The 221,504-nt window shown below is 67.3% G+C and carries 216 protein-coding genes, 7 tRNA genes and 7 pseudogenes (2 of these 230 running past the window's edge); 125 read left to right on the top strand and 105 right to left on the bottom strand.

The genetic code is table 11. The annotated features are described in order from the left end of the window. On the top strand, positions 1-1,370 hold the 3' portion of the coding sequence (locus tag L1Z78_RS19210) for a TonB-dependent receptor (RefSeq protein ID WP_234637961.1). Its footprint begins 913 nt before the window's first position; the window shows 1,370 of its 2,283 coding nt (coding positions 914-2,283); its start codon lies beyond the left edge, outside the window; its stop codon occupies positions 1,368-1,370. Between the two features lie 137 nt (positions 1,371-1,507). Further along, positions 1,508-1,828, top strand: coding sequence for an ArsR/SmtB family transcription factor (locus tag L1Z78_RS19205; protein ID WP_234637960.1), 321 nt, complete (start codon positions 1,508-1,510; stop codon positions 1,826-1,828). A gap of 1 nt (position 1,829) precedes the next feature. On the opposite strand, the gene L1Z78_RS19200 is transcribed toward L1Z78_RS19205, so the two are convergent. Continuing rightward, a complete protein-coding gene (locus L1Z78_RS19200; RefSeq protein WP_234637959.1) occupies positions 1,830-2,255 on the bottom strand; it encodes a DsrE family protein in 426 nt (141 codons plus the stop codon). A gap of 174 nt (positions 2,256-2,429) precedes the next feature. On the opposite strand from L1Z78_RS19200, the gene L1Z78_RS19195 reads away from it, so the two are divergent. The 11 genes from L1Z78_RS19195 (at position 2,430) to L1Z78_RS19145 (ending at position 13,389) form a co-directional block, all read left to right on the top strand. Further along, a complete protein-coding gene (locus L1Z78_RS19195) occupies positions 2,430-3,377 on the top strand; it encodes an MBL fold metallo-hydrolase (RefSeq protein ID WP_418921635.1) in 948 nt (315 codons plus the stop codon). Beyond that, positions 3,374-3,880, top strand: coding sequence for a hypothetical protein (locus L1Z78_RS19190; protein WP_234637958.1), 507 nt, complete (start codon positions 3,374-3,376; stop codon positions 3,878-3,880). The genes L1Z78_RS19195 and L1Z78_RS19190 overlap by 4 nt, the downstream gene beginning before the upstream one ends. 157 nt (positions 3,881-4,037) lie before the next feature. Beyond that, entirely contained in the window at positions 4,038-5,393 is a 1,356-nt protein-coding gene (gene soxC / locus L1Z78_RS19185; protein ID WP_234637957.1) for a sulfite dehydrogenase, read from the top strand. Next, a complete protein-coding gene (locus tag L1Z78_RS19180) occupies positions 5,377-6,432 on the top strand; it encodes a c-type cytochrome (protein WP_234637956.1) in 1,056 nt (351 codons plus the stop codon). The genes soxC and L1Z78_RS19180 overlap by 17 nt, the downstream gene beginning before the upstream one ends. A gap of 40 nt (positions 6,433-6,472) precedes the next feature. Then, positions 6,473-6,931 (top strand): thiosulfate oxidation carrier protein SoxY, encoded by a 459-nt coding sequence (gene soxY, locus L1Z78_RS19175; RefSeq protein WP_234637955.1) that lies wholly within the window; start codon positions 6,473-6,475, stop codon positions 6,929-6,931. Positions 6,932-6,988: 57 nt separating this feature from the next. Then, positions 6,989-7,300, top strand: a complete 312-nt coding sequence (gene soxZ, locus L1Z78_RS19170; RefSeq protein ID WP_234637954.1) for a thiosulfate oxidation carrier complex protein SoxZ — start codon at positions 6,989-6,991, stop codon at positions 7,298-7,300. 80 nt (positions 7,301-7,380) lie between these two features. Then, positions 7,381-8,199, top strand: coding sequence for a sulfur oxidation c-type cytochrome SoxA (gene soxA / locus L1Z78_RS19165; RefSeq protein ID WP_234637953.1), 819 nt, complete (start codon positions 7,381-7,383; stop codon positions 8,197-8,199). A 10-nt stretch (positions 8,200-8,209) separates the two neighbouring features. Further along, positions 8,210-8,926 carry a sulfur oxidation c-type cytochrome SoxX gene (soxX, locus tag L1Z78_RS19160; protein ID WP_234637952.1) on the top strand — a complete coding sequence of 239 codons (717 nt, stop codon included), beginning with the start codon at positions 8,210-8,212 and terminating at the stop codon, positions 8,924-8,926. After that, positions 8,923-10,647, top strand: a complete 1,725-nt coding sequence (gene soxB, locus L1Z78_RS19155) for a thiosulfohydrolase SoxB (RefSeq protein WP_234637951.1) — start codon at positions 8,923-8,925, stop codon at positions 10,645-10,647. The genes soxX and soxB overlap by 4 nt, the downstream gene beginning before the upstream one ends. 36 nt (positions 10,648-10,683) lie before the next feature. After that, positions 10,684-11,802: a YeeE/YedE family protein gene (locus L1Z78_RS19150; protein ID WP_234637950.1), complete on the top strand. Its 1,119-nt coding sequence runs from the start codon at positions 10,684-10,686 to the stop codon at positions 11,800-11,802. Positions 11,803-11,847: 45 nt separating this feature from the next. Then, on the top strand, positions 11,848-13,389 hold the full coding sequence (locus L1Z78_RS19145; protein ID WP_326491951.1) for a sigma-54 interaction domain-containing protein: 1,542 nt from the start codon (positions 11,848-11,850) through the stop codon (positions 13,387-13,389). 67 nt (positions 13,390-13,456) lie between these two features. On the opposite strand, the pseudogene L1Z78_RS28190 reads toward L1Z78_RS19145, so the two are convergent. The 7 genes and pseudogenes from L1Z78_RS28190 to L1Z78_RS19120 all read right to left on the bottom strand — a co-directional run. Beyond that, positions 13,457-13,537: pseudogene (locus L1Z78_RS28190) on the bottom strand (IPTL-CTERM sorting domain-containing protein); the annotation flags it as partial. Between the two features lie 29 nt (positions 13,538-13,566). Next, positions 13,567-14,082, bottom strand: a complete 516-nt coding sequence (locus L1Z78_RS19140; RefSeq protein ID WP_234637949.1) for a choice-of-anchor U domain-containing protein — start codon at positions 14,080-14,082, stop codon at positions 13,567-13,569. Continuing rightward, positions 14,079-14,405, bottom strand: a pseudogene (locus L1Z78_RS19135) (Ig domain-containing protein); the annotation flags it as partial. The gene L1Z78_RS19140 and the pseudogene L1Z78_RS19135, both read right to left, overlap by 4 nt. After that, a complete protein-coding gene (locus L1Z78_RS28185; protein ID WP_418921712.1) occupies positions 14,360-14,602 on the bottom strand; it encodes a putative Ig domain-containing protein in 243 nt (80 codons plus the stop codon). The gene L1Z78_RS28185 and the pseudogene L1Z78_RS19135, both read right to left, overlap by 46 nt. Positions 14,603-14,619: 17 nt before the next feature. Further along, a complete protein-coding gene (locus L1Z78_RS19130) occupies positions 14,620-15,489 on the bottom strand; it encodes a putative Ig domain-containing protein (protein WP_234637947.1) in 870 nt (289 codons plus the stop codon). Continuing rightward, positions 15,486-16,022: an Ig domain-containing protein gene (locus tag L1Z78_RS19125; RefSeq protein WP_234637946.1), complete on the bottom strand. Its 537-nt coding sequence runs from the start codon at positions 16,020-16,022 to the stop codon at positions 15,486-15,488. The genes L1Z78_RS19130 and L1Z78_RS19125 overlap by 4 nt, the downstream gene beginning before the upstream one ends. A gap of 227 nt (positions 16,023-16,249) precedes the next feature. Beyond that, complete coding sequence (locus tag L1Z78_RS19120) at positions 16,250-16,711, bottom strand: hypothetical protein (RefSeq protein ID WP_234637945.1); 462 nt, start codon at positions 16,709-16,711, stop codon at positions 16,250-16,252. A 401-nt stretch (positions 16,712-17,112) separates the two neighbouring features. Here L1Z78_RS19120 and L1Z78_RS19115 point away from each other — a divergent pair, with 401 nt between their 5' ends. Further along, entirely contained in the window at positions 17,113-17,478 is a 366-nt protein-coding gene (locus L1Z78_RS19115) for a hypothetical protein (protein ID WP_234637944.1), read from the top strand. A 212-nt stretch (positions 17,479-17,690) separates the two neighbouring features. Here L1Z78_RS19115 and L1Z78_RS19110 read toward each other — a convergent pair whose 3' ends face one another. Then, positions 17,691-17,921, bottom strand: coding sequence for a hypothetical protein (locus tag L1Z78_RS19110; protein WP_234637943.1), 231 nt, complete (start codon positions 17,919-17,921; stop codon positions 17,691-17,693). A gap of 73 nt (positions 17,922-17,994) precedes the next feature. Between L1Z78_RS19110 and L1Z78_RS19105 the strand changes: the two genes are divergently transcribed. Next, complete coding sequence (locus tag L1Z78_RS19105) at positions 17,995-18,762, top strand: LexA family transcriptional regulator (protein WP_234637942.1); 768 nt, start codon at positions 17,995-17,997, stop codon at positions 18,760-18,762. On the opposite strand, the pseudogene L1Z78_RS19100 reads toward L1Z78_RS19105, so the two are convergent. Beyond that, a pseudogene (locus tag L1Z78_RS19100) lies at positions 18,724-18,902 on the bottom strand (tyrosine-type recombinase/integrase); the annotation flags it as partial. The gene L1Z78_RS19105 and the pseudogene L1Z78_RS19100 sit on opposite strands and share 39 nt — an antisense overlap. 256 nt (positions 18,903-19,158) lie before the next feature. Between L1Z78_RS19100 and L1Z78_RS19095 the strand changes: the two are divergent. The 4 genes from L1Z78_RS19095 (at position 19,159) to L1Z78_RS19080 (ending at position 22,473) form a co-directional block, all read left to right on the top strand. Continuing rightward, the gene (locus L1Z78_RS19095) at positions 19,159-19,698 is read left to right on the top strand and encodes a hypothetical protein (protein ID WP_234637941.1); all 540 of its coding nucleotides are present in this window, start codon (positions 19,159-19,161) and stop codon (positions 19,696-19,698) included. 629 nt (positions 19,699-20,327) lie between these two features. Beyond that, a complete protein-coding gene (locus L1Z78_RS19090; RefSeq protein WP_234637940.1) occupies positions 20,328-20,762 on the top strand; it encodes a hypothetical protein in 435 nt (144 codons plus the stop codon). An 81-nt stretch (positions 20,763-20,843) separates the two neighbouring features. Next, the gene (locus L1Z78_RS19085) at positions 20,844-21,752 is read left to right on the top strand and encodes a hypothetical protein (protein WP_234637939.1); all 909 of its coding nucleotides are present in this window, start codon (positions 20,844-20,846) and stop codon (positions 21,750-21,752) included. Between the two features lie 277 nt (positions 21,753-22,029). Beyond that, positions 22,030-22,473 carry an Imm10 family immunity protein gene (locus L1Z78_RS19080; RefSeq protein ID WP_234637938.1) on the top strand — a complete coding sequence of 148 codons (444 nt, stop codon included), beginning with the start codon at positions 22,030-22,032 and terminating at the stop codon, positions 22,471-22,473. Between the two features lie 67 nt (positions 22,474-22,540). Here the strand turns inward: L1Z78_RS19080 and L1Z78_RS19075 are convergent, their stop codons facing one another. Next, a complete protein-coding gene (locus L1Z78_RS19075; protein ID WP_234637937.1) occupies positions 22,541-22,849 on the bottom strand; it encodes a hypothetical protein in 309 nt (102 codons plus the stop codon). A gap of 352 nt (positions 22,850-23,201) precedes the next feature. Here L1Z78_RS19075 and L1Z78_RS19070 point away from each other — a divergent pair, with 352 nt between their 5' ends. The 3 genes from L1Z78_RS19070 to L1Z78_RS19060 all read left to right on the top strand — a co-directional run bounded on the left by L1Z78_RS19070 (position 23,202) and on the right by L1Z78_RS19060 (position 25,556). Next, the gene (locus L1Z78_RS19070; RefSeq protein WP_234637936.1) at positions 23,202-24,248 is read left to right on the top strand and encodes a hypothetical protein; all 1,047 of its coding nucleotides are present in this window, start codon (positions 23,202-23,204) and stop codon (positions 24,246-24,248) included. 119 nt (positions 24,249-24,367) lie between these two features. Then, positions 24,368-24,529: a hypothetical protein gene (locus L1Z78_RS19065; protein ID WP_234637935.1), complete on the top strand. Its 162-nt coding sequence runs from the start codon at positions 24,368-24,370 to the stop codon at positions 24,527-24,529. A 490-nt stretch (positions 24,530-25,019) separates the two neighbouring features. Next, complete coding sequence (locus L1Z78_RS19060; RefSeq protein WP_234637934.1) at positions 25,020-25,556, top strand: hypothetical protein; 537 nt, start codon at positions 25,020-25,022, stop codon at positions 25,554-25,556. Positions 25,557-25,725: 169 nt separating this feature from the next. Here L1Z78_RS19060 and L1Z78_RS19055 read toward each other — a convergent pair whose 3' ends face one another. The 3 genes from L1Z78_RS19055 to L1Z78_RS19045 form a co-directional block, all read right to left on the bottom strand. Further along, on the bottom strand, positions 25,726-26,001 hold the full coding sequence (locus tag L1Z78_RS19055; protein ID WP_234637933.1) for a hypothetical protein: 276 nt from the start codon (positions 25,999-26,001) through the stop codon (positions 25,726-25,728). Between the two features lie 409 nt (positions 26,002-26,410). Beyond that, on the bottom strand, positions 26,411-26,743 hold the full coding sequence (locus tag L1Z78_RS19050; RefSeq protein ID WP_234637932.1) for a hypothetical protein: 333 nt from the start codon (positions 26,741-26,743) through the stop codon (positions 26,411-26,413). A 211-nt stretch (positions 26,744-26,954) separates the two neighbouring features. Continuing rightward, the gene (locus tag L1Z78_RS19045; RefSeq protein WP_234637931.1) at positions 26,955-28,034 is read right to left on the bottom strand and encodes a hypothetical protein; all 1,080 of its coding nucleotides are present in this window, start codon (positions 28,032-28,034) and stop codon (positions 26,955-26,957) included. Between the two features lie 706 nt (positions 28,035-28,740). Between L1Z78_RS19045 and L1Z78_RS19040 the strand changes: the two genes are divergently transcribed. After that, positions 28,741-29,598, top strand: coding sequence for a hypothetical protein (locus L1Z78_RS19040; protein ID WP_234637930.1), 858 nt, complete (start codon positions 28,741-28,743; stop codon positions 29,596-29,598). Positions 29,599-29,947: 349 nt separating this feature from the next. Further along, positions 29,948-30,910 carry an IS481 family transposase gene (locus L1Z78_RS19035; RefSeq protein WP_234637929.1) on the top strand — a complete coding sequence of 321 codons (963 nt, stop codon included), beginning with the start codon at positions 29,948-29,950 and terminating at the stop codon, positions 30,908-30,910. Positions 30,911-30,925: 15 nt separating this feature from the next. On the opposite strand, the gene L1Z78_RS19030 is transcribed toward L1Z78_RS19035, so the two are convergent. Both L1Z78_RS19030 and L1Z78_RS19025 read right to left on the bottom strand, forming a co-directional pair. Further along, positions 30,926-31,213: a HigA family addiction module antitoxin gene (locus L1Z78_RS19030; protein ID WP_234637928.1), complete on the bottom strand. Its 288-nt coding sequence runs from the start codon at positions 31,211-31,213 to the stop codon at positions 30,926-30,928. A gap of 9 nt (positions 31,214-31,222) precedes the next feature. Beyond that, entirely contained in the window at positions 31,223-31,501 is a 279-nt protein-coding gene (locus tag L1Z78_RS19025) for a type II toxin-antitoxin system RelE/ParE family toxin (protein WP_234642211.1), read from the bottom strand. Between the two features lie 985 nt (positions 31,502-32,486). Here L1Z78_RS19025 and dbpA point away from each other — a divergent pair. After that, positions 32,487-33,887, top strand: a complete 1,401-nt coding sequence (gene dbpA / locus L1Z78_RS19020) for an ATP-dependent RNA helicase DbpA (RefSeq protein WP_234637927.1) — start codon at positions 32,487-32,489, stop codon at positions 33,885-33,887. A 24-nt stretch (positions 33,888-33,911) separates the two neighbouring features. On the opposite strand, the gene L1Z78_RS19015 is transcribed toward dbpA, so the two are convergent. Then, positions 33,912-34,928, bottom strand: a complete 1,017-nt coding sequence (locus L1Z78_RS19015) for a LysR substrate-binding domain-containing protein (protein ID WP_234637926.1) — start codon at positions 34,926-34,928, stop codon at positions 33,912-33,914. 14 nt (positions 34,929-34,942) lie between these two features. Beyond that, a complete protein-coding gene (locus L1Z78_RS19010; RefSeq protein WP_234642307.1) occupies positions 34,943-35,158 on the bottom strand; it encodes a hypothetical protein in 216 nt (71 codons plus the stop codon). Between L1Z78_RS19010 and L1Z78_RS19005 the strand changes: the two are divergent. Then, positions 35,097-36,351 (top strand): annotated as a pseudogene (locus L1Z78_RS19005) (MFS transporter). The gene L1Z78_RS19010 and the pseudogene L1Z78_RS19005 overlap by 62 nt on opposite strands. 102 nt (positions 36,352-36,453) lie before the next feature. On the opposite strand, the gene L1Z78_RS19000 reads toward L1Z78_RS19005, so the two are convergent. The 6 genes and pseudogenes from L1Z78_RS19000 to L1Z78_RS18980 all read right to left on the bottom strand — a co-directional run bounded on the left by L1Z78_RS19000 (position 36,454) and on the right by L1Z78_RS18980 (position 40,135). Next, positions 36,454-37,785, bottom strand: a complete 1,332-nt coding sequence (locus L1Z78_RS19000; RefSeq protein ID WP_234637925.1) for a type II toxin-antitoxin system HipA family toxin — start codon at positions 37,783-37,785, stop codon at positions 36,454-36,456. Positions 37,786-37,833: 48 nt separating this feature from the next. Then, positions 37,834-38,157, bottom strand: coding sequence for a helix-turn-helix domain-containing protein (locus tag L1Z78_RS18995; RefSeq protein WP_234637924.1), 324 nt, complete (start codon positions 38,155-38,157; stop codon positions 37,834-37,836). A 148-nt stretch (positions 38,158-38,305) separates the two neighbouring features. Further along, positions 38,306-38,467: pseudogene (locus tag L1Z78_RS18990) on the bottom strand (IS5/IS1182 family transposase); the annotation flags it as partial. Between the two features lie 118 nt (positions 38,468-38,585). Continuing rightward, complete coding sequence (locus tag L1Z78_RS28000; RefSeq protein WP_267967021.1) at positions 38,586-38,717, bottom strand: hypothetical protein; 132 nt, start codon at positions 38,715-38,717, stop codon at positions 38,586-38,588. A 38-nt stretch (positions 38,718-38,755) separates the two neighbouring features. Beyond that, on the bottom strand, positions 38,756-39,382 hold the full coding sequence (locus tag L1Z78_RS18985) for a hypothetical protein (protein WP_234637923.1): 627 nt from the start codon (positions 39,380-39,382) through the stop codon (positions 38,756-38,758). Positions 39,383-39,391: 9 nt separating this feature from the next. After that, entirely contained in the window at positions 39,392-40,135 is a 744-nt protein-coding gene (locus tag L1Z78_RS18980) for an SDR family NAD(P)-dependent oxidoreductase (RefSeq protein WP_234637922.1), read from the bottom strand. Positions 40,136-40,326: 191 nt separating this feature from the next. Here L1Z78_RS18980 and L1Z78_RS18975 point away from each other — a divergent pair, with 191 nt between their 5' ends. Next, entirely contained in the window at positions 40,327-40,581 is a 255-nt protein-coding gene (locus L1Z78_RS18975) for a hypothetical protein (protein ID WP_234637921.1), read from the top strand. A 97-nt stretch (positions 40,582-40,678) separates the two neighbouring features. Here L1Z78_RS18975 and L1Z78_RS18970 read toward each other — a convergent pair whose 3' ends face one another. From L1Z78_RS18970 to L1Z78_RS18960, 3 genes are all read right to left on the bottom strand, one after another. Then, positions 40,679-41,128, bottom strand: coding sequence for a hypothetical protein (locus tag L1Z78_RS18970; protein WP_234637920.1), 450 nt, complete (start codon positions 41,126-41,128; stop codon positions 40,679-40,681). Between the two features lie 269 nt (positions 41,129-41,397). After that, on the bottom strand, positions 41,398-41,898 hold the full coding sequence (locus L1Z78_RS18965; protein WP_234637919.1) for a hypothetical protein: 501 nt from the start codon (positions 41,896-41,898) through the stop codon (positions 41,398-41,400). Next, complete coding sequence (locus L1Z78_RS18960) at positions 41,861-42,121, bottom strand: hypothetical protein (RefSeq protein ID WP_234637918.1); 261 nt, start codon at positions 42,119-42,121, stop codon at positions 41,861-41,863. The genes L1Z78_RS18965 and L1Z78_RS18960 overlap by 38 nt, the downstream gene beginning before the upstream one ends. An 827-nt stretch (positions 42,122-42,948) precedes the next feature. On the opposite strand from L1Z78_RS18960, the gene L1Z78_RS18955 reads away from it, so the two are divergent. After that, complete coding sequence (locus L1Z78_RS18955) at positions 42,949-43,878, top strand: hypothetical protein (RefSeq protein WP_234637917.1); 930 nt, start codon at positions 42,949-42,951, stop codon at positions 43,876-43,878. Positions 43,879-43,893: 15 nt separating this feature from the next. Next, positions 43,894-44,301 (top strand): hypothetical protein, encoded by a 408-nt coding sequence (locus L1Z78_RS18950; RefSeq protein WP_234637916.1) that lies wholly within the window; start codon positions 43,894-43,896, stop codon positions 44,299-44,301. A gap of 251 nt (positions 44,302-44,552) precedes the next feature. Here the strand turns inward: L1Z78_RS18950 and L1Z78_RS18945 are convergent, their stop codons facing one another. Continuing rightward, positions 44,553-44,831: a hypothetical protein gene (locus L1Z78_RS18945; RefSeq protein ID WP_234637915.1), complete on the bottom strand. Its 279-nt coding sequence runs from the start codon at positions 44,829-44,831 to the stop codon at positions 44,553-44,555. Positions 44,832-45,021: 190 nt separating this feature from the next. Between L1Z78_RS18945 and L1Z78_RS18940 the strand changes: the two genes are divergently transcribed. From L1Z78_RS18940 to L1Z78_RS18905, 8 genes are all read left to right on the top strand, one after another. Then, positions 45,022-45,309, top strand: coding sequence for a hypothetical protein (locus L1Z78_RS18940; protein ID WP_234637914.1), 288 nt, complete (start codon positions 45,022-45,024; stop codon positions 45,307-45,309). Positions 45,310-45,832: 523 nt separating this feature from the next. Beyond that, positions 45,833-47,023, top strand: a complete 1,191-nt coding sequence (locus L1Z78_RS18935) for a substrate-binding domain-containing protein (RefSeq protein ID WP_234637913.1) — start codon at positions 45,833-45,835, stop codon at positions 47,021-47,023. 3 nt (positions 47,024-47,026) lie between these two features. Further along, positions 47,027-47,809 (top strand): ABC transporter ATP-binding protein, encoded by a 783-nt coding sequence (locus tag L1Z78_RS18930; RefSeq protein ID WP_234637912.1) that lies wholly within the window; start codon positions 47,027-47,029, stop codon positions 47,807-47,809. Beyond that, complete coding sequence (locus tag L1Z78_RS18925; protein ID WP_234637911.1) at positions 47,806-48,531, top strand: ABC transporter ATP-binding protein; 726 nt, start codon at positions 47,806-47,808, stop codon at positions 48,529-48,531. Before L1Z78_RS18930 ends, L1Z78_RS18925 begins: the two co-directional genes overlap by 4 nt. Continuing rightward, positions 48,528-49,511: a branched-chain amino acid ABC transporter permease gene (locus tag L1Z78_RS18920; protein WP_234637910.1), complete on the top strand. Its 984-nt coding sequence runs from the start codon at positions 48,528-48,530 to the stop codon at positions 49,509-49,511. The genes L1Z78_RS18925 and L1Z78_RS18920 overlap by 4 nt, the downstream gene beginning before the upstream one ends. A gap of 13 nt (positions 49,512-49,524) precedes the next feature. Continuing rightward, complete coding sequence (locus L1Z78_RS18915; RefSeq protein WP_234637909.1) at positions 49,525-50,592, top strand: branched-chain amino acid ABC transporter permease; 1,068 nt, start codon at positions 49,525-49,527, stop codon at positions 50,590-50,592. A 52-nt stretch (positions 50,593-50,644) separates the two neighbouring features. Continuing rightward, positions 50,645-52,864 (top strand): D-(-)-3-hydroxybutyrate oligomer hydrolase, encoded by a 2,220-nt coding sequence (locus L1Z78_RS18910; RefSeq protein ID WP_234637908.1) that lies wholly within the window; start codon positions 50,645-50,647, stop codon positions 52,862-52,864. Positions 52,865-52,890: 26 nt separating this feature from the next. Further along, on the top strand, positions 52,891-53,793 hold the full coding sequence (locus L1Z78_RS18905; RefSeq protein ID WP_234637907.1) for an alpha/beta fold hydrolase: 903 nt from the start codon (positions 52,891-52,893) through the stop codon (positions 53,791-53,793). 7 nt (positions 53,794-53,800) lie between these two features. On the opposite strand, the gene L1Z78_RS18900 is transcribed toward L1Z78_RS18905, so the two are convergent. The 4 genes from L1Z78_RS18900 to L1Z78_RS18885 all read right to left on the bottom strand — a co-directional run bounded on the left by L1Z78_RS18900 (position 53,801) and on the right by L1Z78_RS18885 (position 58,250). Continuing rightward, positions 53,801-54,922, bottom strand: a complete 1,122-nt coding sequence (locus L1Z78_RS18900) for a porin (protein WP_234637906.1) — start codon at positions 54,920-54,922, stop codon at positions 53,801-53,803. Between the two features lie 171 nt (positions 54,923-55,093). Then, positions 55,094-56,011, bottom strand: a complete 918-nt coding sequence (locus L1Z78_RS18895) for a LysR family transcriptional regulator (RefSeq protein ID WP_234637905.1) — start codon at positions 56,009-56,011, stop codon at positions 55,094-55,096. Positions 56,012-56,039: 28 nt separating this feature from the next. Continuing rightward, entirely contained in the window at positions 56,040-57,005 is a 966-nt protein-coding gene (locus tag L1Z78_RS18890; RefSeq protein ID WP_234637904.1) for a tripartite tricarboxylate transporter substrate-binding protein, read from the bottom strand. A 36-nt stretch (positions 57,006-57,041) separates the two neighbouring features. Beyond that, positions 57,042-58,250: an amidohydrolase gene (locus L1Z78_RS18885; protein ID WP_234637903.1), complete on the bottom strand. Its 1,209-nt coding sequence runs from the start codon at positions 58,248-58,250 to the stop codon at positions 57,042-57,044. A 229-nt stretch (positions 58,251-58,479) separates the two neighbouring features. On the opposite strand from L1Z78_RS18885, the gene L1Z78_RS18880 reads away from it, so the two are divergent. Further along, positions 58,480-59,475, top strand: a complete 996-nt coding sequence (locus L1Z78_RS18880) for a rhodanese-like domain-containing protein (protein ID WP_234637902.1) — start codon at positions 58,480-58,482, stop codon at positions 59,473-59,475. 7 nt (positions 59,476-59,482) lie between these two features. On the opposite strand, the gene L1Z78_RS18875 is transcribed toward L1Z78_RS18880, so the two are convergent. The 4 genes from L1Z78_RS18875 to hemH all read right to left on the bottom strand — a co-directional run bounded on the left by L1Z78_RS18875 (position 59,483) and on the right by hemH (position 63,082). Continuing rightward, positions 59,483-59,656, bottom strand: coding sequence for a hypothetical protein (locus L1Z78_RS18875; RefSeq protein WP_234637901.1), 174 nt, complete (start codon positions 59,654-59,656; stop codon positions 59,483-59,485). 11 nt (positions 59,657-59,667) lie between these two features. Next, complete coding sequence (locus L1Z78_RS18870; protein ID WP_234637900.1) at positions 59,668-60,765, bottom strand: YeeE/YedE thiosulfate transporter family protein; 1,098 nt, start codon at positions 60,763-60,765, stop codon at positions 59,668-59,670. A gap of 98 nt (positions 60,766-60,863) precedes the next feature. After that, entirely contained in the window at positions 60,864-61,838 is a 975-nt protein-coding gene (locus L1Z78_RS18865; RefSeq protein ID WP_234637899.1) for a sulfurtransferase, read from the bottom strand. 146 nt (positions 61,839-61,984) lie between these two features. Next, complete coding sequence (hemH, locus tag L1Z78_RS18860) at positions 61,985-63,082, bottom strand: ferrochelatase (RefSeq protein ID WP_234637898.1); 1,098 nt, start codon at positions 63,080-63,082, stop codon at positions 61,985-61,987. A 91-nt stretch (positions 63,083-63,173) separates the two neighbouring features. Between hemH and L1Z78_RS18855 the strand changes: the two genes are divergently transcribed. Genes L1Z78_RS18855 through L1Z78_RS18845 form a run of 3 tightly spaced genes read left to right on the top strand, consistent with a single transcriptional unit; the run spans position 63,174 to position 65,061 of the window. Then, entirely contained in the window at positions 63,174-63,944 is a 771-nt protein-coding gene (locus tag L1Z78_RS18855) for an HAD family hydrolase (RefSeq protein WP_234637897.1), read from the top strand. Between the two features lie 20 nt (positions 63,945-63,964). After that, positions 63,965-64,792, top strand: a complete 828-nt coding sequence (locus tag L1Z78_RS18850; RefSeq protein ID WP_234637896.1) for a DUF2189 domain-containing protein — start codon at positions 63,965-63,967, stop codon at positions 64,790-64,792. A gap of 56 nt (positions 64,793-64,848) precedes the next feature. Further along, on the top strand, positions 64,849-65,061 hold the full coding sequence (locus L1Z78_RS18845; protein WP_016449600.1) for a DUF2788 domain-containing protein: 213 nt from the start codon (positions 64,849-64,851) through the stop codon (positions 65,059-65,061). A 169-nt stretch (positions 65,062-65,230) separates the two neighbouring features. Here L1Z78_RS18845 and L1Z78_RS18840 read toward each other — a convergent pair whose 3' ends face one another. From L1Z78_RS18840 to pcaC, 3 genes are all read right to left on the bottom strand, one after another. Next, a complete protein-coding gene (locus L1Z78_RS18840; RefSeq protein WP_234637895.1) occupies positions 65,231-66,214 on the bottom strand; it encodes a tripartite tricarboxylate transporter substrate binding protein BugD in 984 nt (327 codons plus the stop codon). 78 nt (positions 66,215-66,292) lie between these two features. Beyond that, positions 66,293-67,156, bottom strand: a complete 864-nt coding sequence (locus L1Z78_RS18835) for an NAD(P)-dependent oxidoreductase (protein ID WP_234637894.1) — start codon at positions 67,154-67,156, stop codon at positions 66,293-66,295. Between the two features lie 10 nt (positions 67,157-67,166). After that, the gene (gene pcaC / locus L1Z78_RS18830; protein ID WP_234637893.1) at positions 67,167-67,565 is read right to left on the bottom strand and encodes a 4-carboxymuconolactone decarboxylase; all 399 of its coding nucleotides are present in this window, start codon (positions 67,563-67,565) and stop codon (positions 67,167-67,169) included. Positions 67,566-67,732: 167 nt separating this feature from the next. On the opposite strand from pcaC, the gene L1Z78_RS18825 reads away from it, so the two are divergent. Continuing rightward, positions 67,733-68,416: a GntR family transcriptional regulator gene (locus L1Z78_RS18825; RefSeq protein WP_234637892.1), complete on the top strand. Its 684-nt coding sequence runs from the start codon at positions 67,733-67,735 to the stop codon at positions 68,414-68,416. Positions 68,417-68,431: 15 nt separating this feature from the next. Here L1Z78_RS18825 and L1Z78_RS18820 read toward each other — a convergent pair whose 3' ends face one another. From L1Z78_RS18820 to hpnC, 4 genes are all read right to left on the bottom strand, one after another. After that, positions 68,432-69,451 carry a Bug family tripartite tricarboxylate transporter substrate binding protein gene (locus L1Z78_RS18820; RefSeq protein WP_234637891.1) on the bottom strand — a complete coding sequence of 340 codons (1,020 nt, stop codon included), beginning with the start codon at positions 69,449-69,451 and terminating at the stop codon, positions 68,432-68,434. 125 nt (positions 69,452-69,576) lie between these two features. Then, complete coding sequence (gene hpnE / locus L1Z78_RS18815; RefSeq protein ID WP_234637890.1) at positions 69,577-70,950, bottom strand: hydroxysqualene dehydroxylase HpnE; 1,374 nt, start codon at positions 70,948-70,950, stop codon at positions 69,577-69,579. After that, complete coding sequence (gene hpnD / locus L1Z78_RS18810; RefSeq protein WP_234637889.1) at positions 70,947-71,792, bottom strand: presqualene diphosphate synthase HpnD; 846 nt, start codon at positions 71,790-71,792, stop codon at positions 70,947-70,949. The genes hpnE and hpnD overlap by 4 nt, the downstream gene beginning before the upstream one ends. Continuing rightward, positions 71,789-72,625, bottom strand: a complete 837-nt coding sequence (hpnC, locus tag L1Z78_RS18805) for a squalene synthase HpnC (RefSeq protein WP_418921634.1) — start codon at positions 72,623-72,625, stop codon at positions 71,789-71,791. The genes hpnD and hpnC overlap by 4 nt, the downstream gene beginning before the upstream one ends. A gap of 240 nt (positions 72,626-72,865) precedes the next feature. Between hpnC and L1Z78_RS18800 the strand changes: the two genes are divergently transcribed. The 6 genes from L1Z78_RS18800 to L1Z78_RS18775 all read left to right on the top strand — a co-directional run bounded on the left by L1Z78_RS18800 (position 72,866) and on the right by L1Z78_RS18775 (position 80,552). Then, positions 72,866-74,080: an efflux RND transporter periplasmic adaptor subunit gene (locus tag L1Z78_RS18800; RefSeq protein WP_234637888.1), complete on the top strand. Its 1,215-nt coding sequence runs from the start codon at positions 72,866-72,868 to the stop codon at positions 74,078-74,080. Further along, the gene (locus L1Z78_RS18795; RefSeq protein WP_234637887.1) at positions 74,077-77,292 is read left to right on the top strand and encodes an efflux RND transporter permease subunit; all 3,216 of its coding nucleotides are present in this window, start codon (positions 74,077-74,079) and stop codon (positions 77,290-77,292) included. Before L1Z78_RS18800 ends, L1Z78_RS18795 begins: the two co-directional genes overlap by 4 nt. Before the next feature lie 121 nt (positions 77,293-77,413). Continuing rightward, a tRNA-Leu gene (locus L1Z78_RS18790) sits at positions 77,414-77,500 on the top strand. Positions 77,501-77,685: 185 nt separating this feature from the next. Beyond that, positions 77,686-78,702, top strand: coding sequence for a tyrosine-type recombinase/integrase (locus L1Z78_RS18785; RefSeq protein WP_234637886.1), 1,017 nt, complete (start codon positions 77,686-77,688; stop codon positions 78,700-78,702). Positions 78,703-78,837: 135 nt separating this feature from the next. Then, positions 78,838-79,245, top strand: a complete 408-nt coding sequence (locus L1Z78_RS18780) for a helix-turn-helix domain-containing protein (protein WP_234637885.1) — start codon at positions 78,838-78,840, stop codon at positions 79,243-79,245. Beyond that, positions 79,245-80,552 carry a type II toxin-antitoxin system HipA family toxin gene (locus L1Z78_RS18775; protein ID WP_234637884.1) on the top strand — a complete coding sequence of 436 codons (1,308 nt, stop codon included), beginning with the start codon at positions 79,245-79,247 and terminating at the stop codon, positions 80,550-80,552. Before L1Z78_RS18780 ends, L1Z78_RS18775 begins: the two co-directional genes overlap by 1 nt. A gap of 26 nt (positions 80,553-80,578) precedes the next feature. Here L1Z78_RS18775 and L1Z78_RS18770 read toward each other — a convergent pair whose 3' ends face one another. The 6 genes from L1Z78_RS18770 to L1Z78_RS18745 all read right to left on the bottom strand — a co-directional run bounded on the left by L1Z78_RS18770 (position 80,579) and on the right by L1Z78_RS18745 (position 84,226). After that, positions 80,579-80,785 (bottom strand): helix-turn-helix transcriptional regulator, encoded by a 207-nt coding sequence (locus L1Z78_RS18770; RefSeq protein ID WP_234637883.1) that lies wholly within the window; start codon positions 80,783-80,785, stop codon positions 80,579-80,581. Positions 80,786-80,824: 39 nt separating this feature from the next. Beyond that, the gene (locus tag L1Z78_RS18765) at positions 80,825-81,061 is read right to left on the bottom strand and encodes a hypothetical protein (protein WP_234637882.1); all 237 of its coding nucleotides are present in this window, start codon (positions 81,059-81,061) and stop codon (positions 80,825-80,827) included. Positions 81,062-81,081: 20 nt separating this feature from the next. Further along, entirely contained in the window at positions 81,082-83,046 is a 1,965-nt protein-coding gene (locus tag L1Z78_RS18760) for a replication endonuclease (RefSeq protein ID WP_234637881.1), read from the bottom strand. 3 nt (positions 83,047-83,049) lie between these two features. After that, positions 83,050-83,454, bottom strand: a complete 405-nt coding sequence (locus L1Z78_RS18755) for a hypothetical protein (RefSeq protein WP_234637880.1) — start codon at positions 83,452-83,454, stop codon at positions 83,050-83,052. Between the two features lie 158 nt (positions 83,455-83,612). After that, the gene (locus L1Z78_RS18750; protein ID WP_234637879.1) at positions 83,613-83,936 is read right to left on the bottom strand and encodes an ogr/Delta-like zinc finger family protein; all 324 of its coding nucleotides are present in this window, start codon (positions 83,934-83,936) and stop codon (positions 83,613-83,615) included. Then, positions 83,927-84,226, bottom strand: coding sequence for a hypothetical protein (locus L1Z78_RS18745; protein ID WP_234637878.1), 300 nt, complete (start codon positions 84,224-84,226; stop codon positions 83,927-83,929). Before L1Z78_RS18745 ends, L1Z78_RS18750 begins: the two co-directional genes overlap by 10 nt. Positions 84,227-84,293: 67 nt before the next feature. On the opposite strand from L1Z78_RS18745, the gene L1Z78_RS18740 reads away from it, so the two are divergent. Then, entirely contained in the window at positions 84,294-84,626 is a 333-nt protein-coding gene (locus L1Z78_RS18740; RefSeq protein WP_234637877.1) for a helix-turn-helix domain-containing protein, read from the top strand. Between the two features lie 9 nt (positions 84,627-84,635). Here the strand turns inward: L1Z78_RS18740 and L1Z78_RS18735 are convergent, their stop codons facing one another. From L1Z78_RS18735 to L1Z78_RS18620, 24 genes are all read right to left on the bottom strand, one after another. Continuing rightward, entirely contained in the window at positions 84,636-85,649 is a 1,014-nt protein-coding gene (locus L1Z78_RS18735; protein ID WP_234637876.1) for a contractile injection system protein, VgrG/Pvc8 family, read from the bottom strand. Next, on the bottom strand, positions 85,637-86,077 hold the full coding sequence (locus tag L1Z78_RS18730) for a phage tail protein (protein ID WP_234637875.1): 441 nt from the start codon (positions 86,075-86,077) through the stop codon (positions 85,637-85,639). Before L1Z78_RS18730 ends, L1Z78_RS18735 begins: the two co-directional genes overlap by 13 nt. A gap of 11 nt (positions 86,078-86,088) precedes the next feature. Further along, entirely contained in the window at positions 86,089-88,791 is a 2,703-nt protein-coding gene (locus L1Z78_RS18725) for a phage tail tape measure protein (RefSeq protein ID WP_234637874.1), read from the bottom strand. 78 nt (positions 88,792-88,869) lie between these two features. Next, a complete protein-coding gene (locus tag L1Z78_RS18720; protein ID WP_234637873.1) occupies positions 88,870-88,986 on the bottom strand; it encodes a GpE family phage tail protein in 117 nt (38 codons plus the stop codon). 8 nt (positions 88,987-88,994) lie between these two features. Further along, positions 88,995-89,354, bottom strand: coding sequence for a phage tail assembly protein (locus L1Z78_RS18715; protein ID WP_234637872.1), 360 nt, complete (start codon positions 89,352-89,354; stop codon positions 88,995-88,997). A gap of 41 nt (positions 89,355-89,395) precedes the next feature. Continuing rightward, a complete protein-coding gene (locus L1Z78_RS18710) occupies positions 89,396-89,905 on the bottom strand; it encodes a phage major tail tube protein (protein ID WP_234637871.1) in 510 nt (169 codons plus the stop codon). A gap of 63 nt (positions 89,906-89,968) precedes the next feature. After that, positions 89,969-91,162, bottom strand: a complete 1,194-nt coding sequence (locus L1Z78_RS18705) for a phage tail sheath subtilisin-like domain-containing protein (RefSeq protein ID WP_234637870.1) — start codon at positions 91,160-91,162, stop codon at positions 89,969-89,971. A gap of 57 nt (positions 91,163-91,219) precedes the next feature. Next, complete coding sequence (locus tag L1Z78_RS18700) at positions 91,220-91,714, bottom strand: hypothetical protein (RefSeq protein ID WP_234637869.1); 495 nt, start codon at positions 91,712-91,714, stop codon at positions 91,220-91,222. Continuing rightward, the gene (locus L1Z78_RS18695) at positions 91,715-92,125 is read right to left on the bottom strand and encodes a hypothetical protein (protein ID WP_234637868.1); all 411 of its coding nucleotides are present in this window, start codon (positions 92,123-92,125) and stop codon (positions 91,715-91,717) included. Positions 92,126-92,428: 303 nt separating this feature from the next. Beyond that, positions 92,429-92,914: a hypothetical protein gene (locus L1Z78_RS18690; protein ID WP_234637867.1), complete on the bottom strand. Its 486-nt coding sequence runs from the start codon at positions 92,912-92,914 to the stop codon at positions 92,429-92,431. Further along, a complete protein-coding gene (locus tag L1Z78_RS18685) occupies positions 92,904-94,049 on the bottom strand; it encodes a hypothetical protein (RefSeq protein ID WP_234637866.1) in 1,146 nt (381 codons plus the stop codon). The genes L1Z78_RS18690 and L1Z78_RS18685 overlap by 11 nt, the downstream gene beginning before the upstream one ends. Beyond that, positions 94,046-94,585 (bottom strand): DUF4226 domain-containing protein, encoded by a 540-nt coding sequence (locus L1Z78_RS18680; RefSeq protein ID WP_234637865.1) that lies wholly within the window; start codon positions 94,583-94,585, stop codon positions 94,046-94,048. Before L1Z78_RS18680 ends, L1Z78_RS18685 begins: the two co-directional genes overlap by 4 nt. Further along, the gene (locus L1Z78_RS18675) at positions 94,582-97,698 is read right to left on the bottom strand and encodes a DUF4815 domain-containing protein (protein WP_234637864.1); all 3,117 of its coding nucleotides are present in this window, start codon (positions 97,696-97,698) and stop codon (positions 94,582-94,584) included. The genes L1Z78_RS18680 and L1Z78_RS18675 overlap by 4 nt, the downstream gene beginning before the upstream one ends. Positions 97,699-97,708: 10 nt before the next feature. After that, entirely contained in the window at positions 97,709-98,194 is a 486-nt protein-coding gene (locus L1Z78_RS18670) for a hypothetical protein (RefSeq protein WP_234637863.1), read from the bottom strand. Positions 98,195-98,196: 2 nt separating this feature from the next. Continuing rightward, positions 98,197-99,177 carry a phage tail protein gene (locus tag L1Z78_RS18665; protein WP_234637862.1) on the bottom strand — a complete coding sequence of 327 codons (981 nt, stop codon included), beginning with the start codon at positions 99,175-99,177 and terminating at the stop codon, positions 98,197-98,199. Next, entirely contained in the window at positions 99,174-100,019 is an 846-nt protein-coding gene (locus L1Z78_RS18660) for a baseplate assembly protein (RefSeq protein ID WP_267966987.1), read from the bottom strand. The genes L1Z78_RS18665 and L1Z78_RS18660 overlap by 4 nt, the downstream gene beginning before the upstream one ends. Positions 100,020-100,027: 8 nt before the next feature. Beyond that, positions 100,028-100,384: a GPW/gp25 family protein gene (locus tag L1Z78_RS18655; protein ID WP_234637861.1), complete on the bottom strand. Its 357-nt coding sequence runs from the start codon at positions 100,382-100,384 to the stop codon at positions 100,028-100,030. Then, the gene (locus L1Z78_RS18650) at positions 100,381-100,977 is read right to left on the bottom strand and encodes a phage baseplate assembly protein V (RefSeq protein WP_234637860.1); all 597 of its coding nucleotides are present in this window, start codon (positions 100,975-100,977) and stop codon (positions 100,381-100,383) included. Before L1Z78_RS18650 ends, L1Z78_RS18655 begins: the two co-directional genes overlap by 4 nt. Before the next feature lie 107 nt (positions 100,978-101,084). Next, a complete protein-coding gene (locus L1Z78_RS18645) occupies positions 101,085-101,594 on the bottom strand; it encodes a phage tail protein (protein WP_234637859.1) in 510 nt (169 codons plus the stop codon). After that, complete coding sequence (locus L1Z78_RS18640; protein ID WP_234637858.1) at positions 101,578-102,132, bottom strand: DUF2514 family protein; 555 nt, start codon at positions 102,130-102,132, stop codon at positions 101,578-101,580. Before L1Z78_RS18640 ends, L1Z78_RS18645 begins: the two co-directional genes overlap by 17 nt. Then, positions 102,132-102,713, bottom strand: coding sequence for a glycoside hydrolase family protein (locus L1Z78_RS18635; RefSeq protein ID WP_234637857.1), 582 nt, complete (start codon positions 102,711-102,713; stop codon positions 102,132-102,134). The genes L1Z78_RS18640 and L1Z78_RS18635 overlap by 1 nt, the downstream gene beginning before the upstream one ends. After that, positions 102,710-102,967, bottom strand: coding sequence for a hypothetical protein (locus L1Z78_RS18630; RefSeq protein ID WP_234637856.1), 258 nt, complete (start codon positions 102,965-102,967; stop codon positions 102,710-102,712). Before L1Z78_RS18630 ends, L1Z78_RS18635 begins: the two co-directional genes overlap by 4 nt. Position 102,968: 1 nt before the next feature. Next, entirely contained in the window at positions 102,969-103,172 is a 204-nt protein-coding gene (locus tag L1Z78_RS18625; RefSeq protein WP_234637855.1) for a tail protein X, read from the bottom strand. A 389-nt stretch (positions 103,173-103,561) separates the two neighbouring features. After that, on the bottom strand, positions 103,562-103,780 hold the full coding sequence (locus L1Z78_RS18620; protein WP_234637854.1) for a hypothetical protein: 219 nt from the start codon (positions 103,778-103,780) through the stop codon (positions 103,562-103,564). 570 nt (positions 103,781-104,350) lie between these two features. On the opposite strand from L1Z78_RS18620, the gene tig reads away from it, so the two are divergent. The 13 genes from tig (at position 104,351) to L1Z78_RS18555 (ending at position 113,892) form a co-directional block, all read left to right on the top strand. Next, positions 104,351-105,661: a trigger factor gene (tig, locus tag L1Z78_RS18615; protein ID WP_234637853.1), complete on the top strand. Its 1,311-nt coding sequence runs from the start codon at positions 104,351-104,353 to the stop codon at positions 105,659-105,661. A 135-nt stretch (positions 105,662-105,796) separates the two neighbouring features. Next, the gene (clpP, locus tag L1Z78_RS18610) at positions 105,797-106,405 is read left to right on the top strand and encodes an ATP-dependent Clp endopeptidase proteolytic subunit ClpP (RefSeq protein WP_275444457.1); all 609 of its coding nucleotides are present in this window, start codon (positions 105,797-105,799) and stop codon (positions 106,403-106,405) included. 105 nt (positions 106,406-106,510) lie between these two features. Continuing rightward, the gene (gene clpX / locus L1Z78_RS18605) at positions 106,511-107,773 is read left to right on the top strand and encodes an ATP-dependent Clp protease ATP-binding subunit ClpX (protein WP_234637851.1); all 1,263 of its coding nucleotides are present in this window, start codon (positions 106,511-106,513) and stop codon (positions 107,771-107,773) included. Between the two features lie 120 nt (positions 107,774-107,893). Beyond that, positions 107,894-110,308, top strand: a complete 2,415-nt coding sequence (gene lon, locus L1Z78_RS18600) for an endopeptidase La (protein WP_234637850.1) — start codon at positions 107,894-107,896, stop codon at positions 110,306-110,308. 102 nt (positions 110,309-110,410) lie between these two features. After that, positions 110,411-110,486 (top strand) — tRNA-Gly (locus L1Z78_RS18595). Between the two features lie 59 nt (positions 110,487-110,545). Next, positions 110,546-110,621 (top strand) — tRNA-Gly (locus L1Z78_RS18590). A gap of 59 nt (positions 110,622-110,680) precedes the next feature. After that, positions 110,681-110,756, top strand: a tRNA-Gly gene (locus L1Z78_RS18585). A gap of 44 nt (positions 110,757-110,800) precedes the next feature. After that, positions 110,801-110,874, top strand: a tRNA-Cys gene (locus tag L1Z78_RS18580). 338 nt (positions 110,875-111,212) lie between these two features. Continuing rightward, positions 111,213-111,977 carry a M48 family metalloprotease gene (locus L1Z78_RS18575; protein WP_234637849.1) on the top strand — a complete coding sequence of 255 codons (765 nt, stop codon included), beginning with the start codon at positions 111,213-111,215 and terminating at the stop codon, positions 111,975-111,977. 122 nt (positions 111,978-112,099) lie between these two features. Continuing rightward, positions 112,100-112,175: transfer RNA gene (locus tag L1Z78_RS18570), tRNA-Gly, on the top strand. 97 nt (positions 112,176-112,272) lie between these two features. Next, positions 112,273-112,363, top strand: a tRNA-Leu gene (locus L1Z78_RS18565). A gap of 261 nt (positions 112,364-112,624) precedes the next feature. Beyond that, complete coding sequence (locus L1Z78_RS18560) at positions 112,625-113,251, top strand: DUF6806 family protein (protein ID WP_234637848.1); 627 nt, start codon at positions 112,625-112,627, stop codon at positions 113,249-113,251. Between the two features lie 32 nt (positions 113,252-113,283). Next, on the top strand, positions 113,284-113,892 hold the full coding sequence (locus L1Z78_RS18555) for a M48 family metallopeptidase (RefSeq protein ID WP_234637847.1): 609 nt from the start codon (positions 113,284-113,286) through the stop codon (positions 113,890-113,892). 13 nt (positions 113,893-113,905) lie between these two features. Here L1Z78_RS18555 and murI read toward each other — a convergent pair whose 3' ends face one another. From murI to L1Z78_RS18535, 4 genes are all read right to left on the bottom strand, one after another. Next, on the bottom strand, positions 113,906-114,790 hold the full coding sequence (murI, locus tag L1Z78_RS18550) for a glutamate racemase (protein ID WP_234637846.1): 885 nt from the start codon (positions 114,788-114,790) through the stop codon (positions 113,906-113,908). 47 nt (positions 114,791-114,837) lie between these two features. Continuing rightward, entirely contained in the window at positions 114,838-115,413 is a 576-nt protein-coding gene (locus L1Z78_RS18545) for a GNAT family N-acetyltransferase (protein ID WP_234637845.1), read from the bottom strand. A gap of 17 nt (positions 115,414-115,430) precedes the next feature. Then, the gene (locus tag L1Z78_RS18540) at positions 115,431-116,063 is read right to left on the bottom strand and encodes a class I SAM-dependent methyltransferase (RefSeq protein ID WP_234637844.1); all 633 of its coding nucleotides are present in this window, start codon (positions 116,061-116,063) and stop codon (positions 115,431-115,433) included. Between the two features lie 102 nt (positions 116,064-116,165). Further along, a complete protein-coding gene (locus L1Z78_RS18535; protein WP_234637843.1) occupies positions 116,166-117,719 on the bottom strand; it encodes a fumarate hydratase in 1,554 nt (517 codons plus the stop codon). Positions 117,720-118,033: 314 nt separating this feature from the next. Between L1Z78_RS18535 and fumC the strand changes: the two genes are divergently transcribed. Beyond that, entirely contained in the window at positions 118,034-119,425 is a 1,392-nt protein-coding gene (fumC, locus tag L1Z78_RS18530; protein ID WP_234637842.1) for a class II fumarate hydratase, read from the top strand. Between the two features lie 63 nt (positions 119,426-119,488). Here fumC and L1Z78_RS18525 read toward each other — a convergent pair whose 3' ends face one another. From L1Z78_RS18525 to L1Z78_RS18510, 4 genes are all read right to left on the bottom strand, one after another. After that, complete coding sequence (locus tag L1Z78_RS18525; RefSeq protein WP_234637841.1) at positions 119,489-120,388, bottom strand: alpha/beta hydrolase; 900 nt, start codon at positions 120,386-120,388, stop codon at positions 119,489-119,491. Positions 120,389-120,515: 127 nt separating this feature from the next. Further along, complete coding sequence (locus tag L1Z78_RS18520; protein ID WP_234637840.1) at positions 120,516-121,712, bottom strand: multidrug effflux MFS transporter; 1,197 nt, start codon at positions 121,710-121,712, stop codon at positions 120,516-120,518. Positions 121,713-121,752: 40 nt separating this feature from the next. Continuing rightward, the gene (locus L1Z78_RS18515; RefSeq protein WP_234637839.1) at positions 121,753-122,250 is read right to left on the bottom strand and encodes a MarR family winged helix-turn-helix transcriptional regulator; all 498 of its coding nucleotides are present in this window, start codon (positions 122,248-122,250) and stop codon (positions 121,753-121,755) included. Positions 122,251-122,367: 117 nt separating this feature from the next. After that, positions 122,368-123,054 carry a DUF3334 family protein gene (locus tag L1Z78_RS18510; RefSeq protein WP_234637838.1) on the bottom strand — a complete coding sequence of 229 codons (687 nt, stop codon included), beginning with the start codon at positions 123,052-123,054 and terminating at the stop codon, positions 122,368-122,370. A 139-nt stretch (positions 123,055-123,193) separates the two neighbouring features. On the opposite strand from L1Z78_RS18510, the pseudogene L1Z78_RS18505 reads away from it, so the two are divergent. Next, a pseudogene (locus L1Z78_RS18505) lies at positions 123,194-123,392 on the top strand (ParB-like protein); the annotation flags it as partial. Between the two features lie 59 nt (positions 123,393-123,451). Continuing rightward, entirely contained in the window at positions 123,452-123,922 is a 471-nt protein-coding gene (locus tag L1Z78_RS18500) for a sodium-independent anion transporter (protein WP_234637836.1), read from the top strand. A 54-nt stretch (positions 123,923-123,976) separates the two neighbouring features. On the opposite strand, the gene L1Z78_RS18495 is transcribed toward L1Z78_RS18500, so the two are convergent. Further along, on the bottom strand, positions 123,977-124,963 hold the full coding sequence (locus L1Z78_RS18495; RefSeq protein ID WP_234637835.1) for a LacI family DNA-binding transcriptional regulator: 987 nt from the start codon (positions 124,961-124,963) through the stop codon (positions 123,977-123,979). Positions 124,964-125,076: 113 nt separating this feature from the next. Between L1Z78_RS18495 and ptsP the strand changes: the two genes are divergently transcribed. The 3 genes from ptsP to L1Z78_RS18480 are packed head-to-tail and all read left to right on the top strand — an operon-like array spanning position 125,077 to position 130,312. After that, positions 125,077-127,620, top strand: a complete 2,544-nt coding sequence (gene ptsP, locus L1Z78_RS18490) for a phosphoenolpyruvate--protein phosphotransferase (protein WP_234637834.1) — start codon at positions 125,077-125,079, stop codon at positions 127,618-127,620. Beyond that, a complete protein-coding gene (locus tag L1Z78_RS18485) occupies positions 127,617-128,582 on the top strand; it encodes a 1-phosphofructokinase family hexose kinase (RefSeq protein WP_234637833.1) in 966 nt (321 codons plus the stop codon). The genes ptsP and L1Z78_RS18485 overlap by 4 nt, the downstream gene beginning before the upstream one ends. Before the next feature lie 23 nt (positions 128,583-128,605). Next, entirely contained in the window at positions 128,606-130,312 is a 1,707-nt protein-coding gene (locus L1Z78_RS18480; RefSeq protein ID WP_234637832.1) for a PTS fructose transporter subunit IIC, read from the top strand. A 45-nt stretch (positions 130,313-130,357) separates the two neighbouring features. Here L1Z78_RS18480 and proX read toward each other — a convergent pair whose 3' ends face one another. The 4 genes from proX to L1Z78_RS18460 form a co-directional block, all read right to left on the bottom strand. Further along, positions 130,358-131,404, bottom strand: a complete 1,047-nt coding sequence (proX, locus tag L1Z78_RS18475; RefSeq protein ID WP_234637831.1) for a glycine betaine/L-proline ABC transporter substrate-binding protein ProX — start codon at positions 131,402-131,404, stop codon at positions 130,358-130,360. A gap of 127 nt (positions 131,405-131,531) precedes the next feature. Continuing rightward, positions 131,532-132,704, bottom strand: coding sequence for a glycine betaine/L-proline ABC transporter permease ProW (gene proW, locus L1Z78_RS18470; RefSeq protein WP_234637830.1), 1,173 nt, complete (start codon positions 132,702-132,704; stop codon positions 131,532-131,534). After that, the gene (proV, locus tag L1Z78_RS18465) at positions 132,701-134,023 is read right to left on the bottom strand and encodes a glycine betaine/L-proline ABC transporter ATP-binding protein ProV (RefSeq protein WP_234642209.1); all 1,323 of its coding nucleotides are present in this window, start codon (positions 134,021-134,023) and stop codon (positions 132,701-132,703) included. Before proV ends, proW begins: the two co-directional genes overlap by 4 nt. 743 nt (positions 134,024-134,766) lie before the next feature. Further along, on the bottom strand, positions 134,767-135,378 hold the full coding sequence (locus L1Z78_RS18460) for a TIGR00645 family protein (RefSeq protein WP_234637829.1): 612 nt from the start codon (positions 135,376-135,378) through the stop codon (positions 134,767-134,769). 229 nt (positions 135,379-135,607) lie between these two features. On the opposite strand from L1Z78_RS18460, the gene acs reads away from it, so the two are divergent. Further along, positions 135,608-137,608: an acetate--CoA ligase gene (acs, locus tag L1Z78_RS18455; protein ID WP_234637828.1), complete on the top strand. Its 2,001-nt coding sequence runs from the start codon at positions 135,608-135,610 to the stop codon at positions 137,606-137,608. Between the two features lie 184 nt (positions 137,609-137,792). Further along, complete coding sequence (locus L1Z78_RS18450; RefSeq protein ID WP_234637827.1) at positions 137,793-138,269, top strand: LapA family protein; 477 nt, start codon at positions 137,793-137,795, stop codon at positions 138,267-138,269. Positions 138,270-138,396: 127 nt separating this feature from the next. Here L1Z78_RS18450 and L1Z78_RS18445 read toward each other — a convergent pair whose 3' ends face one another. After that, positions 138,397-138,702, bottom strand: a complete 306-nt coding sequence (locus tag L1Z78_RS18445) for a c-type cytochrome (protein ID WP_234637826.1) — start codon at positions 138,700-138,702, stop codon at positions 138,397-138,399. A gap of 105 nt (positions 138,703-138,807) precedes the next feature. Between L1Z78_RS18445 and L1Z78_RS18440 the strand changes: the two genes are divergently transcribed. Continuing rightward, positions 138,808-139,050 carry a TIGR04438 family Trp-rich protein gene (locus L1Z78_RS18440; protein WP_234637825.1) on the top strand — a complete coding sequence of 81 codons (243 nt, stop codon included), beginning with the start codon at positions 138,808-138,810 and terminating at the stop codon, positions 139,048-139,050. Between the two features lie 202 nt (positions 139,051-139,252). Continuing rightward, positions 139,253-141,111, top strand: a pseudogene (gene ilvD / locus L1Z78_RS18435) (dihydroxy-acid dehydratase). A gap of 191 nt (positions 141,112-141,302) precedes the next feature. Here ilvD and bfr read toward each other — a convergent pair. Then, the gene (gene bfr, locus L1Z78_RS18430) at positions 141,303-141,779 is read right to left on the bottom strand and encodes a bacterioferritin (RefSeq protein ID WP_234637824.1); all 477 of its coding nucleotides are present in this window, start codon (positions 141,777-141,779) and stop codon (positions 141,303-141,305) included. A gap of 261 nt (positions 141,780-142,040) precedes the next feature. Here bfr and L1Z78_RS18425 point away from each other — a divergent pair, with 261 nt between their 5' ends. The 5 genes from L1Z78_RS18425 (at position 142,041) to L1Z78_RS18405 (ending at position 148,986) form a co-directional block, all read left to right on the top strand. Then, positions 142,041-142,883, top strand: a complete 843-nt coding sequence (locus L1Z78_RS18425) for a p-hydroxycinnamoyl CoA hydratase/lyase (protein WP_234637823.1) — start codon at positions 142,041-142,043, stop codon at positions 142,881-142,883. A gap of 192 nt (positions 142,884-143,075) precedes the next feature. Then, positions 143,076-145,220 carry an acetate--CoA ligase family protein gene (locus L1Z78_RS18420; RefSeq protein ID WP_234637822.1) on the top strand — a complete coding sequence of 715 codons (2,145 nt, stop codon included), beginning with the start codon at positions 143,076-143,078 and terminating at the stop codon, positions 145,218-145,220. A 78-nt stretch (positions 145,221-145,298) separates the two neighbouring features. Then, positions 145,299-146,672: an MFS transporter gene (locus L1Z78_RS18415; protein WP_234637821.1), complete on the top strand. Its 1,374-nt coding sequence runs from the start codon at positions 145,299-145,301 to the stop codon at positions 146,670-146,672. Then, positions 146,669-148,450 (top strand): acyl-CoA dehydrogenase, encoded by a 1,782-nt coding sequence (locus tag L1Z78_RS18410; protein ID WP_234637820.1) that lies wholly within the window; start codon positions 146,669-146,671, stop codon positions 148,448-148,450. The genes L1Z78_RS18415 and L1Z78_RS18410 overlap by 4 nt, the downstream gene beginning before the upstream one ends. A gap of 77 nt (positions 148,451-148,527) precedes the next feature. Beyond that, entirely contained in the window at positions 148,528-148,986 is a 459-nt protein-coding gene (locus L1Z78_RS18405; RefSeq protein WP_234637819.1) for a MarR family winged helix-turn-helix transcriptional regulator, read from the top strand. Between the two features lie 25 nt (positions 148,987-149,011). On the opposite strand, the gene L1Z78_RS18400 is transcribed toward L1Z78_RS18405, so the two are convergent. Both L1Z78_RS18400 and L1Z78_RS18395 read right to left on the bottom strand, forming a co-directional pair. Further along, complete coding sequence (locus L1Z78_RS18400; RefSeq protein ID WP_234637818.1) at positions 149,012-149,707, bottom strand: HAD family hydrolase; 696 nt, start codon at positions 149,705-149,707, stop codon at positions 149,012-149,014. Then, the gene (locus L1Z78_RS18395) at positions 149,707-150,303 is read right to left on the bottom strand and encodes a histidine phosphatase family protein (RefSeq protein WP_234637817.1); all 597 of its coding nucleotides are present in this window, start codon (positions 150,301-150,303) and stop codon (positions 149,707-149,709) included. Before L1Z78_RS18395 ends, L1Z78_RS18400 begins: the two co-directional genes overlap by 1 nt. A 202-nt stretch (positions 150,304-150,505) precedes the next feature. On the opposite strand from L1Z78_RS18395, the gene lgt reads away from it, so the two are divergent. The 7 genes from lgt to L1Z78_RS18360 all read left to right on the top strand — a co-directional run bounded on the left by lgt (position 150,506) and on the right by L1Z78_RS18360 (position 159,205). Further along, entirely contained in the window at positions 150,506-151,342 is an 837-nt protein-coding gene (gene lgt, locus L1Z78_RS18390) for a prolipoprotein diacylglyceryl transferase (RefSeq protein WP_234637816.1), read from the top strand. A gap of 473 nt (positions 151,343-151,815) precedes the next feature. Continuing rightward, entirely contained in the window at positions 151,816-152,601 is a 786-nt protein-coding gene (locus L1Z78_RS18385) for an enoyl-CoA hydratase/isomerase family protein (RefSeq protein ID WP_234637815.1), read from the top strand. Positions 152,602-152,617: 16 nt separating this feature from the next. Continuing rightward, a complete protein-coding gene (locus L1Z78_RS18380; protein WP_234637814.1) occupies positions 152,618-154,402 on the top strand; it encodes an acyclic terpene utilization AtuA family protein in 1,785 nt (594 codons plus the stop codon). Continuing rightward, on the top strand, positions 154,399-155,208 hold the full coding sequence (locus tag L1Z78_RS18375) for a GntR family transcriptional regulator (RefSeq protein WP_234637813.1): 810 nt from the start codon (positions 154,399-154,401) through the stop codon (positions 155,206-155,208). The genes L1Z78_RS18380 and L1Z78_RS18375 overlap by 4 nt, the downstream gene beginning before the upstream one ends. Before the next feature lie 167 nt (positions 155,209-155,375). Further along, entirely contained in the window at positions 155,376-156,821 is a 1,446-nt protein-coding gene (locus tag L1Z78_RS18370) for a malonyl-CoA decarboxylase (protein ID WP_234637812.1), read from the top strand. Between the two features lie 101 nt (positions 156,822-156,922). Further along, a complete protein-coding gene (locus tag L1Z78_RS18365) occupies positions 156,923-157,921 on the top strand; it encodes a Bug family tripartite tricarboxylate transporter substrate binding protein (protein ID WP_234637811.1) in 999 nt (332 codons plus the stop codon). Positions 157,922-158,077: 156 nt separating this feature from the next. Beyond that, complete coding sequence (locus tag L1Z78_RS18360; RefSeq protein ID WP_234637810.1) at positions 158,078-159,205, top strand: esterase-like activity of phytase family protein; 1,128 nt, start codon at positions 158,078-158,080, stop codon at positions 159,203-159,205. 12 nt (positions 159,206-159,217) lie between these two features. Here the strand turns inward: L1Z78_RS18360 and L1Z78_RS18355 are convergent, their stop codons facing one another. Beyond that, a complete protein-coding gene (locus L1Z78_RS18355) occupies positions 159,218-159,934 on the bottom strand; it encodes a GntR family transcriptional regulator (RefSeq protein WP_234637809.1) in 717 nt (238 codons plus the stop codon). Positions 159,935-159,973: 39 nt separating this feature from the next. On the opposite strand from L1Z78_RS18355, the gene L1Z78_RS18350 reads away from it, so the two are divergent. The 4 genes from L1Z78_RS18350 to L1Z78_RS18335 all read left to right on the top strand — a co-directional run bounded on the left by L1Z78_RS18350 (position 159,974) and on the right by L1Z78_RS18335 (position 164,673). After that, positions 159,974-160,723, top strand: coding sequence for an enoyl-CoA hydratase/isomerase family protein (locus L1Z78_RS18350; protein WP_234637808.1), 750 nt, complete (start codon positions 159,974-159,976; stop codon positions 160,721-160,723). Between the two features lie 51 nt (positions 160,724-160,774). Beyond that, complete coding sequence (locus L1Z78_RS18345) at positions 160,775-161,743, top strand: Bug family tripartite tricarboxylate transporter substrate binding protein (RefSeq protein ID WP_234637807.1); 969 nt, start codon at positions 160,775-160,777, stop codon at positions 161,741-161,743. A 152-nt stretch (positions 161,744-161,895) separates the two neighbouring features. Further along, positions 161,896-163,083, top strand: coding sequence for a CaiB/BaiF CoA transferase family protein (locus tag L1Z78_RS18340; protein WP_234637806.1), 1,188 nt, complete (start codon positions 161,896-161,898; stop codon positions 163,081-163,083). 36 nt (positions 163,084-163,119) lie between these two features. After that, the gene (locus tag L1Z78_RS18335; protein ID WP_234637805.1) at positions 163,120-164,673 is read left to right on the top strand and encodes a malonate--CoA ligase; all 1,554 of its coding nucleotides are present in this window, start codon (positions 163,120-163,122) and stop codon (positions 164,671-164,673) included. 81 nt (positions 164,674-164,754) lie between these two features. Here the strand turns inward: L1Z78_RS18335 and L1Z78_RS18330 are convergent, their stop codons facing one another. Continuing rightward, the gene (locus L1Z78_RS18330) at positions 164,755-166,302 is read right to left on the bottom strand and encodes an amidase (RefSeq protein ID WP_234637804.1); all 1,548 of its coding nucleotides are present in this window, start codon (positions 166,300-166,302) and stop codon (positions 164,755-164,757) included. Between the two features lie 33 nt (positions 166,303-166,335). Then, positions 166,336-167,319, bottom strand: a complete 984-nt coding sequence (locus L1Z78_RS18325; RefSeq protein WP_234637803.1) for a Bug family tripartite tricarboxylate transporter substrate binding protein — start codon at positions 167,317-167,319, stop codon at positions 166,336-166,338. A gap of 181 nt (positions 167,320-167,500) precedes the next feature. Here L1Z78_RS18325 and L1Z78_RS18320 point away from each other — a divergent pair, with 181 nt between their 5' ends. Further along, positions 167,501-168,415 (top strand): LysR family transcriptional regulator, encoded by a 915-nt coding sequence (locus tag L1Z78_RS18320; RefSeq protein WP_234637802.1) that lies wholly within the window; start codon positions 167,501-167,503, stop codon positions 168,413-168,415. Between the two features lie 747 nt (positions 168,416-169,162). On the opposite strand, the gene L1Z78_RS18315 is transcribed toward L1Z78_RS18320, so the two are convergent. After that, positions 169,163-169,606 (bottom strand): universal stress protein, encoded by a 444-nt coding sequence (locus L1Z78_RS18315; protein ID WP_234637801.1) that lies wholly within the window; start codon positions 169,604-169,606, stop codon positions 169,163-169,165. A gap of 115 nt (positions 169,607-169,721) precedes the next feature. Between L1Z78_RS18315 and L1Z78_RS18310 the strand changes: the two genes are divergently transcribed. From L1Z78_RS18310 to L1Z78_RS18270, 9 genes are all read left to right on the top strand, one after another. Further along, positions 169,722-172,157 (top strand): heavy metal translocating P-type ATPase, encoded by a 2,436-nt coding sequence (locus tag L1Z78_RS18310; RefSeq protein ID WP_234637800.1) that lies wholly within the window; start codon positions 169,722-169,724, stop codon positions 172,155-172,157. Between the two features lie 2 nt (positions 172,158-172,159). Next, a complete protein-coding gene (ccoS, locus tag L1Z78_RS18305; RefSeq protein WP_013803228.1) occupies positions 172,160-172,297 on the top strand; it encodes a cbb3-type cytochrome oxidase assembly protein CcoS in 138 nt (45 codons plus the stop codon). A 63-nt stretch (positions 172,298-172,360) separates the two neighbouring features. Next, a complete protein-coding gene (ccoN, locus tag L1Z78_RS18300) occupies positions 172,361-173,797 on the top strand; it encodes a cytochrome-c oxidase, cbb3-type subunit I (protein WP_234637799.1) in 1,437 nt (478 codons plus the stop codon). Between the two features lie 19 nt (positions 173,798-173,816). Further along, positions 173,817-174,449 (top strand): cytochrome-c oxidase, cbb3-type subunit II, encoded by a 633-nt coding sequence (gene ccoO / locus L1Z78_RS18295; protein WP_234637798.1) that lies wholly within the window; start codon positions 173,817-173,819, stop codon positions 174,447-174,449. An 11-nt stretch (positions 174,450-174,460) separates the two neighbouring features. Then, positions 174,461-174,598 carry a cbb3-type cytochrome oxidase subunit 3 gene (locus L1Z78_RS18290; protein ID WP_012204625.1) on the top strand — a complete coding sequence of 46 codons (138 nt, stop codon included), beginning with the start codon at positions 174,461-174,463 and terminating at the stop codon, positions 174,596-174,598. Positions 174,599-174,625: 27 nt separating this feature from the next. Continuing rightward, positions 174,626-175,543 carry a cytochrome-c oxidase, cbb3-type subunit III gene (ccoP, locus tag L1Z78_RS18285; protein WP_234637797.1) on the top strand — a complete coding sequence of 306 codons (918 nt, stop codon included), beginning with the start codon at positions 174,626-174,628 and terminating at the stop codon, positions 175,541-175,543. Between the two features lie 82 nt (positions 175,544-175,625). Next, entirely contained in the window at positions 175,626-177,095 is a 1,470-nt protein-coding gene (gene ccoG / locus L1Z78_RS18280; protein ID WP_234637796.1) for a cytochrome c oxidase accessory protein CcoG, read from the top strand. A gap of 57 nt (positions 177,096-177,152) precedes the next feature. Further along, positions 177,153-177,467, top strand: coding sequence for a FixH family protein (locus L1Z78_RS18275; RefSeq protein WP_234637795.1), 315 nt, complete (start codon positions 177,153-177,155; stop codon positions 177,465-177,467). A 179-nt stretch (positions 177,468-177,646) separates the two neighbouring features. Further along, entirely contained in the window at positions 177,647-177,934 is a 288-nt protein-coding gene (locus L1Z78_RS18270) for a hypothetical protein (protein WP_234637794.1), read from the top strand. An 82-nt stretch (positions 177,935-178,016) separates the two neighbouring features. Here the strand turns inward: L1Z78_RS18270 and fnr are convergent, their stop codons facing one another. Then, the gene (gene fnr / locus L1Z78_RS18265; protein ID WP_234637793.1) at positions 178,017-178,736 is read right to left on the bottom strand and encodes a fumarate/nitrate reduction transcriptional regulator Fnr; all 720 of its coding nucleotides are present in this window, start codon (positions 178,734-178,736) and stop codon (positions 178,017-178,019) included. Between the two features lie 160 nt (positions 178,737-178,896). On the opposite strand from fnr, the gene hemN reads away from it, so the two are divergent. The 4 genes from hemN to L1Z78_RS18245 all read left to right on the top strand — a co-directional run bounded on the left by hemN (position 178,897) and on the right by L1Z78_RS18245 (position 184,897). Further along, complete coding sequence (hemN, locus tag L1Z78_RS18260; protein ID WP_234637792.1) at positions 178,897-180,279, top strand: oxygen-independent coproporphyrinogen III oxidase; 1,383 nt, start codon at positions 178,897-178,899, stop codon at positions 180,277-180,279. 5 nt (positions 180,280-180,284) lie between these two features. Beyond that, positions 180,285-181,004: a sulfite exporter TauE/SafE family protein gene (locus L1Z78_RS18255; RefSeq protein WP_234637791.1), complete on the top strand. Its 720-nt coding sequence runs from the start codon at positions 180,285-180,287 to the stop codon at positions 181,002-181,004. A 174-nt stretch (positions 181,005-181,178) separates the two neighbouring features. Further along, on the top strand, positions 181,179-182,414 hold the full coding sequence (locus L1Z78_RS18250) for an HD-GYP domain-containing protein (RefSeq protein ID WP_234642208.1): 1,236 nt from the start codon (positions 181,179-181,181) through the stop codon (positions 182,412-182,414). Beyond that, complete coding sequence (locus L1Z78_RS18245) at positions 182,411-184,897, top strand: bifunctional diguanylate cyclase/phosphodiesterase (protein ID WP_234637790.1); 2,487 nt, start codon at positions 182,411-182,413, stop codon at positions 184,895-184,897. Before L1Z78_RS18250 ends, L1Z78_RS18245 begins: the two co-directional genes overlap by 4 nt. On the opposite strand, the gene L1Z78_RS18240 is transcribed toward L1Z78_RS18245, so the two are convergent. The 3 genes from L1Z78_RS18240 to L1Z78_RS18230 form a co-directional block, all read right to left on the bottom strand. After that, positions 184,861-185,679 carry a sulfite exporter TauE/SafE family protein gene (locus L1Z78_RS18240; protein ID WP_234637789.1) on the bottom strand — a complete coding sequence of 273 codons (819 nt, stop codon included), beginning with the start codon at positions 185,677-185,679 and terminating at the stop codon, positions 184,861-184,863. The genes L1Z78_RS18245 and L1Z78_RS18240 overlap by 37 nt on opposite strands. 389 nt (positions 185,680-186,068) lie before the next feature. Continuing rightward, positions 186,069-186,461, bottom strand: a complete 393-nt coding sequence (locus L1Z78_RS18235; protein ID WP_234637788.1) for a cell division protein ZapA — start codon at positions 186,459-186,461, stop codon at positions 186,069-186,071. Positions 186,462-186,493: 32 nt separating this feature from the next. Continuing rightward, complete coding sequence (locus tag L1Z78_RS18230; protein ID WP_012204637.1) at positions 186,494-186,703, bottom strand: hypothetical protein; 210 nt, start codon at positions 186,701-186,703, stop codon at positions 186,494-186,496. A gap of 328 nt (positions 186,704-187,031) precedes the next feature. On the opposite strand from L1Z78_RS18230, the gene L1Z78_RS18225 reads away from it, so the two are divergent. The 5 genes from L1Z78_RS18225 to L1Z78_RS18205 are packed head-to-tail and all read left to right on the top strand — an operon-like array spanning position 187,032 to position 191,656. Continuing rightward, a complete protein-coding gene (locus tag L1Z78_RS18225; RefSeq protein WP_234637787.1) occupies positions 187,032-188,429 on the top strand; it encodes a cobyrinate a,c-diamide synthase in 1,398 nt (465 codons plus the stop codon). After that, the gene (locus L1Z78_RS18220; protein WP_234637786.1) at positions 188,426-189,019 is read left to right on the top strand and encodes a bifunctional adenosylcobinamide kinase/adenosylcobinamide-phosphate guanylyltransferase; all 594 of its coding nucleotides are present in this window, start codon (positions 188,426-188,428) and stop codon (positions 189,017-189,019) included. The genes L1Z78_RS18225 and L1Z78_RS18220 overlap by 4 nt, the downstream gene beginning before the upstream one ends. A gap of 50 nt (positions 189,020-189,069) precedes the next feature. Continuing rightward, positions 189,070-190,053 carry a FecCD family ABC transporter permease gene (locus L1Z78_RS18215; protein ID WP_326491984.1) on the top strand — a complete coding sequence of 328 codons (984 nt, stop codon included), beginning with the start codon at positions 189,070-189,072 and terminating at the stop codon, positions 190,051-190,053. Then, complete coding sequence (locus L1Z78_RS18210) at positions 190,050-190,850, top strand: ABC transporter ATP-binding protein (protein ID WP_234637784.1); 801 nt, start codon at positions 190,050-190,052, stop codon at positions 190,848-190,850. The genes L1Z78_RS18215 and L1Z78_RS18210 overlap by 4 nt, the downstream gene beginning before the upstream one ends. 8 nt (positions 190,851-190,858) lie before the next feature. Beyond that, positions 190,859-191,656 carry an aminoglycoside phosphotransferase family protein gene (locus tag L1Z78_RS18205; protein WP_234642207.1) on the top strand — a complete coding sequence of 266 codons (798 nt, stop codon included), beginning with the start codon at positions 190,859-190,861 and terminating at the stop codon, positions 191,654-191,656. 3 nt (positions 191,657-191,659) lie between these two features. On the opposite strand, the gene L1Z78_RS18200 is transcribed toward L1Z78_RS18205, so the two are convergent. After that, positions 191,660-192,538: a MurR/RpiR family transcriptional regulator gene (locus L1Z78_RS18200; protein ID WP_234637783.1), complete on the bottom strand. Its 879-nt coding sequence runs from the start codon at positions 192,536-192,538 to the stop codon at positions 191,660-191,662. Positions 192,539-192,677: 139 nt separating this feature from the next. Here L1Z78_RS18200 and L1Z78_RS18195 point away from each other — a divergent pair, with 139 nt between their 5' ends. The 11 genes from L1Z78_RS18195 to L1Z78_RS18145 all read left to right on the top strand — a co-directional run bounded on the left by L1Z78_RS18195 (position 192,678) and on the right by L1Z78_RS18145 (position 202,009). After that, positions 192,678-194,018 (top strand): aspartate aminotransferase family protein, encoded by a 1,341-nt coding sequence (locus tag L1Z78_RS18195; RefSeq protein WP_234637782.1) that lies wholly within the window; start codon positions 192,678-192,680, stop codon positions 194,016-194,018. Between the two features lie 74 nt (positions 194,019-194,092). Continuing rightward, positions 194,093-194,998 carry a transporter substrate-binding domain-containing protein gene (locus L1Z78_RS18190; protein WP_234637781.1) on the top strand — a complete coding sequence of 302 codons (906 nt, stop codon included), beginning with the start codon at positions 194,093-194,095 and terminating at the stop codon, positions 194,996-194,998. A gap of 86 nt (positions 194,999-195,084) precedes the next feature. Beyond that, complete coding sequence (locus L1Z78_RS18185; protein WP_012204647.1) at positions 195,085-195,330, top strand: DUF6364 family protein; 246 nt, start codon at positions 195,085-195,087, stop codon at positions 195,328-195,330. Beyond that, positions 195,327-195,764 carry a TA system VapC family ribonuclease toxin gene (locus L1Z78_RS18180; RefSeq protein ID WP_234637780.1) on the top strand — a complete coding sequence of 146 codons (438 nt, stop codon included), beginning with the start codon at positions 195,327-195,329 and terminating at the stop codon, positions 195,762-195,764. Before L1Z78_RS18185 ends, L1Z78_RS18180 begins: the two co-directional genes overlap by 4 nt. Positions 195,765-195,792: 28 nt before the next feature. Next, positions 195,793-196,449 carry an aspartate/glutamate racemase family protein gene (locus L1Z78_RS18175; RefSeq protein WP_234637779.1) on the top strand — a complete coding sequence of 219 codons (657 nt, stop codon included), beginning with the start codon at positions 195,793-195,795 and terminating at the stop codon, positions 196,447-196,449. 62 nt (positions 196,450-196,511) lie between these two features. After that, on the top strand, positions 196,512-197,081 hold the full coding sequence (gene cobO, locus L1Z78_RS18170; protein WP_234637778.1) for a cob(I)yrinic acid a,c-diamide adenosyltransferase: 570 nt from the start codon (positions 196,512-196,514) through the stop codon (positions 197,079-197,081). A 41-nt stretch (positions 197,082-197,122) separates the two neighbouring features. Next, positions 197,123-197,845 carry a 5,6-dimethylbenzimidazole synthase gene (bluB, locus tag L1Z78_RS18165; protein WP_234637777.1) on the top strand — a complete coding sequence of 241 codons (723 nt, stop codon included), beginning with the start codon at positions 197,123-197,125 and terminating at the stop codon, positions 197,843-197,845. Further along, positions 197,842-198,909, top strand: coding sequence for an adenosylcobinamide-phosphate synthase CbiB (gene cbiB, locus L1Z78_RS18160; RefSeq protein WP_234637776.1), 1,068 nt, complete (start codon positions 197,842-197,844; stop codon positions 198,907-198,909). The genes bluB and cbiB overlap by 4 nt, the downstream gene beginning before the upstream one ends. Beyond that, a complete protein-coding gene (locus L1Z78_RS18155; protein WP_234642206.1) occupies positions 198,909-199,934 on the top strand; it encodes an aminotransferase class I/II-fold pyridoxal phosphate-dependent enzyme in 1,026 nt (341 codons plus the stop codon). The genes cbiB and L1Z78_RS18155 overlap by 1 nt, the downstream gene beginning before the upstream one ends. Beyond that, complete coding sequence (locus L1Z78_RS18150; RefSeq protein WP_234637775.1) at positions 199,921-201,441, top strand: cobyric acid synthase; 1,521 nt, start codon at positions 199,921-199,923, stop codon at positions 201,439-201,441. The genes L1Z78_RS18155 and L1Z78_RS18150 overlap by 14 nt, the downstream gene beginning before the upstream one ends. Before the next feature lie 142 nt (positions 201,442-201,583). Further along, a complete protein-coding gene (locus L1Z78_RS18145; RefSeq protein WP_234637774.1) occupies positions 201,584-202,009 on the top strand; it encodes a hypothetical protein in 426 nt (141 codons plus the stop codon). 250 nt (positions 202,010-202,259) lie between these two features. Here the strand turns inward: L1Z78_RS18145 and L1Z78_RS18140 are convergent, their stop codons facing one another. The 3 genes from L1Z78_RS18140 to L1Z78_RS18130 form a co-directional block, all read right to left on the bottom strand. Next, complete coding sequence (locus L1Z78_RS18140) at positions 202,260-202,556, bottom strand: hypothetical protein (protein ID WP_234637773.1); 297 nt, start codon at positions 202,554-202,556, stop codon at positions 202,260-202,262. 419 nt (positions 202,557-202,975) lie between these two features. After that, complete coding sequence (locus L1Z78_RS18135) at positions 202,976-203,455, bottom strand: tetratricopeptide repeat protein (protein WP_234637772.1); 480 nt, start codon at positions 203,453-203,455, stop codon at positions 202,976-202,978. Next, positions 203,452-210,771: an RHS repeat-associated core domain-containing protein gene (locus L1Z78_RS18130; protein WP_234637771.1), complete on the bottom strand. Its 7,320-nt coding sequence runs from the start codon at positions 210,769-210,771 to the stop codon at positions 203,452-203,454. The genes L1Z78_RS18135 and L1Z78_RS18130 overlap by 4 nt, the downstream gene beginning before the upstream one ends. Before the next feature lie 400 nt (positions 210,772-211,171). Between L1Z78_RS18130 and L1Z78_RS18125 the strand changes: the two genes are divergently transcribed. The 7 genes from L1Z78_RS18125 to L1Z78_RS18095 all read left to right on the top strand — a co-directional run bounded on the left by L1Z78_RS18125 (position 211,172) and on the right by L1Z78_RS18095 (position 217,386). Continuing rightward, positions 211,172-211,921: an SOS response-associated peptidase gene (locus L1Z78_RS18125; RefSeq protein WP_234637770.1), complete on the top strand. Its 750-nt coding sequence runs from the start codon at positions 211,172-211,174 to the stop codon at positions 211,919-211,921. Positions 211,922-212,015: 94 nt separating this feature from the next. After that, a complete protein-coding gene (locus L1Z78_RS18120; protein WP_234637769.1) occupies positions 212,016-213,341 on the top strand; it encodes a sensor histidine kinase in 1,326 nt (441 codons plus the stop codon). Next, positions 213,326-214,672 (top strand): sigma-54-dependent transcriptional regulator, encoded by a 1,347-nt coding sequence (locus tag L1Z78_RS18115; protein ID WP_234637768.1) that lies wholly within the window; start codon positions 213,326-213,328, stop codon positions 214,670-214,672. Before L1Z78_RS18120 ends, L1Z78_RS18115 begins: the two co-directional genes overlap by 16 nt. Before the next feature lie 158 nt (positions 214,673-214,830). Beyond that, on the top strand, positions 214,831-215,496 hold the full coding sequence (locus tag L1Z78_RS18110) for a hypothetical protein (RefSeq protein WP_234637767.1): 666 nt from the start codon (positions 214,831-214,833) through the stop codon (positions 215,494-215,496). An 81-nt stretch (positions 215,497-215,577) separates the two neighbouring features. Next, positions 215,578-215,925 carry a DMT family protein gene (locus L1Z78_RS18105; RefSeq protein WP_234637766.1) on the top strand — a complete coding sequence of 116 codons (348 nt, stop codon included), beginning with the start codon at positions 215,578-215,580 and terminating at the stop codon, positions 215,923-215,925. A 14-nt stretch (positions 215,926-215,939) separates the two neighbouring features. Further along, positions 215,940-217,226: an MFS transporter gene (locus tag L1Z78_RS18100; RefSeq protein WP_234637765.1), complete on the top strand. Its 1,287-nt coding sequence runs from the start codon at positions 215,940-215,942 to the stop codon at positions 217,224-217,226. Further along, positions 217,150-217,386 carry a VF530 family DNA-binding protein gene (locus L1Z78_RS18095; RefSeq protein WP_234637764.1) on the top strand — a complete coding sequence of 79 codons (237 nt, stop codon included), beginning with the start codon at positions 217,150-217,152 and terminating at the stop codon, positions 217,384-217,386. The genes L1Z78_RS18100 and L1Z78_RS18095 overlap by 77 nt, the downstream gene beginning before the upstream one ends. Positions 217,387-217,458: 72 nt before the next feature. Here L1Z78_RS18095 and L1Z78_RS18090 read toward each other — a convergent pair whose 3' ends face one another. The 3 genes in view from L1Z78_RS18090 to L1Z78_RS18080 are tightly spaced (at most 45 nt apart) and all read right to left on the bottom strand, a layout consistent with a single transcriptional unit that may run on beyond the window. Further along, positions 217,459-219,336, bottom strand: a complete 1,878-nt coding sequence (locus L1Z78_RS18090) for a TRAP transporter large permease subunit (RefSeq protein WP_234637763.1) — start codon at positions 219,334-219,336, stop codon at positions 217,459-217,461. Further along, positions 219,333-220,346: a TRAP transporter substrate-binding protein gene (locus L1Z78_RS18085; RefSeq protein WP_234637762.1), complete on the bottom strand. Its 1,014-nt coding sequence runs from the start codon at positions 220,344-220,346 to the stop codon at positions 219,333-219,335. The genes L1Z78_RS18090 and L1Z78_RS18085 overlap by 4 nt, the downstream gene beginning before the upstream one ends. A gap of 45 nt (positions 220,347-220,391) precedes the next feature. After that, positions 220,392-221,504: the 3' portion of an acyl-CoA synthetase gene (locus L1Z78_RS18080; RefSeq protein WP_234637761.1), read on the bottom strand. It continues 591 nt past the right edge of the window; 1,113 of the gene's 1,704 nt are visible here — the last part of the coding sequence; its start codon lies off the right edge, out of view; its stop codon occupies positions 220,392-220,394.

Raw genomic sequence — 221,504 nt, 5'->3', positions numbered from 1 at the left:
GCAAGGACAGCGCCCGGGGCCTGACCCGGGGCCTGACGCTGGCGCCCGGCCTGGCCGTGCCCCGGCCGCCGAAGCCCGACGTTTCGTGGAACCCGCCCTGGGCCTTCTACGACAGCCGCGACAAGGGCGCCATGGTGCGCGGCGAGATCGACCTGGGCGAGGGGCTGACGGCCTATGCGGCCGCCGGTGTCAGCAAGACCGAGTTCGACTCCAACATGGGTGCAGGCCAGGTCATCAATCCGGCCGGCGATTTCCGCATCAACTTCAGCGGCGTCTCCGACCGCATGGAGCGCAAGTCGGCGGAGACCGGCCTCAAGGGCAAGGCCCGCACGGGCTCGGTGGGCCACCAGTTCGCGCTCAACGCCACCTACTACACCGAGGAATACACGCTCAGCGGCTTCCGCAACCTGCTGCCCAAGGACTGGGTCACCAACATCTACAACCCGGTATGGGGCCCCGAGGCCCTGCGCCCGGCCCACATCCCGGCCCTGACCCGCACGGACACGCGCCTGACCAGCTTCGGCGTGGCCGACACGCTGTCCTTCGCGCAGGACACGGTGCTGCTGACGCTGGGCGTGCGCCGCCAGCAGGTGCTCAACGAAACCTTCAACCCCAACACCGGCGCGCGCACCGGCACCCGCTACAAGGAAAGCGCCACCACGCCCTCCGTGGCGCTGCTGGTCAAGGCCACGGACAAGATGTCCGTCTACGCCAACTACATCGAGGGCCTGAGCCAGGGCGCCATGGCGCCCAACACCGCCGCCAACGCCGGCGAGGTCTTCGCGCCCTACAAGACCCGGCAAAAGGAAGTGGGCGTCAAGTTCGACCTGGGCGACTTCGCCCACACCCTCAGCCTCTATGAGATCGAGCGTCCGAGCAGCTACACCGACCCCGTCACCAACGTCTTCTCGTTCGGCGGCGAGCAGCGCAACCGGGGCGTGGAATGGGGCTTCTTCGGCTCGCCGCTGCGCGGCGTGCGCCTGATGGGCGGCATCGCCTATTCCAACGCCGAAGTGACCCGGGCCATGGTGGCCGCCGAGCAAGGCAAGCAGGCCACGGGCCTGCCCAAGTGGCAGGGCAAGCTCGGCGCGGAGTGGGACGTGCCCGCCCTGCAGGGCCTGACGCTGACGGCCAACGCCACCACCGCGTCGCGGCAGTACCTGAGCGCCGACAACACGCTGTCCATCCCCGGGCGCACCGTGTTCGACCTGGGCGCGCGCTATGTCACGCGCGTCTCGGGCCGCCCCGTGACGCTGCGCGCCGCCGTCACCAACGTGGCCAACAAGGCCTACTGGGCCAAGCCGCACTTCACCAGCCTGGGCCTGGGCGCGCCGCGCACCTTCCTGCTCTCGGCCTCGGTCGATTTCTGATCGATGGCAGGCCCTTTTGACCCGCGTCAACGAGGGCTGACTTCCCGCCGTCCGTCCCCGGGCTATAAACTAGCCCTTCGGGCGGCGGGAAGCCGGCCCCGTTGCCAACCCGCCGTATACGAGGATGACAGACGCTTATGAACAGCCGCAATGACAGCATGGAACTGGGCGACGACAGCGTTTTCGAAAGCGCTGCCGAGCTGTTCCGCGCCATGGCGGCGCCCATGCGGCTGAAGATCATCAGCGCGTTGTGCAACGGCGAGAAGAACGTGACCGAGCTGCTGGCCACCATCTCGACCACGCAGCCCAACATGTCCCAGCACCTGAACACCCTGTACCAGGCCGGCGTGCTGGGCCGCCGCCGCGAGGGCGTGAGCATCTACTACTTCATCGCCAACGACAAGGTGGTGCAGATGTGCCGCAGCATCTGCACGCAGATCGCCATAGAGCAGGGCTGATTCAGGGCTTCAGATAGACGTAGCCTTCCCTGGCCTGCAGGCGTGCCACCTCGGCCACGCCCGAGGGCACGACCTTGGCCTCCATCAGCAGGTTCGATGCCGACAGCTGGCGTGACACCAGCGTGTTGTTGCAGACCTCGAAGCGCACGCCGCGCGCGGCCAGGGCGCTGACCTGGCCGCTGAACTCGCGGCCCTTGCTGTCCTTGGCGTTCTCCAGCATGAAGTCGATGCCCGGGCCGTGGGTCACCACCACGATCCTGGCCGAAGGGTCGGCCGCCAGGTGGTTGCTGATGTTGTTGAGCATGGCGGCCGCCGTCTCCACGCCGGAGTTGACGTGGTAGACCACCTTGATGTCCTGGGCCGACACGGCCGAGGTGCACAGCACGAAAGCCAGGGCCAGCAGCAGGCGGGGAGCAGGTGTGTTCATGGACAGTCCTTTGAAGAATGCGCAGGGGGCAGGGTACACCGCAGGTGCATGAATATCGGTATCGACTTATATTAAGCCTCGCCCCCCGTGCCCGGTGTTGGGGAATGCCTGAGGCCCCGGCGCCCGGCGCGCGCGCACCATGGCAGGCACGACAAGAACAGGAGACTCCCACGCATGCCCCTGCTGCGCAGCTCTTTCATCTGCATGGCCCTGTGGATGGCGGCACTGGTGCCCGCCGCCCTGGCGCAGGCCCCCGCCATGCAGCCCGTGGCCGTGGCGCCGGGCATCCACTACGTTCAGGGCCTGTCGGCGCTGGGCTCGCCGGCCAACCAGAACTTCATCTCCAACGCAGGCTTCGTGGAAACGCCGCATGGCGTGGTCGTCATCGACGCGCTGGGCTCGCCCGCGCTGGCGCGGCGCCTGGCCGCCGCCATCCGCGCCATCACGCCCAAGCCCGTCACCCATGTGCTGCTCACCCACTACCACGCCGACCACATCTACGGCCTGCAGGTCTTCAAGGACATGGGCGCGAAGATCATCGCCCATGAGGGCGGCAAGGCCTACCTGAACTCCGAGACCGCGCGACTGCGCCTGCAGGCCTCGCGCAGCGATCTGGCGCCGTGGATCGATGCGGACACACGCATGGTCCCCGCCGACGAGTGGGTGTCGGGCAAGACCGTGCTGGACATCGACGGCGTGCGCTTCGAGCTGCACCCCATGGGCCCGGCCCACACGCCCGAGGACCTGGCCATCTTCCTGCCCGGGCGGGGCGTGGCCTTCGTGGGCGACATCGTGTTCCGCAACCGCATCCCCTATGTGGGCCAGGCCGATAGCGCGCACTGGATCGCCTCGCTCCAGACCCTGCTGCAACTGCCCATCCAGGTGCTGGTGCCGGGCCATGGCCCGCTGTCCAGGCAGCCGCGCGAGGACATGGCGCTCACGCGCGACTACCTGGTCTACCTGCGCGAATCCATGCGCCTTGCGGCGCGCGATCTGGAGCCCTTCGACGCTGCCTACGCGGCCACCGACTGGTCGCGCTTCGAGCACCTGCCGCTGTTCCAGGCCGCCAACCGCATGAATGCCTACAACACCTATCTGCTCATGGAGCAGGAGGCGCCATGAGCACCGGCCCGGCTTCACCGGAGCGCCGCCGCTGCCTGGGTGTCCTGGCCCTGGGCGCGCTGTCGTCGGGTACGCTGCTGTCCCGGGCGCAGGCACAGGGCAGGGCGCTGTCCGAGGACCTTCCCAGCCCCGACTCGCTGCCCCAGGCGCTGGCCGATGCGCTGGCCCGGCGCGAGCCGCTGGTGCTCATGGCCAGCCTGGCCGGCTGCCCGTTCTGCCATGTGGTGCGCAGCCAGCACCTGTGGCCCCTGCTGCGCGCGGGCGGCGCCGTGGCGCAGATCGATTTCCGCGACGGCCGCAGCCTGCGCGACTGGCAGGGGCGCACGCGGACCCAGGCACAGGTGGTGGCGCAGCTGGGCGTTGGCGTGGCGCCCACGCTGCTGTTCTTCGGCCCCGGCAGCCGGGAGGTGGCTCCCCGCCTCGAAGGCGCATCGATCCCGGATTTCTACGGCGCCTATCTGGACGATCGATTGGCGCAGGCCCGGGCGGCCGTGCGCGCCTGAGGGGCCTGCGGAGACCGGCCTTCCTGCGTGCCTTGCTATCAAGACACGGGTTATTACCAGATGGCAAGCTAACCGACAGCGGCAAGAATCAATACATAAAGATATTCTTATTTACTGATAAATAAGAGCCCAGACAGCCCCACGGGAGCCCCAGCAGATGCACCAGAGCAAGCAAGAGCACGAATGGACGGCGGGCCGCCTGCGCAAGGCGCCGGAGCACTTTGTGCCTGGCCAGGAAGTGGGCACGGTCTTCGCGCAGGCCCGCGCGGGGCGCCGCGACTTCATCCGCGGGGCCTTCGCCGCTGCGGCGGCCGGCGTGGCGGGCGCGGCTTCGGCGGTGGGGGAGGGTGATCCCGCCATCCTCGAGCTGCCCGCGCACAGCAAGGGCCTGGGCCAGCCCGTGGTGACCGACGGCTACGGCAAGCCGTCGAAGTACGAGGCCAACGTGCAGCGCCGCCAGAGCCCGGGGCTGACGCAGACGCGCCAGGCCTCGGTCTCGTTCGCGCCGCTGCAATCGCTGTTCGGCATCGTCACGCCCAGCGGCCTGCACTTCGAGCGCCACCACCAGGGCTGGTGGGACATCGATCCCTCCGGGCACCGGCTCATGGTCAACGGGCTGGTGAAGGCCGCCAAGGTCTTCACCATGGACGAACTCATGCGCCTGCCCTCGGTGTCGCGCTTTCATTTCATCGAATGCGGGGCCAACACCGGCATGGAATGGGGCAACGTGGCCGTGCCTACCGTGCAGTACACGCACGGCATGCTGTCGTGCAGCGAGTTCACGGGCGTGCCCCTGATCACGCTGCTGGAGATGGCCGGCGCCGACCTGAAGAAGGGCCGCTTCGCGCTGGCCGAGGGGGCGGACGGCTCGTCCATGACGCGCACCATCCCCATGGAGCTGATCGAGTCCGGCGAAGTGCTGGTGGCCTATGGCCAGAACGGCGAGATGCTGCGGCCCGAGCAGGGCTACCCGCTGCGCCTGGTCGTGCCTGGCGTGCAGGGTGTCAGCTGGGTCAAGTACCTGCGCCGCATCGAGGTGGGTGACGCGCCCTGGGCGGCCAAGGACGAGGCCATCCACTACGTGGACCTCATGCCCGACGGCCAGCACCGCCAGTACACCAGCATCCAGGAATGCAAGAGCGTGGTGACCACGCCCTCGGGCGGGCAGATGCTGCTGGACAAGGGCTTCTACGACATCAGCGGCCTGGCCTGGTCCGGGCGCGGCAAGGTGCGCCGCGTGGACGTCAGCGTGGACGGCGGGCGCAACTGGCGCACGGCGCGACTCGATGGCCCCGTCCTGTCCAAGTGCCTCACGCGCTTTCACCTGGACTGGGTCTGGGACGGCCAGCCCTGCATCGTGCAAAGCCGCGCCATGGACGAGACCGGCTACGTGCAGCCCACCTACCAGCAACTGCGCGCCGTGCGCGGCACGCGCTCCATCTATCACAACAACGCCATCCAGTCCTGGGCGGTGCATGCCAGCGGGGAGGTGGTCAATGTCCAGCTTTCATGAGGTCCGCGCGGCGGGCCTCGCCGCCGCGTTGCTGTGCTGGGCCCTGGTGCCGGTCCAGGCCGCCGAACGCTTTCCCGGCGTCGGGCGCGACGCCACGCCCCGCGAGGTCGCGGCCTGGGACATCGACGTGCGCCCCGACTTCAAGGGCCTGCCCAAGGGGGCCGGCACGGTGGAAAAGGGCATGGACATCTGGGAGGGCAAGTGCGCCTCCTGCCATGGCGTGTTCGGCGAATCCAACGAAGTCTTCAGCCCGCTGATCGGCGGCACCACGGCCGAGGACATCCGCACCGGCCATGCCGCCCGGCTCAAGGACCCGGCCTTTCCCGGCCGCACCACCTTCATGAAGGTGGCCACCCTGTCCACGCTGTGGGACTACGTGCACCGCGCCATGCCCTGGAACGCGCCCAAGTCCCTGAGTGCCGACGAGGTCTACGCCGTCACCGCCTACATGCTCAACCTGGCCGGCGTCGTGCCGCAGGACTTCACGCTCAGCGACGCCAACATCGCCGAGGTGCAAAAGAAGATGCCCAACCGCAACGGCATGGACACGCGCCACGCACTGTGGCCCGGCAAGGCCTTCGCGGCCGCTGCCCGGCCCGACGTGCAGGCCCGGGCCTGCATGAGCGACTGCGGTCCCGAGCCCCAGGTGCGCTCCGCGCTGCCCGAGCATGCCGGCAACAACCACGGCAACCTGGCCGATCAGAACCGCACCGTGGGCGCCCAGCGCGGCGTGGCCACGGCGGGCGCTGGCGCGAAGCCGGCCGCACCCGCCCCCAAAGCCGGCGCCGCCACCAGCGCCACCGTGCCCCAGGCCCTGCTCGACAGGAACGGCTGCACGGCCTGCCATGGCATGGAGCAGAAGATCGTCGGCCCGGCCCTGGCCGACATCGCGAGGAAGTACGCCGGCCAGGCCGCCTACCTTGGCGAACGCATACGCGCCGGCAGCAGCGGCGTGTGGGGGAACATCCCCATGCCGCCCCAGGCCCTGAGCCCGGAAGATGCCCAGGCCATCGCCCAGTGGCTGGCCGCCAGGCCCTGAACATCCCCGTGCCCCCGAGAACCATCACAAGGAGACAAGCATGACCACCCGAAGACTCGCACTGCAGCAGTCGGCCGCCGTGGCCGCCCTGCTGGCTGCCGCAGGCCTGCTGCCGGCCGCTGCCCAGGCGGCCTACAACAAGGCCGCCTTCGACGCCAAGAACGTGGCCGACGTGCTCAAGGCCCTGGGCGCGGGCGCGCCCGTGGAAAGCAAGGAGGTCACCATCACCGGCCCCGACATCGCCGAGAACGGCGCCGTCGTGCCCCTGGGCGCGGCCACCACGCTGGCCGGCGTGAAAAAGCTGCTGGTGCTGGTCGAGAAGAACCCCAACACCCTGGTGGCGGCCTTCGACGTCAGCGATGCGGTGGAGCCCAACTTCCTCACGCGCGCCAAGCTGGGCCAGTCCTCCGACGTCTATGCCGTGGCCGTCACGGGCGACGGCAAGGCCTTCTATGCCAAGAAGGAAGTCAAGGTCACCCTGGGCGGCTGCGGCGGCTGAGGCCGCGCACCGCAGATCCGCACCCCACCGCCAAGACAGCGATACAAGGAGAACACCATGGCAGATCCGATGCGCATCCGCGCCCAGGCCGCAGGAGAAAAGACCACCGTGCGCGTGCTCATGTCGCACGAAATGGAAACCGGCCAGCGCAAGGACGCGGCCGGCCAGACCATCCCGGCCTGGTTCATCCAGGAGGTCACGGCCTCGCTCAACGGCACCCAGGTGCTGGCCGCCGAATGGGGGCCGGCCGTCTCCAAGAACCCCTTCATGCAGTTCGTCATCAAGGGCGCCAAGGCCGGCGACAAGGTGGCCGTGACCTGGAAGGACAACCGGGGCGACACCCGCACCGACGAAGCCACGGTCAGCTGAGGCGCCGCGGACCGCGCCAGCCGCGCCCACTGCGCCCATGCCGGCACCCCACCGGCCCACGACAAGAACAGGAGGCCCCGATGGACAAGACAAGACACATCGCCGGGATGGCAGGACTGGCGGGTGCCGCCCTGCTGGCCCTGGCCCCGCCCGCGCTGGCGCAGAAAAGCACGGCCGACGGCATTGCCGAGTACCGCGAGATGCTGGCAGACGGCAACCCCGCCGAACTGTTCGAGATGAAGGGCGAGGCGCTGTGGAAGCAAAAGCGCGGCCCCAAGGCCGCGTCGCTGGAGCGCTGCGACCTGGGCAAGGGGCCGGGCGTGGTCAAGGGCGCCTTCGTGGAGCTGCCGCGCCATTTCGCCGACACCGGCCGCGTGCAGGACCTGGAGTCGCGCCTGCTGACCTGCATGGAAAACCTGCAGGGCCTGGATGCGAAGAAGATCGCCGCCACGCCTTTCGGCCGGGACGAGCAAAAGAACATCGAAGGCCTGGTCGCCTGGATCGCCGCCGAATCCCGGGGCATGAAGTTCGACCTGCCCCAGGGCCACGCCAAGGAACGCGCCATGTACGAGGTCGGCAAGCGCATGTTCTTCCTGCGCGCGGGCACGCACGACTTCGCCTGCGCCACCTGCCACGGCGCGGACGACAAGCGCATCCGCCTCCAGGACCTGCCCAACCTCACCAGGAACCCCGGCGCGGGCGCGGGCTTCGGTGCCTGGCCGGCCTACCGCGTGTCCTCGGGCGAGCTGTGGAGCATGCAGCGGCGCCTGAACGACTGCTTTCGCCAGCAGCGCTTTCCCTATCCCGGCTATGCCAGCGACGTGACCATCGCGCTGGGCGTGTACATGGGTGTCAACGGCAAGGGCGCCGAGTCCACCGCGCCCGCCATCAAGCGCTGAGGAGGCCGCCATGCAAAACCGATTCTTCAGTGCCGGCCTGCCCGTGCTCGGTGTGCTCTCGGCCCTGGCCGTGCTCGGCTGCGCCTCGGTGGACGGCAGCGCCGACTTCGACCGCATGACGGCCGAGGTGGTCAAGGCCTCGTTCCGCGACCAGGGCATCGCCACCGTGGACCGCCTCGTGCAGGACCCGGCCAACGCCGCCTGCAGCGCGGCCGACGCGGCCGGCAAGCCCATGGACGCCAGGCTGGCCGCCGAGATCGAGGCCGCCAACCTCAAGACCGTGCAATGGCCGGCCGACGGCCGCCTGGTCGGCGACTGGAAGGAGGGCGAGAAGATCGCCCAGAACGGCCGGGGCATGACCTGGACCGACAAGGCCGCAGGCGCGGGCGGCGCGGCGGGTGCGGCCAATGGCGGCAACTGCTACAACTGCCACCAGATCGCCCCGCAGGAAATCTCCTTCGGCACCCTGGGCCCCAGCCTCTACCAGTACGGCAGGATCCGCGGCATCACCGACCCGAACAGCGCCGAGGCGAAGGCCATCGTCGAATACACCTGGGGCAAGATCTGGAACGCGCGCGCCTACAACGCCTGCTCCCAGATGCCGCGCGCCGGCCACGCGGGCATCCTCACCGAGGCCCAGGTACGCGACGTGGTGGGCCTGCTGGTCGATCCGCAATCCCCCGTCAACCGCCCGCCGACCGCTGAAGGGAAGGCCTCGCCGCGATGAACCTCTCCAAGCGCGAATTCCTGCAGCTGCTGGGCGCCGCCGGCGTGGCCGGCCTGGCCCTGGGGCGCCACGCCGACGCCGATGCGGCCCGTGCCGAAGGCCTGTACGACGCGCCCAGGTTCGGCAACGTCAGCCTGCTGCACATGACCGACTGCCACGCCCAGCTCAAGCCCCTGTACTTCAGGGAACCCGGCGTCAACATCGGCCTGGGCGCCATGAAGGGCCGGCTTCCCCACCTGGTGGGCGAGCAGCTGCTCAAGGCCACGGGCATTCCCGCGGGCAGCGCATCGGCCCATGCCTTCACCTGCCTGGACTTCGAGCAGGCCGCCCGGCGCTACGGCAAGGTCGGCGGCTTTGCCCACCTGGCCACGCTGGTGGCGCGCATGAAGGCCTCGCGCCCCGGGGCGCTGCTGCTGGATGGCGGCGACACCTGGCAGGGCTCGGCCACCGCGCTGTGGACCCGGGGCCAGGACATGGTGGACGCCTGCAAGCTGCTGGGCGTGGACGTCATGACCGGCCACTGGGAGTTCACCCAGGGCATGGAGCGCGTGCAGGAAATCATCGCCCGGGACTTCGCGGGCAAGGTGGACTTCGTGGCCCAGAACGTCAAGACCGCCGACTTCGGCGACCCGGTGTTCAAGCCCTACGTGATCCGCGAGATCAACGGCGTGCCCTGCGCCATCATCGGCCAGGCCTTCCCCTACACCCCCATCGCCAACCCGCGCTACATGGTGGCCGACTGGAGCTTCGGCATCCAGGACGACCACCTCCAGGCCATGGTGGACGAGGCGCGCGCCAAGGGCGCCAAGGTGGTGGTCGTGCTCTCGCACAACGGCATGGACGTGGACCTCAAGATGGCCAGCCGCGTGCGCGGCGTGGACGCCATCCTGGGCGGCCACACGCATGACGGCATGCCCGTGCCCACCCTGGTGGACAACGCCGGCGGCAAGACCATCGTCACCAACGCGGGCTCCAACGGCAAGTTCCTGGGCGTGCTGGACTTCGACGTCAAGGGCGGCAAGGTCAGCGACTTCCGCTACCGCCTGCTGCCCGTGTTCGCCGACCTGCTGCCCGCCGACGCCGCCATGGAGGCGCTGATCGCCAAGGTCCGCGCGCCCTACGAGGCCCGGCTGGCCGAAGTGCTGGCCACCACCGACGGCACGCTCTACCGGCGCGGCAACTTCAACGGCACGGGCGACCAGCTGCTGCTGGACGCCATGATGGCCGTGCAGGACGCGCCCATCGCCTTCTCGCCGGGCTTTCGCTGGGGCACCTCGCTGCTGCCGGGCCAGGCCATCACGCGCGAATGGCTGATGGACATGACCGCCACCACCTACTCCTACGCCACCGTCACCGAGATGAGCGGCGCCACCATCAAGACCGTGCTCGAAGACGTCTGCGACAACCTCTTCAACCCCGACCCCTACTACCAGCAGGGCGGCGACATGGTGCGCGTGGGCGGCCTGCGCTACCGCTGCGACCCCACGGCCGGCGCGGGCAGCCGCATCAGCGACATGCGCCTGAACGGCCAGTTGCTCGACGCCGACCGCAAGTACAAGGTCGCCGGCTGGGCCCCCGTGGCCGAAGAGGCGAAGACCGCCGGCGGCCCGCAGATCTGGGACGTGGTGGAGCCCTGGCTGAAGTCGCAGAAGGTCATCGAGCCGCGCCAGTTGAACGAGCCCGAACTCCTGAATGTGAGGCCCAACCCCGGGCTTGTATGAGCAGACGACAGGGCTGCCGATTCCTAGAATCGGAGCATGACCCCCACTGAATACGACGCCCTGGTACGCACCACGCTGGCCGGCATCTTCGTGCTGGCCGCCATCCTCGGGGCCGTGGTGCGTGCCAGCCGCTTCTGCACCATGGGCGCCATCAGCGACGTGGTCTACCTCGGCGACTGGGGCCGCATGCGCCAGTGGGCCATGGCCATCGGCGTGGCGCTGTGCGGCTTTGCCGTGCTGTCGGCCAGCGGCCTGGTCAACCCGCACCACACGCTCTATGCCTCTACGCAGATGCTGTGGCTGTCCTCCATCACGGGCGGGCTGCTGTTCGGCTTCGGCATGGTGCTGGCCTCGGGCTGCGGCATCAAGAACCTCGTGCGCCTGGGCGAGGGCAACCTCAAGTCCCTGGTCGTGCTGCTGGTCATGGGCCTGGCCGCGCTGATGACGCTCAAGGGCCTCACGGCCGTCTGGCGCGTGCGCCTGCTGGATGCCGTGCAGTGGAACCTGGGCGGCATGGCCTTTCTGCCTGACCTGGCAGCGCGCGCCACGCACTGGGCGCTGCCGGCCCTGCGCCTGGGCCTGGGGCTGGCGCTGGGCGCGCTGGCCCTGGCCTGGGCGCTGCGTGCGGGGCGCTCGCAGCGCGACTGGCGCGGCCTGGCCGGTGGCGCCCTGGTGGGCCTGGCCGTGGTCGCCGCCTGGTGGCTCAGCGGCCACCATGCCGAAGTGGCCGAGCACCCCCAGACCCTGGAGCACATGTATGCCACCACCCAGTCCGGCCGCGCCGAATCGCTGAGCTTCGTCACACCCGTGGCCCAACTGCTCGAATGGCTGATGTACTACAGCGACGCCAACCGCGTGCTCACCTTCGGCGTGGTCGCCGCCCTGGGCGTGCTGGCCGGCGCCCTGGCGCATGCGCTGCTGCGGCGCGAATGGCGCGTGCAGGGCTTTGCCGATGCGCGCGACCTGCTCAACCACCTGGCCGGCGCCGTGCTCATGGGCGTGGGCGGCGTCACCGCCATGGGCTGCACCGTGGGGCAGGGCGTGAGCGCCATCTCCACCCTGCACGTGGCCAGCCTGCCGGCCGTGGCCTGCATCGTGCTGGGCGCCGTGGCCGCGCTGCGCCTGCAGCAGTGGCGCATGGAGCGCATGGCTTGATCGGTGGCGCAAGACGGGTTCGGCCGTTCGGCTAGGATTTGTCCCATGTCCTTTCCGTCCACCCTGGCCCAGCCGCTGCCGCTCGATGCCGAAGGCATCCATGCCCTGGCGGCGCGTTCCATGTTCCAGCTGTTCTCCACCATGAGCCAGGGCATGTTCCTGGCCGACAGGGCGGGGCGCATCGTCTGGGTCAACGAGGGCTACCAGCGCTTCCTGCCCGACCTGGGCGTGGCCTCGGTCGATGACTTCCTGGGCCACATGGTGGAAGAGGTGATTCCCAACACGCGCATGCGCCAGGTGCTGGAGACCGGCGAGCCCGTGCTCATCGACCTGCTCACCAACCGCGCCGGCACCTTCGTGGTCAGCCGCATCCCGCTCAAGGACGACGCGGGCATCGTCATCGGCGCCATCGGCATCGTGCTCTTCGACCAGCCGGAGACCACGCTGCAGCCGCTGATCAGCAAGTTCGCCCTGCTGCAGCGCGACCTGGACGAAGCCCGGCGCGAACTGGCCGCCCAGCGCAGCCGCAGCCTGCGCGTGGCCCACCATGGCGAGCGGCGCGCCAAGTACAGCTTCGCCAGCTTCGTCGGCAGCAGCCCGGCCGCCGTGGAGGTCAAGCGCCAGGCGCGCCGCGCGGCCCAGTCACTCAGCCCCGTGCTGCTGCTGGGCGAGACCGGCACCGGCAAGGAACTGCTGGCCCATGCCATCCACGCGGCCTCCACCCGCGCCAGCGGCCCCTTCGTCACCGTCAACATCGCCGCCGTGCCCGACGCCCTGCTGGAGGCCGAGTTCTTCGGCGTCGCCCCGGGCGCCTACACGGGCGCGGACCGCAAGCCGCGCGACGGAAAATTCAGGCTGGCCGACGGCGGCACGCTCTTTCTCGACGAAATCGGCGACATGCCGATCAGCCTGCAGGCCAAGCTGCTGCGCGCGCTGCAGGAAGGCGAGATCGAACCCCTGGGCTCCAACCAGCTCGTGCGCTTCGACGTGCGCGTGGTGGCCGCCACCTCGCGCGATCTGCCGCGCATGGTGCGCGAAGGGCATTTCCGCGAAGACCTCTTCTACCGCCTGCACGTGCTGCCCATCCGCGTGCCCCCGCTGCGCGAGCGCAGCCGCGACATCCCGGCCCTGGTCGAAGTGCTCTCCGAGGAACTGGCCCTGCGCAACGACATGCCCCCGCCCGAGCTGCTGCCCGACGCCCTGGCCCTGCTGGCCGGCCAGGCCTGGCGCGGCAACATCCGCGAACTGCGCAACGTGCTGGAGCAGGCCGCCATGCGCAGCGAAGACCCCGCCATCGACGCCGCGCTGCTGCGCGAAGTGCTGCGCTCCTCAGGCGTGGAGCCCGCCGCCCCCGCCCCCGGCCCGGAAGCCGCGCCCGCCACCGCGGGCCAGCCCACGGCCGCCCACCTGCTGCGTCCGCTGGCCCAGCAGGTGGCCGAACTGGAGCAGCGCGCCATCGCCGCCGCCCTGGACGCCACGGGCGGCAACAAGCTGGCCACCGCCCGCATGCTGGGCATCTCGCGTGCCACCTTGTATGACCGCATGGGCACGCTGGACGACAGCGGGCAGCGGCTGCATGGCCGGTGATTGCCGGGCGGCCTCGGGGGCAGGGCCTAGAACGCCCTGCCTTCGCGTCGCCGCAACGCCGCCACCCCCCCACACCCCCCAGCAGCGAAGCCAGCGCCAGCAGCGCCCACTCGGACAGCGTCGGGATCGCGGCCGCGCCTGCCGCCACGGGCACGGCCAGGGCCACCGGGTCCACGATCACGCCGTTTTGGCGCCGTCGTCGTCGCCCTGTCCTCCGTCCGTGACGGAGTAGCTCACCTGGTTGGTGGTGGTGTTGATCGTGGCCGCGACCGGGTACCAGCGGGGCGTGGCATTCGGGCTGTACTTCATGAGCACGGCGTTGGCCGGCACGGGCGTGGGATAGGTCAGGGTCACCTGCACCGTGCCTTGCACGTCGCAGCCGCCGGCCGTGAACTCGAACATGCCCTGCGGGAAGGCATGGCCCGAGGGCGGCGCGGTGGCGGCGGTGTCGATGCCCGTGAACTGGTGCTGGGTGAAGGTGCAGTTCTCCCCGCCCGTGAGGGACACCGTCGCGCTGCCCGTGCCCGTGCTGGTCGGTGCGGTGACCACGGTGTTGTGGATGGTGACCGCATAGGCCTGCGCGCTCGAATAGGGCGCGCCAGGCCCCGTGCTGCTGTCGGTGGCGGTGATCGTGAACAGGAAGGGGCCGGCGCTGGTCGGCGTGCCCGTGATCGCCCCGGTGGCCGCATTCAATGCCAGGCCCGCTGGCAGGCTGCCTGATGTGACGGAGTAGGTGTAGGGCGCCACGCCCCGCTGGCGGCCACGGTCTGGTTGTAGGCCTCGCTCAGCTTGCCGTTGGGCAGCGTCGCGGGTGCCAGGGCAACGTCGGGTGCGATGGCCATCGAATAGGCCTGTGAGCTGCTGAACGGCGCGCCCGTCCCCGTGGTGCTGTCTCTCGCGGTGATGGTGAAGTGGTAGGTACTGGCCGTGGTCGGCGTGCCCGAGACAACGCCGGTCGTGCTGTTCAGCGTCAGGCCTGCTGGCAAGGCGCCGGCCGTGACGGTAAAGGAGTAAGGCGTCGTGCCCCGCTGGCGCTGACCGTCTGGCTATAGGCAACGTTCCGGGTCCCTGCGGGCAGGCTGGCGGGTGCCACGCCGAGGGTGGGTGGCGCGATGGTGAACGAATAGGCCCGCGTGCCCGCGAAAAGGTTGGCATCGGTCGCCTGCACCGTGAAGTTGAAGGTGCCCGCAGCCGTGGGCGTGCCCGACAACACGCCGGCCGAGGAAAGGCTCAGGCCCGCGGGCAAGGCGCCAGCGCTGATCGAAAGCTATAGGGCACGGCCGTGCCGCTGGCCGTGAAGGTCAGGCTGTAGGCCGTGCCGATCGCCGGACTGGCAATGCCGCCTTCGGGCGCGACCACCACCGTGGGGGCGCCTACGGTCAGGTTATAGGTGCCGGAGACCATGAAGGGCGCGCCAGCCCCATGGTCGCATCGGTGACCGTGACCGTGAAGGTCACCGTGCCCCCCGGCCGTGGGCGTACCCGACAGTGTTCCCGTGGCGGTGGAGAAGATTAGCCCGGAGGGCATGGAGCCTGAGTTGATCACGATGCCATAGCTGTACGGTCCGTTGCCACCACTCGGCATGAACGACTGGCTGAAGGCGGCCATGGCCGAGCCGGAGAGATTGCTCCCCGAGACCGGATTGGCCGTCATCGCGGGCGCGTTGATGGTCCATGAATAGGCCCGGCTGCCCGAGAAGGGCCCCGTGCCCGTCGAGCTGTCCGTGGCGGTGATGGTGAAGTTGTAGGTGCCCGTGGCGGTGGCCTTGCCCGACAGCGCGCCACCGGACGACAGCGAGACCCCGGGCGGCAGCGAGCCCGACGTGACGGCAAAGGAGTAGGAACTGGTGCCACCACTGGCGGTGAGGGTGCCGCTGACCGCGGCGCCTGCAAGGACGGTACCCAGCGAAGCAGGTGCGACGCTGATCGTCGGGGCATTCACCGTGAGCGTGTAGGCGCGCTGGCCTGTGAAAGGCCCGGTGCCCGTGCTGCTGTCCGTGGCTGTGGCGGTGAAATTGAAGGTGCCGGCGGCCGTGGGCGTGCCCGAAATCACGCCACCGCTGGACAGCGACAGGCCCGCAGGCAGGCTGCTGGCCGTCACCGCATAGCTGTAGGGGCCGTGCCGCCGCTGGCGGTAAGCGTCTGGTTGAAGGATGTGCCCACGGTGGCCGCCGCCAGCGAGGCCGGGCTCATGACGATGGTCGGCGAATTGATGGTCAGCACAAGGTCCTGGCTGGTCACGGAGTCGGAAGGGTTGCCGCTGTCCGTCGCCGTGACCGAGAAAGTGAAGGCGCCCCCCGCCATCGGCGTGCCCGCGAGGGTGCCATTGGTATCCAAGGTCAGGCCCGCAGGGAGCAGGCCCGTTGCCTTCGAATAGACATAGGGGCCGACGCCACCGCTGGCACCGGCCAGCGACTGGCTGTAGGCCGAGGCCACCGTTCCATTGGCAGGGGCGGGCGGTACGTAGGTGATGGCGGCCTGCACCGTGGCCTGATGCACCGCCAGGGCGGACACCACCGCCAGCAGCAGCCGTGCCACCATGCGCGCCAGCGGCGATGCGGGCCTGGGCCTGTGGTCTGCGCCTCCTGGAAGCAGGAACAGCACGGGGAACATGGACACAAGCCAGCTGCGCATCGGAGATCTCCCTGTTTATTGATTTCCGGGGCCGCAATGGGGGCCCCTTGAGGACTGACCAGCCCGCATTGTCCCCGAAGTGCCTCCAAAGCGATGTAGTCTGTTCGGGTGACACGCGCCCGGGCAGATCGCTGCTTTTCCTGGATCTGCCCGCCCATTCCCTTCAGCGTGCACACCCTCCCGCACGCGCTGACGGCGCGCGGGCCCCGGCATCCCCATGCAGCAGCTCAGGTCCGGGCGCCGTCGTCCGGGCTCAGCGCGATCGCCGCCAGGCAGCGGCTTTCGCCACACGGGCCCTGCTGGCTGTCGAGCAGGTACATCTCGCCCCCGAACCTGCGCAGCCGCACCAGGGCGCTGCAAGCCCATGGCGCGGTCCCGCCAAAAGGCATGGCCAGCAAGGCGCGCGAACCCGGCTGGCCACGGTAGGCGCGCCTGGCGCTTTCCTGCAACTCGATCCCCATCACCCAGGCCCAGAACGTGCGCTGCGCGTACCGCCCTCCCTGCAAGGACTGCAACAGCAACAGGCCGCAGCCCCTGGTCCAGCGCCTGCGCGCAGGCGGGCAGGGCCTGCTGCGGGCCCTGCCCGCCTTGTCCGCCCTGCAAAGGGGCACCGCTTGCACGGCCTGTGCCTGCTGGCGGTACAGCGCCACCTGCCAGCCCGGCAGCAGCCCTTGCAGCACGCGCGCCACGTCGGCCGCGCCGGGCTGCGCGGGCAGGCTGGGGGGGCATGTGCATGGCCTGCCAGCGCCGGCGCAGCAGCACGGCCGCACAGCGGCGGCTGCACCACCAGGCGCCATTGGGGTCCAGCGCATCGTGCGGGCCCGGCGCCAGGGGCAACTGCGACCAGTGCGCCGCCCCCGTCGTCGTGAGCGTCTGGTACTGCCAGAACCTGTCAAAGCGCAGGCCGGGCGTGAATCGGTGCGTGGCATGCATGTGCGCTCCTTGCCGCACCGCTCAGGCGCGGGCGGGCGGGGACACGGCAATCGCCGCAAGGCAGCGGCTTTCGCTGCGCTGGCCCAGGATGCCATCCACATGGCACCGCCCCGGGCCCTGCATGCACACCCGCGCCGTATACCCCGCGGACATCGGCATGGGCCAGCCGAACGGCACGGCCAGCAGGGCGCGCGAATACGGCCGCATGCCCGCCGCCGGCGGCGGGCCGACCGGCTTTGCGGCAGGCGGGCAGGGCCGTCGCGCGGCAGGCCGGGTCCGCCCGGGGCGTTTTTTCCTGCAACTCCACCCCCACCACCCAGGCCCAGTAGGTGCGCTGTACCTGCCCGCCGCGCGGGGCCGATTGCAGCAGCAGCAAGGCGCTGCCGCCCTGGTCCAGCGCCTGGGCGCAAGGCTTGACGGGCGCCTGCGCCGCATGGGCGGGCTGCGCCACCTGCCAGCCCGGCAACAGCTCCCCAGGGCCTGCACCACCTCGGCCGCGCCCGGCTGCGCGGGCAGGCCATAGGGCATGCGCATGGCCTGCCAGGGCCGGCGCAACAGCACCGCCGCGCAACGCCGGCTGCACCACCAGGCGCCATGCGGGTCCAGATCATCCCGCGTGCCCGTGGACAGCGGCAGATGCGCCCAGTGCGTGCTGCCAGAGGGCGTGAGCGTCTGGTACTTCCAGAAGGTGTCGAAGCGCAGGCCGGGGTGAAGTGGTGGGTGATGTGCATGGGCTCAGTCACAGGGCCGCTTGTCCTGGCCAGTGGGCGTGATGCCGTCCGGCGTTTTGATGCCGCAGCGGTCACCGATGCGCATGAGTGCCATGCCCAGTGATGTGCGCGGTTCCCTGGTCTTGCCCAGCGCGAGGTCAGAAATCGTCGCTTGACCGCAGCCTGTTTCCCTGGCGATCTGGCTTTGACTGACGCCCTTCGCTGCGAGTTTGGCGAGGTAGTCTTTCCATTGCATAGAACTATGCTATCGAAAAGTCGATGGTAATACAATCGACTTTTCGATATCGGTTTTCCGTAAGCTACTGAGCATGTCAACCGATTTCGGCAAACGTCTCAGAAGCGCCCGCAGTCTTGCGGGTCTCACGCAAGTACAACTCGCTCGTCAAGCAGGTATGGGGCAGTCCACCATTGCGGAGCTCGAAACCCTGGGCAATGGCACTTCTCGAACAGCGACGTTGGCCTCCATCTGTCGCGTCTCGGCTTTGTGGCTGGAAAGTGGCGATGGCCCCATGACCGCCGACGCCGCAACGCTTCTATCTCAGCTCCCCGGTGGGATGCGCAGATATCCCGTGCTGTCTTTCAGTCAGGCGGTTGCCCGTATTGAAGGCGCTGATGAGACGGAGAGCCTCGGGGTCGAGGTCGCCACCTGCGATGTGTCGCCCGAAGCGTTCTTCCTTCAGTTGGAAGACAACTCCATGTCCCCGGAATTCCGTGAGGGCGACCGTGTGCTGATCGATCCAGCGCTGCGGCCGCAGCCTGGGGATTGCGTGGTGGCCAAGTCTGGGGCGCAGCAACTGCTGTTCAGGAAGTACCGGGTGCGCGGGGTGGGTGGGGCCGGCGAAGATGTATTTGAGTTGGTGCCGCTCAATGATGATCATCCTGTGCTGGGGAGTGATCGGCAGGGTTGGGTGGTGATTGGGGTGGGGGTGGAGTTGCGGCGGGCTGTGGGGCGGGGGAGAGAGGGGGGGGGGGTTGGTCTTTGGGAGGCTGATATCGATCCTGAGCAGCCATCTAGCCACAAGCCCCAAAGCCGTCATTCAGCTAGGCTGCATGCGCAACTTCAAGGAGTTCAATGAGCTGGAGATTCCTCCGGCAGCGATTTTCAGGACATGGGTATAGATCATCGTCGTGCTCACGTCCGAATGCCCCTGCAATTCCTGCACCGTGGCATGTCGGTGCCCGACTGCAACAAGTGCGTGGCAAAGCTGTGACGCATGGCGGTGCGCAGGCTATAGTGTTTGTAACGAAGTCGCTCACTGACCTGATCCAGCAATCGTATGGCATGCAGCACAGGAGGGGCGGCGGGTTTCATGGCTGAATTTGGTGCTGTTTTTTATATAAGACACATGCCGCAAAGCTACGAGCCCCTTTTGCGTTTTTTTTTTTTCGAGCCAATTTAGACCGCAAATGCCAGATATGGCCTGCGGCTTGGTGCGGTATGCATTATGTTATACGTCTTAGGAGTTGTTGCAATGGTGGAAAAGCACTGGCTCGATTATCTCTCTGCAATCGGAGCAGTCGCTACGCCAATCTTGGTGCTGGTCCTCACAGCCATTGGATGGAAGCTTCGACAAAGTGTTGAGCGAGAGCGATTGCTCGAGGACAAACTGCGTGAAGATCGCATCGGTACCTACAATTTGATCCTTGAGCCGTTCATTATTCTCTTCATGACAGATGCCGCTTGGTCAATGGACAAAGCGAACAAGGGAAAAGACAAAGGGGAGATCGCAACAGCCAAGATGCTATCGCTGGAATACCGAAAGTACGCATTTAAACTATCGCTTGTTGGCGCTGATTCTGTGGTTGTTGCCTACAACGAGCTCATGCAGTTTTTCTACAACCAAGAGGAAATCACGGCGCCGACCGAAGATAAGTTGAAGACAATGATGCGTCTTCTTGGAAATTTTCTTCTTGAGATACGCCGCAGTATGGGGAATGAAGCCACCTGCCTTTCAAACTGGCAGATGCTTGAGTGGTTCATGAAAGATGCAAGAAAGTGGCGTAATGCATAACCCGTCATTCCAGCAGAAATCCTTTGGCGGCCACTGAACTTCGACGTTATGCAGGACATCGTAGTCGTAGAAAAAAAAAATTACTTATGCTTTGCAGCATCAAAGTTCTTAAAAAATGGGATAAATTACTAAATGTCTGGGATGAAAAAATTGCCATAATCAGATCAACCGTAGAAGTGGATTTTTTACAGCTTGTTATTTGAGATGTGCAAGCCTCGCCAGGTCGATTACCACGCAGGCCGACTTCCAATAACGTTTTGCATAAATGACATCACGTAAGTGTCTAATAATTCACCCAAGCCGACGCTCATAAGCGGAGCAGCTTAGCCCAGACTTTAGGCCTACTAAGGAGTTCTTGTGAATTTTGAAGATCGCGCGGTTGCGTTCATTGACATACTTGGCTTTAAGGCACTTGTAGCAGGAGCTGTCCAAAGCGACGAGCAGTCCCTTCAGCTTTCAGCGCTGATTGACCTTCTCTCATCAGCTGTGCCAAAGTTGAATTCGAGCGTAGATCCGTCTGTCGCGGCGCACCTCGTCCCAGAGCATATCTACATCTCCGACTGCATCATCTTGAGTGTCCCCTCAAAGACATAGATCGACCAAGCTATGATGGACTTTCCATCGTCGTCATGCGCGCAATCCAGCTTTCGCATTTCTTTCTCGATGCAGGATATTTGATCCGAGGCGGAATCTCTGTCGGAAAGCTTTGGCACACTAATTCCAATATTGTCGGACCGGCCTACCAAGAGGCTTATCAGCTTGAAGATGATGGCAATGAGCCCATCGTTCAACTTTCTGATTCAGCAGCAAAGATGTGGCAAGGTGGCTCACGCATGTGCCTCCAAAAGGATGGGAAGGTTTTCGTAAACGGACTTTACGATTACTACATCCCAAATAACAACCTGCATGGTGAGATAGAGCGAACATACGGTCGCTACGCGAAGTTGGCGGATCAAAGGCTTTCGTCGGGACTGCCCCAATCTGCACACGGCAAGTGGGCTTGGTTCAAAGAGTTTCTTCAATCTGAGGCGCAAGAAGGTCTCAAGTGGGCGCATGCCTCATAATTTATTGCATCCGCGACCACCTGCGGGGGGGCTGAATTCAAACGTTGGACATCATAAATGGAGCACGCATGAGCCTTCTTCATGAAATCCAAGTGGCCGTACTCCAAGATGGGTCGGACCTTGGGCCAATACTCTCTTAGGCTTCGCCTCTTGGCAGCGCGAATCGGGAGTCAACCTCTCGCTGAGTGGGTGCGTTACGAGTCGGAGGGGTACCCGCGCGACGCAGAACTTCCAGGCTACCGATTTATTCCGGTCAGCTACACCGCCAACTTCTCGGGGCCTTTTGGGTCAGGGATAAAGAATGCGCCTATTTCACCCTACCTAGTGAAGAAGTTTGCGGGAGAGCATTGGGTACGCCACGAAATGCGAGAGAGTATCGCTGCAGTAGATGACTTGCTGGCCACCGCAGGGGACGACGGCCATCTCGGGATAAATGCAGCCGACCTCATCCTTGTGCTGCAAGGCAAGGTGTATCCAGACTACGCATGCAATTCGGTCACTGGCAGCATTGCACGCTCATCTCTTGCTTCTATTCGACACGCAGTGCGGAGTCGCGTACTCGAACTCACCCTTGAACTCGAAAAGTCTGTTCCGGATGCTACAGCTATTGCAATAGGTCCTGCTGCTTTGCCGTCTGCGCCTAGCGCAGCCACTGCAACGCAGATTGCACAGCAAATCATCTATGGCAACTTCACGTCCATCGCTGCCACTGGGGACGGGGCAACTATCCAAGTAGCAGTGGCTCCCCATGACACGCAAAGCTTGGCGCAGTTCCTGACTGGTTCTGGCATGGTGGAAGAGGACGCCAAAGAACTGGCGCGCCTCGCTGCGTCGGAAAAGCCGAGAGCACCCAGGAACCCATGGGTCCTCAGGTGCGCAATTGGTTGGTTGAGAATCTCAAAAGGCTGCGTCCGGTGCTTGGAAGATGGGGTTGCAGTTACCACCGATGTAGTAAAAGAAGCGTTACTCAAGTACTACGGTCTCAAGTAGTCAGACTAACAAGAAGAATGACGCCCAACTCATGATTCCAGCGGACCGCCTTCGGCGGCCGCTGAATTCAAACGTTGAGCGCCCGCTTTCAAAGGCTGCCAATGACTGCGCCTGGCCGGTTTACGACGTTCGCTGTACAGCCTTGCATCTAGGCCAGACGCTTGTTGACACTCATTTCTCCTTGAGAGGCAGGCTCAGCACCCAGGGCTGGGTTCAGCCCCCCCTGTCGCAAGTTCCCTCTCCAGACCCGTCGCGCCCTGGACCATCGACACCCACCATGCAAGCCTTCTCCTTCTCCTTCTCCTTCACCGCCACCTGCATCACCACAAAAGACCCCGATGGCTTCTGCCACCTGGTGGGCTTTGCCGACAAAGAGCACGGCACCAACCATTACCTGCTGCTCCAACGCTCCTTCGCGGAAGACGAGGACGATCAGGACGAGGAATTGGGCATGGACACCTACCACGTCGAATGGTGCGGCCAGCAGAACGCCTGCTATGGCGGCATTGCGCGGTTGGTGCTGGGGCGTGATGGCGCGCAGATCACGTTCAAGCGCGAGGCGGTGCACGACATGGGCGGGCTGGAACATCTGTCCATTGCCTTCGATCTTTCGGCCGATGAGTACACGGAACTGAAGGCCGCCTTGGCGGAGATCTTTGCAGGCGAGGGCTGCCTTGAGATGGCTGATGGCTTGGCCCCTGGAGCCGAGTCAGCCGCATAGGCTGCACACAGGGGCTGTGCCAGCCAATGGCGCCAGCAACCTGCGCGGGACATTCAGCTTTTCCGTTTCACCGCCTGGGCAGCGATTCGATGGCTGGCGTGGCCTGGATGTGCTTGGGCAGGCGCGGCCTGCGGAGAGGGCTGCGGTGAGCCAATCGGCCATCGGCGATCTTGAGCCGGAGAGGCATGGCTCCAGGCGTACCGCCATGCTGGTGGGTGACCGTGTGCTGATCGATCCAGCGCTGCGGCCGCAGCCTGGGTATTGCGTGATGGCCAAATCTGAGGCGAAGCAACTGCTGTTCAGGAAATACCGGGTGCACGGGGTGAGTGAGGGCGGCGAAGATGTCTTTGAGTTGGTGCCGCTCAATGATGGTCATCCTGTGTTGGGGAGTGATCGGCGAGGTCGGGTGGTGATTGGGGTGGGGGTGGAGTTGCGGTGGGTTGTGGGGCGGGGGGTGAGGGGGGGTGGTGTGTAGTCCTTGGGGAGGCTGATTTCGACCCGTTGCTGTCGTTCGACTTTGGCTGGCAATGTCTGCTGTGCGTGGAACTAGCGGCGGAAATCCTAATTGACTACATGCGAGGAAAACTGTGCAGTAACTTTTTCCGCTGCGGCAAGTTGATTGACCCCATGCTCACAAGCGCAGTGCATTGCTCGTCCGATAGGCCCTGTACGCCCTCAGAGCACAACCGCCGCATCCTGCTTTTTACGACAGGTAACTGGAGAAATACTTGAAAAGATTAAAAAGAGACCCAGAGAAATTTGATCCGCTTGAACTGTATGCTGCCATCGGAAGAGAGCAAGGATACAAGTTAAATGCGGACAATGACCACCTTGATTTTGTGAAACGCGTAGAGAGGTCCATCAAGGCCGCAAGCGACAACCCCGCTCTAATTCATGGAAAACGAATTGAAGCCATGTTTGCTCACGTGGCTGGCGGCCTCGGAAACTGCCGACTAATTAAGCAAGAAGATGCAGGAAATGTCTTTTCCGATAATGAAGAACTTCAAACGCCAGACTACCGGGTAGTTTTGAAGACAGGAGAACAGTTTTTTGTGGAAGTAAAGAATTGCCATTTCAGCAACCCTCGACATCAGTTCTACATAAAGAAAAACTACGACCAAAAACTTCAGAACTATGCGGAATTGAATCGTATTCCTCTCAAGTATGCAATCTACTACTCACAATGGAACAGGTGGACGCTTATCTCAAGAGATGCACTCACTGAGCAGAAAACCAAGTATGTGACGGATTTTCCAAACTCATACGCTAGAAGTGAAATGCTCACCTTGGGGGACCGAATGATATTAACGGAACCAGATCTTATATTTGAATTACGTGCTGCCCCAGATAAGGGTGCTAGCATTAGCTCAGAAGGAGAAGTGCGATTCATCATCGGCGGAGTGAAAATGTATTGCAATAGTCGAGAAATTTTAGATGCCAAAGAACAGTCAATTGCCTTTTATATAATGCGATTTGGGCGTTGGTCAGAGCGTGAAACAGAAGCCGTTTATGAGGATGGAAAGCTAGTCGGGGCTCGCTTCATATTCAGTCCTGAGGAGCCACCGACAGAGCACAGCTTCTCGGATGTCGGCATGCTAAGTTCGATGATTAGTACAGCCTACAGTGAACGCACTGTCCACGAGCAAGGCGTAGTTGCTCTTGATATTAAAGCCCACCCAGAGTTATTTGCACCAGACATACCATTGGAGTTCAAAGGTACGGCTTTGCCATTGTGGCAATTTTTACTCCAGCCAAACAATGCCTTTGTTCTATAAGGCTCTGATCCAAGTCATTTGGCACCAAGCACTTTACTAGGCGCAAACCACCATTTTTGACGAGCTTCGCAGCCGACCTAGCATGAACTCTCCAACAATCCGGTGCGAGGCAGTCGCAAATGCAGACACTGATCCAAGGGCTGCAGAAAGCCGGCAGCAGCCGCGCCGGGCGGCTCCTTCCGACCCTGAGCCGCCCGCTGGAAGCTCTAAAGCCGTCATTCAGCCATGATTGCCAGAAAGCCTTCGATTTCCAGCTGTCCAAAGTCTCGTTGATGCCGTAAGTCGTGTCATTTCACAAACATGTGCAACCATTGCACGTAGGCCTGCTCGGTGTACAGGCTAAAGTGTTTGTAACGAATTCGCCCACGGACCTAGTCCAGCAACCGTGTGGCGCGCAACACAGGAGGGGAAGCAGATTTTATGGCTGAATTTAGCACTGTATTTCCATACAGTACGCACGGCGTCAGGCTAGGCTACAAGTCCTTTTCTGCGTTTTTTCGTGACCGCAAGGGCCAGATATGGCCTGCGACTTGACAGCTTTTACAAGAACCAGGGATTTATATCGATCGACGAAATATTACAGAATGGCTTTGGCATGGCATATTGATACTACTTTTGGTCGGGGAAGCGCATCACTCTCTCGCGTCGGAAACACCATCGCTGTTCAGCCACATGAGGCATAATCATGCGTTCGAGTGGACGCACCGCCTATAGGCGGTGCGCTCCTTAACTCCACGTCAGAGCGCAAGTGCGCTGTCGGAGAACAATGTGTTGTACGAAATCCAAGAACACAAACATCGATACGCCGCCTGGGCAGCAAGCAGAGCTGCGAGTACGAAGACCTGTCGATTCAACGTTCTTCAGGGAAGGACAATCATCGAAGAAATTGGCCTTCAAGATTTTCTTGATCGGCCCGATGATCTGCCTAATCCACATCAGATCGACGCTGTGCACAGGGAATGGAGAGCGGTTTCAATACTGTCCGCAGAGCGTATGAACCTCATCGGGTTCGGGCACGGCGTGGCCGCGAAACTAATCAATGTCTATCTAAAAGGTACTTTCGTCTGCGGTGGACATGAGAAGCACCCAAGCGTCGCCGCGCTGCATCCACCCATCGATAGCCTGCTTCTGGATTCTCTTGAAGAAAAAGACAAAGGAGCACGAGAAATCGTTTGGAAGGAAGCGAGGAAGGCAAAGTGGTCAAAGTTTGATAGTCAGCAATACGAAAGAGTCGTAGAGGCCATTCGCTCGTTGCAAGCGGGAACCCCTCTGTGGCAGGTGGAACAGCACTGGCGGGGGTATCAATAGTGCGCTCTAACCCTCCATTCCAGGGGACCGCCTCCGGCATCCGATGAACTAAAACATTGAGCTTCCGCTTTTACTCGTAGTCACTGGCAACTCATGGCCGGTTTGTGACGTTCACTGCACAGCCCTGGATCTTGGCTGCATAGTGATGGACGCTTGTTGACTGGCCATCTCAAATCCGCCGCCCGGTCGCTTGGCGCTCCAAGATGGCGTGGAGCAAATCGTCGACGGCAATGTGGCCCGTCGCCTCAACTTTCTTCGAGATCGCGGCCAAGTAGCATTCCCAATGCTCAGAAGGCTCTTCCCAGGGCATCTCGCGAATAGTCCACCAGCGGTCAAACACCTGAGTGGAGATGCCGTCGGAACCGAGGACACGGTGGGCGTCGGGAGAAGAGGACAGGAACTCGTACTCACGAACGCGCGCAAGGTAGAGCAGTTTCACCGTCATGGCAACCGTCTCTTGGCACCAGGCCGACCTGTCGGCCCAGCACCTGCTTGTCAGCACGGGCTGTAGAAGCATGTCCGCCTCAGTCGCCACGAGTACTGATGGGAAGGTGGCCAGCGCAACTGCTGATGGCTCAATCAGGAAATAGGTGGTGTGCTTCACGAGGTCCGATACCCGCGTCAAATGTCAGCTTGAAGGGGAGATTCTGCCTGTGCCGCAGGCGGCCGGTTGTGGCCGCTTTGAGGCTTTAGCAGGCTGTTGAAAAACGATTTTCGGTGCTGCAACACAACCATTTTGAGGGTCATGGACCCCTTGGTGGGTTCGAAAAAATCGCCTACAGCGCGTTCTATGAGGCCGACCTCGAGGCCCGGTGGGAGTTGAAGTCGAATTTCAACAGCCTGTTAGACCTGAATCAGCCACTTGCATACTGCGATCCCTCAGGAAAGCTTCCCGTTCGCAGGCGCTCGCTTGTCACCGTGTGCGCTGCCCGCTGGAAGCGCTTGCCGCCCTCATCGCCGACCATCGGTCTCAACAAGCTGGCTCGCGAGGAGACCTTGTCAATGCGAAAAAGTCCGCGCTGTTGGCCGGTGAGCATGAGGCGCCCTTTTCTACGGGGGTCATCGCCCCAGACGTCGGCGACAAATACGTAGTCGACGTACTCACTGGTCTCTTTTTCCCGAAGAATTCCAAGCAACATCGCGTCGAGTCGCACCGCATCGCTGTTATCGGGGTCCGAGTGCATCATCGTATTCGTGGAGGCTATAGGAAAAACAGGAGGTAGCAACGAAGGTCTGCAGTTGGCCGCATTCTGTCTATCAGATGGTCACCTCAGCCTTCGGAACTGATCCCTTTCAGCATGGGCTGGCGGCATGGGTGCCTTCGCTGGCGGACGGTGACGCGCGGTGCGGGAAGATGGGCCACACCATCCCGCGATTGACTTGCCCGCACACGCGCCTTCAACCTCCCGGCTCCAGCCGCTCCAGAACATAGCGGCCCCGTTGAGCGATGGATGGCGCCGGGTCCGCCGCCAGTTGCAAGGCAATGGGCAGCGCCGTGCCGCCCAGCGCCTTCATCTCACGGGCCAGCGCCTCGGCAGCCTCCCGCCGTACATAGGCGCAGCGGTCGCTGGCAGCGCTGGCCAGGGTCTCCAGAAAGGGCGCGGTGACATCCAGGTGTCGCTGCCCGAAGACCGCTTCCATTCGGCCCAGATAAAGCCCCTTGTCAATCCACTGCCAGCGGCGCTCCTTCAACCAGCGCACTTTGCCCGTCAGCAGTGCGCGATAGGCCCGCGCACGCACAGCGGGCTGGATCGCATCCCGCGCAATCGTGTTCCAGTGCACATCCAGCACCGCTGTTCGTGACACTTGCGCCAGCAGCTCGGCCATCGGGCCCGATGTTCCGGAGATCACCATGTGCCGTATTCCCTCTGCAACTCCGGGTTGCTCCAGCAACTGATCCAGTACCTGCCGGTCCACCGTCTCCAGGCGGCCCCACTCCGTCCAGAAAGGCAGCGCCGCCCTGAGGGCTTGCGCTGTCTTTTCCGATCCAGCGGCGGTGGCCAGCGCCGGCAGGCACTGCCTGGCCGCGCTGCGCACCTGCGGAACCCAGTCGTTCAGCCGACGCACTGCCAGCGCCAGCACGAAGACACTCACGGGAGGCACTGCCTCACTGGTCGCGCGGCCCACACGCGGCAACCAGCGCTTCAACACCAAGGTCCACAAGGTAGGCGCCGCAGGCCCGGCCAGCACGGCACGCAGCGCATGCTCCCGGTCGAAACCACTGCCGCTGCACAAGGCAATCCATGCCGTGCCCGGATTGCGAAGCAAATGCTTGCCGACCGGTCTCGCCCCGCGGTATGCATCCACAGCGCTCCGTATCACCTGCTCCCACTGCGCCATGCGGTCCAGAGGCAGAGCCTCTGTCCGCTCCGCCAAAGCCGCCTTGGCCGCTTCACCGGGCGCGCCCGATGCCGCAGCCTCGATCACCTTCAGGACAGCCCCTCTCAACCCATCCGCCGCATCCTGCATCACCCGCATCCGCCCTCCTTGGCTGGTCTGTCTTGTTCTCCCACGCAGTATGCCGCCAGCAGCCGATCAGGCGCTCGAAGTGCGTTTGGACGTTGGCCATCGAGAACCACTGACGCTACATATCATGGCCGGCATGGGTTTAAACGTCGCCGGGCTGCTACTGGTTTTGCTAAGCAGCCGTGTATGACGGTGATTAGGCAGCGCTTGCGCTCTCAGCGAAAGATCGCTTGTGGCCGAATTGTCCCGCCCCTCTGAGCGGCTGCTTTTTGGCTGGTTGACGGCGTTCGCTGCACAGCCCTGCATCTCGGCCAGGCGCTTGTGGACACTCATTTCTCCTTGAGAGGTACCTACCACGTCGAATGGTGCGGCCAGCAGATCGCCTGCTATGGCGGCATTGCGCGTTTGGTGCTGAGGGCGTGATGGCGCGGGGATTTTGTTCAAGTGTTAGGTGGTGCAGGGCATGGATTGACGGGAGTAGTTCTGCCCCCAACAATTGATCTTCTGTTCAACTGGTACGGGGGCTAACGGTCACCTCGATCCGTATCTTTCCAGAGTGAGCTTTCCTATAACGGGGATTCCGGCTCAGGGAGTACCTGATGTCCTCCGAGGAGATAGATTGTGCTAGTTTGTGAACCGCTTGCTGGTAGTATTTCAGTTTTGGTCTATTTAACCTTTGCTGGAATAATCGTGCTATTTAACATTAAAATGGATTTTTATGAAGTTCTATTTGTATACCGGGCGAAGCTGGTTTAATGAAGCACGCACTCACAAGGTGCCAATAGTTAGTGGAATCTTGGCAGTCATTTCTTTGTCGTTGGCGCATTATGCCGGATTCCTAGTTAAAGTGCCGCTTCAGATTGTTGCGGTGGCTGGGCTGCCGCTTGCAAAAAGCGTGACAGCTACGTTTCTGTTTTATGTTTTTCTTTGTGCGGTTATTGCGCGAGTTTTAACTTCGATGCTGCAGCCTTTTGTTTTGCCTGGGCTCGCGTTGGTGGATAGATTGGAGCGCGGATTTAGTAGGGAATTGGACTTTCGGCGTCGACGTAAATTTGTTAGAGAGCATAGTAGAACAATTAGATTGGAGGGGTACTTGTGGTTTTTTATTCAATTTTCTTTTTTCTTACTGCTGATGCTTGCGATTTATGTGAAATTTGCTATTACTTGGATTTCGGGTGTTGGGCTTATTTTTTCAATATTGTGTGTGTTGATTTCTGGATTGATTAGATCTGGGTATTTTCTTCAGCCCAGATTGGTAATATTTTTAGAGAAGATAAAAAACCGTCCATCATACTTTGGACGTGCTGCATCAGCTTTATTTGTTACGATGACATCGGCGCTTGTTGTTGTGGCATTTTTCCTAGGAACCATGCGTGCAAGCCTGCTGCGAGATCAAGAGCCGCAGAAAACGATAACAAGAAACTTCTCAGGCCTGGCGACAGTAATTGCAAGTTCTGAAGGGTCATTGCTTCTTTTCCAGAAACAAAATAAAGAATTTAGATACATTTATTCCACTTCAGAATTCACGATTTCAATCGAGACTAGTCCTATTTTTTCATCCATTGAGTATAAGTGAAATTAAAATTCTTGCTCTGAATTGAAAAATGAAATATTGTTATTTATCTCTCGGGTACAAATATTTGATGAGCTGTGCTTGGTTACCAGTATTAATAGTCTCCAAGACTGCGATGATAGTCGGACGATGCCGCCATCCTGTGCCAATTTTTTCAAGTGATCACGAGGGGTTGGCTTTTCATAATGCCAAGCATAGGAGTAGTGGGGTTTGAGAACTCGGCGGAGATTCAGTCACTCGCTCTTGAATTCCTCCGCTCGATGGTGAGCCATATATTTTTCGTGCTCAGGCTTAGATGTACGGTCCCAGGAAGTCATGGTGCATTCTTCAGCCTGGAACAGGAGAAAGCACTATGGCAATCCGCCTGCATGGCAGCGCCCGCACAACGCCGCGTATCCGCGCAGAGCTCCAGCTAGCGGCCGGCTCCCATCGGTCCTTGGCCAAGCTCTACGGCATCAATCCCAAGACCGTGGCCAAGTGGCGTGCCCGCACCTCGGTGCTCGACGAGCCTATGGGTCCTCGGGACAGAGCAAGCCGGCATCTTTCTCAAGAGCAAGAACATCTGGCAATTGCGTTACGCAAGCAAGGGCATTTGTCGCTGGACGATCTCATGGGACAGCTCCTGGAGACAGCACCCAAGCTCAGCCGCAGCGCCTTGCATCGATGCCTGCAGCGTCACGGAATCAGCCGACAACCCGTAACGCACCTGCCACGAAGGCACGGAAAGTTTGAAGAAACGACGCTGGGCTTCGTGCACATCGACAGCGCTGAAATGAAGATCTCCAGTGGCAGACAGCACATGTTTGTCGCCATAGATCGCGTCACAAAATTCACGCATGTCGCGTTCTTTGACAGGGCCACGAAAGCCAATGCAGCACAGTTCCTTCGGCAGGTGCTTGTGGCCTTCCCGTACCGCATACATACCGTTCTGACGGACAACGGCATGGCCTTTACGGGACAAGAACGCTTCAGAGGCGGCGTCACCGACACATGCATCGGTCACATCTTTGAACGCATCTGCAAGTTCAACGGTGTCGATAAAAGGCACACCAAGCCATATCACCCCTGGACGAACGGCATGGTCGAGCACATGAACCGGACCATCAAGGAATCCACGATAAAGGCGTACGAGTACGAGGGACTGGAGCAGCTACGGGAGCATGTCCAGGCCTTCGTTCAAAGCTACAACTTCGGCAAGCACTTGAAAGCGCTCAGGTGGAAGACACCATTCCGGGCGATTTGCGAGGCATGGGAAAAAGATCCAAGCCGCTTTAGACTTCATCCGCACCATCTCACTGTGGGACTGAACATCTAAGTCTTTTGGGTGCGCCTATGCCACGACTGCGGAGGCGAAGCGATGGATGCGCGGCCGCTTTGCCTTGCTGGCCTTGTACAAGTCATACTGCATTTGCATGCCGGCCCACAGTTCCGGGCTCGTGCCAAACGCGCTGGCCAGCCGAAATGCCATGTCGGGGGAGATCCCCGAGTGTCCGGAAGTAATGCGCGTCAGCGTCACGCGGTTCACGCCGAGCTGCTGGGCGGCGTCCGTGACGGTGATATCCCCGAGGTACTCGCGCAGGACTTCGCCAGGGTGGGGGGGGTTGTGCATCTTGCTCATATCGTTCTCTCAGTGGTAGTCGAGGTAGTCCACCAATACGGCATCGGTTCCTTCAAACATGAAAACCATGCGCCAGTTGCCATTGACGCTGATGGCCCAGTGCCCTTGCAGGCTCCCTTTCAAGGCATGCAGCGCCCAGGCCGGGGCCGCCATATCTTCGGGCTTGGTCGCCTGGTTCAACGCGGCCAGTTGCAGACGCAGGCGAACGGCATGGGCCGGCTGAATTCCCGCCTTGCTCCCCGTCTCGAAATACTGCTGCAGCCCTTTGTGTCTGAAGCTCTTTATCATGATGTCATATTGTAGCGTGTAGCGCATCACGAATCAATCTTCCTGATCCGTCGAACCCTGGGCGTCGCCCGGCGAAGCCGGGCCGCGCTGTCGTGCTGCGCATCAAGCCCCCTTCGGGGTCTTGCCCCCTGCGGGCTCCATCGTTCCCTTCGGCTGACGCCTCCGGCCCGGCTGGCCAGGCCCGCGCGCTGCGCTTGCCCTCCAGGGGAATGCCCGCGGGCACTCCCCGTCGCGCCCGCTTGGCGTCCCTGCAACCCCGCCGTCCCGGCTGCGCCGGCACGGCCAGATGATGACCTGGTGCGTCTGCCGGCCAGGGCCGGCCGTGCGCTCGTGCTGCGCATCTAGCCTCTGACGGGGCTCGCCCCTGCGGGCTTCCCGCATCCCCTCGCCGCGCTCGGCTCAGACGCCTACGGCCCGGATCACGATCCGAGCCTGCGCGCTTCGCTTGCCGTGCGCTGGGCAAGCAGAACAGGCCGTTGCCTGTTCAGCCGTCTTTCCTGAGTGCGTCACCTTTGCCGGGACCGTAGCCCGCTCCCGTGGGCCGCCAAGGCGCACCAGGCCGTGTCCTCGCTGCGCTGCGGGCCGCACCCACCTGGCGCTTCTCCCTTGACGGCCCCCGTCCGCGCGCTCCTTTTGGCGCCGGGCGACGAACTCAGGAAAGACGGTGGCAACAAGGCCAACCGGGTTCTTCATGCCAACCGCACACGGGACAACCGAAAGGCAGGGCTCTGATCTTGGAATCCGGTGTGCGGGTAGGCGGCACCGAGGTGGCGCCGGGTGACTTGCGGATCTTGCCGCTGCTGGGCGGTGGGCATCCGCTTGTGGTGCAGCACGTGGCCGCCGTGGTTGTTCTCTGGCGCCGCGCCAACGAAGGGGGCAACGCCGCAAACGGCTCCGTAGCCGGGCAACCCGCAGGGACGCAGCCTCCCGCCCGCCACTTGCCGTAGCGCTTCGGTCTTCAAACCGCCAACTTTAAAATGCCGCCATGACTCTTGCCCCGGCCTCCCCCAACTCCTTCCACAAACTTGCGCTTTCGCCTGCAACGCTCGCGAACCTTGAGCGGCTTGGCTATCTTGAAATGACGGCGATCCAGCTCGCCAGCCTGCCCCCTGCTCTTGAAGGCAAGGATGTGATCGCGCAGGCAAAAACCGGCAGCGGCAAGACCGCGGCCTTTGCCCTGGCGCTGCTGGCCAAGCTGGATACGCGCAATTTCTCGGTACAGGGCCTGGTGCTGTGCCCCACGCGCGAGCTGGCCGATCAGGTGACGACGGAGATCCGCCGCCTGGCGCGTGCGGAAGACAACGTCAAGGTGGTGACCTTGTCCGGTGGCGTTCCGCTGCGCGGCCAGAGCGCGAGCCTGGAGAACGGCGCGCACGTGATCGTCGGCACGCCCGGCCGTGTGATGGATCACCTGGATCGGGGCAATCTGAACCTGGATTCGCTGAACACCCTGGTGCTCGACGAAGCGGATCGCATGCTCGACATGGGGTTCGTCGATGACATCGCCAAGGTCGCCAGGCAGTGCCCTGCGCAGCGCCAGACCTTGCTGTTCTCCGCAACCTACCCTGAAGGCATTGCCAAGCTGGCCGCGCGATTCATGCGTGACCCGGTCACGGTCAAGGTCGCCGCGCAGCACAGCGGCGAGCAGATCGAACAGCGCTGGTACGAGGTGGACAAGGAAGAACGGCTGCCTTCGGTGGCGCGCCTGCTGGAGCATTTCCGGCCCGAGAGCACGCTGGCCTTCTGCAATACCAAGGCGCGCTGCCGGGCCCTGGCCGAGCTGCTGCAAGCCCAGGGCTACAGCGCGCTGGAGCTGCATGGCGATCTGGAGCAGCGTGACCGTGACCAGGTGCTGGTGCGTTTCGTGAACGGCAGTTGCTCGGTGCTGGTGGCCACCGATGTGGCGGCGCGCGGGCTCGATGTGACGAATCTGGGCGCCGTCATCAACGTGGACATCACGCCCGACCCTGAGGTGCACGTACATCGCATCGGCCGCACAGGCCGCGCCGGCCAGAAAGGTCTGGCGCTCAGCCTCGCGACGATGGACGAGATGGGCGCGGTCGGCAACATCGAGCAGATGCAGGGCAGCCCGTCCGTCTGGTACCCGCTGGACGAGCTGACGCCCACGCCCGGTGGCCGGCTGCTGCCATCCAGGGCGACCATCCACATCAATGCCAGCCGCAAGGACAAGATCCGCCCGGGCGACGTGCTGGGCGCTCTTACCGCCGACCTGGGCTACACGCGCGAGCAAGTGGGCAAGATCGACATCAACGAGTTCGCGACCTATGTGGCCGTGGATCGCAAGATCGCGCATGACGTGGTTGCCCGGCTCAACAGCGGGAAGATCAAGGGGCGGACGGTGAAGGCGCGGTTGCTCAAGGATTGAGGGGCTTGCGGCGCGTCGGCCGCGTCAGGCACTTGGGGGCAAGGCCGCCATCGAACCCGGCGTCACCTGGGCCATTGTTGGGTGGCCCGGCCCCTGGGGCCGCACGGGCATGGCGTCTTGCTGCACGCGCAGGTGGTCGCGCACTGCGGTGACCAGGATGTCTGCAAGGCGGTCCACGGGCTCTTGCGGTTGCAGCGTGGCGCGGCCCAGGATCAGGTCCATGGAGGGCAGGGCGGGCAGGCCCAGGGCCTGCGGGTCCAGGGGGCGCACGTGCGCTGGCAGGCCGAACGGCGTGCGCACGGAGATGCCCAGGCCGGCGGCCGTGGCGGCCCAGACGGCGGTCAGGCTGGCGCTGTTGAAGGCGTGGCGCCAGGCGATGCCTTTCCTGTCCAGCACGGTGGTCACGATGTCGCGCAGCGGGCAGGGCGCGTCCAGCATGGCCAGCGGCAGGGGCTCGCTTCCTGGCGTGCCTTGGGCCAGCGTGCGGGCCCAGGCGGCATCGGCCAGGTCGGGCGAGGCGGGGCCGATCCACTGCAGCGGCAGCCTCAGGATGTGCTCGCCATGGGGGCAGGCATGGTTGACGCCGGCATCCCACAGCAGGGCGAGGTCGAATTGCCCCAGGGCGATGCGCTCGCGCAGTTCCTGGCTGCGCGCCACGCTGGCCTCGATGCGTACATGGGGATGGGCCCGCGCGAATTGCCCCAGCACGGTGGGCAGCACGCTTTCGCCAAGGTCTTCCTGCAGGCCCAGCCGCACCAGGCCGCGCAGCTCGCTGCCGCGCACGGCGGCCACGGCCCGGTCGTTGAGTTCCAGCAGGCGCAGGGCGTAGCCGCGCAGGGTCTCGCCGGCTTCCGTGAGCACCAGCCCCCGGCCGGACTTGCGCAGCAAGGGGGTTTCGCACTGGGATTCCAGCTTCTTGAGCTGGGCGCTGACGGCGGATGTGGAGCGGCCCAGCCGGTCCGCGGCCTTGGCGAAGCTGCCCAGTTCCACGCCGGTGCAAAAGGTGCGCAACACGTCCAGGTCATAGAGCACGCGCGTCATCGCCAACCTCCTGATCATGCGGAAAAAGTGGATTGTAGGTTTGAAATTATGTGATTTTCAGGATGGTTTGGGCTGGAGATACTGCCGCCCATGAACTCTTCTTTTGCGGGTGATGCTGCTGCTCCGAGCCCCTTGTCCGACGCCGTTTCGCCACGCCACCGGTGGAAGGTGCTGGCGGCTGGCGTGATCGCCAATGCCGCGTTTTCCGTGGCGTTCAGCGGGATTCCCATGACGGCGATCCTGATGCGTTCGGGCTACCGGCTGGACAGCCAGACGCTGGGCCTGGCGCTGGGGCTGATGGGCCTGGGCATTGCCTTGAGCGAGTTGCCCTGGGGCGTGCTGACGGACCGCTGGGGCGACCGGCCGGTCTTGCTGCTGGGCCTGTGCGGCACGGCCCTGGCGCTGGCGGCGATGGCGTTGTGGGCGTCACCATCCGGCTCGCATGTTCCGCCGTTCGGGTGGCTGGCCGGGGGGGCTGGTGCTGGTGGGCCTGCTGGGGGGCAGCGTGAATGGGGCCAGCGGGCGGGCCGTCATGGGCTGGTTCGCGGAAGGCGAGCGGGGCCTGGCCATGAGCATCCGCCAGACGGCCGTGCCGCTGGGCGGCGCCATCGGCGCGCCTTTGCTGACGGCACTGGCCGCGCATGCCGGCTTCAGCGCGGTCTATGGCGTGCTGGCCGTGCTGTGCCTGGGGGCCGCGGTCTTTGCGGCGCTGTGGATCAAGGAGGCGCCGTCCCTGGATTCGCAGCCGCAACCGGGGCTTCAGCCGGGCTCCGGCAGTGCAGCCCCCGGCTTGCCCAGCCCGCTGCGCGACCGGCAGACCTGGCGCATGGCGGCGGGCATCGGCATCCTGTGCGGGCCCCAGTTCGCGGTGCTTTCCTTCGGCACGGTGTTTCTCCATGACTTCGCGCATCTGGGGCTGGGGCCTGCGGCCGTGGCCATGTCGGTGGTGCAGCTGGGCTCCATGGCGCTGCGGATCTGGAGCGGGCGCTGGACCGACCGGCACCGCAACCGGCCTGCCTTTCTGCGCGCCTGCTGCCAGCTCACCCTGGTGCTGTTCGCGGTGCTGGCGGCCCTGAGCCTGTTCGGCCGCCTGGGCGGCGCCCCCGTGTCGGCGCCGATGGGCGTGGTGTTGCTGGTGCTGCTGGTGGCCTGCGGCATCTGCGTGTCGGCCTGGCACGGCGTGGCCTACACCCAGTTGGCGGGACTGTCGGGCGCGGCCCGTGCGGGCACGGCGCTGGGCATGGCCAACACGTCGGTGTTCGCAGTGTGTTTCCTGGTGCCGCTGGCCATCCCGCATCTGCTGTCGGCCGAGGGCTGGAGCCTGGTCTGGGCCTTTGCGGCCGCTTGCGCGGCATGGGCCATGCGCCTGTTCGCGGGCGCGGGCGCCCGTGCCGGTGCGCCGGGCCGGTCGCAGCCTGTCTAGAGCGTGTTATGCACTTTGACGAGCCCGCGTTGGCTCTGCACCTTGCGATCACCAGCGCGCAGAGCCGACGCGGGTTCGTAGAAATGCACAACACGCTCCAGCTCAAGCCTTGGCCGCTGTCTTGTCCTGCCGCTTGCGCAGCGACGCAATGGCCGGCGTGGCCTCGAAGTGCTTGAGCAGGCGCCGCTTTTGCTCATCGAGCAGGGTGGAGGCCGTGATCATGGCGGGCCAGGCTTCGAACGCCTTGCGCACGGTGTCTCGGATCACGGCATTCACCTTGGGCTCGGGCAGGCCGGGAACCTCGTTGCACAGCTGGCGAATCACCTGCGGGGTCACGCGCGGCTGCCTGGGGCCGTTCGATGAGAACTTCAGCGCATGCCCCTTGCCCGTGAGGTAGGCGGCGTAGGCGACCACGTCGTAGGCGGGTGACAGCTCGGGCGTCCTGCCGTCCGCATACAGCAGGCCATGGTTCTTGAGATGGGCGTCGAAGTTGCCCAGCAGGTCGTTGACCACGATTCTGCGCACCATCTCCAGGGCGGCCTGGATGCCGAGCCCAGGCGTGTGGGCCAGGACGCGCAGTATGGATGCGTAGCTGGCCAGCGCGTGGCTGTACTTGTCCTCGGGGCCCACGCCCAGGATCTGCGCGAAGTCCTCGCAGTGGATGTGCCTGTCGCCTGCGCGGTCGAAGCGGCGCACGGCCAGGAACTGCCGGCCCTGTCCCAGTATGAAGGGCTGGTCTGCATCCATGTGCTCCAGCGGTACCAGCTGCACGTCGCAGATGTTGACGCCCGCCGCCGCCGCCAGCCGCATGGAAAGTTCCTCCACGACAGGCAGCAGTGGGTATTCCACGGTGGGAAGCTTGGCGATGATGTGGACGCCGCGTGCGTCCTTGCTCCTGGCCACGTAGCGCCCCCCGGATTGCAGCAGCGAGAGCTTGGGCTGCACGCCGGACAGGGATGTCGCCTCGGGCAGTGCCAGCGGGGTCACGGTGGCCTCCAGGGCGTCGTTGTCCTGGGTGACGATGCGGGCCACGCTGCGGGCGTCCATGGGGGCCTGCTCTACGTAGACGGCGCCTGGCAGGTCCGTCCCGCAGAGGCTGAGCAGGCCGAAGTCGTCGTTCCTGTCCAGCTTGCCGATCTGCTCCAGGTGGCGGCGCAAGGGGCCTTCGGGCAGCAGGTTCTGAAAGAACGCCGGCAGCCTGTCGCCCTGGCCGTTGAAGAAGGGCTGCAGGGCATGTTCCTGCAGGAAGACGGCGCGATCCTGCGGGTCGGACACCAGGGCGTTCTGCGAGAAGACCGGGGCGGCGTCATCGGCCCAAAACCGGGGTTCCGGCACCAGCCGCGTGATGGCATTGGGCCCCGTGCCGTACTGGAACAGCAGGCCTACCTTGCGCTTGCGTGGACCCAGGAAGACGTTGAGGGCTCGGTATTGCATGGGGTGGCGGGGTGGTAGGCTGGGGTGGTGCCTTGATGGCGGCGGCTGCTAGTTCCCGGCTTTTTGCGGGGATGAGGCCGGCAGGTCCGGGTTCAGCCGTCGCTCCACATCGCTGAGCACGGTTCGCTGCGGGGCAGCCGCGCCCGTCCCGGCAAGGGACTGTGCTGCGCCCTTGGGCATCAGCACCAGTTCCAGGCCCAGCTCGGATGCCAGGGCCATGGCATTGGTCAGGCGCGGGGCCGAGTCGCCGGCAAGGATCTGCCGCACCGCCAGCCGGGACAGGCCCGTCTCGCGCGCGAGCGCGTTGATGGTGACCTTCCGCGCCTTCTGGGCGTCGGTCATCGCCTGGGAGAATTCGCCAAGGGTTTGCATGATCAGTCAACTATGCATTTCGGAAGAATGATTGGTTTTTAAACCAGCTCGATGCCTTTTTTCAAAGGAAACTAAAGTATCCATTTTTGCATTATGGATAGTTAACTTACATTGATGGGTGGCTGCGTATGTTGAAGGCACCACGGTAGCCGATGGCCTGCCGCGCTGGCTCACACGATGTTTCCAGCTGTGCCCGCTCTTGCTCGTCGGCTGGCGCGACAGGCGCGGCAAGCAGATGGCCCAAGGTAGACACGGCCATCGGGGCCTTGCTGCCACGCCTGCGTTTGTTGTATCCATCATGGCCTGCACGCGATTGACCACTTGCCGGGCACCGAGGCGAATGAGGAGGTCCGTGATCCGGCGCATCGGCCGAGTGCTGCTGCAGGCCCGGAGAAGACCGGCCGGTGCGCCGGCCCTGCCGCTCACCCTCAGATCGCATCGTGGGAACGGGACACGGCCGGATCGTAGAGGGCATTGAACTGCGCCTCGGATTCCGCATTCCTGCAGAGCCTGGCGATGTACTCGAGTTCATCCAGGAAGGGCTCCTCGCATTCGGGCATGTCAGTGGCGTATTCACAGTTGCGCGCCAACTGCGCATTCAGGGGTCTGCTCCTGCGCCTGGCGCCTGCGGCATGCGCCTCCAAGCGGGCCTGGTGGCGTTGAACACCACGTACGCCAGGCAGTCGGGATTGCGCTCCTTGAAGTTGAAGGACAGCTCCCCCCATGGCCGCGTGGACGAGAACGAGGTCGCCTCTTCCAGCGAATGCCCGCGTGGGGCACCCGAGAGTTCCAGCGGCCCATGGTGCGCACGCACGTCGGCAATCCTGACGCAGGGGCCCTCCAGGTCCAGGACCAGCAGGCCGATCCGCGGGTCGGCCTTCTTCACCCGCAAATCGACGTTCGATACCCGCAGGCCGTCACGAAGGCGAAGCCCTGCGCCCTCGAAGAAGTCGAACAGCGGGTTGCTCGGGGCGACATATTCTCGAAGGGGCAGGGAAAGGGCCGCTTCGACGTTTCGCCTGCTGAATGGCGCTTGCCCGGCAAGCGCGTCAATCGCCTGCCAAAGCGTCAACCGTCCGGCCTGGGCATCCTCGGCAGTCGCTGCCGCGGGCGTGATGGACGCGGCGGCAAGCAGTGCGGCCGCCGCACAGGCCCGCAGGCCGCCACGGATGGCAGGCTCTTTCGGTGTCATCTGCATGGGCATGGGCTGGAATTCTTCCTTCACGTCGAACGGTTACGTGAGGTTCAAGCCACCATCCGACAGCAGGATCTCTCCGGTCAGATAGTCCGAGGCGACCAGCATCGCGACAGCCTGGGCAATGTCCTCGGGGCTGGCCGAGCGTCGCATCGGGGCGCGTGTCTTCCACAGCTCCCGGGCCTGCGTCCAGTCCGAGGTCAATGGCGTGTCCACCAGTCCCGGTGCGACGCCATTGACCCGGATATCGGGTCCGAGCGAGAGTGCCAGCAAGCGGGTCATGTGATTGAGCGCAGCCTTGGTGGCCGAATAAGGGATGGATGCGCCTTTGGGCCGGACACCTGCATGCGAACTGATGTTGATGACGCTGGCAGGGCGCCCCGTTCGAGCGGCTTCGCGCAATGCCGGTTCCGCTTCGGTGATCAAGCGAAACGGGGCGATGACGTTGATCTCGTACAGCTCTTGCCAGATGGCCGGCGTGGCCGCAGCCAGGTCCGCATGGGGGATGACGCGGCTGATGCCGGCGTTGTTGACGAGCACATCGAGCCGTCCCCAGGCCGCGACCGCTTCCCGCACAAGCCGCGTCCTGTCCGCGTCATCGGCCAGATCGGCCTGCACATGGATGGCGAAACCAAGTTCACGGGCCATCGCCTGCCCTGTCTGCGCTGAACTGCGCGAATGCAGGACCACGGAGAAACCGTCACTCGAGAGCCGCCTGGCGATGGCCGCGCCTATGCCGGAGGTCGAACCCGTGACAAGGGCTACAGGGCGCTGAATCGTCATACGAACACCGATGGGTTGAGAGGAGGGGAGATTCTTGCCAACCCAGGCCGTTCTGTCCAACGGCTGCTCCGGGGGGCTCAGTCGGTCAGTTTGTCTTCCCGCTATCTGCCGTGTGCAGTTGCCGGCACCTGGCCCGGCTGGAGCAGCCTCCCGATGGACCGTACCAGGACTTCGGCGGGAAACGCGGAGAAATGGCCGCCTCCACCGAACTGTGCATCCGGCCCCAGCAAATTCCCCAGCACCAGGACCCGCTTGCCGTGCCATTGCCGAAGCTGATCCTCGTCGCACGGAAGGGCACTTGGCCCGATGCTCAGTCACAGGCTCGATGGTTCGCGCGGGCCGCCATCTTTCGCAAGGCGGCGCTCCGACTTTGGGAAATGCTCCAGAGCCGTCCCCTCGAACTCGAAGCGAAGGAGGCCTGCCAAGGAGATGTCCTGGCCGACTAGGGTTGCCAGTTCACCAGGCGCTGCATTCACGGAAAGTGCAGGTTGCATCGAATTTGGGCCATGAGCAGCCTGCGGCTTCGCTTGAAGAAATGGGAGGTTATTGAGTCTTGATGACTTGTTCACAGTCTTTTGGCTTGATGATGAAGCGTGTGACCTCGAGTCCATCATTTCCTCTGTATACGAAGCTGGTCGTCACATCATATTTTATAAAATTCTTCATGTCGGCGGAGGTGCAATATTTTTCACGAATGATGGGCTCCATGAAGTCATGAATTTTTTGTGAGTCGATGTCAGATGATTTGTGAAAGGGAAGTGAGTGAAAGAATGTGAACTTCCTGCCTGCTTCGCTGACCGTCCTGTCCAGTCGTGTCTGATCATCGACCATTTTTGGTAGATTCACGTTTATTTTCAACGACAAGTCGTGCAAATTCTTGTCTGTGCTTTTGGGATAAATGGCTTTGAATAGCTCTTTGGCGGTTTCTGTTCCAATTCCCATGCCGAAAAGAATGGCGATGCCTAACGCAAGGCTTAGAAATATGTGCTTCATAGGCTGTGTTTATTGGGAGGCTGTCGAAATGTGAGTGGCGATGGTTGTCTGGAATTTATTGTCGCCTGACGCGAATGGAATTTCGGATTCGCCCTCGTCGCATCGAATGACGGCGAGCGCGGCAGTGGCTGCGGCGATGACGCTGCGAGGCAGCCGCTGTTGTCTTGTCGTGCCAGGACGGCAGTCAGGCTGCTTTTGTGCAGGTCACGGCGGTTGACTTCATGGATGTGATGTCAGCAATTGGCACCAGTCAGCCACGGCATCATCGATCAAATTCTGGGCGAGGGCCTGACCGCATGAACACGGCCAATGCTTGCGCCGCTCCAGCCGCCAGTTGGCGCCACGGGGGGGAAGCAGTTCATCGAGATCCGGCAGGTTTGCTGGAATGGTATCGCAGACGTCCTCCCATACCGCTGAAAGCACCCCATCGCCCCTATCTCGTCGGGTGTGAAGGCGGGCTCGTACTGGAGCCAATCCCCGTTCGCCCAGTCTTCCCATTGATTCAGGAGCTCGTTGGGCACCCGCACGCCGGGAACGGAGGCTTGATACTTGGTCTGCGCATCGAACGACGATGCCAGTTCGAGGTACTCGATGATTCTGTTGCGGGTCCGTTGGAGGGCGACGATGGGAGTTGTGGACATGTTGCCTTGGCGGGAAACGCCCGACTGTTCAAGTTGCGCATCTTCCCGCAGATGCCGGTGGCTGAAGTCTGCCTGTGGCTGGCAGCAGTATTCAAGAGGGGCGGAGGTGGAGATGGGAGAGCGCTTCATTCAATTCTTCGTCAGTAAGACCCTTGCCGGTCGCAGCTAAATCCCAATGCCATATTGCCTGTACTTCCGGCGTCATGATGTTTTCGTACACATCGACGGCAAGCCATGCCAAGTCAGTCTTGCCGAGGTGAAATTCCTGGGCCAGATACCGCATGGCAGCAGCGGGCTGGCTGCGCCCCAGTTGTCGCCGTGCTGATCCAATCAGCTGCTGGTCGGATTTCACGGTCCTTGCTCCGATCGTCTCCAGGCGCGCAGCAAGGCTTGCGCACGGTGTCGCAGACGCTGGGGCCACTTGGGTCTCTCGACAATGTGCTGAAGGCCATCGGCGATCTCGGCGTCGACGGGCAGGCCTTGCTCAAGCCATCCGATGGCCAATTCATTCCAGTACGGCGCGCTCCAACGAAGTCCCATGAGTACGACGTACCGTGCAGGAGCATCCTTGGGCTCGTATGCATGGTAGGGAGACTCGAGGTGAACGACGAGGGATTGGCTGTACATGCCTGGAGTCTAGAGTACGGCGCCCCCTGTCCACAGGGGACTGCAAAGGCCTTGTCGGTTATCTGCGCCGCACGGCAATCATCAGGCGTTCGGCCAGCGTGGGCGGCGCGGCCATGCGGCGGGCTCTTGCGAACGCGCCGTCGCGGGCGGATTGCATGGCCGTGGATGGTGCGCCATGCCTCGCTGCGACAGATGCGTTTTGCCATCCAGGTTTCAGCACCCGTTCCAGCTCTGCAAGTTCCGGAATGCCGTAGCCGGCCAAGGCAATGAACGTTGCAGCGATGGGGCTTGGAACTCGTGCTTATACCGCTTCCATGCATGGATGTCCATTGCCAGGAATTTCAATTGCGCAAATGAGTGGAATGGTGCTTCTGGCAAATAAGATCTTCCGGCAAGAAATAAGGAATGCCTGAAGCCCCGGAAGGATGCGTGAAGCGATACGTATTGGTTCGGGCTGTTCTGCTACACGATCACGCCCTTGAAGTAGTTGCTCGCAAACCCGCATATGGCGACGCTAATAGAATGGCAAACTGTTTGCAGGAGGCAATCTTTATGAAAGCTCAATTGCTGAAGATCCTATCTCTGGGACTATTCGTCGCAATCACGACAGGGTGCGCCGCAAATCTCAAGCCAGTTGCCACCTTCGGAGCAGGTACCTCTGCTCTCGCGGCCACATACAGGCCGATGGTCACCGATCTCGAGAAGACCTGTCTCGCACGGCGCACCGAAGAGGCCATCCCAAAGACCTACGGTGAATTCAACTACCCCACGGCCATTGCAGGTGCCGCTGCGGACTGCAAGGAGATCACTGACAACAAAAAGCTTGTCCAGGAATTTGCCGTGATCCTGGATGGCTATGGAGCTGGTCTTGTCGAACTCTCGGGGCTCAAAGCCGACATGCTTTCCGCGGATATCGGTGCGGTTTCCAGTGCAGCCAGCAAGCTGAAGAATGCCAGCGGCACGGTTCTCATCGAAAAAGCACAACTTGATCTTGCAACAAAGCTGGCGACTTACGCCGTCGAGATGCTCCTTGGCAACAAGGTCAAGGAGGAGGCCAGAAAGGAGCTCGAACAGGGCAAGATCCCTCTTGCCGCCACAGTGCATGCCATGAAGGCGGTGGTCAATACGCCATATCTGAACGAGCTGAATGAACTCGACAGGCATCTTCGATTCATGGAGTCCAGGCTGCTGACCGGTTCGAACGCCGTACAGGTATCAGGCAACGACGATGCATCCCTTGCGGCGATGCACCGGGCCATCCCCTTGCGCATGTTGCAGGCGCAGAACCATGAGCGGATCGCCGCTGTCGCAAGAGCCAGAGAAAACATCACCAAGTTCAATGAGGCTGCCGACGCACTCACTGTGGCACACGCCGAGCTCATCGCCAAGTTTGACGAAAAGACAGCGATCGACAAGATACCGGCACTCCTGGACTTCATCAAGAAGGTTCGGGATCTGCGGGACAGCGTTCAAATGCTTTGATTCGAGGTGAATTTCATGGCAACTTCCATTCCCCTTGCGACGATTAAGGTGGCCGTCGCAACCCTCCAGGACAGCAGGGCCAAAATGAAGGAATTTCTTTTGGCAAGCCCGGGAAGCGCACTTTATTCCCAAGTGGAGAACCTGGACACGCAGGCGAGCAGGGCTATCGCGGCTTTGAATGGGCAGGCGCTGAAGGTGATTGGTGCAGACGCCTCCGACGCGCTCAAGGAGCTGAAAAATATCTCTGTTGAAGGCGAGCTCTTCATCAAGAACATCAAGGACATCAAGAATGGCCTGAAGGTGGTTGCGAGCTTCCTGGTGCTTGTTGGTGCCGTCTTGATGGCAGACCCATCAGGGATCGTGTCGGCCGCCAAAGGGGTCAAGCAGGCTATCGACAACGCGAATGCTGACGCAAGCCCCTGAAGTTCCTGACAGGATGTTCACGGCAGGTCGCTGGCTGACCGCCCATGCTTGCTGTCGCTGGGGCTGTTGTGATCGGAAAGAGCCACAGCCCGTGGTCCGCACCCCTGACTTGTCAAGTGCCGCCCTCTTTTCGCGTGTTGCCGCGCCGCCCACGCTGGCCGAGCGCCAGGATCGTCTGCGTCTTGGGGCGGAGAGGAGGGCGCCGCGTCCCCGCCCGCAGGAGCTAGCTGGGTGGCAGGGGCTGTGGTCGGCTATCTGCGCCGCGCGGCGATCAGCAGGCGCTCGGCCAGCGTGGGCGGCGCGGCCATGCGGCGGGCTCTTGCAATCGCACCGTCGCGGCCGGTGGCGGCGCGGGCGATCAGGGCCGCGCCCAAGGCATTGCCGAGCAGTCTGCCCATGCCACTTTCTGCGCGGCGCGCGCGGTGCAGCGCCAGCAGGCCTGCTCCCAGTGCCAGCCAGTGCTCACCCTTGAACCCTTGGCGGGCCTTGTCCCAATCGCGCAGCTCCTGGATTTTCCGTGGAATCGCCATTCAATGCTCCTGTTGTTTCGGAGCTTTCATGGTGTATCGGTGGGCGGCCCGGGCCTGTCGGTCCCAGGGTGAAATTGCGGTGGTGAGAGTCCTACGGAGACCGCAAGGAGCGCTGTTGGCGTCACGGCGCGGGCTGGCGGGTGTCGGCGCCGGGCCCGAACCACTGCGGCAACCGACAAGGAGGCATCCCGTGGGCAAGGTCTTCAAGCATGTGGCTGATGGTGCGCTGCATGGCGTTCCGAATGAAATCTGCCAGCAGTGCGAGCGTTCAACGGTTGCCGTTTACGGCTACACGGGTGAAATCATGGACCCGCATCTGGCGGCCGACAGGCAGCTGGCCCAGGAGGAGCCCCAGGTGTGCTACCTGTGTGCCGACTGCATCCATGGCGGCAATGTGCGGCGCACGGACCGGGCTGCGGTCGAGCATGTGGTGGGGCGGCTGGCGGCTGGCGGCGGACGGCGAGACGGCGTGGCGTGAATTCGATCACCTGCCCGATATGCCGCTGTTCCTTCAGGGAAGGTTTGACTGGCCGTTGTGTTGTGGGTCGTGGTGCGAATTCACCGGCTCGCCAGCGGATTTTCAGGCGCTGCTGGCCCTGCAGGCATCCCACCAGTACTGGGAGGGCGGCCCCGCTGGAAATCCAAGGCCTTTTCATGAGCAGGGCCCTCCCGAGTCGCTGAGGGAGATATCCGCGTTTGCCTGCTGCACTTGCGCCAGTGGCTATTACACGGATCAGTTCACTTGAGTTCGCATGCAAGCTGTGGCATTCGCCCGCATTTGCGTTTTCCCTGTACTTTTTTCAGACGACCGGCTGAATTTCAGTCACTTCATCTGTCTGAAATCCAGGCGATCCAGCCAGGGCCTGTACATGCTGCCCCCGCCTTGCCAGCGCTGGCACAGGCATGGTGCATGAAGGTGGCTGCTGGCACGAACCCTGCGTAGCCCCACCCAAAAGCGGCAGGCACCAGCCCGAGCCGCCCCCACCCAAGGAGACAAACCCATGCAACGCCGCCCCCTCGTCCAGGCTTTCTTCCTGTGTGCCGCATCTGCTGCGGCAACTCCCGCTGCTTTGGCGCAGCAGGAAATCCGCATCGCCCATGTCTACAGCAAGACCGGCGCATTGGAGGCCTATGGCAAGCAGACCCAGGCGGGTCTGCTGATGGGCCTGGAGTACGCCACGGGCGGCAGCATGGCGGTCAATGGCAGGAAGCTGGTGGTGATCGAAAAGGATGACCAGGGCAAGCCCGACCTGGGCAAGAGTCTGCTGGCCACGGCGTATTCCGATGACAAGGCGGATCTGGCCGTGGGCCCCACGTCCTCGGGCGTGGCGCTGGCCATGCTGCCGGTGGCCGAGGAGTACAAGAAGATCCTGCTGGTGGAGCCGGCCGTGGCCGATTCGATCACGGGCGACAAGTGGAACAAGTACATCTTCCGCACGGGCCGCAATTCCAGCCAGGATGCCATCAGCAATGCCGTGGCCATCGACAGGGCGGGCGTGACGATTGCCACGCTGGCCCAGGACAACGCCTTCGGGCGCGACGGGGTGAAGGCCTTCAAGGATGCGATCAGGAAGGGCAAGCTGGTGCACGAGGAGTACCTGCCTGCGGCCACGACGGATTTCACGGCCGGTGCGCAGCGGCTGATCGACAAGCTCAAGGACCAGCCGGGCAAGAAGATCATCTGGATCGTCTGGGCCGGGGCGGGCAATCCCTTCAAGATCGCGGACATGGATCTCAAGCGCTACGGCATCGAGATTGCCACGGGCGGCAACATCCTGCCCGCCATGGCGGCCTACAAGAATCTGCCGGGCATGGAGGGGGCTACGTACTACTACTACGGCATTCCCAAGAACCCGGTCAACGAGGCCCTGGTGTCCATGCACTACAAGCAGTACAAGACGCCGCCGGATTTCTTCACGGCCGGCGGTTTCTCTGCGGCCATGGCCATCGTGACGGCGCTGAAGAAGACAGGTGGAGACACCAAGACCAACACGCTGATCAAGGCCATGGAGGGCATGAGCTTCGACACGCCCAAGGGCACCATGACCTTCCGCAAGGAAGACCACCAGGCCCTGCAGAGCATGTACCACTTCAAGGTCCGCGTGGACCCGGCGCTGGCCTGGGGCGTGCCCGAGCTGGTGCGCGAGATCAAGCCCGAGGAGATGCAGGTCCCCATCCGCAACGGCCGCTGAGCGATGTTGCGCACAGAGGATCTGACCATCCGCTTCGGGGGCCATGTGGCCGTCAACGGCGTGAGCTGCGCTTTCGAGCCGGGCACGCTGACGGCCATCGTGGGCCCCAACGGGGCGGGCAAGACCACGTATTTCAACCTGATCTCGGGGCAGCTCAAGGCGACGGCCGGGCGCGTGCTGCTGGGCGGGCGCGAGCTGACGGGGCTGGCCCCTTCGGCGCGCACGCGGGCCGGGCTGGGGCGGGCGTTCCAGTTGACCAACCTGTTCCCGCACCTGAGCGTGCTGGAGAACGTGCGCCTGGCCGTGCAGGCGCGTGACGAGGGCTCGCACCGGCGCGGCCTGAACCTGTGGAGCATCTGGAGCGACCACCGGGGCCTGACGCAGCGCGCGCTGGCCATCCTGGAGCAGGTGGCCCTGTCCGCGCGCCGCGACGAGGCCGTGGCGTCCTTGCCCCATGGCGATCAGCGCAAGCTGGAGGTGGCGCTGCTGATGGCGCTGGAGCCCCAGGTCTACATGTTCGACGAGCCCACGGCGGGCATGGGCCACGACGAGGCGCCCGTGATCCTGGACCTGATCCGCGCGCTCAAGCAGGACCGCAGCAAGATCATCCTGCTGGTGGAGCACAAGATGGACGTGGTGCGCGAGCTGGCCGACCGCATCATCGTGCTGACCAATGGCACGCTGGTGGCCGATGGCCCGCCGGCCGAGGTGATCGCCTCGACCGTGGTGCAGCAGGCCTACCTGGGCGTGGTGCCGCAGCAGGGCGCCGTGGGGGAGAGCGCATGACATCCAACCTGCTGGAGCTGTCGGGCGTGCACACGCACATCGGGGCCTATCACATCCTGCATGGGGTGGACCTGGCCGTGCCGCGCGGCCAACTGACCATGCTGCTGGGGCGCAATGGCGCGGGCAAGACGACGACGCTGCGCACCATCATGGGCCTGTGGCGGGCCAGCCAGGGGCGCATCGCGTTCGGCGGCACGGACATCACGGCCCTGCCCACGCCGGCGATCGCGCGGCTGAACATCGCCTATGTGCCCGAGAACATGGGCATCTTCGCGGACCTGACGGTGCAGGAGAACCTGCTGCTGGCCGCGCGCGGCGCCGCGCGTGCCGACCGCATGGATGCGCGGCGGCTGCAGTGGATCTTCGGCATGTTCCCGGCGGTGGAGAAGTTCTGGAACCACCCGGCCGGCAAGTTGTCGGGCGGGCAAAAGCAGATGGTGGCGGTGGCGCGCGCCATCGTGGAGCCGCGCGATCTGCTGATCGTGGACGAGCCCAGCAAGGGCCTGGCGCCGGCCATCATCGAGAACATGATCGAGGCCTTCGCCCAGCTCAAGGCGAGCGGCACGACGATTGTGCTGGTGGAGCAGAACCTGGGCTTCGCGCGCCGCCTGGGCGACCGCGTGGCGGTGATGGACAACGGCCGCGTGGTGCACGCGGGCGGCATGGCCGAGTTCTCGGCCGACGCCGCGCTGCAGCAGTCGCTGCTGGGGCTTTCTCTATGAACAAGATGGATGTCGATTGGACGCCGCTGCTGCTGGTGCCGGTGCTGGCCCTGGTGGCGTTGCCGCTGGTGGGCTCGGGCTCGACCTGGCTGACGCTGACGGTGGCGGGGCTGGCGATGGGGATGATCGTGTTCATCATCGCTTCGGGACTGACGCTGGTGTTCGGGCTGATGGATGTGCTCAACTTCGGCCATGGCGTGTTCATCGCGCTGGGGGCGTTCGTCGCGACCAGCGTGCTGGGCGCCATGGGCGACTGGACGGGGTCGGACCAGCTGTGGCGCAACCTGCTGGCGGTGCTGCCGGCCATGGTGGTGGCCATGCTGGTGGCGGGGGCCATCGGGCTGGCCTTCGAACGCTTCATCGTGCGGCCCGTGTATGGCCAGCATCTCAAGCAGATCCTGATCACCATGGGCGGCATGATCATCGGCGAGGAGCTGATCAAGCTGATCTGGGGCCCGCAGCAGATTCCGCTGCCGCTGCCCCAGGGCATGAAGGGTGCCTGGCTGCTGGGCGATGCCGCCGTGGAGAAGTACCGCGTGGTGGCCGTGCTGGTGGGGCTGGCGGTGTTCGCGCTGCTGGCCTGGACGCTGTCGCGCACCAAGATCGGCCTGCTGATCCGCGCGGGTGTGCAGGACCGCGAGATGGTGGAGTCGCTGGGCTACCGCATCCACCGCCTGTTCGTGGGCGTGTTCGTGGCGGGCTCGGCCCTGGCCGGGCTGGGCGGGGTGATGTGGGGCCTGTACCAGCAGAACGTGGTGCCGCAGATGGGGGCGCAGGTGAATGTGCTGATCTTCATCGTGATCATCATCGGCGGGCTGGGCAGCACGGGCGGGGCGCTGATCGGCGCGCTGCTGGTGGGGCTGATGGCCAACTACACGGGCTTTCTGGTGCCCAAGGTGGCGCTGTTCTCGAACATCGCGCTGATGGTGGCCATCCTGCTGTGGCGGCCCCAGGGCGTGTACCCGGTCGCCAATCGCTGAAGGAGGGATGGACATGCTCAACCGATTGCTGTCCGGCGACCTGCCGCGCAGCCGCGTGCTGGCGGTGCTGCTGGTGCTGATCTTCGCGGGGCTGGCGGCGGCGCCCTTCGTCTTCCCGGGCGTGAAGGCGCTGAACGTGGCGGCCAAGGTGCTGGTCTTCGTGGTGCTGGTGGCCAGCTTCGACCTGCTGCTGGGCTACACGGGCATCGTGAGCTTTGCGCACACCATGTTCTTCGGCATTGGTGCCTATGGCGTGGCCATCGCCTCGTCGCGCATGGGCGCGGGCTGGGGCGCGCTGGCCCTGGGGCTGGGGGCGGCGCTGCTGGTGTCGCTGCTGCTGTCGCTGGCGATCGGCCTGTTCTCGCTGCGGGTGCGGGCCATCTTCTTTGCCATGATCACGCTGGCCGTGGCGGCGGCGTTCCAGACGCTGGCCTCGCAGCTGTCGGACTGGACGGGCGGGGAGGACGGGCTGAGCTTCAGGCTGCCCGAGTGGCTGTCGCCCGGCTTCGAGCCGTTCGACGACGAGGTGCTGGGCGTGCTGATCGACGGGCGCATCATCACCTATTACCTGCTGTTCGTGCTGGCCGTGGTGCTGGTGCTGGCGCTGCTGCGCATCGTCAATTCGCCCTTCGGCCGGGTGCTGCAGGCCATCCGCGAGAACGAGTTCCGCGCCGAGGCCATCGGCTACCGCGTGGTGGTGTACCGCACCCTGTCCAGCGTGCTGTCGGCCCTGTTCGCCTGCGTGGCCGGGGCCATGCTGGCGCTGTGGCTGCGCTATAACGGGCCGGACACTTCGCTATCCTTCGAGATCATGATGGACTGCCTGCTGATCGTGGTGATCGGCGGCATGGGCACCATCTATGGCGCGGCCATGGGCTCGGTGCTGTTCCTCATCGCGCAGAGCTATCTGCAGGATCTCCTGCGCATGGCCAGCGAGGCCGCGCAGGGCCTGCCCTGGCTGGCGGCCCTGCTGTCGCCGGACCGCTGGCTGCTGTGGCTGGGCCTGCTGTTCGTGTTGTCGGTGTATTACTTCCCCACGGGGGTCGTGGGGCGTCTGCGTTCTTCCCGCGCCGGGGCCTGACCGAGGCCCCTGGCGCATTCGTGCATCAGAGAATTGCCACAAGGAGATGGGCATGTTCAAGCGTGAAGAGTTGGAGTTGTCGATTGAGCGAACGGTGCAGGCGGCACCCTCCCTGCGCTGGGTCTTCACGGCCCTGGCCGCGGCCGCGCTGACGGCCTGCGGCAGCGGCGAGCGAGATCCGAGCAACGACCTGCCCAAGGGGTTCACCGAGCTGGGCGCCACGGTGTACCCGGCCACCGCGACGGGCACGGGCAGCACGCCGGCCACGCAGGATCTGCTGACGGGCGGCCTGGGCAGGACGGGCCTGGGCGCGGCGGCCGCCCCGCTGTATGCCGACCCGGCCAACCCCACGGCGGCGGAGTTGCGGCGCAATGCGCTGTACTCCAACTACCGGGGCATCCTGGACCCCACGGCCGGCGGCGGCTACGGCACGCTGTACGGCCCCAACGTCACGGCGGACGGCCAGGTGACCACGGGCGAGGGGCTGATTCCCGGGCGCGAGTACCTGGCCGTGCTGGACGACGGCTCGGGCCGCAAGCAGACCATGGTGGCCGTGCAGGTGCCAGACAGCTTCGACCGCAACCGGCCCTGCATCGTGCTGGGCCCGTCCTCGGGCTCGCGCGGCGTGTATGGCGCCATCGGCACGGCGGGCGAGTGGGGCCTGAAGAAGGGCTGCGCCGTGGCGCTGACCGACGCGGGCAAGGGCGTGGGCCTGCACAACCTCGCCGACGATACCGTCAACAAGCTGGACGGCACGCGCGCCACGCGTACGGACGCCGGCAGCCTGTCCTTCTTTGCCGCACGGCTGACCGATGCGGCGCGCGCTGCCTACAACGCGGCGTTTCCCAACCGCATCGCCATCAAGCATGCGCATTCCCAGCAGAACCCCGAAAAGGATTGGGGCAACGACACGCTGGCGGCGGCCCGCTATGCGCTGTACGTGCTCAATGCGCGCTATGGAACGCAGCAGGACCCCGTGCCCTTCGGCAAGGACAACACGCTGGTGCTGGCGGGCTCGGCCTCCAACGGCGGCGCGGCCGTGCTGCGCGCGGCCGAGCTGGATACGGAGGGGCTGATCGATGGCGTGGTGGCCTCCGAGCCCGTGACCGAGATGCCCACGCGCCAGGGCTACACCATCGCCGTGGGCAATGCGACCATGCCCAACCCGGGCCGTCCGCTGGCCGAGTACACGACGTACGGCAACATCTACCAGCCCTGCGCGGCCCTGGCCGCGGATGCTGCGCTGACCGAGACTTCGATCTTCAACTACATGGGCCTGACGGCCATGACGGCGCGGGCCGAGGCACGCTGCACCAGCCTGGCCGCCAAGGGCCTGGTGGTGGGCGCGACCACGGCCGACCGTGCGGCCCACGCGCTGAGCAAGCTGCGCCTGTATGGCTGGACGGCCGAGCACAACCGCATGCACAACGCCCATTACGGCCTGGGCAACGGGCCCATCCTGTCGGCCATGTACACCATGGCCTACGGGCGTTTCGGCGTGGACGCCAACCTGTGCCGCAGCAGCTTCGCGGCGGCCGATGCCACGGGCGGCGTGGTGCCGGCCACGGCCAGCGCCCTGGCCCAGAGCTTTGCCACCGCCAATGGCACGGCCAACGGTACACCGGCCACCGTGGTCTACAACGACTCGGTGGGGGGCGCCAAGGCCTGGCAGTTCGCCGTCTCGCCCTCCACGCGCGTGGCGGACTTCGGCCTGGACAACGCGCTGTGCCAGCATGCGCTGGTGACGGGCTTCGATCCGGTGTCGGGCTTCAACCTGACGGACAGCAGCGTGCCCACGCGTGCCCAGAGCGACGCCGTGCGCGCAGGCATCACCGAGGTGTTGCACAGCGCCAGGTTGCGCGGCAAGCCCACCATCATCGTGGCGGGCCGCAGCGATGCGCTGGTGCCCGTCAACCACAATGCGCGCGCCTACACGGCGCTCAACCGCGTGCTGGATGGCTCCAGCACGCGGCTGCGCTACATCGAGGTGGTGAATGCCCAGCATTTCGATGCCTTCCTGCCGTTCTCGGGCTTCGACACGCGCTTCGTGCCGCTGCATCCCTATTTCAACCAGGCCATGGACGCCGTGTGGGCCCACCTGCGCAGCAACACGGCCCTGCCAGCCAGCCAGGTGGTGCGCACCACGCCGCGCGGCGGTCAGCCAGGCGCGGCGCCCGCCATCACGGCGGCCCAGGTGCCGCCGTTCGTGGCACGGCCGGCCACGGCCAACACCATCGAAGTCGGCGACGGCCTGATCCGCATTCCCGACTGATCCCGCACCGCACAGAGACCGCTTCCATGTCCTCCCCTGCCTTTTCCCTGCCGCAACCCGCTTCCCGCTACGCGCAATGCGCGGGCTACGAGATCCACTACATGGACTGGCAGCCCGCGCCTGACTTGCAGCCCGAGGGCACGGTCATCGCCTGGCATGGACTGGCGCGCACGGGGCGCGACATGGATGCGCTGGCCCAGGTGCTGGCGGGCCAGGGCTGGCGCGTGATCTGCCCGGACACGCTGGGCCGCGGCCTGAGCCAGTGGAGCCGCGCCCCGCGCGAGGAATACCGGTTGCGCTTCTACGCACGCATCGCCCGGGAGCTGTTCGATGCGCTGGGCCTGGAGCGCGCGCACTGGGTGGGTACGTCCATGGGCGGGGCCATCGGCACGGTCTGCGCCTCGGGCCTGTTCGAGCCCACGCTGCGCGAGCGCATCGCCACGCTGGTGCTCAACGACAATGCGCCCGAGCTGGCGCCAGCGGCGCTGGCGCGCATCAAGGCCTACGCGGGCCAGCCCCCGGCCTTCGATACCGTGGGCGAGCTGGAGGTCTTCTTTCGCCAGGCCTACCGTCCCTACGGCTGGCTCGGCGATGCCGAGTGGCGCAAGCTGACCGAGACCAGCGTGCGCCGCCTGCCCGACGGCCGCGTCACGCCGCACTACGACCCGGCCATGATCGAGCAGTTCACCGCGCACGAGGACGACTACGGCATCTGGCCGCACTACGACGCGCTGCAGATCCCCGTGTTGCTGTTGCGCGGCGAGGACTCGGACCTGGTGCTGCGCGAGGTGGCCGAGCGCATGACGGCGCGCGGCCCCGGCGGCAGGGGCCTGCTGCACTGGGAGGAGGTGCCGGGCTGCGGCCATGCGCCGGCCCTCAACGTGCCGGCGCATTGGGCGCTGGTGCTGGAGCACCTGCGCAGGAGCTAGCCCCTCGTCAGAAGCTGTGCCGCATGCCGAACTCCACGCCGCTGCTGGCGTGGTCGGGCCCGGTGGCGCTGCCGATCAGTGCCTGGGCCGAGCCATTGCGGTTGCCGATGCGCGCCACCGTCCCGTAGACGGCGCTGCGCTTGGACAGGTGGTGCACATAGCCCAGCGACAGCTTGGTGGCCACGGGGTCGGGTCCCGGCCTGGTGGCATCGCGCCGGTAGCGCGCATAGGCCCCCTTGATCTGGCCGGTGCCCACGGGCCACTGGAAACCGATCAGCCAGCCCCCGTCATCGATGCCTGCCAGGGAGGCGGACTGGATCTGCCCCATCAGCTTGAAGCCGTTCAGGGCTTCGCCCCAGGTGTAGGAGGCGGCCAGGTTGGACACGCGCAGGTCACCCGCCGCATAGGTGGTGCGGCCGGTGGCGATGGCCATGTTGAGCCCGCCGCTCTGGTAGCCCAGGCGCACGCCCACATGCCGGCCGTCGCGTGCGTTGGAGAGGGTGGTGCCGGGGATGACCGAGCCCGGGGCGTTCTCGCCCAGCGCCACCATGGCCTGGCCGTAGAAGCCGCCCAGGCCCTGCGGCAGAAAGTAGCCGATGCTGTTGGAGGCGCGCGTGCCCGCAGGGTGGAAGATACCGCCCAGGCCCGCGCTGTACATCAGGCTGCCGCCGATGCCGCCACCGGCGCCGAAGGGCTCGTACAGCGGCGTGTTCCAGAACGTGGGCACATAGTCCCGGCCCAGGCGCACTTCGCCGAAGGGGCCGGCCAGGCTGACGGTGGAGCGGCGGTTGAAGGTCAGCCCCCCGGGCGGGGTGGCGCCGCTGGCCTGGTTGTTGCTGTTGGAGCCGAAGCCCGATCCTATGTCGTTTTGCAGGCCGGCTTCCAGCCAGAAGCCCGCGATGAGCCCCCCGCCCAGGTTCTCGGTGCCGCGCAGGCCGATGCGGCTGAGCGTGTCGCCGCTGCTGCCCAGCACCCATTTGCTTTGCGCGCCCGGGCCTGAGCCTTGCAGGCGGCCTGCGGCGGCATCGACCACGCCGAACAGCGTGACCTGGCTTTGCGCCTGTGCCTGCGCGTGTCCCAGTCCGGCCAGGGCCAGCGCGGGGGTGATGATGAAGGTGGCTTGTCTCATGGTCTCTCCTCCTGGGCATTCGCCCTTGTCGTTGGTGAATTTCGCGATGCCCGGGCAAGGGCAGGGCCAGCCCGCGCTTGCGCGCAGCTTGTGGGTCGGCTTGGTGGTGGGTGGCGTGGCGGGGCCGCTGGTGGGCGGGATGGCGCCGTGTGCGTCAGGTCGGCGGCATGGCTAGGTCCAGTCCAGTTCCGCGATGACCTGGTGCACTTCGGCGCGCAGCTGCTCGGTGGCAGGGGGCAGGTGGGTGCCTTGCAGCACGACGGTGCCGGGGGCGATGCGCGGCAGCGGATCTTCCAGCGCCAGTGCCAGCAGGCGGGACTTGTTCCAGGGGTGGGCCGCGAAAGGCCGCGACAGCAGGGCGATGGCGTCGGACTCCGCCACCAGGCGCGTGTTGAAGGTGGCCGACTGCGAGCAGATCACGCGCTGGGGCGCCGTCAGGCCCAGGCCGCTGAAGATGTCTTCGAACTCGCGGCGCATCACCAGCTGGCTGGGATAGACCCATTCGAAGTCCAGCAGCTGCGCCAGGCGCCTGGCCTTGCGCGCCGGGTGGCCCGCGCGCACGATGGCGACCAGCGTGCCCGTGCACTGCGGTGCGAACTCGCAGCCTGCGGGCAGTTGGGTCAGTTCGAAGTGCGTGATGGCGAAGTCGATGCGCCCCTCGGCCAGCTGCGTGCCGACCTGCTCGGTGGACAGTTCCAGGATTTCGACCTCGACCTGGGGGAGGCGCCGGCGAAATCGCGCATACGCCAGGGGCAGCACGCAAAAGGCCATGGTGGAGGTGACGGCCACGGTGATGCGGCCATGCGGTCCGCCACGAATCTGCTCGATCTCGTCGTGCAGGCGGCGCATGTCCTCGAGGATCTTGCGGGCGCGCGCGCTGACCACTTCTCCGTACTGCGTCAGCCCGATGCCGCGTGCGCTGCGCACGACCAGGGGCACGCCCAGCTCCTGTTCGAGCTCGCGTATCGCCTTGTTCAGCGCCGAGTGCGACAGCGCCAGCTCATCGGCGGCGGCCCGCATGCTGCGGTGCTGCGCGCAGGCGACCAGGGCGCGCATCTGGTAGGTCTTCATGCGGCTGGACTCGAACATGGAGCGGGCCTTTCCCCGGTGGGCGCTGTCAGTTGGCGCTGATCTTCTGATCCTGCACGATGCGCGCGAAGCGCGCCAGCTCCTGTTGCAGCGTGGCCGAGAACTGCTGCGGTGTGTCGCCGCGCACAGGCACCAGTCCCATGGTGTCGGTGAGCCTGGCGAACTCGGGGCTGGCCGCGATCTCGTGCAAAGCCTCCTGCACCCGGGTCAGGGCCGGCGCCGGGGCGCGGGCTGGCGCGAAGATGCCGATCCAGCCGTCCACGCCGGTGCCCGGATACCGGGCGGCGATGGGCGTGGCCTCGGGCAGGGCTGCGACGGGCGTGGCCGCAGTCACGCCCAGTGCACGGCCGGTCTTGCCCTGGGCGTGGATGAGGGCGCTGGTGGGCGTCTCCACCACGCAGTCGACCACGCCGCTGGCCAGGTCGGTCAAGGTGGAGCTGCGGTAGGGCACGTGCAGGACCTGCACGCTGGCGGCCTGGTTGAGCATCTCCAGCGCAATGTGCGGGGGCGAGCCGACGCCATAGGTGCCGCAGCTGAGCTTGCCGGGCTGGCTGCGCGCGCCCTCGACGAACTCCTGCAGGGACCGATAGGGCGACCTGGCTCCGACGATGAGCACATAGGGCGTGGAAGCGATGCGGGCGATGGGCGCCAGGTCCTTTTGCACGCTGAACGACAGCTTGCCGAGCGCGGGCGCGATGGCGATGCTGGTGGACTGCAGCATCAGCGTGTAGCCGTCCGCCGGCGCGTTGAGCAGGGCCTGCGCGGCCACGATGCCGGTGGCTCCAGGCCGGTTGTCCACGACCACGGACTGGCCCAGCCGGTCCTTGAGCCGGGTGGCCACGAAGCGCGCGGCCACGTCGGCCGACGCGCCGGCGGCGAAGGGTACGATCAGCCGCAGGGGGCGGTCAGGGAATTCGGCGCGCGCCGCGACGGCGGTCAGGGCGGCGATGGCACAGAGTGCGGGCACGAGGGCGCGGGCAGCGAGGGAGGGCATGTTCGGCTTTCGTTTTTCGGTGGGAAGGGGCGATGGCTATGGGTGTCGCTGCTGCGCCGGCGGCAGGCGGTCCTGGACCAGGGCGGACCAGAAGCTGGCGCCCAGCGGCAGCAGGGCGTCGTTGAAGTCGTACCAGGGGTTGTGGACCACGCAGGGGCCCATGCCTTCCCAGTCGCCCCGGTGCTCGCCCGTGCCGTTGCCCAGGAAGAGGAAGGCGCCCGGGCAGCGCTGGAGCATGTAGGAGAAGTCGTCCGCTGCCATGGTGGGCTCCAGTCCGTGCACCACGCGGTCCTTTCCCAGCAGCGATTCGGCCACGCGCAGCGCGGCCTGCACGGGGCCGCTGGCGCAGACCGAGGCCGGGTAGCCGAACTCGACGCTCAGTTCGGCCTGTGCCTGGAAGGCCTGGGCCGTGTGCTCGACCATGTGGCGCATGTCCTGCATCAGCCTGTCGGCGACCGTGTCCGAGTAGCAGCGCAGGCTGCCCTCCAGGTCCGCGGACTGCGGGATGATGCTGCCCGCGCCGGGCTGCCCGGCCTCGATGCGGGCAATGCCCAGCGAGACGGGCTGCAGCGGATCGGACATGCGCGAGACCAGGGCCTGCACGGCGGTGACGAGGTGGGCTGCGACCACGATGGGATCGACGGCCAGGTGGGGCCTCGCCGAATGGCCGCCGCGCCCCGTGATGCGGATGCGAAAGCGCGCCGTGGCCGCGGTGATGGCGCCCACGCGCGAGCCGATGTGGCCCTCGGGGATGTTGGGGATGTTGTGGATGCCGTAGATCTCGTCGCAGGCGAAGCGCTCGAACAGTCCGTCGTCGAGCATGGCCAGGGCGCCCGCGCCCTGCTCTTCGGCAGGCCGGAAGAAGAAGTTCACCGTGCCGTCGAAACGGCCGTGTGCGGCCAGGTGCCGGGCCGCACCCAGCAGCATCACCGTGTGCCCGTCATGGCCGCAGCCATGCATCTTCCCGGGCACCCGGGAGCGGTGGGCGAAGCGGTTGGACTCGGTCAGTGGCAGGGCGTCCATTTCCGCCGTCAGGCCGATGCGGCGCCGGCCATCGCCCCTGCGCAATTGCCCGACCACCCCGGTGCCGCCGACGCCCGTGGTGACCTCCAGTCCGCAGGCGCGCAGGAACTCGGCCACCACGCCGGCGGTGCGCACCTCTTCGTAGCTCAATTCGGGATGGGCGTGCAGGTCGCGCCGCAGCGCGGTCAGCGCATCGCCCTGCGCAAGGATTTCCGGGTACATCGGGGGGCCGTTTCTCGTGGGGTTGCGATTCGTTGGAGCCAGTCTAGTGAGCGGCCTGTCTTCCAGAAAGCGACTTTTTTCTGCCGGGTGGATACCTTCGGTTGCCAGTGCGGGCGTGGCCACCCATCAACCTCAGGCGGGCGCGGATGTCCACACCGCGCTAGCATTCGTGGCCGATGCAGCCGCGCCGTTTCCACGTGCGGGCATCGCCTGGTCAGGGGAGCCTCCGATGGGTTTTCTGGTGGAGCTGATCCGCGAGTACGGCTTCGGCATCGTCTTTCTCAATGTGTTCGTCGAGCAGCTGGGCGCACCCATCCCGGCCTATCCCGTGCTGGTGGTGACCGGTGCACTGGAGGGCGCGGACTGGGCTCGCCTGCTGTGGCTGGTGGCCGTGGCCGTGAGCGCCGCGCTGATCGCCGATGTGCTCTGGTACCAGGCTGGCAAGGCCTATGGGCACCGCGTGCTGGGCCGCATCTGTCGCATCTCCCTGTCGCCGGACGCCTGCATCCGCCAGACCGAGACCGTCTATGGCCGCTGGGGCGCACGCTCGCTGCTGGTGGCCAAGTTCGTGCCCGGTTTCGCCTCCATCGCCAGCGCACTGGCCGGCGTGATGGGCACGCCGCTGCGCAGCTTCGTGCTCTATGACGGCCTGGGTGCGCTGATCTGGGTGGGCTCGGCCGTCTACCTGGGGTCGCTGTTCAGCTCCACGGTGGAGGACCTGCTGGGTGTGCTCACGGCCCTGGGCCAGTGGGGCCTGCTGCTGCTGGCGGTGGCCCTGGGCCTGTTCATCCTGCGCAAGTGGTGGCAGCGCCACCGCATGGTGCGTTCGTTGCGCATGCCGCGCATCTCGGTGCGCGAACTGGCCGGTCTGCACGCCCAGGGCGTGGAGCCCACGGTGATCGATGTGCGCGCCTTGCCGCAGTACCGCCAGGGCCACATCCCCGGCGCCCAGTCCTGGGAACTGCGCCCCCGCGACAGCGGCGAGCTGCATGCCCACCTGCTGCCCCAGCACGCGCATCCGCATGGCGTGGTGATCTATTGCGACTGCCCCAACGAAATCTCCGCCGCGCGCCTGGCGCGCCAGTTGCAGCGCGCGGGCTTTGCCAATGTGCGGCCCCTGGTCGGCGGCCTGAAGGCCTGGCAGGCGGCGGGCTTCGAGGTGGAGGCCGCGCCGCTGCCGGTGGCCGAGGCGGCGGGCGATGGACCGGCGCCCAGCGTGCCCTGAGGCTGATCTACTTGCCTGCCGGCATGGAGCAATGCCCGCCTTGCGCGGCCTTGCCCGAGCCGGCCGCGATCAGCGGTGCCTCGAAGCGCAGGTCCACGGGCGGGGAGTGCAGGTGATCCCAGGCGAGGAAGATGACGAGCACTGCCCAGAAGACCGCGCGCAAGGTGTTTTGCTTTGTCATGGCGGGTCCTTTCAGAAGCCGTAGTGGCGGCGGATGCGCAGGCCGAAGATGGTGCCGGCGAAGGCCAGCGGCACCCAGATCCAGCCGTGGATGCTGCCCGTGGAGATGCCCGAGAGCATGGCGCCCACGTTGCAGCCGAAGGCCAGGCGCGAGCTGTAGCCCAGCACCAGGCCGGCCACCAGGGCCACCACCCATTGCGTGCCTGTCAGCGGCCTGGCGCTGACAGGCTTGGCGGCGGCCACCCACAGCGCGCCGCCCAGGATGCCGATGTTGGTGATGCTGGTCACGTCCAGCAGCACGGTCTCGTGCAGGCGCGCGGCGTTGCCGGGCTGGCTCCAGAACCAGTTGCCGGCCAGGTCCACGGCGCCCGTGGCGTTGGCGATCTTGGCGGCCCACAGGCCGAAGCCGTAGACCACGCCCCAGGGCTGGCCCGCGATGACGAGGTTGAGCGTGGCCAGCACGGCCAGCAGCACGGCGCCCACCACCCACTTTCGCACGAACAGCGGCTTGGCGGGGCGCTTGAGCGCCACGTTGGCGCCACGCACGTACCAGGCCACGCCCAGCGCGACCACAGCCAGCGCCGCCAGAGTGGCCAGCAGGGCAGGGACCCAGCCCCAGGCGGTGACCAGTCCCACTGGCTGCGTGTTGCCCAGGTCTAGCCACCAGCCCAGGTGCAGGCTGCCCAGGAAGCTGCCGATGGCGAACACGGGCAGGATGGCTGCGTTCATGGGAATGCCCATGCCGGCCTTGTACAGCGTGCCGCTGCCGCAGCCGTCGGCGATCTGCATGCACAGGCCGAAGACGAAGGCGCCCACCAGCAGGCTGATGCTGGGCGGGCCCAGCGCGGCCGTGAGTTCGGGATAGTGGCCCAGCAGCGGCATGGCCAGCGCGGCGGCCAGCGCCAGCAGCAGCAATTGGCCGAAGACGCCGCTGGCGTCCTTGTCCTCGATCAGCATGCGCCAGCCCGTGGTGAAGCCGAAGCGCTTGCCGGCCAGCACCGCGCCCAGGCCCAGGCCCACGGCGAACAGCGCGGCCTGGCGCACCGAGACGCTCCACAGCAGCCAGCCAAAGAAAACGGCCAGGATGGCCGCAAGAGGAAGTCGTTTCATATCTGGATTTTCTTGTTGTGTGGCAGGCAGGGCGCGACGATGGCGCTCACTGCCTGCCGTGGTCCACTCCGCGATCACTTGTGCGATCAATTACGCGGTCACTTGAACTTTTTTTCCCACCATTGTTTGGCGTCGTAGGCCAGGGATTCGGCGCGGCCGGGCTGGTTGGCCATGGGCGGCGCATCGGCCTGCTGCGTCCAGTCCACCATGGAGCCCGCATACAGCTTGACGCCCGGCAGGCCCGCGACTTCGGACAGGCCGAACCAGTCGGTGGCCGCCCAGTGGCCGGTGTTGCAGAAGGCCACCATGTCCTGGCCCTGCTCGCGCTTGACCTTGGCCGCGATCTGCTTGGCCGTGGCCGTATCGACAAAGGTGGAAGTGCCGGGCACGAACCACTGGTTGAAGTCCAGTTGCTGCGCGCCGGGCAGCGTGCCCGAGAGCTTGGCTGCAGGCGCGCGCGTCTTGCCCTGGTAGAAGGCGTCGGGGCGCGAGTCCACCAATGCAGCGTTGCTGAGCCTGACATGCTGGCCCACGTCCTCGCGCGTGGCGATCAGGCTGGTGTCGAGCTGGGGCTGATAGCTGCTGCGGGCCACGGTGACGGCCGCGTTGTCCTGCGGGAGCTTTTGCCCGTTCCAGGCCTTCATGCCGCCGTTGAGCACGGACAGCTCCTTGAGGCCCAGCAGCTTGAGCGTCCAGTACACGCGTGCTGCCGCGCCGAAGTCGGTGGCGTCTGCGCCCGACGAGACCACGATGGCGTGGGTGGCGGGCGTCAGCCCCAGGGACTGCACGAGTTCGGTGAGCTTGGGCAGCTCGGGCAGTTCACCGGGGTTGGTGGCGGGGCCACGCCATTTGCCGTAGGGGGCGTTGAGCGCGCCGGGAATGTGGCGCTCGCCATAGGCCTTGGGGTCGCGGATGTCGATGATGCGCACGACGTCCTGGCCGGCGGCTGCCTGCACGCCTGCGGGCGTGAGCAGGGGTTCGGCGGCGTGGGCCGTGCCGAAGGCGGTGCAGGCAAGGCCCAGCGCCAGCAGCGGGGCTGCCAGGCGCAGAGCAGGGGAAAATGTCTTGGTCATGATGGCTGGGGCCGATCATGGAAGACCGGCGGAACAAGCAACTGGAGTGCAATTGTCCCGCTTGCAGCATCTATATACAAAGACGCTTATGCATTCTGCTCATGAGGCAGGGTTATATGGCGCGGCGCAGAAGATGCAGAACGGCCTCAGCGCTGTGCGCCCACGGTCTTGGCGCGCTCCAGGCTGGCGTCCAGTGCGGCCTGCGGCGCCTTCTGCGTGGGCCAGCCCTGCATATGCTGCTGGGCGATGCGGCTCAGCGCCGTGATCCAGGGCGCGCTGTCGTTGACGCAGGCGATGTACTCGAACTGCTCGCCGCCCGCATGCAGGAAGGCTTCGCGCGCTTCCTGGCTGATTTCCTCCAGCGTTTCCAGGCAGTCGCTGGTGAAGCCGGGGCAGACCACGTCCACGCGCTTGACACCGCTTTTCGCCAGCTCGATCAGCGACGGCTCGGTATAGGGCTCCAGCCATTTGGCCTTGCCGAAGCGCGACTGGAAGGTCACCAGGTATTGCGAGGGCGACAGGCCCAGGCGCTCGGCCAGCAGGCGCGCGGTCTTGCGGGATTCGCAGTGGTAGGGGTCGCCCAGGTGCAGCGTGCGTTCGGGCACGCCATGAAAGCTCATGACCAGTTTCTCGCCCCGGCCGTTGCCGCGCCAATGGGCCTCGATGCGCTGGGCCAGTGCGTCGATGTAGGAAGCGTCGTCGTGGTAGCGGTTGACGAAGCGCAATTCGGGAATATGGCGCTGGGTGCGGGCCCAGTCATAGACGGCGTCGAACACGCTGGCCGTGGTCGTGCCCGAGTACTGCGGGTACAGCGGCAGGATGAGGATGCGCGTGGCGCCCTCGGCCTTGAGGGCATCGAGCACGCTGGGGATGGACGGGTTGCCGTAGCGCATGGCATGGCGCACCAGCACGTTGTGCCCGGCCTCGCCCAGCCAGCCGCGCAGCAGCAAGGCCTGGCGCGCGCTCCAGTGCTGCAGGGGGGAGCCGTCCTTCTCGTGCCAGACGGTGGCGTACTTGGCGGCCGACTTGGCCGGCCGTGTGCGCAGGATGATGCCGTGCAGGATGGGCCACCAGGCGATCCTGGGGATCTCGACCACGCGGTCGTCGCCCAGGAACTGTGCCAGGTAGCGGCGCACGGCCGGGGCCGTGGGGGCGTCGGGCGTTCCGAGGTTGCACAGCAGCACGGCGGTGCGCTGGGGTTGGTCGTGGCGGAAGGTGGGTTCTGGCGCGAAGCGGGAAGGCATAGGTGCGATTGTGGCAGGACGGGACCGCCAGTCATGCGAGTCGGATGACCCGGCGGCAGCCTGCGAGCGGGCGTTTCGCTATGCTCCAAGCATGTCCCAAGCCACCACCGCCCCCCTCGCCGCATCCTCTCCCGAATCCGCACTGGCCGCGCTGCGGCAACTGCGCCGCGATGGCCGTATCCGTGCCATCTCCATCGACCTGGACGACACGCTGTGGCCCGTGTGGCCGGCCATCTCGCGCGCTGAGCAGGTGCTGCTGGACTGGCTGCATGCCCATGCGCCGGCCACGGCCACGGCACTGCGCGACGTGGCCGCCGTGCGCGCCATCCGCGTGCAGGTCGAGCGCGACCGGCCGGACCTGGCCCACGACCTCAGCGGCCTGCGCCGCGAGTCCATCCGCCTGGCGCTGCAGCGCAATGGCGACGATGGCGGCCTGGCGGAAACGGCCTTCGACATCTTCTTCGCCGAGCGCCAGCGCGTGGACCTGTACGAGGACGCGCTGCCCGCCCTGCAGTTCCTGGCCGCGCGCTGGCCCGTGGTGGCGCTGAGCAACGGCAACGCCAGCGTGCATGTGGTGGGCATCGGCGAGCATTTCCACGCGGCGCTGAGCGCCACCAAGGCCGGCATGGCCAAGCCGGACACGCGCTTCTTCCACGCGGCCGCCGCCGCCGCGGGCGTGGCGCCCCAGGATGTGCTGCACATCGGCGACGACGCGCGGCTCGATGCGCTGGGCGCCATGGATGCGGGTATGCACGCAGTCTGGCTCAACCGCACGGGGGTAGCATGGCCTCACGAGGGGCCCGCGCCCCACGTCACGGTGGCCAGCCTCGCGCAGTTGTGCCAGGGGCTGGCTGACAGCTGACCCTGCACGCCAAAGCCGCCATGCCCACCAGCCACAGCACAGCTTTCTTCCACCCCCCCGTCCTCCCCGCCGTGCGCAGCATCGGCTGGAAACACCCCCTGAGCTGGCTGGCGCGCGGCGCGCGCGACATGGCAAGGGCGCCCTGGCTGAGCCTGGCGCATGGCCTGGTCTTGACCTTGATCGGGTTTTTGATCTTGACGCTGGGGCACAATCGCTTCTGGCTGATGGCCGGGGCCTTGTCGGGGTTCCTGATCGTCGGCCCCGTCGTGGCGACCAGCCTCTACGCGATCAGCCGCGCGCTGGAGCGCGGCGAGCGGGCCGACCTGTCCCTGGTGCGCAGCACCTGGACGCGCTGGCAAAGCTGCCATGCGCAGGAGGGGCGGGGCGGCTACTGGTGCCTGGTGCAGTTCGGACTGCTGCTGTCGCTGGCGGCCACGGGCTGGGTGCTGGTGTCGGCCTCGCTGATCACGGTGATGTCGCCGGTGCGCGTGGCCACGCCGATGGATTTCGTGCAGCACGTGGTGCTGGCCCGCGACGGGCAGTTGTTTGCGGTATGGCTGGCGCTGGGCAGTTTTCTGGCAGCGCCCATTTTTGCGTCCAGCGTGGTGGCCATGCCGCTGATGCTGGACAGGCGGGTGACGGTGCGCCAGGCCGTGCTGACCAGTTGGTTGGCCGTGCTGGCCAACCCTGTGCCTCTGGCACTGTGGGCCGCCCTCATTGTGTTGTTGACCCTGCTGGGCCTGGGCAGCTGGCTGCTGGGACTGGTGGCCGTGATGCCCCTGCTGGGGCACGCGAGCTGGCACGCGTACCGCGATCTGGTCGATGCGTCGGCCTTCCCGGCGCGTTGAGCCGGGCGGGCCCGGACCGGCTGGGCCTGCAGGGGAGGATGTAGGACGGTGTTGTCGTGATATTCGGGTATACAGAAGAACAGATCGCCCATTTCTTCCTCACCTATGGCGTGGGGGCCTTCATCCTCTTCATGGTGTTCATCATCCTGCAGCTGGCGCGCCAGTCCAAGGCGGGAAAGTTCGGCACCTTCGTGATCTTCCTGGGCCTGGGCGTGGGCTTCGTGGGCTACGTGGCCAAGATCGTCATCCAGTGGTGGATGGAGAGGTAGTCCGAGAGGTAGTCCACTCCCCCTGAGCCGCTTCGCGGCTTCCCCCTCTCTCTTCGGGAGGGGGACGACACCCTTGCGGCGGGGCGGCCCTTGCTTGGTGTCCCTGGCCTTGGGGGCGCGCCAGTTTTTGACGCCGCTTTCAATAGTGCCCCTCTTCTCGTTCCGGTGCTTACTCGGCCTTGGCCCCCGCAGCCTTGATCACCGGGTCCCAGCGCTTGATTTCGGCGGCGGTGTGCTGGCGCAGGGCGTCGGGGGTGAGGCGGTCTGCGGGCGGGATGATGACGCTCATGTCGGTGAAGCGCTTGACCAGGGCGGGCTCGGACAGGGCGGTGCGCAGGGATTTGTTGAGGCGTTCGATGACGGCCTGGGGCGTGCCTCGCGGGGCGTAGAGGCCGTGCCATACGGCAAGCTCGAAGCCGGGCTGGCCGGCCTGCGCGAAGGTGGGCACATCGGGCAGGGAGGGCAGGCGTTCGCGCGTGGCGACGGCGTAGCCCTTGAGCATGCCCGCCTGTATGTGCGGGCCGGTGGCCACGGGCTGGTCGCAGATCACATCGACATTGCCTGCCACCAGGTCCTGCAGGGCCGGGCCCGTGCCGCGGTAGGGCACCAGAGTGGCTTCGGTGGAGGTGGTCTGCAGCAGCAGCATGGCGCACAGGTGGGAGGTGGCGCCTACACCGGCATGCGAGAAGCGCACTTCACCCGGTTTGCCCTTCATGTGGGCGATGAAGTCCGCCAGCGTGGCGGGCGCGAAGCCTTTGCTGTGTACGAGGATCATGGGCACGTCGCCGGCCAGGGCGATGGGCTCCAGGTCGCGGCGCACATCGAAGGCGAGCTTGCTGTAGAGCGCGGGCGCCGTCGCGATGCCCATGTTGTGCAACAGCAGGGTGTGGCCGTCGGCCTGGGCGCGCGTGACGCGGCTGGTGCCTATGGTGCCGCCGGCGCCGCCGACGTTCTCGACAATGACCTGCTGGCCCAGGTCGCGGGTCATGGCCTCGGCCAACACGCGTGCCAGCACGTCGGTGGAGCCGCCGGCCGCGTAGGGCACGACGATGGTGACGGGCTTGCCGGGAAATGCCTGGACGGCGAGTCCTGCCGTGGCCAGCGCGGTGGCGAGCACTGTCCGGGCGAGAGGAAGGTGGTGCAAGGGGCGCATGGATGTGTCTCCTGAAGGCGCGAAGGAAGGCCACCGGCTCTTGGCGGCCGGTCTGACAGAGGAAGGCGTGGGACGGGCTCAGGCCGGGGCCACGAAGCGGTACAGCTCGGTATGGTCGGCCGCCGGTCCCAGGATTCGCGAGGCTTCGCTGGCCATGGCGCTGACCTGGCGGCCCAGTTCCATGGGCGTACCCATGGCCTGGCCCAGCGACAGGGCGATGCCCACGTCCTTGGCCTGCAGCGCCAGCGAGAAGCCCGAGTCGAAGGCACCGTTCAGCATGAACTGGTGCGCCTTGTTTTCGGTGGTGTTGTTCTTGCCGGTGGAGGCATTGATCACGTCCACGATGGTGGCCGGCGCAATGCCGAAGGCCGCGCCCGCGTGGATGGCCTCGGCCGTGGCGATCAGGGCCGCTGCCGAGACATAGTTGTTCAGCGCCTTGAGCGCATGGCCCGCGCCCACGGGGCCGACATGGGTGATGGCCTGGCCCATGCGCTGCAGCAGCGGCAGGTGCTGGGCGAGCAGGTCCGCATCGCCACCGACCATGATGGACAGCGTGCCCGCAATGGCGCGCTTGACGCCGCCGGAGACCGGCGCATCCAGCAGCCCTATGCCGCGCTCGCCCAGCAGGCCGGCCAGCGCCCGCGTGCGATTGGGGTCGGCCGAGCTCATGTCGATGACGCAGGCGCCGGGCTGCAGGTGCGGGGCCAGTTCGCCCACCACGGCATCGACGATGCGGGAGTCGGGCAGCATGGTGAAGACCACGCTGCAGGCGGCGAAGTCGGCGGCGCCGGATGCCACGGACACGCCCTCATGCGCGCTGGCGAAGCGCGCGGCGGCGGCGGGTACGGCGTCCCTGATGACCAGGGTGTATCCTGCTGCGTGCAGCAGGTGGGCCATGGGCTGGCCCATCATCCCGAGGCCTATGAATCCGATGGAGGTCATGCTGCGTGCCTCAGATGTTCATTTCCTTGAACACTTCCGATGCGACGCGGAAGGAGTCGATGGCGGCGGGCACGCCGCAGTAGATGGCGGTCTGCAGGAAGACCTCCTTGATCTCGTCCTTGCTCAGGCCGTTGTTGATGGCGCCGCGCACATGCAGCTTGAGTTCATGGGGGCGGTTGAGCGCCGTGATCATGGCCAGGTTCAGGAAGGAGCGCGTCCTGCGGTCCAGGCCCGGGCGGTTCCAGACATCACCCCAGCAGTACTGGGTGACCAGTTCCTGCATGTCGATGTTGAAGTCCGTGGCGTTCTGGATGGACGCATCGACATACTCGGCGCCCAGTACCTCGCGGCGGGTGGACAGGCCCTGGTCGAAGAGGGCGGGGTTCTTGGGGGCGTAGGCACGGGTCATGAAAACTCCTGATGGAAGGTTGTAAAGGAATCTGTCGATGGAGTGGATTTAATCAGATTGTCAGACAATCCGACTTGATGAAAATCTGTATTGCCTGCCGGATCAGGTGTGTGTATGACAATCCGTCAGTCCGTCCGGCCCCTGGATTGGCAGGTAGGATTCGTCCCATGAACCAGATGCTGCGTGTCCCCCGCGAAGAAACGTCGCTGCGCCAGCGCACGACGCAGACCCTGCGCACGGCCATCCTCGATGGCGTGTTTGCGCCCGGGCAGAAGCTGTCCGAGCGCGAGCTGTGCGAGAGCCTGGATGTGAGCCGTTCCTGCTTGCGCGAGTCGCTGCAGCACCTGCAGGCCGAGGGGCTGATCACCATCGTTCCGCACCGTGGCCCCGAGGTCACGGACATCTCGGTGCAGGAAGTGCGCGATATCTACGAGGTGCGGGCCAGCCTGGAGGGCCTGGCCAGCCGGGGCTTTGCGCTGCATGCCTCGGACGCGCAGCGCGCGGCGCTGCGTGCCAAGCTGGGGGAGTTGGCCGTGCCCGGGGTGGCGGGCGACAAGGTGGCGCTGCTGGCGATCAAGAACCAGTTCTACGACATCCTGATCGAGGGCTGCGGCAACCTGGTGGCCGGCCAGATGCTGCGCCAGCTGAACAACCGCGTGACGGTGCTGCGGCGCATCTCCATGTCCCAGCCCGGGCGCCTGCCGCAGACGCTGGCGGAGCTGGACGCCATCGTGGCGGCGATCGAGCAGGGCGACGCGGACCAGGCCGCGCGCCTGAGCGCCGAGCATGTGCAAAAGGCCAGCCAGGGCGTGTTGCGCGCCATGGCCGAGAAAGCTGGCCCGGCCAGTTGATGCCGGAGCCTGGGCTCAGTCCGGCTTGACCTGGGCGCGCTTGAGCACTTTCTGCCAGCGTGCCTGCTCGGAGGCAATGAACTGCGCGAACTGCTGGGGCGTGCTGCCGATGGGCTCGGCCGCGTCGCCCTGCAGGCGCTTGAGCGAATCGGGGGCCTTGACGGCCTTGGCGCATTCCGTGGCCAGCTTGTCCACATGCGACCGGGTCATGCTGGAGGGGGCGAGCATGCCGTACCACTGCGTCATCTCGAAGCCCGGGAAGCCCTGCTCGGCCACGGTGGGCACGTCGGGCAGCTGGGGCAGGCGCTGGGTCGATCCCGTGGCGATGCAGCGCACCTTGCCGGCCTTGATGAAGGGCAGCAGGGCGGCGGCGCCGACCGAGGCAGCGTCCAGGCGGCCCGACATCAGGTCGGTCATCATGGGGCCCGTGCCGCGATAGGGCACGTGCAGCATGAAGATCTCGGCCGTCATCTTCAGGTACTCGAAGGCCAGGTGCCCGGCGCTGCCATTGCCGGCCGAGCCGTAGCTGAGCTGGCCCGGCTTCTTCCTGGCGTAGGCGATGAGTTCGCGCAGGTTCTTGACCGGCACATCGGGGTGGACCACGTACAGGCTGGGCACCTTGGCCAGCAGGCTGACGGGCTGGAAGTCCTTGTTGGCGTCGTAGGGCAGCTTGTCGAAGATGTAGGGGTTGACGGCCAGCGTGCCGATGTGGCCCAGGATGACCGTGCTCTGGTCATCGGCGCGCGCCACTTCCTGCATGGCGATGTTGCCGGCCGCGCCGGGCTTGTTGTCCACGAAGACGTTCTGGCCCAGGGTCTTGGACAGCTCGGCGGCCGTGGAGCGTGCCACGATCTCGGAGCTTCCGCCGGGCGCGAAGGGCACGACGAAGCGGATGGGCCGTGTGGGCCAGGCATCCTGCGCCAGCGCAGCCGCAGGCAGCAGGCCAGACAGGGCCATGGCTCCCGTGCCGGCCAGCAATTGGCGGCGGCCGAGCGGGGGCAGGTCTGCGTGGTGAAGAAAGTCGCGCGAAGGCATGTCTGGTCTCCTGGCTATCGTTGTAGTGGATGGGCCGCAGCAGATGCGGCGCCAGCGATGGTGGCGCCGGCGGCTGTCAATCTGCTGTCAAACCGGGGCCCGCAGGCTACGGAGATACCCGGGGGTCAGGCTTTTCCCTCGGCACCCAGGGCCTGGCCGATGGCCTCGGCCGCCTGCAGGCCGCTGCGCACGGCGCCTTCGATGGTGGCCGGATACGGTCCGTCCACATGGTCGCCGCAGGCCCACAGGCCGTGGCCCAACTCCATGTCGGGCCGCTGCAGCTGCGGCAGGCAGGCGAAGGTGGCGCGCTTGTCGATCACGGTGCGCAGCGGGATCAGGTCGTCCCAGCCCAGCTGGGCCTGTGCCTGGGCCAGTACCTGGGCCTGCAGGGTGTCGCGGTCCGATGCGCTGTCGCTGATGACGAAGGCCATCAGGCCCTGCGGTCCCCCCAACTGTCCCCGGTCGAAGACGAACTGCGCAGGCGCATCGGGCGTGGCGCGCAGCGCCAGCCAGGGTTCCCCCGGTGGCAAGGTGTGCGAGGCGTCAAGGGTCTGTGCATAGACGGTGGCAATGGGACGGTGCTGCAGGTCCTGGGCCAGCTGTGCCCAGCGCTGCAGGGCAATGCCGTCGCGCGCAGGCAGGCTGTCGTGCTCGGCGGCGGTCAGTGCCAGGCGCGCTGCTTCGGGTGCGGGGCAGGCCAGCAGCACGGCGTCGAAGGGCGCGTCTTCGCCCTGGGCTGCGCCCAGCGTCCAGTGCGGTCCCTGGGGCTGCAGTTCGGCCACGCGGCTGCCCAGGCGCACGGCGTGGCCGCGCTCTTGCAGCCATTGCGCGGCCGGTGCCGGAAACAGGCGGCCGAGGTCGCTGCGCGGCACGAGAAAGTGCGAGCCGCCACGGCCGCTGAACAGCGCATCGCGCAGCACACGCAGGAACACGGTGCCGCTGGCCAGGTGAATGGGTGTGTTGAGCGCCGAGATGCACAGCGGGTCGATGAACTCGCCGACCAGGCGCTGCGGCAGGCCTGTGCAGAGGTCGGCCACCGTGGCTTCGGCCGCGCAGCGAAAGCCCGCCAGCCGCCAGCGCACGGCGCGCGCCAGCAGGGCTGCGCGCTCGGCCAGGCTCCAGCCGCGTGCGGTGGCAATGCCGGCCAGCGCATCCAGCGGCGCAGGCCAGTCGGGAAAGCGCAGGCCACTGCCATCGATATAGGGCAGGGCCATGGGCTGGCGGTGCAGGGCCTGTTCAGGGTCCACGCCCACCTCGCGCATGAGGCGCAGGCTTTCGGTGTACGCACCGATGAGGATGTGCTGGCCGTTGTCCACGCGCAGCAGGCCCTGTGGCGTGTCCAGGTCCATGCCGCGCGCACGGCCACCGGGCTCGCGGGCGGCCTCGTGCAGGGTGATGTGCCAGCCGCTGCGCGCCAGCGTCAGGGCGGCCGCAAAGCCGGCCCAGCCGCCGCCGATGATGGCGGCATGCGGCTTGTCTTTGGCGCGCTCTCTGCTCACCGCGCCATGCGTCCCAGTGCCTGCATCTTCCAGGCCAGCCAGAGCTTGCGCAGCGGCGGCAGGCTGATGCGCTGGTGCAGCACGCGGAAGTCGTCGGCCTCGATCTCGCGCAGCAGGGTGCGGTAGATGCTGGCCATCATGAGGCCGGGCTTTTGCGCGCGGCGGTCGGCCGCGGGCAGCAGGGCCAGGGCCTCGTCGTAGAGGCGGTGGGCGCGCTCGGCCTGGAAGCGCATCAGCGCGGTGAAGCGGTCCGAGTACTCGCGCTTGGTGATCTCGTGGGCCTTGACGTCGAACTGCTGCAGTTCGCTGATGGGCAGGTAGATGCGGCCACGCATGGCGTCCTCGCCCACGTCGCGGATGATGTTGGTCAGCTGGAAGGCCAGGCCCATCTTGTGGGCGTAGGCCGTGGTCTCTTCCTGGGTCTGGCCGAAGATGCGCGCGGCCACCTCGCCTACCACGCCGGCCACAAGGTGGCAGTAGCGCGCCAGGCCCGGGAAGTCCAGGTAGCGGGTCTGCTCCAGGTCCATGCGGCAGCCGTCGATCACGGCCTGCAGGTGGCGCTCCTCGATGCCGTAGACCGGTGCGTGCGGCATGAGCGCCCGCATCACGGGATGCGATGGCTTGCCTGCAAAGGCCTGGTGCACTTCGTTCTGCCACCAGCCGAGCTTGGTGGCGGCAACGCCGGGGTCGGAGACTTCGTCCACCACGTCGTCCACTTCGCGGCAGAAGGCATAGAAGGCTGTGATGGCGGCACGGCGTTCGCGCGGCAGGAAGAGGAAGGCGTAGTAAAAGCTGCTGCCCGAGGCGGCGGCCTTGTCTTGGACGTACTGATCCGGATTCATATGGGCCGGGATTGTCCCATGCGCAGGGCACGCCATAGCAGCAGCGGCCCGTCAGCCTTGCCGACGGTGGGGCGGCGGTAGAGGCTGGCGCCCTGCAGCGCATCGACCTTGTCGAGAATGCGCAGCCCGCCCTGCACCACCAGGCGCAGCTCCCAGCCGATGCGGCCCGGCAGGCGGTGCACCAGCGGGGCGCCGGACTGCATCAGTGCGCGCGCCCAGGCCGATTGTTCGGCCAGCAGCGCACGCACGGCAGGGGTCAGCGCATCGGGCTGGGCGCGCAGGTCTTCACGCCGCACGCCGTGGGCGGCGCAGTCGGCGTCTGTCAGGTAGTGGCGCTGGCGCGGCAGGTCCACGCTGAAGTCCTGCCAGAAATTGATCAATTGCAGGGCGGTGCAGATGGCGTCGCTGCGGGCCAGCGATCCGGCATCGTCCACCCCGTACAGATGCAGCAGCAGCCGGCCCACGGGGTTGGCCGAGCGGCGGCAGTAGTCGAGCAGCGCGGCGCGGTCGGCGTAGGTGGTGCCGGCATCCGTCTTGCGCACATCCTGGGCAAAGGCGCTGAGCAGGTCGTCCATCAGTGCCAACGGCAGCTGGTGGGCGCGCACTTGCGGTGCCAGGCCCTCAAAGACCTGGGGCCAGGCCGTGCGCGCCAGCATGGCTGCCTCGTCCTCGGTGCCTAGCGCCATCAGGTCGGCGCGGTAGGCCGCCAGCGCGGCAAGGCGCTGGGGCGGCGTGGCGTCGCCCTCGTCGGCCAGGTCATCCGCCGTGCGTGCGAAGTGGTACAGGGCCGCGATGGGGGGGCGCAGCCATGGCGGGCAGAGCCAGGACGCCACGGGAAAGTTCTCGTAGTGCGTGACGGGGGCGGGGAGGCGGGCAGGGTGGGGGGGGTGGACTTCACGGTGCGCCGATTGTCGTTGCTGTGGAGAGGGCCATGCTTTTCACTTGACGGGCGCAAGGGCTTCTCCTAAATTACTAACCCGTCAGTCAGTAAACGGCGCCAGCCAACTGCCGGGGCCTGCCGCCCGGCCCCCGCAAGCCCGCCGCCGCTTTCCGCTCCATCCCTCCGGACCCACATGCCTGTCATGCCCTCGACCCTTGCCGCGCCGGCGCTGCCGCGCCATCATCTTCTTGCTCCCCTGTGCCTGGCCGTTGCGCTGGCGTTGGGTGCCTGTTCCAAGGCCGAACCGCCGCCCGAGCCGGTACGCGCCGTCAAGCTGCTCACCGTGGGGGTGGGAACGCTGGACACGCAGCTGGAGTACGCGGGCGAAGTGCGTGCACGCATAGAGTCGCGCCTGGGCTTTCGCGTGGCAGGCAAGATCGTGCGCCGGGAGGTGGAGTTGGGCCAGCATGTGCAGGCCGGCCAGTTGCTGGCACGGCTCGATGCCAGCGACTACCGCCTGGGTGCCGACGCGGCGCGCGCCCAGGTGGCGGCGGCCACCACGCAGCGCGATCTGGCGGCTGCAGATGTAAGGCGTTACTCGCAGCTGAAGGCGCAGAACTTCATCAGCGGCGCGGAGCTGGAGCGGCGCGAGGCCTCGCTCAAGTCCGCCCAGGCCACGCTGGATCAGGCCAAGGCGCAGCTCGCATCGCAGAGCAACCAGGAAGCCTATGCCCAACTGCTGGCCGACGTGCCGGGCGTGGTGACCGGCATAGACGCCGAGCCGGGCCAGGTGGTGTCGGCCGGCTCGCCTGTGGTGCGCATCGCCCAGGATGGCCCGCGCGACGTGGTGTTCGTCGTGCCCGAGGACAAGCGCGGCGAGATCCGCGTGGGCCAGAAGGTGAGTGTGCGCCCGTGGTCGGCCGGCATGCAGCCGCTGCAGGGCCAGGTGCGCGAGGTGGCGGCCAGCGCCGATCCCGTCACACGTACCTACCAGGTGAAGGTATCCCTGCCCACGGCGGATGCGGCGGCCGTGCCGCCGCTGGGTGCCACGGTGCATGCGCTGCCCGAGGGCATGGGGCCCACGGGCCAGCCCGTCATCAAGCTGCCCACGACGGCGCTGCGCCAGGAGGGCGGCGGTGGCCAGGGCACGGCCGTGTGGGTGTTCGATGCCGCCAGTAGCACGGTGAAGCTGCAGCCCGTGCAGCTTGCCACGGCCGATGGCAACGAGGCGGTGATCGCCGCCGGCCTGACGCCAGGCATGCAGGTGGTGGCCACCGGCGTGCATGTGCTCACGCCAGGCCAGAAGGTCACGGTCTACCAGGACCGCTATGACAAGACCCAGCAGCCGGCACAGCCCGCGCAGGCGCCTGCCGCCGCAGGCGCCGCGCCCAGCGGAGCGGCCCGATGAGCGGGGCCAAGCACAAGGTGCCGCAAGGCGGGCACTTCAATCTTTCGCGCTGGGCGCTGGACCATGTGGCGCTGACGCGCTACTTCATGGTCGTGCTGCTGTTGCTGGGCTTCGCCTCGTACTTCCAGCTGGGGCAGGACGAGGACCCCCCCTTCACCTTCCGCGCCATGGTGGTGCGCACCAACTGGCCCGGCGCCACGGCGCAGCAGATGGCCGAGCAGGTCACCGACAAGATCGAGCGCACGCTGCAGGAGGTGCCCTACGCCGACAAGATCAGCAGCTATTCCAAGCCCGGCGAGTCGATGATCATCTTCCAGCTCAAGGACAATTCGCGCCCCGGCGATGTCCAGCAGCTGTGGTACACGGTGCGCAAGAAGATCGGCGACATGCGCTACACCCTGCCGCAGGGCGTGCAGGGGCCGTTCTTCAATGACGAGTTCGGTGACGTCTATGGCGTGATCTACGCATTGCAGGCCGATGGCTTCAGCTATGCCGAGCTCAAGACCATGGCCGACGATGTGCGCCAGCGGCTGCTGCGCGTGCCGGACGTGGCGAAGGTGGAACTGTTCGGCGTGCAGGACGAGAAGGTCTACATCGAGTTGTCCCAGCGCCGCCTGTCGCAACTGGGCCTGGACATGAACCAGGTGCTGGGCCAGCTGGGCCAGCAAAACGCCATCGAAGGCGCGGGCGTGCTGCAGACACCACGCGAGGATGTGCAGGTGCGCGTGGCAGGCCAGTTCCTGGCGGTGGAGGAACTGCGCGCCATGCCGATACGCGGCGCCTCGGGCGCGCAGCTGCGCCTGGGTGACATTGCCGAGATCCGCCGTGGCTACTCCGATCCGGCGAACGTGAAAGTGCGCCACCAGGGGCGCGAGACCATCGCCCTGGGCGTGTCCATGATCAAGGGCGGAGACATCATCCGCCTGGGCAAGTCCCTGCGCGGCGCCGTGGGCGACATCGCCCGCACGCTGCCGGCCGGCGTGGAGCTGGCCAACATGCAGGACCAGCCCAAGGCCGTGGCCGATTCGGTCAACGAGTTCCTCCAGGTGCTGATCGAGGCCGTGGTGGTGGTGCTGGCCGTGAGCTTCATCAGCCTGGGCCTGCACAAGCGCGAAGGTCACCAGCCGCTGTGGAAGCGCTGGTACATCGATCCGCGCCCGGGCCTGGTGGTGGCCATCACGATCCCGCTGGTGCTGGCCGCGACCTTCCTGGCCATGTGGTACTGGAACATCGGCCTGCACAAGGTGTCGCTGGGCTCGCTGATCATCGCGCTGGGCCTGCTGGTGGACGACGCCATCATTGCCGTGGAGATGATGGTACGCAAGATGGAGGAGGGCTACGAGAAGTACCGCGCCGCCACCTTCGCCTACGAGATCACGGCCAAGCCCATGCTGACCGGCACGCTGATCACGGCAGCGGGCTTCCTGCCCATCGGCATGGCCAAGTCCATGACGGGCGAGTACACCTTCGCCATCTTCGCGGTGACGGTGATTGCGCTGGTGCTCAGCTGGTTCGCCTCGGTGTACTTCGTGCCCTACCTTGGCATGCTGCTGCTCAGGCGCCCGCCGCACGCGGCCACGCTGCCGCCCGAGGTGGCCTCGGGTGAGGTGCCCATCGAGGAGACCAACCTCAATGCGTCTTCTGCAGAGCATGAAGTCTTCGACAGCCCGTTCTACAACCGCTTCCGGCGCGCCGTGAACTGGTGCGTGACGCACCGCTGGCTGACCATCGCCATCACGGTGCTGGTGTTCGCGCTGGGCCTGGTGGGCATGTCGCGCGTGCAGCAGCAGTTCTTCCCGGATTCCAGCCGGCCCGAAGTGCTGGTGGACATCTGGTTCCCCGAAGGCACATCGCTGGCTGCCAACGAGGCCGTCACGCGCCGCGTGGAAGAGCGCTTCATGCAGCTGGACGGCGTGCGCACGGTCAGCGAGTGGGTGGGCTCGGGCGTGCCGCGTTTCTACCTGCCGCTGGACCAGGTGTTCCCGCAGAACAACGTCTCGCAGTTCATCCTGGTCGCCCAGGATCTGCCCACGCGCGAGCGCCTGCGCAAATCGCTGCCGGCGCTGCTGGCCCAGGAGTTCCCCGAGGTGCGCGGCCGCGTCAAGCTGCTGCCCAACGGTCCTCCCGTGCCCTATCCGGTGCAGTTCCGCGTCTCCGGCACCGATCCGCAGAAGCTGCGCGCCTATGCCGACGAGGTCAAGCAGGCGATGATCGCCAACGCCGACATGCGCGGCGTCAACGACAACTGGAACGAGTCCGTCAAGGCCGTGCGACTGGAGGTGGACCAGGACAAGGCGCGCGCGTTGGGCGTGAGCAGCCAGGCCATCGCCCAGGCCGCCCGCGTCATGCTCAGCGGCTCCACGGTGGGCCAGTTCCGCGAGGGCGACAAGCTCATCGACATCGTGCTGCGCACGCCGTATTCGGAGCGCGACGCCATCACCGATATCGCTAGCGCCTACCTGCCCACGGCTTCGGGCAAGTCGATTCCGCTGACGCAGATCGCCAAGCCCGTGATGGTCTGGGAGCCCGGCGTGATGTGGCGCGAAAAGCGCATGTTCGCCATCACCGTGCAGGGCGATGTGCGCGAGGGCCTGCAAGGCGCGACGCTGACCCATGCGCTGCTGCCCGGACTGCGCGATATCGAGTCGCGCTGGCACGCTGCGGGCGACACGGCCTACCGCATCGACGTGGCCGGTGCCGTGGAGGAAAGCTCCAAGGGCTCGGACGCCATCGTCGCGGGCGTGCCCGTGATGCTGTTCCTCACCTTCACGCTGCTGATGCTGCAGTTGCGCAGCGTCAGCCGCTCGCTGCTGGTGTTCGTCACCGGGCCGCTGGGCATTCCCGGCGTGGCGGCGGCGCTGCTGCTGCTGGGCCGGCCCTTCGGCTTCGTGGCGCTGCTGGGCGTGGTGGCGCTGATGGGCATGATCCAGCGCAACTCGGTGATCCTGATCGACCAGATCGAGACCGACCGCGCGCGCGGCGTGCCGGCCTGGGATGCCATCGTCGAAGCGGCCGTGCGCCGGCTGCGGCCCATCGTGCTGACGGCCGCCGCTGCCGTGCTGGCCATGATCCCGCTGTCGCGCAGCGTGTTCTGGGGCCCCATGGCCGTGGCCATCATGGGCGGGCTGATCGTGGCCACCGTGCTGACGCTGCTGGCGCTGCCGGCCATGTACGCCGCCGTGTTCCGCGTGCGCCGCGAGCCCACACCTTGATGCGACGACAAAAGCAGAGGCCGCCGGTCGATCCGGGGTATGGCAATGGGCCCCCGCAATTGCGGCTAGAATCTGCGCCCTGACCTAGGGGCCGCCGCGCAGGCGGCTCCCCCAAGAACCAGCGCGGGTGGCGAAATTGGTAGACGCACCAGGTTTAGGTCCTGACGCCAGCAATGGTGTGGGGGTTCGAGTCCCCCCCCGCGCACCACGCACGAACATCGCTCAATCGCGGTGAACCTTGCACAAGCCCGTTTCCTCCAGAGGAAACGGGCTTTTTTTCTGTGCCCTTGGGTCGAATCGGAACGGGTTGAAACCGGCACAAAACAGCGCAAAATCACATTCCAATCCCGCGCAGATCCCGCTTGTGATCCCGCGCGGGCAGCAGGAGGTGGGATGGCTTATTTCCGGAAGGTGAAGAACGGCTGGCGGGCCGAAGTGGAGCGTGCGGGGGTCCGGCGCACCGCCACGCGGGCGACCAAGGCCGAGGCGCAGGGGTGGGCCGTGGCCGAGGAGGCGGCCATCCTGGCCGGGGCGCGCGGGGAGTTTCCGCGGCGCACGCTGGCCGAGGCCGTGGAGCGCTACCGGCGCGAGGTGACGGACAGGAAGACGGCCAGCACGGCGCGGGCCGATCATCTGCGCTTCGATGCCTGGCTGCGCGAGTTTCCCGAGCTGGCCGCCAAGGTGTTCCACGAGATCACGGGCGACGATCTGGCGCGCTGGCGCGATGCGCGGCTGCAGCAGGTCTCGGGCGCCAGCGTGCTGCGCGAGGCCCAGCAGTTCCGTCCTGTCTGGACGCTGGCCGTCAAGCAGTGGAAATGGGCCGGCAAGAGTCCCTGGCCGGAGATCAGGCTGCCGGCCAAGGCCCATGCGCGCCGGCGCACAGGGCAGTGGAGCGAGGTGCGGCGCATGCTGCGCTCGGCCAATGTCTCACCGCGCCTGGCGCCATCATCGCCCATGGAGCAGACGGCCTGGACCATGCTGGTGGCCCTGCACACCGCCATGCGCAGCGGTGAGATCCTGCGCATGGGCCGCAGCAATGTGGATCTCAAGCGCCGGGTCTACCACCTGCCGCACCACAAGACGGAGGCCAAGGTGGGCGAGCGCCACGTGCCGCTGACGCGCCGTGCCGTGCGCCTGCTGCGCGTGCTGGATGCCGCCGCCGAGGCCGCCGGGCGCGATGCCTATTGGACCATCAGCGACGCCAGCCGCGACACGCTCTACCGCAAGCTGCGTGACCGCGTCATGGTCGAAGGCCTGCGCTTTCACGACCTGCGCGCCACGGCGCTGACCTGGCTGAGCAAGCGCGTGGATGTGATGACGCTGGCGCGCATCAGCGGCCACGTCGACATCAACGAACTGTTCAACACCTACTACCGCGAGTCGGCCGAGGACATCGCGGCGCGGCTGTAGGCAGGTGCACCAGGCCGTGAGCGGCAGAAAATACAACTTTGATGTGATATATTGACATTATTATCTTTGAATGATAATTTGCGTTTATCACTTCAAGATGATTGAAGCTTTTCCTGATCCCGATTGGAGCGCGCCATGGACCATCTGCTGCAACTGCCCGACCAGTTGGGCCTGCACCTGAAGTCGCTGCGCAAGGCGGCTGGCGTCAGCCAGGTCCAGCTGGCGCAGCGTTTGGGCGTGTCCCAGTCGCGCGTGGCGGCGATCGAGCGCGACCCCGCGGCCATCAGCGTGCGCCAGTTGATGGAGATCGTGCAACTGCTGGACGCGGACCTGCTGGTGCGCCCGAGAGGGGATGCGCCGTCTCCCGTGCTGCGGGTGGCTGAGCCGGCGCCCCGGTACGCGCAGGATGCGTCGGGCCGGCCACCGGCCGGTGGCGGTGATGTGGAGGTTCCGGTCCCCGGGCCGGCTGACCGTGCCGTGGCCTTCAAGCCGCAGGCGCTGCCATCGGGCTGGCAGGCCAGCAAGCCGAAAGGCAGCTGGTGATGGCGGCGCTTGGCGTCTGGATGAATGGCGAGCGGGTAGGGCGCTGGGAGGTGACGCGCACTGGCCGCCATGTTTTCTCCTATGACCCGGCCTGGCCGCACAGCGCGCACGCGCGGCCCCTGTCCCTGTCCATGCCCTTCACCCGCGACCTGACTGTGGCGGGGGAGGTGGTGGCCCACTATTTCGACAATCTGCTGCCGGATGGCGAGAGCATCCGCAGGCGTATCCGCCAGCGCTTCGGGCTGCGCGGGGCCGATGCGTTTTCTCTGCTGGAGGCCATCGGGCGCGATTGCGTGGGCGCCGTGCAACTGCTGCCCGAGGGGGCCGTGCCCGAGGGGTTCGACGCGGTGCGCTGCGAACCTTTGAGCGAAGCGCAGATCGAGGCGCATCTGGCCGGTCTGGGCGAAGGGTTTGGCGCGATGCCGGTGGAGCAGGAGTTTCGCCTGTCCATCGCCGGCGCGCAGGAAAAGACGGCGGTGCTGCGCCACGATGGCCAGTGGTGCCGCCCGCTGGGTGCGACGCCGACCACGCATATCCTGAAGCCGCCCATCGGCGTGGTGCCGCACTGGCAGTACGACCTGAGCGAGTCAGTGGCCAATGAATGGCTGTGCGCCCGGCTGCTGGCCGAGCTGGGCTTTGCGGTGGCCGACAGCAGCATCGAGACCTTTGGCGCGCGGCAGGTGCTGTGCGTGGAGCGCTTTGACCGTGCCTGGACGGCGCAGGGCTGGATCGCGCGGCTGCCGCAGGAGGATTTCTGCCAGGTGCGCGGCATTGCCAGCGCGAACAAGTACGAGACGCATGGCGGCCCCGGCATGCTGCAATGCCTGCGGGTGCTGCAGCATGGCAGCGCGCCGGCGCGGGACAGCGCGCGCTTCGTGATGGCGCAGCTGGCGTTCTGGCTGCTGGCGGCCACGGACGGACATGCGAAGAATTTCTCGGTCTTCCTGCAGCCCGGCGGGGGCTATGAGCTGACGCCGCTGTACGACGTGCTGTCGGCCTGGCCCATCATCGGCCATGGCCACGGCAAGATCGCCCGCCAGCGCGCCAGGATGGCCATGGCGCTGCCGGGGCGCAGCCGCCACTACCGCCTGGCCGAGATCCAGCGACGCCACTGGAAGGCCCTGGCCGAGACCAGCCGCATCACGGGTCTGTGGGAGAGCATGGTGGAGATGGTCGAGGCGCTGGATGGCGCCATCGACCGGCTGCAGCCGCGCCTGCCCGCCAGCGTGCCGCAGCGCATGGCTCGGCAGATCTTCGACGGTGCGCGCGACCAGGCACGGCGTTTTCTGGCGGGTACCGATCGCTGAGCGCACGGCAGCCGCTGCGTGCCGGCTCACCGGCGCCCCTCGGCCCAGGCCTTGACGTCGGCCATGCGCCAGTAGCGGATGCGGCGGCTGGCGTTGATGAAGGGCTTGGGGAAGTCGGCTCGCTTGGTCAGGCGCGCGGTGACGTGCTCGCGGCTCAGGCCCAGGTAGTTGGCGATGCCCAGGGTGTCCAGGCGTGGGGCGCTGTGAAAGAGTTCCATGTTCTGTGGCTTCATTGGGATGTTCTCCGGTGCGGGTCGCGATCGGGTTGCGGCTCATGCGTGGCGCGGCGTGCCTTGTCCGGCCTTGCTGCGCTCCACGCGCTCGATGCGCAGCACGGGCCGGCCGCTGGCCAGCTGGGCGCAGGCCTGGGCATGGCTGGCGCTGGCGGCTTTCAGGCGCAGCACGGGCAGCAGGCGGGCGTCGGCCAGCTGGTCCAGCTCGGCGGGGTCGGCGCCGTGAGGGATGAGGGTGGCGCGGTAGCTGCGCAGGGCGGTGATGTTGTGGTGCATGGTGTGTCCTCCTCGGTGGATCAGCAGGAAATGGATGGCGGGGTGCGCGGTGTGGCGCGGGATGGGGACTGATGGAGCACCGGGCAGGGGGCCGGATCAGTGGGGAAATCAGGGTGGCGATGCGGTGTGGACGGGAGGGCCCGGTCCTCGCGCTCGTGCTGGCGCCTGCCGTGGCCGAACAGGGCACGCAGCGTGTGGCCCGTGAGCCGGGCCGTACAGTTATTGAAACCAGTCCAAGGGCGCGCCAGCGGCGCGCGGGCGGGCAGCGTCTGCGGCGCCGCGTCGCAGCCATGGGCGTCGTGCAGGACCTCGGTGGCGCGCGCCACGGCGCGCCAGGCGATGCGGCGCGAGACCAGCCATTGGCCGCGGCGGGTCTCAAGGCCCACCACGCGGCCACGGCCGGGGGCGATGGCCTCGCCATACTGGTTGACGGCGCCGATGGGCACGGGACGGCGCGCCAGGCGCAGGTGCCAGTGCGCGCGGCCCAGGCAGTGGCCGCCCATGGCTTCCATGTAGCGGCGCCAGTCGGCGGGGATGTCGGGGCCGTGGCGGTGGCTGGCGCCCCAGGCCTGCCAGCTGGCCTTGTCGCCATCGATGCGCAACTGCTCGACCTGGTCCTTGCCGACGCGGCGCAGCTCGCGCCAGACGCAGACGCTGGGCATGCCCACGGCCTGGAATTGGCGTATGCCCCAGCAGGCGGCCCAGGCGTCCACGCGGCGGTGGCCGGGCATGCCGCCTTGCTCCACGTCCCACAGGCGGCCCTGCACCACATCCAGGTGATCGGCCAGGGCCGCGTGGCCCACGCTCTTGGCGATGTACTTGGCCACGTAGCCGGCGGCGCCGCCGCCGGTCATGCGCTTGACGTTGACGCGGTTGCGCCGGGCACCGCGCTCGTCGGCGTCCTCGCTGAGCCACCATTTGCGGATGGCGGCCTCGATGGCGAGGGCGTGGTCTTCGCACTCGGCCCAGACCAGGGCGTGCCAGTGGGGCGTGGCGTCGTGGTGGGGCTCGGCGACGCGGATGCCGTACATGGCGATGTGCTGGCGGCCCAGATGCGAGCGCACGCGCGCCCACATGGTGCGCAGCCACAGCTGGGCATCGCGCGGCGTGCTCACGCCGTCGTAGTTCGGGTTGGGGCGCGGACGCCCGCCGCTGCCCAGCGTGACGGCATGAAAGCGGCTGGGCGCGGTCAGCGTGAGAAAGAGGCCGACGTGGCTGCGCGCGTCGGCATACTCCTCGGCGCCGCGGATGCGCGTCATGAGTTCGCCGCCGCGGATCACGGGGTTGGCGGGCGACAGCGCGGCCAGCTCGGCCAGGGTGAAGATCTGGCCGGCTTCGTTCTTGTAGAGGCTGCGCTGCAGGGCGCGGGCGTTGCGCTCGATCTGCGCGGTGCGCCTGCGCACGGTGGCGTTGCTGGCGTAGCCGCCGGCGCGCCGGTTGACGATGCCCAGCTTGACGGCGCCGGCCTCCACGGTGCGCGTGACATGGCGGCGCAGCAGGCGGCGCCACCAGGTGGCATCCTGGGCGCGGCGTATGGCGGGCTCGCCGGCCAGGGGCGCGCTTTCCCGCAGGCCCAGCATGCGCAGCATCAGCCGCACCAGGTCGACGCGCGCGGTCAGGTCCATGCCCTGCGCCTGGGCGCCGGCATCGAGCTCGCCGACCTCGTCGCTCAGGCGCCGGGCCATCTGGCAGATCTCCAGGTCGTCCAGGTTCCATTCGGCCGCTCGGCCATGGCGGGCCGCGAAGCCGTCGATGGCGGTCAGCGCGTCGTGGCAGGCGGCCCATTCGGGCGTGCCGTCCTTGTCGTGCCATCGGCCCAGGCCCAGCAGCTTCATGGGCTGCAGCCATTGCGGCGGCAGCGCCTTCTCCAGCGCCTGCATGGCGCTGCGCACCATGTGGGGGCGGGGCTTGTGGCGCTCCCACTCGGGCAGGCTGGCGGTGCGCAGCCTGCGGCCGGTGGATCGGGCCTGGAGCAGGACGGACATGGCTCAGTTCCTCAGGGCCAGCGCGCGCAGCGGCAGCAGGCTGGTGCGCAGGGCGCGGACCTGTCGGCGGATGGCGTCGCGCTCGGGCGGAGGCATTTCGCGCCAGTCGCGCAGGGCCAGCTCTTCGATCTCGCCGTCTATGCCGGCCAGCAGCACCAGGGCCATGCGGTAGTGGCTGGCCAGGTGGGCCCATTCGCGGCTTTCGGCGCTGGCGTACCGGCCGTTGCCGGCGCGCTGCGCGGCCTCGCGCTGGAGCTGGCGCAGGCGGTTGCGGCAGTCTTCGACGCTCATGCCCTGGTAGGCCGCAGGCAGCGCGGCCGGCGCCACCGGGCGGTAGTCGGGCGCGGGCGCCTCGTCTGCCCGCAGCAGCCGCATCAGGTCGGAAAGGCGCAGTTCGCCGAGCTTCATGGTCTGTCCAGGTCGTTTCAGGGTGAGCACATCCCGCAGGGCCTTCATGCAGGCTCCGCAGGTCGAGGGGGCGGTTGGTTGGGGTGGCGGCGGTGCAGGCGGGCTGCCCGCGCGCCGGATGGGACGCCTTCAGCAGGGGTGAATGCGCCCCGGCCGCGCTAGCTGCGCGCGCCTTCGGTGGATGGGGCGGATTCGGCCGCCTGGGCCACCCGGTGCGCCGCGCCTTCGTATTGCGAGGAGGGCATGGCGTCCAGCTGGGTCTGCAGCAGCTTGCGCTTGATGTGGGTGCTCATGGGCAGGATCACCGACGGATTGGGGATGGCGCTGGGGCTGATGGTGCGGTTGATCTCCGTCACCGCCGAGAACACGTGGCCGCACTCGAAGTTGCGGCACTGGAAGATGGTCTCGCGGCTGGTGCTGGTCAGCTGCAGGCTGGTGCGGGTGTAGGCGTGTTCGCTGCAGTGGGGGCACATCATGCGCATGGCTGGCTCCTGGTGGCGGGCGCGGCGGCGCCCCGGGTGGACGAAGGGGGGGTGATCGATTCGGCGGCCGGTGCCGTCGGCCGCGGCTGCGTCAGTTGCTGCTCGTACTGCTGCATGCCCATGCGGTACAGCTTCAGCGCGAAGTTGGAGGCGCTGCGGCTTTCCTGGCTGGCGTAGCGGCAGTGGCGTTCACGCTCGGAGGCCGTCATGCGCAGCGGCACGGGCTTGTCATGAAGCACCGGCTCGGCAGGGGTACCGGGCGCCGCGCTCGGAGAGTGCTTGGCTGTCATGTAGTATTTGGGATGGTTTGGTTACTGTTGCGCACATCATTGCTCGAAATTTCGAGCATGTCAATTGATGAATAGAAGAAATTTCGAACACATCGGTGAAAGGCTGAGGCAAGAGCGTCTGCGTCTGGACGTGGCGCAGCTCGCCATGGCCGATGCCTGCGACGTCTCGCGCGGCACCCTTGCCACCTGGGAGAAGGGCGAGCAATCGCCCAATGCGGCCGCCCTGGCCGTGATGGCGGGCCTGGGCATGGATGTGCTGTATGTGGTGACGGGCCAGCATGCGAACGCATCGGCCCACACCCTGGCTCCGGACGAGCGCGAGCTGCTCGATTGCTATGGCCGCGCGGACGAGGCGGGCCGCAGCGCCATCCTGGCCGTGGCGGCCCTGGCCGCGCGCTGAAGGCAGCCGTCAGCTGGTGCGGGTTTCCAGCGTGAGTTTGGAGATGAAGCCGCTGTCGCCCAGCTCATGCTGGATCTTGACGACCAGCCAGGGCGTGTCGTCGATCTGCGGCTTGAAGCCTTGCAGTTTCAGCGGCGTCTGCGGCATCAGGTCGGGGCGCGCCAGGGCCAGCGTCAGGCCCATGGTGGCCTTGGCGCGACGGATGCGGCCCATCTCGGCCTTGGCGGCGGCCTGGGCCTCGGCCTCGCTGCCATAGGTGTCCTTGAGGCGTTTTTCGTTGTCCTCGGCGCCCTGCGTGGCGCTGCGCTTTTCGGCGCTTTGCGGATCGTTCCAGTAGGCGCGCACGCCGCTGTAGTCGTTGCGCGCGGCCGTGTGGTAGTTGTGGCTGTCGCCTACGGCCCGGGTGAGGATCGCGGTCTCCAGGGGCTGGCCGGAGGCCGTGGTTTTGCTGTCGATGGCGATGAAGGCCAGCCTGCCTTTCTTGACCGTGCACACGGCGTCGTACTGGCGCGCCAGGCGGCTGCAAAAGTGCAGGTCGCTTTCGTGGGTCTGGTCGATGTGCTCCACGCGCAGGTTCTCGAACTGCGCATCCACACGCGCCTGCAGGCCGTTGCGCCGGGCGATGCCGCGCACGATCTGGCCCAGCGTGCTGCCGTGGTAGCTGTGCTCTGAGCGCGTGCGCAGCTGGCGCTTGAGTTCGGCCGAGCGTGCGTGCACGATGATCTTGTCGGGCGCGCCCTGGTGCTCGACCTCGTCCACCTCGTAGCTGCCCTTGTCGATGAGCGCGTGGCCGGCCCAGCCCAGCTTCAGTTCGATCCTGGAGCCCTTGCCGGGCAGGGCCAGGCGGGCGTCGCTGTCGTCCAGCGTGAGCTCGAGCTTGTCGGCCTCTTCGCCGCGCGATTCGGTCAGCTTCAGGTTCATCAGCCGCGTGTTCACGTGGCTGGTGATGTTGTGCCCGTCCATGAGGATTTCATAGCGGGGCTGGGAGTAGGCGTGCTCGCGCGTGGTCATCAGATCCACCATTCCCAGTAGCTGCCGTCGGGCCAGGGGTCGACGCCGCCGTCGCCCTGGGCCTGGTTGTCGTCCACGCGGGCCAGCTTCAGTTCGAACTCGATGCGGCGTGCGCGGCCATCGACGCTGTAGTGCGTGCCGGTCTGCTGAAGGCTCTCTATGACCCACGCGCCCAGCACATCCTCGCCGCCCACCAGGGCCCAGGCATCGCCTTCGTCGGCCATCTTGCGCAGGCTGTCCAGGGACTTGGCCGTGCCCCGGAACTCGGGCGCGAGCACGCCTGTCAGAGACAGCGTTTCGTCGCCCGGGCCCAGCGACTGGCGCGCGGGGCGTGCGCCCACGCGGCTGTTGCTCGGATGGCGCCAGGTGCTGCTGCGCACCAGTTTGTCGAACGCCAGTGTGTCGATGCCAAAGGCAAACTGGCCCAGCATTATCAGCATGCTCTTGGTCCTCAGTCGATGTCCGACAGCTGCGACAGCACGCTGGAGCGCCTGGCTCGCTCGCGCCGGTCGAGCTCGGCGGCCACGGCGCGGGCGATGGCCTGCGCGTCCTGGCCGGGGGCTGCGTTGACGGTGATGTGGATGGTGGCGCCGGCCATGGGCACAGGCACAGGTGGGGGCGCGGCGGCGCCGGCCAGCGGCGCCCGGCTGTCGATGCGCACGGTGCCTTGCGCGGCCAGGGCGGGCATGGAGCCCGTGGCCAGGGTGGCTGCCGTGGCGGCGGCGGCAATGCCCTGGCGCAGGGCGCCGGCGCGGCCCTGCTCGGGCAACGGTGGCGATGGGGAGGTGGCGTCCGGGCCGCCGAAGCTGAAGGTCTCCTTGAACCAGGAGCCGATCGACGTGGCCACACCCACGACACCATCCCGCAGCGCCGCGGCGCGCTCGGCCAGGCCAGCGATCAGTCCTTCGATCAGAAAGCCGCCGATCTCCGCGAACACCGTGCTCGGCGAGTTGATGCCGAACAGCTGGCGCACGGCGGTGATGACCAGGTTGCCCAGGCCCTGGAGCACCGCCAGCAGCCCCTGGGCGGCCATCTCCAGGCCGGCCGCGAGGCCGTTGAGAATGGCACTTCCCACGGCGGCCCAGTCCAGTGCCTGGAACAGCGAGCGCAGCAGATTGAAGACCGTGGCGACCATGCTCTGGATGGCCCCCAGCAGGCCCAGGGTGGCGGTATTCAGGGCACTCATCAGCGCCTGCAGCAAGATGCCTCCGATGGCGCTCCAGTCGCCCTTCTGGAAGGCGGCCGTGATCTGGCTCCAGCTATTGAAAAGAGAGGTCAGAAAGCCGATGAGGCCCAGGCCGACCATGGCCAGCGGATTGGCCAGCAGGCTGGCGAAAACCACGCGCAGCATGGAGCCCAGCATGCCGACGCCTCCCATCAGGACAGAGAACGCGCCGGCCACCAGCCTGGCGCCAGCGGCCAGCATGGGCATGACCGCGCGTGCCATGGCGATGGGGCCCAGAATGCCGCCGACCACCGAGGCCAGCAGGCCCAGGCCCGAAAGCATCAGGCCGACCACCGCCACGAGGCGCAGCGACCATTTGACGATCTCCGGATGCTCCCTGACCCAGCCGCGCAGGCCCTCGGTCATCTCGCGCAGCGTGCCCAGCAGGCCCTTGACGTCGGGGGCGATCGTCTCGCCCATATCACCCAGCAGGCCGTTGTAGCTGTCCCTGGCGGCTTCATACTGCGCGGCCACGGTGTCCAGGCGCAGTGCCACGCGCTGCTCGAGGCTGGCCTGCGCCGCCATCTGCGCGGCAACGGCCTGCAGGCCTGCGGGGCCTTGCTGCATCAAGGCCTGCAGGGCCTGCAGCGTCTGCTTGTCGCCGCCTGCCAGGCTGGCCAGCGCCTGATCGCGCAGGCCGGTGTTTTTCATGCCCTTGAGCTTGTCCAGCTGGGCCATGAGCTGGTCCGTGCCACCGAACCGGCCCTGGGCATCGCTGAAATCCAGCGAGATGTTTTCCGTGGCGAGCTTTTTGTTGATGCCCGCGAGGCCTTTGGGGTCCATGCCGCGCTTGAGCATCTGGGCCAGGGCGTCCCCCGCCACCTTGCCGCCGATGCCGGCCTGGTCGAGCAGGAGCAGCAGCGGAGCGAACATCTGGCCCGACCTGGCTCCCTGCTGCCCCAGCTGGGGCAGTGCCTTGCCGATGGCGTCCAGGCCCTTGAGCATCTGGGCAGGATCGAGCTTGAGTCCTGCGGCGCGCTGCACGGTATCCGCGAGGGCCGCCATGTCGTCTGCGCTCGCGCCGGTGGCCTGTTGCAGCTGGGCCGCGAACTCGGCCGAGTCCCTGGCCGAGGTACCCAGCACCAGGCCCAGCCTGGCGGCCTGTTCCCCCACGCCTGCCAGAACGTCACGCGCGGACACGCCCTGGCGCTGCAGCGCATCCATCATGCCAATGAACTCGGCCGTGCTGCCGGGCAGCGCCGTGGCCAGGTTCTTGGCCAGGTTCATGACCTCCTGGTAGGCGGCCGCAGGCTTGCCGTCCTGGCCCGCCATGGTCGCGCCCAGCTGGGCCGCGGGCTGCTCGTAGGCCATCTGTGCCTGGACCACGGAGCGAGCGGGGGCAAGCACCGTGCCGCCGGCCTCGCTCAGGGCCTTGCCCCGCTCGGCCAGCGCCTTGCCGCGCGCCGTCATGGCGTCGATGCCGGCCCGCCGCTGCGCCGTTGCGGCGGCCACGGCATTGTGGCGCTGCATCTGGGCCGTGGTGGCCGCGAGGTCAGCGCGCAGCGCCCGGTCGTGGCGCGACAGATTGCGCGTGTCCATGCCGGTGGCGCGCAGGCCCTCGCGCAGGCCCTGCAGCCGGGTCTGCTGTTCGCGCTGTTGCTGTGCCAGTCGTGTGCTTTCCTGGACTGCCAGCGCCAGCTCCTGGCGCTGGGCCTTGGTGGTGGTGCGCGCGGTGCTCTGGGCGGTCGCCAGCGCCATCATGCGAGCGCGGGCCGCGGCCAGCTTGAGATTGGTGTCCTCCAGCGCCGGGCGCAGCTCGCGGAACTCGCCCACCATGGCCTGGCGCCGCTGCAGTTCCTGCAGCCGCTTGCCCGTGGATTCGAGAGCCTGTGCCGTGCTGGCACTGTCCGTGCGCAGACGTTGCAGCCTTTTCTGCACAAGGTCGGCCTGCTTGAGCACCTCGTCCAGGCGCAGGGTGTCAACGGCCATGGGCTGCTCCCTGGCCGGCGCGGCGTTGGTGGTCTGTGGAAATCATGGGCAGGGGCGGGCAGTGGTGTGGTGTGGTGCTCAGGCCTGGTTTTCGTGGCGCTCTCGCGCGCGTTCGTGCCATTGGCCGAGCTCGGCCAGCGACATGTCCTCCATGTCCGCCGGCCGCCAGTGAAAGACCATGGCCAGGTCGGCCATGGCGTCCTCTACGCGCTCGGGAATTGCTCCCTCTGCGCCTTCGGCACCAAAAAAGAGGCCACCTCCGTGCCCAGCGTCACCAGGTCGGCGGGGTCCAGCTGGAGCACCTCGGCCTTGTGCAGCATGGGCTCGGTCACGCGCGGCAGCAGGGTCTGCAGCGCGGTCACGTTCATGTGCAACAGCTCGACCAGCGACAGGCCGCGCAGCGCGCCGGCATTGGGGCGGCGCACCAGCACCTTGACCAGTTCACCGCCGGGGCGCCTGAGGGGCACGTCCAGCGTGATCTCGCGCGCGTCGCCGGATGCGAGGGCGGCCGCATGGGCGGCGGCCTGGTTGTGGAGGTCTTCCTGGGGCTTGGGGGTGTCCATGGTGTGTCAGCGTTCGGATGAAGGGAAAGAGAGGACCGGGCTCAGATGCCCAGCGCGGCGCGCACCTGGGCCAGGCGGTCGATGCCGTTGACGACCTCGACGAAGTTGACCGGATCGATCTCGATCAGCACCTGGCCGTTGATGGACAGGCGGTAGTAGCTGACGGCCAGCTTGTACTTGATCTCGGTCTTGTCGCCGGCCTTGGCCTTGCCGGGGTCGAACTCGGTGAAGCGCCCGCGCATGACCACTTCCAGCGTGTCCACGCCTTCGCTGTCATCGCCCTGCAGGGCGCCCGCGAAGCGCAGCAGCACGCCGTCATGGCGCAGCGTGCCCCAGGTGGCGATCAATTCCTTCATGTAGCCGGCGGCGGTCAGGTCGGCCTCGATGGCCTCCATGCCGAAGTCCAGGCTGACCTCGCCGTTCATGCCGCCGGCGCGGTACTTTTCCATCTTGCGGGTGAGCTTGGGCAGGCCCACTTCGGGCATGTCGCCGATGTACGAGTTGCCATCCACGAAGGTGGCGAAATTCTTGAGAGAGCGGGGCAGTCCCATGGTGCTTTTCTCCTGTGTGTTCCGTGTAGTCGGTGTGTTCGGTGTGTCGGGTACGCGTGCCGCTTACTGGCCAGTGCCCACGCGCAGGGCGAAGTCGGCGAAGTAGCGGTCGGTGATGCGCTGGCGAAAGCCCAGGTCCTCCAGCGGGGGCACGGGCGTGTAGTCGTAGTCCAGCACCAGCTTGCCGGCCTTGAGCGTCGCGGTCTCGTTGACCGTTTCGTCGTACCAGGCCTTGCCGTCCAGGATGTAGCCCAGGGCCTTCAACTCGCGGAACTTGGTGTTGATGCCTTCCAGGATGTCCTTGACCAGGCTGGGGTGCATGGGCTTGTCCACGGCCCAGAAATGCGCCTCGGCCATGGTGTCGGCCAGCACCTGGGCGGTGCGCACGCTGGACTCGAAGCGGAACAGCTCGCTGTCCGTGCAGGTGCGCGAGCCCCAGAAGCGGTGGCCCTGGCTCTGGATCAGCGTGGTGATGCCCGCCTGGTTGAGGATGCCGGCCTCGGTGTCGGGGCTTTGCAGGTCCCAGTGCACATCGCGCGAGATGCCCAGCACGCCGGACAGCGGCACGTTGGACAGCGTCTTGTGCCAGCCCTGCTCCTGGTCGATGCGTGCGCGCAAGCCCAGGGCGTAGGCCACGGGCGAGGCGTCCTGCACTGCGGCGCTGGACAGGTCCAGCGCCTTGAAGCCGGGCCACAGCAGCATCAGCTCGCGCTGGCCGAAGTGCTCGCGGTAGGCCTGTGCCTCGGCCACATCGTTGCCGATGGCCGCCGCGTAGGCGAAGCCGCGCAGCTTGATGGCCACCGATGCCAGTGCATCGGTCACGGCCTGGCTGTCCAGGCCCGGCGCGCCCAGGATGCGCGGCTTGACGCCGAGCTGTGCCTGGGCCGCCAGCAGCGCCTGCAGGCCCGTGTACTGGTTGCCGGCAGTGGTGCCGATGACCTTGGCGTCCTGGTCGGTGCGGCGTTCGGCCTCGGTGGCGCCTTCGCCATCGGCCACGCGCACGACGACCAGCACCGGGCGGCACTGCTCCTTGATGGCGCTCAGGGCCTGGGCCAGCGTGCCCTTGGTGCCGGCCTTGCCGATGGCCGCGTCGATCTTGGTGACCAGGACCGGACGGTTCAGCGGGAAAGTCGCCGCATCGGCGTCGCTGGCCGTGGCCACGAGGCCGATCACGGCCGTGGACACGATGCGGATGGAATTGATGCCTTCGCTCACTTCCGTGACGCGAATGCCATGATGGAACGGGGCTGTCGCCATGGTGTTCTCCGGGTTGGGGGATGGATGGGCCGTGGGGCTGTCGTCAGAAAGGGGTGGTCACGGCTGTTCGTGGGCTTGTACGGGGCCGTCCAGGATCTCCTGGGCGCGCCCCGCGGCTATGAGTCCGAAGGCCTCGAACCGGCGCAGGCTGTCGGCCAGTTCGGGGTCGTCGAGGTCGATGCGGCGCGCCTGCTCGATGTCCTTGAGCAGCGAGCGCAGCGTGGCCGCGTTCATGCGCTCGGCCTCGCCCGCCTCGGCACGGTCCACCACGGCCCATTCCAGGGCCGTGCGCTCGACCACGGTGAAGCGGCGGCGCAGGGCCTGGGGGGTGATGTGGCGGAGGGCGGGTTCGCGGGGCGCAACGGATGGGGCCGGGGCTTCAGGCAGCGCCTGCGCCACGTCCTCCCAGTGCGTGCCGGTCCAGCGTCGGCCGAGCACCGAGGTCTCGTAGCGGGGCAGGGGCAGCAGGTCGGGAGCGTTGAGCTCGGCACGCGTTTCGGTGATGGCGAAGGCCACGCCGGCGGGGGTGAGCTGGGCGTAGTGGTGGGGCATTTATTTGTACTCCACCAGTTCCCAGGAGACCAAAGTGTTGTAATAAGGCGTTGCCACGATGCCGGTGGCCTTGATCTGATTGCCGTTGACCAGTTCCAGCATCACAGAATTGCTGCTAAATACACTGTTGTTACCCTGAGAGGTAAAGACACTGGAATAAAACGCGCCAGTGTTTCCCAGGTTCTTGAGAGAGCTTTTCCCCGGAGTAACTGCAGTAATGGATACCGTTCTCGTCAATACGCTGCCCATATCGATCACACCGCGTTGAATGCTTTTGATATGGCTGTTGCTGGTCAACTGAGTGTTCAGTCCCGAGATCTCGTTGCGCGCAACCGCCACGGCACTGCTCAACGCAGCAATCTCCGCCCGCGTCTTCACCAGATCGGCGCTGATGACGGCATCCAGGCTCATGCAGCCACCTTTGCGCAGGCTGCGGCGTTGACGTGATCGACAGTGATGGTGGTGGTCATGCAGGAGTTCATGCGGCCAAGGCGGTCTGGGTGTCCTGGCCGGGTCTTGCGCCTGGGGCCTGCAAGGCCTCTGGCGCTGTGCCCGGGTTGCGCTGATGTTCTCGCGGCAGGGGTGGGGGCGCCAGCGGCGTTGACTGTGCTGACTGGGTGTACACAGGCTTGCCATGTCGCGTTTTCTTCCCAGCGATCAGCCATGGCAAAGCCCCGGCGGCCGTTCAGGCGCCGGGGCTTTGCGGGTGGGGATTCAGGGGCGTTCGCCGGGCTGGACCGGGGTGCCGAGGATCTCGGCCGCACGGCCTGGTGCGATGAGTTGCAGGTCTTCGATCAGCCGCACGCCTGTGGCCACATCGGCGTCGTCCAGATCGATGAAGCCGGCCTGCTCCTGGTCCTTGAGGCAGACGCGCAGCAGGGCGGCATCCCTGCGCTGCTGCTCGCCGGTGTCGGCGCGGTCCACGGCGGCCCACTCGATGGCCAAGCGTTCGGCCAGGGTGAAGCGGCGGCGCAGGGCCAGGGGGGTGATGTGGCGTGGGTCCGGATACTGTGGCGACTCAGGCTGGATCTGCGGCTTCTCGTAGGGGCGTTCTATCCAGCCGTTGCCTGTCCACAGACAGCGTGTGGCGCCGGGCTCCTCTGGCATGTCGGTTCGTGATGGTGCCAGCGTGGTGCAGCGCTCGCGCCAGGCCTCGTGCTCGCCGACGTACCAGCCCCAGAGGTCGTATTCATAGTGCATAGTAAATTTCCTTGGCATCAGGCGCAATTTCATATCGCGCTCCATTGGTGTTAGAGCTTGAGTTGAAAATCAGACCTGTTCCATCGTTTTTGGAAAAAACTCCGGGCGGAGCTTCCACGGCAGTTGTTCGCGCCAGATAGAAGCTGGGTAGTAGGCGGAAGCGAATTCCGTCGCGAGTTTCCAGGAGAGAGAATCTGCCGCTCTCGCCGTTAATTCCATTGATGATGCGGGCGGAGAGATATAATGCTCCATTGTATGCGGCAGCATTTTTTCCAATTTCTACAATATGAATATTCTCGCCAAATAGAGTGCCGATGGCACCGGTGCGCCAATTAACTCCGTCGTCTGATATTTGGGTGGAAATTGATCCGGCTGCGACATCTATAATGATTAAGCGACCATTTAGCAGATAGGGCTGACGAACCGCAGCGTTGCCGAAGTTGCTAGGTGCTTGCGATTGAGATTCGCTCAATCCTGTTACAAATTCCCAATTTGATTTGCCATTATTGCTTGTATAAATTCGCTCGCAACTGGCATCCATTAGAACATATCGCAATCCATTGTGAAATGCATGCCGCCAATACTGAGATTCGGGTAATGTTATGTACTCCGAGGTGCCACTCTGATTTACTAGATAGCAATAGCTGGCTATGCTTGTAATGAATGCAAATCCATAAATTCCTGCTCCGCATAGGGCATTTAAATAGCTCGTTCCGTTCAGAACGGTAGGCCATGAAAGACCATTGTCTGTGGAGTGGCTGAGATACGAGCTATTCAAAAGATTTCCACCACCCCAAATCATCATTAAGGATTTTCCCACAGTAATGATTTTGCTGATTTGAGTAGCAGATGATCGATTGGTCCAGGTTTTTAAATCAGTGGAGGTATAGAGATAGTTTCCGCCAATGGGAATTCCGGCATAGACCTCGCCGGTATGGCAGATCTGCTCCAAGTAAATGTCTGGTGAGAGTTTTTTCTGCATTCGATATGGACTTTCACCGCCTACCCGAATGCCCGGAACGAAGCGCTCCTCGCCCTTCCAAATCGATCTCGACCGCAATTGCAGCCCCATCCCCTTGTCCAGGCTCTGCGCCAGCCTCCGCACCTCGCTGTGCGTCACCACATCGAAACTCATCCCTGTACCTCCGTCGCATTGACCCCCGACACCCGCCCCGTGGCGGCGTCGTAGGCATAGGTTTGCGTGCGCACGCGCCCGCGGTAGCTGGTCTGCTGCTGGGCGACGCGGCCGGCGCCGTCGTAGCTGACGGCGGTGGTGGCGCTGAAGCCGTTGATGCTGCGCGTGATGGTGCTGATGCGGCCCTGGGCGTCGTAGCCGAAGCTTTCGCTGGCCGCGCCGTTGGCCGGGCCCAGTGTGATGTGCTCGGGGTTGAGCGTGATGTTGATGCCGGCCACGCCGTTGACGCTGGCGACCTTGCCGGTGCTCAGCGACTGGACGGCGGTGTCCAACTGCTCGATGCGCTGGGCCACGATGTCCATGGCGTCCTGCACGCCCTGGGCGCCGGCCTTGGTGTCGATGAGCTGGCGTGCGGTGGCCAGGGCCTGGTCCACGTCCTGCACGGCCTGGCGCAGGCGCAGCACGTCGTCCTCGAGCCGGTTGTCGGGGTGGGGCAGGGGCCAGCCCTGCGCGGTCTTGTCGTCGTGCAATGTCATATCACGATGGCTCGCAGGTTGGTGACCTGGGGTCGGGCGCTGTGGCTGCCGGTGAGCACCAGGCGCACGCGCAGGCGCTCGGCGGTGATGCCGGTGAGGCGGTAGCTGAGCTCCAGTACTCCCGTGGTCTGGGGGCTTGCGCTCAGATAGGGGACGTCTACCCAGACCGTGCTGCCTTCGGCCTGCATCTGCACGGCCAGGGCGCTGCCGGCGGGCAGCAGGGCCTCGGCCACGACGTTCAGGGCGACGTTGTTGCCCGCGTTGATGGCGGGGCTGACGTAGTCGCCCGTGGCCTGCAGGCTGGCAGCCACCAGCTGCATGCCGGGCAGAAGATGGGCCGCGTGCAGGGTGTTGCCCGAGAGTTTGGCGCGCACGGCCACGTTGCCGCTGTAGCGGCTGGGCAGTTGCACGGCCTGGCCTGGTGCGGCCTCCAGGGTGCTGCCGTCTTCCAGCTGCATGGCGAAGACGAGCTGTGCATCGGCCGCGGGCAGCATGGCGCCGGCCTGGACCATGAGGTCGGTGGCGTCCTGCACCATGATGCTGCCCAGCTCGATGGTGCGGGTGTTGGCGGTGTGCTCGGCCGCCAGCAGTTCGAAGGCCATGTCGCGTGTCTGGTGCGGTGTCCAGGTGCTGGCGTTGCTGCTGGACAGCAGTACGCCCACGCTGTACGGCTGGCTGGTGACCCATTGCGCGCGTGCCTGGTCCCAGCCGCCCAGTTCGGCCACGGCCAGGGCCGTGGTGTTGTCGTTGGTCAGCACGACGATGGCGTACTCGACGCCGGACTCCAGCAGCACGGGCGCCCACTGTGCCTGGGTGGGCTTGGCTGCGGCAATGTCGGCCTGGATCTGTGCGGGCTTGATCACGCATTCGGCCAGGATGCTGCGCGAGGGCACGCCGCCGGTGACTTCTCGCAGCTGTACCTGCACGTCCTTGTCACCCACCGTCGCGAACCACAGGCGCGTGCCACAGATCTCCCGGGTGGCGCCCAGCGTGAAGGTCTGGGCCAGCGGGTCGTAGATCTGGATCGTGATCTTGGCCACGCTGCGCTCGAGCAGCTGGCCCTGGCCCGTGAAGACGGCTTCGGCATGGCTGCCGGCGCGGCCCGTGAAACGCACGCTCTTGGTTCCCGAGGGCACGCCTGCGGGGATCTTGAACTTGCCGCGCAGGCCCTGGGCGGTGGCCACGAGCGTGCCGCCGGCCACTGGCTCGGGCATGACGGCGATGCCGTCGAAGCTCAGACCGGTGAGGGTTTCACCAATGGGAAAATCCAGCCAGAACTGCACGTCGATCTGGCGCAGGTGTTCGAGAGCCTTGGTTGATTCGGATAGAAGCCGTTCGGTTTCCGAGGGACGGGCCTGGCTGGGGGTGAGGCGCAGGAGGATGGGGTTGGCCCACTGCGTCTGCACGTCGGTCCAGTAGTCCACGGCCGGCGTCAGGGTGGCGGCGCTGGGCAGGATGTCGAATGCGCCGTAGGGGTTGACCAGCATGGTGCCGGTGCGCCCCAACTGACCCAGCACCGCCACGGGCTGGTAGGGCGTGGTCTGGGGCGCGGTGAGGTCGGTGCCGATCTGGTGCAGCGCGGCAGTCATGGGCAGTTGCAACTGGCCACCCAGGATATGCCCGGTCTGGGCCCGCCCCGCGTCGCGCAGGCCGTTGTCCAGCATGGGGTCGGCGAACAGCCCTTTCTTGATGCCGCTGTGCCGCCCCGACACATCCACCGACAGGCGCAATTCGGCCAGGTCGGCGTAGATGGTCTGGATGTGGTCCTGGTAGGCCTTGAGGGTCTGCATGGGCACGACGCGCACGGCGTCCTGGTCCACGCGGCGGTTGCCGTCCCAGCTTTGGTAGACCGAGGCCAGGGCCAGGGTGCCGCTGGGCGCGGCCGGGACCTTGGGCGACCAGGCGGCGGGCACGCCGGCCACCCATTGCAGCTGGCCTTCGCTGTCCAGCACCAGGCGGTCGTAGCGGCGCAGCGCGTAGTGGTAGCTGACCAGCACCAGCGTGTCCTTGAGCGCGCCTTCCACGGTGAAGCCCGTGGAGTCCACGGCCGTGGGCGTGGCGTTGAGCATGTACTGGTAGGTGACCTGGTAGGTGCTGCCGGGCACGGGCTCGGCGCCCGAGGGGCTCCAGTCGATCTGGCCGCCCACCAGCTTCCAGTCCGTGCCCTGCACGTAGCTGGTGCCGGCCTGGACCACGCTGTCCACGGCCAGCACGGCGTTGTCGGGCAGCGGGTCGGCCGCGCCCGTGAAGCCGCCGTGCGTGAGCGTGACGGTCTTGCGCGCCTGCACGCGCACCTGGGGCGTGCCCACGGCGGGCTGGCGGTCGAAACGGATGCGCTGGGCGGTGGTGCCGGCCGACGTGTGGGGCTCGCTGTCCACGAAGAACAGGTCGGGCTTGGCCTCGTAGACCAGGCGGCGGCTGGCGCCCAGCTCCAGCGGGTGGCCGTTGACGCGGGCCGCGCCTTCGCGCACGGTGTAGACCTGCTGGCCGGTGGCCAGGTCCTCGCCCATGACCACGTCCAGGCCGCGCACCACGTAGGTGCCGCCGGCGCTGTCGCGGTCGTAGCGGGCCAGGGCCTGGGTGACGGCGTCGATGTTGGGCGGCGGCTCCTTGGGCATGACGGAGCCGTCGATGATGGTCCACACAGGGTAGAAGGTGCCGGCCGTGCCATCGCCCTGTGCGCCCCAGACCAGGGTCACGCGCTCGCGCAGGGCGCCGGGCTCGCCATAGCCGCGCGTGCCGGCGGCGGGGTTGAGCAGGTCGGGGTCTTCCAGCTCGGTGATGGTTTCGGTCTGCAGGTAGGCGCCCACATAGACCGTGCCGATGGTGGCGACGGTGAGCGTGCCCGGCGTGATGCCGCGCACGGCGCCGGCCACGTAGAGCGCGCCGGCCTCGATGGTGGTGGCCCCGGTGTCGGGCGCGGTGATGCACTGGCAGCCGCGCACGATGTCACCTTCCTTGAACAGCACATCGGTGATGCCGCGCAGGCGGTGCTGCTGCATGCTTTGCAGCTCGTTGAGTTCGGCCGATTGCAGTACGCGGTCGGCCGCGAACCGCAGCTTGTCGTAGCGCTTGGCGGCGTCGAAGCGGTCGTAGATCTTGGTCTGGCTCATGGGGCGCTGCTCAGAAGGGGAGGATGATTTCTTCGACCTGGCGCACGCTGCCGCTGCGCAGGATCTTGGGGCGGCGCTCCAGCGTGTACAGCTCGCCCTTGCCGGTCAGTTGGCCGGGCAGGACCCAACGCTGGCCGGGCGGCACGTCGGTGGCCACCTGGGTGCCGAAGAACACGCCCATCTCGCGCACGTCCTCGCCCTTGCCGTCGTCGAAGCCGAAGGCCGCGCGCAGGTAGACGAAGTGGGTGGGCGTGTCGCTGATGCTGTAGCGCGCGCCGCTGGGCAGCTCGATCTCGCCGTTGTCGTCGGGCCGCGCAAAGCGCACCTCGGTGACCAGGCGGCGGCCGATCTCGTCGACCAGGGCGTTGGCGGTGATGGGTTCGGGCTCGGGCGCGGCGTCCCAGGCGGGCAGGCCGCGGCCCCAGGCGATGTGAATGGTCTGGGCGGCGACGGCCTTGGCGAGGGCGATGCGGCCCGCTTGCTGCAGAACTGCCATGTTCAGGGTTCCTCGGGTTCTTCGGTGGTGGTGGTGCGGGTTTCGAAGGAGCGGCGCCAGGGCGTGCTGTCCCAGCGTCCGGTCCAGGTCCGGGTGTTGTCGTGTGGGCGCTCGGTGCTGGCCCAGGGGTGCAGGCTGGCCAGGGCCTGCGGCGCGGGCGCGGTCCAGGCGCCTTGCGTGGCCATGGCCTCGGCGGGGATGGGCCGCAGCGGCGCGTAGTAGGCGGGCTTGCCCGTGGTGGTGGCGTTGACCTCGGTGATGCCCAGGCTTGCGTCGATCAGGATCTCGCTGTCCAGCGTCCAGGCATCGAGCAGCATGCGGTCGGCATAGGTGGCGATGGTGGTGACGCGAAACAGCTGCGCGGTGAGCACGGCCTGCGTCAGCGGCGCCGTGGTGAGGCTGAGCCGGGGCAGGCCCTGGCTGAGCTTGATCGGTTCGCCATGGGGCGAGACATCGGTCCAGGTGCCGCTGTCGTTGTCCAGCATGCCCGCGTCCAGGCCCGGGCCCTGGTCCAGGCGCAGCGGGCGCAGGTCGTGGCCGTGGAAGACGCGGTAAAAACGCACATGGGCGGGCAGGCTGGCACGCACCACATGGGCCACGCCGGTCAGCTCGGCATCGCCGATGATGCGGCCCAGGTCCAGGTGCAGCCAGGCGCCGTCCTCATCGAGCCGGGCGCCGTCATACCCCAGCCAGCCCAGCGCGCGCTGCATGGACGCGGCCGTGCCGCGCTCGCGCAGCCACGGCAGGCCGTTGGCGATGAGGGTGGGCACGTCGTTGAAGTAGCGGTCGAACTGGGCGATGCCCCATTCGGCCGCCAGCCAGGGCAGAAAGGCCGCAGGCTCGCCATGGGCCGGCGCGGGAAAGGCGCCGGCCAGGCCATCCCAATTCGGGACGACCTGGTCCACGGCCTTCTCCAGCGCCGTGGCGTTGGGCGGCAGCACATGGCGGCGGGGCGCCGTCGGGACGATGGCGGCGGTGCTCATGCCTGCAGGCCCTCGTCCACCAGTTGCACGCGGCCCAGCACCGGGTATTCGTCGGCGGCCAGCGGCGTGAGCTCGGCCGGGGCCTGGGCGTCGGGGTAGGTGACGCGGGCAATGCCGTCCACATGCAGGCGCGTGGTGATCCACGAGCGCGGCACATCGCGGCCCAGCAGCGCGTAGGCCGCGATCTGCGCGGCCAGTCCGGCCTGCAGGCGCGCCACGATGTCCACGGGCGCACCGGGCTCGCGCAGCAGGTGGGCGGTGATGTCGATGGGGCGCGGGCGCGCCAGCGATACCGACACGGGCACGCCCAGCGGCCGCGCGCCGGGCGCGTTGAGGGCTGACAGCACGATGGCCAGGGTCTCTTCGGCCTGGGCGGGATCGACCAGCCACAGCTGCACGCTCACGCGGCCGGGCTGGGGCTGCGTGGCGATGGCGCTGTGCACATTGGCGCTGGCCGTCATGGCCAGGTGCTCGTAGTGCTCGGCCGTGCCGCTGCCGGCCAGGGCGCGCACGCGCAGCACGATGCGCTGGCGGTAGCGTTCGTCGCTTTCGCCGGGCAGGCGGGCCACGTCGTAGAAGGCGCCCTTGTGGTCCAGGTCGGCGCCCCGGGCAAACGCCAGCAGGTGGGCGCGCGCCGCATCGTTGACGCGGGCGCGGTACAGCAGTTCGCGGTAGGCGTGCGCCTCCAGCAGCTTGTTCAGCGGCTCGCTCTCCAGCGCCAGGACTTCGGCCGCCTCGGGGTGGCGCGCCAGCAGGTCGGCGCGGTGGGCATCGAGGATGCGCTCGAAATCCAGCGCCTCGACGACGCTGGGGGCCGGCAGGGCGTCCAGGTGGGTGGGCATGTCTTGCTTCATGGGGCGGTGGCGGTGCGGGTGATGGGCAGCCGCAGGCTCAGCGGCGCCGTGCGGCGCGTGTTGTTGAAGGTGCCGATCAGCGTCAGATCGGCCCGGCCCGGCGCGCTGCGGTCGCGCTCGACCACGATGCGCGTCAGGCGGATGCGTGGCTCCCAGCGCATGAGTGCGCCGGCCACGGCCGCGCGCAACCGCGCCTGGGTGGCCAGGTTGTCGGGCTGGTCCAGCAGCGCCGGCACCAGCGAGCCGTAGTCGCGGCGCATGACGCGCGAGCCGATGGGGGTGGACAGAATGTCGGCCACGCTCTGGCGCAGATGCTCCATGCCTTCGATGCGGCGTCCCGTGTGGCGATTCATAGCGGCCCCTGTGTCGTGGCGCCGCCCGCCCTCACGCCGCCATGGCGGTGGCGCAGCAGGCTGATGGGGCCGGTGGTCACGTCGGGCGCGCTGGTCAGGCCTTGCGCATTGACGGTGGCCGAGCCACCGCCCGCCTCCAGGCGGATGCCCTGCTCGTCGATCTCGATCACCGAGCTGCCCACGCGCAGCGTGATGCCGTGGGCCACGTCGATGTGCAGCCGGCCCGTGGCGCGGTCATGCTCCATGGAATCGGTGGGACTCCACTGCGTGCGGCAGACGTCCGCCCGGTCGCTGGGCTGGGCCGCCGCGCTGCTGTAGATACCGGTCAGCGCCACGGCGCCCAGCAGGTCGCCACCGGGCGACAGCAGCAGGCATTGCTCGCCTACGGCCGGGGGCCACCAGACGCTGGCGTTCTCGCCCGCGGCGCGCAGGGCCAGCCACGGAATCCAGTTGGTGGTGAGGTTGCCGGTCCGGACGCGGCAGCGCGCGGGGCGCGTGTGGCGGACGGCGGCGATGGTGCCCGTGCGGATCAGTCCCTCCAGGCGGCGGATGATCTCGTAGGGGCTCTCGGTTTGTGGGACGGGCGAATCCATGGCGTCGATGGTGCCGGCCGGGCCCCGGCGTGTCGCCGTGTGCCGTGCGTGCCGCGGGCCGCCACATGCGGCCCGGCGCAGACCGTGGCGCGGGTGCCGTGGCCGACTCAGCGCGGGTCGTAGTTCCACTCGGCCACCTTCTCACCGAACAGGAACAGCTCCCACAGCTCGCGCTGGGTGATGTCGAGCTGGCCGGGCGGCTCGGGCTTATGGATGAGGTCGAAGGTGCCTGGGCTGCCCTCGCGCGGACGCGCCAGCACCGCCTCCACCAGGTCGATCTCGATGGCGAGCCGGGGCAGGGCGGCCGGCGTTGCCGTGTCCGTGGCGGCAGGAGCCAGGTCGAAGCGGATGGCCTGCTCGCGCCGCTCGGCGTGGTCGAACAGATCCGGCTGATGGCGCCGCGCCCAGACCAGCGTCGCCACCGTCGCGGCATCGATGGAGCCGCTGAAATCCGCGATCACCAGGCTCAGCGTGTAGCGGTACTCCCAGGACAGCGAGGGCGTCCCGGTGTTCACCACACGGCCTTTCTGGATGGTGAAGCTGAGGTCGCCAGGCGACTGCTGCAGCTGGGGCAGGGCGGCGACGAGCGCATCGCGCAGGCTAGCGGGCTTGAGCATGGTGCAACTCCTGGGTCAAGGTGAATCCGGCCTCGTAGGCACGTTCGCAGGCGTTGCCCCGGCCTCGGGCATCGTCAGCAATGCGCGCCAGCTCTCCCGCGCGCTCGTCAGCGCGGCGCTGCAGCTCGGCCAGCAGATCGAGGGCGCCGGTGTCTGGCGCGCACTGTCCGGCAGCGGCGCGAGCCTGGGCTGCGGCACGATGGGCGGTGAGATAGCCGGCGAGGTCGCCGCGCAGCCGGCCAGCAGCAGCGCGGGCAGCATCGGCATCAGCCGCGGCGCGCGCCAGAGCCAGGTCGGCATCGCGCGCAAGGGTGTCCAGGTTTTCACGGTAGCTTCCTTCCAGTTGCCGGTAGCGCTCGGAGGCCGCGAGTGCCGTGGCGGTGGCGGCTTCGCGGTCCGTTGCCAGATCCGCGCGGGCGCGGGCCGCGTCGCGTTCGGCACCCAGCCTCGCCAGGGATTGCCAGACAAGCAGTGCCGCCAGCACAAGGGCGAGCAATGGCCAGGCGCGGGCCTGCAAACCGGCCTGCCAACGGGCCATCACGGCTGCACCTGCATGCAGGCCGCGTGGCGCGCCTGCTGGCGTGTCCAGACGCCCCGGCAGACCTTGTTGCCCGGTGCGCTGCAGTCGAAGCGCCAGCGCACGGGCCGCCCGGCGGCATCCCATCGATAGGCGCTGTAGCCCTGCAAGGCCTGGCTGCTGGTCATGAATCGATACGCCAGGTAGGCCTGGCAGGCGCCGGCATGGTCGCCGGCGCGGGTCCTGGCGAGCATGCTGGAGCCGCGCCATGCTTCGCAGCCATACTGGCCCGCGAAATCCACGGCCTGGGCAAACTCGGCCGGATACACCGGCGCATCGCCCAGCGAATCGCGCACGCAGGTTCCGTACTGCTGCTCCAGCAGGTTGGCGGCCAGGTCGCGGGCGCGTTCGCGCGTGATCGGCGGATCCGCCAGGCTCACGCGCGTGCCGTCCTCGTAGCGCGTGGCGCCGTGGCCGATGGTGGGCACATCGCCGCGCACAGGGATGATCGGATTGGCGCTGAAGCCCTCGGCAGCCATCCAGGCGGCCAGGATGGCGGCGCCGATGCCCAGGCCCGCGGCAGGAACACGGCCCGTGCTCATGGCCCGTCCCCGGGGTCGGCGGTTGGTGTCTTGCGCGCCGCCTGCTCGGCCTGGCGCGCACGCCGGTCCTCCCGCTCATTGCGCCATCGCCACAGCAGATAGGCGGCCTGGAGCAGCACGTAGAGAATGGTCAGTGCGGTGGCCGCATGCGTCATGGTCCAGCCACTGGCCACGTTCGCTGCCACGACGGTGACGGGCGGCGCGGCCTTGGCGCCTTCGACGGCAGCCGTCTTGACGATGGTCTCGTGATCCATATCAGTCCCAGAAATTGACCAGGGGCAGGGCCGGTGCCTGAAGCGGCTCGACCAGCTCGACCGCCAGGCCGGCAGGCAGATGCGGCCCATGGGCCGACAGCCCCGGATTGCGCTCCAGCGTGGCCTCCACCACGCCACGCGTGGTGCCCAGCTGGCGCATGCACAGCTCGTCCAGCGTCTCGTATTCATGGGCGATGGCCTGCATCAGACAGCCTCCTGCCGAGCGCAAGAAGCGGTGCAGGCAAAGGGCCGGTGCGCCGTGGCCGGCGCGGGCAAAGGGATGGCAGGGCTCACTGAAACTCCTCGTGGGGCCCGGCCCGCGGATCCGCCACCGGACATCCGCCGTGCCTGTCGCCACGGATGCGGCAGCAGGTCCCGGCCAACGGATCGCGAAGGCCTCGGGCCGGCGGCAAGCCGGGGTCGGCGCGCAGGCCGGGCATGGATTGCATGGTTGCCTACCGGCGCCTCACCGGCAATCGCTGGGGCCTGTGCGCGGCCCGGGCACGCCAGCGCCCTTGCGCGACCGCGGCCATCGGGCACGCCAATGAAAAGACCCCGCGATGCGGGGTCTTGCGATGGACGAGGGCTCCGCGTTCAGCCGCGCTTGCCGTCCTGCACCGGGTTGCGGTGCAGATGGTCCGCCAGATCGCCGGCCGCGGCACTGAGCCGGCGCGAGACGGGCAGCAGCAATGCGGTGATGGCCGATGCGTGCACAGAGGAGCCCCGGGCTGCATTCAGCAGCTCGCAGATGGCGGCCACTTGCTCGCTGGCGCTCTCCACATCATCCCTGACCGTCTCAATCTGGTGCTGCATCACGTCTTCTTTCTACTGTATGCACATACAGTATATGGCGGATGGCCAGATGTTTCAATTTGATCCGACCCCACTTCGGGTGCTCCCTGGCAGGGTGCACGCGCAGGCTGTTGTGCCCATGCCCCATGGCTGCACAGCACCCGCTCCGTGCCAGGTCAGGCGCTCCCCAAAGCCCGTGCAGATCCCGCGTTGAAGACTCAAGTTGTTGTTTCCAAAGGGATGACGACCCGCCCCCCGCGCACCACGCACGAACATCGCTCAATCGCGGTGAACCTTGCACAAGCCCGTTTCCTCCAGAGGAAACGGGCTTGATCCGTCGTTTGCGGGATACCCCGCAAGAAGGCGTATCTGGAGGGCAAAATCCCCTCGTTTATAATGTCTGGCTTCGCTTACATCACGGGTTGAGCGAACCATGCGCGGCCCTGGCGGCCAGGCGCATGCGATGTAAGCCCTTGAAATCTGAGGTGCCGCGTGGCCGACTGGCTTCGGTCCGCGTCGCACCGTGACTTTTGCGCAATACGGTGCGGGCTGCACGGCAGCCGGCACGGTCCAATCCTCATAGGAACAAACATGGCCGTTACTGTTGAAACCCTTGAAAAGCTCGAGCGCAAGATCACGCTGAGCCTGCCCCTGAACTCCATCCAGAGCGAAGTGGAAAACCGCCTCAAGAAGGTGGCGCGCACCGTGAAGATGGACGGCTTTCGCCCTGGCAAGGTGCCGATGAGCGTGGTGGCCCAGCGCTATGGTTACTCGGTGCAGTACGAAGTGCTCAACGACAAGGTCGGCGAAGCCTTCGCACAGGCCGTCAACGAAGCCAAGCTGCGTGTGGCCGGCCAGCCCCGCATCTCCGAGAAGGAAGGCGCTCCCGAGGGCGAGGCCCAGTTCGAAGCCATTTTCGAAGTGATGCCCGAAGTCAAGATCGGTGACCTGGCATCGGCCGAGGTCGAGAAGCTGACGGCCGAAGTGGACGACGCCGCCATCGACAAGACCGTGGACATCCTGCGCAAGCAGCGCCGTACCTTCGCGCAGCGCGCCCAGGCCGATGTGGCCGTGGACGGCGACCGCGTGACCGTGGACTTCGAAGGCAAGATCGACGGCGAGACCTTCTCCGGCGGCAAGGCCGAAGACTTCCAGTTCCTGGTCGGCGAAGGCCAGATGCTCAAGGAATTCGAAGACGCCGTGCGCGGCATGAAGGCTGGCGAGTCCAAGACCTTCCCGCTGGCATTCCCCGCCGACTACCATGGCAAGGACGTGGCCGGCAAGACCGCCGACTTCCTGGTGACGGTCAAGAAGATCGAGGCCGCCAACCTGCCCGAAGTGGACGAAGCCTTTGCCAAGGCCCTGGGCGTGGCCGAAGGCACGGTGGAAGGCCTGCGCGCCGACATCAAGAAGAATCTGGAGCGTGAAGTCAAGTTCCGCGTCCAGGGTCGCAACAAGCAGGCCGTGATGGACGCCCTGGTGTCCAAGGCCGAGCTGGAGCTGCCCAAGGCATCGGTGCAGGCCGAAGTGGCCCGTCTGCTGGAAGGCGCCCGCGCCGAGCTGCAGCAGCGTGGCATCAAGGACGCCGACAAGGCCGAGATCCCCGAGGACGTGTTCCTGCCCCAGGCCGAGCGCCGTGTGCGCCTGGGCCTGGTGGTGGCCGAACTGGTCCGTGCCAACGAACTGCACGCCACCCCCGAGCAGATCAAGGCCCACGTGGAAGAGCTGGCCGCCAGCTATGAAAAGCCCGAAGACGTGGCCCGCTGGTACTTCGGCGACCGCCAGCGCCTGGCGGAAGTCGAGGCCGTCGTCATCGAAAACAACGTGACCGAGTTCGTGCTGGGCAAGGCCAAGGTCTCCGACAAGGCCGTGTCCTTCGACGAACTGATGGGCCAGGCCTGAGGGTTTGAGCACCGCCCGCCTGCCGTTTCGTGAGATCGGCGGGCAGGTCGGCATCTGCGGGGCTTGTGCTTTTGCGCACAAGCCCCATTTTCTTTCCGGATACGGCTAAAGTAGCCCCCTAGTACTGGAGAACACATGAGCGCATTGGAAACTCAGGGTTTGGGCATGATCCCAATGGTCATCGAACAGTCCGGCCGCGGCGAGCGGTCGTACGACATCTACTCGCGCCTGCTCAAGGACCGGGTGATCTTCCTCGTGGGTCCTGTCAACGACCAGACGGCCAACCTCGTCGTGGCCCAGCTGCTGTTCCTCGAAAGCGAGAATCCCGACAAGGACATCTCGTTCTACATCAACAGCCCCGGCGGCTCCGTGAGCGCGGGCCTGGCCATCTTCGACACGATGAACTTCATCAAGCCCGACGTGTCCACGCTGTGCACCGGCATGGCTGCCAGCATGGGCGCCTTCCTGCTGGCGGCGGGCGCCAAGGGCAAGCGCTTCGCGCTGCCCAATTCCCAGGTCATGATCCACCAGCCGCTGGGCGGCATGCAGGGCCAGGCCACCGAGATCGAGATCCATGCGCGCGAGATTCTCAAGACCCGCGAACGCCTCAACAAGATTCTCGCCGAACGCACCGGCCAGCCGCTGGAGCGCATCCAGCGCGATACCGAGCGCGACTACTTCCTGTCCGCCGAGGAGTCCAGGGACTATGGCCTGGTCGACCAGGTGATCGACAAGCGCTCCTGAGGGAGAGCGGCTGCATGATTGGGCGGCGTTTTCCCCCTACGGGAAACGCCGCTTTCCATTTGGTTATCATCCTTTTCCATATTTCTGTAACAAGGCACCGACCCCATGGCCGAGAAAAAAGGCTCCTCCAGCGAAAAGAACCTCTATTGCACCTTCTGCGGCAAGAGCCAGCATGAGGTCAAGAAGCTGATCGCTGGTCCGTCAGTCTTTATCTGCGACGAGTGCATCGATCTCTGCAACGAGATCATCCGCGACGAGCAGCCCAGCACCGAGGCCAAGGACGGCCGCGGCGACCTGCCCACGCCCGCTGAAATCAAGGCCAACCTGGACAACTATGTGATCGGCCAGGACCTGCCCAAGCGCACGCTGGCCGTGGCCGTCTACAACCACTACAAGCGCCTGCGGCACAAGGACAAGGCCGGCAAGGACGAGGTGGAGCTGGCCAAGAGCAACATCCTGCTGATCGGCCCCACGGGCTCGGGCAAGACGCTGCTGGCGCAGACGCTGGCGCGCATGCTCAACGTTCCCTTCGTGATGGCGGATGCCACGACGCTGACCGAGGCCGGCTACGTGGGCGAGGATGTGGAGAACATCATCCAGAAGCTGCTGCAAAGCTGCGAGTACGACGTCGAGCGTGCCCAGCGCGGCATCGTCTACATCGACGAGATCGACAAGATCTCGCGCAAGTCCGACAACCCCAGCATCACGCGTGATGTCTCGGGCGAGGGCGTGCAGCAGGCCCTGCTCAAGCTCATCGAGGGCACCATGGCCAGCGTGCCGCCGCAGGGCGGGCGCAAGCACCCCAACCAGGACTTCCTGCAGATCGACACCACCAACATCCTGTTCATCTGCGGTGGCGCGTTCGCTGGCCTGGAGAAGGTGATCGAGAACCGTACCGAGGCCTCGGGCATCGGCTTCGGCGCCACGGTCAAGAGCAAGAAGCAGCGCTCCATCTCGGAGGTGTTCCAGGAGATCGAGCCCGAGGACCTGATCAAGTTCGGCATCATCCCCGAGTTGGTCGGCCGCATGCCCGTGGTCACGGCCCTGGCCGAACTGGGCGAGGACGCGCTGGTGCAGATCCTGACCGAGCCCAAGAATGCCTTGGTCAAGCAATACAGCAAGCTGCTGGCCATGGAGGGCGTGGAGCTGGAGATCCGGCCCGCGGCCCTCAAGGCCATTGCCCGCAAGGCGCTGGCGCGCAAGACGGGTGCCCGCGGCCTGCGCTCCATCCTGGAGCAGTCGCTGATCGGTACCATGTACGAGTTGCCCACTGCCGACAATGTCGAGAAGGTGGTGGTGGACGAGTCCACCATCGAAGACGGAAAGGCGCCTCTGCTGGTCTATCGCGAGGCTGCCAAGAAGGCCTGATGCGCCGCCGGTCCGCAAGGTCCGGCCGCGCAAGTCCCCGCAGTCCGAAATCCTTTCGGGCGGCGGGGTTGAAATACACCGGTGGGCGGACCATCTTCCGCTGACATACCGAGGATTCCCATGTCAGGACATACCCCTTTGCCTTCTACCCCCCTGGACCTGGCGCTGCTGCCGCTGCGTGATGTGGTCGTGTTCCCCCACATGGTGATCCCGCTGTTCGTGGGCCGCGCCAAGAGCATCAAGGCGCTGGAGCTGGCCATGGAGGGCGATCGCCGCATCATGCTGGTGGCCCAGAAGACCGCCTCCAAGGACGAGCCCACGGCGGCCGACATGTTCGATGTGGGCTGCGTGTCCACCATCTTGCAGATGCTCAAGCTGCCCGATGGCACGGTCAAGGTGCTCGTCGAAGGCCAGCAGCGCGCGCTGGTCAAGCAGGTCATGGACGAGGAGACCCATTTCGTGGGCACCATCGTTCCTGTGGCACCCGAGGAGGAAATCCACAAGCCCAGCGAGATCGAGGCCCTGCGCCGCGCCGTGACGCAGCAGTTCGACCAGTACGTCAAGCTCAACAAGAAGATCCCGCCCGAGATCCTGACTTCGATCGCCAGCATCGACGATGCCGGACGGCTGGCGGACACCATCGCCGCCCACCTGCCGCTCAAGCTGGAGAACAAGCAGGCCGTGCTCGATCTGGTGGACATCAAGGAGCGGCTTGAGAACCTGTTCGAGCAGCTGGACCGCGAAGTCGACATCCTCAATGTCGACAAGCGCATCCGTGGCCGCGTCAAGCGCCAGATGGAAAAGAACCAGCGCGACTTCTACCTGAACGAGCAGGTCAAGGCCATCCAGAAGGAGCTGGGCGAGGGCGAGGACGGTGCCGACATCGAGGAGATCGAGAAGAAGATCAAGGCGGCGCGCATGCCCGCCGAGGCACGCAAGAAGGCGGAGGCCGAGCTCAAGAAGCTCAAGCTCATGTCGCCCATGTCGGCTGAGGCCACCGTGGTGCGCAACTACATCGACGTGCTCACGGGCCTGCCCTGGAGCAAGAAGACCAAGATCAAGCACGACCTGGCCAATGCCGAGGCAGTGCTCAACGCCGACCACTTCGGCCTCGAAAAGGTCAAGGACCGCATCCTTGAGTACCTTGCCGTGCAGCAGCGCGTGGACAAGGTCAAGGCGCCCATCCTGTGCCTGGTCGGACCTCCGGGCGTGGGCAAGACCTCGCTGGGCCAGTCCATCGCCAAGGCCACGGGCCGCAAGTACGTGCGCATGGCGCTGGGTGGCATGCGCGACGAGGCCGAGATCCGTGGCCATCGCCGCACCTACATCGGCGCCATGCCGGGCAAGGTGCTGCAAAGCCTGGACAAGGTCGGCACGCGCAATCCGCTGTTCCTGCTCGACGAGATCGACAAGCTGGGCATGGACTTCCGTGGCGATCCCTCGAGCGCGCTGCTCGAGGTGCTGGACCCCGAGCAGAACCACACCTTCGGCGACCACTACGTCGAGGTCGACTTCGACCTCAGCGACGTGATGTTCGTGGCCACCTCCAACTCCATGAACATCCCGCCCGCGCTGCTGGACCGCATGGAGGTGATCCGCCTGTCGGGCTACACCGAGGACGAGAAGGTCAACATCGCCATCCGCTACCTGCTGCCCAAGCAGATCACCAACAACGGTGTGAAGGACGGCGAGATGCGCGTGGAGGAATCCGCGATCCGCGACATCGTGCGCTACTACACGCGTGAGGCCGGCGTGCGCTCGCTGGAGCGCGAGCTGTCCAAGATCTGCCGCAAGGTCGTCAAGGGATTGCAGCTCAAGAAGCTGGAGCCCACCGTCGTCGTCACCGCCGACAACCTCCCCGACTATCTGGGCGTGCGCAAGTACACCTATGGTCGGGCCGAACACAACAACCAGGTGGGCCAGGTCGTGGGTCTGGCCTGGACCGAGGTGGGTGGCGATCTGCTGACCATCGAGGCGGCCATCATGCCCGGCAAGGGCGTGATCACGCGCACCGGCTCGCTGGGCGACGTGATGAAGGAATCGGTGGAGGCTGCACGCACGGTGGTGCGCAGCCGCTCGCGCATGCTGGGCATCAAGGACGAGGCGTTCGAGAAGAAGGACATCCACGTTCACGTGCCCGACGGCGCAACGCCCAAGGACGGTCCCAGCGCCGGCGCGGCCATGACCACGGCCTTTGTCTCGGCGCTGACCGGCATTCCCGTGCGTGCCGACGTGGCCATGACGGGCGAGATCACGCTGCGCGGCGAGGTCACGGCCATTGGCGGCCTCAAGGAAAAGCTGCTTGCGGCCCTGCGAGGTGGCATCAAGACGGTGCTGATCCCCGAGGAGAACGTCAAGGATCTCCAGGAGATCCCGGACAACGTCAAGAGCGGCCTGGAAATCATCCCTGTCAAGTGGATCGACCAGGTTCTCAAGGTGGCGCTGGAGCGCGTGCCCGAGCCCCTGTCCGAAGAGGACGCCGCTGCGCCCCCGACACCGGAGTCCAAGGCGGTGGAGCCGGCGGTCAAGCACTGATGATGAAAAAATGTAGCGTTTTTCCTGAACTCCCCAAGAACTGCGCTACAATTCATCCCATCGCAGCAAACGACGTTGTAGAATGTCAGGCTCGATAGAAATGCGGGAATAGCTCAGTTGGTAGAGCGCAACCTTGCCAAGGTTGAGGTCGACGGTTCGAACCCGTTTTCCCGCTCCAGTTTCAGGATGTGCCTCGTGCATGTCCGATTCGGGTGGCGGTTGGCTGCTTGAATGTTTGCGGGAATAGCTCAGTTGGTAGAGCGCAACCTTGCCAAGGTTGAGGTCGACGGTTCGAACCCGTTTTCCCGCTCCAGTTTCAGGATGTGCCTCGTGCATGTTCGATTCGGGTGCCGGTTGGTTGCCTGAATGTTTGCGGGAATAGCTCAGTTGGTAGAGCGCAACCTTGCCAAGGTTGAGGTCGACGGTTCGAACCCGTTTTCCCGCTCCAGATTTGAATGCCGTGGCGTGCCGCGGCAGGTTGATGGTGATCTTGGCGCGATAGCAAAGCGGTTATGCCCCGGATTGCAAATCCGGTTAGACCAGTTCGACTCTGGTTCGCGCCTCCAAAATACAGGTAGACGACTTTGAAAAGGCCCCCTTGGGGCCTTTTTCTTTTTGGTCTGCAGCTTCCTTTGGCCGTGGCTGGGGCATTGCTGTTGGCAAATTCGTAGAGCCTTGTCTTCTTCGCGGGACCATGTGTCTGGCATCCTGCGCCAGGCGGATGGAGCGCGGGGCTCTATTTGTCGATATTGTTTCCAATTGTTATTAATTGGTAATCTCCCCGGGATCGAATATGCATGCTTCCAAATTGCAAAAAAGTGCAAATGGATTGGCAATGAGGGTGGATTGATCGGGTCGATCATGGCTATGATCTGCCTTTCATTCAATTCATAAGGGGGGAGTTATGAGAAGTAAGCTGTGGATGGGTGTCATTGCCGGCGGTATGGTTCTTGCCGGCTGCAAGACCATGGAATCCGGAAACGTGGGGGCCTTGATGGATTCGGGCTCCACGGCCATGAAGGCCATGACGCTGACGGATGATGATGTGGTCACGCTGTCCAACGAGTCCTGCGCTGCCATGGATGCCCAGAACAAGGTGGCAGATGCCAGGAGCAAGTACACGGTGCGGCTGAACAAGGTCATCGCCAGCATGCCCCAGACCATCAATGGAAAGAAGGCCGTCTACAAGGTCTACATGACCCAGGACGTGAATGCCTGGGCCATGGCCAATGGCTGCATTCGCGTCTACAGCGGACTGATGGATCTGATGAATGACGATGAACTGCGTGGCGTGATTGGTCACGAGATCGGCCACGTGGCACTGGGCCATAGCAAGAAGCGCATGCAGACGGCATATGCGGCATCGGCGGCGCGCTCCATTGCGGCCAATAGCGGCAATGCGGCGCTTGCCTCGCTGTCGCGATCCCAGGCTGGGGAGCTGGGCGAGAAGTTCATCAATGCCCAGTTCTCGCAATCGCAGGAGTCGGAGGCTGATGACTATTCCTTCGATCTTCTGACGGAAAAGAAGATGAGCCGCCAGGGCCTGGTGACGTCGTTCCAGAAGCTGGCCAAGCTCAGTGGCGGCAGCGGTGGTAGCTCCATCCTGAGCTCCCATCCGCCGTCCGAGCAGCGAGCCAAGCGCATGCAGGAGCGCATCGACGGCAAGTGAGCCGCACCGGGCGGCTGGCCGGTCCTTGGTGGCCGGGAAGATTTCTGGATTTTTTCCGGAGGGTCTGGAAATCTGCGCTACAATTCAAGTCTGCTCTGTAAGGCGAACAGCTTTTCAGATACGCGGGAATAGCTCAGTTGGTAGAGCGCAACCTTGCCAAGGTTGAGGTCGACGGTTCGAACCCGTTTTCCCGCTCCAGTTCAGAAAAAGGGAAGCGGTAACGCTTCCCTTTTTCATTGGTGCCGCAGCATGCAGCCCGTCCGGCCTGCGCCGGACCCTGTTGCGATGGCGCAGGGCCCCGATGGTGAAATTGGTAGACACTGCGGACTTAAAATCCGCCGCTTCCGAACAGGGGCGTGCCGGTTCGATCCCGGCTCGGGGCACCAGTCAACAAGCAACTTCCTCAAGGTGGATGCCGTTCTCGTCATCCGTGGCAGCGGGTCTGCTGGAGCATTGTGGCCATGTGTTGCCGAGCCCTTGCTGGCAGGCATTACGTGCGAGAATCCCTGCATCAGGCCCCGGGCGCTTGCCTGGATGGCACGGCTCGGGCAGACGGTGATGGCCACGCCTGCATGCGTTATGTTGACATTGATCGTGGCACATGGTGCGGCGTGACGGGTGCGGCCAAACTCATCTCAGACCAGAACATGTCAAATTACAACGCTCCCTTTGAAATCCATGTGCACGGCCAGGTGCTGTTGCGCGCCGAAACGACGTACGAGCAGTTGCAGGAAGCGCTGGGCCCATTGTGGAAGTACGCGGGTGCCCGCTCGCTGGCGGATGGTGCCGGCAGCGTCTACGAGGAAGAGCCCGGCATCCAGTTCGACAACAAGGAGCGCCTGTTGCAGATGTGCTGGACGGTGCGCGGTGACGAGGACTTCCGCCAGTCGCTGGACGAGATGTGCATGGGCATCAACGAGCTGGCTGAACAGGGCGCAGCCATCGAGGTGACCTTCTACGACACCGAATTCGACGAGGAGGAGGAGTCGGAGGAGGCGGAGTCGCGCGACGACTTCGTCATGCTCTTCGTCGGCCCCACGCCTGCCGCCATCATGCAGGTGCAGCGCGACCTGCTGGTGCAGGATGTGGTCAACCTCATGGAGCGACATTTCGACGGCTCCGAGCTGGGTGGGGTGGTGCAGGAGATCGACAAGCTGTTCTCGCAGCGCTTCGATGCCCTGGTCAGTTCCCTGGAAATCGGCAAGCCGCCGCGCGGTACGGGCGGCTCGGGCTCGGGCCATGGCGGCAATCGCCGTCCGCGCCACCTGCATTGAGGACGGGGCGCTGCCACGTGCAGCGCACGGCCATGGCGGCACAGACCAGTACGCCCAGGTATTCCGGATCCGTCGTGGACGCGGTACGCCGCGAACGCGGGCAGCGCCGTGAGGCGCAGGGGCCGGAGCAGGTATTGCCCCTGCCTTACCTGGCCGCCTATCCGGCCACGCTGCAGGCGCAGGTGCGCGGCTGGCTGGCCGAGGACAGGGCGGAATCCTGGCTGCTGCGCAAGCACCCGCAGGCCCATGCCGTGCGCACGGACAAGAGCCTGTATGACTATGTGGATGCACTCAAGGGCCGCCACATGCGCAATGCCGGCACGCTGAACAAGGTGGCCTACGACGGCCGCATCCATGTGGTCCACAACGCGCTGGGCCTGCACACGCGCCGCACCGTGGTGCAGGGCAACCGGCTCAACGCCAGGCACGAGATCCGCATCGGCGCATTGTTCAAGCAAGCGCCCGAGGCCTTTCTTCGGATGATCGTCGTCCATGAGCTGGCCCATCTGCGCGAGCCGGAGCATGACAAGGCCTTCTACCAGCTGTGCACGCACATGGAGCCCGACTACCACCAGTTGGAGTTCGAGTTGCGCCTGTACCTGAGCTGGATGGACCATTCGGGCCGGCGCCTGTGGCAGTAGGCGCCGGCCTGACTCAGGCGGCGGTGGTGGAAGCTTCTCCCACCTGAATGGCAGAGCAGCACCGGGCCGGCAGCTCCAGCCAGCGCCAAGCGGCGGCCTGCAGGGCCTGAAGCGATCCCGTCGTCATCAACTGCATCTGGCTGTCGGGTGTCGGAGGGGTCTCTGACTCGTCGGCCAGCGCGCCCAGGCGACCGAGCACACGGCGCGTCTGGCGTGCCACGGGGGCACCCGTGTCGATGAACTGGATGTCCGGACCCAGCAACGTGCGCAACTGTTCGCGGGCGAACAGGTAGTGGGTGCAGCCCAGCACCAGCGTGTCCATCTCTCCCGTCTTCTGGCCAAAGTCGCCCAGCGCGGCGACGTACCGGGCGCACAGTTCGGCGACCTCCGTGGCCATGGGGTCCTCGGGCACGGGCCGTTCCGTGCTCTCCTCGATGGCCTTGGCCAGGCCATCGCAGGCCTGGGCGTGGAAGTGCACGCGCTCCCCGTGCTCGGCGACGAGGCGCGCGAAGCGGGCGCTGCTGACGGTGCCGCGCGTGCCGATCACTCCCACATGGCCTGTCTGGCTGGACAGCGAGGCGGGCTTGATGGCCGGCTCGACGCCGATCAGCGGCAGGTCGGGCATTTCGGCGCGCAGCATGTCCACGGCGGCGGCCGTGGCCGTATTGCAGGCGATCACCAGTACCTTGATCTGGTACTGCTCGCGCAGGTGGCGCGCGATGGCGCGCGCGCGTTGCTGCACGAAGGCGTCGCCGCGCGCATCGCCATAGGGGGCGTTGCCGCTGTCGGCCAAGTAGACGAAGCGCTCATGCGGCAACTCATGGCGCAGCGCCTGCAGCACGCTGAGGCCGCCGATACCGCTGTCGAAGACGCCGATGGGTGAGGCCGGGAGGGTCATGGGATGTGGGTGGATGACTGGTGGGAGGGCGTTGCAAGTATGCCTGCTCAGGCTTGCCCATGGTGCGCTGTCGAATGCTGCTGGCACCATTGCGCGCGTGACAGGCGATACAGGCAGTGCTTACGCAGCGCATGCCCCTCAGGCACGGCCGGATGCTCGAAGTCTTCGGCTTCGCGCTGCATTCCGAGCCGCTGCATGACGGCTCGCGAACGCAGGTTGGACAGGGCGGTGAAGGACACGATGGAGGGCAGGCACAGCACATCGAAGCCATGGGCCAGCGCAGCCCTGGCGCCTTCGCTGGCCAGGCCCTGGCCCCAGAACGGACGGGCCAGCCGCCAGCCGATTTCCACGCAGGGAGAGCATGGCAGGTCGGCGGCCGGGATGTGCAGGCCGATGAAGCCCATGAGCTCGCCGCTGTCCCGGTGCTCGGCGGCCCAGAAGCCCCAGCCGCGCTCTTCGATGAGCAGGTGCATCTTGTCGACCATGGCATCGCTTTGGTCGCGTGTCAGCGTTGTGGGGAAGTGCCGCATGACTTCGGTATCCGCATTGAGCGCGGCGAACGGTGCGCAGTCCCGGGTCTGCCATTGGCGCAGATGCACGCGCTGTGTGCTCAGGGTCATCATGGGTGCTTTCATGTCCATCATGGGGTGGGAGGGCGTTGCAGCACCAGCAGGTAGGCGGCCGCGTGCCCATGGAAGGAATGGGGAGCGAAGCCCGCATCGTGCGCCAGCCTCTCCACCGTGGAGCGGCGCTGGAAATGCGGGTCGAACACCAACTCCGCCACGGCCAGCAGGCCGCCGGGCCGCAGGCTCTGGAACAGGTCGGCCAGGGCAGCGGCGCGGTCCGGGATCTCGCCCAGCACGGCGGCCATCACGGCGCGGTCATACTGGCCTGCTGGCAATTGCCCCTGGCCCAGTGCCGCAGCCAGCGTACGCACATTTTCCAGACCCTGGGCCTTGGCCTTGGCCACCACCTGTTCCAGCATGGCCGGCTGCAAGTCCACGGCCAGCACCTGTCCCGTGTCGCCGACGGCACGCGCCAGCGGCAGGGTGACGCGGCCCGGACCGCAGCCGGCATCCAGCACCTTCATCCCTGGGTGGATCTGCAACTGCGCGACGATGAAGGCCGCCTTGTTGCTGACCGCGAACGGGTTGTCGAGTTCGACCATCCAGCGCAGCCACGAAGGGCAGGGAAGGGCATGGCGGCGGGAGGAGAGCCGCCAGGCCAGGCTGGCCACGGCCAGCAGTGCGATCAGGGCGAGGACGATGGTCATGGTGAGGCCGTGAGCCGGTGGATGCGGGCGGGTAGTCTTGCACAAATGTTCGTGCCAACGAAAAAACCGCCCGAAGGCGGCCTTGTGATGCTTGCCTAAGACTCAGGCCGCAGCGATCGCTATCGTCTTGAACTCGCCCGAGGCGATGCGCTTTTGCCATTCGGCCGGGCCCGTGATGTGGGCGCTGGTGCCGCCGGCGTCCACGGCCACGGTCACGGGCATGTCCACCACGTCGAATTCGTAGATGGCTTCCATGCCCAGGTCCTCGAAGCCCACGACCTTGGCGTTCCTGATGGCCTTGGAGACCAGGTAGGCGGCGCCGCCCACGGCCATCAGGTAGGCGGACTTGTGGTTCCTGATGGACTCGATGGCCACCGGGCCGCGCTCGGCCTTGCCGATCATGGCGATCAGGCCGGTCTGCTCCAGCATCATGTCGGTGAACTTGTCCATGCGCGTGGCCGTGGTCGGGCCGGCGGGGCCCACGGCTTCGTCCTTGACGGGATCGACCGGGCCCACGTAGTAGATCACGCGGTTGGTGAAGTCCACCGGCAGCTTCTCGCCCTTGGCCAGCATGTCCTGGATGCGCTTGTGGGCGGCATCGCGGCCCGTGAGCATCTTGCCGTTGAGCAGCAGCGTGTCGCCCGGCTTCCAGCTGGCGACTTCTTCCTTGGTCAGGGTGTTGAGGTCCACGCGGCGTGACTTGTTGTAGTCGGGCTCCCAGTCGATCTTCGGCCACAGGTCCAGCGAGGGGGCGTCCATGTAGACGGGGCCGGAGCCATCCATCACGAAATGGGCGTGGCGCGTGGCCGCGCAGTTGGGGATCATGGCCACGGGCTTGGAGGCCGCGTGCGTGGGGTACATCTTGATCTTGACGTCCAGCACGGTGGCCAGGCCGCCCAGGCCCTGGGCGCCGATGCCCAGGGCGTTGACCTTCTCGTACAGCTCCAGGCGCAGCTCCTCGACCTGGTCGAGCTTCTCGCCGCGCGCGGCCTTGGCCTGCAGCTCGTACATGTCCAGGTCTTCCATCAGGCTTTCCTTGGCCAGCAGCACGGCCTTCTCGGCGGTGCCGCCGATGCCGATGCCCAGCATGCCGGGCGGGCACCAGCCCGCGCCCATGGTGGGAACGGTCTTGAGCACCCAGTCGACCAGGTTGTCACTGGGGTTCATCATGATCATCTTGGACTTGTTCTCGGAGCCGCCGCCCTTGGCGGCCACGGTCACGTCCAGCTTGTCGCCGGGCACGATCTGCACGCTGACGACGGCGGGCGTGTTGTCCTTGGTGTTCTTGCGGGCGAACTGCGGGTCGGCGACCACCGAGGCGCGCAGCGTGTTGTCGGGGTGGTTGTAGCCGCGGCGCACGCCTTCGTTGATGGCGTCTTCCAGGCCGCCGGTGAAGCCTTCCCAGCGCACATCCATGCCGACCTTCAGGAAGACGTTGACGATGCCGGTGTCCTGGCAGATGGGGCGGTGGCCGGTGGCCGACATCTTGGAGTTGGTCAGGATCTGGGCCATCGCGTCCTTGGCCGCCGGGCTCTGCTCGCGCTCGTAGGCGCGGGCCAGGTGGGCGATGTAGTCGGCGGGGTGGTAGTAGCTGATGTACTGCAGGGCGCCTGCGATCGAATCGATCAGGTCCTGCTGGCGGATCGTGGTGGTCATCGGTGGGGTGTCTTTTTGATCGGGAGAACAGGGGAGGGGAGTCCCCCGGGCGATTATCGGCGCTATGGGGTGGAAAGTGCACGCAATCGGCGCAGTCTTGTACAAGAGTCAAGGGGTTTGGACGAAGCGGCATGCCTGGGCGACACCGCAGTGGGGGTGGATGCGATAGGTTCCCATTTACGGAGTTACCATGGGCGGGTTTTTGCCATTGCGGCCCTGCCAGCCAGACATCCCCGAGCCACGTCCTGCGCGGCCCGCCGAGACCTGCCTCCAGCCAACTGCGCCGCGTTGTTTTCACCCAGGAGTCCATACCAATGACCGCGACCCGCCAGGAAAAAGACACTTTCGGACCCATTGACGTCCCCGCAGACAAGCTCTGGGGCGCGCAGACGCAGCGTTCGCTGCAGAACTTCGACATCAGTGGAGAGCAGCAGCCGCGCGAGATCATCCACGCGCTGGCCCAGGTCAAGAAGGCCTCGGCCACCGTCAACCACAAGCTGGGCCTGCTCGACGAGAAGAAGACCCAGGCCATCCTGGCGGCCGCCGACGAAGTGATCGCCGGCAAGCACCCCCATGAATTCCCGCTGGTGGTCTGGCAGACCGGCTCGGGCACGCAGACCAACATGAATGTCAACGAGGTGCTGGCCAACCGCGCCAGCGAAATCCTCGGTGGCGAGCGCGGCGAATCGCGGCTGGTCCACCCCAATGACGACGTGAACAAGAGCCAGTCGAGCAACGATGTGTTCCCGACCGCCATGCATGTGGCTGCCGTCACCGCCATCGAGCAAAAGCTGCTGCCCGCCATTGCCCTGTTGCGCAACACGCTGCAGGCCAAGAGCGAGGCCTATGCCGACATCGTCAAGATCGGCCGCACCCACCTGCAGGACGCCACGCCGCTGACGCTGGGCCAGGAAATCTCCGGCTGGGTGGCCCAGCTGGCCCATGGCGAAAAGCATGTGCGCGCCGCGCTGCCGCACCTGTACGAGCTGGCGCTGGGCGGCACGGCCGTGGGCACGGGCCTGAACGCGCCCAAGGGCTATGCCGAAGGCGTGGCCGCTGAACTGGCCCGGCTCACGGGCCATCCCTTCGTGACGGCGCCCAGCAAGTTCGAGGCCCTGGCCTCGTGCGACGGCCTGGTGCATGCCCACGGGGCGCTCAAGACGCTGGCCGCCAGCATGATGAAGATCGCCAACGACGTGCGCTGGCTGGCCTCGGGCCCCCGCAGCGGCCTGGGCGAGATCTCGATTCCGGAGAACGAACCCGGCTCGTCCATCATGCCCGGCAAGGTCAATCCCACGCAGAGCGAAGCCGTGACCATGCTGGCGGCCCAGGTCTTCGGCAACGACGTGGCCATCAACTTCGGCGGCGCCTCGGGCAACTTCGAGCTCAACGTGTTTCGTCCCATGGTCGCGCACAACTTCCTGCAGAGCGTGCGCCTGCTGGCCGATGGCATGAGAAGCTTCAACGACCACTGCGCGGTCGGCATCGAACCGAACCAGGAGCGCATCACCGAGCTGGTGCAGCGTTCGCTGATGCTGGTCACCGCGCTGAACCCGCACATCGGCTACGACAAGGCGGCCTCCATCGCCAAGAAGGCGCACAAGGAAGGCTCCAGCCTGCGCGAAGCCGCCGTGGCCTCGGGCCATTTGACGGGCGAGCAGTTCGATGCCTGGGTGATCCCCGCCAGGATGGTCGGGAACCTGTAAGGCGCAAGCGGCGCCATCAAAGAAAGGGGAAGCCGATGGCTTCCCCTTTTTGTTCTCGTGGACTCAGTTGTCCGCCTGCGGGCGGCGCACGGTGCGGAACACGTACTTGAGCGCATCGCCGACGGTGCTCTCCCAGACCGGCCATTCGTGCTTGCCGTTGACGATGCGCAGTTCGGCGGGCTGCTTGTTCTTGCGCAGCTGGCCGTAGAGCTGGGCGGCCTCGGATTCGATCATGAACTCGTCGTCGTCGCCCGAGTTGATGTACATGGGCACGCTGATCTTCCTGGCCAGGAAGGCGTCCCAGAGCACTGGATAGTTGTAGCTCTTCCAGACGGTGGCGCTGTACTGGCCACTGGTGCCGGGCTCGGCGAAGACCTTGACGAAGCGTGCCGAAGAATCGGCGGGCGGCTCGGGGTTGTAGATGGCCGGGCTCAGCAGGGCCGCGGCCTGGAATTTCTCGGGGTACTTGAGTACATAGCGCAGCGCGCCGTAGCCGCCCATGGACAGACCGCCGATCACGCGGCCGTCGCGGCTGGTCAGCGTGCGGTACTTTTTCTCGACATGGGGCACGAGGTCCTGGAAGAAGGCGGTTTCCATGGGCTCCTTGAGGTCCACGTACCAGGTCGTTCCCGCATCGGGCATGACGATGATGGCCGGCGGGATCTCGCCGTTCTGTATCAACTGGTCCACGGTGCGCAGCAGGCTGCCCTTGACGGCCCAGTCATTGCGCTGGCCGTCGTTGCCATGCAGCAGGTACATGACCGGATAGCGCAGCCGTGCCTGGGCGTCATAGCCCGTGGGCAGGTAGACGTTGTAGGTCCAGCTGCGCTGCAGCGTGGCGCTCTTGAACTCGGCGGCCTCGATGGAGCCGGCCCGGGCGAGAGGGCCTGCAAGCAGGGCCGCGGCGGCCAGCAGGCCGGCAGCGCTCTGGCAGACCGCAGGGTAAAAGGAATTCTGGCGCATGTTGTTGTCTCCATGGATCCGTGGCGTGTGCCCACGGCTGCGCCAATGTAATCGAGGCGTGGGCGGCCTGATGCCTGGCTCGGCGCGCGGGCTGGCCGGCGCCGTCGCCTCGGGGACTGTCCTGTCGTCAGCCCGGCTGGTGCTTCGTCCGGCGCAGCGCGCCGCGAAAGCCCATCTGCCCCACCACGCACGCCAGCACCAGGACCAGGGACGCGGACAGCGCGGGATTGCTGCCCAGGCTGGCGCCCAGGGTGCACAGGCCGCCCACGGCCATCTGGGTACAGCCGTAGACCCCGGCAGCCGAGCCGGTCAGGCGGGGTTGCACGCTGAGCGCGCTGGTCAGGGCGGCGGGGCTGGTCAGGCCTGAGCCCAGCGCGAACAGTGCCATCAGGGCGACCACGATGGCCGGCGTGAGCTGCCCCAGCAGGGCCAGCAGCAGCAGCGAGGCCGCGCAGGCCAGGCTCAGCAGGTTGCCGCTGAGCATCAGCCGGTCCAGCGCCCAGTGCCGTATCAACTGGCGGGCCAGCGCATTGCCCACGGCCATGCCGGCCATCAGCAGGCCCAGGTAGATGGCGACCTCATGCTTGCTGGAATGCAGCTGCTCGATGAACACGAAGGGGGCCGCAGCGAGAAAGGCATAGATGGAGGTCGTGGCGCAGCCGCCGCCCACGGCGAAACCCACGAAGGCCGGCGAGCCCAGCAGGCTGCGGTAGTCGTCGCGGATGGTCGCCAGGTGCAGGCGGCCGGTGGGCTGGCCGGTTTCTGGCAGCCGCTTCCAGATGGCGAAGGCCGTTACGCCGCCGACCACGGCCAGGGTACCGAAGATGGCGCGCCAGCCCAGCATGTCGTCGATGGCCGAGCCGATGGCCGGTGCGATGCCGGGGCCGATCATCATCATCAGGTTGAGCAGCGCCAGGCTGCCCACGGCGTTCTCGGGCGTGGTCGAGTCGCGCGCGATGGCACGGCCCAGCGCCAGGCCGGCGCAGCCGCCCAGTGCCTGGAACAGCCTCGCGCCGATCAGCCAGGAAGCGGAGGGCGCCAGGAAGGCAGCGAAGCTGGCCAGCGCATAAAGGATGAGGCCGGCCAGCAGCATGGGGCGCCGTCCCAGGCTGTCGGACAGCGGGCCGTAGATCAATTGGCCCACACCGAGGCCGAGGATGTAGACCGTGATGGTCAGCTGCATCTGGCTGGCCCCGGCATCGAGCTGGCGAGCCGCATCGGGCAGGGCGGGCAGGAACATGTGCATGGCCAGCGTGCCGACGATGGTCACGAGGACCAGCAGCCACAGCGGGGCCTTGCGCAGGGAATGGGGATCGCTTTGCATGGAAACGGACAGGAGTCGGGTGCGGGGTGTGCTGGCCGGGTCAGGCCGCGGCATCGTCGTCGAGGCAGGAGGCGTTGCCCATGGCGTCCAGCAGGCGGTGCAGCGTGGCGTAGGCTGCATCGAGTTCTTCGGGCGGCACGGCGCCCAGCACCTGGGCGCGCGCCTGTTGCAGCAGGTCTTGCACGGCCTCGACCTGGGCATGGCCTGCCGCCGTGAGCTGGATCTTCTTGACGCGGCGGTCGCTGTCGTCCACGCGCTCTATCCAGCCCTGGGCCGCCAGTCCGTCGACCAGGCGAACGACCGAGGAGCTGTCCAGCGCCAGCGAATGCGCCAGATCCTTCTGGCGCATGGCCTCGGGCGAGCGCGCCAGGTGCATCAGCGGCATCCACAGGGCCTGGGTCAGGCCCATGGGCGCCAACAGGCGGTCCAGCGTGCGGCGCCACTGCTTGTTGACCTGGCCCAGCGTGAACATGAAATGCCGCTGGACGGCTGCGGCATCGGCCTGCAGCGGATGCTGGTCCGGGAGGGATGGGGACATTGGGTGGCATACAAATGGTTGGTATCCCAATTATCTGCATGTCACCGATCTCTCTCGGGGTTGACCCTGGTACATCTGTCCGCGTCAGGGTCTTGGCCCCCAAGCGGGGGCGGCGGCTCACATGCCCAGGGACTTGAGCAATTCGTCGGTATCCGTGCTGTCTGCAGTGGCGGGCGCTGCGGCCGGTGCTGGGGTGGCGGCCTGTGCCATGAGCGCGTCGGGGTCCGGGCGCTCCTGGGGCTCGAAGTCCACGACCTTGATGAACTCGGTGCGGTCCATGGCCAGTTCGAGATAGAAGATGTTGTTGTTGCCCGTGTAGAAGGTCACGCGGCGGGCCTCGGGCGCATCGAGGTTGGCGTCCACGCTGAGGTTGACCTGCTTGTTCAGGCGGATCATCTTGGGCTGGCTCTGGGTGATGTAGGTCTGCAGTTCGCGCTGGACCTTGCTGGTGAAGTCGCCCACCACCTGGTTCATCAGCTCGCCCATGACGTTGCTGACATCGTCCGAGGTATAGGAGGTGGCCAGGTCGTCCTCGCCCATGCCCATGCTCAGCATGTAGCTGCGGTACAGCTCCATGGCGGCGGCGGCCGAGAAGTTGATGATCACCAGGCCCGAAAAGCCGCCGTCCACCAGGACAAAGCAGCCGATGTCGGGCTTGAGGCTGGTCTTGGTGATGCGTTGCACCATGCCCGAATACTGGATGGGACACTGCGTGGCCACCTGGAGCACGCGAGAGACCGAATTGCAAAGGCTGATCAGCACGTCTTCCGTGCCATGGACGATGGGGTGTTGGGGCTGGTTCATGAGGTCAACGGGACAAAATTGTGAGCGATTATGGGTGCAAGTCCGTTGTTGCGACCATTTGTAACTCCGAAGGCGTATTCTGGATGCCGGATCGAGCAGCCCGCCGGGTCCGCACCTTTGATGCGACGGAGGTTGGACGATGAGAGCACAGCAGCATCTGACCCGGGTTTCGCTGGAAGATGACCATAGGCGCCGCCGAAGTGCAGACCAAGCGCGCCCAGTGGAGCCGCCTCAAGCGCAAGGAGCGCGAAGGCGTTCTGGCCTCGCACTGGTTTCCGGCCGTGCTGGGGCCGCGTGGCCTGCACTACATCGTTGACCACCACCACCTGGGCCTGGCGCACGGCGCCGAGGCGCGCTACCTGTCGGGCTGGTCCGGCATCGTTGCTCCGCAAACCTGATGCGTGCGCCTGGCCTGCCTGCCTTGGCCGATTGGGGCGCCGGCCTGTCCATCGCCGGCCTGCTGCTGCCCGAGGCCGTGGCCTATTCGGGCATCGCCGGCCTGCCGCCGCAGGCCGGGGTGATTGCCCTGTTCGCCGGGCTGCTGATCGCGCGGCCCGAGGCGCCCCTGTTCTTCGGCAATGCCGACCCGGTGTTTGCGGCCATCCGGGAGCGCCTCCAATCCCTGCCTTCGCCCCGCGGCGTGGTGCTGAGCCTCGAGGATTCGGCCGATCTCGATGCCACCAGTGTCGAGGCGCTGTGCGACTTCGCGGCCCAGTTGCGGCAACTGGGCGTGCCGCTGGCCCTGGCCTGCGTCAAGGACCCCGTGCGCGACCTGCTGGCGCGCGTGGGCAATCCGGCTCTGCCGCCCGCCAGCTATGCGGGCTGGAGCGTGGACGACGCCGTGCGCCAGTTGCAGATCGCTGCGTGATCCCGGCGTGATTCCGACGCGATCCCGATGTGATCCCCGCCCCGGTGCAGCGCCTCAGCCCGCCGCCTGTGTGGACTCGCGCACGATGCAGCGCCCCTGCATGATCACCTTGCGCAGCGGCAGGTCGGGCGTGTGCAGCCGATCCATGAGCAGGCCGAATGCGGCGCGGCCCATGGCTTCCACCGGCTGCTCGATCACGGTGATGGCGGGAGCCACCAGTTCCGTCCAGCGCTCGTTGTCGAAACCGGCGAGCGCCACATCGCCCGGGATGCGAAGGCCTGCGGCGCGTATCGCGCGCAGGCAGCCTTCCAGCAGCAGGCTGTTGCTGGCCACGAAGGCATCCGGCCGCTGCGGCTGGCGCAGCCATTGCGCGACCTCGGCTTCGGCGGCATCGCTGGTCGGGAGCAACTGGCGCACGTCGGGCGCCAGGCCCGCCTCGCGCATGGCGGCCAGATAGCCGTCGCAGCGTTCACGTGCGGTGCTGCTGGTGTTGCCGAAGACACCAGCGATGCGGCGATGGCCTTGTTCCACCAGGTGCGTGACCAGGGTGGCACAGGCCTGGGCGTTGTCCAGCACCACGCTGTCGTGGCATACCGGCGGGCCCGCTCGGTCCACGAGGACCACCGGGAACTCCAGCGGCAGGCGCTCCAGTTTCTGCAGGCTCGCCTGGGTGGGCGCAAAGATCAGGCCGGCGATGCGCTCCTCCTGCATGAGCTGCAGGTACATGGCTTCGCGCTGTGGGTCCTCGTCGGTGTTGCACAGCAGCACGCGCCGGCCCTGGCGATAGGCCTCGGCCTCGACCGCGCGGATCAGGGCCGTGAAGAAGGGGTTGCGTATGTCGGCCACGAGCACCCCCACGGGCCCCGCGTCGCGCGCGCGCAGCCGGCGCGCCATCAGGTTGGGCCGGTAGCCCGTGGCCTGCACGGCCGCCTGCACGCGTGCACGGACCTCGTCGCTGACCGATCCGCCGGCCAGCGCGCGCGAGACCGTCGACTTGGATACGCCGGCCACCTGGGCCACATCGTTGATGCTGATGCTCAATGCAATCGTTCCCGCTGTTTGTGGTGTACCGCAGAGGATAACTCCAAAGAAATGACGGGTTATGTTGCAGTGCAGATTGACTGATGGTTGGGAACGTTCCCAAAATCCGCGCCATGATCCATGCCCATTCATCCCTCCCGGCGGTTGAACCCAGCGCTCCTGCGGGACTGCAGATCGCCGTGCGCCTGGACGCCAGGGTGCGCGACAAGGCCGACGCCATCGCCCAGGCGGCCCGGCTGCTGCAGGACAGCGGCTGCGTGGCCCCTGGCTATGCCGCCGGCATGCAGGCGCGCGAGGCCCAGGCCGAAACCTTTCTGGGCCACGGCGTGGCCATTCCCCACGGTCGCGCCGAAGACCGGGCCCTGGTGCTGCGCGACGCGGTGGCCGTGCTCCAGGTGCGCGAGGGCCTGGATTGGAATGCCGGCCAGAACGTTCATCTGGTCGTGGCGGTGGCGGCACGCTCCGATGCCCATATCACCTTGCTGCGCCGCCTGGCCGGCCTGCTGCAGACACCCCGGCTGCAGGCGCTGTTCACCACGGGCGATGCGCAGCAGGTCATCGATGTGCTCCAGGGGCAAGCGGACCCGGCGCCGCCTGCCGCCCGCCCGGCGGCAGTGGATCTGGCCGAGGCGCGCGAATGGACCATTGCCTATCCCAACGGACTGCATGCGCGGCCTGCCACGCGCTGGGCGGAGGCGGCGCGCGGCTTTGCCTCGCGCATCCAGGTGCGCCATGGCAGCGAGGTGGCCGATGCGCGGCAGATGGCCGGCCTGCTGCAGCTGGGACTGCGCGAAGGCGACAAGGTCACTGTCTCGGCCCAGGGCCCCGATGCCAGGGCCGCGGTCGATCGCCTGTGTGCCGTGGCCCAGGCCCTGGTGGCCCAGGAACGTGCCGATGCCGACGCCGCTGCGCGCAAGGCGGCCGAATTGCCCACCACGGGCTGGCTGCCGCCGCTGGCGCGGCCTGCCTTTGTGGGCCTGGGCGCCAGCCCGGGGCTGGCCGTGGCCCGCATCCACCAGTGGCGTGTGGAGGCCGCCGAGATTCCCGACCTGCCCGAGCCGCTCAGCGCGGGTGGTGCGCGGCTGCATGCGGCGCTGGCCGAGACGCAGGGCCAGTTGCGCGCCCTGCATGACGACACCCGCCGCCGGCTGGGCGAAGGCGATGCCGCCATCTTCAGCGCGCAGGCCGAGTGGCTGGGCGACACCGGACTCATCACGCGCGCCTGCCAGTTCATGGTCCAGGGTCATGGCGTGGCCTGGTCCTGGAGCCGGGCCGTGGAGGAAGGCGCGAACCGGATCGAGGCGCTGGACAATCCCGCGCTGGCCGCGCGTGCCGCCGACCTGCGTGACGTGGGCCGGCGCGTGCTCGTGCAGCTGCAGCCTTCGCTGGCAGCGGCGGAACCGGATGGCCTGCCCGAAGGCGGCTGCATCCTGGTCGCAGCCGATCTTTCGCCCTCGGAAACCGCCCAGCTGGACACGGCGCGCGTGGCCGCGCTGGTCACGGCGCAGGGCAGTCCCACCTCGCACACGGCCATACTCGCGCGCACGCTGGGGCTGCCGGCCGCCGTGGCGGCAGGCGGTGGCGTGCTGGGCATGGCCGATGGGGCCCTGGCCATCGTCGATGGCGCCAATGGCCGCATCTACCTTGACCCCTCGGAGCAGGACCTGGCTTCGGCGCGTACCCACATGGCCGAGCAGCAGGCGCTGCAGGAACGCGTGGCCGCGCAGCGCAGCCTGCCTGCCATCACCACCGATGGCGTGCGCATCGAAATCTGCGCCAACGTCAACCTGCCCGGGCAGGTGCCGCTGGCCCTGTCCCACGGCGCCGAGGGCGTGGGCCTGATGCGCACGGAATTCCTGTTCCTGGAGCGCGGCAGCACGCCCGGCGAGGACGAGCAGTACGAAACCTACCGCGCCATGGCGCAGGCGCTGGAGGGGCGGCCGCTGATCGTTCGCGCGTTGGACATCGGCGGCGACAAGCAGGTCGCCCACCTGGAGCTGCCGCGCGAGGACAACCCCTTCCTGGGCGTGCGCGGCGCGCGGTTGCTGCTGCGCCGTCCTGACCTGCTGGAGCCCCAGATGCGCGCCCTGTACCGGGCGGCCCGCGATGGCGCGCGGCTGTCCGTGATGTTTCCCATGGTCACCAGCGTGCAGGAGTTGCTGGCGCTACGCGCGGTCTGCGAGCGGCTGCGCGCCGAACTGGACGCCCCGGTCCTGCCGCTGGGCATCATGATCGAGGTGCCCGCCGCCGCCGTGCAGGCCGACGCATTGGCTCGCCATGCCGATTTCTTCTCCATAGGCACGAACGACCTGACCCAGTACGTGCTGGCCATGGACCGCCAGAACCCGCAGCTGGCGGCCGAGGCGGACAGCCTGCATCCGGCCGTGCTGCGGATGGTGCGCTCCACCGTGCAGGGTGCTGCCACCCGCGCTCGTCCCGTGGGCGTCTGTGGCGGACTGGCCGGCGACCCGTTCGGTGCGCTGTTGCTGGCAGGGCTGGGGGTGGGCGAGTTGTCCATGACGCCCAACGACATCGCCGGTGTCAAGGCCGGCCTGCGTGCGGCCAGCCTGCGGCAGTTGCAGGTGCTCGCAGACAGGGCGCTCGGCTGCGAGGATGCCGCGCAGGTGCGGGAACTGGCCAAGGAGGTGGCGGCATGAACGCCCCGCAAGCCATCACCGTGACCCTGAACCCGGCCATAGACCAGCTCGTGACCCTGGATGCGCTGCTGCCCGGCCAGGTGCAGCGCGCATTGGGCAGCGTGCAGGCGCCGGGCGGCAAGGGCATCAATGTCGCCGCCGCCCTGGCGGGCCTGGGCATTTCCACGGCCGCGCTGGGCGTGCTGGGCAGCGACAACGCCGGCATGTTCGAGGCCTTGTTCGCGCAGCGCGGCATTGCCGACGCCTGCCTGCGCGTGCCGGGCCAGACGCGCACCAACATCAAGCTGGTGGCCAATGGCGGGCGCCAGACCACGGACATCAACCTGCCGGGCCTGGCCTTGGCCGAAGCGCATCTGGATGCCGTCATGCGCGCGCTGGCCCGGTATCTGCGGCCAGGGCTGGCCGTGGTGCTGTCGGGCAGCCTGCCGGCCGGCCTGCCTGCGGACAGCTGGGCGCGGCTCCAGGCCCAGGCCGCGGCCGCCGGTGCCGACGTGCTGCTGGACACCAGCGAGGCCCCACTGGCCGCCGCCCTGGCGACGGCCCCCCATGCGGCCATGCCCTGGGCCATCAAGCCCAACCGGGAGGAGCTGCAGGCCGCCACGGGCCAGCGCCTGGACGGCCGCGATACGCTGCTGGCCGCCGCGCGCAGCCTGCTGGACAGGGGTCTGGGGCTGGCCGTGGTGTCCATGGGCGAGGAGGGCGCATTGTTCGCGAGCAGGCAAGGTGCGGTGATTGCGCGGCCGCCGCAGCGGGCACGCGGCAGCTCCGTAGGCGCGGGCGATGCCATGGTCGCTGGCATGGTGGCCGCGCGGCTGCGCGGACTGGATCTGGCCGATACCGCGCGCCAGGCCACGGCCAGCGCCCTGGCCTGGCTGCAGGCCGCGCCCGCGCGCGACATCTATGCTGGCCGCGTCCAGGCCCTGGCCGCCGGCGTGCTGCTGGAGACATGCCCGTGGCCGTGATCCCTCATATTTCAGGAGCTTCCATGAACCCTCTTTTTGTGGTGATCACGGCCGCCGGGCATGATGCCGAGGCGCTGCTGGCCGCCGAAGCCCTGCGCCACGCGGCCGGACAGCGGCCCTTGGCCGTGGAGACACGCACCAGCCGTGGCGTGCTGGGCCTGCACACCGCCGAGGCCGCCGCGCAGGCGGGGCAATTGCTGATCGTGGGCGATGGCGACTGTGGCGGGGATGCCGATGCGGGCCGCTTCGCGCGGGCCGCCGTCGAGCGCTGCAGCCTGCGCGAGGCACTCGATGATCCGGCAGGCGTGCTGGCGCGCTCCGATGCCGGCAGGCCCGCAGACCCTCGGACCGGCAAGCGCATCGTGGCGGTCACGTCCTGCCCTACCGGCATTGCCCACACCTTCATGGCGGCCGAGGGTTTGCAGCGCGGCGCGGCCGCGCTGGGCCACGCCATGCGCGTGGAGACGCAAGGCTCGGTGGGTGCGCTCGATGCGCTCACGCCGCAGGAAATCGCCGAGGCCGACCTCGTCATCATCGCCGCCGACCGTGAGGTCGATCTCTCGCGCTTCGCGGGCAAGCCGCTGCTGCGCAGCGGCACCAAGCCGGCCATACGCGACGGTGCCGGCCTGATCGGCAAGGCGCTGGCGGAGTCCGCCGTGCATGGCACGGCGTCGGGCGGCTCTGTGGCCGCGTCCGCCCGTCCCCAGGGCGGCGGCGCCTACCGCCATCTGATGACCGGCGTGTCCTTCATGCTGCCATTCGTCACGGCGGGCGGCATTCTGATCGCCATGGCCTTTGCGCTGGGCGGCATCTACGTCCATGACGATGCGCACCAGGGCACGCTGGGATGGACGCTGTTCCAGATCGGCGCCAAGGGCGGTTTCGCGCTCATGGTGCCGGCGCTGGCCGGCTACATCGCCTACTCCATTGCCGACCGGCCCGGCATTGCGCCGGGCATGATCGGCGGAATGGTCGCGTCCAGCATGGGGGCGGGGTTTCTTGGCGGCATGGCGGCCGGCTTCATCGCCGGCTATGGCGTGGCCTTTCTGGCCGCGCACATCCGGTTGCCGCAGACGCTCAAGGGCCTGCTGCCCATGCTGATCCTGCCGGTGCTGGGCAGCCTGCTCACGGGCCTTTTGATGTACTACCTGGTCGGCGCGCCCGTGGCCGGGCTGCTGCAGTGGCTGAGCGCCTGGCTGCGCGGCATGCAGGGCGCCAGTGCGCTGCTGCTGGGCCTGCTGCTGGGGGCGATGATGGCCTTTGACATGGGCGGGCCGGTGAACAAGGCCGCCTATGCGTTTTCCACGGGCATGATCGCGAGCCAGGTCTATACGCCCATGGCCGCGGCCATGATCGCCGGCATGACGCCACCGCTGGGGCTGGCGCTTGCCACGCGCCTGTTTGCCGACCGCTTCACGCGCGAGGAGCGCGGCAGCGCCGTCTCGGCCGGCGTGCTGGGCCTTGCCTTTGTCACGGAAGGCGCGATTCCGTATGCGGCGCGCGATCCGCTGCGCACGATTCCGGCCCTGGTGCTGGGCTCGGCCGTGGCTGGCGCCATCTCCATGCTGGCGGGCGTGGAGCTGAAGGTGCCGCATGGCGGCATCTTCGTGGCACCCATTCCCAATGCCGTGACCCATGTGGCCATGTACGGGGCGGCGCTGCTGGTGGGCGTGGTGGTCACGGCCATCGCCCTGCGCCTGTTCAAGAAGCCCGCCGAAGCGGGCCTCTGAAGCGGGAAGCCGGGGGAACGTCTGGACCGGATCCCCCGGCAGCGTTCACCGGGCCGCAGCGCGGGCCTGCTCCAGCCAGCCGTCGAAGGTCTTCTGGTGGGCCTTGATCCAGCTGTCCACGTGGCGCGCCACGTCGGCAGGCTTGTTCTGGCCCTGGCTCATCAGGTTGTTCTGCGCGCTGATGTCGCCTACCGGCAGTTGCATCAGCTCGAACAGCTTGCCCGCGTCGGGGTGCTTGTCGGTGAAGGCCTTGTTGGCGATGATCTGCTGCTTGTTCACCACGAATCCGTAGTTCTTGCCGTTGGGCAGCCTGGTGTCCAGCTTCGCCTGTTCGCCTGGCAGCGAGGAGAACGGCACTTCCAGCCACACCACGTCCTGACCGGGCTTGAGCACGCCACTGACCCAGTAGGGCGTCCAGGTGTAGTACAGGATGGGCTTGCCGGCCTTGTAGCGTGCGATGGTGTCGGCGATCAGTGCCGAGTAGGTGCCCTGCTGGTGGGTCACGGTGTCACGCAGCTTGTAGGCCGTCAGGTGATGCTCGATCACGGCCTCGCAGCCCCAGCCCGGGTTGCAGCCCGTGAGGTCGGCCTTGCCGTCGCCATCGGTGTCGAACAGCCTGGCGATCTTGGGGTCCTTGAGCTGGGCGATGTTGGTGATCTTGTGCGCATCTGCCGTCTTCTTGTCGATCAGATAGCCCTGGGCCGCATTGTCCGAATACACACCCTTGCGGAACAGCTTGGCGTCGCCGCCCGCGTTCTTGTAGTAGTCGGCGTGCAGCGGGTTCCAGTGCGTGGCCAGGAAGGTGGCGTCGCCGTTGGCGATGGCCACGTGGGCGGTGGGGTACTCGACTTCCTGGAAGGGCTGCACGTCATAGCCCAGCTTTTCCAGGGCCTTCATGACCAGCAGGGTCTGGAAGCTCTCTTCGGCGATGGAGCTCTTGAGCGGCAGCACCTTCACGCCCTTGCCGGGCTGGTCACCGGCAGCCGATGCGCCGACGCAGGCCAGGGCGATGCCTGCGGCGATCGTGGCGGTGCGCAGCCAGTGGCCGGGAACGGCTGCTTGCAGGCGGTTGTGGTTAAGGGCTTGGATCATCCTCGGGTTCCTCCGTTGTGTGATGAAAGGGGAGCGGGCGGCCGGCGCCGGAGCTGGCCGCTTTGCGGGAAGGCGGCGCGGCCGTGAGCCCGTGCGCGCCGCTGGGAAGTGCAGGCGTTCAACCGGCTCAGGCGGTGCCGCCGCGCTGGGCAGGTTTGCCGCCGGCGCCCGCCAGGCGGGCGATGCAGCCCACGGGGCCGCCATGCCACCAGCGCTTGCCGCCGCGCGTGGGCTGCCCCATGGCCTGGGTGATGCGGTCCAGCACGATGGCCAGCAACACGATGCCCAGGCCACCCACGGTGGCCAGGCCCATGTCCAGGCGGCCGATGCCGCGCAGCACCATCTGGCCCAGCCCGCCGACGGCGATCATCGAGGCGATGACCACCATGGACAGCGACAGCATCAGGGCCTGGTTCACGCCGGCCATGATGGAGGGCATGGCCAGCGGCAACTGCACCTTCCACAGCAGCTGCCAGGGCGAGGCGCCATAGGCGCGGCTGGCCTCGATCAGGTCGGGGCGCACCTGGCGTATGCCCAGGTTGGTCAGGCGGATCAGCGGCGGCAGCGCGAAGATGATGGTCACGATCACGCCGGGCACGTTGCCGATGCCGAACAGCATCACCACGGGCACCAGGTAGACGAAGGCCGGCGTGGTCTGCATGGCGTCCAGCAGTGGGCGCGTCCAGCGCTGGGCGCGGTCGCTGGAGGCCAGCAGGATGCCCACGGGCAGGCCGAGGATGAGGCAGAAGGCCAGCGAGGTCAGTACCAGCGACAGCGTCACCATGGCTTCGGGCCAGATGCCCAGCAGGGCGACGACGACCAGGGAGACCGCCGCGCCTATGGCCATGGCCCGCCCCGCGAACTGCCAGGCCACCAGGGTCAGGATCAGCGTCAGCACCGGCCAGGGCAGGGCCAGCATGGCATCGGTGATGCCGGTCAGCGTGCCGTCGATGGGCGCGCGCACGGCCTGGAAGAAGGGACGGAAATGGTGAACTACCCATTCAAGGCCATCGTTGATCCAGCCTTGGATGGGCAGTCCGTCGGTCGTCAACTGGTGCCACAGGCTGGCATGGGCGTCATCGGGCACTCCCGAGCCGGCCGAGGCACCGAGCCAGTCGCCGGACGCGGCATCGCCACCGCCGGCAGTGGCGCCCCACGGGTCGGCAGAGGTGTCGGGCGTCGCGGGCGTGGAGGCCGCAGCCCAGGGATCGGCGGCCGGCTGGGGAGCCGCGCTGGCTGCGGCCCAGGGATCCGTGGCGGCGGGGGCGGAGGGGGCAAGCGTAGGGTTGGCGTCGCTCATGCGGCATCTCCTTGTCGTTGTTCAATCGGCTCCACGGTCGCCGGGACGGTAGGAGCGCTGGAGGCCGGGAAATGCGGGTTGAGCGTGACCGGCGGCACGATCTCCTGCGGCGGCGGCACGGGCGGCGTGTCGCGGTCCAGGAAGCGCAGCATGGTCGTGCGGCTGACCACGCCCATGAACTGGCCGTCGTCACTGGTCACCGGCAGGGCGCAGGGCGCGGCGGCCACGGGGCCGAACAGTTCTGCCACGGGCGTGCCCGCGGACAGCGGCTCCACGTTGGGCAGGAAGGCATGGCTCAGGCCCAGCATGCCGGGGCGGCCATGCAGCGCGTCGCGCAACGACTGCGAGGACACCACGCCCAGGAAGCGCCGGCGTGCGTTGACGACATAGGCGAAGTCGCGGTCCGAATCTTCCAGCAGGCGCTGGGCCGCGCGGCAGCCACGGTCACTGTGCTCGGACACCACGGTCAGCGCCTGGCGCGCGATGTCGCCGGCCTTGAACACGGACGCTGCGTCCACACCGCGCACGAAGCTGCGCACATAGTCGTCGGCGGGGCTGCGCAGGATCTCGTCGGGCGTGCCGACCTGGATCACCTGGCCGTCCTTCATGATGGCGATGCGGTCGCCGATGCGCATGGCCTCGTCCAGGTCATGCGAGATGAAGACGATGGTGCGGCGCTGGATCTGCTGCAGGCGCAGCAGCTCGGACTGCATCTCGGTGCGGATGATGGGGTCCAGGGCCGAGAAGGCCTCGTCCATCAGCAGGATGGATGGATCGGACGCCAGCGCCCGGGCCAGGCCCACGCGCTGCTGCATGCCGCCCGATAGCTCGTCTGGGTAGCTGGCGCCCCAGGCGCCCAGGCCCACCTGCTCCAGCGCGGCCTGGGCCTGTGTCTGGCGCTCGGCCTTGTCGGCGCCGGCCAGCTCCAGGCCGAAGGCCGTGTTGTCCAGCACCGTCATGTGCGGCATCAGCGCAAAGGACTGGAACACCATGGAGATGTCCTTGCGGCGCAGGGCGCGCAGGTCGCGCTCGCCCAGGGCGTTGATGTCCTGGCCATCGACGACGATGCGCCCGGCCGTGGGTTCGATGAGGCGGTTGAGCATGCGCACCAGGGTGGACTTGCCCGAGCCGGACAGGCCCATGACGACGAAGATCTCGCCGGCCTCGATGGTGAAATTGGCGTCGAACACGCCGATGGACTGGCCCGTGCGCTCCAGGATCTCCTGTTTGCTCAGGCCCTGTTGGACGAGGTCGAGTGCGGTTTTGGGGTCGTCCCCGAACACCTTGAACACATGATCGATGATGATCTGCTTGGCCACTGTGGCGTTCTCCTTTTGGGTGAGATGGAACACAGTCCAGCGTCCTCGACAGGCGAAGACGCTGGCGCGCAAGCCAAAAATGAAGCCCTGATGCCGTTCGCTGCAGGGGACTGCCGTCCCCTGTTGCTGGGATTCAAACAGGTGCGAAAGCACCCGAGGCGGCTCGGATGGCACGCGAAGCGGTGCGCAAGAGCCAGAAGTCGAGAGCAGCCGGCGGCGAGGCGCGCGGTGTCTCAGTTGGGCATCGTGGCTGAAGATCAGCCAGCGCGATGCCCCACAACATCAGGACCGAGTTTCGGCCCGGTTGACGGGGCTGTGCCGGGAGCACAACGATCCGCCGGGGTGTATCGGCAGGCCGTGAAGACGGTGCCGATGACCTGCTTGGCAGGTTGTAAAGAAGCCGAAATTATATAAAACAGGTTTTACTGCGTCAAAACGCATGAGCCGAAGAAGGCCTGTTTTGGGCTGTTTCAAACCCTTGGGGGCTGCAATCCGGCCAGTATTTGCTCACTTAATAAGAGCATGAAAGTCATTTTTTACAAGGCTTATGCTGTCATTAATGAATAAAATCGGTCAAGCGTCAGCTTAAGGAAAGCTTCGGGCCCGATCTGCGGCAAAAAGCGTGCCTGGGGCGCTGACCGGCCGGGCGCTAGCAGGTGTCCGACCCATTGCCTGCGCCCGCCCATGAAGAAAGCCCCGCAGCGGCTGGCGCTGCGGGGCTTCGGTGCGGGGTGCCGACGGTCTCAGTGGTTGCTGGCCGTGCTGTTGATCAGCTTGTCGGTGTAGGCGATGGCCAGGGCACTGGCCAGGAAGGTGACGTGGATGATGGTCTGCCACATCAGCACCTTCACGTCGTAGCTGCCCGCATTGATGAAGGTCTTGAGCAGGTGGATGGAGCTGATGCCGATGATGGACAGGGCCAGCTTGACCTTGAGGATGGAGGCGTTCACGTGGCCCAGCCACTCGGGCTGGTCGGGGTGGCTGTCCAGGCCCAGGCGGCTGACGAAGGTCTCGTAGCCGCCCACGATGACCATGATCAGCAGGTTGGAGATCATGACCACGTCGATCAGCGCCAGCACCACCAGCATGATGATGGTCTCGTTGAGCGCACCGATGGGTGCATCGTGCTTGTAGCCTATGCTGGTGATCAGCGCCTGCAGCGCTTCCTGGTTGCCGAAGGCGGCCTCGATCAGGTGCCACAGCTCCAGCAGGAAATGCCAGACGTAGACGCCCTGGGCGGCGATCAGTCCCAGGTACAGCGGCAGCTGCAGCCAGCGGCTGGCGAAGATGAGGGAGGGCAGGGGGCGCAGGGGGGGGGAGCCGGGGGTCGGGTTGGGAGATTGCTGGCGGGCCATGATGGTCGGTCGCGCGGTGTCGGCTATGGGCGTGGGTGGAGGGTGGACAATCGCCTGTTGAAAACGGGCGCGCGATTTTAGCGGCGAAATTCCTCCGCTGGCGCGACAGCCCGGGACTGCGGGGAATCCCCAGGTGGACGCTTTCACAGGGGTTTCAGTCAGTGGCATGTAAGACCGGCCCCTGACAGTCACACCACAATTTATTGGCCAGCCCAGGAGACAAGCAAGCATGAGCACCGCAACAGCATCCCCCATCGAATCGGTACTGGTGGAGAACCGTGTCTTCCCGCCTCCGGCGGACTTCGCCGCACAAGCCCGCATCTCGGGCATGGAGCAGTACAAGGCCCTGTGCGCCGAGGCGGAGAACGACTACGAAGGCTTCTGGGCCCGTCTGGCGCGCGAGAACGTGGTCTGGTCCAAACCTTTCAACCAGGTGCTGGACAGCTCCAATCCGCCCTTCTACCGCTGGTTCGCCGACGGCGAGCTCAACGCCAGCGCCAATTGCCTTGACAAGCACATGGGCACGGCCGTCGAGCACAAGACGGCCATCATCTTCGAGGCCGATGACGGCCAGGTCACCAAGGTCAGCTACCGCGAACTGCTGCAGCGTGTCTCGCAGTTCGCCAATGCGCTCAAGGCGCAGGGCGTGCAAAAGGGTGACCGTGTCCTGATCTACATGCCCATGACCATCGAGGGCGTGGTCGCCATGCAGGCCTGCGCGCGCATCGGCGCCACGCACAGCGTGGTGTTCGGTGGCTTCTCGGCCAAGGCCGTGCAGGAGCGCATCGTGGACGTGGGCGCCGTGGCCGTGATCACTGCCAACTACCAGATGCGCGGCGGCAAGGAGCTGCCGCTGAAGGCCATCGTGGACGACGCGCTGGCGTTGGGCGGCTGCGAGGCCGTGCGCCATGTCTTCGTCTACGAGCGCACGGCCACGGCCTGCGCCATGACGGCCGGCCGCGACAGGACCTTCGGCGAGATCCTGGCCGGGCAGAGCAACGAATGCGCGCCCGTGGCCGTGGATTCCGAGCATCCGCTGTTCATCCTCTACACCAGCGGCTCCACCGGCAAGCCCAAGGGTGTGCAGCACTGCACGGGCGGCTACATCCTGTGGGCGAAGCAGACCATGGAATGGACCTTCGACCTCAAGCCCGACGATGTGTTCTGGTGCACGGCCGACATCGGCTGGATCACCGGCCACACCTACGTCGCCTACGGCCCGCTGGCCGCCGGCGCCACGCAGATCGTGTTCGAGGGCGTGCCCACCTTCCCCAATGCCGGCCGCTTCTGGCAGATGATCGAGCGCCACGGCTGCACCATCTTCTACACGGCGCCCACGGCCATCCGCTCGCTGATCAAGGCGGCCGACAGCGATGCCGCCGTGCATCCGAAGAACTGGAACCTGTCCAGCCTGCGCCTGCTGGGCAGCGTGGGCGAGCCCATCAACCCCGAGGCATGGATGTGGTACCACAAGCATGTGGGTGGCGAGCGCTGCCCCATCGTGGACACCTTCTGGCAGACCGAGAACGGCGGCCACGTGATTGCCCCCATGCCGGGCGCCACGCCGCTGGTGCCGGGCTCGTGCACGCTGCCGCTGCCCGGCATCATGGCCGCCATCGTCGATGAGACGGGCCATGAATTGCCCAATGGCGCGGGCGGTCTGCTGGTGGTCACCAAGCCCTGGCCCAGCATGATCCGCACCATCTGGGGAGACCCCGAGCGCTTCAGGAAGAGCTACTTCCCAGCAGAGCTGGGTGGCCAGACCTACCTGGCCGGCGACGGTGCCGTGCGCAGCGAGGACCGTGGCTATTTCCGCATCACGGGCCGCATCGACGACGTGCTCAACGTCTCGGGACACCGCATGGGCACGATGGAGATCGAGTCGGCCCTGGTGGCCAAGACCGACCTGGTGGCCGAGGCCGCCGTGGTGGGCCGCCCCGACGATCTGACGGGCGAGGCCATCTGCGCCTTCGTGGTGCTCAAGCGTCCGCGCCCCACGGGCGAGGAAGCCAAACAGATCGCCAAGGAGCTGCGCGACTGGGTCGCCAAGGAAATCGGCCCCATCGCCAAGCCCAAGGACATCCGCTTCGGCGAGAACCTGCCCAAGACGCGCAGCGGCAAGATCATGCGCCGCCTGCTGCGCTCCATCGCCAAGGGCGAGGCGATCACGCAGGACACCAGCACGCTGGAAAATCCCGCGATCCTGGACCAGTTGGCCGAGACCAACTGACTGCTTCAGGCACCCAGCGTGCCCTGACAGGAAAAACCGGAGCCCAGGCTCCGGTTTTTCTTTGCGTGCGGTTCTCGAGGCACCGTCTTGCAGTCTGATTTTGCGCAGGCCGACAGCTGGGGCATCATGGCTGGAGTACAAACTGAACTGTTTCTTTCACCATTGTCGAGGGAGGTCTTGCATCATGAATCTGAGAACCCTGTCGCTGCTGATCACGGTGGCCCTGATCGCCTTGCTGGCCGCCTTCAACTGGACCACGCTGGCCGCTCCGTCCACGGTGTCGCTGGGCGTCACCGAAGTCCAGGCCCCGCTGGGCGTGCTGATGCTGGCGCTGACCTGCCTGCTGGGCGTGTTCTTCATCGCCTACGTGCTGTGGCTGCAGGGCTCGGTGCTGATGGAGGCGCGCCGCCACGCCAAGGAGATGCAGGCCCAGCGCGACCTCGCAGACAAGGCCGAGGCCTCGCGCTTCACCGAGCTGCGCACCGTGTTGGAGGATCTGCATGCCCGCGACAAGGAAGTCCTGATGGCCCGGCTGGACGCGCTGGAGGCGCACCTCGTGCAGCGTGCCCAGGAGTCGGACAACAGCACGGCTGCCTATGTGGGCCAGCTGGAGCAGCAGGTGCGGCTGGGCCAGCTTCCCGGAGCCGTCGATCACAGATGAGGCCATGGGGGCGGCTGCGTTTCCGTGCACCGGCCGGGCGCCCATGAAAAAAAACCGTGCAACGCAGGTTGCGCGGTTTTTCGTTGCGAGTGCCTGGGGGCGACAGGTCCCGCAGGCCGACAACGTCTTACTTCAGCGACAGCACCCAGGCAGCCAGCTTCTTGGCGTCGGCATCGTTGACCTGGGGGTTGGCGGGCATGGGGACGGGGCCCCAGACGCCGCTGCCGCCCTTCATGATCTTGGCGGCGAGCTTGTCCACGGCATCCTTCTGGCCCGCGTACTTGGAGGCCACGTCCTTGTAGGAGGGCCCCACGAGCTTCTTGTCCACGGCGTGGCAGGCCATGCAGTTCTTGGAGGCGGCAAGCGCCTGGTCGGCCATGGCGGGGGCCACGGCGGTGACGGCCAGAGCCAATGCGATCAATGTCTGCTTCATCATGAGTTCCTGGGGTTGTCGGGAATAATTATGCGAAACATTGTAGTGGGCGCGCACGCGTGATTCGTTACCCCGTGTGAAGCGCTGTTTTGCGAAGGAGAGGGTATGTATCTGTTGGGGATCGCAGTGCTGCTGAGCCTGCTCAAGCTGGGCGAGGTCGAGCCGGTGGCCGGCTGGTCATGGTGGGTCATCCTGGGCGTCTATGGCGCGACCGCCGCCTGGTGGGCCTGGGCGGACATGTCAGGCTATACCAAGCGGCGAGCGGCGGACAAGATCGAGCAGCGGCGCCTGAAGCGCATCGAGAAGAACAAGGAAGCCATGGGTACCGGCAAGCGTTCGCGTCGCTGAGTCGACGCGCCCGTCTGATGGGGCGCTGACCCAAGGCGTCGCGGCAGGCGATGCCCGGGGTCTGCAAAGGGGCTGCCCGTGCCGGCCAGGGCATTCCTGTGCCCATGCGACGTGGCGGGCGCTGCGCCATAATCTGCGCCCAGACCCTGGCCTTCCCCACAGGACCAGGGACGGACCGAGACGACAGACAACTGGATTCCCCATGCCCGCATACCGTTCCAAGACTTCCACCGGCGGCCGCAACATGGCTGGTGCGCGCGCCCTGTGGCGTGCCACCGGCATGAAGGATGGCGACTTCGACAAGCCCATCATCGCCATCGCCAACTCCTTCACGCAGTTCGTGCCCGGCCACGTCCATCTCAAGGACCTGGGCCAGCTGGTGGCGCGCGAGATCGAGGCTGCGGGCGGCGTGGCCAAGGAATTCAACACCATCGCCGTGGACGACGGCATCGCCATGGGCCACGACGGCATGCTGTACTCGTTGCCCAGCCGCGACATCATCGCGGACTCGGTCGAGTACATGGTCAATGCCCACTGCGCCGATGCCCTGGTGTGCATCTCCAACTGCGACAAGATCACGCCCGGCATGCTGATGGCCGCCATGCGGCTGAACATCCCGGTGATCTTCGTCTCGGGCGGCCCCATGGAAGCGGGCAAGACCAAGCTGGCCAACCCCACCACGCACACGCTGGAGTTCAAGAAGCTGGACCTGGTGGATGCCATGGTGATCGCGGCCGACAAGAACTACACCGACGAGCAGGTCGCCCAGGTCGAGCGCTCGGCCTGCCCCACCTGTGGTTCCTGCTCGGGCATGTTCACCGCCAATTCCATGAACTGCCTGACCGAGGCGCTGGGCCTGTCCCTGCCCGGCAACGGCACCGTGCTGGCCACGCATGCCGACCGCGAGGAACTGTTCAAGCGCGCCGGCCGCCGCATCGTCGAGCTGGCCCGCGAATACTACGAGCAGGAAGATGATTCCGTGCTACCGCGCTCCGTGGGCTTCAAGGCCTTCGAGAACGCCATGACGCTGGACATCGCCATGGGCGGCTCCACCAACACCATCCTGCACCTGCTGGCCATCGCCCGCGAGGCCGAGATCGAGTTCACCATGGCGGACATCGACCGCCTCTCGCGCTCCGTGCCCCAGCTGTGCAAGGTGGCGCCCAACACGCAGAAATACCACATCGAGGACGTGCACCGCGCCGGCGGCATCTTCGCCATCCTGGGCGAACTGGCCCGCGCGGGCAAGCTGCACACCGACGTGCCCACCGTGCATGCCAAGACCCTGGGCGAAGGCCTGGCGCAGTGGGACATCACGACCACCCAGGACGAGGCCGTGAGGCACTTCTACCTGGCAGGTCCGGCCGGCATCCCGACCCAGGTGGCCTTCAGCCAGAACACGCGCTGGCCCAGCCTGGACCTGGACCGCGCCGAGGGCTGCATCCGCTCCTATGAGCACGCCTTCTCCAAGGAGGGCGGTCTGGCCGTGCTGACCGGCAACATCGCCCTGGACGGTTGCGTGGTCAAGTCGGCCGGCGTGGACGAGAGCATTCTTGTGTTCGAAGGCACGGCCCATGTGACCGAGTCGCAGGACGAGGCCGTGCAGAACATCCTGGAAGACAAGGTCAAGGCCGGCGACATCGTCATCGTGCGCTACGAAGGTCCCAAGGGAGGCCCCGGCATGCAGGAGATGCTCTACCCGACCAGCTACATCAAGTCCAAGGGCCTGGGCAAGGCCTGCGCGTTGCTGACGGACGGACGCTTCTCGGGCGGCACCTCGGGCCTGTCCATCGGCCACTGCTCGCCCGAGGCGGCCGCCGGTGGCGCCATCGGCCTGGTGCAAAACGGTGACCGCATCCGCATCGACATTCCCAACCGCAGCATCAATGTGCTGGTCTCCGACGAGGAACTGGCCCGCCGCCGCGCCGAGCAGGACATCAAGGGCTGGAAGCCCGCCCAGCCCCCCCGCGCAAGGTCTCGGCCGCGCTCAAGGCCTATGCCAAGCTGGTGATGTCGGCCGACAAGGGCGCCGTGCGCGACCTGTCCCTGCTGGACGACTGACACCGGGCTGCACCGCCGCCCGGCGGTGCGCACCCGATGAGAATGAAAAGGGATGGAAGGCCGCAAGGCCTTCCATCCCTTTTCTCTTCTTCTCTCTCAGGCCCTTGAGGGCTCTTGCTTCGTCGCGGGGCGACCGGCTTGCCGTTTCATCGTGGCTGCCGGTTTGCTTTTCATCGTGGGGCGACTTGTCTTCAGGCCGGCTCGCCCATCTTGCTTTGCAGGTAGTTGGGCAGACCTATTTTTTCAATCAGGCCCAGTTGCTTCTCCAGCCAGTAGGCGTGGTCTTCTTCCGTGTCGCGCAACTGGGCCAGCAGCAGGTCGCGGCTGTTGTAGTCGCCGTGGCGCTCGCACAGGGCCATGGCCGCGCGCAGGCTGTCGCGCACGCGGTACTCGGTCTCCAGGTCCTTGCGCAGCATTTCTTCCACGGTCTCGCCGGGTGTGAACGCGTGGGGCCGCATGTCGGGGCGGCCGCCCAGGAACAGGATGCGGCGCAGGATGGCGTCGGCATGCTGGGTTTCCTCTTCCATCTCGTGGCCGATGCGTTCGAACAGGCGCAGCAGGCCCTGATCTTCGTACTGGCGCGAGTGGATGAAGTACTGGTCGCGTGCGGCGAGTTCGCCGCGCAGCAGTTCGATGAGGCATTCGACGACTTCTGGCTGGCCTTGCATGTTCTTCTTCTCCTGACTGTGTTGAACACCGCAAGTATCGCGTGAACCGCCGCGTGGCCGAAGCGCAGACCGCAATTCCCCGTGGCTTGCGCATTGCATGCATGCGCGACGCAGAAGCATTCGCATTGGGAGGCTTGCAGGGGCGTTCACCTAGGGGTAAACGCTGTATTGCTATGTCCAATAATAGTTATTTATCATAACGATTATGGCGCCGAAACATCGGTGGCCAACCCCCCATTTCCCTCTGCACAAGGAAGCGCAATGAGCACCGAACGTACCGAAGAACAGACCGTGTCCTGCACCGTCGAAGGCCGCGTGGCCTGGGTGAAATTCAACCGTCCCGAAAAGCGCAACGCCATGAGCCCCCAGCTCAACCGCCAGATGATGCGCGTGCTCGACGATCTGGAGTTCCGTGAAGATGTCGGCGTGGTGGTGCTCACGGGCGAGGGATCGGCCTGGACGGCCGGGATGGACCTCAAGGAATACTTCCGCGAAACCGAAGCCACGGGCCTGGGCGGCATCCGCAAGGCCCAGCGCGAGAGCTATGGCTGGTGGCGCCGCCTGCGCTGGTTCCAGAAGCCCACCATCGCCATGGTCAACGGCTGGTGCTTCGGCGGCGGCTACGGCCCGCTGTTCGCCTGCGACTTGGCCTTTGCCTCGGATGAGGCCAAGTTCGGCCTGTCCGAGATCAACTGGGGCATCCTGCCCGGCGGCGGCGCCTCCAAGGTGGCCGTGGAGCTGCTGTCCTTCCGTCGCGCCATGTACCACGCCATGCTGGGCGAGAACATCGATGGCCGCACGGCCGCCGAGTGGGGCCTGGTCAACGAGTCGCTGCCGGCCGACCGCCTGAAGGCCCGCGTCACCGAAGTGGCCGAAGTCCTGCTGCAAAAGAATCCCAGCGCCCTGAAGGCCACCAAGGATGCCATCCGCCGCGTGCGCGACATGACCTACGACAACGCCGAGGACTACCTGGTGCGGGCCCAGGAAGCCGCCAACAGCTTCGACAACGAAGGCCGCAAGGAAGGCATGCGCCAGTTCCTGGACGACAAGACCTACAAGCCCGGCCTGGGCACCTACGACTTGAGCAAGCAAGTCACCCCCTGAGGCGCTTCGCGCCTTCCCCCCGTTGCACGGCGCCTCTCTACCCGCTTCGCGGGGGAGGGGGGCATACGGGCAGCCGGCGACACCCTCAGTGCGGGGCGGCGCGGCCGGCCCAGGCCCTTCCTCGGTGTCCCTCGCTTGGGCAGCGTCCATCACGGGCGGTAGGCCTTCCAGCTTTAATCATTGGAGACAAGAATGACAACGACAGAGATGGCGGCCGCCCTGCGGCCCGACATCGGCAGGCTGCTGAGGCCGCGTTCCATCGCCATCGTCGGCGCCTCGGCCACGCCGGGTGCGCTGGGCGCATCGGTGCTGGGCAATCTGGAGCGCAACGGCTTTGCCGGCGACATCCACCTGATCAATCCCAAGCGCAGCGAGATCGCCGGGCGGGCCTGCCTGGCCTCGGTCGATCAGCTGCCCGACGGCGTGGATGTGGCCGTGCTGGCCATCCCCCAGCCCTTTGTGCTGGACACGGTGCGCGCGCTGGCGGCGCGCCGCGTGGGCGCGGCGGTGATCTTCTCGGCAGGCTTTGCCGAGGCGGGCGAGCGCGGCATGGCCGAGCAGCGCGAGATCGCACGCATTGCCGCCGAGGCCGGCATGGTGGTGGAAGGCCCCAACTGCCTGGGCTGCATCAACTACCTGCAGCGCGTGCCGCTGACCTTTGTCGAGGTGAACATCGACGCGCAGCAGGTCGATGCCGCGCGGCCTGCCATCGGCGTGGTCTCGCAAAGCGGCGCCATGATGACGGTGCTGTGCACCACGCTGTCCAGCCGCGCGCTTCCGCTGTCCTACGCCATCTCCACCGGCAACGAGGCGGCAAGCCATGCCGAGGACTATGTGGACTTCCTGCTGGAGCAGGATTCGACGCGCGTGGTCGCCATGATCGTCGAGCAGTTCCGCCAGCCCGCGCGCATCCTGGCCGCCGTGGCCCGTGCGCGCGGCCTGGGCAAGGCCGTGGTGCTGCTGCATCCGGGAAAGAGCAGCGCGGCGCGCGCCTCGGCAGCCACGCACACGGGCGCCATGGCCGGTGACTATGCGCTGATGCGCACCAAGCTCGAACGCGCGGGCGCCATCTTCGCCGAGACGCTGGAGGAACTGGGCGACATTGCCGAGATCGCCATCCGCTGTCCCGTGCTGCCATCGGCCGGCGTGGCCGTGCTCGGGGAGTCGGGCGCCTTCAAGGCGCTGACGCTGGACTGGGCCGAGGAACTGGGTCTGGCGCTGCCCGCCATCGCCGATGCGGATTCACCCGCGCTGCGCGCCGCGCTGCCCGACTTCGTGGGCGTGAGCAATCCGCTGGACCTGACGGCCCAGGGCCTGGTCGAGCCCGACCTGTATTTCCGCACGCTGGATGCGCTGTTCGGTGATGCACGTTTTTCCACCATCATCGTCGGCCTGATCCAGGGCGACCCCGTGACCTGCGGCATCAAGATGCCGCCCGTGCTGCGCGCCGTGCGTGAACTCAGGCCCGCCAAGCCCGTCATCGTCGCGGGACTGGACGAGGGTGCGGCCGTGCCCGCCGCGTTCATCGCCGAGATGCGTGCGCTGGGCGTGCCGTACTTCCCCAGCACCGAGCGCGCGCTGCGCGCCGTGCAGCGCCTGGCGGCCTTCAGCGCGCGCGGCTTCGGGCGCACCGATGCCCAGCCGCTGGCGCTGGCCCTGCCCCCGGGCCGCACCGTGGTGCCCGAGTACCAGTCCAAGCAGGTGCTGGCCCAGGCCGGCATTCCGTTTGCGCGCGGCCGGCTGGCAACTTCCGCCGAGCAGGCCGTGGCGATTGCCGATGAGATCGGCTGGCCCGTGGCGCTCAAGGCCCAGTCGGCCGACCTGAGCCACAAGAGCGATGCGGGCGGCGTGATTCTGAACATCGCCGACGCCCGGGCCATGGACGAGGCCTGGGAGCGGCTGCATGCCAACGTCGCGGCCTATGACGCCGGCATCGCGCTTGACGGCGTGCTCATCGAGGCCATGGGCCGTCGCGGCCTTGAGCTGATCATCGGCGCGCGCAACGATCCGCAGTGGGGCCCGGTGATCCTGGCCGGCCTGGGCGGCGTGACGGCCGAGATCACGCGCGATGCACGCCTGCTCGATGCCGACCTGTCCACCGACGAGGTGCTGCGCGAACTGGACCGGCTTCAGGGCGCCCCGCTGCTGCACGGCTACCGTGGCTCGCCGGCGCTGGACCGCAAGGCACTGGCCGAGCTCATCGTGCGCCTGGGCCAGGTGCTGCGCGGCACACCGGCCATCCGTGAGATCGATCTCAACCCGGTCATCGTGCTGCCCGAAGGGCAGGGCGTGGTCGCGCTCGATGCGCTGATGCTGGTCGAGCACAGCGCAGGCTGATGACCGTGCCGGGGCTGGCGCCGTGCCGGCCCTTTTTCCATTCCGCTCCCCGTTTCACTTCCTCCACCGGAGGTCTCCATGAGCCTGCCTTATCCGCCGGGCCGCGTGTCTGCGTCCGTCCCTGCCGAGCCCTCGGGCCTCGGCTATGCCTACTACGTCACCATCATCCTGCTGCTGGCCTATACGCTGTCCTTCGTGGACCGCCAGATCCTGGGCCTGCTGGTGCAGCCCATCAAGAAGGACCTGCAGCTGTCGGACTGGGTGTTCAGCATCGTCCACGGCTTCGCCTTCGCCATCTTCTACACCTTCGTGGGCATCTTCCTGGGCCGCCTGGCCGACCGCTGGAACCGCCGCAACCTCATCGTCATCGGCATGGCGATCTGGGTGCTGGCCACGGCGGCCGGTGGCTATGTCACGGGCTTTGTCTCGCTGTTCGTGGCGCGCATGTTCGTGGGCGTGGGCGAGGCCGCACTGTCGCCGGCCGCCTATTCCATGCTGGCCGACTATTTCCCGCCCGAGCGCCGCGCACGCGCCATGAGCATCTACACCTCGGGCGTATACATCGGCTCGGCCACGGCCTTCATCGTGGGCGGACTGGTCATCCAGGCCACCAGCCAGGCCGGCGAGGTGGTCTTCCCGCTGCTGGGCAGCTTCAAGCCCTGGCAGGCGGCCTTCATCTTCGTGGCCCTGCCAGGCATTCCGCTGGTGGCGCTGATGTACACCGTGCGCGAGCCGTTGCGCCGCGGGCTGCGGGCCGCGTCCGCCAAGGCCGCAGAGGCCATGCCCGCCAGCCCGGCCCCCGATCTGTCCTTTGTGCTGCGCCACAAGCGCGCCTTCCTGCCGCTGCTGCTGGCGCCCGGCATCACGGCCATGGTCACCTTCGGCGTCACGGCATGGCTGCCGGCCACCTTCATCCGCCAATGGGGCTGGACGCCCGGCGAGATCGGCCCGGCCTATGGCGTCATCATCCTGAGCTTCGGCATCGGCGGCATGCTGATCAGCGGCTTCCTGGCCGACCACCTGACGGCGCGCGGCAAGCTCGTGGGCTCGATCGTGATCTCGCTGGCGGCCACCGCCGTGCTGGTGCTCACGGGCCTGGCGCTGGCCTTCGCGCCATCGCCCACGGTGGCCCTGGTCGCCGTGGCCGCGACCACCTTCTTCCTGGGCATGCCGGTGGCGCTGGCGCCGCCCATACTGCAGGCCGTCACGCCCAACCAGCTGCGCGGCCAGGTCACGTCCATCTATCTGCTGCTGATCAACCTGATCGGCCTGGGCCTGGGCCCCTTCCTCGTGGCCTTCTTCACGGACTTCGTCTTCCATGACGAGAAACTCGTGGGCCTGTCGCTGGGCCTGGTCTCGGCACTGGCAGCGCTGCTGTCCGTGCTGTGCCTGGCCAGCGCCATCGGTCCCTATCGGCGGCTGGTCGCCGCCATGCAGGAGGGCCGGGCATGAGTGCGCAGGCATCCCATTACCAGCCCCCGCTGGACGACATCCGCTTCGTGCAGCAGCACTGGCTTGGCGCCGGGGCCGACTGGCAGCGCATGCCGGCCCACGCGGACATGGACCAGGAGACGGCAGACATGGTCGTCGAGGCGGCCGGTCGCTTCTGTGCCGACGTCCTGGCGCCGCTCAACGGCCCGGCCGACCTGCAGGGCTGCCGGCTGGAGCACGGCCGCGTGCGCACGCCCGACGGCTTTGCGGCCGCCTATGCTGCCTTCGTCGAGGCCGGCTGGCCCGCGCTGGCCTGCGCGCCTGAGGCCGGCGGCCAGGGCCTGCCCCAGTTGCTGGACGCCGCGCTGCACGAGATGCTGGCTTCGGCCAATCACGGCTGGACCATGTACCCGGGCATCCTGCACGGCGCCTATGCCTGCCTGCATGCGCACGGGGATGCGCATCTCAAGCAGACCTATCTGCCGCACATCGTCAGCGGCCGCTGGCTGGCCACCATGTGCCTGACCGAACCCCAGGCCGGCTCGGACCTGGGCCTGCTGCGCACCCAGGCGCGGCCTGCGGGCGATGGCAGCTACCGCATCGACGGCAGCAAGATCTTCATCTCGGGCGGCGACCAGGACATGAGCGAGAACATCGTGCACCTGGTGCTGGCGCGCCTGCCCGATGCGCCGCCCGGCACGCGCGGCCTGTCGCTGTTCCTGGCGCCGCGCGGCATCCCGCGGGAGGGCGGCGGCTTCGCGCCCAACGGCATCCACTGCGACGGCATCGAAAGGAAGATGGGCATCAAGGCCAGCGCCACCTGCGCCATGCGCTTCGAGGATGCGCAGGCCTGGCTGGTGGGCCAGCCTCACCAGGGCCTGACGGCCATGTTCGTGATGATGAATTCGGCGCGGCTGCACGTGGGCCTTCAGGGGCTGGGCCATGCCGAGATGGCCTGGCAACTGGCACGCGCCTATGCCGCCGAGCGCCGGCAGATGCGGGCCCAGCCCCGGCCTGCCGGCGCCAGCGGGCCGGCCGATCCCATCGCCCTGCAGCCGGCCGTGCAGCGCATGCTGGCCGACCTGCGCGTGTGGACCGAAGGCATGCGCGCCATCGCAGGCTGGGTGGCCCACCAGCTCGACCTGTCCGAGCACGCCCCCGAGGCGGCCGAGCGCGCCCAGGCGCATGCGCTGGCCTCGCTGCTCACGCCCGTGGTCAAGTCCTTCTTCACCGAGCGGGGCTTCGCGTTGGCCAGCGACGCGTTGCAGGTCTTCGGCGGCTACGGCTATGTGCATGAGTACCGCATCGAGCAGACGCTGCGCGACGCGCGCATCGCCATGGTCTACGAGGGAACGAACCAGATCCAGGCGCTGGACCTGCTCCAGCGCAAGGTGGCCGCCAGCGACGGGGCGGCGCTGGCGCCCTTGCTGCAGGCGCTGCGACAGGAGGCCGATGCCTGCGAGGCGGCGCGCCTGGAGCCCGGCTTCGCCGATGCGCTGCGCGGCTGGAGCGGCCACCTCGATGCACTGACCCGGGACCTGTGCGCCCGCGCCCCCGGAGACGGGCCGCTGCTGGCGCGCTGCGCCGAGGACTATCTGCGCCTGGTCGGCACGCTGTGCATGGCCTTTGCCTGGGCGCGCGCGGCACGCGTGAGCCAGGGGCTGGAGGATGCGGCGCTGCGCGAATCCAAGACCGTGAGCGCACGCTATTTCTTCAGCCACGGATTGCTCGATGCGGAGCATTGGCAGCGCCGCGTGGAGGCCGCGGCCGAGGCCGCGCCGCCCGTGCTCGCCTTATGATCGGACGCCGCACCGGCATGGCGCCGGCGCGGCTCCCGCAACCCAGCTTCCTTTCCTCTCCAGCCAGGCCTGTGCGTATGGACAGCATCCCCGAATCCGCGATCGATCAGTCGCGCCTGCTGCGCTACCTCGGCTACCGGCTCACGCGCACCGAGATCCACATCCACAAGCTGTTCGCGCGGCGCGTGGCCGGCTTCGATCTCAAGCCCAGCGAGTTCTCCATCCTCGTGCTGCTGGACAGCAACCCGGGCATCTACCTGCGCCAGCTGGGCGAGGCGCTGGACATCTCTCCCTCCAACCTGGTGCCGGTGGTCGAACGCCTGGTGCAGCGCGGCCTGATCCTGCGCCAGCCCGATCCGCGTGACCGGCGACTGCAGCAGTTGCATCTCACCGAAGAGGGCCGTGCGCTGCAAGACCTGGCCGGCAGCGAAGTGTCGCGGCTGGAGCAGGAGATGGAGCAGTTGCTGACGCCGGCCGAAAGACGCCATCTGTTCGCTGCGCTGGACAAGCTGTCTTCGGCGCCCCGAGGCGATTGACCGGCCTGCCACACCGGCCCGTGGGTCAGCCGGCGGGTCGGGGCGGCAGGCGCGGCAGGCCGGGAAAAAGCGCCAGCAGATCGTCGAGGCCCATGTGCGCCAGGCTGTCGACCTGTGCCAGCCGCCTGTCGCCCACGTGGCGCCGGGCCAGGGCCTGCAGCTGCGGGCCCACGGCCAGCACATGGCATCCGGCCGCGCGTGCCGACGCCACGCCGGAGGGCGAATCCTCGATGGCCAGGGCGTGGGCGGCAGGCACGCCCAGGCGCTCCAGGGCCAGCAGATAGGGTTGCGGGGCCGGCTTGGGCAGCGAGACGTCTTCGCGCGTGACCATGGCCTGGAAGGGGCAATGGGGCAGGGGATCCAGGGCCGTGCGCACGATGGATGCATAGGACGAGGTGACCAGCGCGCAGCGCAGGCCGTGCAGGCCCTGCGCCCGCAGCAGTCGGGGCACGCCGGGCATCCAGGGCACCTGGCGCGAGAGCGCGGCACGCACGGCTTCGCCCATGCCCTGGCGCAGTTCCTCGACCGTGAAGCGTGCACCGGTCACCTCGGCCATCACCTCGGCGGCCAGCTCCAGGTTGCCGCCCAGCAGCCGTTCGCTGGCCGCGTCGTTCCAGGGCAGGCCGCGCGCCGCGAGAAAGTCGTATTCGCTTTGCCGCCACAGGGCGCCGGTGTCGACCAGCGTGCCATCGAAATCCCACAGCAGCGCCGGCGTGGCCATCACGCGTTCCAGCCCAGCAGCACGGGGCGCTCGCGCTCCCAGCCCAGGCGCGCCACGCCCAGCGTGTCCAGCCTGAACAGGGCTGCCTGCCGAGGCTCCAGGCCCAGCCATCGCGCGGCCATCAGCCGGATCAGATGCGCATGGGCAACCACCAGCACACGGTGCTGCGGCGACTGCAGCAGCTCCTGGAGAAAACCATCGACCCGCAGTGCCATGGTATCCAGCGCTTCGCCATGGGGCACGGGATCGGTCCAGACATGCCAGCCCGGTACACGGGCGCGGATCTCGGCCGTGGTCAGTCCTTCATAGTCGCCGTAGTCGCGCTCGACCAGCCGCCCATCCGTCCCGACGGGGCCCAGCGCCAGAAGTTCGGCCGTCTGGCGGGCGCGTTGCAGGGGGCTGGACACGACGCGCTCGTACGGGCCGTGGGCCGCGAGCCTGGTCCCCAGTGCGCGGGCGCCGGCACGGCCGGCCTCGGTCAGTGCCAGGTCCGTCAGTCCCGCGTGGCGGCCCTGGCGGCTCCATTCGGTTTCGCCATGGCGCACCACCGTCAGCTCAACGGGCCGGTGGAGAGTGGGGGAGGAAGGGGGATGCATGGAGCGGTGCCTTCTTGGCGGTGATGCTGGATGGGCCATGCCCGCGAAAGGCAGATGCTAGCAAGCCGGTCCGCGCATTGCTGCGAAATGTTCTGGCGGGAATTGGTGAGCGGTGCTCACCGAAACGGCGAGCCGGCCCTGGCCTGGCGTCGACCGCGGGCCGAAGCCCTGACAGGCGCCGGCCGTGCTGCGCTGCGGCACAATGCCGACCATGCTGATGTACCCGCAGATCGATCCCGTGGCCCTGCAGATAGGGCCCCTCGCCGTGCACTGGTACGGCCTGACCTATCTGGCCGCCTTCGGCCTGTTCCTGTGGCTGGGCACGCGGCGGCTGCGCCACCCGCCCTTCGTGCGCATGCAGGGCGACCGGGCCTGGAGCCGCAAGGACGTGGAGGACATCCTCTTCCTCGGCGTGCTCGGCGTGGTCGTCGGCGGGCGGCTGGGCTACTGCCTGTTCTACAAGCCGGGCTACTACCTGGGCCATCTGCTGGAGATCTTCTATGTCTGGCAAGGCGGCATGAGCTTTCACGGCGGCCTGGTCGGCGTGATCGCCTCCATGGTCTGGTTCGCGCGCTCGCGTGCCCGCTCCTGGCTGGAAGTGGCCGACTTCGTCGCACCCTGCGTGCCCACGGGGCTGGCGGCCGGGCGCGTCGGCAACTTCATCAATGGCGAGCTGTGGGGCCGTTTCGCCAACCCCGAGCTGCCCTGGGCCATGGTGTTCCCGCAAAGCGGCTCCATGCTGCCGCGCCACCCGTCCCAGGTCTACCAGTTCCTGCTCGAAGGCCTGTTGCTGTTCGTGCTGCTGTGGCTGTATGCGCGCAAGGAGCACAAGCCGGGCCAGGTGGCGGCCGTCTTCCTGATCGGCTATGGCGCGCTGCGCTTCATCGCCGAGTACTTCCGCGAGCCCGATGATTTCCTGGGCCTGCTGTCCCTGGGCATGAGCATGGGCCAGTGGCTGTGCGTGCCCATGGTGATCGGCGGCATCGCCATGTGGCTGTGGGCGGCGAAGCGGCCGGCCTACCCGGGTGGGCCCGCCTGAGCCGGCGCGGCATGCTCGACGACAGCGAAGCGGGCCTCGGGCCCGCTTTTTTGTCGCCGGGCCGCCCCAAGGCAAAAAGCGGCCCCCTCGGGGGGCAGCGGACCTTGCGCAAGCAAGGGGAGCGTGGGGGTCATTTTGTCGCCGGGCCGCCCCAAGGCAAAAAGCGGCCCCCTCGGGGGGCAACGGACCTTGCGCAAGCAAGGAGAGCGTGGGGGTCATTTGTCGCCGGGCCGCCCCAAGGCAAAAAGCGGCCCCTTCGGGGGCAGCGGACCTTGCGCAGCAGGGGGAGCGTGGGGGCGTTTTTCGTGGACGGTTTGCCTTGGCCTGCGCGGTCAATGAGGGATTGACCTAGCAGGGCTGCAGGGGCAGAGCAGCGATATTCAAATAGTTCTATTTATGGGGCTATTTGCAGTGCGGCGTTCGCATGCCGCATTGCCCTGGCTCTCGAACCGCACGGACAAGGAGCCTCTGGCATGAGCCTGACCGATTCAGTCCCCCCTGAGCTTTCCGTTCGCCAGCACGAGGGTGTGCTCTGGCTCACCATCTGCCGCGAGGAGCGCCGCAATGCCATCAGCCCCGGTGTGCTGCAGGGGCTGAGCGAGGCGCTGGCCCGGGCCGGGCGCGACCGCTCGGTGCGCGCCATCGTGCTGACCGGCGCAGGCGACAAGGCCTTTTGCGCGGGGGCCGACCTACAGAGCGGCCAGTCCTTCCAGTTCGACTATTCCGAGCCCACCCAGGGGCTGGCCAATCTGCTGCGTCTGGCGCGGGCCACGCATGTGCCCAAGATCGCACGCGTCAATGGCGCCTGCATGGCCGGTGGCATGGGGCTGCTGGCCCTGTGCGACATGGCGGTGGCCGCGCCGCATGCACGCTTCGGCCTGCCCGAGGTCAAGGTGGGTCTCTTTCCGGCCCAGGTGCTCAGCGTGCTGCAGGACCTGGTGGGGCGGCGCATGCTGACCGAGCTGTGCATCACCGGCGAGCCCATCGATGCCCGCCAGGCCCTGGCCTGCGGCCTGCTCAACCATGTGGACGAGGACCTGGACGCGGGCGTGCAGGCCCTGCTGGACCGCGTGCTGGACAAATCGCCCGCGGCCGTGCGCCGGGGCCTGTACCTGATGGCGCAGATCGACTCCATGTCCTTCGAGCAGTCCATGGCCTTCACCGAAAGCCAGATCGCGCTGTTCGCCCTCACCGAAGATGCCGCGGAAGGCCAGCAGGCCTTCCGCGAAAAGCGCCAGCCGCGCTGGACCGGCCGTTGAACCCCGGGAGTTGCCCATGACGGAGAAAACCATACGCATCGGTGGGGCCTCGGGCTTCTGGGGCGACAGCAGCGTGGGCGCGCCCCAGCTGGTGCGCCAGGGACAAGTGGACTACCTGGTGTTCGACTACCTGGCCGAGCTGACCATGTCCATCCTGGCCGCCGCCCGGCTGCGCAAGCCCGAGGCGGGATATGCCACCGACTTCGTCGGCGTCACGATGAAGGAGTTGCTGCGCGAGATCGCCGTCCAGGGCATCCGCGTGGTGAGCAATGCCGGCGGCATCAACCCGCAGGGCTGCGCCGACGCCATCGCGGCGCTGGCGGCCGAGCAGGGCGTGGACATCCGGATCGCCGTGGTCGAGGGTGACGACGTGATGCCGCTGCTGCCCGCGCTGCGCGAGGCCGGCGTGCGCGACATGCAGAAGGGCCGCGAGCTGCCGGCCCAGGTGCTCAGCGCCAATGCCTACCTGGGCGCGCTGCCCATCCGCCAGGCCCTGGACCAGGGCGCGCAGATCGTCATCACGGGCCGTTGCGTGGACAGCGCCGTCACCTTGGGCGTGCTGATGCACGCGTTCGGCTGGCGCGCCGATGACTACGACCGGCTGGCACAGGGCAGCCTGGCAGGCCACATCATCGAGTGCGGCTGCCAGGCCACGGGCGGCCTGCACACCGACTGGGACCGCGTGCCGGACTGGGCGCAGATCGGCTATCCCGTGGTGGAGTGCCATGCCGATGGCCGCTTCGTCGTCGGCAAGCCCGAGGGCACGGGCGGCCTGGTGAACACCGCCACGGTGGGCGAGCAGGTGCTCTACGAGATCGGCGACCCCGCCGCCTACCTGCTGCCGGACGTCACCTGCGACTTCACGCAGGTGACGCTGCGCCAGCTGGGGCCGGACCGGGTGGAGGTCAGCGGCGCGCGCGGGCGCAGGCCGGGCGGCAGCTACAAGGTCAGCGCCACCTTTGCCGAGGGCTACCGCTGCAATGCCCAGATCACCTTGATCGGCATGGACGCCGCCGCCAAGGCCCGGCGCACGGGCGAGGCCATCGTGGCGCGCACCCGCGCGCTGCTGGCGCAGCAGGGCCTGGGCGATTACAGCCGCACGCACATCGAAGTGCTGGGGGCCGAGAGCTGCTTCGGCCCGCACGCCGCGACAGGGCAGGTGCGCGAGGCCGTGCTGTGGTTGGCCGTGACGCACCCGGACAAGGCGGCACTGGAGCTGTTCGCCCGCGAGCTGGCCGCGGCCGGCACCAGCTGGTCGCCCGGCACCACGGGCGTGGGCGGGCGTCCCAGTCCTTCGCCGTCGATCCGCCAGTACGCCTTCCTGCTCGACAAGTCGGCCCTGGCACCCAGCGTGGTCATGGAGGGCGTGCGCAGCCGGGTGGAGATTCCGCTGGGCGGGGAGGCGCCGGCCCCTGCCATGGACAGCGCCGCGGCCACGGACCCGCCGCCCGCGCAGCCCGGCGCGGACACGGTCGAGGTCCCTCTGATCCGTCTGGCCTATGGCCGCAGCGGCGACAAGGGCGACATCTCCAACATCGGCCTGATCGCCCGCCGCCCGCAGTACCTGCCCGTGCTGCGCAGGGAGGTGACGCCCCGGCGCGTGGCGCAGTGGCTGGCCCATCTGGTGCAGGGGCCGGTGACGCGCTATGAGCTGCCCGGCTTCGAGGCGCTGAACTTCGTCTGCGAATCGGCGCTCGATGGTGGCGGCATGGCGTCGCTGCGCAACGATGCGCTGGGCAAGGGCATGGCGCAGATCCTGCTGAGCATGCCGGTACGCGTTCCCACGCAGGTGCTGGCATGACAAGGCAGTCCATGCAGAATGCGGCCGGCGGCGACCTGCCCGATGACGGTGCGGAAGGCGTCACGCGCTATCGCCAGCTGGCCAGCGTGCTGCGGCACAAGATCTTCTCGGGGGAGTTCCCGCTGGGGCACCAGTTGCCCACCGTGGAAAGCCTGGCCCGCAGCTTCGGCATCGCCAGGGTCACGGTGCGCCAGGCTTTCGCCCTGCTGGTCGAGGAGGGCCTGATCAGCAGCCAGCGCGGGCGTGGCACCCATGTGATCCAGAGCTCGCCGGTGCCGGACGAGCGCCTGCGCGCGGCGATCAACGATGCTTCGGTCGATGCCCCCGGCCTGGAAATCCAGGTCCTGGACAAGCGCAGGGCCCGGAGCCTGCCTGCCGCGCTGGCATGGCGTGGCCAGCCGCAGGAGCGCTATGTGCTGTTGCGCAAGCTGCACCTGCATGACGGCCAGCCCTTTTGCCTGATCGACATGTATGTGTGCGAGCCGGTGTTCGACCGCTTCGCGCCGGGCAGCGAGAAGACCCGCAAGCTGCTGCACCTGTTGCGCGAGGTGCAGGGCGAGCGCCTGGGCGTCATCCACCAGACCCTGACCGTCGAGCCGGCCGACTTCGAGCTGTCGCGCAGCCTGGCCTACGCCTTCGGCTCGCCCATCGCCAGGATGGTCCGCACCGTCACGGATGTGGATGGAGGCGTGCTGATGGCGGGCATGTTCTGGTACCGAGGGGACCGGTTCATCCTGGATGTGGAGATGCCGGTGCGGCTGGCCGAGCGCTATCCCGCGCTGGCCATTCCCGACAGCCGGCGCTGAGCACGGAGGCGGCAGCCTCGGTTTCGGGATACTACGAAGACAAGAACGCGACATTGGCGTACACCGCGCCGCGCGCAGGCTCTCATAATGTGAGCAGCAAGGAATTGTCATTGGCCCGCGTTGGGGCATGACAGTTCCGTGACCGCTTGACATGGAGGAACGTCTGAATGGGTCTGGCTACCGACTGGATTGCCCGCAATGTGTCCCGCTTTCGCAGCACCGATGCCGCGGCGGCGGCGGCCAAGGAGGGGGGCGATGGCGCCGGGGCGCCCGCGCCCCGCAGCATGGCCCAGCGCCTGCAGGCCACCCTGCGGCGCGGCCAGGAGGTGCTGTCCCCGCGCGAGCTGCGCAAGCTCATGGAGGACCTGCAGGCCGCCGCCGACGCATCGCTCAGCGATGTGGAGGGCGGGCGCCATGCGCAGCAGCTGATGGACTGGCATGGCCAGGCCGAGCCGCCGGCGCGCAAGGACTTCTGGGCGCTGATCGTCGAGCAGTTCGGCCCCGACACCGAGGCCCTGATGGCCGCCCGCAAGCGCTATGACGCCGCGGCCAGCGACGCCGAGCGCGGCCAGGCCGAGATGGACCTGCGCCGTGCGCTGATGTCGCCGCGCACGCGGCTGCTGCAGCGCTTTGCCCAGCCCCAGGGCGGCATGGGTTTTCTCGTGGACCTGCGCGCCGAGCTGCTGGCCCTGCCCAAGGCCGAGCAGCAGCGCTTCTCCGCGCTGGACGCGGAGCTGGAGCACCTGTTTTCCACCTGGTTCGACGTGGCGCTGCTGGAGCTGCGCCGCCTGAGCTGGGACTCGCCCGCTTCCCTGATCGAGAAGCTGATCCAGTACGAGGCCGTGCACGACATCCGCAGCTGGGCCGACCTCAAGAACCGGCTGGACAGCGACCGGCGCTGCTACGGGTTCTTCCACCCGCGCATGCCCAATGTGCCGCTGATCTTCGTGGAAGTGGCCCTGGTGGACAGGATGTCCGACAGCATTGCGCCCCTGCTGGACGAGACGGCGGCCGCTTCCGACCTGGGCCGCGCCACCACGGCCATCTTCTATTCCATCAGCAACACCCAGACCGGGCTGCGCGGCGTGAGCTTCGGCGACTCGCTGATCAAGCATGTGGTGGAGACGCTCACGGGCGAATTCCCGCGCCTGCGCCATTTCGCCACGCTGTCGCCCATCCCGGGCCTGCGCGCCTGGATCGCCAGGCATGGCGACGCCGTCCTGGAGAAGATGGACGAGCGCCAGCGCAAGGCGCTGGCGCAGAAGGCCGGTGGCGCGGGAGCCGAGCATCTGCTGGCCGCCCTCGATGCGCCACAGGAGCTCAAGCCGGATGCGCCCGTGCGCCGGGCGCTGCTGTTTTGCGCGGCCCACTACCTGGGGCGCGAGACTGCCAAGGGCCGGCCGCTGGACCCGGTGGCACGCTTTCACCTGGGCAATGGCGCGCGCGTGGAGCGGCTGAACTGGGCGGCCGACCTGTCGGCCAAGGGACTCAAGCAATCGCTGGGGCTGATGGTCAACTACCTGTACGACCTCAAGCGTCTGGACAAGCATCGCGGCCTGCTGGCGCAGGGCCGCATACCGGTGTCCTCGGACATCGAAGCCCTGTGCAAGTGAACAAGGGCACGGCCTGCGCCGTGCCTTTTTTTGCGTTCCGCACGGGGACTGCCGCGCCTGACAACGAAGACAGCCTCGCAGAGGCGACAAGGAGACAAGTCATGCAAGCTTTGCACCCCACGGGGCGGCGCGCGGTGCTGCGCGCGGCCGGGGCATCGATGGCCGCGCTGGCCCTGCCCATGGCGGCCCGCGCCGCGACGGACTGGCCGTCCAAGCCCGTGAACCTGGTCGTGCCGTTTCCGGCCGGCGGCGGCACCGATGCCTTCGCGCGGCCGTTCTCGGCCCAGTTCGCCAAGAGCGCGGGCAAGACCCTGGTGATCGACAACCGCGGCGGCGCGGGCGGCACGCTGGGCGCCAGCTATGCGGCCAAGCTGGCGCCGGATGGCTACAACTTCTTCATGGGCGGCACCCACCATGTGATCGCGCCGTCCATGTACCCGCGCCTGGACTATGACCTGGAGCGCGACTTCATCCCCCTGGCCCTGCTGGCCAGCGTGCCCCAGGTGGTGGTGGTCAACCCGCGCAACGTGCCGCACAAGACCGTCCAGGAACTGCTGGCCGACCTGCGCCGGCGACCGGGCAAGCTCAACTACGCCTCGGCGGGGGCAGGCACCTCCCATCACCTGGCCGGGGAGCTGTTCAAGCTGCAGAGCAATACCTTCATCACCCACATTCCCTACCGGGGCGCGGGCCCGGCGCTGCAGGACCTGATCGCTGGCAACGTGGACATGATGTTCGACGGCCTGGGCTCGTCTGCGCAGCACATCAAGAGCGGGCGCATCAAGGCGCTGATGGTCTCGGGCGATCGGCGCAACCCGGCCTTTCCGGACGTGCCCTGCGCGGCCGAGTCCGGCCTGCCCGACTACACGGTCACGACCTGGTACGGCCTGTGGGCGCCCAAGGGCACGCCTGCGACCGTGCAGGCCCAGCTCATCGAGCAGGTGCAGCGCATCGGCACGGCCGAGGACATCAAGTCCACCTGGGCGCGCAATGGCGCCGAATATGGCGGCATGAACCAGCAGCAGTTCGCGGCCATGGTGCACTCCGAGATCGCGCGCTGGGCCCAGGTGGTCAAGGCCTCGGGCGCCAAGCTCGAATAGTGTGTCGCAGGCCATGGCCTGACCCTTCGTGCGTCTGCATGTCACGGCCCCGTCATGGCCGTCGGCTATGGTCTTCCCCTTCTGGAATACACCCTGGGAGGGGCCATGCACGAGGCAGAGACGACAGTAACGACGACAACGACGACACCGCGCCGCATGCCGGCCATGCTCCTGGCGCTGGCCCTGGCGGCCGGGTCCGGCATGGGCCTGGCGGGCTGCGGCGGCAGCGACGACCGTCCCGAGACCATCGGATCGCTGCGCCTGATCGGCGACTACGCGATCAAGACCAGGACCTTGTTCGACGGCGTCGAGTTCGGCGGGATCTCCGGACTGGACCGCGCCAGCGACGGCAGCTACTGGGCCATCTCGGACGACCGGGGCGGCGAGCGTGGCACCCCGCGCTTCTACAACCTGGGCATACAGCTCGACGACAAGGCCATACAGGCCGTGACCATCCGCAAGATGGTCTATCTCAAGGGCCGCGACGGCCAGCCGCTGCCCTCCAACCGGCGCACCGTGGACCCCGAGGGCATCCGCGTGGCGCCCAATGGCAATCTCTACGTGTCCAGCGAGGGCAACTTCAGCACCGACGCCGCCAGCCTGTTCCAGCCCTTCGTGCGCGAGGTCAAGGTCGATGGCAGCTTCGTGCGCGACTTCGAGACGCCCGCTGCCTTCAACTACGTGGACAACGCCACCACCGGCGGACGCAGCAACAAGCTGTTCGAGGCCCTGGCCGTCACGCCCGACGGCAGCGTGTTCACGGCCAACGAGGATGCCCTGGTGGAGGATGGCCCCATCACCACGCTGGCCGCAGGCAGCGTTGTCCGCGTCGTCAGGCTGGACCCGTCCACGGGCAAGGCTGGCGCGCAGTATGCCTACCCGTTGCCGAAGATTCCGCTGGACAAGGCCGCAACGGGCAGTTTTCCGCCCGACAACGGCCTGCCCGAACTGCTGGCCGTCTCCAACAACGAGTTCATCGCCATCGAGCGCGCCTTCGCCGACGGCGTGGGCAACACCATCCGCCTGACGCGCGCCACCATCGAGCCGGACACCACCGACGTGCGCGCCGTCAGGAGCCTGGTCGGCGCCAGCTACAAGCCCATGAAGCGCGAGCTGCTGCTGGAGATGCCCGTGACCTACCAGGGCATCAAGCTGGACAACATCGAGGGCATCTCCTGGGGGCCGCGCCTGGCCAACGGCAACCGCACCCTGGTGCTGGTGGCCGACAACAATTTCGCCGACAACCAGGTGACGCAGTTCCTGGCCTTCGAAGTCCGTCCCTGAGCGGGGCCGGGACTATCTCGGCTTGCGCGGGCGCCCGTAGCCGGCCTGCGCGGGCGCGCCCAGCACCATGTCGGTGAAGGCGCTGCCGCCCGCGCAGATGTGCTGGCGCATGGCCTCGGCCGCGATCTCGGCCTGGCCCGCGCAGATGGCGGCGACCACGGCCTCGTGCTCCTGCTGCGAGCGCGCCAGCCGCCCGGGCTTCTCGAACATGCGCCCCCGGTAGGGCGTGATGCGCAGCCGCAGCAGCCGGGTCTGCTCCACGATGAAGTCGTTGCCGCTGGCCTCGTATATCAGTTCGTGCAGCTGCATGTTGGCCTGCACATAGCCTTCGGCGTCCTCGGCCTCGGCGCATGTGGCCGTGCGAGCCAGGGCCGCCTGCAGCCGCTCGCGCAACTGCACATGGATGCGCGTGGCGGCCAGCCGTGCCAGCACGCCTTCCAGCTCGGCCAGCCCCTCCATCATGGCCACCAACTCGCGTGCATCCAGGCGCCGCACATAGATGCCCGAGCGCGGAACGATCTCCACCAGCCCCTTGGCCACCAGCAGCAGCAAGGCTTCGCGCACGGGTGTGCGCGAGGCGCCGAAGCGTTCGCACAGGGCCGGCTCGTCGATGGCATCGCCGGGCCGCATCACGCCGGAACGCAGCTCGTCTTCCAGCGATTGCCGTATACGCTCCTGCAGGCTGGGCGTGGCCGGGGTTTTCTCCAATGGCTGCTTGGCTGGAAGCATCTTCTAATTCAAATATATCTGATTGACTGACTGATACATATGACGCCCAGACTCGACATCCAGGATCACCTGGCCACCATCACGCTGCAACGCTCCGCAGCCGCCAACAAACTGGCGCCCGAGGACCTGGCCGTTCTGGTGGCGCACATGGAGCATGTCAACCACCGCGATGATGTCCGTGTCGTGGTGCTGCGCAGCGAGGGCAGGTACTTTTGCAGTGGCTATGATATATCAGAGATACAAGGCAGCCAGACCGAAGGCAGCAGCTTCGGCGAGATGGTGGATGCCATCGAGCAGTGCCGCGCGGTCACCGTGGCCGCCATCCATGGCGGTGTCTATGGGGGCGCCACGGACATGGCCCTGGCCTGCGACTTCCGTGTGGGCAGCACGGCGGCCGAGATGTTCATGCCCGCGGCGCGCCTGGGACTGCATTTCTATGCGGCCGGGCTGGAGCGCTATGTCTCGCGCCTGGGTCTGGACACGGCCAAGCGCCTGTTCCTGACCTGCGAGCGCATCCAGGCCCGCGAAATGAAGGACTGCGGCTTCCTGACCCATCTGGCCGAGCCCGAGGCCTTCGCGGCTGCCATGGACCAGCTCACGGGCACGCTGGCGGCCATGGCACCCATTCCCCTGTTCGGCATGAAAAAGCACCTGAACCGGATCGCGCGCGGCTGCCATGACGTGGCCGAGATCACGCGCGAGGTGCAGCGCAGCATCGCCTCCGAGGATCTGCAGGAGGGCGGCCGGGCCTGGCGCGAAAAGCGCAGCCCGGTGTTCAAGGGCCGCTGAGCCCGCCCCTGTCGCGCGTCCTGGCATCACATATACAAAAGGAGACAAGCCATGTTCAAGCGTTCCGTTCTGTCGTTGCTGCTGGCCCTGTCGGCCGGCAGTGCAATGGCCCAGTCCTACCCCACGCGGCCCGTCACGCTGGTCGTGGGCTTTCCCCCGGGCGGCGGCGCCGATGCCGTGGCGCGCATCGTGGCCGACAAGGTCGGCAAGCTGCTGGGCCAGCCCCTGCTGGTGGACAACCGCCCCGGTGCCGGCACCACGCTGGCCTCCGAGCATGTGGCGCGTGCGCCGGCCGACGGCTACACGCTGCTGCTGGGCAGCGCCAACATCTATGGCTCGGACCAGCTGCTCTACAAGAGCGCGCGCTATGACGGGGCGAAGCACTTCACGCCCATCACGCGCTGGAGCTCGGCCCCCATGCTGCTGGCCGTGCGCAAGGACTTTCCGGGCCAGAACGTGGGCGAACTGGTGGCGCTGGCGCGCAGCCAGCCGGAAAAGCTCAGCTACTCCTCTTCGGGTGCCGGCGTGATCACGCACCTGGCCACGCTGTCGTTCTCGGGCGCCAGCGGCGGGCTGCGCATGCTGCACGTGCCGTTCAAGGGCGGCGCCCCCTCTATCCAGGCCGTGGGGGCGGGCGATGTGGACATGACCTTCGGTACGCCGCCATCGGTGCTGCCGCTGGCGCAGGCCGGCAAGCTGCGCGTGCTGGCCGTCAGCACAGCCGACCGCTCGCCGCTGTTCCCGGACCTGCCGGGCATGAAGGAGTCGGGCGTGCCCGGTTTCGACTACACCTTCTGGTTCGGCCTGTTCGCGCCCGCAGGCCTGCCCGAGGAGGTGGCGAAGAAGCTCTTCGAGGCCAGTGCCCAGGCGCTGGAAGATCCCGATGTGAAGGCCAGGCTGGCCAGGCAGGGCAATCTCGCCGCGCCTTCCGTTTCGCTCGCGGAGTTCCGTGCCTGGGCCTTGAAGGAAGGACAGGAATCGAAAGCCTTGACCCAGCGTTCCGGCGCCGGATTGCAGTGAAACCTCCCCCTGAGGCGCTTTGCGCCTTCCCTAAAGGGGGACGACAGCCTCGCTGCGGGGCGGCCCTTGCTTGCTGTCCCTGGCTCGTGGCTTGCCGGTTGCATGGGCTGGCGGTAGAGCGCCAAGGTTGTAGATAAGAAAAGGAAGCAGCTATGAATGAACAAGCCACCGGCCTGCCGCTCGAAGGCCTGACCGTGATCGACCTCACGCGCGTGCTGGCCGGCCCCATGTGCACGCAGATGCTGGCCGACCTGGGCGCGCGCGTGATCAAGGTCGAGCAGCCGGGATCGGGCGACGATGCGCGCGGCATCGGGCCCTTCGTGGAGGGGGCGTCCGCCTATTTCCTCTCGGTCAACCGCAACAAGGAGTCCATCGCGCTGGACCTCAAGCAGCCGCAGGACCGCGAGGTGTTCGAGCGCCTGCTGGAGGGGGCTGACGTGCTGGTCGAGAACTTCCGGCCAGGCACCATGGACAAGCTCGGCTATGGCTGGGATGCACTGCATGCGCGCTACCCGGGGCTGGTGATGACCTCGGTCTCGGGCTTCGGCCAGACCGGCCCCTACAGCGGCTTTCCGGCATACGACATGGTGGTGCAGGCCATGAGCGGCATGATGAGCGTGACCGGCCATCCGGGCGAAGGGCCCTGCCGTGTGGGTGTGTCCATCGGCGACCTGGGCGCGGGGCTGTATGCGGTCATCGGCACCCAGGCAGCGCTGATGCGGCGCATGCGCACGGGGCAGGGCGAGCGCGTCGATGTCTCCATGCTGGACTGCCAGGTGGCCCTGCTGGAGAACCCCGTGGCACGGCTGGGCGCGCTGGGCAGCGTGCCCGGCCCCATCGGCACGCGGCATCCGTCCATGGCGCCCTTCGACGTGTTCGCCGCGCAGGATGGCTGGTTCGTCATCGCCGTGGGCAGCGATGCGCTGTTCCGCCGGCTGTGCGACCTGCTTGCACTGCCGCAGCTGGCGCAGGACGCGCGCTTTGCCAGCAACGCGCTGCGCTGCGAGCACCAGGCCGAACTCAAGGCCGCGCTGGAGGCGCGCCTGCGGGACAGTCCCAGGTCCCATTGGCTGCAACTGCTCACGGATAATGGCATCCCGGCGGGGGAGTACAACAGCGTGGCCGACATCGTCGAGCACCCCCAGGTGCGCGAACGCGGCATGCTGGCCCAGGTGCAAACGCCCGGTGGCCGGGGCTTGCAGGTGGCGGGCAATCCCTTGCGGGCCTCCCAGGCCCAGGCCCTGGTGCGTCGCCAGCCACCCGCACTGGACGCGGACCGCGAGCGCATCCTGTGCGAGCTGGCCGTGGCCCGGCCCGCGCCGACCCCTGAACAAGCCTGAGACTTCTACGCGGATTCTTTCTTCTTCTTCACAGCCATGACCCACAGCAATCTGTTCGCAGCCTTGCGCGCCACCTTCCCCCAGGATCTGACCCAGTGTGCCGTCGAAGCGGTGGGTGCCGATGGCACCAGCCTGTTCTACAGCTGGGCCGACCTGGACCATGGCAGCGCGCGCATGGCCAACCTGCTCGCTTCGCTGAACCTTCCTGCGGCCAGCCGCATCGCCGTGCAGGTGGACAAGTCGGTCGAGGCGCTGATGCTGTACCTGGCCACGCTGCGCAGCGGCCATGTCTTCCTGCCGCTGAACACGGCCTACCAGAGCGCCGAGATCGAGTATTTCGTGGGCAATGCCGAGCCCGCCGTGGTGGTCTGCACGCCGGCCAACTTCGGCTGGGTCTCCAAGATCGCCTTCACCTCGGGCGTGGAACATGTCTACACGCTGGGCGACGACCGCAGCGGCACGCTGCTCGAACGCGCGGCCCACCATGGCGATGCGCACGAGGTGGTGCCGCGCGGCATGGACGACCTGGCCGCCATCCTCTACACCAGCGGCACCACGGGCCGCAGCAAGGGGGCGATGCTCACGCACGGCAACATGCTGTCCAACGCCGAGACGCTCAAGGACTACTGGGGCTGGCAGGATGGTGACGTGCTGATCCACGCGCTGCCCATCTTCCATGTGCACGGTCTGTTCGTGGCCATCCATGGGGCGCTGCTCAATGGCAGCCCCATGATCTGGTTCTCGAAGTTCGACCCCGCTGCCGTGATCTCGCGCATGCGCGATGCCACGGTGTTCATGGGCGTGCCCACGCTGTACGTGCGCATGCTGGCCGATGCGCGGCTCACGCGCGAGGCGGCCGCCCACATGCGGCTGTTCATCTCGGGCTCTGCCCCCATGCTGGTGGAGACCCACCGCGACTGGCAGGCGCGCACGGGCCACGTCATCCTGGAGCGTTACGGCATGAGCGAGACCATCATGCTGACCTCCAATCCCTACCGCGCCGACGCGCGCCACGGCGGCCAGTCCGAGCGCCGCGCGGGCACCGTGGGGTTCGCGCTGCCCGGCGTGGGCGTGCGCATCGTGGACGATGCGGGCCAGGCCGCGCCCGTGGGCGAGATCGGCAACATCCAGGTGCGCGGCCCCAATGTGTTCAAGGGCTACTGGCGCATGCCCGAGAAGACGGCCGAGGAGTTCACGGCCGACGGATGGTTCCGCACGGGCGACGTGGGCAAGCTCGATGAGCGCGGCTATGTGACCATCGTGGGCCGCAGCAAGGACCTGATCATCTCGGGCGGCTACAACGTCTATCCGGCCGAGATCGAGGGCTTCATCAACGAGCTGCCCGGCGTGGCCGAAAGCGCCCTGGTCGGCGTGCCGCATCCCGACTTCGGCGAAGTGGGCGTGGCCGTGGTCGTGCCCCGGCCCGGCGCCAGCCTGCAGGGCCAGGCCGTGGTCGATGCGCTCAAGGGCCAGCTGGCCAACTTCAAGATTCCCAAGCGCTGCTTCGTGGTGGATGAGCTGCCGCGCAATACCATGGGCAAGGTGCAGAAGAACCTGCTGCGCGACCAGCACAAGGGATTGTTCGCCTGAGCGCGGCGCGGGCCTGCCCAATGCAAAAGGGCGGCCATGTGCCGCCCTTTTTGTTGCGCCTTTCTGCCGTGGCGCCCGGCGTCAGACCGCCGTGGCCGCCGCGCTGGTGATGGCGCTGCCATCCAGCACCGGCGGCGCCGTGACGATGGAGCGCAGCGCCGGTTCGGCCACGGGCATGCGGGCCAGGTCGGGTCGCGGGCGGCGCAGCGCGGGCTGGGCGTCGAAGGCCTGCTCCAGCGCATGGGCTGCGGCCAGCACCTGGTGGTCGGCGCGAAAGCCGCCCACGATCTGCAGGCCCAAAGGCATGCCTGCATGGTCCAGGCCGCAGGGCAGCGAGATGGCCGGGTGCGTGGTCAGCGTGACCACATAGGTCAGCGCCAGCCAGCGGTAGTAGTTGGCCTGCTCCTGGCCGTTGATGTGGGTGGCGTGCGGCAGTGTCCAGGGGAAGGGCGAGACCGGCGTGGTGGGCGACAGGATCAGGTCGTAGTCGGCGAAGCTGTGCTGGAACCGCTGGATCAGCCGCGTCTGCTCGGCCTGGGCCCAGGCCGAGTCCAGCAGCGTCATGCGCGCGCCCATCTCGTAGTTGGCGCGCGGATTGGGGCCCAGGCTGTCGGGGTTGCGCTCGTAGGCGTCCTGCATGCCGGCCACGAAGGCTTCGGCGCGCAGCACGTCGAAGCAGCGGTGCGCTTCGCCCATGTCCAGCTCGATGCGGTCGCAGCGCGCGAACAGGTGCTGCATGGCCTGGATCTTGCCGCGGAATGTGGCGCGGATCTGCTCGTCCACCGCGCAGGTGCCGAAGTCCTCGGTCCAGGCAACGCGCAGGCGGCCCAGGTCCAGCGGCGCGGGTGTCAGGAAGGACAGCGGGTCCAGCGGGTAGCTCAGCGGGTCCCCCGCATGCATTCCGGCCGAGGCGGCCAGTTGCAGGCAGGCTTCCTGCACCGTGCGGCCCATGGGGCCGACCACGGAGATGGGCGTCCAGCCCAGCGGCTTGCGTGCGCTGGGTACCACGCCGGGCGAGGGCCTGAAGCCCACGACGCCGCATTTGGCCGCCGGGATGCGCAGCGAGCCGCCGGTGTCCGAGCCGGTGCACACGGGCAGCATGTCGCAGGCCAGCGCCGCCGCCGAGCCGCCCGAGGAGCCGCCCGCATTGAGGTTGGGGTTGAAGGGGTTGCCCGTGGCGCCCCAGACGCTGTTGCGCGAATTGGCGCCCGCGCCCATCTCGGGCACATTGGTCTTGGCCGCGACGATGGCGCCGGCGCGGCGCAGGCGCGCCACCAGTTCGACGTCCTGCGCGGGCACATGGTCGCGGTACAGGGGCGAACCCCAGGTGGTCAGCAGGCCGGCCGTGGGTTCCAGGTCCTTCACGCCCAGTGGCAGGCCGTGCAGCAGGCCCAGTGGCGCACCGTCCAGCACGGCCTTTTCGGCCGCGCGCGCCTCACCCAGGGCCCGGTCGAAGCAGGTGGCCGTGATGGCGTTGATCTTCGGGTTCACGGTCTCGATGCGCTGGATGCAGGCCTGCAGCAACTCGACGGGCGAGATCTGCTTGCTGCCGATCAGGCGGCGCAGTTCGACGGCGGACAGTTCGACCAGCGTGCCGGTCTCGCAGGTGTGGGCATTTGCAGATGTCATGAATGGATGGTCCGTTCTCTGAAGGGTGCCTGGTCAATCTGCCTGGATATGGGCGCGCTGGGCCAGCGCGCGCATGGCGGGCAGTTCGCGCTCGATGAGCGCGGCGACGCCGGCGGCGTCGACGTGTACGGGGTCGAAGCCCAGGGCCGTCAGCCGCGCCCGGGTATCGGCATCCTGCATGACGGTGGCCAGGGCCTTTTCCAGCGAGTGCTTGACGTCGGCCGGCAGGCCGCGCGGCGCCATCAGGGCGAGCCATGTGTCCATGTCGATGGACGGATAGCCGCTTTCTGCCATGGTGGGCACCTGGGGCAACAGGGCCGAGCGCCTGGCGCTGGTGACGGCGATGGCGCGGACCCTGCCGGTCTTGACCTGGGGGATGGCGGCGGTGACGGTGTCGACGGTGAAAGGCACCTGGCCGCCGATCAGGGCCGTCATGGCCTGTGCGCTGCCCTTGTAGGGAACATGCGTCATCTTCAGGCCGGTGGCCGCCAGCATGCTCTCGGCCGCGAAATGGGAGGTGGAGCCACTGCCGTAGGAGCCGTAGGGGTACTTGCCGGGCACAGCCTTCACGTAGTCCACGAACTGCCGCAGCGTCTTGACCGGCACGTCCGCGTTGGCCAGCAGCACCAGGCTGGTGCGGCCGGCCACGCCGATGGGATCGAAGCTCTTGACCGGATCGTAGGGCAGGTCGCTGCGGATGGCCGGGTTGACGGTGAAGGTGGTGCCCGAACTCAGCAGCAGGGTGTAGCCGTCTGGCGCAGCCTTGGCCACGAAGGCCGTGCCGATGATGGAGCCGGCACCGGCACGGTTGTCGATCACCACCGGCTTGCCCAGCGTGTCGCCCAGTTTCTGGGCGATCACGCGGCCCAGTGCGTCGGAGGCGCCACCCGGGGGGAAGGGGATGACCATGGTCGGCGGCCGGGCCGGATAAGGGTCGGCGGCGAGTGCACAGGTGCAGGCGGCCAGCACCAGGACACCGGCGGTGCCAAGCCTCAGGGTACGGGAAAGCAGGGACATCGTGGGCTCCGGAGGGAAGGAATGCAGGGCCAAGGGGTGGCAGGACCGTGACGCAGATGCTAAGAAAAAGAGAAGATGGCAACAAGCGCAATGGATCGAACAGATAATTGCCAAATCGGCAATCGACGTGCTTGGCTTGGACCGGGGCCGACACGGCACTTTTCTTTCATGGAGCCAGGCGATGCATTCCAGGGTCTTGCAGGAAACGGCGGTGCGCTACTTCGTGGAGGTGGTGCGCACCGGTTCGGTCAAGGAGGCCGCGCTCAAGCTCAACGTGGCGCCCTCGGCCGTGAGCCGGCAGATCGCGCGGCTCGAGCATGAGCTGGACACGCTGCTGTTCGAGCGCCGCTCGCGCGGCATGGTGCCCAATGCCGCCGGCGAGCTGCTGGCGGCCCACGCCAGCCGCCAGCAGCAGGAGATCGACCGCGTGGCCACCGAGATCGGTGCGCTGCGTGGGCTGCGCACGGGCCAGGTGCGGATTGCCAGCACCGGCGGCTTCGCGGCTGAATTCCTGCCGACGCTGATCGCGGCCTTCCAGCAGCGCTACGAAGGCATCCTGTTCCATCTCGACGTGTTCGCGCCCGGCCGGATCGCGCGCCGCGTGCGCGACGGCGAGGCCGACATCGGTGTCACCCTGGGCGCCTTGCCGGAGCCGGACATTCGCGTGGAGCTGCGCCACCCCTGTCCCATCCTGGCCGTGATGGGGACCGGCCATCCGCTGGCCCGCATGCGCCAGTTGTCGCTGGCGCAGGTGGTCGGCTACCCGCTGGCGCTGCCTTCCAAGGACAGCTCCCTGCGGCAGCTGCTGGACATCAGCTGCTCGCGCCAGGGCCTGCGCTACACGCCGACCCTGATCAGCAACTATCCCGATGCGCTGGCCCATTTCGTCACGGCCTCGCCGCAGGCGATTGCCTTCTATGGCGAGATTTCGGTGCGCAGCCGGCTGCTGTCCCAGACGGTCGTCGCCGTGCCGCTGCGCGACAGCGAGATGAACGAGCGCTACCTCGAGGTGCAGACCCTTGCGGGGCGCAACCTGCCCGAGGCCGGCCGCGCCTTCGTGCAGCATCTGGTCGATGCCATCCGGCAGGGGGACTGAATCCGTCGGCCCTTCATGGATTGCCGAATGTGCAACGGCTATTTCTGATAAATGTGATGTGCGCAAGCTAAAGCACCCCCACAATGCGTGGCTGGCATGCGGCCTGTCCGCTTGCATTGCGTGAGGGCCGTCCTGCGGGGCCTGATTTCCCTCTTCTTGTTTATCCCGGAGCATCGAGCGTCATGAGTTCAGAGATTCTGGTTCTGGGCGGCGGCATGGTCGGCATCGGCACGGTGCTGGCATTGCGCCAACACGGACACTGCTTGCTGCTGGTGGACCGCAAGGACCCGGGCAGGAGACTTCCTGCGGCAATGCGAGCCTGGTCCAGCGCGAAGCGGTCATTCCCTGCGCCTTTCCGCACGCCTGGCGCGCTAATGGGTCAACTCGGCGCCTGCGGCCCTGGATGTGGCCAGCCGCGAGGCGCTTGAACTGGCCTGCCAGCATGGCCTCGGCTGCGAGTTGTTGGACGCGACGCAGCTGGGGCGGCTCATGCCGTCGCGGCCCCGGGCATCCACTGGACCCCCCTGGGCAGTGAGCGACCCGGGTGAACTCTTGGCGCGTTCGGCCCGGCCAGCGGAGGGCTGCTGGCCGAGCTGATCGGCGGCGATGTGCCTTATCGCGACGCGGGCCCTCATTCTGCGCAGCGCTTCTGAGCCGCACAGGTCCTTGTCCGATTGGAAAAGCAAAAGGCATCGGCGGCACCGATGCCTTTTTTTATGGGGCGTCAGCCGAAGCTGCCGCTACGCTTCAGCGCAGTACCAGCACGGGGATATGGGTGTGCGTGAGCACATGCTGCGTCTCGCTGCCCAGCAGCAGGCGTTGCAGGCCCTTGCGGCCGTGCGAAGCCATGACGATGAGGTCGCAGTCGCGGCGCTTGGCCACGTCGATCACGCTTTCGGCGACCAGGTCGGACTTGACGATCTCGGTGGTCAGGCTGACCTTGCGCGCCTGGGCCTTGGCCTGGATGGCGTCGAGCACGGTCTGGGCATTGGCCGTCCACTGGCCTTCGATGCGTTCGATCTGCTTGAGGTCCACGGTCTCCCCGCCCTCGAAGTAGCTGCGCGGATAGTGCTGGACGACCTTCAGTGCGATCACGCTGGCACCGCACAGCGCGGCAAGGTCCAGGCCGCTGTCCACGGCCTTGTCGGAAAGCTCGGAACCGTCGGTGGCGATCAGGATGCGGTTGTACATGCGTGCTCCTTTCGTGAGTGCTGATGGGTGGGACGAAGTCAGCATAGACCCAACCATGAGTTAACGGTTGATTAATGTCAATACGCTTATCATGCGCCCCGATTACGCTAGAACCATGCCCCACACCATTCCCGATCCCTCCAGCGAGGCGGCGGTGGCGGCGCTTGATTCAGGCCCCTCGCCCTCGCAGCAGGCCACGGCCCGGCTGCTGGATGATCCGCAGGAGTGGAGCTCGTTCGGACGGCCCGCAGGCCCCGCGGCTCCCGCCGACCCTTCCAGAGAGCCCACCGATTTCCCGTCCTGGGATTCGTACGTCGTCCTGGAGGGCATGCACTGTGCCGCATGCGCGCTGACCATCGAGGATGCGCTGCGGGCCGTGCCCGGGGTGGAGAAGGCCGAAGTCAGTGCAGCCACGCGCCGCGCGCGTGTCACATGGCGCCCTGCGCAGGTGCTTCCGTCCCAGTGGATGGAGGCCGTGCGCCGCGCCGGCTACCAGGCGCTGCCCGCGCGCGATGCCTTCGCGCGCGAGCGCCGCCAGGCCGAGAGCCGCCGCGCGCTGTGGCGCTGGCTGGTGGCCGGCTTTTGCATGATGCAGGTCATGATGTATGCGTGGCCCGCGTATGTGGCCCGTCCCGGCGATCTGTCGCAGGAGATGGAGACGCTGCTGCGCTGGGCGTCGTGGGTGATCTCGCTGCCCGTGGTGCTGTTTTGCTGCGGCCCCTTCTTCTCCAGCGCGCTGCGCGACATACGCCAGCGCCGCGTGAGCATGGACCTGCCCGTGGCGCTGGGCATGCTGATCACCTTCGTGATCAGCTCGCTGGGCACTTTCGATCCGTCGGGGCCCTTCGGCGAGGAAGTCTTCTACGACTCGCTGACCATGTTCGTGTTCTTCCTGCTGTCCGGCCGCTGGCTGGAGTTGCGCCTGCGCGATCGCACGGCCGGTGCACTGGAAGCGGTGATGAACCGCCTGCCCGACGCCGTGCTGCGCGCGCGCGCCGACGGCCAGTTCGAGCGCGTGGCCACGCGCCGCCTGCGCCCGGGCGACCTGGTGCGCGTGCTCGGTGGCGAGGCCTTTCCCGCGGACGGCACCATCGTGCGCGGCCGCACCCATGCGGACGAGGCCCTGCTCACCGGCGAATCCACGCCCGTGGTGCGCGCCGAGGGCGACGGTGTCACGGCCGGCAGCTACAACCTCGACGCCGTGGTCGATGTGCGCGTGGACGGCGTGGGCGCGGACACGCGCTTCGCCCAGATCGTGGGCCTCATGGAAAGCGCATCGCTGCAAAAGCCGCGCCTGGCCCAGCTGGCCGACAAGGTGGCGCGGCCCTTCCTGGTGGTCGTGCTGCTGGCAGCGCTGGGCGCCGCCATCTGGTGGTGGCCCACCGATCCCGGCAAGGCCATGATGGTGGCCGTGGCCGTGCTCATCGTGACCTGCCCCTGCGCCTTGTCGCTGGCGACTCCCGTGGCCATGCTCACGGCCGCGGGCACGCTGGCACGCAGCGGCGTGCTGGTGCGAAACCTCCAGGGGCTGGAGGCACTGGCCGCGGTGGACACCCTGGTGTTCGACAAGACCGGAACGCTCACACGCGATGGTCTGGCCCTGTCCTCCTTCGAGCCCGCACCCGGGGAGGATGCCGGCGAGGTGCTGGCGCTGGCGGCGCTGCTGGCCCGCCAGTCCATCCACCCGGCCTCGCGCGCCATTGCGCAGGCCGGTGCCGACGCCACGACGGCCTGGACGCTGGACACCGTGCAGGAGATGGCCGGCCTGGGCCTGGACGCCGTGGTGCAGGGGCCGGCCGGGCAGCGCCACCTGCGGCTGGGTTCGGCCCTGCACGCGGGCGTGGCGGGCGAGCAGCCCGTGCAGGGCGTGCTGCTGGCCGAGCAGACGCAGCAGGGCTGGCGCACGCTGGCGCGCTTCGTGCTCAGCGAGGATGTGCGGCCCGAGGCGTCTGCCGTCGTGCGGGCGCTGGGCCAGATGGGCGTCGAGGTGATGCTGCTGTCCGGAGACCGCGAGGATGCCGCACTCGCCATGGCGGCCCGCGTGGGCATTGCCCGGGCCGAGGGCGGCTGCAGCCCGCAGGACAAGCTGGCGCGCATGCAGCAGGCGCAGGCGGGCGGCCGCCATGTGGCCATGGTCGGCGACGGGCTCAACGACGGCCCGGTTTTGGCTGGAGCGCATGTCTCTTTTGCTTTTGGCAGAGCAGTGCCGCTGGCACAATCACGTGCTGATTTCGTCGTTCTGGGCGACAGCCTGGAACTGGTGCTCCAGGCCTGTCTGCTGTCGCGCCGCACGCTGCAGGTGGTGCGCCAGAACATGGCCTGGGCCGCCGCCTACAACGCGGTGTCCATTCCCCTGGCCCTGGCGGGCTTCATGCCGGCCTGGGTGGCCGGCCTGGGAATGGCGCTGAGTTCGCTGCTGGTGGTGCTCAACGCCGCGCGCCTGGCGCGCGGCCTGCCACCGGCCCTGGCGAATCACACGGGCACGCCTGCTGCGCCCGCAGCGTCCGTCACCATGCCGACGGGCTCCACCGCAACGGTGGGGAGGTTCTGAACATGGACATTCTCTATTTGCTGATCCCGCTGTCGGTGGTGCTGGTGCTGGCCATCCTCGCGGCCCTGTGGTGGGCCGTGTATCGCGGGCAGTTCGAGAGCGTGGAACAAGAGGGCGAACGCATTCTTCGGGACGATTGACGTGGGTCAACACGCCCGACAGCGAAGAAAGTAACACTTTGATAGCAATCTAAGGGGTGCACGATGGAAAGTTCAAATAACAAGGCTGTCTATTACGACGATTCCGTCGTAAGGCAGTTCTCTATCATGGCCGTCGTCTGGGGGGTGGTGGGCATGGCTGTCGGGGTGTTGATCGCCTCGCAGCTGGCCTGGCCGGAACTCAACTTCGGCATTCCATGGCTGAGCTACGGACGCCTGCGTCCGCTGCACACGAACGCCGTGATCTTCGCCTTCGGCGGGTCGGCGCTGTTCGCAACCAGCTACTACGTGGTGCAGCGCACCTGCCAGACGCGGCTGTTCATGCCCAAGCTGGCGAGCCTGACGTTCTGGGGCTGGCAGCTGGTCATCGTGGCCGCCGCGATCAGCCTGCCGCTGGGCTATACCCAGGGCAAGGAGTACGCCGAGCTGGAATGGCCGATCGACCTGCTGATCGCCGTCACCTGGGTCTCGTATGCCATCGTGTTCTTCGGGACCATCGGCATCCGCAAGGTCCGCCACATCTATGTGGCCAACTGGTTCTTCGGCGCCTTCATCATCGCCGTGGCCCTGCTGCACATCGTCAACAGCGCGGCCATCCCGGCCGGCTGGATGAAGAGCTACTCGGCCTATGCGGGCGTGCAGGACGCCATGGTGCAATGGTGGTACGGTCACAACGCCGTGGGCTTCTTCCTGACCGCGGGCTTCCTGGGCATGATGTATTACTTCATCCCCAAGCAGGCCGGCCGCCCGGTCTACAGCTACCGCCTGTCCATCGTCCACTTCTGGGCGCTGATCTTCACCTACATGTGGGCGGGCCCCCACCATCTGCACTACACCGCGCTGCCCGACTGGACGCAGTCCGTGGGCATGGTGTTCTCGCTGATCCTGCTGGCTCCCAGCTGGGGCGGCATGATCAACGGCGTGATGACGCTGTCGGGCGCCTGGCACAAGCTGCGCGACGACCCCATCCTGCGCTTCCTGATCGTGTCCCTGTCGTTCTACGGCATGTCCACGTTCGAGGGCCCGATGATGTCGATCAAGACCGTCAACGCGCTGTCGCACTACACCGACTGGACCGTGGGCCACGTGCACTCGGGCGCCCTGGGCTGGGTGGGCCTGATCACCATGGGCTCCCTGTACTACCTGATCCCGCGCCTGTTCGGCAAGACCAGGATGTACTCGGTGGGCGCCATCGAGCTGCACTTCTGGATGGCCACCATCGGCATCGTGCTGTACATCGCCGCGATGTGGATCGCCGGTGTGATGCAGGGCCTGATGTGGCGCGCCGTCAATCCCGATGGCACGCTGACCTACACCTTCGTCGAAAGCGTCAAGGCCAGCTATCCGTTCTACGTGATCCGCGTGGCCGGTGGCCTGCTGTACCTGGGCGGCATGCTGGTGATGCTGTGGAACACCTGGAAGACCGCGATCTCGGGTCGTTCGGTGAAGGTGGCCGTGCCTGCCGTCGTGGCCCACGCCTGAGCGTCTAGGAGCATTACTCATGTCCGATCACAACCATACCGCTCCCAAGAGCTTTTCCCACGAGAAGGTGGAAACCAACAACTTCCTGCTGATCGTGCTGACCCTGCTGGTGGTCGCCGTCGGCGGGCTGGTGGAAATCGTTCCGCTGTTCTTCCAGAAGTCCACGACCGAGGCCGTGGCGGGCCTCAAGCCCTACACGCCCTTGCAGCTGATGGGCCGCGATGTCTATCTGCGCGAGGGTTGCTACAACTGCCACTCGCAGATGATCCGTCCCTTCCGCGCCGAGACCATGCGCTATGGCCACTACTCGGTGGCAGGGGAGTTCGTCTACGACCACCCCTTCCAGTGGGGCTCCAAGCGCACGGGCCCGGACCTGCACCGCGTGGGTGGCAAGTACAGCGATGAATGGCATCGCATCCACCTGAACAACCCGCGCGACGTGGTGCCCGAGTCCAACATGCCCGCGTATCCCTGGCTGGAGAAGAACAAGGTGGACGACACCGTGGTTGCCCGGCACATGGGCGCGCTGCGCAAGGTGGGCGTGCCCTACAGCGACGAGGAAATCAGCGGCGCCGCCGAACAGGTCAAGGGCAAGACGGAAATGGAAGCCGTCATCGCCTACCTGCAGGTGCTGGGCCGTTCGGTCAAGTAAAGGAGAGCGACATGGACATCACCACCATGCGCATCGTGGCCACGCTGGCCTCTCTGGCCTGCTTCATCGGCATCTGGTGGTGGGCGTTCGCCCGCCGCAACCAGGCGCGTTTCGACGAGGCCGCCCAGTTGCCGTTCGAGCAAGACTGAGTCCCTCCACCAGAACGAGAACTTCCCATGAGCGATTTCGTAAACAACTTCTGGTCGATCTACGTCACGGCGATCACGCTGGGCGGCATCATCGGCTGCCTGCTGCTGCTGTATCTCACCGCGCGCAAGAAGGTGGTCCCCTCCGCCGACAACACCACGGGCCACGTCTGGGACGAGGACCTGCGCGAGCTGAACAACCCCATGCCCAAGTGGTGGATGTGGCTGTTCATCATCACCTCGGTGTTCGGCTTCGCCTACCTGGCGGCCTACCCGGGCCTGGGCTCGTTCGCGGGCAAGCTGGGCTGGTCGCAGCTGGGCGCCTATGAGAACGAGATGGCCAAGGCCCGCGCGGACCTGGAGCCGCTGTACGCCAAGTTCACGAGCATGTCCACCGAGGAAATGGCCAAGGATCCCCAGGCCATGGCCATCGGCGAGCGCCTGTTCATGAACAACTGCGCACAGTGCCACGGCTCGGATGCGCGCGGTGGCAAGAGCTTCCCCAATCTGACCGATGGCGACTGGCTGCATGGCGGCACGCCCGAGAAGATCCGGGAAACCATCACGGGCGGGCGCGTCGGCATCATGCCTCCCATGGCCGCCGCCGTGGGCACGCCTGATGACGTGCGCAATCTCTCGCACTATGTGCTGAGCCTGTCGGGCAGCCCGCACGACTCGCTCAAGGCCTCGCTGGGCAAGTCCAAGTTCACGGCCTGCGCGGCCTGCCATGGCATGGACGGCAAGGGCAACCAGGCCCTGGGCGCGCCCAACCTGACCGACGACATCTGGCTGCACGGCTGGGGCGAGGCGGCCATCACGGCCATGATCAACAACGGCAAGCACAACGAGATGCCGGCCCAGAAGGACAAGCTGACCGAGGCGCAGATCGCGGTGCTTGCTTCCTACGTCTGGGGCATGTCCCACAAGGACGGCGCCCCGGCGCAGTAAAAGATGAAGAAGGCGGTGCCCCGGCGCCGCCTTTTTTGGCTTTTGAGTTTTCAGATATTTCAAAAAAACAAAGGAACCCACCATGAAGCCCGAGAGCGGCGATGACGCCGGGAAGCCTCCCCGCAAAGTCATTCCGATCACGCCGGCTGCGCATGGGTCGGCCACACCCGATCCGGACCAGCTGGTGTCGATGTTCGAGTCCGAGAAGAAGGTCTACGCACGCTCCATCAGCGGGGTGTTCGCACGCTGGCGCTGGGCCCTGGTGTTTCTCACGCAACTGGTTTTCTACGGCCTGCCCTGGCTGGAGTGGGGGCAGCGCCAGATGGTGCTGTTCGACCTGGGCGCTCGGCGCTTTTACCTGTTCGGGCTGGTGCTGTACCCCCAGGACTTCATCTACCTGGCCGGGCTGCTGATCGTCTCGGCGCTGGCGCTGTTCCTGTTCACGGCCGTGGCCGGGCGCCTGTGGTGCGGTTTCTCCTGCCCGCAGACCGTCTATACCGAGATCTTCATGTGGGTGGAGCGCAAGGTCGAAGGCGACCGCAGTGCCCGCATGCGCCTGGACAAGAACGGCTGGACCTTCGAGAAGCTCTGGAAGAAGTTGCTCAAGCAGTTCCTGTGGATCGCCATCGCGCTGTGGACGGGCTTCACCTTCGTGGGCTATTTCGTGCCCATCCGCGAACTGGGAGCCGAGCTGCTGGCGCTGCAGGGCAGCTGGCAGATATTCTGGGTGCTGTTCTACGGCTTCGCCACCTATGGCAATGCGGGCTACATGCGCGAGCAGGTCTGCAAGTACATGTGTCCCTATGCGCGCTTTCAGAGCGCCATGTTCGACAAGGACACGATGATCGTCAGCTACGACACGGGCCGTGGCGAGCCGCGCGCGCCGCGCACCAAGAAGGTGGACCACAAGGCCCAGGGCCTGGGCGACTGCATCGACTGCAAGATGTGCGTGCAGGTCTGCCCCGTGGGCATCGACATCCGCAACGGCCTGCAATACGAGTGCATAGGCTGCGGCCTGTGCATAGACGCCTGCAACTCCATCATGGACAGGATGGAGTACCCGCGCGGCCTGATCCGCCTGACCACGCAGAACGCCATGGCCGGTGCCTGGCGGCGCGCCCAGGTGCTGCGCCGCATCTTCCGGCCCCGCGTGCTGATCTACTCGGCCGTGCTGGTCGGCCTGAGCACGGCCATGATCGTGAGCCTGGCGCTGCGCCAGTCGGTCAAGGTGGACGTGATCCGCGACCGGGCCTCGCTGTCGCGCATCGTCGCGGGCGGCAAGCTGGAGAATGTCTACCGCCTGCAGATCATGAACGCCACCGAGCAGGCCCAGCGCTACCGCATCAGCGCCCACGGCCTGGACGGCCTGGAGCTGGCCTCGGAGCAGGAGGTCGAGGTCGGCCCCGCCGAGACGCGCGGCATCGCGGCGCGCCTGCAGATTCCCTACGGTTCCGCCGAGCCGGGCTCGCACACCGTATTCTTCGACATCGATGCCGTGGCGGCAGGTGCGGGCCGGGCGTCCGAGAAGGCGGTCTTCCTGGTTCCCAGGTAATGTTCCCGGAACGCGCGGCGCATGCCGCGTGTGCCGCTTGAAAGAAAGAGGTTTCCCATGTCTTCGAGTCCCGCAGTCCCTTCGGCCGCCCCGTCCGCTCCGCACCCGGACGCCGGCAAGCCCTGGTGGAAGTTCGCCCATGTCTGGCTCGTGGTGGCCGGTCCGGCCGCCGTGGTGGTGGCCGGCGTGGTCACGGCCATCATCGCGATCAATGGGGCCGACCCCGTGATCGACCCCGACTACTACCGCAACGGCATCGAGATCAATGAACGTGCAGGCGGCGCGCGCGAAGTTCCCAAGAGCCTGGCGCCCGCCGTCACAGGCCGCAACCATGCGGCCACGCCGGCGTACGACCACCCCACGGACCGCTGAACGCCGCGCATCCTTGCAGGAGGCCGCAATGCGGCCTTTTTTTGCATGGTGAACCCCGTCTCCGGCATGCGCGACGGGTGAGGGTTTCCTACAGGCCGGCGGGGCTGCGTGGGGCTTGGCGGCATGCTTTGGCGGGGCGCACAATCAACGTGCCCCTCGACAGCCCAAGGAGATCGCTGATGTTGGCCCAACGCTGGATGTGGATTGCCTGGCCTGCCTTCCTGGCGGCCGCCGTGATGGAGATGCTGGTCTTTGCCTTCGTGGACCCGCTGGAGCTGCACTGGCTCGGCGACCTGGGCTGGTCCCGCCAGGGGATCTATACGCTGGCCTTCTTCGCGTTCTGGGCCGTGACCATGCTGTCCAGCCTCATGACCATCATGCTGGGCCGCTCGGCACGCGACCTCAACGACGGCATCGTCTCCGAGCCCGACCCGGATCTGGCCCTGCAGGGACTGGGACGCGACTGATCCGCTCCCCTGGTCACCCCGCAAGCAACAAGGCCCGCTTTCGCGGGCCTTCATCATTTCCGCAAGGGGCGTCTGGCATGCCCTACTGGCATTGCTGGCTGTTGACGATGCGCTTGAGCGCATCCGTGTCCAGGATGCGCAGGTGGCGCTGGCGCACCTCGATGATGTTCTCCTCGGCGAACTTGGAGAACGTGCGGCTGACGGTCTCCAGCTTCAGGCCCAGGTAGCTGCCGATCTCCTCGCGCGTCATGCGCAGCACCAGCTCGGACTTGGAAAAGCCGCGTGCATGCAGGCGCTGCACCAGGTTGAGCACGAAGGCGGCCAGGCGCTCCTCGGCGCGCATGCTGCCCAGCAGCAGCATGACGCCGTGCTCGCGCACGATCTCGCGGCTCATGACCTTGTGCACGTGGTTTTGCAGGGCCGTGACCTCGCGCGACAGGTGCTCGAGCTTGTCGAAGGGCATGACGCAGACCTCGGCATCCTCCAGGGCCACGGCATCGCAGGTGTGATGGTCGTTGACGATGCCGTCCAGCCCGATGATCTCGCCGGCCATCTGAAAGCCCGTGACCTGGTCGCGACCGTCCTCGGTGGCCACGCAGGTCTTGAAGAAGCCCGTGCGGATGGCATACAGCGAGGTGAAGGCCTCGCCGTTGCGAAACAGCAGGCCGCCGCGCTTGACCTTGCGGCGCGTGGCCACGATGTCGTCGATGCGCTGCATCTGCTCGGCATCCAGCCCCATGGGCATGCACAGTTCGCGCAGGTTGCAGTTGGAGCAGGAGGCTTTGATGGTCTGAAGGTTCATGGAGTAAACATCAGCGGCACAGTGGCGTGCCAGTGGTGACCTCGTGGATGGCGATGAGTTGGATCAAATTGTCGCAGCAGTGCCTCAAACAACTCTTGATGTGAGTCAAGGACGGGGCCGATGCCCTGCGGCACAGTCAAGGTATTAGAGGAAAAAACCCATGACCGCTGTCACCCCAGAGCTGCTGCGTCGCTTCGACGTACCGGGGCCCCGATACACCTCGTTCCCCACCGCCGACCGTTTCGTGGAGGCCTTTGGTGCAGAGGACTATATCCTGGCGCTGCAACAACGCAAATCGAGTACCGCAGCACGTGCCATGCCTTTGTCGCTGTATGTGCATGTGCCGTTCTGCGAATCGCTGTGCTACTACTGCGCCTGCAACAAGATCGTCACGCGCCACCATGACCGTGCTGCGGTCTACCTGGACTACCTGGCCCGCGAGATCGCCCTGCACACCGCCCACTGCGGCAAGGGCCAGGCCGTCAGCCAGCTGCACCTGGGCGGCGGCACGCCCACCTTCTTCTCGGACGAGGAGCTGCGCACGCTGATGGGCCTGCTGCGCGAGCACTTCAGGCTGGAGGCCGGGGGGGAGTACTCCATCGAGGTCGATCCACGCACCGTCACCGCCGAACGCCTGGCGGTGCTCAAGGAACTGGGCTTCAACCGCCTGAGCTTCGGCGTGCAGGACTTCGACGAGCAGGTGCAGATCGCCGTGCACCGCGTGCAGCCGGCCGCGCAGGTGTTCGAGCTGGTGGCCGCCGCGCGCCGGCTGGGCTTTGCCTCCATCAATGTGGACCTGATCTACGGCCTGCCCAGGCAGACGCCCGAGTCCTTCGAGCGCACGCTGGCGCAGGTCAACGCGCTGCGGCCGGATCGCATCGCCCTGTACGCCTACGCCCATCTGCCCGAGCGCTTCAAGCCGCAGCGGCGTATCGCTTCCGAGGATCTGCCCCAGGGCGCCGACAAGCTGGCCATGCTCTCGCGCTCCATCGCGGCTTTCATGGACGGCGGCTATGTCTATGTGGGCATGGACCACTTCGCGTTGCCCGAGGATGCGCTGGCCGTGGCCAAGCGCCAGGGGCGGCTGCACCGCAACTTCCAGGGCTACAGCACCCAGCCCGACTGCGACCTGATCGCGCTGGGCGTGTCGGCCATCGGCAAGGTGGGAGCCAGCTACAGCCAGAACGCCAAGACGCTGGAGGAGTACTACGACGCCATCGACGCCGGCCAGTTGCCCGTGGTGAGAGGCCTGGCGCTGTCGCGCGACGACCTGGTGCGCCGCGCCGTCATCATGGCCATCATGTGCCAGGGCGCCGTGCTGTTCGAGCCCATGGAGCAGGCCTGGCTGCTGGGCTTTCGCGAATATTTCGCGCCCGAGATGGCGGCGCTGGAGGATCTGCAGGACAAGGGCCTGGTGCAGATCAGCGACGAGGGCTTCCAGGTCACGCCCATGGGCTGGTACTTCGTGCGCGGCGTGGCCATGCTGTTCGACCGGTATCTGCAGGCGGACAAGAACCGGGCGCGTTTTTCGCGCATCATCTAGCCCCCATGCTGTTGTCGCTGCTCTGGACCGCCTTGATCATGGGGCTCGTTGGCGGGCCCCATTGCCTTGCCATGTGCGCCGCGCCCTGCGGCGTGGTCACTTCCGGCCAGGCGGGCGAGGGCCGTGGTGCCCAGCCCGTCACCGTCCACGGGCTGCAAAGTCGTCTGTGGCTGCGCACGGCGCTGTTCCATGGCGGGCGGCTGGCCGGCTATGCCAGCCTGGGCGCCGCCTCGGCGCTGGCCATGGAAAGCCTGTCGTGGCTGACCAGCCGGACCACGGCGCTGCAGCCGTTCTGGACGCTGACCCATGTGGCGGTGATGGCCTGGGGCCTGGCCATGATGGCCCAGGCGCGCCAGCCAGCCTGGCTGGAGTCGGCGGGCCGTGCCGCCTGGCGCCGGGTGCAACCCTGGGTGTCGGCACCGGGCGGAACGCTTGCGGCCGGTTATGCCTGGGCCCTCATGCCCTGCGGTCTGCTGTACTCCGCCGTGCTGGTGGCGGCCCTCAGCGGCGGGGCCGTGCAGGGCGCGCTGGCCATGGCCGCCTTTGGCGTGGGCAGCGGCCTGTGGCTGGTGGGCGGCCCCTGGCTGTGGCGGCTGGGACGCCAGCGCCTGGACGGACTGCGGGCCGAATGGGGGACGCGCCTGGCCGGGCTGATGCTGGTCGGCGTGGCTGCCTGGGCACTGTGGATGGACCTGGTCTACAAGCCCAGTCTGTGGTGCCGTTGAGCAACAGCCGGTGGCCTGGTCGGACACTGGTGCCCGCAGATTGGCTGCGAGGCCTCCAGAACTGGAGATAATGCCCGAATCATCGGCTTACATTTGCCGATCCCTACAGCCTCGGGGCCGTTGCCGCGCGTGAACCATTCCGTCCTCATCGATATCCGAGACCTTCGTCCGGGCATGTTTGTCCAGCTCGATGTTGGATGGCTGAACCATCCTTTTCCGGTCAGCAGCTTCAAGATCACCTCGAACGCGCAGATCCAGACGCTGAAGTCGCTGGGTCTGCAGACCGTGCGCTGCGTGCCGCACAAGAGCGACACCTGGCCGGCCGAGGCGCGCACGCCTGCGCCCGAGGAGTCGGCGCCCCTGCCGCCTCCGGCCCCCGTCGGCGATGCCACCCAGGCGCAGTTGCTGCTGTCCGTACCTGACTGGCGTGGTCGGCTGGAGGACTGCAATGCGCGTTTCCAGAAAGTGGAGCGCGGCTATGTGGCCATCGAGGCCACCATCGCACGCGACCCCGAGCAGGCGCGGCGGCCCACCGAGGCCCTGGTCGACGGCTGCATGGCCGAACTGGCCGGGCCGCAGGACGTGGCCATCCATCTGCTGTCCGATGGCGTGGGCAGCCACCAGAGCGTGCATGCGGTCAACGTGACGGTGCTCAGCCTGCTGCTCGGCCGTGCCCTGGGGCTGGAGGCGTCGCTGCTGCGCGACCTGGGGCTGGCGGCGCTGCTGCATGACGCGGGCAAGCCCGTGACAGGCGTCGAAGGCATGCACGGCCTGGCGCTGGAGCCTTCCGTGCCCGAGGCGGTGCGCGAGCGCTACGAGCGCCACGTGGGCGAATCCGTGGCCATCGCCTTGCGCATGGGCTTGTCGGCGCAGGTCACCACTGCCATCGCCCAGCACCACGAGTGGGCCGATGGCACGGGTTTTCCGCTGAGCCTGGTGGCCGAGGACATGGAGCTCACGGGCCAGATCCTGGCCCTGGTCAACACCTACGACCGCCTGTGCAACCCCGGCGACGCGCAGACGCCGCATACGCCGCACGAGGCGCTGGCCTTGCTGTTCAGCCGGCTGCGCGACAAGTTCGCGGCGCCCGTGCTCAACGGCTTCATCCGCATGATGGGCGTGTTCCCGCCCGGTTCGGTGGTGGAGCTGACCGATGGGCGGCACGCCATGGTCATGTCCGTCAATGCCTCCCGCCCGCTCAAGCCCTCGGTGATGGTCCATGATGCCGACGTGCCCGCGGCCCAGGCCCCCGTGCTGGCGCTGGAGCTGTATCCCGAGCTGGGCATACGCCGTGGCGTGGCCCCGGCGCAGCTGCCGCGCGATGCGCTGGACTATCTGTCACCACGCCGGCGTGTCTGCTATTACTTCGAACGGGCGGTGGAGCTCGATCCACCGAGGGTGGCGCCTTGAACAAGCATGCGTTGAACCGCGCCTGGCCCCGTCTGCTCGACGCGTTGCAGGAGGCGCTGTGGCTGATCGATGCACGCAGCCTGACGGTGCTGCGCGCCAATGCCGCCAGCGAGGCCGTCACCGGCTATGAGACCGATGCGGCCATGGGCCTGCCCGTGCAGGTGCTGGCCGCCACGCCGCAGCAGCAGGCCTTCTGGAGCGATCCGTTCAACTGGCAGGCCGGTGCCCAGTTCATCGCCGAGGTGCGCCGCGCCGACGGGCAGCTGGCGCCCGTGGAGATGCGTGTGCGCGCGCTGGACGGCGATGTGCTCCTGGTCAGCATGCTGGACCGGCGCGAGCAGGCCCGCCACGAGGCCGAATTCGAAAGCCTGCTCGGCGAGCTGCGCGCCACGCTGGAGTCGGCCGCCGACGCCATCCTGGTCTGCGACCCCGATGGTCGCATCCGCGCCTTCAACCACCGCTTCGCCACGCTCTGGGGCATCCCGGAGGGGCTGCTGGTGCGCCGCAACGACGTGGCCATCCTCGACCACCTGGCCAGCCAGGTGCGCGACGCCGAATCCTATGCCCGCCAGCTGTCCAGGCTCTCCGCCCAGCCGCTGATGGAGTCGGCCGACGTGCTGGAGCTGCGCGACGGCCGCATCCTGGAGCGCCGTGCCGTGCCCCAGCTGCGCCGTGGGCTGCCCATGGGGCGCATCTTTTCCTTCCGCGACATCACGGCCGAGGCGCAGACCCAGGCCGGACTGGAACTGGCGGCCAGGGTCTTCGAGTCCAGCCTGGATGGCATCTTCATCGCCGATGGTCACATGGACGTGGCACGCACCAATCCCGCCTGCGAGCGGTTGTTGGGCGGCGTGCCGGTGCAGGGGCGCACGGTGGAGTCGCTGTTCGAGTCCGCGCAGGATGCCGCGCAGCCGCTGGGCGACATGGCGCGCATCCAATGGCAGCAGGGCGGCTTCTGGGAAGGCGACCTGTGGCTGCGCCAGGCGGGCGGGGCGCGCTGCGCCGTGCGCCTGTCCTGGGTGCCGCTGCGCAACGCGCAGGGCGATGTGGTGCAGAGCATCGGCTTCATGCGCGACCTCACGCAGCAGCGCGTGGCACAGCAGCGCATCGAACAACTGGCCTACAGCGATGCGCTCACCGGCCTGCCCAACCGGCTGAACCTCACCCAGCGCGTGGATGCGGCCATCGAGGCGGCCCGTGCGGGTGGCACGGTGTTCAGCATCCTGTTCATCGACCTGGACCGCTTCAAGATCATCAACGACTCGCTGGGCCACCAGTTCGGCGACCGGGTGCTGAAGCTGGTCGCGCAGCGCCTGAGCGACTGCATGCGGCCCGTGGACATCCTGTGCCGCCTGGGGGGCGACGAGTTCGTGCTCTACCTGCATGGCTGCAACGCCGACCTGGCCGCCTCGGTGGCGCGGCGCATCCTGCAGGAGATGGAGCGCCCCTTCCTGCTCGACGGCCTGGGCTTTTCCGTGCAGTGCAGCATCGGCGTGGCCCAGTACCCGGCCGACGGCCTGACCCTGGACGAGCTGATCCGCCAGGCCGACACGGCCATGTACCGTGTCAAGGAGCGCGGCCGCGGGCATTTCAGCTTCTATCAGCCGCAGATGAGCGCAGGCCTGCTGTCGCGCATGAAGCTGGAACATGCCATGCGCCAGGCCCTGGAGCATGGGCGCATGGCCGTGTACTTCCAGCCCCAGGTGCACATCGACAGCGACCGCATCGTCGCGGCCGAGGCGCTGCTGCGCTGGACCGATCCCGAATTCGGCGTGGTCTCGCCCGGCGTCTTCATCCCGCTGGCCGAGGAGTCGGGCTACATCGTCACGCTGGGCGCCTGGGTCATGGAGCAGGCCGTGCAGGAGGCGGCGCGCTGGCAGCAGCAGGGCACGCCCATCAAGGTGTCGGTCAACGTGTCGGCACTGGAGTTTCGCCAGTCGGGCTTCGTCGAGCGTGTGACCGAATTGCTGCGCAGCTATGGCCTGGAGCCTCAACTGCTGGAGCTGGAGCTGACGGAGAGCATCCTGCTGCAGGATGCCCAGGACATGGCGCTTCGCGTATGCCAGATCGCCGACCTGGGCGTGGGCATGGTCATCGATGACTTCGGCACGGGCTACTCCAACCTGGCCTATCTGAAGAAGCTGCCCATCTCCAAGATCAAGATCGACCAGAGCTTCGTGCGCGGCCTGCCCAGCGACGAGGGCGACCAGGCCATCGTCGGCGCCATCATCAGCCTGGGGCTGGCGCTGGGCGTGGAGATCGTGGCCGAGGGCGTGGAGACCACCGAGCAGCTGGCGGCCATCCACCGCATGCAAGGCCATTACTTCCAGGGCTTTCTGTGCGCCCCCGGCCTGCCGCGCGAGCAGTTCGGCGAATGCCTTCAGGCCCAGCGCGCAGGCCTGGGCGCCATCGCCTACCGGCAGAAGATGGCCCAGGGGGCGGCATCTCAGTTGCCCGTGCTCAAGCCCTTCCAGAGCATGTAGGCGGCCAGGCCGAACAGCAGCGTGGCGAAGATGCGCTTGAGCTGGGCCACGGGCAGCCGGTGCGCGGCCCGCGCGCCCAGCGGCGCCGTCAGCACGCTGCAGCAGGCCAGGCCCAGCAGGGCCGGCAGCCACAGGTAGCCCAGCGAATACTCGGGGCGTCCCGGATCGCCGGCACCCGTGAAGATCAGGCCGGCCGCGTTCACCAGCGCGATCGGAAAACCCAGGGCCGCGCTGGTGCCCACGGCCTGGTGCATGGGCACCGAGCAGCGCATCATGAAGGGGACGCTGATGAAGGCGCCGCCCGCGCCGACCAGGCCGGAGATGAAGCCCAGCCCCGTGCCGGCGCCATACAGCCCCATCGGGCCGGGCAGGGTACGCGTGGCCGTGGGTTGGTTGCTGCTGCGCAGCATGCGCAGTGCCATGAAACCGATGAACACGCCAAAGAACAGTGCCAGGTACTTGCCACGCAGCAGCGCGAAAACGCCCAGGCTGGCCAGCAGCCCGCCCGTCACGATGCCCGGAGCCAGGCTGCGCACGATGTCCCAGCGTACTGCGCCGCGCCCATGGTGGGCGCGCAGGCTGGAGATCGAGGTGAACACGATGGTGGCCATGGCCGTGGCGATCGCCATCTTCACGGCCAGGTCGGGCCCGATGCCGCGCTTGTCCAGGAAGTAGGTCAGAAACGGCACGAGCACCATGCCACCACCCACGCCCAGCAGGCCGGCCAGGAAGCCGGAGCACAGGCCCAGCAGGGCCAGTTCGAGAAACAGCAGATCAGGCATGTCGCAGAAGGCGCGAGTGGAGGGCGAGCAACAAAAAACCCGGCGCACCTGAGAGGTGCGCCGGGTTGGAATCAGGTGTCTGCAAAGACCACCGGGCCGTCATCCTGAACCGGGGTTCAGGGGGGCAAGGGCAGCCAGACGTTGGGTTCATCTGACGCGAGACGATCACGCTCGAATGGCAATGTACCAAGCCCGGGCTCATAGAGCATTGGTCCAAGGAACTATAAAGCCTGGCGGGTTTGCAGACGCCTCCATTCTAAGGCGATTGGACGGGGCCGCGAGCAACTTCTTCGGATGGCATGGACTTTCCATTGACATGCCGCACGGAAATGGAAACGGCCTCCGAAGAGGCCGATGCGGGTATGGAGGAGGGCCTGCGGCACACGGCCTCAGAGCAGGCGGGCATCGCTTTCCAGTGCCTGGTCCAGGCGCAGCACCAGCTGCTCGGCCAGGGCCTGCTGGCGCTGCTGCTCGGCCAGTTCCTCGGGGCTGGGTTCGGCGGGCTGGGCCCGCGGTGTGGCGGCCTCGTCATGCAGGGACTGCATCTCGGCCTGGGCGGCGGCCAGGTGGGCCTGCTGGACCTCGCGGTCCAGCACGTCGAAGGCCATGTTCAACGCGGCCAGCACGGCCACACGCTCGCGCGAGCGCACCTTGCCGCTGTCGCGGATGCGGGTCATGGCCGTGTCCACGCGGCGCACGGCTTCGAGCAGACGCTCTTCCTGGCCATCGGGGCAGGTCAGCACATAGCTTTGCTGCAGGATTTGCACTTCGATCTGCTTCATGGGCGTTCGGGGCGTCGGCGGTTGCGAAGGGGTCAGGCCCCCTGGTTGGAGGGCAGGCGCTCGATCAGGGCATCGACGCGGGCCCGGGCGGCATTGAGCCGCGAGCGCAGCGAATCCCGCTCCTGGGTCAGGGCCGCCACCTGCTCTGCGAGCAGCGCATTGGTGCGCTGCAGCTCCTCGTGGCGAACCAGCAGGCGCTCCACGCGCTCTGCAATATGGTCGAGGGAAGTCTGGGAGGTCATAGACGCTGAGATTGTAGGACTTGCGAACGAAGTGGGCGCATTCCTTGGAAGTATCCGAGGAAACCTGGTAACGGCGGGGCATGCATGGCTTGACGACAGCGCCGCGCTCGGGTATTTGAGCGAAAGCGCAGCACTGTCTCACAAAAACGTAGCGCCCTGTGTAGGATTCTTCAGCATCCGCAGGATGTTTTGCGTAAGAAATGGTTGCGCAAGCGGCGGTCCTTGCAGGCACGGGTGCGCACTACAATGCGCCGCAGTGGCGCCTGCCCGCATGCAGGGCGCCCGGGCCCGGGCCTTCCGGGCCGCACGCAACACAGGCAAGCCATCCATGGACATCGACACGGGCCAGGACAGGCCGGCACACTGCCCGGCCCTGCTGATCACCTCCACGGCCTCGGGCCAGGGCAAGACCACGCTGACGGCGGCACTGGCGCGGCTGCATGCGCGGCAGGGACGACAGGTCCGCATCTTCAAGTGCGGGCCCGACTTCCTGGACCCGCACTGGCACGCGCTGGCCAGCGGCGCCCCCGTGCACAGCATCGACCTGTGGATGACGGGTGAGGACGACATCCGCGCCCGCCTGCATGCGGCCGCCCGCGAGGCCGATCTCATCATCGTGGAAGGTGTCATGGGCCTGTTCGATGGTGATCCCTGCGCGGCCGACGTGGCCGAGCGGCTGGGCCTGCCGGTGCTGGCCGTCATCGATGCCTCGGGCATGGCCGAGACCTTCGGCGCGCTGGCCCATGGGCTGCGGCACTACCGGCCCGGCCTGCGCTGGGCGGGCCTTCTGGCCAACCGTGTGGGCAGCGAACGCCATGCCGAACTGCTGCGCCGGGGCCTGCGCGACCCCGCCCTGTGGCTGGGCGCGCTGGCACGCGTGCAAGGGCCGGATGCAGCGGCTCTGCTGCCCGAGCGCCACCTGGGCCTGGTTGCTGCCCATGAACTGGGCGATGCGCTGCAGCGCCTGGACGTCGCGGCCGATGCCTTGCTGGCCACGCCGCTGGGACGGCTGCCCTGGCAGGCCGCGCTGGGGCAGGGTGCCAGCTGGCAGGACTGGTGCGTGGCGTTCGAGCCTGCGGCCCCGTCGCAGCAGGTGCAGCCCTGGCTGGCCGGTCGTACCGTGGCCGTGGCGCGCGACGCCGCCTTCAGCTTCATCTACGAAGCCAATCTCGACTGCCTGCGCGCCTTGGGTGCGCGGCTGGCTTTCTTCTCGCCGCTGGCGGGCGAGCGCCTGCCCGGCTGCGATGCGCTGTGGCTGCCCGGCGGCTACCCCGAACTGCACCTTGCGGCGCTGGCCGCCCAGGTCGGACTGCGCGAGGACATTGCCAGCCATGCTGCGGCGGGCAAGGCGATCTGGGCCGAGTGCGGCGGTATGCTCGCGCTGTGCGAACGACTGACCGACAACACCGGCCGGACCACGGACCTCTGGGGTCTGCTGCCCGGCCATGCGCGCATGCAGCCGCGCCTGGCGGGCCTGGGCATGCTGGAGCTGCCCACGCCATGGGGGCCGCTGCGCGGCCACACCTTCCACTACAGCAGGCTGGAGACCGACATGCCTGAGGCCGCCCGCAGCCACCGCCCCGGCCAGGCCGTGCAGCCAGGCCGTGGCGAGGCGCTGTACCGCCATGGCAGCGTGCATGCCAGCTATTTCCATGCCTGGTTCGCCTCGCAGCCGCGCGCCGTCGCTGCGCTGCTGGGCGCCGCGCCACGGGCGGAGCGGCCATGAGCGGGGCGGTCTTTCCCTTTTCGCTGCCGCGCAGCCAACTGATCCTGGGTGGCCAAAAGAGCGGCAAGTCGCGCCGTGCCGAGCTGCTGGCGCGTGGATGGATGGAAGGCGAACCGGGGCGTGAGGCCATGCTGATCGCCACCGGCCAGCCCTGGGACGATGAAATGCGCGAGCGCATCGCCCGCCACCGGCGCGACCGCGCCGAGCGCGTGCCAGGCATGACCACCCTCGAGGAACCGCTGGACTTGGCCGACTGCATTGCGCGGCACAGCACACCCCGGCGCCTGCTGGTGGTGGACTGCCTGACCCTGTGGCTGACCAACTGGATGATGCCGGCCGAGCCCTCGCCGGAGCTGGCCAGCGGCTGGTCCGGGCAGTGCGATGATTTCGCGGTGGCGCTGGGCGAGGCGCCGGGTCCGGTGATCCTGGTGGGCAACGAGATCGGGCTCGGAGTGATCCCCTTGGGCTCGCAGGTGCGTGCCTTCGTCGACGCGCTGGGCGGGCTCAATCAGCGCATGGCCCGGTGCTGCGACTCCGTCACGCTGATGTGCGCGGGCCTGCCGCTGGCGCTCAAGGGCCCGGGCGCATGACGGCCTGCCGACCCGTCCCGGGCCGGCAGCTCGGCCTGGCCGCGCCCTGGATGGCGCTGGCCCTGCTGCTGGCCAGCGGCCTGCTGGTCGTGCTGGGCGCGGGCGTGGGCAGCACGGGCTGGGAGAGCGTCTGGGCCGCGCGCAGCGATCCGCTGTCCTGGCAGATCGTCACCGACATCCGGCTGCCGCGCACCCTGGGCGCCTGGCTGGCCGGCGGCCTGCTGGGCCTGGCCGGCGCCATCGCCCAGGGCCTGTTTCGCAACCCGCTGGCCGATCCCTACTTGCTGGGCAGCGCCTCGGGTGCTTCGCTGGGCGTGGCCCTGGGCATGGTGGCGCTGGGGGCTTCGCCCTTTGCTTTGGCCGGACTGGCGCGCCTGGGTGTGACGGGCGCGGCGTTTGCCGGTGCGGCCCTGGCCGTGCTGCTGACCCTGGTGCTGGCGCGGGGCGTGCACGACACCCTGCGGCTGCTGCTGGCCGGCGTGGTGGTGGGCGTGGTGTTGGGCGCCGCGGCCTCGCTGGTGCTGCTGATGCATCCCGACATCATGCAGGCCATGCAGTCCTTCATGCTGGGCAGCACCTCCTTCCTGGACTGGAGCGCGTGCGCGCTCATGCTGGCCGTGCTGCTGGCCACCGCGCTGTCGGCCTGGGGCCTGGGCCGTGTGCTGGATGGCCTGGCCCTGGGGGAGGCCACGGCCCACAGCCTGGGCCTGCCTATGGCGCCGCTGCGCCTGTTGCTGGTCCTGTTGCTGGCCCTGGCCACGGGCACGGCCGTGGCACAGACCGGACTGATCGCCTTCGTGGGCCTGGCCGCGCCGCACCTGGTGCGCTCCGCGGTGCGCGCCATGCACCGCTGGCTGCTGGTGCTCAGTGCCGGCATGGGAGCCGTGCTGCTGCTGGCGGCCGACCTGCTGGCGCGCTGGCTGGTCGCCCCCCAGGAGTTGCCCGTGGGCGTGCTCACGGCCGTGCTGGGCGGCAGCTACCTGCTGTGGCTGATGCACCGCCGCCAGGGCTTGCGCGACGGGGGGCCGGCATGACCGCCGCCGCGCTGCACGCGCAGGGCCTCGTGGTGCGGCTGGGGGAACGCCCGGTGCTCCACGATGTGCACCTGTCCCTGCCCAGAGGGCGCTGGACGGCCGTCGTGGGCCCCAATGGCGCAGGCAAATCCACGCTGCTGCGCGCGCTGGCGGGCATGGATGCGCCGGCACAGGTCCTGCACGGCGAGGTGCGGTTGCTGGGCCGGCCGCTGCGGCAATGGCCGGCACGCGAGCGCGCGTGCTCGCTGGCATGGCTGGGCCAGAACCAGCCCGTGTCCGGCGACATGCGGGTCCAGGACGTGGTCATGCTGGGCCGCCTGCCGCACCAGGGCTGGCTGGCCGCGCCCGGCCCGGCCGACCATGCGGCCGTGGAGCAGGCGCTGCGCCAGACCCAGGGCTGGGAATGGCGCGAACGCAGCGTGGGCAGCCTCTCGGGCGGGGAACGCCAGCGCGTGTTGCTGGCCCGGGCCCTGGCCGTGCAGGCGCAGGTGCTGCTGATGGATGAGCCGCTGGCCAATCTCGACCCGCCGCACCAGGCCGACTGGCTGGAATGCGTGCAGTCCCTCATTGCCGAAGGCCGTACCGTGGTCAGCGTGCTGCACGAGATATCGATGGCCTTGCAGGCGCAGGAGCTGGTCATTCTCGACAGGGGGCGGGTGGCGCACCAGGGCGGCTGTGCCGACCCGGCCACCCATGCCGTGCTGGAGACCGTGTTCGAGCACCGGCTGCGCATCCACGCCATCGACGGCCAATGGCTGGCCTTGCCCCGGTTGCGTGGCAAGGCTGGCGGCCGCTGATGCCCGCCATGCAGCGATTCGAGCCGTACCTGGACCGGTGGGGGCTGGACCCCGATGGCCCGGCCCTGTCCACGCCGCGCGCCATGCTGCTGCCGGTGCGCCAGGCCGGGCGGTCCGCCATGCTCAAGATCTCGCAGGAGCCCGAGGAGGTGGCCGGCGCCCGCCTCATGGCCTGGTGGAGTGGCGGCGGCGCCGCGCCCGTGCTGGCCCTGGACGGCCCGGCCCTGCTGATGGCGCGCGCGACCGGCACGCGCTCATTGGCGGACATGGCCCGTGGCGGCCGGGACGACGAGGCCACGCGCATCCTGGGCGCTGCGGCGGCGTGCCTGCACCGGCCGCGCTCGGGGCCCCGGCCTGCGCTGGTGCCGCTGGCGCAATGGTTCCAGCCCCTGCTGGCCAGGGAGCATGGCCAGGCCAGCCTCCTGGGACAATGCGCCGCCACGGCGCGGGAGCTGCTGGAGGCGCCGCGCGATGCGGTGGTGCTGCATGGCGACATCCACCATGGCAATGTGCTGGACTTCGATGAAGCGGGCTGGCTGGCCATCGACCCCAAGGGGCTGCATGGCGAGCGTGGCTTCGACTACGCCAACATCCTGTGCAATCCCGACCACGCCAGCGCGCTGGCGCCCGGGCGCCTGGCGCGCCGCCTGGACATCCTGGCCGGGGCCTCGGGCATCGAGCGGCGGCGCCTGCTGCAGTGGGTGCTCGCCTGGTGCGGGCTGTCCGCCGTCTGGGGCATCGAGGATGGCGACGATCCCCGCGTTGCCATGGCCGTGGCGCAACAGGCCGCAGCGGCTCTGGGATAGGCCCTATTCCCGCCCGCCGCGCCGGCGCTGCGGCGCCTCCAGGTAGGCCCCGCTGGCGAACAGCTGCGCCTCGGCCTGCTCGATGCGTCCGACCACGCCCTTGCCCGCACGGCTGGCCAGCAGCTCGACCAGGGCCTCGGACAGCGCCACGGCCGAGGTGATGGAGGGGAAGAACGAGGGGCTGTGCAGTGAAAACAGCAGCGTGGCATCGGCCATCAGCGCCAGCGGCGAGGCCGGGCTGTCGGTCAGCGCCACGATGCGGCAGCCCGCGTTCCTGGCGGCCTCGGCGGCGGCCAGGACTTCGCGCGAATAGGGGGCAAAGCCCACGGCCAGCAGCGCATCGCCGCGCTCCATGGCGCGGCACTGCATCTCCAGCATGCCGCCCTGGCCGTCGACCAGGTGCACGCTGGCACGGAAAAGCCGGTACACGTAGACGAAGGAAAACGCCACGGGAAAGCTGGCGCGAAAGCCCGCCACATGCACGGCGCGGGCCTTTTCCAGCAATGCGCAGGCCTGGTGCAGCGCGTCGCCCAGGCGTGCCTCGGTGGCCTGCAGGTTGTGGCGGTGCACCTCGAAGGTCTCCCCCACCAGATCGTGATCCACCGCCCGGCCCACCAGGGCCTTGGCGCGCTGGCCATAGGCCGCGTCGCTGCCCAGGCCCATGTCCTGGGCGAAGGCCTCCTTGAGCTGGGGCCAGCCCTCGAAGCCCAGCATCTGCGCGAAGCGCACCAGGGTTGCCGGCGGACTGCCGGCGCGCGTGCCCACGGTGCGCATGGAGGCGGTGACCACGTCGTTGGGGTGTTCGAGCACGAACCTGGCCACCTGTTGCAGGGCGGGGCTCAGCTCGGCGTAGCGCTGGCTTATGTCGTCACGGACGGCCATGGAAATCCTTGGGGAAAAGCGTTGCGGTGTCCGCGCCGACTGTAGCGGACCTGGAACACCGTGCCCAGGAAATCTGCTTGACGGATCAAATGTTCCATCGAATAATGCAATGAAACGTTTGTTTCAAAAGAGATCCACCATGAGCCATGTGTTCCATCGCCACCTGCACCAGACCCCTGCGGTCGCCGTCGCCGCCTCGGGGGTGGAGATCCGGGATTCCGGCGGCCGTACCTACATCGACGCTTCGGGCGGGGCCGCCGTGTCCTCGCTGGGCCATGGCCATCCCGACGTGATCGCCGCCATGCATGCGCAGATCGACCAGCTGGCCTACGCCCACACCAGCTTCTTCACCACCGGGGTGGCCGAGGAACTGGGCCGGGAGCTGGTGCGCGGTGCGCCCGAAGGCACCAGCCACGCCTATCTGGTCAGCGGTGGCTCCGAAGCCGTGGAGGCCGCGCTCAAGATGGCGCGCCAGTACTTCGTGGAGATCGGCCAGCCCGAGCGCACGCAGTTCATCGCCCGGCGCCAGAGCTACCACGGCAACACGCTGGGCGCGCTGGCCGTGGGCGGCAACGCCTGGCGGCGCGCACCGTTCGCGCCCATCCTGGTGCCGGCCACCCATGTCTCGCCCTGCAATGCCTACCGCGACCAGCGCACGGACGAGACCCCCGCGCAGTACGGCCAGCGCCTGGCCGACGAGCTGGACGCGGCCATCCGCGCCCAGGGGCCGCGCCGCGTGATCGCCTTCGTGGCCGAGACCGTCGGCGGCGCCACGGCCGGCGTGCTCACGCCCGTGCCCGGCTACTTCAAGGCCGTGCGCGAGGTCTGCGACCGCCATGGCGTGCTGCTGATCCTCGATGAGGTCATGTGCGGCATGGGCCGCACCGGCACCCTGCATGCCTGCGAGCAGGAGGGCGTGCTGCCCGACCTGATCACCGTCGCCAAGGGCCTGGGCGGCGGCTACCAGCCCGTGGGCGCGGTGCTGGCGCAATCGCGCATCGTGGACGCCATGTCGCGCGGCAGCGGCTACTTCCAGCACGGCCATACCTATCTGGGGCATCCGGTGGCCTGTGCCGCCGCGCTGGCCGTGCAGCGCGTGATCCGGCGCGACGGCCTGCTGGACAAGGTGCGCGATGACGGTGCCGCCTTCGCGGGAATGCTGGAGCAGGCGCTGGGCGGCCATCCTCATGTGGGCGATATCCGTGGCCGTGGTTTCTTCTGGGGGGTGGAGCTGGTGGCCGAGCGCGCCGGCAAGACCCCCTTCGATCCATGCCTGAAGCTGCATGCCCGCATCAAGGCCGAGGCCATGGAGCGCGGCCTGCTGTGCTACCCCGGCGGCGGCACGGCCGACGGGCGCGCAGGCGACCACGTGCTGCTGGCGCCGCCCTTCATCGCCACGCGCACCGAGCTGCAGACCATCGCCGCCCGCCTGGCCGAATCCATCGAGGCCGCGACCGCCCGGATCCCTCGCGCGGCCTGAGGCCCGGCTCCTGTTCCAGCGCACCGCAGCCGCACCGCATACCACCTTCCCCAACCTGCCGCAGGAGTACTTCCATGACCTTTCCCCGCCCTACGCTCATGTGCTCGGCCCTGGCCGTGCTCGGTGCCTTGCTGCCGCCGGCATCCAGCCATGCCCAGGAAACCGGTACCCTGGCCAAGGTCCGCGCCAGCGGCGCCATCACCCTCGGCTACCGCGAGTCCTCCTTCGGCTTTTCCTACCTGGATGGCGACCTCAAGCCCGTGGGCTACAGCATGGACATCTGCCGACGCATCGTGGACGAGGTCAAGGCCGAGCTGAAGCTGTCGTCGCTGGAGGTGCGACTGCAGGCCGTGACCTCGGCCAACCGCATCCCCCTGGTGGCCAACGGCACGGTGGACCTGGAATGCGGCTCCACCACCAACCTGATCGAGCGGCAAAGGCAGGTGGCCTTCTCACCCGACATCTTCCGCTACAACGTGCGCATGCTGGTGCGTGCCGATTCGGGCATACGCTCCATCGCCGACCTGCAGGGCAAGGCCGTGGCGACGACGGCCGGAACCACTTCGTTCCGCCTGCTGCGCGAGGCCGACCGGGGCCGCGGCCTCGACGTGAAGAACCTCTCCGGCAAGGACCACTCGGATTCGTTCATGCTCGTGGAAAGCGGGCGCGCCCAGGCTTTCGTGCTGGACGACATCCTGCTGGCGGGCCAGATCGCCAATGCCAAGAGCCCCAAGGACTACCTCATCACGGGCGAGAGCCTGCGCACCGAGAACCAGGCGCTGATGCTGCGCAAGGACGACGCCGGCTTCAAGGCCATCGTCGACCGCGTGGTCACGGGCATGATGCAATCGGGCGAGATGGAAACGCTGTACCAGCGCTGGTTCATGTCGCCCATCCCGCCCAAGGGCATCAACATCAACTACCCGTTGAACGCCGAGACGCGCGAGGCCTTCGCCCGTCCATCGGACAAGGGCATCTGAAGGGCGCAGGCCGGCCGGCTTGCCCTGCCAGCGGAATTTTTCTAACATACAGAAATCTGTACGAAATTCCTGCTCCAGGGGCCGCCATGAAGACCACGCTTGACCTCAACGATGCATTGCTGACCGAAGCGAAGACCTATGCGGCACAGCAGCACACCAGCCTGACGCGCCTGATAGAGGAGGGCCTGCAATTGCGTTTGCGCAAGGCCCAGGCGCCTGCCCGGCGCGTGCGCCTTCCCGTCTACCACGGCAAGGGCGGACTGGCACCGGGGCTGGACGCACTGAGCAACCGCGCGCTGCTGGATGCCGCCGATCAGCAGGATCAGCCATGACGCCCGATGTCAGCCTGTTGGTCGCGGCATCGCGCAGCGACCACCCCCAGCATCCGGTGGCCCGCAACTGGCTGGAGCAGGCGATGGCCGATGCCAGTCAGGGCGTGCCGTTGAAATTGCAGCCCATGGTGGTGGCGAGCTTTCTGCGTCTGGTCACGCATCCGAAGATCTTCGTCAACCCGACGCCCATGGCCGAGGCTTTGCGCTTCATCGACGCATTGCTGGCATCGGCAGGCGTTGAGCAGGCCGTGCTGGGTGCCGAATGGCCTGCGTTGATGCAACTGTGCGCCGACAAGGCGCTTGCCGCCAATGACGTGCCGGACGCATGGCTGGCCGCCGCCGCCATCCACCAGGGTGAGCATGTGGTCAGCTTCGATGCCGATTTCAAGCGCCTGCTGCCGCGCTCCCAGTTCACCCGGCTGGCGCCCCGATGACTCCTTTCCATTCCAGACTCCCCCATCCATGACCCGCATCGCCCTCATCCACGCCCTCAGCCACTCCGTCGCTCCCATCAACGAAGCCTTTGCGCGCGACTGGCCCGAGGCGGTGCGCATGAACCTGCTGGACGACAGCCTTTCCGCCGATCTGGCCCGGGACGGGCGCGGCCTGGATGCCGCCATGCACGAACGCTTCCAGCGGCTGGCGCAGTACGCCGTGGACACGGGGGCGCAGGGGATCTTGTTCACCTGCTCGGCCTTCGGGCCCTGCATCGAGGCCGTGGCCGCGCGCCATGCACCCATTCCCGTGCTCAAGCCCAACGAGGCCATGATCGAGGAAGCCGTGGCGGGGCAGGGCGGGCCTCTGGGCCTGATCTCCAGCTTCGCTCCCACGCTGCAGTCCATGCCGCCGGAATTCCCGGCCGCTGTGCCACTGGTGACCGCGCTGGCCGATGGCGCCATGGATGCGCTCGACCGGGGTGATGCCGCCACCCATGACCGGCTGGTGGTCGAGCAGGCCAGGGTGCTGGCCGCGCGCGGCTGCACGCGCATCGCCCTGGCCCAGTTCAGCATGGCGCGCGCCCGCGCCGCGTGCGAGGCGGCCACCGGCCTGCCCGTGCTCACCACGGTGGACAGCGCCGTGCGTGCCCTGCGGCGCCGGCTGGCTTGCCGCCTCGGTTAAAGTGGCGCTCCGCCGCGGCGCATGCATGCCGTGGCGCGTGCAACTTTTGAGGACGTGAACCCATGCAGATCGAACAGGCCCCGACGGAAAAGCCCTATGAAAAGCCCGAAGGCGAGCGCCGTGGCCTGGTGCTGGTGAACACCGGCGACGGCAAGGGCAAGAGCACGGCGGCCTTCGGCCTGGCCCTGCGCGCCCATGGCCGTGGCAAGCCCGTCAAGATCTTCCAGTTCATGAAGGTGCCCACGGCGCGCTTCGGCGAGCACCGCATGTTCGAGCAGCTGGGCATGCCCATCGAAGGACTGGGCGACGGCTTCAGCTGGAAGAGCCAGGACCACGAGCGCTCGGCACAGATCGCCCGCGAAGGCTGGGAGCGCGCGCGCGCCGCCATCCTCTCGGGTGAGCATTTCCTGGTCGTGCTCGACGAGATCACCTACCCGCTGATCTACGGCTGGCTGCCGCTGGAGCCCGTGCTCCAGGCGCTGGCCGAGCGCCCGCGCCATGTGCACGTCATGCTCACGGGCCGCCGCTGCCCCGAGGAAATCATCGCCGTGGCCGATACCGTCACGCGCATGGAACTGGTCAAGCATGCCTTCCAGGCCGGCATTCCCGCCCAACGCGGGATCGAGGACTGATGCCGCCCGCAGGCCAGCGGCCTGCGGCGGACAATGGTGGCATGAGCAGCGATCTTCCATCCCCGGCATCCCCCGTCCCGGCCCCCGCGACCATTGCCGCCCGGCCCTTCACCGAGGCCGAGCGCGACGCCGTCTACCGCGCCATCCATGAGCGGCGCGACATGCGCCATTTCTGCGGCGGCCAGGTCGCGCCGGACACGCTGCTGCGCCTGCTGCGCGCTGCCCACCATGCGCCCAGCGTCGGCTTCATGCAGCCCTGGCGCTTCATCCGCGTGCGCGATGCGCGATTGCGCAGGGACATCCACGCGCTGGTGGAGCAGGAGCGCCTGTGCACGGCACGCGCTCTGGGCGAGCGCGAGGAAGACTTCATGAAGCTCAAGGTCCAGGGCGTGCTGGAGGCGGCCGAAGTGCTGGTCGTGGCCATGCCGCCGGGGCGCGAGGCCCATGTCTTCGGTCGCCGCACCCTGCCCGAGATGGACGTGGCATCCGCCGCCTGCGCCATCCAGAACCTGTGGCTGGCCGCGCGCGCCGAAGGGCTGGGGCTGGGCTGGGTGTCCCTCTTCGATCCCGAGGCGCTGGCCGCGCTGCTGCACATGCCCGTGGGCAGCCGGCCGCTGGCCGTGCTGTGCCTGGGCCCGGTATCGGCCTACTACGCCGAACCCATGCTCCAGCAGGAAAAATGGGCCAGTCGCGCGCCCCTGCAGGACATGCTCTATGAAGACCTCTGGGGCCAGGGTGGCGCCGGGGTGCTGCCGCAGGCATGAGCGCCATCGAGCCCTGGCAACTGCCGGCCGCGGCGCTGAGCCCCCTGTGGTGGGCCTGGCAGGCGCTGTCGCAGGCCCATCCCGGTCCCTGGGCGCGCGATGCCATGGCCGCCGCACTGGCCGTGCCCGTGGCGCTGCTGATCGACCGGCTCTGGGGTGAGCCTCCGGTGTGGATGCACCCCGTGGTCGCCATGGGTCGACTGCTGGGCGCCGCCGGGCTCAGGATTGCGCCGCGTCAGGATCGGTCGCGCGACTGGCCCCGCTTCGGGCTGGGCGCGCTGGCCTGGTGCCTGCTGGCCCTGCTTTTCGCCAGCCTCTATGCACTGATCCAATGGCTGCTGCCGCCCATGCCCTGGTGGCTGGGTGCGCTGGTGCTGGGCGTGCTGCTCAAGCCGCTGCTGTCCTGGCGCATGCTGCGCGAGGAAGTCCTGGCCGTGGAGGCCGCGCTGCAGCAGTCATTGCCCGAAGGACGCGAGCGCCTGACCTGGCTGGTCAGCCGCGACACCGCCCAGCTGGATGCGGGCCAGGTGCGCGAAAGCGCCATCGAAACCCTGGCCGAGAACCTCAGCGACTCCGTGCTCGCGCCGCTGTTCTGGTTTGCCGTGGCCGGCCTGCCGGGCGCCGCGCTCTACCGCCTGGCGAACACCGCCGATGCCATGTGGGGCTACCCGGGCTGGCGAGGAAAGGGCGACGACCGGCGCCATTGGCAGTGGGCCGGCAAATGGGCCGCGCGCGCCGACGACCTGCTCAACTGGATGCCCGCGCGCCTGACGGCGCTGCTGCTGGCGCTGTCCGGCATGGCTGTCGGTCGCAGCGTGGGCTGGAGGGGCTTGCGCCAGGATGCGCGCGTCACACTTTCGCCCAATGGCGGCTGGCCCATGGGCGCCATGGCGCGGCTGCTGGGCGTGCGCCTGGGCAAGCCCGGCGTCTATGTGCTCAACCCCCGGGGGCGCGTTCCGCAGCCCGCCGAACTGCAACAGGCCGTCGTTCATGCAGGCCGTGTGGTCGCCCTGCTGGCCGTCTGCGGCCTGGCCGTGGCCGGCGTGATGGCGGGCGCGACATGATGGCCCTGACCCACGGCGGCACGGATGCGCTGGGCGTGCCGGTCCATGACTTCTCCACCAACCGCAACGCCTGCGGACCCTGCCCGGCAGCCCTGGCGGCATTGGCCGGGGCCCACGCGGCCCAGTACCCGGACCCGCATTACACGGCACTGCGCGCCCTCCTGGCCGATCTGCATGGCGTGCAGGCCGAACGCATCGTCGTGGCCGCCAGTGCCAGCGAATTCATCCACCGCATCACCATGCATGCGCTGCGCGAAGGCGCGGCCATCGCCAGCCTGCCCGCGCACCACTACGGCGACTATGCCCACGCGGCCCGGGTCTGGCGCCTGCCGCTGGCCGCGCGCGACGGCGTCGCCGAAGCGGGTGGCGGCCTGCACTGGGCCTGCGCGCCATCGAGCCCGCTGGGCCGGCCCGAGGAGGTCTGGCCGCAGTGGAGCGGTGCGCCCCAGCCCGGGACCTGGCGTGTGATCGACTGCGCCTATGCGCCGCTCCTGCTGGAGCCGGGCCCGCCGATACCTCCCGACGTGCAGGGTGCCTGGCAGATGTGGACTCCCAACAAGGCCCTGGGCATGACCGGCGTGCGCGCCGCCTATGCCATCGCGCCCGCAGGCGTGGCCCCGCAGGAAATCGAGGCCCTGCGCGACCTGGCTCCCTCCTGGCCCGTGGGCGCCCATGGCGAGGCCATGCTCGCGACCTGGGCCTCGCCTGCCGGCCGGCAATGGCTGGCGCAGAGCCTGGACCTGCTGCGCGGCTGGAAGGCCCGGCAGATCGATCTGGTGCAGCGGCTGGGCTGGCAGGTGCTGCCCGGATCGCAGGCCAACTACTTCGTGGCGCGCTGGCCCGGGCCCTTGCAGGGCCACATGCCCGTGTTGCTGGCCGGTCTGCGCGCGCAGGACATCAAGCTGCGCGACTGCGCCAGCTTCGGCTTGCCGGGCTGCGTGCGCATGGGCGTGCTGCCACCTGCGTCCCAGGACGCGCTGCACGCCGCCTGGCGGCAAGTGGAGAAAGAACATGGACTCGCATGACCCCCAGGGTATGAACCTTCCCCTGCCCGCACCGGGCCGGCGCCCCGCGCTGTGTTTGATGGTGCTGGGCACCAGCAGCGGGGCCGGCAAGAGCTGGGTCGCCACCGCACTGTGCGCCTGGTACCGTGCGCAGGGCTTCAAGGTTGCGCCCTTCAAGGCGCAGAACATGAGCAACAACGCGCGCGTGGTCGCCGCGCCGGGCGGCGCCTGGGGCGAGATCGGCACGGCCCAGTACCTGCAGGCCCTGGCCGCCGGCTGCGCGCCCGACGTGCGCATGAACCCGCTGCTGCTCAAGCCCGAGGCCGACATGCGCAGCCAGGTCGTGCTGCTGGGGCAGGTCAGCGAAGAACTGTCGGCCTTGCCATGGCGGGGCCGCAGCGCCCGCGTGTGGCCGCAGATCGCCGAGGCCCTGGACAGCCTGCGCGCCGACAACGACGTGGTCGTCATCGAGGGCGCTGGCTCTCCGGCCGAGATCAACCTGCACGCCAGCGACGTCGTCAACATGCGCGTGGCGCGCCACTGCGGCGCCCACTGCCTGCTGGTGGCCGACATCGACCGGGGCGGGGCCTTCGCCCACCTCTACGGCACCTGGGCCCTGCTGCCGCCCGAGGAACAGGCGCTGATCCGGGGCTTCGTGCTCAACAAGTTCCGGGGCGATGCCGCCCTGCTCGCACCCGCGCCGCAGATGCTGCAGGAACGCACGGGCGTGCCCACCGTGGCCACCATCCCCATGCAGTTCCAGCATGGCCTGCCCGAGGAAGACGGTGTCTTCGATGACCGGGGCTCCAGCGGCGCAGTCGGGCTGGGCGGGGCAGGGCGGGCCGTGCACACCACCCTTGCCATCGTCGCCTACCCGCGCATCAGCAACCTCGATGAGTTCCAGCCCCTGCTGCAGGTGCCCGGCCTGCGCGTGGTCTGGGCGCGCACGCCGGCCCAACTGGCCGGGGCCGACTGGATCATCCTGCCCGGCTCCAAGGCCACGGCCGCCGACCTGGCCTGGATGCGCAGCCAGGGCCTGGACGCGGCCGTCACGGCCCATGCGGCGGCGGGCCGCCAGGTGCTGGGCATCTGCGGCGGCCTGCAGATGCTGGGCGAGGCCTTGATCGACCTGCATGGCGTGGATGGCAACGCCGCCGGCCTGGGCCTGCTGCCGCTGACCACGCTGTTCGCCAGCGAAAAAACGGTGCGCCCCGCCAGCGTGCGCCTGCCGCCGCTGCCCGGTGCGCTGGCGCCGCTGTCCGGCGCCAGCGCCCAGGCCTATGAAATCCATCACGGCCAGACCCGCGTGCGCGCCGACATGGTGGCCGCCGGCAGCGCCGTGTGCGAGCCCGTGCCGGGCCTGCTGTGGCACAGCACCGACGGGCGCGTCGCGGGCTGCTACTGGCATGGCCTGTTCGAAAGCGCCGAGGTGCTGCGCGCGCTCTGGGGCAGCGAGGTGCCCACGCTGGACAGCGTCTTCGCGCGCATGGCCGAAGGCGTGCAACGCTGGTTTGCCATGCCGGCTTGACCTGGGACAGGACGCGCGCGAGCGGCTCACGGCAAGCTGTAGGCCATGGCCTGCACACGTAGCCGTGCTGTACCGATAAATACGGCGCTGGAAAACACGCATGCTTGGGCCTTGACTTTTTCACGAGGAATGGAGTGAAGCTATGAAGAACCCATGGATCCGTCCCCTGCAACTGTGCATCGGCGCCGCCGTCCTGGGCATGGCCGGCCTGGCCACCGCCCAGCCCGCGCCGCCCGCCGATGGCGCACCGCCCCCACCGCCCGCCGCGGAAAAAGCCAAGCCGCACCACCACAAGAAGCATGCCGACAAGGGCCCCGCCCAGCGTGGCTATGACCGCCGCGACCCGGCACAGCACGAAGCCGCCGCCGTCAAGGAACAAGCGCGCCGTGGCGGCATCCAGTCGGGCGACCACTTCCAGCGCAATGCCGTGGCCCGCTGCGACGTCTTCAAGAACGAAGCCGACCACCGCTCCTGCGTGGATCGCGTCAAGGACGGCCAGGTCAGCGGCTCCGTCGAAGGCGGCGGCGTGCTGCGCGAATACACGGAGCAGGTCCCTGTGAAGCCATAACAGCCCCGGCTGTTGTTCACCTGAGGAAACCCGCCGGGCCACGAAGCCGGCGGGTTTTTTTGTGGCTGGTCATTCGATGAAAGCGATGCTTTGTGAGGTTGGTGCATACCCTCCCGGTGCGGCGGATTTCTTCTTGTAATCAATGAAGGAAATTCATGTTTTTCCGGCCATTCGCCTGTCTGATAAATTCAATTGCAATAGAGCTGTAGTTGGTTGGCAGTGGCTTGTACTGACCAATAGCATTGGCTGACTATTCTTCACCGACCACCATTGCCGTGATGTAGTGGTTGACTACCACCCAGTGCATGGCAGCCGCAATTGAAATGGTCAAGGCATAGGCCAGAAGCTCCAGATCATCACCAAGCCATAGTCGAAACAGGCTTGAAAACATCCATAAGACAGGTGCTCCTGCTGTGGATTCAATAAGATTGATGATGAATATGTCGGTTTTTATTTTTGCGTTGCAATATGGGCATATGGATATCTCTTTGTATAGTAGCTTGCGATACTGTAGATGACAATTGGGGCAATTCAATCTGTTTTGCATTTTCTCCATCCTGCGTAATCTGATCAATACGAAAGATCCTTTGATTTTTGGGCTTTATGCGCATGATGTTAATGTTGGATAATGAATTGGATATTCTCTGAATGATATGCCAAGTGATTTTGACCGGAGAAACCATATTTAGGCCGATTTTCTGTCGCGATAAATCCTGGTGCCATAGTAAAGGCAGCGCCAGAATTCATTCATGGAACTGTCGTCGCCATTCAGGGTGGCTGCAAGAAAATGTCGATATGCCTTTTTCTGTTGTTCTCGACTCCATGGCCTGTTTCATAAATGACTGCCAGATCAAAATGAGCATGTGTGATATCGAACTTCGCGACAAGCTTCAGTAGAGAAATGGCGCTGCTTAGGTCTTTTTTGTATATTTAATTTCCGAAGAGATGTCGGGTGGCTATTGATTTTTATCGACGGATAATGGAATTTTTATTGATGGTTTTTAAAATATTTGATGCTGCATTTCTTGATGCAGGTGTGACTTCATTATCTGCTGCTTTTATGACAAGGAGTAAATAGATTTTTGCTGAACTGATGTCGCCATTTTTGATATGTATTTCGGCTATCTCGAGAGCTGCATCTTTATCGCCAAGAATAATTGCAAGGTTAAAATATCTTTCGGCTAATCTATATTTTTTGTTTTCCTTGTAGAGAATTGCCAAATTGTTTGCGCCTGCAGGGTCTCCTCGATCAGCACAATTTTTGTAATGGTAAGCTGCTTTTTTTTTGTTCTTTCTTATTCCAATTCCTTTGTCGTAAAAGTATCCAATATTCAGCTCGCAATCTATATCTCCATTTTTCATGGACTTTAGATAAATTCTAAATGCCTTCTTGTATCTTTTTTGCTCTATTGCATCTTGTGCCAAGTTGAATGATTTTTTGGTCATCTTTTGGTCCAAATTTTTTCGCATGGATCCCATGAGTAGTGACAATCCAGTGTAGCGCATGCCAATTCATTTGGTATAAATGGCCAAGGTAGAAAATTCTCTAGAAATTCATTGAGTGCTTCACCTTTTTGTTTTTTTCTTATTGCGTCATCGTAGCCTTCTGGTTTCGCTTTTTTTATCCATTTTCCATCGGCATCTTTTTGCAATATTTTTGATGGATCATTGGGGTCCTGTCTTGTGTGCTTGTAGGGATTGACGGTTCCCTCTGGTTTGGCTGTTCTATTTCTTTCGCCCTTCCTTTTTCCTCCAAATTTGGCCAGGCCATCGGGATCAAACCAATTCATAGGATCTTGCAAAACATAGCCATAGAGACTCGTATCCCCACCTTCAAACAAAATTGGATCCTTCGCCGTCCACCGCCCAGTCTCCGCGTCATAGTCCCGTGCCCCGAACCGGGTCAACCCTGTGTCCGGGTCATACAGGCCTCCCGCAAATCCGAACGGCTGAAAGCCGGGGTTGCTGTCATGGATCACGCGGCCCCAGGCGTCGTAGTCCAGGCGTTGCTGCATGGCGCCGGTTTCGGGGTCGATCACCATGCGAACGCTGCCCAGGTGGTCGCTGACGATGCGGTAGGTCTTGCCGCCCTGTATCAGCGCGCTGGGCACGTTGGGCTTGTCGGCGTAGACGAAGACGCTGCGGACGCCGCCGCCGGGCCTGAGCTCGGCCACGGGCCTGAGGTCGTCCTGGTAGATCAGGCCGTATTGCAGCGCGCCGTTTTTCTGCTTGCCTATCCGGCGATTGAGCGGGTCCACGAGGTAGTCGATGCGGTCGCCGCGCGGCAGTCGCACCTGCCGCAGGTTGCCCAGGCTGTCGTACTGGTAGGTGGTGGTTCCTGCGGGTGTGGCTTTCTGGCGCAGGTCGCCGGCCGGGCTGTACTGGTAGGTGTTGTCTTTCCAGTGCAGCAGGCGGTCTTCGCTGTCGTAGCTGGCGATGGGCTGGCCGTTTTCATGGGTGCGGTTGCCGTTGGCGTCATAGCTCCAGAGGGTGGTGCTCCCGTCCAGCGTGTGCCGGGTCAGGCGGCCGGCGCTGTCATACCCGTAGGCATGCTCCAGGCGGGTGGCCAGCATGCGCTCGGCCTGCCGGGTGATGCGTCCCAGCGCATCGCGTTCGTAGGTGAATTCGACTGGCGTGCCGTACTGGTAGCGCGCGGTATCCAGGTCCTCCAGCATTTGCAGTGCCTGGGCGTAGAGGGCGCTGATGGCAGGTGTGTTGAAGCTGGTGGTGTCGCTCAGGCTGCCGGCCAGCGAAGGACCCCAGCCCAGCACGGCCACGGCGGGCGCGCCACCGGCCGTGGCATCGCGCAGTGCGCGGATGTCGCCAAGAACGCTCCCGGACCACCAGGGCGTGCCGCCTTCCTCCTCGGCGTATCGCAACGGGGTTTGCAGGTAGCGGCGCACCTGGTCGGCGCAGTAGTCAGGGTCCACCTCCCGGGGCTGGCCGTATTGCGCGACATGGCCGATGCGCTGTTGCGCGGCCAGTTGCGGCGTGTCCAGGATCCAGTTCGCCGCGGCGGAGTCCCACGCGAAGGCGGTTGCGCGCGGCTGGGTGGAGGGTATGAACCCCTGGCCCGGGGCGTACCAGCCGCGCAGGCGGCAGGTGCCGGCCTCGGTGATCTGCGCGAGCAGCGCGGCTTCCAGCGCACGCAGGCTGGCGGCGAGCCTGAGCTGCGTGGGCCGGGCTTGCGGCAAGGCGCCCGGCGCGGACATGACGAAACTGGCGCGGTCCACTTCGCCGAAGCCGTTGTAGCCATAGTGCATGCTGCCGAAGTCGCCGATGGCACTGGTGAGCAGTCCGTCGCTGCCGTAGCCCAGCCAGAGACCGCCCACGGCGTGGGGCCGCCCGTTGGCGTAGTGGCCGATGGGCAGCTCGATCCGGTCGGTGCCCGATGCAATACGCATGCCGGTGGCACGCGCTTGCTGGTCGATGCCCGTCTCCAGGCGGGCATCGATGGTGCCGCTCCATTGTTCGGAGGTGACGATGCCATCGGTACGGCCATAGCTGATCTGCTGGTCTGCGCGGCTCAGGCGTTCGAGCCGGCCCACGGCGTCGTAGTGCATGCTGGTGGTGCCGGCGTTGCTGGCGATGGAGGCCAGCCGGGCACCCGCGTCGTAGCCGAAGCGGATGGTCTCGCCGCCGGGGCGGGTCACGCTGGCGGGTCGGCGCTCCAGTGTGTAGTTCCACTGGATGCTGCCCTGGGGCGCCTGGTAGCTGGCAGGCTGGCTGGCGCCGTCATAGCTGAAGCTGTGCGTGGTGCCTGCCGGCGTGGTGAGGCTGAGCAGGTTGCCGGCCGCGTCGTAGCGGTAGCGGGTGGCACGGCCATCGGGCAGGGTGCTGGTGGTGAGCCGGCCGGCGGCGTCGTAGCTGAAGCGGCTTTCCTGGCCCAGGGCGTTGGTGGCCGTGGCCAGCTGGCCCGCGCCGTCGCTGCCATGGGGGTGGTAGGCCAGGGCGAGTGTGCGGCTCGTGCCGGCCTGGTCGCGCATCTCCAGCTGGCCCAGTTGGCCGCGTGCGGTGTAGCCGTAGCGCAGTTGCGTGCGCTGGGGCGTGTCCACCGACACGGGCTGCATGGCTGCGTTGTAGGTGACCGTGGTTTGCGCGCCGCCCGGGTCCGTGGTGGCGATGGCCGGCTGCGGGCCCGGCAGCAGGCGCTGCGACCATGAGGTGCCGTCGGATGACCGGTTCTGCGATGCCCAGGTCAGGAACTGCCGCCCGTCCCACTGTGCGGAGCGTGACTCCCCCTGCTGGGTGCGGGTCTGGCCGTTGCTGCTGGTGGTGGTGAATGCCGGGGCCACGGCGCCAAAGACCGGGTCCGGGCTGCGGCTGATGCCCTGGGCCGTGCCATCGGGGAAGGTGGTGGTCGTGCTGCCGTACCGGGTGTTGCCTTCCTTGGCGACCGGCAGGCCATCGAGGCCCGTGCTGGCCTTTTTCAGGCGGTTGTCAGGCATGGCCCATTGGCGCACGGTCTTGCTGCGTCCCTCGGCCGTGGTGGCGGTGATGGTGTTGTCGCTGGCGCGGCTCAGGGACCAGCCGCTGCCATCGGGGGCCAGGTTGCTGGTCAGCTTGCCCCGGGCGTCGTAGCGGAAGCGGTCCACGCCGCCGCGCGGGTCGTGGTATTCGGTGAGCAGGCCTTGGGCGTTGTAGACCATGCGGTGGGTGGCGCCGCCGGGCTCGGTGACCGACTGCAGCAGTCCGTCCGCGCCATAGGCCAGCGTGGTGCGCTGGCCGTCGAAGCCCGTGACCTCGGTCAATTGCTGGCTGCCGTCGCGCTGCAGGAGGGCGGTGTTGCCGAAGGCGTCCCGGACCGATACGAGGCGGTGGTCCGCGTCATAGGTGCTGGTGGAAAGGGTCTCGCCGGTGACGGCGCTGCGCACGGAAAGCGGCAGGCCCTGGGGCGAGAATTCCTCATAGGTCCGGCCGTCTTCGCGGCCCACGAGATGAGAGGCCATGCCGTTGTAGGCGGGCATTCCGGTGGACAGCTGCAGCAGTTGCCCTGTGCCCGCCGTCAGGAGCAGACCGGTGTCGCTGGAGTGGCCGATCAGCCGGACCGCGCCCAGGCCGGCGAGTTCGGCCGTGCTGTGCAGCACCTGCCTTTGCCCGAAGGGCTTGACCATCTGGATGCGAGGGTTGCGTCCCTCAGGCACCAGCAGGCTGCCATCCGGGCCGGCCGTCGCGCTGGCGATGCTGGAGGCGAAGTCTTCCAGCGTGAGACGGCCCGTGCCATCCAGGCGATAGAGCCTGGGCGTGATGTCCGCCCCTGGCTGGCTGCGCTGGTGTGCGCCTATCCACACTTGGCCCGTGGACGAGGTGATCACCCGGTAGGGCGTGGCATCGGCGTCCGGCAAGGCCAGTGCCGTCAACGTGCCGGATGGGGTCAGGTGCACCAGTTGGCGCCAGTAGCCGTCCGTGACCGCCATCAGGCTGCCGTCCGGCAGGGCTGCGATGGATATCGCTTCGAATCCGGCATCGAGCGCCTGGTGCGGGACGCCTGGGGTGAAAGGGGCTTGCGCCTGGCCATTGCCGGCCACGGTCTGCACCGTCCCGTCGGGGGCGACGAGGCGCAGGCGCCGGTTGCCGCTGTCCATGATGTAGTAGCCGCCCCCCGGTGCCTCGGCCACGAGGGTGGGCGCGCTGAACTGCGCATCGCGCGCGGGACCGCCGTCGCCGGAAAAGCCGGCCTGCGCCTGGCCCGCAAGCGGCTCGCCCGCTTGCGACAAGGTATCAACGCCGGCATGCAGCAGCACCTGGTGGCCGCGAGCCACGGCGATGCCGCCATGGCTCAGCAGCACGGCGGATGGGGGCAGGGTGATGCGGCCGCGCGGCTGCAGTCCCGGCACCATGCGGTCCGATGGCCGGGGCAGCTTGCCGGCGGTGTACAGCACCTGTCTTTGCGCGTCATACAGGCGCATTCCCTTCAGGGTCCAGCCCCCGACGCGGGCTTGCGCGACTTCGACGCCGAGCCGCGGCGGTGGCTGGATCAGGCGTGCGGGCCGGGTGCGCGCCAGGGAAATCTCGGCGCCCGCTGCAAACAGGTCGCGGCCCATCTGCGAGCCCGCCGGCTGCAGCCTTTCGAAGGCGCGCTGGAAGTCGGCGGGACGGCTGTAGTACACGGCCTGGTAGGCATAGCGCACCTGTGTCTGCAGCGTCGTCCCGTAGGGCACGGGGCGGCCGTAGGCGTCGGTGCCATCCCAGCCGCTTTCCGCCAGTGCAGCGGCATTGGCGAAATCCGCACCATCCCAGCGGGTGGTGATGCGCCGGCCGGCAATGGTGTGCCGGACCTCGGCATATTTCAGCAGCGATGAGGCGCTGAAGTCCGATGACTTCACGCGTGTCCTCCAGGTGGTCTGCTCGCCCGTGGCGGGCGGGGTGCTCAGCGTCCGGTCGCTGCGGTAGTAGAGGTCGAAGGGCATTCCCTGGAGCGGGATGCGCTGGCCCACGGCGCGTTGCTTGAGGTAGATGTCGCAACCGCATTCGGTGTCCTCGCCGGGCTCGTCGAGCGAGGTGTCGTCGTTGTCCGTGTCCTCGGGGTCCGGGGGCGCGTCGGAGCCGTTCGGATCGGGGCCGGGACCGGGCCGGGGGTCTGGCGCATCGGAGGGCGGCGGCGGGCTGGCTCCGTCGGGCGGGCCCCAGGGCCAGTTGAAGTCCCAGGGCGTGAAGTGCTCCAGCGGCGTGCGCCACAGCTGCGTTCCCACCGCATGCATCCTGGCCAGGGCCTGGCGCTCGTCGTCGGTGATGCCCAGCTCGGCCATCTCCTGCGCGGTGGCCGCGCGGCGGTCGCGGGTCACGCGCAGCGTGGCCTTGCCGTTGTCGATGGACAGCAGCTCCACCACGCGCCCGTTGGCGGAGCCCACCCAGGCCAAGCGCCCGAAGTCGTACCAGCCCGCCGGCACGGCCGTGCCCACGGGCGCGCCGATGAAGTTGGTGGTGTAGGCGTGGACGGGGCGGTCGAAGCGCACGTGGCTGGCACCCAGGGCCAGGGCCTCGTCGGCCGAGAAGTCGGCGGCCCAGGTGTAGCCCACGGTGGAGGGCAGCTCGCCGGGCATGGCCCTGACGCCCTGGGGACCCACGGTGTACTCGGACACGCGCACGGTCAGCCGGGGCAGGGGGCGCGTGCTGCCGTCGGGCATTTGCGCCGTGGCCCGCGTGCCCGCGGGAAAGAGGATGGTGGTGCGGCGCGGGCCGCGTTCATCGGCAGTCTGCGCGCCCCAGTAGGCCTGCAGCTGCGGCTGGTCAAGCTCGATGCGGCTGTACTGGGCGTCCAGGGGCGTGAGCGCCACATCCTCGGCAAGGGTCCAGTCGCGCATGCGGGTGGCGAGCTTGCGTTGCACGGGCAGGTAGCCGGGTTTTTCATAGTGCAGGGTGAGCCAGCCGCCGCCGTTGGCGGCCAGGTCGAACCAGCCATCGGCACGCGTGCGGGTGTGGCCGAACTGCGGATGGCCCTGTACGCGGACCAGGACACCAGCCAGCGGGGTGCCGGACCTGTCCAGGACCTGTCCGCGCAGCACGGCGGCCCGCACGGGGTCCAGGCTGCCGGGGGCGACGCCCTGCTGTACCGGGTCGGTGCCCTCGTAGAGAAAGCGGGTGCTTTCCACGAAGGGCGTCAGCAGGTGCGCAGGCTGGGGCGATGCGCGCTGCGCAGGGTCGGGCGGCAGCCGGCGGTCATCGCTGACACCCAGCACGAAGCCCTGGCTGCCGGCGCGGCCGTCGGCGTCGCGCACGCGCAGTTCGACGGAGTGCAGGCCTGCTGTCGACGGAGTCCAGCGCATGAGCTGGTCCGGTGCCACGCCGGACAGCACCATGCCTTGTGGCAGGCCGGCAGCGGCGGCCTCCACCGCGAGCGGGCGGCCCTGGCTGTCCTCGGCCCGGACCTGGTAGCTCCAGGGCTGGCCGGCCTGTGCCAGCAGACGGGGGACGGTGGTGAAGCGGGGCAGCCCGCCGGCCTGCTCGAGCGGGGACAGGTCGCGGTGGCCGTCGGCACCGCCGGGGCCGGGTGCAGAGCCTGTCACGGCGTCGATGCGCAGCGTGAGCCAGCTGCCCTGCTGGGCGGCATGCAGGGCCCGCAGGTCGGGCGTGCCAGGCAGCTGATCGCCCGCAGGATCCAGGGCCAGGGGACGGGTGCCGGAGCCGGCCCAGGCCAGCGGGCTGTCGGCGTCCATGGTCCCCAGGGTGCCTGCCAGCACGAAGGCGGCCAGCAGCAAGGGGCCGCCGGCCCGCCTGCGGTATCGCCAGGCCAGCAAGCCCATCAACGCGGCCAGGGCCGCCAGTGCTCCGCCTGTCAGCGTGGGGATGGGCCGTGCTCCCGCCGAGGAACCATGGGCCCGGATTTGCAGCCGTATGGGCTGGCCCGCGGCTTGCACAAGGTAGTCGCCACGGCTGGCGGCCGCCAGGGTGATCAGGGCATCTCCGTGCAGCCCCAGCCGTGCCAGGGGCAACTGCCACTCGATCTGCTCCCGGGCCTCGCCCTGGGCCATGCTGGCCACGATGGACGCCGGTCCCGCATCCAGGACGCTGGCCTGGCCGAATCCGCCGGCTGTGCAGGCGCTCAGCGTGACGGGGCCGGCCTGCGTGCCTGTGGCGCCGGCGCGGGTTTCGACCTGGACCAGGTATTGCGCACCAGCGATGCGCGTAGTTCCGTTGCGATCGACCAGGGTGGCGGCGCAGCCCGTGCGGGCATCACCGTCCGTATCGATGTAGAGGCTGTAGGTTGGGGTGCCGGCCGACTGGGCAAATGCCGGGCTCCAGCCGATGAGCAGCAGGGCCATCCACGCCACGAGCAGCCATCCCGCGCTGGAGCCGAGCCGCGGATATCCATGGCTGCCAGGGCCCGCAGCGCCAGGTGCGGCGTACGGGCATGGCGCCCCCTTGGGTCGGCGCCGTGCAGGCAGGGCCGCTGTCTTCCTCTGCAATGATGGATGCATGGATCCTCCCTCCGGAGCGTGGCAAGGCCGCCAGCCCGCATGCGTGCGGCAGGGAGCCGGAGCGCAGGTTCTTCAATTGGCTGGAAAGTGAAATAGAAAAAGACTATCGATCGATGGGAGGCTTGGGAATAAGACCCGTCCTATTCGCTGTCTGATTTTTCTTCGTCCCCTGAGATGGCCACCCGCGTCTGGCGCAGCGCGGTGGCCGGCGCTGGCAGGTCCGGGCGCAGGTACCATCGCCCGCATGAGCACCCAGTACGAAAACCTGTCGCAGGCCGATGACTACCGCGACGCCTTTGGCGTGGAGCCGCCCGCCGCCGGCGAGCGGTACATGCGGCCGCGCAAGCCCGGCCATTTCATCCGCAGCGTGGCGCCGGCAGCACCGTCCGAGCCCGTTGCGCAGGAGGCTGGCGCGCAGGAGGCCGCCGTCGAGCCCCCGTCACCCGCGGCCACGCCCGTGCGTGAACTGGTGACCGCCCAGTGGGGCCTGGTGCCGCACTGGGTCAAGTCGGCCTCCGATGGGCGGCTGCGGGCGCTCAAGCTGGTGAACGCGCGTTCGGAAACCGTGTCCACGGCCCAGGCCTTTCGCGACGCCTGGCTGCGCGGCCAGCGGTGCATCGTGCCCATGGCGGCCTTCTTCGAGGACGACCTGCGCAGCGGCAAGCCCGTGTCCACGCGCATCGCGCGCGTCGATGGCAAGCCCATGGGCGTGGCCGGCCTGTGGGCGCAGTGGACCGGTCCCGACGGCGAGGTCCTGCTGAGCTACACCTTGCTGACCGTCAACGCCAACAGCCACGCGCTGCTGCACCGCTACCAGCAGCCCGGCGCCGAAAAGCGCATGCCCGCCGTGCTCAACAAAGGCGCCTATGACGCCTGGCTCGGCGCACGTGTCGAGAAGGCCCGCGAGTTCATGCGTCCCTATCCGGCCAACTGGCTGACGGCCAATCCGGTGGAGAGCAAGGCCGACAAGCGGGCCAAGAGGTTGCTGGGGTGAGGGGCGGGCAGGCCTTGCGCGTTCATCGGTTGGGTCCGGTCCATCATTTCAGGAGCCATTTCTGAATCCGCAAAAGTCCATCCAACGGGATCTGGTGGTCCTGTGGTCCGCCATCTCGGCCGTCGCACTCGTGCTGGTGTGGCTGCTCATGCTGCTGACGCGGCAGGGAACCGATCAGCAGATCGACCGCGCGCGCCATCTGGCAGGGGTCAGTTGCAGTGCGCTGCAGGCGGGCGCCGCGCGCATGGACGCGGCCGGGCTGGCGGGGCCGGCTTTCCCTGCACAGTCTTCTGCGATGCAGGCCGTGCTGGATCTGGCCTTGCGTGACAGTCCGGGCATGGAGGGCGGATTCTGGCGCGATGGCGCAGGGGTCGTGGCCTATGCCTTTCCGACCTATGACGGCTCCGGCATCAAGCGGGATGCTCCCAGCGCGGAGATGGAGCGCATCGTCTCCACCGCCGAGCGCGCAAGAGCCTCCGGCGGCCTGGTGACCGACCTGCGCCCCGGCTTGCGCGAGGCCGTGGTCTTTGCCGCCTGCCCGGCCCAGGCCGACGCAGCGGGGCTGGTGGCGTGGACGTTGATGCGTGTCCCCTTGATCGGCGCCGATGTGGTCAAGCCGCTCCTGCTGGCCGTCAGCCTGCTGCTGGGCATGGTCCTGGTGTCGGGCCTGTGGCTGGGCAGGACGCTCAGGCGCTGGCAGCGGCAGTCGCAGGGGCTGGAGCAGCAGTTGCGCAGCGCCGAGCGGCTGGCGACGCTGGGCCGTTTGTCCGCAGGCCTGGCGCACGAGATCCGCAACCCCTTGGGAACGATGCGCATGAAGGCCGAAACGGCGCTTGCCGCTCCCGCGCAGCTGCGCGAGTCGCGCATGTCGGGCGCGCTGGAGGCGGTGCTGGCGCAGACCCAGCGGCTGGAGGATCTGGTGTCCAGCCTGCTGGCCCTGACCCAGCCTTTCCGGGTGGAGCCCCGGCCGGTGGACCTGCGGCAGCTGTTCGAGGAGCGGCGCCAGGCCCATGCCGAGATGGCCCAGGCCCGGGGCGTGCGGCTGGCGGTTTCGCTGTCCGGCGATCTGGCCCGGGGCACGGTCCGGCCGCTGCTCGATCCCCGGCAGATGGCCCGGGCGCTGGACAATCTGCTGCTCAATGCGCTGGCGCACACGGCCAGCGGCGGCACGGTGGAGCTGGGGGCGGACCGCCATGGAGACGGCATGCTGCGGCTGTGGGTCGCCGATGATGGCTGCGGCATCGCGGCCGAGTTGCGCGAAACGCTTTTCGAGCCCTTCGCCACGGCGCGCCCGGGTGGAACAGGGCTTGGCCTGACCCTGGTACGGGAAATCGTGCTAGCCCATGGCGGACGGATATCCCTGGCCGGCACAGAACGAGGCACCCGCATGGAGATGGAACTGCCATGGCCCGCATCCTGATCGTCGACGACGACACCGCCTTCCGGGAAAGCCTGGCCGAGATGCTCCGCGATCTCGGCCACCACGTCAGCGAGGCGCCCAGCGTTGCGGCGGGCCTGGGGCTGCTCGAGTCCGGCCCCGTGGATGCGGCCATCGTCGACCTGCGCATGCCGGGCGAGGATGGGCTGGCCTTTTTGCGCAAGGCGCGCAGCCTCTCGCGGGCGCCCTGCATCATGCTGACGGCCTATGCCAGTGGCGGCAACACCATCGAAGCCATGCGCCTGGGCGCGTTCGACCACCTGGCCAAGCCCATCGCCAGGGCGGCACTGGTCGACACCCTGGAGCGCGCCTTGGTCGGCGGCAGCCAGGCGCAGGGCGAAAACGACGGCGAAGCGGCCCGCAAGCCTGCGGAGGGCGACCAAGACGGCGACAACGAGCTGGTCAGCGGCAGCGAGGCCATGCGCCAGGTCTTCAAGCGCATCGGCCTGGTGGCCGGCAGCGAGGCCACGGTGCTGGTACTGGGCGAGACCGGCACGGGCAAGGAACTGGTGGCGCGGGCCCTGCACCGCAACAGCGCCCGGTCGGACCATCCCTTCGTGGCCGTCAATTGCGCGGCCATTCCCGCGGACCTCATGGAAAGCGAGCTGTTCGGCCATGTGAAAGGCGCCTTCACCGGGGCGGTCGGTGACCGCGCGGGGCGGTTCCGGCAGGCGCAGGGCGGCACGCTGTTCCTGGATGAAGTGGGCGACATGCCGCTGTCCACCCAGGCCAAGATCCTCAGGGCGCTGCAGGAGCGGGAGATCACGCCGCTGGGCGCGGGCCGGGCCATTGCGGTGGATGTGCGCATCATCGCGGCAACCCATCACGACCTGCCGGCGGCCGTCAGGGAAGGGCGGTTCCGCGAGGACCTGTGGTACCGGCTCCAGGTGGTGCCGGTGCACCTGCCCCCGTTGCGCGAGCGGCTGGGCGACATCCTGCTGCTGGCCGAGCATTTCCTGCGCCAGCTCGGCGCAGCCACGCCCAGGCGCCTGGGCGCAGACGCGGCGCGCATGCTGCTGGCCCATGACTGGCCCGGCAATGTGCGCGAGTTGCGCAATGCCATGGAGCGGGCGGCCTTGCTGTGCCCCGGGCCGGTCATCGGGCCCGAGCACCTGGGCTTGCAGCCGGCGGCGGCCTCCGGGCCCGCCATCGACTGGAACGGGCCGCTGGCCCCCGCCATCGCGCAACTGGAGCGTGAGATGGTCACGCGTGCCCTTGCCGCGTCCCGGGGCAATCGCGCCGAGGCGGCGCGCCGCCTGGGACTCTCGCGCCAGCAGTTGTATCGCAAGCTCGCCGAGTTCGGCCTGGGCTGAAGCACGCCTGCGAACCGTCCGTCCGGGTGACACCCTGTGTCGCCGGATCGGACACCCTCGGGGGAAGGGCGATCGCAAGTCCTTGATTTCATGAAGCCGCCGCCTGGCATGGCACTTGCACTGAAGGGAGCATGTCCCTTGCAACCCCAGGAGTCTTCATGTACCGATTTGCCGCTTCTCCGATCTTCGTGTGGCTGGGCTTGGGCGCATTCAATGCCCATGCCGCTCCGCCAGCACCCTTCGCCCCACCCGCGCCTGCACGGGCCATGCCCGCCGCGATGCAGGCCGAGCTGGAAAGCCCGGTCACCCGGCTGCTGACCAATCCCTACGGCGAGGTCGATGGCCTGCGCCTTTCCGACGGCACGATCGTGCGCTTTCCCCCGCATCTCGCCGAGGCATTGACGGCGGCCGTCCAGGTCGGTGACCGGGTGCGTGTCATCGGCCGCCGTGAATCGGCCAGCTCGGTCAAGGCCGATGCCATCGTGAACACGGCCACCGGACAGACCGTGTACGACCAGCCGCCGGCGCCTCGCGGCGGCCGCCCCATGCCGGCGCACCTGCGCATGGCCGGCCTGCAGACGCAGCAGGCCCAGGGGCACATCGACGTCGTGCTCACGGGCCCGCGCGGCGAGGCGCAGGGCGTCATCCTGTCGGACGGCAGCATCGTGCGCTTTCCTCCCCATGCGCTGCAGCAGGCCCTGCGACAGGGACAGCCGTTCGCCGCCTCGGGCCTGGGCACCCGCAACGCGTACGGAGCCTCGCTGGAGGCCGTCAGCACGGGAGCCAGCCTGTCCGATCTGCAGCCGCTGTACGACCGCCCCTGATCTCCCGGATCCTTCCGATGCCGCCCCTGCGGGACCCAGATCCCCTGGGGCGGCCCTTTCGCATCCTCCCTCCGAACAGACATGTCTCCCAAGATTGCACCCATCGCGCTGCTGCTGATATCCAACATCTTCATGACCTTTGCCTGGTATGGGCACCTGAAGTTCGAGAACCGGCCGCTGTATCTCGTCATCCTGGTCAGCTGGCTGATCGCGCTGGCCGAGTACTGCTTCGCGGTGCCGGCCAACCGGCTGGGCCATGAGGTCTACAGCGCCGCCGAACTCAAGACCATGCAGGAGGTGATCACGCTGGTGGTGTTCGCGGCGTTTTCCGTGCTGTACCTGGGCGAGAAGCTGACCCTCAACCATCTCGTGGGCTTCGGCTTCATCTGCCTGGGCGCCTTCTTCGTCTTCAAGGGGCCGTTGCGCTGATGCAGGGAGGCTGCATGCAGGGCAGGCACGGCAATGCGCGGCGCTGGCTGCCAGGGCTGCATTTCTTTCTGGCCGATGTGCGTGATGGCATGGGGCCTTTCCTGGGCGTGTTCCTGCTGGCACAAGGCTGGCGGCTGGACGACATCGGATACGTCATGGCCCTGGGAGGCATGGCGGGCATGCTCGCCACCACCCCGCTGGGCGCGCTGGTCGACGCGTCGCGCCACAAGCGCCGGCTGCTGGCCGTCGCGATCGCCCTGCTGCTGGCCGGCAACCTGGCCATCTGGGCTTTTCCCTCACTGGCCGTGACGGCCGCCTCGCAGGTCGTGGCCGGCCTGGCCGCGGCCCTGGTCGCCCCCTGCCTGCTGGCCATCACGCTGCAGATCACGGGCCATGCGGGCCTGCCTCGGCAACTGGGCATCAACGAAGCCTGGAACCATGCGGGCAATGTGGCCGCGGCGGCACTGGCCGGCGCCATGGGCTTTCGCTGGGGACTGCCGTCGGTGTTCGTCCTCATGGCCTTGATGGGCTGCGCGGCGCTGATGTGCCTGGGACGGATGAGGCTGCACGAGGCGGGGCCGGGCACCACCGTCTCCTGCGGTGCGGCCGCCCTGCGGCCAGCCCCGCTGCTGCGCGTGTTGGCGGGCACGCCATCGCTGGCGTGGCTGGCCGCCGTCATGCTGCTGTTCCACCTGGGCAATGCGGCCATGCTGCCGCTGCTGGGGCAAGCGGCCGTGGCGCGCGGCCATGCCGATCCCGCCGGCTTCACGGCCCTGACCATCATCGTGGCGCAACTGGTCATGATTCCCATGGCCTTGATGGCCGGGCGCCATGCCCGGCGCAAGGGATATTGGGCGCTGGTCAGGATCGCCTTGCTGTCCCTGCCTTTGCGCGGCCTGGTCGCCGCCGCCTGGGACAGTGACTGGGCGCTGGTCCCGGTCCAGGTGCTGGATGGGGTCGGCGCGGGGCTTCTCGGTGTCGCGCTGCCGGGTCTGGTCGCACAGATGTTGCGGGGCACGGGTCACGTCAATGCGGGCCTGGGGGTGGTGATGACGCTTCAGGGCCTGGGTGCAGCAGCCAGCCCGGCACTGGCGGGTTGGATCGCGCAACGCTTCGGGTTCGATGCGGCCTTCCTGTCACTGGGTGCTATCGCGTTGCTGGCGCTTGTGCTGTGCTGGTGTGCAGGACGTCCTGCCGCGGGGCGATCAGGGCGACAATGCCCCCATGCACCAGACCCCGCCCGCCAACGCCCAGCCACGCAACCCGCTTCATGGCGTGACGCTGGAGACCATCGTCCGTGAACTGCAGGCCCGCCATGGCTGGGAGGGCCTGGCGCGGCAGATGCCTGTGCGCTGTTTTTCGCACGAGCCAAGCCTCAGCTCCAGCCTCAAATTCCTGCGCAAAACCCCGTGGGCGCGCGAAAAGGTGGAGGCGCTTTACCTGGACATGCTGCGCAAGTGAACACAGTGCCGCCCGCAACCCTGGGCAGGCAGATGCCGTCTGGCAGGCCGCAGCCGTGTCCCGTGCTCCCGTCTACAGAAAGCCGATGGACAGCCACGGAATCGCCGCCACCATGACGGTCCCCGCCAGCAGCGCCAGCAGGTAGCCCACGATGGGGCGCAAGCCCTTGTCCGGGTGGATGCGGCCGATGGCGCAGGCCGCGTAGTAGCCCACGCCCAGCGGCGGCGCGAACAGGCCCAGGCCCATGGCCAGTACCACGACCATGGCGTAGTGCACCTCGTGGATGCCCAGCTCGCGTGCTATGGGAAACAGCAGCGGGCCGAACAGCACGATGGCCGGAATGCCTTCGAGCACCGAGCCCAGGACGATGAAGATCAGCAGCGAGACCGCCAGGAAGGCGGGCGCGCCGCCGGGCAGTGCGGCCATGGCCTCGGCCAGCGAGCGGGAAAAGCCCGACTGGGTCAGGCCCCAGGCCATGGCGGTTGCCGTGCCGATGATCAGCAAGATGGCGCCCGACAGCGATGCCGTGGCCACGAGCATGGGGCCGATGCGGCGCCAGTCGAACTGGCGGTAGACCAGCAGGCCGGCGAGGGCCGCGTAGGCGATGCCCAGCGTGGAGACTTCGGTGGCCGTGGCCACGCCCTCGACCACGGCCGCGCGGATCACGAAGGGCAGGGCCAGGGCCGGCAGGGCGATGGCGCCCAGCCGTGCGATCTGCGCCCAGGGCTGGCGTCGGGCCTGCGGCGGTCGGTCGTGGCGCGAGCGCCACCAGACGACCACGCACAGCGACAGGCCCAGCACCAGGGCGGGCAGCAGCCCGCCCGTGAACAGCGCGGCGATGGACACGCCCGTGACCGAGCCGATGGTGATCAGCACCAGGCTGGGCGGCACGGTCTCGGTCTGCGCGCCCGTGGCCGAGAGCAGGGCGACGAGGTCGCCCTCGTCCGCTCCGCGCTGGCGCATCTCGGGAAACAGGGCCGGGGCCACGGCCGCCATGTCGGCTGCCTTGGAGCCGGAGATGCCCGAGACCAGGTACATGGCTCCCACGAGCACATAGGACAGCCCTCCGCGCACATGGCCCAGCAGGCCCGCGAGAAAGCCCACCATGGCACGGGCCATGCCCGTCATCTCGATCAGCAGGCCCAGGAAGACGAACAGCGGCACGGCCAGCAGGATGAGGTGGGACATGCCTTCGTCCATGCGGCCGATGATCACGGGCAGGCCGGTGTCCGTGGCCAGGGCCAGATAGCCCAGCGTTCCCAGGCCGAAGGCGAACGCGATGGGCACGCCGCTGAAGACACAGACCGCGACCACGCCGACGAAGAAGACCAGCAGGTTCAGGCGGCCCAGGTCCTCGAACACGGCGTGCCCCAGCGCGAAAGCCGCCGTGATGGCGGCCACGATGGCCAGGGCCTTGGGGGCCGTGGCCTGTCCCGCGCCCGGCCCGCTGCCTATCAGGCGCAGCACCGAGAACACGGCCATCAGAATGATGCCCGTGGGCAGTGCCGCGGCGCGCCAGGCGTTGGAGATTTCCAGGGCGGGCGTGGTGATGAAGCGCTCGTCGGACGCCCATTCCCAGGCCGGCCAGGCCAGCAGGCAGAGAAAGGCCAGTGCGGCGCAATGGCCGATGGCGTCGAACAGGGCCTGGCGCGCGGGCGGCATGCGAGAGAGCAGGGCCGTCATGCGCATGTGCTCGCCGCGCCGCAGGGCGACCACGGCGCCCAGCATGGCCAGCCAGATGAAGAGCATGGAGGCCAGTTCGTCCGCCCAGACCAGGGGCCGGTGAAAGACAAAGCGTGCCGCCACGCCCGCGAACAACACGCCGATGTCGGCCAGCACCAGCAGGCCCGCGGCGCAGGCCACGGCCGTGCCCAGCCAGTGGTCGAGGTGCCGCAGTGCACCGCCGGCCGGCGTCGGCGGGCGGGGGCCGCTGTCCTGTGGCGCGCTCATGCCAGCGCCCCGACGCTGCGCTCCAGAATGGCCCAGGCCTCGTCGCCATACTTGCGCTTCCATTCGGCATAGAAGCCGGCCTTGCGCAATTGCGCGCGGAAGGCGGCGGTGTCGGCATGGTTGAAGGCCAGGCCCTTGGCGGCCAGTTCCTGTTGCAGGCCGGCATTGAGGGCGGCGACGTCGTCGCGCTCGCCCAGGCCCGCGGCGTCGATGTGCCTGGCCACGAGGGTGCGCAGCTCGGCGGGCAGCCGCTCCCAGGCGCGGCGGTTGGCCAGGAACCAGAAGCCGTCCCACATGTGGTGGGTGAGCGAGCAGTATTTCTGCACCTCGTAGAGCCTGGCCGTGGAGATGATGGCCAGCGGGTTCTCCTGGCCGTCCACGATTTTTGTCTGCAGCGAGGAATAGACCTCGGCGAAGTTGATGGAGGCGGGCGCGCTGTCCAGGGCCTTGAACATGGAGGTCCACAGCGGTGAGACGGGCACGCGGATCTTGAAGCCTTTGAGGTCGGCCGGGCTGGCGATGGGGCGGGTCGATGAGGTGATCTGCCGAAAGCCGTTGTCCCAGATGCGCTCCATGGCCACGAGGTTGGCCTGGGCGATGCGCGCGCGGATGTGGGCGCCCAACTCGCCGTCCATGGCCTTCCAGACGCTGTCGTAGCCGTCGAAGGCAAAGCCCACGCCGCTGATGGAGGCCGCCGGCACCAGGGTGGACAGGATCAGGCCCGACAGCGTGAAGAATTCCACGCCGCCCGAGCGCAACTGGCCCAGCACGTCGGTGTCAGAGCCCAGCTGGCCGTTGGGAAAGACCTGGATGTCCACCCGCCCGCCTGTCTCGGCCAGGATGGCCTGCGACATCTGCAGGGCCCGGAGGTTCATGGGATGCGTGGCGGGCAGGTTGTTCGCGTACTTGTAGCGGAACTCGGCCTTGCGGGCGAAGGCGCTGCGCAGCGTCGCGGCGGGCAGGGCGCAGGCGGCGGCGCCCTGCAGCACATGGCGTCGGGAAAGGGGCATGGCTTGTCTCCTGGATGTTGTCTTTGTGGATCAATGGGGGGCATGTCAGGCAGCGGGGGCGGCGGGCTCCTTTCCCTGCGGGGCGGTGGCCAGCAGGCGTTCGCGGATGTCCTTCTTGGCCACCTTGCCGTAGCCCGAACGCGGCAGCGCGTCCCAGAAGTGGAACTGTCGCGGCCAGCGGTAGCGGGCACAGCGCCCGTCCAGGTACGCCAGCAGGTCTTGTGCCGTGAGGCTGCCGGCAGCGCCTTCGCCGCCCTCGCCGGCTTCGCGCGCGACCACCACGGCCACGCCGATCTCCCCCCAGGCCGCATCGGGCATGCCCAGCACGGCGACCTCGGCCACGGCCGGGTGGGTCAGCAGCAGCTCCTCCACCTCCCGGGGGTAGACGTTGGAGCCACCCGAGATGTACATGTCCGATTCCCGGCCCGTGATGTAGAGCAGGCCGCGCGCGTCCAGCCGCCCCAGGTCGCCGGTGTGGAACCAGCCGCCGCGCAGCGCCTGGGCCGTGGCCTCGGGGTTGTCGTGGTAGCCCGTGAACACGGCCGGGCCCCTGCAGCAGATCTCGCCGATGTGGCCCGTGGGCACGGGGCGCAGGTCGGTGTCCAGCACGGCGACTTCCATGCCGGTGCGCGCTCGCCCGCAGGTGCCGATCAGTGCATCGCCGGCGCCTGCATGGCCTGCATCGCTGCCATCACCTGCGTCCAGCCGGTGCAGGGCGGGCGGCAGCACGGTGATGCAGCCCGTGACTTCGCCCAGGCCGAAGTACTGCACCAGCACCGGCCCCAGCTTGCGCAGGGCGCGCTGCTGGTCGGCGTGGTACATGGGGGCGCCCGCATAGACCACATAGCGCAGCGTGCCGTGGTCGAAGCGGTCCACCGCCGGGTCTTCCACCAGCCGCTTGACGATGGTGGGCACGGCAAAGAGGTTGGTGACCCGGTGGCGCTGCACCAGCTCCCAGACCTGGGCCGGCTCCAGCCGGTCGGAGGTGGGCAGCACGGTGGCCGCGCCGCGTGCCACGTTGAGCAGGGCATGGATGCCCGCGCCATGCGACAGCGGGGCCACGGCGATGGAGCAGTCGCGCTCGTCCGTGCCCGGGATCAGGTCGGCCAGGTGGTTGGCCACCACGAAGGCCATCTGCCCGTGCGTGAGCATCGCGGC

The organism is Delftia tsuruhatensis, from assembly GCF_903815225.1.
In the GTDB taxonomy this organism is placed as follows: Bacteria; Pseudomonadota; Gammaproteobacteria; order Burkholderiales; family Burkholderiaceae_C; genus Comamonas; species Comamonas tsuruhatensis_A.
This window is presented reverse-complemented; position numbering and strand designations above follow the sequence as displayed.

Bases quoted from the DNA above. Each gene is read 5' to 3' on its own strand.
- L1Z78_RS19205 (WP_234637960.1), top strand. From the start codon at position 1,508: ATGAACAGCCGCAATGACAGCATGGAACTGGGCGACGACAGCGTTTTC.
- L1Z78_RS19200 (WP_234637959.1), bottom strand. From the start codon at position 2,255: ATGAACACACCTGCTCCCCGCCTGCTGCTGGCCCTGGCTTTCGTGCTG.
- L1Z78_RS19195 (WP_418921635.1), top strand. From the start codon at position 2,430: ATGCCCCTGCTGCGCAGCTCTTTCATCTGCATGGCCCTGTGGATGGCG.
- L1Z78_RS19190 (WP_234637958.1), top strand. From the start codon at position 3,374: ATGAGCACCGGCCCGGCTTCACCGGAGCGCCGCCGCTGCCTGGGTGTC.
- soxC (WP_234637957.1), top strand. From the start codon at position 4,038: ATGCACCAGAGCAAGCAAGAGCACGAATGGACGGCGGGCCGCCTGCGC.
- L1Z78_RS19180 (WP_234637956.1), top strand. From the start codon at position 5,377: ATGTCCAGCTTTCATGAGGTCCGCGCGGCGGGCCTCGCCGCCGCGTTG.
- soxY (WP_234637955.1), top strand. From the start codon at position 6,473: ATGACCACCCGAAGACTCGCACTGCAGCAGTCGGCCGCCGTGGCCGCC.
- soxZ (WP_234637954.1), top strand. From the start codon at position 6,989: ATGGCAGATCCGATGCGCATCCGCGCCCAGGCCGCAGGAGAAAAGACC.
- soxA (WP_234637953.1), top strand. From the start codon at position 7,381: ATGGACAAGACAAGACACATCGCCGGGATGGCAGGACTGGCGGGTGCC.
- soxX (WP_234637952.1), top strand. From the start codon at position 8,210: ATGCAAAACCGATTCTTCAGTGCCGGCCTGCCCGTGCTCGGTGTGCTC.
- soxB (WP_234637951.1), top strand. From the start codon at position 8,923: ATGAACCTCTCCAAGCGCGAATTCCTGCAGCTGCTGGGCGCCGCCGGC.
- L1Z78_RS19150 (WP_234637950.1), top strand. From the start codon at position 10,684: ATGACCCCCACTGAATACGACGCCCTGGTACGCACCACGCTGGCCGGC.
- L1Z78_RS19145 (WP_326491951.1), top strand. From the start codon at position 11,848: ATGTCCTTTCCGTCCACCCTGGCCCAGCCGCTGCCGCTCGATGCCGAA.
- L1Z78_RS19125 (WP_234637946.1), bottom strand. From the start codon at position 16,022: ATGCGCAGCTGGCTTGTGTCCATGTTCCCCGTGCTGTTCCTGCTTCCA.
- L1Z78_RS19115 (WP_234637944.1), top strand. From the start codon at position 17,113: ATGGGCCAGCCGAACGGCACGGCCAGCAGGGCGCGCGAATACGGCCGC.
- L1Z78_RS19110 (WP_234637943.1), bottom strand. From the start codon at position 17,921: ATGCAATGGAAAGACTACCTCGCCAAACTCGCAGCGAAGGGCGTCAGT.
- L1Z78_RS19105 (WP_234637942.1), top strand. From the start codon at position 17,995: ATGTCAACCGATTTCGGCAAACGTCTCAGAAGCGCCCGCAGTCTTGCG.
- L1Z78_RS19095 (WP_234637941.1), top strand. From the start codon at position 19,159: ATGGTGGAAAAGCACTGGCTCGATTATCTCTCTGCAATCGGAGCAGTC.
- L1Z78_RS19090 (WP_234637940.1), top strand. From the start codon at position 20,328: ATGCGCGCAATCCAGCTTTCGCATTTCTTTCTCGATGCAGGATATTTG.
- L1Z78_RS19085 (WP_234637939.1), top strand. From the start codon at position 20,844: ATGAAATCCAAGTGGCCGTACTCCAAGATGGGTCGGACCTTGGGCCAA.
- L1Z78_RS19080 (WP_234637938.1), top strand. From the start codon at position 22,030: ATGCAAGCCTTCTCCTTCTCCTTCTCCTTCACCGCCACCTGCATCACC.
- L1Z78_RS19075 (WP_234637937.1), bottom strand. From the start codon at position 22,849: ATGACCATCATTGAGCGGCACCAACTCAAAGACATCTTCGCCGCCCTC.
- L1Z78_RS19065 (WP_234637935.1), top strand. From the start codon at position 24,368: ATGCAGACACTGATCCAAGGGCTGCAGAAAGCCGGCAGCAGCCGCGCC.
- L1Z78_RS19055 (WP_234637933.1), bottom strand. From the start codon at position 26,001: ATGACGGTGAAACTGCTCTACCTTGCGCGCGTTCGTGAGTACGAGTTC.
- L1Z78_RS19050 (WP_234637932.1), bottom strand. From the start codon at position 26,743: ATGATGCACTCGGACCCCGATAACAGCGATGCGGTGCGACTCGACGCG.
- L1Z78_RS19045 (WP_234637931.1), bottom strand. From the start codon at position 28,034: ATGCGGGTGATGCAGGATGCGGCGGATGGGTTGAGAGGGGCTGTCCTG.
- L1Z78_RS19040 (WP_234637930.1), top strand. From the start codon at position 28,741: ATGAAGTTCTATTTGTATACCGGGCGAAGCTGGTTTAATGAAGCACGC.
- L1Z78_RS19035 (WP_234637929.1), top strand. From the start codon at position 29,948: ATGGCAATCCGCCTGCATGGCAGCGCCCGCACAACGCCGCGTATCCGC.
- L1Z78_RS19030 (WP_234637928.1), bottom strand. From the start codon at position 31,213: ATGAGCAAGATGCACAACCCCCCCCACCCTGGCGAAGTCCTGCGCGAG.
- L1Z78_RS19025 (WP_234642211.1), bottom strand. From the start codon at position 31,501: ATGATAAAGAGCTTCAGACACAAAGGGCTGCAGCAGTATTTCGAGACG.
- dbpA (WP_234637927.1), top strand. From the start codon at position 32,487: ATGACTCTTGCCCCGGCCTCCCCCAACTCCTTCCACAAACTTGCGCTT.
- L1Z78_RS19015 (WP_234637926.1), bottom strand. From the start codon at position 34,928: ATGACGCGCGTGCTCTATGACCTGGACGTGTTGCGCACCTTTTGCACC.
- L1Z78_RS19010 (WP_234642307.1), bottom strand. From the start codon at position 35,158: ATGGGAATCCCGCTGAACGCCACGGAAAACGCGGCATTGGCGATCACG.
- L1Z78_RS19000 (WP_234637925.1), bottom strand. From the start codon at position 37,785: ATGCAATACCGAGCCCTCAACGTCTTCCTGGGTCCACGCAAGCGCAAG.
- L1Z78_RS18995 (WP_234637924.1), bottom strand. From the start codon at position 38,157: ATGCAAACCCTTGGCGAATTCTCCCAGGCGATGACCGACGCCCAGAAG.
- L1Z78_RS28000 (WP_267967021.1), bottom strand. From the start codon at position 38,717: ATGCCCGAATGCGAGGAGCCCTTCCTGGATGAACTCGAGTACATCGCC.
- L1Z78_RS18980 (WP_234637922.1), bottom strand. From the start codon at position 40,135: ATGACGATTCAGCGCCCTGTAGCCCTTGTCACGGGTTCGACCTCCGGC.
- L1Z78_RS18975 (WP_234637921.1), top strand. From the start codon at position 40,327: ATGGCCGCCTCCACCGAACTGTGCATCCGGCCCCAGCAAATTCCCCAG.
- L1Z78_RS18970 (WP_234637920.1), bottom strand. From the start codon at position 41,128: ATGAAGCACATATTTCTAAGCCTTGCGTTAGGCATCGCCATTCTTTTC.
- L1Z78_RS18965 (WP_234637919.1), bottom strand. From the start codon at position 41,898: ATGAAGCGCTCTCCCATCTCCACCTCCGCCCCTCTTGAATACTGCTGC.
- L1Z78_RS18955 (WP_234637917.1), top strand. From the start codon at position 42,949: ATGAAAGCTCAATTGCTGAAGATCCTATCTCTGGGACTATTCGTCGCA.
- L1Z78_RS18950 (WP_234637916.1), top strand. From the start codon at position 43,894: ATGGCAACTTCCATTCCCCTTGCGACGATTAAGGTGGCCGTCGCAACC.
- L1Z78_RS18945 (WP_234637915.1), bottom strand. From the start codon at position 44,831: ATGGCGATTCCACGGAAAATCCAGGAGCTGCGCGATTGGGACAAGGCC.
- L1Z78_RS18935 (WP_234637913.1), top strand. From the start codon at position 45,833: ATGCAACGCCGCCCCCTCGTCCAGGCTTTCTTCCTGTGTGCCGCATCT.
- L1Z78_RS18930 (WP_234637912.1), top strand. From the start codon at position 47,027: ATGTTGCGCACAGAGGATCTGACCATCCGCTTCGGGGGCCATGTGGCC.
- L1Z78_RS18925 (WP_234637911.1), top strand. From the start codon at position 47,806: ATGACATCCAACCTGCTGGAGCTGTCGGGCGTGCACACGCACATCGGG.
- L1Z78_RS18920 (WP_234637910.1), top strand. From the start codon at position 48,528: ATGAACAAGATGGATGTCGATTGGACGCCGCTGCTGCTGGTGCCGGTG.
- L1Z78_RS18915 (WP_234637909.1), top strand. From the start codon at position 49,525: ATGCTCAACCGATTGCTGTCCGGCGACCTGCCGCGCAGCCGCGTGCTG.
- L1Z78_RS18910 (WP_234637908.1), top strand. From the start codon at position 50,645: ATGTTCAAGCGTGAAGAGTTGGAGTTGTCGATTGAGCGAACGGTGCAG.
- L1Z78_RS18905 (WP_234637907.1), top strand. From the start codon at position 52,891: ATGTCCTCCCCTGCCTTTTCCCTGCCGCAACCCGCTTCCCGCTACGCG.
- L1Z78_RS18900 (WP_234637906.1), bottom strand. From the start codon at position 54,922: ATGAGACAAGCCACCTTCATCATCACCCCCGCGCTGGCCCTGGCCGGA.
- L1Z78_RS18895 (WP_234637905.1), bottom strand. From the start codon at position 56,011: ATGTTCGAGTCCAGCCGCATGAAGACCTACCAGATGCGCGCCCTGGTC.
- L1Z78_RS18890 (WP_234637904.1), bottom strand. From the start codon at position 57,005: ATGCCCTCCCTCGCTGCCCGCGCCCTCGTGCCCGCACTCTGTGCCATC.
- L1Z78_RS18885 (WP_234637903.1), bottom strand. From the start codon at position 58,250: ATGTACCCGGAAATCCTTGCGCAGGGCGATGCGCTGACCGCGCTGCGG.
- L1Z78_RS18880 (WP_234637902.1), top strand. From the start codon at position 58,480: ATGGGTTTTCTGGTGGAGCTGATCCGCGAGTACGGCTTCGGCATCGTC.
- L1Z78_RS18875 (WP_234637901.1), bottom strand. From the start codon at position 59,656: ATGACAAAGCAAAACACCTTGCGCGCGGTCTTCTGGGCAGTGCTCGTC.
- L1Z78_RS18870 (WP_234637900.1), bottom strand. From the start codon at position 60,765: ATGAAACGACTTCCTCTTGCGGCCATCCTGGCCGTTTTCTTTGGCTGG.
- L1Z78_RS18865 (WP_234637899.1), bottom strand. From the start codon at position 61,838: ATGACCAAGACATTTTCCCCTGCTCTGCGCCTGGCAGCCCCGCTGCTG.
- hemH (WP_234637898.1), bottom strand. From the start codon at position 63,082: ATGCCTTCCCGCTTCGCGCCAGAACCCACCTTCCGCCACGACCAACCC.
- L1Z78_RS18855 (WP_234637897.1), top strand. From the start codon at position 63,174: ATGTCCCAAGCCACCACCGCCCCCCTCGCCGCATCCTCTCCCGAATCC.
- L1Z78_RS18850 (WP_234637896.1), top strand. From the start codon at position 63,965: ATGCCCACCAGCCACAGCACAGCTTTCTTCCACCCCCCCGTCCTCCCC.
- L1Z78_RS18840 (WP_234637895.1), bottom strand. From the start codon at position 66,214: ATGCGCCCCTTGCACCACCTTCCTCTCGCCCGGACAGTGCTCGCCACC.
- L1Z78_RS18835 (WP_234637894.1), bottom strand. From the start codon at position 67,156: ATGACCTCCATCGGATTCATAGGCCTCGGGATGATGGGCCAGCCCATG.
- pcaC (WP_234637893.1), bottom strand. From the start codon at position 67,565: ATGACCCGTGCCTACGCCCCCAAGAACCCCGCCCTCTTCGACCAGGGC.
- L1Z78_RS18825 (WP_234637892.1), top strand. From the start codon at position 67,733: ATGAACCAGATGCTGCGTGTCCCCCGCGAAGAAACGTCGCTGCGCCAG.
- L1Z78_RS18820 (WP_234637891.1), bottom strand. From the start codon at position 69,451: ATGCCTTCGCGCGACTTTCTTCACCACGCAGACCTGCCCCCGCTCGGC.
- hpnD (WP_234637889.1), bottom strand. From the start codon at position 71,792: ATGAATCCGGATCAGTACGTCCAAGACAAGGCCGCCGCCTCGGGCAGC.
- L1Z78_RS18800 (WP_234637888.1), top strand. From the start codon at position 72,866: ATGCCTGTCATGCCCTCGACCCTTGCCGCGCCGGCGCTGCCGCGCCAT.
- L1Z78_RS18795 (WP_234637887.1), top strand. From the start codon at position 74,077: ATGAGCGGGGCCAAGCACAAGGTGCCGCAAGGCGGGCACTTCAATCTT.
- L1Z78_RS18785 (WP_234637886.1), top strand. From the start codon at position 77,686: ATGGCTTATTTCCGGAAGGTGAAGAACGGCTGGCGGGCCGAAGTGGAG.
- L1Z78_RS18780 (WP_234637885.1), top strand. From the start codon at position 78,838: ATGGACCATCTGCTGCAACTGCCCGACCAGTTGGGCCTGCACCTGAAG.
- L1Z78_RS18775 (WP_234637884.1), top strand. From the start codon at position 79,245: ATGGCGGCGCTTGGCGTCTGGATGAATGGCGAGCGGGTAGGGCGCTGG.
- L1Z78_RS18770 (WP_234637883.1), bottom strand. From the start codon at position 80,785: ATGAAGCCACAGAACATGGAACTCTTTCACAGCGCCCCACGCCTGGAC.
- L1Z78_RS18765 (WP_234637882.1), bottom strand. From the start codon at position 81,061: ATGCACCACAACATCACCGCCCTGCGCAGCTACCGCGCCACCCTCATC.
- L1Z78_RS18760 (WP_234637881.1), bottom strand. From the start codon at position 83,046: ATGTCCGTCCTGCTCCAGGCCCGATCCACCGGCCGCAGGCTGCGCACC.
- L1Z78_RS18755 (WP_234637880.1), bottom strand. From the start codon at position 83,454: ATGAAGCTCGGCGAACTGCGCCTTTCCGACCTGATGCGGCTGCTGCGG.
- L1Z78_RS18750 (WP_234637879.1), bottom strand. From the start codon at position 83,936: ATGCGCATGATGTGCCCCCACTGCAGCGAACACGCCTACACCCGCACC.
- L1Z78_RS18745 (WP_234637878.1), bottom strand. From the start codon at position 84,226: ATGACAGCCAAGCACTCTCCGAGCGCGGCGCCCGGTACCCCTGCCGAG.
- L1Z78_RS18740 (WP_234637877.1), top strand. From the start codon at position 84,294: ATGAATAGAAGAAATTTCGAACACATCGGTGAAAGGCTGAGGCAAGAG.
- L1Z78_RS18735 (WP_234637876.1), bottom strand. From the start codon at position 85,649: ATGGTGGATCTGATGACCACGCGCGAGCACGCCTACTCCCAGCCCCGC.
- L1Z78_RS18730 (WP_234637875.1), bottom strand. From the start codon at position 86,077: ATGCTGATAATGCTGGGCCAGTTTGCCTTTGGCATCGACACACTGGCG.
- L1Z78_RS18725 (WP_234637874.1), bottom strand. From the start codon at position 88,791: ATGGCCGTTGACACCCTGCGCCTGGACGAGGTGCTCAAGCAGGCCGAC.
- L1Z78_RS18720 (WP_234637873.1), bottom strand. From the start codon at position 88,986: ATGGCCGACCTGGCCATGGTCTTTCACTGGCGGCCGGCGGACATGGAG.
- L1Z78_RS18715 (WP_234637872.1), bottom strand. From the start codon at position 89,354: ATGGACACCCCCAAGCCCCAGGAAGACCTCCACAACCAGGCCGCCGCC.
- L1Z78_RS18710 (WP_234637871.1), bottom strand. From the start codon at position 89,905: ATGGGACTGCCCCGCTCTCTCAAGAATTTCGCCACCTTCGTGGATGGC.
- L1Z78_RS18705 (WP_234637870.1), bottom strand. From the start codon at position 91,162: ATGGCGACAGCCCCGTTCCATCATGGCATTCGCGTCACGGAAGTGAGC.
- L1Z78_RS18700 (WP_234637869.1), bottom strand. From the start codon at position 91,714: ATGCCCCACCACTACGCCCAGCTCACCCCCGCCGGCGTGGCCTTCGCC.
- L1Z78_RS18695 (WP_234637868.1), bottom strand. From the start codon at position 92,125: ATGAGCCTGGATGCCGTCATCAGCGCCGATCTGGTGAAGACGCGGGCG.
- L1Z78_RS18690 (WP_234637867.1), bottom strand. From the start codon at position 92,914: ATGCACTATGAATACGACCTCTGGGGCTGGTACGTCGGCGAGCACGAG.
- L1Z78_RS18685 (WP_234637866.1), bottom strand. From the start codon at position 94,049: ATGAGTTTCGATGTGGTGACGCACAGCGAGGTGCGGAGGCTGGCGCAG.
- L1Z78_RS18680 (WP_234637865.1), bottom strand. From the start codon at position 94,585: ATGACATTGCACGACGACAAGACCGCGCAGGGCTGGCCCCTGCCCCAC.
- L1Z78_RS18675 (WP_234637864.1), bottom strand. From the start codon at position 97,698: ATGAGCCAGACCAAGATCTACGACCGCTTCGACGCCGCCAAGCGCTAC.
- L1Z78_RS18670 (WP_234637863.1), bottom strand. From the start codon at position 98,194: ATGGCAGTTCTGCAGCAAGCGGGCCGCATCGCCCTCGCCAAGGCCGTC.
- L1Z78_RS18665 (WP_234637862.1), bottom strand. From the start codon at position 99,177: ATGAGCACCGCCGCCATCGTCCCGACGGCGCCCCGCCGCCATGTGCTG.
- L1Z78_RS18660 (WP_267966987.1), bottom strand. From the start codon at position 100,019: ATGCCCACCCACCTGGACGCCCTGCCGGCCCCCAGCGTCGTCGAGGCG.
- L1Z78_RS18655 (WP_234637861.1), bottom strand. From the start codon at position 100,384: ATGAATCGCCACACGGGACGCCGCATCGAAGGCATGGAGCATCTGCGC.
- L1Z78_RS18650 (WP_234637860.1), bottom strand. From the start codon at position 100,977: ATGGATTCGCCCGTCCCACAAACCGAGAGCCCCTACGAGATCATCCGC.
- L1Z78_RS18645 (WP_234637859.1), bottom strand. From the start codon at position 101,594: ATGCTCAAGCCCGCTAGCCTGCGCGATGCGCTCGTCGCCGCCCTGCCC.
- L1Z78_RS18640 (WP_234637858.1), bottom strand. From the start codon at position 102,132: ATGGCCCGTTGGCAGGCCGGTTTGCAGGCCCGCGCCTGGCCATTGCTC.
- L1Z78_RS18635 (WP_234637857.1), bottom strand. From the start codon at position 102,713: ATGAGCACGGGCCGTGTTCCTGCCGCGGGCCTGGGCATCGGCGCCGCC.
- L1Z78_RS18630 (WP_234637856.1), bottom strand. From the start codon at position 102,967: ATGGATCACGAGACCATCGTCAAGACGGCTGCCGTCGAAGGCGCCAAG.
- L1Z78_RS18625 (WP_234637855.1), bottom strand. From the start codon at position 103,172: ATGCAGGCCATCGCCCATGAATACGAGACGCTGGACGAGCTGTGCATG.
- L1Z78_RS18620 (WP_234637854.1), bottom strand. From the start codon at position 103,780: ATGCAGCACCAGATTGAGACGGTCAGGGATGATGTGGAGAGCGCCAGC.
- tig (WP_234637853.1), top strand. From the start codon at position 104,351: ATGGCCGTTACTGTTGAAACCCTTGAAAAGCTCGAGCGCAAGATCACG.
- clpP (WP_275444457.1), top strand. From the start codon at position 105,797: ATGAGCGCATTGGAAACTCAGGGTTTGGGCATGATCCCAATGGTCATC.
- clpX (WP_234637851.1), top strand. From the start codon at position 106,511: ATGGCCGAGAAAAAAGGCTCCTCCAGCGAAAAGAACCTCTATTGCACC.
- lon (WP_234637850.1), top strand. From the start codon at position 107,894: ATGTCAGGACATACCCCTTTGCCTTCTACCCCCCTGGACCTGGCGCTG.
- L1Z78_RS18575 (WP_234637849.1), top strand. From the start codon at position 111,213: ATGAGAAGTAAGCTGTGGATGGGTGTCATTGCCGGCGGTATGGTTCTT.
- L1Z78_RS18560 (WP_234637848.1), top strand. From the start codon at position 112,625: ATGTCAAATTACAACGCTCCCTTTGAAATCCATGTGCACGGCCAGGTG.
- L1Z78_RS18555 (WP_234637847.1), top strand. From the start codon at position 113,284: ATGGCGGCACAGACCAGTACGCCCAGGTATTCCGGATCCGTCGTGGAC.
- murI (WP_234637846.1), bottom strand. From the start codon at position 114,790: ATGACCCTCCCGGCCTCACCCATCGGCGTCTTCGACAGCGGTATCGGC.
- L1Z78_RS18545 (WP_234637845.1), bottom strand. From the start codon at position 115,413: ATGATGACCCTGAGCACACAGCGCGTGCATCTGCGCCAATGGCAGACC.
- L1Z78_RS18540 (WP_234637844.1), bottom strand. From the start codon at position 116,063: ATGACCATCGTCCTCGCCCTGATCGCACTGCTGGCCGTGGCCAGCCTG.
- L1Z78_RS18535 (WP_234637843.1), bottom strand. From the start codon at position 117,719: ATGACCACCACGATCCGCCAGCAGGACCTGATCGATTCGATCGCAGGC.
- fumC (WP_234637842.1), top strand. From the start codon at position 118,034: ATGACCGCGACCCGCCAGGAAAAAGACACTTTCGGACCCATTGACGTC.
- L1Z78_RS18525 (WP_234637841.1), bottom strand. From the start codon at position 120,388: ATGCGCCAGAATTCCTTTTACCCTGCGGTCTGCCAGAGCGCTGCCGGC.
- L1Z78_RS18520 (WP_234637840.1), bottom strand. From the start codon at position 121,712: ATGCAAAGCGATCCCCATTCCCTGCGCAAGGCCCCGCTGTGGCTGCTG.
- L1Z78_RS18515 (WP_234637839.1), bottom strand. From the start codon at position 122,250: ATGTCCCCATCCCTCCCGGACCAGCATCCGCTGCAGGCCGATGCCGCA.
- L1Z78_RS18510 (WP_234637838.1), bottom strand. From the start codon at position 123,054: ATGAACCAGCCCCAACACCCCATCGTCCATGGCACGGAAGACGTGCTG.
- L1Z78_RS18500 (WP_234637836.1), top strand. From the start codon at position 123,452: ATGCGTGCGCCTGGCCTGCCTGCCTTGGCCGATTGGGGCGCCGGCCTG.
- ptsP (WP_234637834.1), top strand. From the start codon at position 125,077: ATGATCCATGCCCATTCATCCCTCCCGGCGGTTGAACCCAGCGCTCCT.
- L1Z78_RS18485 (WP_234637833.1), top strand. From the start codon at position 127,617: ATGAACGCCCCGCAAGCCATCACCGTGACCCTGAACCCGGCCATAGAC.
- L1Z78_RS18480 (WP_234637832.1), top strand. From the start codon at position 128,606: ATGAACCCTCTTTTTGTGGTGATCACGGCCGCCGGGCATGATGCCGAG.
- proX (WP_234637831.1), bottom strand. From the start codon at position 131,404: ATGATCCAAGCCCTTAACCACAACCGCCTGCAAGCAGCCGTTCCCGGC.
- proW (WP_234637830.1), bottom strand. From the start codon at position 132,704: ATGAGCGACGCCAACCCTACGCTTGCCCCCTCCGCCCCCGCCGCCACG.
- L1Z78_RS18460 (WP_234637829.1), bottom strand. From the start codon at position 135,378: ATGGCCCGCCAGCAATCTCCCAACCCGACCCCCGGCTCCCCCCCCCTG.
- acs (WP_234637828.1), top strand. From the start codon at position 135,608: ATGAGCACCGCAACAGCATCCCCCATCGAATCGGTACTGGTGGAGAAC.
- L1Z78_RS18450 (WP_234637827.1), top strand. From the start codon at position 137,793: ATGAATCTGAGAACCCTGTCGCTGCTGATCACGGTGGCCCTGATCGCC.
- L1Z78_RS18445 (WP_234637826.1), bottom strand. From the start codon at position 138,702: ATGAAGCAGACATTGATCGCATTGGCTCTGGCCGTCACCGCCGTGGCC.
- L1Z78_RS18440 (WP_234637825.1), top strand. From the start codon at position 138,808: ATGTATCTGTTGGGGATCGCAGTGCTGCTGAGCCTGCTCAAGCTGGGC.
- bfr (WP_234637824.1), bottom strand. From the start codon at position 141,779: ATGCAAGGCCAGCCAGAAGTCGTCGAATGCCTCATCGAACTGCTGCGC.
- L1Z78_RS18425 (WP_234637823.1), top strand. From the start codon at position 142,041: ATGAGCACCGAACGTACCGAAGAACAGACCGTGTCCTGCACCGTCGAA.
- L1Z78_RS18420 (WP_234637822.1), top strand. From the start codon at position 143,076: ATGACAACGACAGAGATGGCGGCCGCCCTGCGGCCCGACATCGGCAGG.
- L1Z78_RS18415 (WP_234637821.1), top strand. From the start codon at position 145,299: ATGAGCCTGCCTTATCCGCCGGGCCGCGTGTCTGCGTCCGTCCCTGCC.
- L1Z78_RS18410 (WP_234637820.1), top strand. From the start codon at position 146,669: ATGAGTGCGCAGGCATCCCATTACCAGCCCCCGCTGGACGACATCCGC.
- L1Z78_RS18405 (WP_234637819.1), top strand. From the start codon at position 148,528: ATGGACAGCATCCCCGAATCCGCGATCGATCAGTCGCGCCTGCTGCGC.
- L1Z78_RS18400 (WP_234637818.1), bottom strand. From the start codon at position 149,707: ATGGCCACGCCGGCGCTGCTGTGGGATTTCGATGGCACGCTGGTCGAC.
- L1Z78_RS18395 (WP_234637817.1), bottom strand. From the start codon at position 150,303: ATGCATCCCCCTTCCTCCCCCACTCTCCACCGGCCCGTTGAGCTGACG.
- lgt (WP_234637816.1), top strand. From the start codon at position 150,506: ATGCCGACCATGCTGATGTACCCGCAGATCGATCCCGTGGCCCTGCAG.
- L1Z78_RS18385 (WP_234637815.1), top strand. From the start codon at position 151,816: ATGAGCCTGACCGATTCAGTCCCCCCTGAGCTTTCCGTTCGCCAGCAC.
- L1Z78_RS18380 (WP_234637814.1), top strand. From the start codon at position 152,618: ATGACGGAGAAAACCATACGCATCGGTGGGGCCTCGGGCTTCTGGGGC.
- L1Z78_RS18375 (WP_234637813.1), top strand. From the start codon at position 154,399: ATGACAAGGCAGTCCATGCAGAATGCGGCCGGCGGCGACCTGCCCGAT.
- L1Z78_RS18370 (WP_234637812.1), top strand. From the start codon at position 155,376: ATGGGTCTGGCTACCGACTGGATTGCCCGCAATGTGTCCCGCTTTCGC.
- L1Z78_RS18365 (WP_234637811.1), top strand. From the start codon at position 156,923: ATGCAAGCTTTGCACCCCACGGGGCGGCGCGCGGTGCTGCGCGCGGCC.
- L1Z78_RS18360 (WP_234637810.1), top strand. From the start codon at position 158,078: ATGCCGGCCATGCTCCTGGCGCTGGCCCTGGCGGCCGGGTCCGGCATG.
- L1Z78_RS18355 (WP_234637809.1), bottom strand. From the start codon at position 159,934: ATGCTTCCAGCCAAGCAGCCATTGGAGAAAACCCCGGCCACGCCCAGC.
- L1Z78_RS18350 (WP_234637808.1), top strand. From the start codon at position 159,974: ATGACGCCCAGACTCGACATCCAGGATCACCTGGCCACCATCACGCTG.
- L1Z78_RS18345 (WP_234637807.1), top strand. From the start codon at position 160,775: ATGTTCAAGCGTTCCGTTCTGTCGTTGCTGCTGGCCCTGTCGGCCGGC.
- L1Z78_RS18340 (WP_234637806.1), top strand. From the start codon at position 161,896: ATGAATGAACAAGCCACCGGCCTGCCGCTCGAAGGCCTGACCGTGATC.
- L1Z78_RS18335 (WP_234637805.1), top strand. From the start codon at position 163,120: ATGACCCACAGCAATCTGTTCGCAGCCTTGCGCGCCACCTTCCCCCAG.
- L1Z78_RS18330 (WP_234637804.1), bottom strand. From the start codon at position 166,302: ATGACATCTGCAAATGCCCACACCTGCGAGACCGGCACGCTGGTCGAA.
- L1Z78_RS18325 (WP_234637803.1), bottom strand. From the start codon at position 167,319: ATGTCCCTGCTTTCCCGTACCCTGAGGCTTGGCACCGCCGGTGTCCTG.
- L1Z78_RS18320 (WP_234637802.1), top strand. From the start codon at position 167,501: ATGCATTCCAGGGTCTTGCAGGAAACGGCGGTGCGCTACTTCGTGGAG.
- L1Z78_RS18315 (WP_234637801.1), bottom strand. From the start codon at position 169,606: ATGTACAACCGCATCCTGATCGCCACCGACGGTTCCGAGCTTTCCGAC.
- L1Z78_RS18310 (WP_234637800.1), top strand. From the start codon at position 169,722: ATGCCCCACACCATTCCCGATCCCTCCAGCGAGGCGGCGGTGGCGGCG.
- ccoS (WP_013803228.1), top strand. From the start codon at position 172,160: ATGGACATTCTCTATTTGCTGATCCCGCTGTCGGTGGTGCTGGTGCTG.
- ccoN (WP_234637799.1), top strand. From the start codon at position 172,361: ATGGAAAGTTCAAATAACAAGGCTGTCTATTACGACGATTCCGTCGTA.
- ccoO (WP_234637798.1), top strand. From the start codon at position 173,817: ATGTCCGATCACAACCATACCGCTCCCAAGAGCTTTTCCCACGAGAAG.
- L1Z78_RS18290 (WP_012204625.1), top strand. From the start codon at position 174,461: ATGGACATCACCACCATGCGCATCGTGGCCACGCTGGCCTCTCTGGCC.
- ccoP (WP_234637797.1), top strand. From the start codon at position 174,626: ATGAGCGATTTCGTAAACAACTTCTGGTCGATCTACGTCACGGCGATC.
- ccoG (WP_234637796.1), top strand. From the start codon at position 175,626: ATGAAGCCCGAGAGCGGCGATGACGCCGGGAAGCCTCCCCGCAAAGTC.
- L1Z78_RS18275 (WP_234637795.1), top strand. From the start codon at position 177,153: ATGTCTTCGAGTCCCGCAGTCCCTTCGGCCGCCCCGTCCGCTCCGCAC.
- L1Z78_RS18270 (WP_234637794.1), top strand. From the start codon at position 177,647: ATGTTGGCCCAACGCTGGATGTGGATTGCCTGGCCTGCCTTCCTGGCG.
- fnr (WP_234637793.1), bottom strand. From the start codon at position 178,736: ATGAACCTTCAGACCATCAAAGCCTCCTGCTCCAACTGCAACCTGCGC.
- hemN (WP_234637792.1), top strand. From the start codon at position 178,897: ATGACCGCTGTCACCCCAGAGCTGCTGCGTCGCTTCGACGTACCGGGG.
- L1Z78_RS18255 (WP_234637791.1), top strand. From the start codon at position 180,285: ATGCTGTTGTCGCTGCTCTGGACCGCCTTGATCATGGGGCTCGTTGGC.
- L1Z78_RS18250 (WP_234642208.1), top strand. From the start codon at position 181,179: ATGTTTGTCCAGCTCGATGTTGGATGGCTGAACCATCCTTTTCCGGTC.
- L1Z78_RS18240 (WP_234637789.1), bottom strand. From the start codon at position 185,679: ATGCCTGATCTGCTGTTTCTCGAACTGGCCCTGCTGGGCCTGTGCTCC.
- L1Z78_RS18235 (WP_234637788.1), bottom strand. From the start codon at position 186,461: ATGAAGCAGATCGAAGTGCAAATCCTGCAGCAAAGCTATGTGCTGACC.
- L1Z78_RS18230 (WP_012204637.1), bottom strand. From the start codon at position 186,703: ATGACCTCCCAGACTTCCCTCGACCATATTGCAGAGCGCGTGGAGCGC.
- L1Z78_RS18225 (WP_234637787.1), top strand. From the start codon at position 187,032: ATGGACATCGACACGGGCCAGGACAGGCCGGCACACTGCCCGGCCCTG.
- L1Z78_RS18220 (WP_234637786.1), top strand. From the start codon at position 188,426: ATGAGCGGGGCGGTCTTTCCCTTTTCGCTGCCGCGCAGCCAACTGATC.
- L1Z78_RS18215 (WP_326491984.1), top strand. From the start codon at position 189,070: ATGGCGCTGGCCCTGCTGCTGGCCAGCGGCCTGCTGGTCGTGCTGGGC.
- L1Z78_RS18210 (WP_234637784.1), top strand. From the start codon at position 190,050: ATGACCGCCGCCGCGCTGCACGCGCAGGGCCTCGTGGTGCGGCTGGGG.
- L1Z78_RS18205 (WP_234642207.1), top strand. From the start codon at position 190,859: ATGCAGCGATTCGAGCCGTACCTGGACCGGTGGGGGCTGGACCCCGAT.
- L1Z78_RS18200 (WP_234637783.1), bottom strand. From the start codon at position 192,538: ATGGCCGTCCGTGACGACATAAGCCAGCGCTACGCCGAGCTGAGCCCC.
- L1Z78_RS18195 (WP_234637782.1), top strand. From the start codon at position 192,678: ATGAGCCATGTGTTCCATCGCCACCTGCACCAGACCCCTGCGGTCGCC.
- L1Z78_RS18190 (WP_234637781.1), top strand. From the start codon at position 194,093: ATGACCTTTCCCCGCCCTACGCTCATGTGCTCGGCCCTGGCCGTGCTC.
- L1Z78_RS18185 (WP_012204647.1), top strand. From the start codon at position 195,085: ATGAAGACCACGCTTGACCTCAACGATGCATTGCTGACCGAAGCGAAG.
- L1Z78_RS18180 (WP_234637780.1), top strand. From the start codon at position 195,327: ATGACGCCCGATGTCAGCCTGTTGGTCGCGGCATCGCGCAGCGACCAC.
- L1Z78_RS18175 (WP_234637779.1), top strand. From the start codon at position 195,793: ATGACCCGCATCGCCCTCATCCACGCCCTCAGCCACTCCGTCGCTCCC.
- cobO (WP_234637778.1), top strand. From the start codon at position 196,512: ATGCAGATCGAACAGGCCCCGACGGAAAAGCCCTATGAAAAGCCCGAA.
- bluB (WP_234637777.1), top strand. From the start codon at position 197,123: ATGAGCAGCGATCTTCCATCCCCGGCATCCCCCGTCCCGGCCCCCGCG.
- cbiB (WP_234637776.1), top strand. From the start codon at position 197,842: ATGAGCGCCATCGAGCCCTGGCAACTGCCGGCCGCGGCGCTGAGCCCC.
- L1Z78_RS18155 (WP_234642206.1), top strand. From the start codon at position 198,909: ATGGCCCTGACCCACGGCGGCACGGATGCGCTGGGCGTGCCGGTCCAT.
- L1Z78_RS18150 (WP_234637775.1), top strand. From the start codon at position 199,921: ATGGACTCGCATGACCCCCAGGGTATGAACCTTCCCCTGCCCGCACCG.
- L1Z78_RS18145 (WP_234637774.1), top strand. From the start codon at position 201,584: ATGAAGAACCCATGGATCCGTCCCCTGCAACTGTGCATCGGCGCCGCC.
- L1Z78_RS18140 (WP_234637773.1), bottom strand. From the start codon at position 202,556: ATGCAAAACAGATTGAATTGCCCCAATTGTCATCTACAGTATCGCAAG.
- L1Z78_RS18135 (WP_234637772.1), bottom strand. From the start codon at position 203,455: ATGACCAAAAAATCATTCAACTTGGCACAAGATGCAATAGAGCAAAAA.
- L1Z78_RS18130 (WP_234637771.1), bottom strand. From the start codon at position 210,771: ATGGCCCTGCTGCTCATCGGCTGGAGCCCGGCATTTGCCCAGTCGGCC.
- L1Z78_RS18125 (WP_234637770.1), top strand. From the start codon at position 211,172: ATGAGCACCCAGTACGAAAACCTGTCGCAGGCCGATGACTACCGCGAC.
- L1Z78_RS18115 (WP_234637768.1), top strand. From the start codon at position 213,326: ATGGCCCGCATCCTGATCGTCGACGACGACACCGCCTTCCGGGAAAGC.
- L1Z78_RS18110 (WP_234637767.1), top strand. From the start codon at position 214,831: ATGTACCGATTTGCCGCTTCTCCGATCTTCGTGTGGCTGGGCTTGGGC.
- L1Z78_RS18105 (WP_234637766.1), top strand. From the start codon at position 215,578: ATGTCTCCCAAGATTGCACCCATCGCGCTGCTGCTGATATCCAACATC.
- L1Z78_RS18100 (WP_234637765.1), top strand. From the start codon at position 215,940: ATGCAGGGCAGGCACGGCAATGCGCGGCGCTGGCTGCCAGGGCTGCAT.
- L1Z78_RS18095 (WP_234637764.1), top strand. From the start codon at position 217,150: ATGCACCAGACCCCGCCCGCCAACGCCCAGCCACGCAACCCGCTTCAT.
- L1Z78_RS18090 (WP_234637763.1), bottom strand. From the start codon at position 219,336: ATGAGCGCGCCACAGGACAGCGGCCCCCGCCCGCCGACGCCGGCCGGC.
- L1Z78_RS18085 (WP_234637762.1), bottom strand. From the start codon at position 220,346: ATGCCCCTTTCCCGACGCCATGTGCTGCAGGGCGCCGCCGCCTGCGCC.